The following is a 229606-nucleotide window of genomic DNA, read 5'->3' on the forward strand; positions in this document are numbered from 1 at the left end:
CGTCTACGCTGCCCGGGTGACCCACGACCGCTACGGGAACGACGTCCTCGGGAGCACCCGGCCGGCGCCCTCGCACCACCGCGCCCCCCGCACCTCACGCCCGCAGACCGCCGAGCCGGGGCTCGTCGTCGAGGAGGTCATGACCGGCTGGGTCGGGGCCGTCGTGCGCGTCGAGAAGTCCGGCGGGCAGCACGTCGTCGTCCTCGAGGACCGGCGGGGGAAGACCCGCACCTTCCCGCTCGGGCCCGGCTTCTGGGTCGACGGCGAGCCCGTGGAGCTGCTCCCGCCTGCCGGTCCGGCCGCACCCGCGGCCCCGACGCGCACCGCCTCCGGCTCGGTCGCCGTGCCGCACGCGAAGGCCCGCGTCGCGCGCGGCAGCCGCATCTGGGTCGAGGGCAAGCACGACGCCGAGCTCGTCGAGAAGGTCTGGGGCGACGACCTGCGGCTCGAGGGCGTCGTCGTCGAGCTGCTCGACGGCGTGGACAACCTGGCCGACGCCCTCGCCGACTTCGGCCCGACGCGCGAGCGCCGCGTCGGCGTCCTCGTCGACCACCTCGTGCCCGGCTCGAAGGAGCGCCGGATCGCGGACGCCGCGATGCGCACCGTCCCGGCCGGCACGGTGCTCGTGCTCGGCCACCCGTACGTCGACGTGTGGCAGGCCGTGCGTCCCGAGCGGATCGGTCTCACCGCGTGGCCGACCATCGAGCGCGGCACGGAGTGGAAGCACGGCGTCCTGCGCGAGCTCGGCTGGCCCGCGGACGAGCAGGCCGACGTCGCGCGGGCGTGGCAGCGCATCCTGCGCTCGGTGCGCTCCTACGCGGACCTCGAGCCGTCGCTGCTCGGGCGCGTCGAGGAGCTCATCGACTTCGTCACGACCGGCTGAGCGCGCCGGTGGTCCCGGTCGCGCCGGTCAGGGGGCGACCGGGCGGCCCAGCAGCGTGCGGTACAGGTGTGTCTGCGCGACCACCACGAGCGGCGCGGCGAGCACCACGCCCACGCCGCACACGAGCACCCCGACGAGGCACGCGAGCAGCGCGACGACCGCGAAGCCGGCGCACGCCCCCAGGTTGCGCTGCACGAGCGTCGCGCTCGACCGCAGCGCGGCGACCGGTCCGAGCCCCGTGTCGAGCACGAAGAGCAGCGTGAACTGCGCGTAGAGCATCACGGCGAGCACCGGCAGGTAGCACAGCAGCGTGCCGAGCCCTGCGAGCGCCGCGACGAGCAGCGCGGCGAGGAGCACCTGACCGGTCCGCCCGCCGCCGGCGAACGTGCGCGCGGTCGGCACCCGGCCCTCGGTCACCGCGAGGGCACCCCGCGTCAGCACGGCCTGCACGAGCCCCGCGAGGAGCATCCCCGTCACCGCGAGGAGCAGTACGAGGCCCGCGAAGCCCGCGACGCCGAGCACCCGGAGCGCGGACGCGTCCTCGCCCGCGACGGCGTCGACGAACCGCGCGACCCCCCGGCCGACCGCGAGCGTCACGAGCAGCTGCAGCAGCGCGGCCGCCACCGTCGCCGCGAGCGCGGCCAGCAGGAACGGCCCGGCGTGGTCGCGGACCTTCCGGACGGCGTATCCGTAGGCGTCCTCGACGCCCCTGTCCGGCATGGGGTCGCTCATCGTTCTCCTCGGGTCGGGTGCGGCACCATCCTGGCTGCACGACGGTCCCGGCACCCGTCCGGCCGCGCGCGACCGGGGCCGGGTGGGCGGATTTTCCCGGGTTTGTCCCTGAGCCGCACGCCGGACCACTAGTGTGCGGCGCATCGGCGCGTCCGCCGCGCCGGAACCCCCTCACGCGAAAGGCTCGACATGAGTGACCACCCGCCCACGGCGCACCCCGCCGCTCCGCTCACCGACGCGGAGACCCGTCAGTGGGCCGGACTGGCCCACCTCGGCGGGATCCTGTGGATCATCCCGGGCCTCATCATCTGGCTGGTCTTCCGGGCGCGCAGCGCGTTCGTCGACCAGGAGGGCAAGAAGGCCGTCAACTTCCAGATCACCCTGCTGCTCGCGGGCGTCGCGCTCTCCGTCCTCGGCGGGATCATCGACCCGCTGTGGGCGCTCACGCAGCTCGCCAACTTCGCCCTCTGGGTCGTCTCGATCATCTTCTCGATCCAGGGCTACCTCGCCGTGCAGCGCGGCCAGGCCTACCGCTACCCCGTCTCGCTGGAGCTGATCAAGTGACCACCAACCCCGAGAACCCGCAGCAGCCCTCCGGCGCCGTCCCTCCGCCGCCCGCCGCCGGCTACGGCCAGCCCGGCGCCGTGCCGCCCCCGCCCGCACCCGGCTACGGGGCACCCCAGGGCGGCTACCCGCCGGCCGGCTACGGCGCCCCCGGCGTCGGCGCACCGCTCAACGAGTCGGACCAGCGGATGTGGGCGATCTTCGCGCACGTCGGCGGCATCATCACGTACTTCGTCGCGCCGCTCGTCATCTGGCTGGTCTTCAAGGGCCGCGGCCAGTACGTCGAGGACCAGTCGAAGGAGGCGCTGAACTGGCACATCACGCTGCTCATCGCCTACGCGGTGTGCTTCGTCACGAGCTTCGTCTTCATCGGCCTCGTGCTGTTCTTCGTCGTCGCGCTCGCGCAGCTGATCTTCGGCATCCTCGCGGCCGTGGCCGCGAGCTCGAACCAGTACTACCGCTACCCGCTCACGCTGCGGCTCATCAAGTGAGCTGAACCCCGCAGGTCCCGACGCCCCGCGCTCCGAGAGGTGCGCGGGGCGTCGTCGTGCGCGGGGTGTCGTCGTGCGTGGGTCGTCGGCCGGCCGGTCAGTCGGTCAGCGTGCGCACCACGGCGTCCGCGAGCAGCCGCCCGCGCCGGGTGAGCAGCACGCGCCGCTCGCCGTCGGCGCCCAGCGCGGCCGGCCCGTCGACGAGCCCGTCCGCGACGAGCCCCGCGACCCGGCCGCGTGCCCCGCCGCTCAGCGCACCGAGCCCCAGGCCCTCCGCGAGCCGCACCCCGAGCATCACGCGCTCGAGCTGCGCCGCGTCGGCGGCGACGGTCTCCCGCCCCGCGGCCGGGCTCAGGCCGCGCGCGAGGCGGTCGGCGTACGCACGCGGGTGCTTGACGTTCCACCACCGCACACCGCCGACGTGGCTGTGCGCGCCGGGCCCGACGCCCCACCAGTCGTCCCCGCGCCAGTACGCGAGGTTGTGCCGGCAGCGGTCGGCGTCCGTGCGGGACCAGTTGCTGACCTCGTACCAGCCGAGCCCGGCGGCGGTCAGGAGCTCGTCGGCGAGCTCGTACTTGGCGGCGAGGTCGTCCTCGGTCGGCAGCGCGAGCTCGCCGCGGCGGACCTGCACGGCCATGCGCGTCCCCGTCTCGACGACCAGCGCGTAGGCGGACACGTGGTCGACGCCGGTGGCCAGCACGGCGTCGAGGCTCGCCCGCCAATCGCCGAGCGACTCCCCCGGCGTCCCGTAGATGAGGTCGAGCGACACGCGCAGCCCGGCGTCCTGGGCCCAGCGCACGACGTCGGGGATCCGCCGGGGGTCGTGCGTCCGCTCGAGCGTCGCGAGCACGTGCGGCACCGCGGACTGCATCCCGAACGACACGCGCGTGAAGCCCGCGGCCGCGAGCTCGGCGAGTGCCCCTGGCGTCACCGAGTCCGGGTTGGCCTCCGTGGTGACCTCGGCGTCCGGCGTCAGCCCCCAGGCGTCGCGGATGCCGTCGAGCATCCGCACGAGGTCCCGCGCCGGCAGCACCGTCGGGGTCCCCCCGCCCACGAACACGGTGGAGACGGCCCGCGGGGGCAGGCCGGCGTCCCGCAGCACCCGGGCGCCCAGCGCGATCTCGGTCAGGGCGGTCGACGCGTAGGAGGCCTGGTTCGCGCCGCCGCCGAGCTCGCTCGCCGTGTACGTGTTGAAGTCGCAGTACCCGCAGCGCACCGTGCAGAACGGCACGTGCAGGTACACGCCGAGCGCCCGGTCGTGGGCGCCGTCGCGGACCGAGGCGGGCAGCGCGCCGTCACCCGGTGCGGCGTCGCCGACCGGCAGCGCCGGGCTCACTTCTTCTTCGCGTCCTTGTTCACGCTGCTGCCCGCGGCCTCCGACGACAGCGCCGCGATGAAGGCCTCCTGCGGCACGTCGACCCGGCCGATGGTCTTCATGCGCTTCTTGCCCTCCTTCTGCTTCTCGAGGAGCTTGCGCTTGCGTGTGATGTCGCCGCCGTAGCACTTCGCGAGGACGTCCTTGCGGATCGCGCGGATCGTCTCGCGAGCGATGACGCGGGCACCGATCGCGGCCTGGATCGGGACCTCGAACTGCTGGCGCGGGATGAGGTCCTTGAGCTTGCCGACCATCATCACGCCGTACGCGTAGGCCTTCTCCTTGTGCACGATCGCGCTGAACGCGTCGACCTGCTCGCCCTGCAGGAGGATGTCGACCTTGACCAGGTCGGCGGCCTGCTCGCCGCTGGGCTCGTAGTCGAGGCTCGCGTACCCGCGCGTCTTGGACTTCAGCTGGTCGAAGAAGTCGAACACGATCTCGGCGAGCGGGAGCGTGTAGCGCATCTCGACGCGCTCCTCGGACAGGTAGTCCATCCCGAGGAGGTCGCCGCGCCGCGTCTGGCACAGCTCCATGACGGCCCCGATGAACTCGCTCGGCACGAGGATCGTCGCGCGCACGACCGGCTCGCGGACCTCCATGATCCGCCCGCCCGGGTACTCGCTCGGGTTCGTGACCGTCACGACGGTGCGGTCCTCGAGCGTCACGTCGTAGACGACGTTCGGCGCGGTCGAGATCAGGTCGAGGTCGAACTCGCGCTCGAGCCGCTCGCGCACGATCTCGAGGTGCAGGAGGCCGAGGAAGCCGACGCGGAACCCGAAGCCCAGGGCCACCGACGTCTCGGGCTCGTAGACCAGCGCGGCGTCGTTGAGCTTGAGGCGGTCGAGCGCGTCGCGCAGCACCGGGTAGTCGGTCCCGTCGAGCGGGTACAGGCCCGAGAACACCATGGGCTTCGGGTCGCGGTAGCCGCCGAGGTCCTGCGTCGCGGGCTTGCTCGCGTTCGTCACCGTGTCGCCGACGCGGGACTGGCGCACGTCCTTCACGCCCGTGATGAGGTAGCCGACCTCGCCGACCCCGAGGCCCTTCGTCACGACGGGCTCGGGCGAGATGACGCCGATCTCGAGCAGCTCGTGGGTCGCGCGCGTCGACATCATCGCGATCTTCTCGCGCGGGTTGAGGTTCCCGTCGACGACGCGGACGTACGTCACGACGCCGCGGTAGGTGTCGTAGACCGAGTCGAAGATCATCGCGCGCGCCGGGGCGTCCGCATCACCGGTCGGTGCGGGGATGAGCTCGACGATCCGGTCGAGCAGCGCCTCGACGCCCTGGCCCGTCTTGCCCGAGACGCGCAGGCAGTCCTCGGGGTCGCCGCCGATGAGCTTCGCGAGCTCCTCGGCGTACTTCTCGGGCTGCGCGGCCGGCAGGTCGATCTTGTTGAGCACCGGGATGACCTGGAGGTCGTTCTCCATCGCGAGGTACAGGTTCGCGAGCGTCTGCGCCTCGATGCCCTGCGCTGCGTCCACGAGCAGCACCGCGCCCTCGCACGCCGCGAGCGACCGCGAGACCTCGTACGTGAAGTCCACGTGGCCGGGGGTGTCGATCATGTTGAGCGCGAACGGCTGCACCACGCCGGACGCGTCGGCGACGCCCCACGGCATGCGCACGGCCTGCGACTTGATCGTGATGCCGCGCTCGCGCTCGATGTCCATGCGGTCGAGGTACTGCGCACGCATCGCGCGTGCGTCGACGACGCCGGTGGCCTGCAGCATGCGGTCCGCGAGCGTCGACTTCCCGTGGTCGATGTGCGCGATGATGCAGAAGTTGCGCAGGAGCTCGGGCGGCGTGGCCGCCGGCTGGATGCGCTGCATGCCCGCGGCGGCTGGGATCGGGGACAACTCGGGTTCGCTCCGGCTTCGACGGGGGGCTGGGTTCGGGCCCCGATGGTCGACCGGGCCCGCCACCATGGTCCCATGACCGACGCCGACCTCGACCATCTGGCGCTCCTCGGGCTCGTGCAGCGCGAGCTCCTCGACACGATCGCCCTCGTCCCCGCGGACGCGCCCGTCCGCTCGTGCGGCGGCTGGGACGTCGCGGACCTCGTCGACCACCTCGCCGGGATCCACCACTGGGCCGCCGCGATGGCGCGCGGGCAGGACGAGGAGCCGCTCGAGCGCGGGTCGGTGCCGCTCGCCGAGCACTACGCGCGGTGCGCGCACGAGGTGGCCGCGACCCTCGCCGCGCTGGGCCCCGACGCACCCGGGCGGACGCTCGAGGGCCCCGGGCCGGCGTCGTTCTGGCGCCGGCGACAGCTCCACGAGACGCTCGTGCACCTGTGGGACCTGCGCACCGCGGGCGGGCTCGGCGTCGAGGCCGCACCCGAGGTGTGGGCCGACACCGTCGACGAGGTCGTCCACGTGATGCAGCCGCGGCAGGTCCGCCTGCACCGGATGCCGGCGCTCGACGTCCCCGTCGACCTCACGGCGCTCGACGCGGGCCGTGAGTGGCGCCTCGGGCCCGCCGGCGTCGCCCCGCGCGCCGCGGTCGCGGGGTCGGCGGAGTCGCTCGCGCTGCTCCTGTGGGGTCGGCGCACGCCCGGCGGGCCGCACCTCGCGGTCGCCGGCGACGCCGCCGCGCTGGACGGGGTGCTGGCCCAGCCGCTCGTCCCCTGACCCGTCCCGGACGGGTGTCCGTCCAGGCAGGCGCCGTACGTGCGTCATGCTTCTGGGTGTGCCGCGCGCTACCCAGGTCGCTGCGCGGCGCACGGGGGGAAGGGGAGCACGACGTGCCGAACACGGCGCCAGCACCGGACGACGCGCCCGGGGAGCACCACGCGCTCGGATCTGCTCACGCAGCGCACGTACCTGCCGATGGGGAGTCGACCCTGTCTGGAGGCAGCATGCTCGGCACGAACCCGCCGCGACCCGTGTCGCTCGGTGGCGTCCGCCTGCCCGACGCGATGGTCGACGCGCTCCAGGAAGGCGTCCTCATCTGCGACGCCCGCGGGGTCGTGGTCGACGTCAACGAGGCAGCGGAGACGATCCTCACGCTCGACCGGGAGCAGCTCCTCGGGCTCGACCTCGCGTCGCTCGACTACGACGCCGTCGGCCCCGACGGGGCACCCCTCCCGGCGCACGAGCTGCCCGTCGCGCTCGCCCGCGCCACGAACCAGCCGGCGTCGGCGACCATCAAGGTCCGGCGCGGCTCCCCCCACCCGCTGTGGCTGCGCGCCACCGCGATCCCCTTCGTCCCCGTCGAGCACGAGGTCTGGTGCATGGTCACGCTCACGGACGTCACCGGCGAGCAGCACGCGCAGGAGCGGCTGCGGCACAGCGAGGAGACCTTCCGGCTCACGTTCGAGGACGCCCCGATCGGCATGGCGATCGTGTCGCTCGACGGCCGCTACCTCGAGGTCAACCGCGCGCTGACCGAGGGTCTGCAGCGCACCCGCGAGGAGCTCGTCGGCGCGTCGTTCGAGGACATCACGCACCCCGACGACCTCGAGACCGACCTCGCCCACGGCGCCCGCCTGCTCGACGGGAGCCTCGACTCGTTCCAGATCGACAAGCGCTACCTGACGCCCGGCGGCGACACGATGTGGGCCCGGCTCACGGTCTCGATCGTGCGCGACGGCGACGGCTCGCCGGTGCACTTCGTCAACCAGATCGAGGACGTCACCGAGATGCGGCTCGCGCAGGAGCAGCTCGAGCGGCGCGCGCTCTACGACCACCTGACCGGGCTCGCGAACCGCAGCCTGCTGCTCGACCGGCTCGCGCACGCGCTGACCCAGCACGCGCGGTCGGGCAGCCTCGTCGCCGTCGCGTTCGCCGACCTCGACCACTTCAAGCGCCTCAACGACTCGCTCGGGCACGACGCGGGCGACCGGATGCTCAAGGCCGTCGCGGAGCGGATGACCGCGGCCGTGCGCGCGGGCGACACCGTGGCCCGCATCGGCGGCGACGAGTTCGTCGTGGTGCTCGAGGGCGTCGACTCCGCGGAGCACGCCGGCGAGCTCCTCGACGGGCTGCTCGCCGCCGTCGAGCTCCCGCTGCACATCGACGGTCACGAGGTCGTGCCGCGCCTGAGCGCCGGCCTGACCGTCAACGACGGGACGGGGGTCGCGGAGGAGGTCCTGCGTGACGCCGACACGGCCCTGTACGTGGCGAAGGACGCCGGGCGCTCGCGTTGGGAGGTCTTCCACGACGTCTACCGCCGCGACGCGCTGCGCCGCCTCTCGGTCGAGACCGAGCTCCGGACCGCGATCGACCGGGGGCAGTTCCTGCTGCACTACCAGCCGGTCGTCGAGCTCGACACCCGCCGGACGGTCGCGTACGAGGCCCTCGTGCGCTGGATGCACCCGCGTCGGGGCCTGCTCCTGCCCGGGGAGTTCGTGCAGATCGCCGAGGAGTCGGACCTGATCAACGGGATCGGCGGGTGGGTGCTGCGCGAGGCCGTGGAGTTCCTCGCCCGGCACCCCGAGCTGCCCGGCAAGGTCTACATCAACGTCTCGCCCCGCCAGCTCGGCCGCGGCACGCCCGCGACGGACGACCGGGACGCAGGGCTCGCCCCGCTCGTCGCGCAGGTGCTCCGCGAGAACGACGTGCCCGCCTCGCGGCTCGGCATCGAGATCACCGAGAACGGCGTGCTGCAGGCGACCGAGCAGACCCGCGAGGACCTCGAGCAGCTCGCCGCGCTCGGCGTCGAGCTCCTGCTCGACGACTTCGGCACCGGCTTCTCGGCGCTCACCTCGGTGCTCTCGACCCCGGTCAGCGGGCTCAAGCTCGACCGCTCCTTCACGGTGCGGCTCGGCGACGGCGCGGCGTGCGACCGGATCAGCACCGCGATGGCCGCGCTCGTCGACTCGCTGTCCAGCCACGGCGTCGTCGAGGGCATCGAGACCGAGAAGCAGTGGGCGCTCGCGCTCGGCCACGGGTGGACGCACGGCCAGGGCTGGCTGTTCGGGCACGCGGTCGCGGAGAGCGCGCTGTTCCCGGCGGTCGACACGGCGTTCTGAGCGTGCGCGGTGCGGTCCGGCCCTCGCGGTGACCGCACCGCCGGACCGGGCCCGCGCCGGCGCCCGGGGTCAGGCCTCCTGCGTGATCCGCACCTGCACCTCGAGGTCGATCGTGCCGGCGCCCGCGTAGATGCCCCGCAGCGGCGGCACGTCGTCGTACGAGCGCCCGCGCGCGAGCACCACGTGCCGCTCGCCCGCGACCGTGCGGTTCGTCGGGTCGTACGGGTGCCACTCGCCGGACCACCACTCGACCCACGCGTGCGACTCGCCGACGACCGTCTCGCCGATCGCGTCGGCCACGGGGTGCAGGTAGCCCGAGACGTACCGCGCGGGGATCCCGATGCTGCGCAGCGCGCCCGCCGCGAGGTGCGCCATGTCCTGGCACACGCCCGTGCGCGCCGCCCACGCCTCGCTCGCCGGGGTGTGCACCGCGGTGACGCCGGGGACGTACTCGAGCTCGTCCCGCAGCGCCGCGCACACCGCGACGGCGGCCTGCGACGGCTCGAGCCCCTCTGCGACGCGCGCCGCGAGCTCGGCGACCTCGGGCGGCGCCTGCGTCGTCGAGGTGTCCGCGAGGAACTCGGCCAGGTGGTCGCGCAGCTCGGGGCTGCGCAGGTGCTCCCACGTCGTCTCGGAGCGCACGTCGCGCCGCGGGGCGATCTCGACGCGGTGCTCGGACGTGATCACGAGCGACTCGTGGGGGGTGAGCACCTCGAACACCGTGACGTGCGCGCCCCAGTAGTCGCGGTGCTCGGACATCCACGTGTGCGGCTGGACCTCGAGCCGGGTCTCGAGCACGGACTGCCCCGGCTGCGACAGCGGCGTCATGCGCGCCTCGTTGTACGACGCCGTGACCGGGCTCGCGTACCGGAACGACGTCGTGTGGACCACGTGCAGCCGGCTCACAGCGCCTCCCCCACCCAGTTCGTGACGTGCCCCGAGGGGAAGTAGCGCGCGCGGATCGCGTCGCTCGCCGCCGAGCACGCGCGCTGCACGCGCTCCATCTCCTCGGGGAGCCCGTCGAGCACCTCCATGAGCGGGCGGTACTCGAGGCTCGCGCGCGCGTGGCCCAGGTGGCGCAGCGCGTCGTCGACGCTCGCGCGGCTCGTGACCGGCTCGAGCGCCGTGAGGCACGACTCGGCCTGCCCGAGGGCGAACACGAGCGAGCGCGGGAACAGCCGGTCGAGCAGCAGGAAGCCCGCGGCGCGCTCGTCGGACGCGATGCCGCGGTAGGTCCGCAGGTAGGCCTCGTGCGCGCCGCAGGAGCGGAGCAGCGTCTGCCAGCTCGGCCCGGTCGCCCCGACGAGAGCGCGCGTCGTGAGCAGGCGCGCGGTCATGTCGACGCGCTCGATCGAGCGTCCGAGCACCATGAACTGCCAGGTCTCGTCGCGCGACGTGACCGAGTCCATGAGCCCCGCAACGACCGCGGCCCGCTCGCGCACCCAGGTGAAGTAGTCGTGCGGCCGCGCGGGACGCATGTGCGACGGGAGCTGGTTCCACGTCGTGTTGAGGCACTCCCACAGGTCCGTCGAGATGATCTCGCGGGCGCGCCGGGCGTTCTCGCGCGCGGCGACGAGCGACCCCGCGATCGCGCTCGGGGCCCGGCGGTCGTACGCCAGGATGTCGAGCACGCTCTCCCGGCCCACCGCGACGCCCGCCGGGGGCGCGGGGCGGTCCATCACCGAGAGCAGCGAGCGGCACGCGAGGTCCTCCTCGGCCCACGGGTCCTCGAGCAGGCTCTGCACGTGCACGTCGAGCAGGCGGGCGGTGTCGTCCGCACGCTCGATGTACCGGCCGATCCAGAACAGCGACTCCGCGATCCGGCTCAGCACGTGCCCACCCCGTCCTGCGCCTGCTGCTGCTGCATGACCTGGGCCCGCAGGTCGTGCGGGTTCGCGTCGATCGGCACCGACGACGACGCCGGCACCGTCTGCGGCGTCGTGTCGCCCGCCGGCTGCGCACGCCTCGGCAGCGCACCGCCGAGCACCCACGTGTCCTTCGAGCCGCCGCCCTGCGAGCTGTTCACCACGAGCTGCCCCTCGGGGAGCGCGACGCGCGTCAGACCGCCCGGCAGCACCCACACGGAGTCGCCGTCGTTGACCGCGAACGGGCGCAGGTCGACGTGCCGCGGCCGGAGCCGGTCCTCGATGAGCGTCGGGACGGTCGAGAGCTGCACGACCGGCTGCGCGATCCACCCGCGAGGGTCCGCGACGAGCCGGTCGCGCAGCGCCGCGAGCTCGGCGCGCGACGCGCGCGGCCCGACGACGAGCCCCTTGCCGCCCGAGCCGTCGACCGGCTTCACGACGAGCTCGTCGAGGCGGTCGAGCACCTCCTCGAGCGCCCCGGGGTCCTCGAGCCGCCAGGTGTCGACGTTGGCCAGCACGGGCTCCTCACCGAGGTAGTAGCGGATGAGGTCGGGGACGTAGGTGTAGACCAGCTTGTCGTCGGCGACGCCGTTGCCCACCGCGTTGGCGATCGTGACGGTGCCCGCCCGCGCGCACGTCATGAGGCCGGGGCTGCCGAGCAGCGAGTCGGACCGGAACGCGACCGGGTCGAGGTACTCGTCGTCGACGCGGCGGTAGATGACGTCGACGCGCCGGCGTCCCTGCGTCGTGCGCATCCACACGCGCCCGCCCGCGCAGAACAGGTCGCGGCCCTCGACGAGCTCGACGCCCATCGACCGCGCGAGCAGCGAGTGCTCGAAGTACGCGCTGTTGTAGACGCCCGGGGTCAGCACGACGACGGTCGGGTCGTCGACGCCGTGCGGCGCGGCGGCCGTGAGCGCGGCGAGCAGGCGCCGCGGGTAGTCCTGCACGGGGCGGATGCGCAGCGCGGCGAACAGCTCGGGGAAGGTCTGGGCCATGGCGCGGCGGTTCGAGAGCACGTAGCTCACGCCGCTCGGCACGCGCACGTTGTCCTCGAGCACCCGGAACCTGCCCACCTCGTCGCGCACGAGGTCGATCCCGGAGACGTGCACGCGGACCCCGTTGGGCGGCTGGATGCCCCGGGCGGCGCGGTGGAAGTGCGTCGAGGAGACGACGAGCCCGCGCGGCACGACGCCGTCGGCGACGGCCTTCTGCGGCCCGTAGACGTCCGCGAGGAACGCCTCGAGCGCACGGACGCGCTGCGCGACCCCCGGCGCGACGTGGTCCCACTCGGCGCCGGTCAGCACGCGCGGCGTGACGTCGAGCGGGAACGGCCGCTCCTCGCCCGCGAAGTCGAACGTGACACCCTGCGCGAGGTACGAGCGGGCCAGGGTGTCGGCGCGTGCGCGCAGCTCGGCGGCGGAGAGCTGGGCGAGCGACGAGTGCACGTGCTCGTACGCCGGCCGCACCCCGCCCACGCCGTCGAGCATCTCGTCCCAGGCCGCCCCGGCCGGGTAGTCGTCGAACACGTCCGCCATGATCCGGACCCTAACGGCGCCGTGGGTCCGGCGCGTTACGGGCGCCCCGCGCCACGCCGTGGCCCGCCGGTAGGGTTCCCCCGTGCGCGGACGGACGTGGGTGCGGGTGCTCGATGCGGTGCTGCGCGCCGTGACGTCCGGCGGCGGTCCTGGGGCGTCCGGGAGCGGGTCCGGCCGGGGCGGCACGTCCGGCTCCGCGACGCAGCCCCCGGCCCGGCGCGCTCCGCTCCGGCGGACCCGCACCACCGCGGACCGTCCGGCAGCGGACCGGGGCACCGCAGCCCGCGGCGGCGGGGACGCCGGCCGCGGCGCCCAGCCCGCGCCGGCCCCTCGGTCGGGTCGCGAACGGTCCGCGGCGCGGCCCGAGGGCGACTACACCGGCGTCGTCCGCCCCCAGTACTCCCCCGACCCCGACGGCCGCGCCGACCCGGGCGAGATCGTGTGGACGTGGGTCCCCTACGAGGACGACCCGTCGCAGGGCAAGGACCGCCCCGTGCTCCTCGTCGGGCGCGACGGGCCGGACCTCCTCGGGCTCATGCTCACGAGCAAGGACCACTCGCGCGACGCGGCCGACGAGGCGCGCTGGGGTCGGGTGTGGCTCGACATCGGTGCGGGCGACTGGGACTCCCGGCGCCGCCCGAGCGAGGTCCGCCTCGACCGCGTGCTCCGCGTCGACCCGGACGCGGTGCGCCGGGAGGGCGCCGTGATGCAGCGCGCACAGTTCGACCGGGTCACGGGCTCGCTCGCGGAGCACCACGGCTGGTAAGATAGTAAATCGCGTGTCCGCCCAGGTCGGCGGGCACTGGTCCAGTTCCTCTCCGCGGGTGTCCCCACGCCCCAGTCCCGGAACCAGACGGGCCCTCTACGACCTATCCGACGCTCAGGCGACACACCAGAAAGTCCACACGTGGCAAACATCAAGTCCCAGATCAAGCGCATCGGCACCAACGAGAAGGCGCGCCTGCGCAACAAGGCCGTCAAGTCGGAGCTCAAGACGCACGTGCGCCGCGTCCGCGAGGCCGTCGCCGGTGGCGACAAGGAGGCCGCCTCGGTCGCGCTGGTCAGCGCGTCGAAGAAGCTCGACAAGGCCGCCTCGAAGGGCGTCATCCACCAGAACCAGGCGGCGAACAAGAAGTCCGCTCTGGCGAAGGCCGTCGGCTCGCTCTGACACCTCGCGCTCAGCGCACCGTACGACGAAGGCGCCGCCCGTCCAGGGCCGGCGCCTTCGTCGTACCCGCTGTCCCCGTCCGGCCCGGGCAACCGTGACGCCGAGGGGCGCGCCCCGGACGCGACGAAGGCGTCACCCCCCCTGCGGGGCGACGCCTTCGTTCTCTCCGACCCGACGGGCCTCAGCCAGCTGCGGCGGTCCATGCCTCCCGCAGCGTCGCCGGGACCGTGGGTCGGAAACCTGCCTCGCGCAGTGCGCGGTCGAACGCGTGCGCGGCGCCGGCCACGTCCCCGTGGCCGAGGAAGCGGTCGCCGAGCTCGCGCCACGCCGCTGCCGACTGCCGGGTCGCGGACATCATGCCGAGCATGTCCGCCGCCCAGCGGTACGCCCGCGCCGCGCCGGCGACGTCCTCCCGGGCGTGCAGCGCGTCACCGAGCGCGAGCTGGGCGACCGCGGTCTCGAGACGCGGCTGGTCGCCGAGCCGTCGCAGCGCCTCACGGGCGCTGGCCTCGGCGACGTCGAGGTCACCGAGCACGAGGTGCGCGCGCGAGCGCTCCACGTCGACGCGCGAGAGCTCGATCTCGGAGCCGATCACGAGCAGGTCGGGCAGCGCACGGTCGAGCTGGCGCAGCGCCTCGTGCGGCTCGGCCGGCTCGCTGCGCAGGAGCAGCCACGCGTAGTTGAGCCGCAGGCGCGGGAGGTCACGACCGAGCTCGCCCTCGCCCAGCAGCGCGAGCGCGCGCTCGGTGTACCGCTGCGCGAGCGGGTAGTCGCGGCGCTGCTCGGCGACGAGCGCGGCGTTCCAGTACACGCTGCCCCGTCCGCGCGGGCTGCCGAGCGCCTCTGCCTGGCGGACCAGCTCCGCGGCGCGGTGCGTCGCGTACAGGAGGTCACCGCGCTCGACGTAGGCCCACAGGACCGTCGACGCCAGGCGCAGGTGCTCGTCGGTGCCGGACATGCCGCCGGCCTCGAGCTCGTTCAGGATGCGCTCGCCGACCTCGACCGCGCGGTGCATGTCGCCGCCCTCGAGGTACGAGGCGACGAGCCCGGTCGCGATGGCCGCGGAGTCGAGGTTGTGCGACCGGGCACGGGCGTCGTCGAGCAGCGGCTCGAGGATGGCCACCGCGGACTCGAGGTCACCGAGGGCCTCGTGCGCGCGCGCCAGGGTCATGAGCGCCTCGACGCGGACGGCGTTCGTCACGCTGGTGAGGTCGATCGCGGAGATGCGCGTCCGGGCGCCCGCGGGCTCGCCGGCGCTGAGGTCCAGCTTCGCGTAGTCGATCTCGAGCCGGGCGCGGGCCTCGTTGGGGCCGTCGTCGCCGTGCTTGAGGTACTCGACCGTCGACCCCAGCCGCTGCGCGAGCACGGTGAGCGCGGAGTCCGTGGGCTCACGACGCCCGGCCTCGATCAGCGAGATGTAGCTGGGCGAGAAGGAGTCGCCCGCGAGGGCGGTCTGGGAGAGCCCCGCAGCGAGCCGCGCCTGCCGGACCCGGTCAGCGATCGTCGTCATAGTCGGTCACTGTACCTGTGACGACCCGGAATTACCGCCCCTGACAGCGGGCGAATTTCCGACCACGTGGTAGCGGACGATGGGGCGCCCGCTACCACGCCGGTCGCTGGCTCAGCCGGCGAGACGGCGTGAGCTGCTCAGTTCATGTTCATGCGGCAGCAGCCCGTGGCACCGCCGGACATGAGGCTCACCTCGGAGGCGTGCGCGGACGCCGCGGCGGAGAAGGAGAGCGCGGCGGCGAGGGCGAGGGCGGCGACGGCCTTGAGCGAAGACGACATGGGAAGGCTCCTGTCATAACTGATTGACTGCGTGTCACGTCTATCATGACCGATCCCGAGCGCCGAGTCGCCCCTTTCACAGGGCTCTGGCACAGCTCCGCCCAATCGAGTGACCCGCCCGAATCGGGCAGCGCGGATTCCCCGGCGTCGTCGCAGTTCAGCCGATCGGAGGAGTGTCAAGTCAGGGATGGTTATGGTGTCATAGTTGTCATGACCGGAGACAAGGACGCACTGGCGGCACAGCTCGCCGCCGCGGTGGACGACGCGATCTCCGACAGCGCGCGGCACGACTGGGCGCAGCACCTCGCTCGCGAGCGCGTGCTCGTCGGGCGGCAGGGGATCTTCTCGCCGCGCCTGCGGCCCTTCGCCTACCAGCTCTCGTTCCGCCCGCCGGGCACCGGCGGCCAGCCCGCGCCGCACCACGCCACCTGGACCGAGCTGCAGCACGAGCGCGCGACCGCGCACGTCCTGCGGGCGACCTTCGGCCGCGCGGACCTCGAGCAGGTCGCCCACGGTCGCTGGATGTTCGTGCGCTTCCCGCGCGCCTACCTCGTCCAGGACCTGCCCGTGCCGGCCCGTCCCGACCGACTCGTCATCGAGATCGCGGACAACGTCGAGGTCGACACGGAGGTCATCGCGGGCGTGCGGCGGCTGCGCGAGCGCGGGTTCCGCGTCGCCATCCCCGGCTTCGTCAGCCGGCCGGGGCAGCGCCGGCTGCTCCCCCACACCGACTTCGTGAAGATCGACGTGCGCGACCTCGACGTCGAGGGACGCCCGGTCGTCGAGCTCGCCCGGTCGTACGGCGCGCTCCTCGTCGCCGAGTACATCGAGCACCCCTGGATGCTGCACCAGAGCCGTGACCTCGGGTTCGACCTCTTCCAGGGGAACCTGCTCGAGCCGTCGGCCACCCTGGACCGCTCCGCGGCTCGGCTGCTCCGCCCCGTCGGCTGACCGGGGTCTCCACCGCCGGTCCCGCTCTCGCCGGACCGGCGCAGCCACGGGACGACGGGGGCGCCGGGCGGCCGACTGGCGAGATGTCCTGACTCGCGTCATCATCCGCGATGTGCGCGCTCTCATCCGGTGTGACCCTCGCAGCGCCCGCCGCCGTCCCCCGTTCGCACCGGCGGCGGCACGCCCCGGCAGAGCGCAGCGGCCCCACGGGTCCTGACGACGCCGTCGCCGCCGTCGGTCGGCGCATCCCGGTCGGGAGGCAGCCCATCACGGACCCGGACGGGACGCCGCGGGCCTACGAGTTCCTGTACCGGTCGCTCGCATCCGAGCGCGTCGGCGTGGACCGGTGGGCCGCCGCGCAGCAGGACGTCGCGACGGGCGCCGTGCTCCACTCGGTCTTCGCCGACCGCGGCGTCGGGATCGCTGCCGCCGGCTGCCCCGCCTTCGTCAACGTGACCCGGTCCTACCTCGTCGGCGCGCTCCCGCTGCCCGCGGACCCGGCCCGGCTCGTCCTGGAGGTCGTCGAGTCGGTGCAGGTCGACGCCGAGGTGCTTGCCGGCGTCGCCCGGCTCCGGGCCGCCGGGTTCCGGATCGCCGTCGACGACTTCGTCGCCCTGCCCGACCAGCTGCGCCTGCTGCCCTTCGCCGACTTCGTCAAGATCGACCACCGCGACCTCGTGCGCCACGGGAGGCCGCTCCTCGAGCTCGCGTCCCGGTTCGGCGCCCGCCTCGTCGCCGAGCACCTCGAGACCACCGAGGCGCTCGACGCCTGCGTCACGGCGGGCTTCACCCTCCTCCAGGGCGACGTGCTCGCCCCGACGGTGGTGCTGCCCGGCGCGGAGCCCGCTCCGGTGGGACCGAGCGCGGCCGCGCCCGCGCTCGCGTCAGCGCGAGCCCGCTGAGGCCACGCGGAGCACCGCCCGCTCGACCGCGAACTGCGGGTCCCGGCTCTCGCCCTTCACCTCGGCATCGGCCTGCGCGACCGCGCTGATCGCCACCGCGAGACCCTCGGGGGTCCAGCGTGCGAGGTCGCGCTGCGCACGGTCGACCTGCCACGGGGCGAGCCCCAGATCGCGGACGGCACCCGAACCGCGACCCCGCACCGCCGCCACCTTCGCGAGCGTGCGCAGCTTGGCCCCGAGCGCCGCGACGATGGGCACCGGGTCGACACCCGTCGCGAGCGCGTGCCGCAGGAGTGCGACGGCGTTCCCCGCGTCGCCCTCGATCGCGGCGTCGGCCACGCGGAAGCCGGTCGCCTCGATGCGCCCGCCGTAGTACCGCTCGACGGCCGCCTCCCCGATCGTGCCCGTGGTGTCCGCGACGAGCTGGGCGCATGCCGACGCCAGCTCGCGCAGGTCGCTGCCGACGGCGTCGACGAGTGCCCGCACCGCCTTCGCGTCCGCCCGGCGCTTCGCCCGCCGGAGCTCCGCCGTGACGAACGCAGTCTTGTCGGAGTCCTTCTTGAGCGCCTCGCACGCCACGACGGGCCAGCGCCCGGCGCGCACGGTGTCCAAAAGCTTCTTGCCCCGCTGGCCGCCGCCGTGCCGCAGCACGAGCACCACGTCGTCCTGCGGCGCGGCGACGTACGCGAGCGCGTCGGTGAGCAGCTCGTCCGTCGCACGCTCGACGGACTCGACGATGACGAGGCGGTCCTCGGCGAACAACGACGGGCTGGTCACGACACCCAACGACCCGGTGCCGTAGTCGGCGGCGTCCAGGCGCGTCACCTCCACGCCGGCGTCGCGCTCGCGGGCGAGCGCGACGAGCCGCTCGACCGCACGGTCCGCGAGCAGACCCTCGGGCCCCGCCACCAGGACGACCGCAGCCAGCTCGACCTCGTCCCAGCCGATGCCCGGTGCGGCAGGGCGTCCGCCGGAGGTCGCACGGGAGCTGGAGCGGGTCGGGGTCGGCACGCGACCAGCCTGCCATGCCGGACCCACGTCCCGACGCACAGCGCGACGGGTGCCCGGCGTCGACCTCGGGCACCGGGCACGGGGCCGGCGCCGGACGCGTGTGCCGCTCAGGTGCTGGCCCTACGGCGCCCGGGCACGCGCTCCGTCGCGGTGCCCACCCCGTGGTCGACGTCCCCCGGTGGGCGGCCCAGGAGCAGGGCGAGCCCGGCGGCCGTGCCCGCGGCGAGCAGGACCAGGCCGACGACGCCCGGCGTCCACGCGACCTGGGCGCCCGGCAGCGCCGCCGCGACACGCGCCACGGTCGCGATCCACCAGCACGCGAGGCCGGCCAGCTCCGCCAGGATCACCCCCGCGGCGTGCCACCACGGCGACACCAGCGCCGCGAGGAGGCCCAGCACGGTCGCGGGCGCCACCGCGGGCGCGACGAGCACGTTGGCCGGGACCGCGTACAGCGCGACCGCCGGGCTCAGGAGCAGCACGACCGGCGCGCACACGCTCTGCGCCGCGACCGGGACCGCGAGCGCGTACGCGACCGGCGCCCGCGCCGATCCGGACCACCGCCGCGCGAGCGGGCCCGCGAGCAGGACGAGCCCGGACGTCGCCACGACGGACAGCACGAAGCCGAGCTCGCGTGCCAGCCACGGGTCCGCCACGAGGAGCACCACGACCGCGGCCGCGAGCGCCGGGACCGCCCGTGCGGGTCGGCCGAGCACGAGCGCCCCCAGCCCGACCGCGCCCATCGCCGCCGCGCGCAGCACGCTCGGCCCCGGGTGCACGAGCACGACGAACCCGAGCATCACCGCGCAGACGACCGCGGCCCGTGCGCGGCGCGGCAGCCCGGCGGCTCCGGTGAGCACGAGCACGCCCGCGCCGACGATCGAGAAGTGGGCGCCCGAGACGGCGGTCACGTGCGTCAGCCCGGAGTCGCGCATCGCCCGGTCCAGGTCGTCCGGCAGCGCGGACGTGTCGCCGACGGCGATCCCCGGCACGAGCCCGCGCGCGTCCGCACCCAGCCCGGCGCACACGTCACGGAGCCCGGACCGCACGGCGTCGACCGCGAGGAGCGCGCCGCCCGGTGGCTCGACCAGCGCGGGTGTCCCGCCGGCCTGCAGCAGCGCCACCGCGCGGCGCCCCGGTGTCCCGGGCGCCAGCCGACCGCGCACCACCACCCGGGCGCCGTACGAGACGCCCGGCCACGGGGACCCGGTCAGGACGGTCACGGGCGCCGACGCCGCCCGGTGCTCGCCCCGCGTCCCGACGTCGTCGACGGCGAGCGTCGCGCGGTACCGCGGCGGGGCGTCGGGCGGCCCGGACCGGACGCGGGCGGGCTCGGAGGTGAGCGTGCCGGTGAGGGTCACGGTCGCGCCGGAGGCGGCCAGCCCGTCGAGGTCGCCGGCGTCCCGGGCCGCGAGCTGGCTCGCACCGGCGAGCAGCACGCCCGCGACGACACCGCAGGTCAGCACCACCTGGCCGGCGGCGCAGCGGTGCAAGCGCCGGGTGCGACGTGCAGCCGCGGAGCGGCGCTGCGGTCGGGTCGGAGGTGCAGCGGCGGAGCGGCGCTGCGGTCGGGTCGGAGGTGCAGCGCCGGAGCGGCCCTGCGGTCGGGTCGGAGGTGCAGCGGCCGAGCGGCGCTGCGGTCGGGTGGGACGTGCGAGGGTGCCGGGGCCGGGGCCGGCGTCAGGGCCCGGGCCGGGCGACACGGCGCTGTCGACCGACCCGGTGGCGGCACGGGGTCCCGGGCGCGTGGTTCCCGCGCGGCGCACGGCCCGCAGAGCACGCGCGGCCCGCAGGGCACGCACGGCCCGCAGGGCACGCACAGCGACGCCGAGCGGCACCGACCCAGCCGCGATCCCGGCGGCCAGTGCCCACGGCGCGGGCAGCACGACGACGACCACCGCCGCCGCCCACGCGGCGAGCGCCGCCGGGACGAGCCGCAGGTCGAGAGGCACGCTCACGTCACACCCGCACGGCCGGCGCGAGGCGCTCGAGGAGCGCGGGGCCGATGCCCTCGACCTCCGCGAGCTCGTCGAGCGACCGGAACCGCCCGTGCTCCTCGCGCCACGCGAGGATGCGGCCGGCGAGCACCGGGCCGATGCCCGGCAGCGCGTCGAGCGCTGTCACGTCCGCGGTGTTGAGATCGAGCGGCCCTGCGCTCCCCGCGGCGTCGGTGGCCGGACCCGCCGGCGCGGCGGGTGCCGCCTCCCCCACGGCGGAGACCGCGACCTGCTCGCCGTCGACGAGGACCCGCGCGAGGTTGAGGGCAGCGAGGTCCGCGGACGACGACGGACCGCCTGCCGCCGTCAGGGCGTCCGACACGCGCGAGCCCTCGGGCAGCTCGATGATCCCCGGCTGCGCGACCTGCCCCACCACGTGCACGACGACCTGACCGGCGCGCTCGGCGGATCCGGCGGCGGTCCCCGCACCGGTCGGGGCATCGGCGCCGCCCGCAACGTCGGCGCCGGTCGCGGCGTCCGGCTCCGGCTCGGCGCCGACCACCTCACCGGTCGCCCCCGGCGCTCCGGTGACCTCCGGGAGCTCGACCGCGTGCCCCACCTGCGGCACGAGCGCGGGCGCCGCGCGGGCGACCACGACGCCCGCGACGAGGGCCACCGCGAGCGCCGCGACGAGCCCGAGCCGCGTCGGCACGGCCCAGCGCCGCGCTGCTGCTCCGGCGCCGACCTCGTGCTCGCGCTCGAGCGGCGAGCCGTAGCGGCCGGCGTACTCGTCCCGCGCACGAGCGAGCCGTCCCGTCGCGACCCGCCGGACGACGTCCTCGGCGCCCGCCAGGGTGCCGTCATCGAACCCCTCGGCCCGGGCCCGCGTCGTGGTCCCGGACAGGGCCTCGGGATCGTCGACCCATCCCGGACCCGGTTCAGGTAGCGGCTCCCCGCCCGGTTCCGGCTCCCAGGCGGCGCCGGGGCCCTGTCTCGCACCCGAACCCGGCGTCGGTCCGCGCCCGGGCCTGCGGCTCACGTCCGGACCCACCGTCTCGTTCTGCTCCGCGTCCGGACCCAGCGTCTCGTTCTGCTCCGCGTCCGGACCCACCATCTCGTCCTGCTCCGCCTGCGCGTCGGGGTCCGCACCGCCCGCCACCTCGAGACCGCGCCGCCGGAGTGGGGCCTCGCGCAGCCCGTCCAGCGCCCGTCGACCTCCGCCCTGCTCGCCGGCCGCGCTCCACGCTGCCGACGCCGCGCGCTCGCCCCCGGCATGATCGCCGCCGTCCGGGTGGGACGACGGGTGTCCGTCGGAGGCCACGCCGACCACGCGCGCGCGGCCGTCGACCGCCACACCGCGCACGCGCGCCTCCGGACCGTCGCCCGGACCCGGCCGTCCGTCCGCCGGCGCAGGGGCACCGGTCCCGCGCGCGTGGCGCGAGTCACGCCCGTCCACGACGCGCAGCTCCGGCCACCGCGGTCGCACGGTGCCCGGCGCCGCGGCGACGTCGCCGGACGTCGCCGGTGCGACGCGCGGCACGGGTGACGTCGGTGTCCGGAGCTCGTCCGCGCGGAGCGCCGTGCCGGGGTCCGATCCAGGCACGCCCGGGAAGGGCGCCGACGTCCGAGGGAAGGACCCCGCCGCACGACGTGGGACCGCCGCAGGACTGGAGCCCGCCGTCCCCGACACCCGACCCGCCGCGCTGCCGAGCGAGCGCGACGGGTCGGCACCGCCCGGCTCGCCGCCGGGGAACGAGCCCGCCACCCCGGGCACCGAGCCCTCCGGGCCGTCGGGCGGGCTCCTCCGGTCGACGACGCCTGGCTCGGCGCCGCGGAACGAGCCCGCCGCCCCGAGCACCGCACCCGCACTGCCACCGAGCGGACTCGGCGCGTCGGAAACGCCCGGCTCGGCCCCCGGGCCGCGCTGCGGCGTCCAGCGCCGCGTGGCACCGGGGTGCGGCGTCGGTGCGGGGCTCAACGCCTCGAGTCGGCGCCGGGCGGAGTCGGAGGGGTCGGGGGCTCGGACCATGCCGCGACCGTACGGAGGGCCGGGTCACCGGCATCGCCCGCCCGCGGCCACCAGGACGGCGTCGGTGCGGTCAGGCGGCTGGGGGTGCGTCGGCGTCGGCGACCACCAGGGCGAGCACCCCGGGGCCCGCGTGCGCGCCGAGCACCGCGCTCACCTCGCACACCTCGACGGTGCACGCACTCCCGGCGAGCCGGGACCGCAGGGACTCGGCCACCTCCGCACCGAGCTCCGGCTGGCCGAGGTGGTGGACGGCCACGCGTGCGCGCCCGCGGCCGTGCACGTCGGCGACGACGAGGGCCTCGAGACGTTCACGGGCGGCCCGACGCGTCCGGACCTTCTCCGCGACCTCGATCCGGCCGGACCGCAGCGCGAGGATCGGGCGCAGGCCGAGCACGGTGCCCAGCGCGGCCGCGGTGGCGCTGAGCCGGCCGCCACGGCGCAGGTGGTCGAGCGAGTCGACGAGGAACCAGGCGTGCGCGTCGGCCGCGACCTGACGTGCCCGCTCGGCGACCGCGGCCCCGTTCGGCAGGGGTGCCGGCTCGTCGGCGGCGGGTGCCGGCGACCGGTCACGCCGCCTCCCGAACGGACCGTGCCACGTGCGCGACCCCGCGACGGGCGGGGCCGGGTCCGGCGCGCCCACCGACACCCCGCCGCGCGCCAGCCGCGCAGCCGAGAGGACCGCAAAGCCGAGCCCCATCGCGACCGAGCGCGAGTCGACGACGTGCACGGGGAGCGGCGCCGCGAGGGCGGCGAGCTGCGCGCCACGCACCGTGCCCGAGAGGTCCCCGGAGAGGTGCACGGACACGATCTCCCGCGCTCCCCCGGCAGCAGCACGCGCGTACGCGTCGGCGAACGCGGCGGGCGACGGCTGCGAGGTCGTGACGCGCTGCCCCGCCCCGAGCGCCGCCGTCAGCGCGGCGGGGTCCAGGTCGCGCCCCTCGTGCAGGCGCTCGCCACCGAGGACGACCTCGAGCGGCACCACCACGACGCCCCACCGCTCGAGCTCGTGCGCGGGCAGCGACGCCGTCGAGTCCGTCACGACGGCGACGCGCGGCGGCGCGACCTCGCGAGAGCCCGGGCCGCGCCGCGTGCGGTCGGGCACGGCGGTCAGGCCGGCACGACGTTGACCAGGCGCGGCGCCCGGACGATCACCGTGCGGACGTCACGACCCGCGAGCGCCCGCTGGACGCCCGGGTCGGCGAGCGCGATCTCGCGCAGCGCGTCCTCGGTGGCGTCGGCGGGGACCTCGGCACGACCGCGCACCTTGCCCTGGACCTGGAGCACGCACGTCACGGTGTCCTCGACGAGGTACCGCTCCTCGGCGACCGGGAACGGCGCGTGCGCGAGGGACTCGGTGTGGCCGAGGCGCGACCACAGCTCCTCGGCGATGTGCGGCGCGATCGGCGCGGTCATGAGCACGAGCGGCTCGACCGCCGCGCGCGGCACGGCCGGCAGGCTCGTCAGGTGGTTGTTGAGCACGATGAGCTTCGCGATCGCGGTGTTGATCCGCATCGCCTCCATGTCGGCGCGCACGTCGGTGATCGTGCGGTGCAGCACGCGCAGGGTCTCGGCGGACAGCTCGTCCTCGGTGACGACGAGCGCGCCCGTGGCCTCGTCGACCACGTTGCGCCACAGCCGCTGCAGGAAGCGCTGCGCACCGACGACCGCCCGGGTCTCCCACGGGCGCGAGAGGTCCAGCGGACCCATCGACATCTCGTAGACCCGCAGGGTGTCCGCGCCGTACTCGGCGTACATCTCGTCGGGCGTGATCATGTTCTTCTTGGACTTGCCGATCTTGCCGTACTCGCGGTGGACCTCCTCGCCCTGCCGCGAGAAGCCGCTGGGCACCGACTCGTCCTCGACGACCTCGCTCGCCTCGACGTAGGCGCCGCGCCCGTCGCGGTACGCGTACGCCTGGATGTAGCCCTGGTTGAACAGCTTGCGGAACGGCTCGCGGCTCGACACGTGACCCAGGTCGTAGAGCACCTTGTGCCAGAACCGCGCGTACAGCAGGTGCAGCACGGCGTGCTCGACGCCGCCGACGTACAGGTCGACGCCCCCGGCGCCGTGGGTGTCCGCCGGGTTGTGGCCCGGGCCCATCCAGTACTGCTCGAGGGCGGGGTCGACGACCTGCTCGGTGTGCGACGGGTCGAGGTAGTGCAGGTAGTACCAGCACGAGCCGGCCCAGTTGGGCATCGTGTTCGTGTCGCGCCGGTAGGTCCGCGGCCCGTCGCCCAGGTCGAGCGTGACGTTGACCCAGTCCTCGTTGCGACCGAGCGGCGCCTCGGGCGACGACTGCGAGTCCTGCGGGTCGAACGTCCGCGGCGCGTAGTCGGGCACCTCGGGCAGGTTCACCGGCAGGGACGCGTCGGGCAGCGCGAGGGGCAGGTCGTTCTCGTCGTACACGATCGGGAACGGCTCGCCCCAGTACCGCTGCCGGCTGAACAGCCAGTCGCGCAGGCGGTAGGTGATCGTGCCCGCGCCGAGGCCCTGCGCGACGAGCCAGTCGATGATCGTGCGCTTCGCGGCCGCGACGTCGAGCCGGTCGAGGCTCACCGTGTCGTTGGACGAGTTGATGATCGCGCCGTCGCCGGTCCACGCGCCGCCCTCGAAGCCGGCGGGCGGCTCGACGGTGCGGACGACGGGCAGGTCGAACGCCTGCGCGAATGCGAAGTCCCGCTCGTCGCCGCCCGGGACGGCCATGATCGCGCCGGTGCCGTAGCCCATGAGGACGTAGTCGGCCGTGAACACCGGGATGCTCGCGCCGTTCACGGGATTGGTCGCGAGGATGCCGGTGAACACGCCGGTCTTGCGGCCGGCGTCGGCCTGCCGCTCGATCGCGCTCTTCGTGGCCGACTCGCGCCGGTACGCCGCGACGGCCTCCGCCGGCGACGCGTGGCCGCCCGTCCAGCCGTCCTTCGTGCCCTCGGGCCACGCGGCCGCGACGTCGTCGAGCAGCGGGTGCTCGGGCGAGACGACCATGAACGTCGCACCGAACAGCGTGTCGGGGCGCGTCGTGAACACCTCGACCGACGTGCGCTCGGCGCCGTCGGGGCCCGGCACCGGGAAGCGCACGCGGGCACCCTCGGAGCGGCCGATCCAGTTGCGCTGCATCGAGGCGACCTTCTCGGGCCAGTCGATCAGCTCGAGGTCGTCGATCAGGCGGTCGGCGTACGCGGTGATCCGCATCTGCCACTGCCGCAGCGTGCGCTGGAAGACCGGGAAGTCGCCGCGCTCGGAGCGCCCCTCGGACGTGACCTCCTCGTTGGCGAGCACCGTGCCGAGGCCCGGGCACCAGTTGACCGGGGTCTCCGACACGTACGCGAGGCGGTGGGCGTCGACGACGCGACGGCGCGCGACCGCGTCCAGGTCGGCCCACGAGGCACCGGCGGGGACGCCCTCGATGCCGTCCGGCACCGCACGGGCGCCGGACGCGAACGCCTCGACGAGCGTCGCCACGGGACGCGCGGCGCCCCGCCCGCCGTCGGGCCGGACCGCGTCGGCGTCGTACCAGGACTCGAAGATCTGCAGGAAGATCCACTGCGTCCACCGGACGTAGCCCGGGTCGATCGTCGCGAACATGCGGCGCGGGTCGTGCCCCGTCCCCAGGCGGCGCAGCTGGCGCGCCATGATCTCGATGTTCGCCTCGGTCGTCGTGCGCGGGTGCTGCCCCGTCTGGACCGCGTACTGCTCGGCGGGCAGGCCGAAGGCGTCGTACCCGAGGGCGTGCAGCACGTTGTCGCCGAGCATCCGACGGAACCGCGAGACGACGTCGGTGCCGATGTACCCGAGAGGGTGGCCGATGTGCAGGCCCGCGCCGGAGGGGTACGGGAACATGTCCATCACGAAAAACGGCCGACGCTCGGGCTCGGCGTGGCGGCCCTGCGCGTCGGTCAGGGGACCTGTGGGGTTGGCCGCGTAGAACGTCCCGCGCCGCTCCCACTCGTCCTGCCAGCGGAGCTCGAGCTCGTCGGCCACCGCCGCGGTGTAGCGGAAGGGCACGTCGTTCGGCACGTCGTGCGGCACGGGGGCGTCGGGAGCGGGGTGCGAGGGAGCCTGCGAAGTCACGTGCACAGGCTACCGGCGCGCAGCGACCGAGGTCGCCGCGCGCCGGTAGCCGGGCGTGCGGGGCGGAGGGTCAGCGCGAGGCGCGCATCTCCGCGACGAGCGGGCACTGGAACGGGTCGCGGGCCTGCAGGCCGACCTCGTTGAGGTAGCGCACGACGATCCGGTACGACTGCATCAGCGTCGTCTCGGTGTAGGAGATGTTCTTCTCCGCGCAGAACTGGCGGACCATCGGCTGGACCTTCCGGAGCGCCGGGCTCGGCATGCTCGGGAACAGGTGGTGCTCGATCTGGTAGTTCAGGCTGCCCATGAACAGGTCGACCCCTCGCCCGCCCTTGATGTTGCGGCTGAGCAGCACCTGACGGCGCAGGAAGTCGATCTTCATCGACGCGGGGACGACCGGCATGCCCTTGTGGTTCGGCGCGAACGAGGCGCCCATGTAGACACCGAAGATGCCGAGCTGGACGCCGAGGAAGGCGAACGCCATGCCGACCGGGAGCAGCCAGAACACCAGGGCGAGGTACCCGCCGAGGCGCAGCGTCACGAACGCGATCTCGACGGGACGGCGCTTGACCTCGCCGCGCCCGAAGATCGTCTTGACGCCGGAGATGTGGAGGTTGAGGCCCTCGAGGAGCAGGAGCGGGAAGAAGAACCAGCCCTGACGCTTCGCGAACCAGGCGGCGAGGCCGGTGCGCTCCTTGGTGAGGTTCTCGGTCGTGAAGACGAGGACGCCCGGGTCGATGTCGCCGTCGACACCGAGGGTGTTGGGCTTCGCGTGGTGCTTGCTGTGCTTGTGGTTCCACCAGCCGTAGCTCATGCCGGCGTAGAGGTTGGCGATCACGAGGCTGGCCCAGTCGTTCCAGCGGCCCGACTTGAAGATCTGCCGGTGCGCGGCGTCGTGTCCGAGGAACATGACCTGGCCGAGGACGACCGCGAGGACCGCTGCGACGACGAGCTGCCACCACGTGGGGCCGAGGAGCACGAACGCGGCGACCAGGCCGCCGAGCATCGCGGTGAGCACCGCGAAGCGGGTCCAGTAGTACGCGTAGCGGCGCTTCATGAGCCCCGCCTCCTGAACCATGCGGGTGAGCTCGGTGAACTCGCTCACCTGGCGCTCGCGCGGGCTGCGCGCGGCGGGGGCCTCGTCGGGGATGCGGCCGTCGTTCAGCGTGCTCGTCATAAAGGGAGCCTCGTGCTCATCGGGGGTGACGCGATGCCCGACAAGGCAGCACATCTGATCGGTCCAGCACACCATAGCCCGAGACTCTGTGCCATTCGGGGGTTTGCGTCGTGCGTCACGAATGTCCGGTCCGGATCTCAGCAGCCGGCCGCGCGCGGGGCGCGGGAGCAGGCGGGCGGGCGGCGTAGGTCGGGTCAGGAGAGACCCGACGACGCGTGGCGCAGGGCCGTGCGCTCCCGCTTCTCCGCGTACAGCGCGGTGTCCGCAGCGTGCATCCACGCCTCGACGTCCTCGCCGTGCCAGCGCGCGACGCCGGCGGACCACCCGATGCGCGCGCCGACGCTCAGCCGCTCGAGGAGCCGGCGGGCGCCGTCCTCGTCGGTCGACGGCAGCAGCAGCGCGAACTCGTCGCCACCGAGGCGGCCCAGGACGTCGCCCGCGCGCAGGACGGCCGCCCACGCGTGCGCCGTCCGCACCAGGGTCTCGTCGCCGGCGGCGTGCCCGTGCACGTCGTTGACCTGCTTGAAGCCGTCCAGATCGAGCAGCACGAGCGTGAGCGGGCGCCCGTCCCGGGCGGCACGAGCGAGCTCCTGCCCCGTGAGGGCGAGGAAGGCACGGCGGGAGAACGCCCCGGTGAGCGCGTCGTGCGTCGCGTCGAGGCGCAGGCGCGTGACCTTGTCGTTGAGCACCCCGCCGACCCCGCTCGCGGTCAGCACGAGGAACGTCCAGGTGGGCCAGGCGGACGGTGCGTCGGCGGCGGCGAGCCCGACCCGCAGGCCGACGGCGACGAGCACGAGGTGGGCGGCGAGCGCACGCCGGGTCTCGAACACGGCCACGAAGACCGCGAGCCACACGAACCCCAGCGCCGTGACCGCCGGCCCGGACTCGGTGGTCGAGGCGCCGACGCACACGGTCATGCCGACGGTGCCGAGAGCGAGCACCCCGTGCACGTGCGCGACGCGGGTGCGCGCGGTGCGCCACCGCAGCCAGGTCCCGAGGCCGGCGGCGAGCGCCCCGAGCGCGGCGTCGAGCGCGCGCGGCGCCGTCGGGCTGAACGGCACGAGCGCGGTCAGGAGGCACACGGCGGCGGTGAACAGCAGGCCCGTGCTGAGCGCGCGGACCTCGCTCGCGCGCGCGAGGCGGCGCGGCGGACGGGTCGGTCGCATCGTGCCCGCTCCTCTCGCTCGCACGTCGGCGTCGAGGTGCCCCATCGGCAGCGACGCGCCGGACCTGACCGGTGCGGGGGCTGCCGGAGCGCGAGGCCGCGGACCGCGCGAAGGAGCTCGAGCGCATCGAGCGGGACCTGCGCCGCGGGTCCGGCACGTCGTCGCGCCGCTCGGGCACGTCCCGACGGTCGAGCACGTCGAGCCCGCTGGACAGCTTCCTGCGGTCCGCCGGGACGCAGCTCGGGCGCGAGATCACCCGGTCGATCTTCGGGACGCGCCGGCGCTGAGGCGTCTCCTCCCCCGCTCCTCGGCCCGCGGCGGGCTCGGGCGCGCGGTCGCCTGCCCTGCACCGCAGCCCGCGGACCCCTGACGTGCGGGGCCGCCGGTCCCGGGTCTCAGCCCGCGGTGGACGCGGGTGCGGGCGTGCGGTCCACCGGAGCGGCCTCGGGAGCGGTCGGGCCGCCGACCGCGGGAGGCGCGGGCGTGCGTCCGACCGTGACGACGACGACCAGCCCGACGAGCGTGAGCCCGGCGCCGACCCACGCGGGTGCGAGGTAGCCGAGCCCGCCGGCGATGACCAGCCCGCCGAGCCACGCGCCGCTCGCGTTGCCGAGGTTGAGCGCCGAGTGGCACAGCGCGGCACCGAGCGACGGAGCGGCCGGGGAGACGTCCATGAGCCGGGTCTGCAGCGAGATCCCGAGGATCTGCGACGAGACGCCGAGCGCGACGATCGACGCGACGGCGAGCACGGGGCTACGACCCGTGAGCCCGAGCGCGCACAGCACCACGCCCGTGCTCACGAAGCCGACGAGCACGGTGCGCAGCACGGCCCGGTCGGCGAGGAGCCCGCCGACGAGCGTCCCGACGGTCATGCCGACGCCGAACAGGGCGAGGACGAGCGGGACCGTGGCCTCGCGCAGCCCGGTGACCTCGGTGAGCAGCGGCGAGACGTACGAGTAGACGGCGAACATGCCGCCGAAGCCGATCGAGCCGGCGCCGGCCGCGATCCACAGGCTCCGGTTGCGCAGCGCCGCGAGCTCGGTGCGCACGCTCGTGCCGTCGCTCACGGGCAGCCCCGGCGTCCAGCGCAGCAGCGCGCCGAGCGTCACGAGCCCGAGCACGCCGACGAGCCCGAACGCGAGGCGCCACCCGAGCTGCTGGCCCACGACCGTGGACAGCGGGACGCCGACCACGTTCGCGATCGTCAGCCCGGCCATCATCATCGAGACGGCCTGGCCGCGGCGCTCGGCGCCGACGACGTGCGTGCCCATGACCGCGCCGACCCCGAAGAACGCCCCGTGCGGGAGCCCGGCGACGAACCGGGCGACGACCAGCCAGCCGAGGCTCGGGGCGAACGCGGCGAGCACGTTGGCGGCCGTGAACGCGGCCATGAGCCCGAGCAGGAGCGTCCGGCGGTCGACGCGCGCGGCGAGGGTCGTCAGCAGCGGGGCGCCGATCACGACGCCGAGCGCGTACGCGGTGATGACCCAGCCGGTCGTCGGGATGCTCGCCCCGAGGTCGCGCGCGACGAGCGGCAGGAGACCCATCGTCGCGAACTCGGTCGTGCCGATGCTGAAGCCGCCGAGCGCGAGTGCGAGGAGCGCGGGCCGCGTCCGGTGGGGACCCGCAGCACCGGGGCCGGCACCCCGGCCTCGTGCCGGCCGCCGGCCCGGGGTCGCGGGGGGTGCGGTGGCGGAGCCGGGCGGCGCCGTGTCGATCAGGTGGTCCACGGGTGCTCCTCGGGTGGCGGCCGGGAACCCGTGGTGAGGGGTGCCCGATCTGTCTCGAATCGATTCGATCTCGCCGAGCGCAACTCCGTCGTCCACTGCGGTGATGTCCGGCCAGGCTACCCCGCGTGCGCGGCGATCAGCCAGATGGCGCTCGCGCCGGCCTCGCCGAGCTCGACCGCGCGCTCCTCCTCGGGCGCACCGCCGAGCGGTGCCCGCACCCGGACCGCCACCACGCCGGCGGCAGGCCGGAGCGCGACGACGTGCACGCGCGCGTCGAGCACGAGCCCGACCGACGCGAGGTACCGCAGCAGCTCGGGGTCGGCGTCGGAGATGCGGGCGACGACCCAGTCCCCCGCCTCCAGCCCCCACAGCACGTGCGCCGCGGGCGCCGGCACCGCGCCGTCGCGCGTCGGGATCGGGTCGCCGTGCGGGTCGCGGGTCGGGAAGCCCAGGCGCGCGTCGATCCGGTCGATCAGGAGGTCCGAGACCGCGTGCTCGAGCACCTCGGCCTCGTCGTGCACCTCGTCCCAGCCGTAGCCGAGCTCGTCCACCAGGAACGTCTCGAGCAGCCGGTGCCGGCGCACCATCGCGACCGCGTGCGCGCTCCCCGCCTCCGTGAGCTCGACCGCGCCGTAGCGCGCGTGCGACACGAGCCCCTGCTCACCGAGCCGGCGGACCGTCTCCGAGACCGTCGACGGCCCCACGCCGATCCGCTCGGCGAGCATCTTGGTCGTGACCGGCGCGTCGGACCACTCCTGCGCGGACCAGATGACCTTGAGGTAGTCCTGCGCGACGGACGTCAGCGCGCTCGGCTCGGGACTCACGGCGCCAGCCTAGGGGCGACGAGCTCGCGGTCCGCCGCGGCGGTCCCGGCCTCCGCGCCGTCCTGCGACGAGCGTGACGACCGCGACGAGCGCCGCAGCAGCCCCGTGCGCGGCGCGAACGCGTACGCCGCGGTGAACACGATCCCCTGCGCGACGACGACCATGCCCGCGCTCGACGCGTCGAGGTAGTAGCTCGCGTAGAGCCCGACGACCGCGCACGCGCCCGCGAGGACCGGCGCGATCACGAGCATGCGGCTCATGCGCTCGGTCAGCAGGTAGGCCGTCGCCCCCGGGATGATGAGCATCGCGACGACGAGCACGACGCCGACCGCCTGGAGCCCGACGACGACCGTGACCGCGAGCAGCCCGAGCAGCAGCCCGCCGAGCACGCGCGGGGAGATCCCGACGGCGTGCGCGTGCGTGCGGTCGAACGCGTAGAGGGTGAGGTCCCGGCGCTTGAGCACGAGCACCGCGAACGTCAGGACCCCGAGCCCGACGACCTGCACGATGTCGACGTCCGCGACCCCGAGGACGTTGCCGAACAGGATGTGGCCGAGGTCGACCTGGCTGGGCGTCGTCGAGACCAGCACGATGCCGAGCGCGAACAGCGTCGTGAACACCACGCCGATCGACGTGTCCTCGCGCAGCCCCGACGTCTCGCGGACGAGCCCGATGAGCGCGACCGCACCGACCCCGAAGACGAGCGCCCCGACCGCGAACGGCAGCCCCACGAGGTAGGCGAGCACCACGCCGGGAAGCACCGCGTGGGCGACGGCATCCCCGAGCAGCGACCACCCGATCAGCACGAGCCAGCACGACAGCAGCGCGCACACGACCGCGGCGACCCCCGTGACGAGCAGCGCGCGCTGCATGAACTCGTACCCCCACGGCGCGGCGAGCCAGTCGAGCACGGGAAGGGCGCTCATCGGGTCCCTCCGAAGGCCAGGGCGAGGTTCTCGGGCTGCAGGACGACCTCGGGGGCACCGCGCACGAGCACGCGCCGGTGCAGCAGGACCGCGTCGTCCGCGAGCGCCGGCAGCCCGGCGAGGTCGTGCGTCGAGACGAGCGCGGAGACCCCGTCGGCGACGAGCTCGCGCAGCAGCGCCGTGACGGAGGCCTGCGACGAGACGTCGACGCCCGCGAACGGCTCGTCGAGCAGCAGGACCTGGGCCTCCTGCGCGAGGCACCGCGCGACGAACGCGCGCTTGCGCTGACCGCCCGACAGCCGCCCGATCTGCCGGTCCGCGAGCGCGCTCAGCCCGACCCGGTCGAGCGCGAGGTCGACGGCGTCCCGGTCGCCCGCGCGCAGGCGGCGCAGCGGCCCCAGGCGCCCGTACCGGCCCTGCGCGACGACGTCGCGCACCGAGAGCGGGAACGTCCAGTCGACGTCCTCGGCCTGCGGGACGTACCCGAGCAGCGCCCGGCGCCGCGCCTGCGCGCCGTCGTGGCCGAGCACCTCGACGGTCCCGGCGTCCGGGCGGACGATGCCCATCACCGCCTTGAGCAGGGTCGACTTGCCCGAGCCGTTGGTCCCGACGAGACCCGTGAGCCGGCCCGCCTCGACGACGAGGTCGACACCGTCGAGCGCGAGCACGTCGCGGTAGCGGACGGTGAGCCCGCGGACCGCGAGCGCCGGGGTCGACGCCGCGCCGGCCGCGCCCGTCGTCACCCTCGTGCCGGTCGTGCCCGTCGCGCCGGTCATGACGCCTCCTCGCCGGCCAGGCCCTCGATGATCACGTGGACGTCGTGCTCGAGCAGGTCGAGGTAGGTCGGGACGGGGCCGTCGGGCTCCGAGAGGGAGTCGACGTAGAGCACCCCGCCGAGCCGCGCCCCGGTCTCCCGTGCGACCTGCTCCTGCGCGGTCGGCGACACGGTCGACTCGCAGAAGACCGCCGGGACGTCGCGGTCGCGCACGAGGTCGATCGCGCGCGCGACCTGCTGCGGCGTGCCCTGCCGCTCGGCGTTGACCGGCCACAGCGACGCCTCGGCGAGCCCGGCGTCGCGCGCGAGGTAGGAGAACGCGCCCTCGCACGTCACGAGCGCGCGTCGCTCGGGCTCGAGCCCGGCGAGCTCGTCGCGCAGGCGCTCCCCCAGCGCGGTGATCCGCTCGGTGTAGGCGGTGGCGTTCGCGCGGTAGTCGGCGGCGTGCGCCGGGTCGAGATCGGCGAGGGCGCGCTCGATGTTGGCGACGTAGGTCGCGGCGGCGTCGGGCGACATCCAGGCGTGCGGGTTGGCGTGCCCCTCGGCGGCGCCGCTCGCGATCGGCAGCGTGGCGATGCCGTCGGTCAGCGTGACGTGGGGCGCGCCGACGCGGTCGACGAAGCGGTCGAACCACGCCTCGAGGCCGAGCCCGTTGTCCAGCACGAGGTCGGCGTCCTGCGCGCGGCGCAGGTCGTCGGGCGTCGGCTCGTAGCCGTGGATCTCGGCGCCGACCTTGGTGACGGACTCGACGCGCACGTGCCCGCCGCCGACGACGCGCGCCATGTCGGCGAGGACCGTGAACGTCGCGAGCACGACCGGGCGGTCGTCGTCGGGCGCGGCGACCGCTGCGGCGCGCTCCCCCGCACCCGCGGGCGCGCACCCGCTCAGCGCGAGTGCTGCGGCGCTCGCGAGCAGCGCGGCGCATCGCATCGTGGCCGTGCGAAACCGAGAGTTCGGCATGCCGAACATCCTGCCACTCCCCGGGCGGGGCGCCACCGGTGCGGCGCGCCGAGCGGGCCGCTCAGCGCGCGGGGGCCGAGCGCCCCCGCACCCGCCGTCAGGAGGCCGGGTCCGCGGCCGCGTCGTCGGCGAGCTCGTCGGGCGCCGCCGAGACCGGCGCCGGACGCGGCCACGCGACCCGCGGCCCCACCGACACCGCGGCGTCGGTCCCGACCTGCACGAGCTGGTAGTCGAGGAGGCGCGCCTCGTCCGGGTCGAAGCGCAGGACGGTGAGCTCGGCGGTGCTGCGCAGCGGACCCACCGTGGGCTGGCCCGGGGCCGCGCCCGCGGTGCTCGCGCTGACGAAGCGGATCCCCGCCCCGACCTGCTCGGGCCCGGAGCGCACGTGCTTGTGCCCCGAGAGCTGGGCGGGCACGCAGCCGCGCTCGAGCGCCGCGTCCCCGATGGGCGGGGTGTGGATGAGCAGGAGGTCGACCCGCTCGTCCTCGCACGCGACGTCGGCGAGCCGCTCGCGCGCCTCGCTGGGTGACTCGGCGCTCGACCGCGAGGTGCCGGCGCCGATCCGGGTCTCGCGCGGGTCCCGGTCGCCGAGGATGCGGACGCCGGCGACCTCGACGACCTCGCCGCCGAGGACCGTCGCGCCCGCCTTGCGGTACGCGGCCTCGGTCTCGCGCGAGTCGTGGTTGCCCGGCGACACCACGACCGGCACGCCGCCCGCGGCCCGCGCGAACGTCGTCACGCAGTACTGCTCGACAGCGGTGCCGTCGATGGTCGTGTCGCCGCCGTCGAGCAGCACGTCGGCCTCGGAGAGCTCGACGAGCGCGCGGATCACCGGGGCCATCCCGACGTTGCAGTGCAGGTCCGTGACCAGCACGAGCACGACCGGCTCGGCGGCCTCGTCGTCCTCCTGCGCGTCCTGGGCGTCGCCGGTCCGGGTCGGGGTGGCCGACGGGCTCGGCGACGCCTCCGGGGTGTCGCGGCTCGCAGGCGCGCCCTGCGCGGGGGCCACGGACGCGGCGTCCGCCGCCGGGGGGCTCGACGGCGTCGCCGGGGCGCCGTCCGGCACCGTGAACGCGGCCTGCTCGGCGTGCGCCGCCTCGATGCGCGCCGAGCGCTCGGCCCACGCCTCGTCGAGCGACTGCTCGGCGCGCGCGTAGAACTCGGTGTTCGAGCGGTAGGCCTCGACCGCGTAGGAGCCGTAGGTGTCGATGACCCCGCCCAGCCGGCCCGTGACCCGGGCGCCCTCGAGCGGGGTGCCCGCGAACACCGCGGACGCGACGGGCTGCGACTCGTGCGCACCGCCCCCGGTGCTGGCCGTCAGCACCCCCAGCCCGACCACGACGACCGTGCCGCCCGCGACGAGCCGGCGCGCCTGCGGGGCGAGCGCCGCCGCGAGCTCCTCGCGGCGCGCGTGACCGAGCAGCAGGCGGCCGAGCGCGACGAGCACGGTGACCACCGCGAGCGCCCCGAGGGTGCGCCACAGCGCGTCGGTCACGAGGGCGCGCACGGCGTCCTGCAGCGTCGCCTGCGGACCCGCGAAGAACTGCAGGTACCCCTGCAGGTCGCTGCTCAGCGCGGTCAGCGTCGTCGCCGGGTCGACCGCGGTGACGCCCGACGGGATCTCCCGGACCGTCACCCGCGCGCCCAGGCCGAGGGGCACCGGGGAGTCGATCTCGAGCGTGCCGAGCGGGCCCAGGTCGAGCGTGACCGTGCCGTCGGTCGTCACGTCGTAGCGCGCCTCGTGCGGCCCGAGGCTCCCGTCGGCGGTCGCCGTCGTGACCCCGAAGACGAGCGACCCGAGCAGCACGAGCAGCGCCGGCACCCCGAGGCGCAGCCAGGCCGGCAGCCGGGGGGCGGTGTCCTCGCGCGCCGGCGCGTCGTCCGCGGGCAGGTGCGCCGCGGGGTCGGGCCGGGTCATGCGTCGAGCCTAGGTCGGGCCCACGGGCCGATCGAGCGCGGCGCCGGGTGGACCTGCGGGTGGAACCCCGTGCGCCGCACGGCCGCGTGCCGGGCGGTGCGGGGAGCGGTGCGTGCGGGGACCGGCCCGCGGGCGGACCGGTCTCCGTCCGGCCGGCTCAGCGGCGCGAGTCCCGCCACGCGACCCACTCGTGGGTCAGCGACAGGTCGAAGTCCGGTCCCCCGGCGCTCACGGTGAACAGCGTCACGCCGGCCGCGACGAGCTCGTCCGCGACCTCACCCGGGGGCGCCTGCACGGCGACCGAACGCTCGACCTGCGACGCGTCACGCCCGACGGCCTCGCCGTGCTCGTCGAGGATCGCGCTCTTGCGCCGCAGCGTCTCGACGTCGCCGAACGAGTGCCACGCGTCGGCGTGCTGCGCGACGATCCGCAGCGTCTTCTTCTCGCCGCCGCCGCCGATGAGGATCGGGATGTCCCGCGTCGGCACCGGGTTCGACTTCTGCCACCGCGCCTTGATCCGCGGCAGCGCCTCACCGAGGTCCGCGATCCGCGAGCCGGCGGTCCCGAACTCGTAGCCGAACTCGTCGTAGTCCTTCTCGAACCAGCCCGCGCCGATCCCGAGGATCAGGCGCCCGCCCGAGATGTGGTCGACCGTCCGGGCCATGTCCGCGAGCAGCTCGGGGTTGCGGTAGGAGTTGCAGGTCACGAGCGCACCGATCTCGACGCGGCTCGTCTGCTCGGCCCACGCGCCCAGCATCGTCCAGCACTCGAAGTGCTTGCCGTCCGGGTCGCCGTAGAGCGGGAAGAAGTGGTCCCAGTTGAAGATGATGTCGACGCCCGCGTCCTCGGCGGCGCGGACGGCGTCGCGGAGCTGGGCGTAGTCGGCGTGCTGCGGCTGGAGCTGGACCCCGATGCGGATGTCATGCGTCATGCGAGCGACCCTAGGGCCCGCGCGCGGGTGCCACATCTCGCGCGGGCGCGGTCGGGCGCACGGCCCGGGGCCCCGGCCGACGACCCGGCGCCGGCGGTCCTACTGGTACGTGACCAGGTCCGGGACCGGCTGGACCTGCATGGTCTGCACCGGGTCGAGCATGGGCACGTCCTCGTCGTAGAAGTTCTTCCAGCCCCACCGCAGCTGGGGCTGGGCACCCTCGCGCAGACGCGCCCACGTGCCGGCCTTCGCGGGCTGGCCGCCCTGGCCGTCGACGTGCACGAGCAGCGCGAGCTCGTCGTGGCTCAGGTCGAGCCGCTCGCGCTCGGTGATCATGCGCGGCTGGAACTGGTGCAGGACGAGCATCTTCTGCGGCAGGGCCCGCTCGCGCGTGAAGGCCGCGAGCCACGCGATGACGGCGTTGACCTCGTCGACGCCGACGGACCCGATCTGGCGCAGGTGCACCTGGTCGGGCGCGAGGCGCCACTCCGGGTCGAGCGCGAGCCCGACGTGCGGCAGCGCGAGCAGCTCGGCGTACGCCTGGGCCTGCGTCACGAAGTCGGTGCGACCGGGCTGCAGGTCGAGGATCACGAGCATCCCGGCGGCCCCGGCGGCGTCCACGAGCGGGCGCAGGTCCTCGACCGCGCGGCGGCGCGAGTAGCTGCCGTCCGCCTCGGCGCCGCTCGACGCGATCGTCGCGATGATCTCGAGCGTCGGGACGACCGTGTCCGACGTCAGCGTCCGGTAGGGCGCGGCGTGGGCGTCGGCGCGCGCGAGCGTCGCGGGGACGTCCTGCTCGCCGAGCACGCCGAGCGCGCCGGTGCCGGGGGTGCCGTACAGGGCGACGTACCGCTTGCCGGGCTGGCCGGGGAGCGTGGGGAAGACGAGCTGGCCGCCGCCCGGCAGCTGCACCCCCGTGGCCGCCGACGCGACGCGGGGGGCGAGGAGCTCGGGGGTCCCGAACGCCGAGCCCAGCGCGAGCACGGCCTGCGGGGCGGCCGCAGCGAGGGCCTCGACGCTCGCGGCGGTCGCGCGCGGGTCGCCGCCGGGCACCACCGCGACCGGGACACCCGCGGCGCGCGCGGTCGCCAGCGCCGCGAGGTGCGTCGGCGAGCCGTCGGTCAGCACGAGCGCGCCGGAGGGTGCGGTGGGGCGGTCGACCCGCGGGAGGGCCCCGGACGCTCCCGTCGAGGGGCGGGCGGTGGGCGACGCGGCGTCGGCCGGCGCGTCCGGCACGAGCACCGCGGTCTGCTCCGCGGCGAGCCCGACGACCGCCTCGACCTCCTGGCCCGCGGCGACCGGCTGGACGGCGCCGAAGTCCGCGGCGGCGGCGTCCGCGAGCGCGTCCGGCAGCGCGTCGACCCCGTCGACCCCGGCGGCCGGGACGACAACGTCGACCCGGCTGCCCTCCGGCACGGTCGAGGACCCGAGCGTCAGCGCCGCATGGGTGCCGAGCCGCTCGAGCTCCGCGGCCAGGTCGGCGTCCGGCGCACCCGCGCCCGTGAGCAGCACCGGGGCACCGAGCCGGACCGCCGCCGACCCGGCGAGCAGCACCGCACGCGCGTCGTCGGCGGGGGCGAGGACGACCGCCGGCGCGGCCGTGAACAGCGCGCGGCTCGTCGCGAGCGCGACCGCCTCCGGTGCGCCGTCGGGCACGAGCGTCACCGGAGCGCCGGGGGCCTGCGCCTGCGCCGCGAGACGCTCGGACGACGGGCTCGCGCTCGCCCCGTCGGTCCGGCTGGGCCGCGGCGAGGGGTCCGCGGTGCAGGCGGCGAGCGCCACGACCGCCCCGGCGGCCACGAGCGCCAGCGCGGCACGGCCGGGGCGACGACGGCTCGGCACGGGCAGGTCGGCAGGTCCTCGGAACGGCACAGCACTCCCGGGTGACGAGGTCGTGGACGTCGCCACTCTAGGTCTCCGGGCACACCGGGGCAGACCGGGCGGTCGGCCGCCCGCGGCTCCTCGACGGCCACCTCGCCCGGGCGGCGCCCCGTCCGCCGGGAGAGGATCGGGCCATGGTCGACGAGCACAGCACCGCAGGGTCGTACGTCACGCAGGGCAGCGAGTTCACGCGCGACATGCGCTACATCGCGACCCGGATCACCGCGGACGGGCGCGACGGCTACCCCGTCGAGGCCGGCCGGTACCGCCTCGTCGTCGCGCGGGCGTGCCCGTGGGCGAACCGCTCGATCATCGTGCGGCGCCTGCTCGGGCTCGAGGACGCGATCTCGATGGGGGTGTGCGGCCCGACGCACGACGCGCGCTCGTGGACGTTCGACCTCGACCCCGGCGGCGTCGACCCGGTGCTCGGCATCGAGCGGATCCAGGACGCCTACCTCGCCCGGTTCCCCGACTACGACCGCGGCATCACGGTGCCCGCCATCGTCGACGTCGCGACCGGGGAGGTCGTGACGAACGACTTCGCCCAGATGACGCTCGACCTGTCGACCGAGTGGACGGCGTTCCACCGCGACGGCGCGCCGGACCTGTACCCGGACCCGCGCCGCGACGAGATCGACGACGTGATGCGCGGTGTCTTCCGGGACGTCAACAACGGCGTCTACCGGTGCGGGTTCGCGGGCTCGCAGGAGGCCTACGAGCGCGCCTACGACCGGCTCTTCGCCCGCCTCGACGCGCTCTCGGAGCGGCTCGCCACGCAGCGCTACCTCGTCGGCGACACCCTCACCGAGGCCGACGTGCGCCTGTTCACGACGCTCGCGCGGTTCGACGCCGTCTACCACGGGCACTTCAAGTGCAACCGGTCGAAGCTCACCGAGCTGCCGGTCCTGTGGGCGTACGCGCGCGATCTTTTCCAGACGCCTGGGTTCGGGGACACGACCGACTTCCAGCACATCAAGGAGCACTACTACGTGGTGCACGAGGACGTGAACCCCTCCCGCACCGTGCCGAAGGGGCCGGACCTGCGCGGGTGGCTCACGCCGCACCACCGCGAGCAGCTCGGCGGGCGCCCGTTCGGCGACGGCACGCCGCCCGGGCCCGTGCGACCGGGCGAGGAGGTCCCGGCCGCGCACACGGCCGCCGCGATGGCGGGCTGACCCGGGCGGGCGGTCGCCGCCGGTGGTCGACGGTCGGGCAGGGCGCTGACGCACGCCGACCGTTCTGCTACGTTCGCCCGGAACAAGCCCCCGGGGAGCGCAGGAGCGCTGAGAGTGCGGCCGGACACGCAGGTGTCCCACCCGCAGACCCGTGGAACCTGATCTGGTTCACACCAGCGTAGGGAGCAGGGCAGGTGTCGCCGGGTCCGCCCGTCGCCGCGTCCCGTCGGGCAGCCCCTCGGGCGACCCGTCGGGGGGTGCGCGCCCGGGCGGAGCCGTCGGTGCGCTCGCCGGGGGTCCGCACCGACGGTGAAGGACCGCCATGAACCCGACGCTCTCCCCTCCCCCGACCGCCCCTGCCGCGCCGGCCGTGCCGCCCACGCCCGCGACGCCCGCGCAGCTTGGGGTCGGTGCACGCTTCTCGCTGCACCCCATGACGTCGGACTTCGTGGAGGTGATCCTCGGGGCGCTCGCGGCGGGCGACGCGAGCCGGCTCGAGGTCACGACCGACGACGTGTCGACGTTCGTCCGCGGCCAGGAGGCCGACGTGCTGACCTACCTGCGCGACGTGATCGCGGCCGCCGCCTCCGGGGGCGTGCACGTCGTCGCGCAGGTGCTGCTCTCGCGCGGGTGCCCCGGCGAGGTCGCGTGCGAGCTGCCCGACGACGTCGTGCTGCACCCCGTCGACCTCCCCGCGCTGGCCCCCACCGGGCTGTGCGCGAGCGCGCACTGGGCGCTCTACCCGCTCGACGACGGCGGTCCCGACCCGCACGGGCGGGAGCGGACCGCGGACCACATGGCCGGCATCTACGCGGCGATCGACCGGGCCCGCGAGCGCGGCACGCTGACGAGGGGCGAGCACTTCGTGACCCGGCTCGACGGCGACCTCGCCGACGTGCTCGCGACGGTGGCCGACGGCTGGCTGCTCGTCGGGCGCGAGGTCCGGCACGTCACCACGCACGCGACGATCTCGCTGGGCTCGCCGAGCACGCCCGGCACGTCCGGCACAGGCACGTCCGGCGCGTCCGGCGCGTCCGGCACAGGCACGTCCGGTGCGGCCGACGAGGACGCCCGATGAGCGCCCCGGCCGCCGCGGCCCGTCCCCCGGCGACGCCCCGCCGGCGGGGGCTGACGCTCCAGGAGCTCGTGCTCGTCGCGGCGCTGGGCGTCGTCTTCGGCTTCCTGTACTGGGCGCTCGTGCAGGCGTGGGCGTGGCTCCAGCTCGCGATGGGCCCGCTCGGCGACCTCGCCCAGCACGTCCTGATCGGCGGCTGGATGGTCGTCGCGCCGCTCGCGCTGTACGTCGTGCGCAAGCCCGGGGTCGGCATCGTCGCGGAGCTGCTCGCGGCGACCATCGAGGTCGTCTTCCTGGGCTCGCCGATCGGGCCGATGCTGCTCCTCGTCGGGTTCGTGCAGGGCGCGGGCGCCGAGCTCGCGTTCGCGGCGACCCGGTACCGGCGCTACGGGTGGGGCGTCTTCGTCGCGTCGGGCGTGACCGCGGCGCTCGCGAGCCTCGCGCTCGGGACCGTGCGGTTCGGGTGGCTCGCGCAGGACTGGTTCGCCTACCGCGTCGGGCTCGAGGTCGTCAGCGGGATCGTGCTGAGCGGGATCCTGGCCAAGGTCCTCGGGGACGCGCTGCTGCGCACGGGCGTGCTCGACAACCACGCGATCGGGCGCGCGGCCCGTGCCGCCCGCGGCCGGGACGGCGCCGACCCCGGCGGTGCGCCCGCACCCGCCCCGCAGCAGGCCGGCGCGTGATCGAGGTCCGCGGGCTCTCGGTGCGCTTCCCGCGCGCCGAGGGCCCGGTCCTGCGGGGCGTCGACCTCGACGTCGCCGAGGGCGAGCGGGTGCTCCTGCTCGGGCCGTCGGGCTCGGGCAAGAGCACGCTGCTGCGCGTGCTCGCGGGCATCGTGCCGCAGACCGTGGATGCCGACGTGTGGGGCTCGGTGCGCGTCGCGGGGGAACCGGTGGTCGTCGACCCGGCGCTCCCGGGCGGCGCCGGGTCCGGGCACGATCCCGCGGTGACGGACGTCCCGACGCTCGCCCGGCGGGTCGCGACGCTGACCCAGAACCCGGCCGACCAGCTGTGCCTGCCGACGGTCCGGGACGAGGTCGCGTTCGCGCTCGAGAACCGCGCCGTCCCGGCCGAGGAGATTGGCCCGCGCGTGCACGCCGCCCTGGCGGCCGTCGGAGCCGGGCACCTCGCGGGCCGGCGCACGAGCGAGCTCTCGGGCGGCGAGGGCCAGCGGGTCGCGCTCGCGGCGGCGCTCGTCGCGGACCCGGACGTGCTCCTGCTCGACGAGCCGACGGCGCTGCTCGACCCGGTCGGCGCGCGCGGCGTCGCGGACGCGGTGCGCGCGTCCGGGGCCCGCACCTCGGTGCTCATCGAGCACCGCCTCGACGAGCTCGGCGAGCTCCCCGGCCGGCTCGTGGTGCTCGACGCGCACGGCGGCGTGCGGGCCGACGGCGCGACCGCCGAGGTCGTGCTCGACGAGGCACGCGCGCTCGCCGCGGAGGGCGTCTGGCTGCCGCTCGCGGCCGAGCTGCGCGCCGCGGGCGTCACCTCGCTCGACGCGCTCGCCCCCGGCGCCGGGCCGGACGCGCCCGGCGCCGGGCTCCCCCGGACCACCGCCGCCCCGCTGCTGCGCGGGCACGCGCTCGGCGTCCGCCGGGGCGAGCGCCGGGTGCTCGACGGCGTCTCGCTCGACGTGCACGCCGGCCGCGTGACCGCGGTCCTCGGGCTCAACGGCTCGGGCAAGAGCACGCTCCTGCACGCGCTCGCCGGGCTGCTGCCCGGCGGACCCGACTCGGGCACGGTCACCGGCGCGCGCGTCGGGATGGTCTTCCAGCAGCCCGAGCACCAGCTGCTCGCCCGGACGGTGCACGCCGAGATCGCGTACGGCCCGCGCCGCGCCCACCTGCCCGACGTGGACGAGCGGGTCGAGCGCGCGCTGCGCGAGCACGTGCTCGACGGTCTGGCGGACCACGACCCGTTCCGGCTCTCGGGCGGTCAGCAGCGGCGGCTCTCGCTCGCCGCGATGGCGGTGTGCGACCACGAGGTCCTCCTCGCCGACGAGCCGACGTTCGGCCAGGACCGCCGCACGACGCGCGCGACCGCCCGGGCGCTGACCGCGCTCGCCCGCGAGGGCCGGGGCGTGGTGCTCGTGACGCACGACCTGCGGCTCGCCGGGCTCGTCGCCGACGAGGTCCTCGTGCTGCACGCCGGCCGGGTGCTCGCGCACGGGCCCGCCGCCGCGGTGCTCGCGGACGACGACGTGCTCGCGCGCGCGGGCCTGCGGCTGCCCCCGCTGCTCGCCGCGTGGCGCTCGACCGGTCTGCCGCTGCGGCCCCTGCTCGCGGCGCTCGACGCGCGGACGGCGGGCTCCCCCGCGGCGCAGCCGGAGCGTGCCGCGTGAGCGGCCCGGGGTTCGGCCGGCCGCTCGCGCACGACTCGGTGCTCCACCGGCGCAACCCGACCGTCAAGCTCGCGGTCCTGCTCGTCGTCTCGACGGTCGTGCTCGCGGTCGTCGACCCGTGGACGCCGCTCGCGCTGTGGGGGATCGCGCTCGTCGCGGTCGCGTGGGCCGGGCGCGTCCCGTGGCGGCTCCTCGCGCGTGCGCAGCTGCTGTTCGGGCCGTTCGCGCTGAGCATCCTCGCGGTGAACAGCGTGACACGCGACGGGCCGGTCGTCGGCGTGCTCGGGCCGTTCGAGGTCACCGGACCCGGGCTCACGATCGGGCTCTCGCTGCTGGTGCGCACGCTGCTCGTCGGGACGCTGTCCGTGGCGTTCGTGCTGACCACGGATGGTGCGCGCCTCATGACGAGCCTGCACCAGCACGCGCGGCTCGGTGCGCGACCGACCTACGCGGTCCTCGCGGGGTACCGGATGCTCGAGCAGCTCCCCGAGCGGTGGACGACGATCCGGCTCGCGCAGGCGGCGCGGGAGCCGGCGCGCGGGGACCGCCGCGGGGCGACGCCGGCCTCGGGTCACCGTGGTCGTTCCCGGGCCGACGGCGGACGGCGGCTGCCCGCCTCGCCCCGGGCGCTGGCCCGGGCGGCGTTCACGCTGCTCGTCGTGACGCTCCGCCAGGCCGAGCGGATGGCTGTCGCGATGGAGACCCGTGGGCTCGGCGCCGGGCCGCGCACGGTGCACGCCCCGGTCGCGCTCGACCGCCGGGACGCGGCGTTCGCCGCGGTGACGGTCGGTGTGTGCGTCGCGGTGATCGCGGCGGCCGCCCGGCTCGGTGTGCTCGCGTCGTGGGGCTCGGCGCTCGCCTGACGCGCCCCCGCGCGCGGCGCCGGAGCCACCCGGCGCCGCGCGGTGCCGGGCTCAGGCCGCCGTCGTCACCGAGATCGCGTTGCGCCACGGGTCCTCGAAGCGCAGCGTCGCGCCGTCGTGCCGCACCGCGACGTCGTGGAACGCGAGCCGCGAGGTGAGCGCCGCGACGTCGTCGGCGGTCGGGACGACGACGGCGACCTCGCCGAGACCCAGCGACGACGCGCGCGGTCCCGCGCCCGCGCTGTTCCAGGTGTTCATCGCGAGGTGGTGGTGGTAGCCGCCCGCCGAGACGAACAGCGCGCCGTGCCAGTCGGCCATGACGTCGAAGCCCAGCGCGTCGACGTAGAAGCCGCGGGCGGCGGCGACGTCGCCGACCTGGAGGTGCACGTGCCCGACCGTCGCGCCGCCCGTCGCCGGCGCCGCGGCGTCGTCGAGGTGGTCACGCAGGAAGGCGTTCGGGTCGAGGCGCAGGGAGTCCATCTGCACGCGCCCGTCCGGCCCGTACGACCACAGCGAGCGGCTGCGGTCCCAGTAGAGCTCGACGCCGTTCCCCTCGGGGTCGGTGAGGTAGAACGCGAGCGAGACGAGGTGGTCGGCGCTGCCGGTGTAGGTGTGCGGGAAGTGCTGGGCGACGGACGCGAGCGTCGCGGCGAGCGTGGCCCGGTCGTCGAACAGCAGCGCCGTGTGGAAGAGGCCCGCGGAGCCGCGCTGGGCCCGCGGGAGATCCGGCGTGTGCCGCAGGATCACGAGCGGGCGCCCGGCGCGGCCGAGCGTCACGACGTCGGGCCGGTCGGTGCCGAGCAGGCGCGCGTCGGGGTGCTCCAGGACCTCGAGCGCGAGGCCGTCGCGGTAGTAGCGCGTCTGCAGGTCGAGGTCGGCGACGAGCAGCGTCACGGCGTCCATGCCCGTGCCGGCGGCGATGGACTCGGTGGTCGGGGACTGCAGCACGCCGGGTGCGGCCTGCGTGGTGTGCGCCTTCATGGAGGTCCTCCTGCTCGGGTGCGTCCACATTAGTTGATGCTTCAATAAAAGGGAAGCGCGTGCGGGCGGTGCCCCGAGGTGCACCACACTGGTCCGCATGGACGAGCACCGACCGCCGCCCGGGAAGGCCGCGGGCTGGTACACCGATCCCCGCGGCGGCACGCAGCAGCGCTGGTACGACGGCGAACGGTGGACGGTCGCGACCCGCCCCGACCCCGCACGCACGCCCGAGGACCCCTACGCCGACCTCGAGCGCGCGCCCAGCAGCAACTACGCGGCCATCGCGGGCCTCCTGCTCGGGCTGCTCTCGCTCGGCTGGAACCCGTTCCTGGCGGTCGGGCTCGCGGGCTTCCTCGCGAGCCTGCTCGGGCGCCGGCGCGCGAGCGCGTGGGTCACGGAGGGCTACCGGCCCGAGGGTCAGCGCCGCGCGTCGTGGGGGCTCGCGCTCTCGGCGGCCGGCACGGTCGTCACGCTGCTGCTCGAGGGCGTCGTCCGCTGACGGCACGCGCCCGGGCCGTCGTGGCGGGCCGACGCGGGCGCCGGCCCGGCGCGCGGCCGACGCACCGACCGGTCACCGAGCCCGGCGCTGCCGTGCTCAGCGCTCGACCGGCCCGTCGCCCCGCTCGAAGTGGTTGTGACCGAGGCCCTGCAGGAACCGCGGCCCCTCCGCGGCGAGCTCGGCCTCGAACCGCGCGGCCCAGCCCGCGTAGGGCGCGCCCGAGAGCGCGTCGTTCGCGAACCGGCGGTCGTCGGTCACCTCGGTCACGCAGAATGCCGGGATGGTTAGATCCGTCACGGGCCCCCCGCGCTCGCACTCGGCGATCACGAGCGGACGGTTCGCGCCGCCGAACACGTCGACGACCCAGCCGTCCGACCCGAGCCAGATCGAGTAGCGGTTCTTCACGACCCGCGCCCCGCCGAGCCGGATCATCTGCAGCCCGACCGCGACGTCGATCTCCCGCTCCGCCTCGTAGCGGGTGCCCTCGTTCATCGGGCTCTTCACGGTCAGCGCGCAGAAGTCGACACGGTCCGCGAGCGCGTCGAGCACCGCGAGGTCGTCGTCCATCGCCTCGACCGGCACGACCGCGTCGCTGGCCTGGGCGCGCAGGCGGAGCGCGTACCCCTGCTCCGCGAGGTAGTAGCTCTGCACGATGAACGCGGGCGAGGGCTCCGCGAGCAGCTCCGCGGGCAGCTCCCGCACGAAGAACCGGCGCTCGAACTCGAAGTCGCCGTTGCCGCCGTCGCTCACGCCGTGGACCTCCGCAGCCTCGTGATCACGCCCCTTACCGTAGGTCCTCCTCTCAGGTGGCGGGACCCGAGCCGCGCGCGTACGACTGAGACATGAGTGATCAGACGACACCTCAGAACCCCACGGACCAGTACGACTCGGCGGAGCACCCGGCTGAGTCGATCGAGCACCCTGGCCGCACCCAGGACATGCCCGAGAAGCCCGACCACGGTGAGGAGTCGTACCGGGGCAGCGGACGCCTCGAGGGCAAGCGCGCCGTGATCACCGGCGGCGACTCCGGGATCGGGCGCGCGGTGGCCATCGCGTTCGCACGGGAGGGCGCGGACGTCCTCATCGCGTACCTCCCCGACGAGGAGGAGGACGCCCAGGAGACCGTCCGCTGGATCGAGGAGGCCGGCCGCAAGGCCGTGACCGTCCCCGGTGACATCCGCGACGAGGCGCACTGCCAGACGATCATCGACACCGCCGTGAGCGAGCTCGGCGGGCTCGACATCCTCGTCAACAACGCGGCGTATCAGATGTCCCAGGCGAAGAGTCTCGAGGAGATCACGACCGAGCAGCTCGACCGCGTCATGAAGACGAACATCTACGCGATGTTCTGGCTCAGCAAGGCTGCCCTGCCGCACCTGAAGCCCGGGTCGAGCATCATCAACACGTCGTCCATCCAGGCGTACCAGCCGAGCCCCGAGCTGCTCGACTACGCGACGACCAAGGCGGGGATCGTCAACTTCACGAAGGGCCTCGCGAAGTACCTCGCCGACAAGGGCGTGCGCGTGAACACCGTGGCGCCCGGGCCGATCTGGACGCCGCTGATCCCGGCGACCATGCCCGAGGAGAAGGTCGAGAGCTTCGGACAGCAGACGCCCATGGGCCGCGCGGGCATGCCTGCGGAGCTCGCACCCGCGTTCGTGTTCTTCGCGTCGCAGGAGTCGAGCTACGTCACGGGCGAGCGCCTCGGCGTCACGGGCGGTCAGCCGCTCGCCTGAGCCCGGCACCCGCCTCCGTCCCCGACCTCACCCGCCCGGGGACCGCGGAAGCGGTACCGGCGGGGCGCGTGCCCGCCCGCGCACCCCGCCGGTACCACTCCGAGCACAGCAGCACCACGAGCAGCACCTCGGCGACGTCGCCGCCGTAGTACATCCACTGCGCGGCCTGCTCCGCCTCGGCAGCAGGGTGCGCTGCGCCCGGCGGCAGCGTGCCCGCCTGCGCGTACAGGAGCTTCGCGAGGATGCCGTGCGCCGCGGCGGCGAGCACGAGGACGACCGCACGGACGCGGAGCGAGGGGCGCCCGGGCGCCGGGTCGGGCCCCACGAGGGACCACGCGAACAGGTACCCCGCGAGCACGAAGTGCACCTGCACGAGGTGGTGCACGGCGGGGACGTCGAGGGTCCAGGCGTAGAGCGGCGTGAGGTACAGCACCCACAGCCCTCCGACGTGCAGCAGCGCCGCGGTGACCGGGTGCCCGACGACGTGGACCGCGCGCAGGCGCAGCACCCGCGCGACCGGGCGCCGGGCCCGCGGGACGGCCCCGAGCAGCAGGCGCACGGGCGCACCCAGCACCAGGCCGAGCGGGGCCAGCATCCCGAGCACGAGGTGCTGGGCCATGTGACCGCGGGCACCACCCCCCAGGACCCCGTCGGCCGCGGGCGCGAGGGCGGTCGCCGCCAGCAGCGCCCCGGCCGTGAACGCCGCGGTCCGCCACCCGCTCCAGCCGCGCGGGCCGTGCGCCCGCAGCCGGGCCGCCCCCACGAGGTACGCGACGAGCAGCACGCCGACGACGACGGGCCCGACGACCGCAGGGTCGAGCACGAGGTCCCCGCCGTACCCCGGGTGATCGCCGTGCCCGGGTACGTGATCGTGGCCGCGCGCGGGTGCGGGCGCGTGGTCGTGCCCGCTGCTGCACCGCATGCCCGCCCGCCTACCGGCCCGCGGCGCCGGCGCGGCGACGGGCCCGGCGGAGCAGCACGAGCCCCGTGACGAGCACGAGCGCCCCGAACCCGTTCCACGCGAGGTCGTACGGCAGCGTGTCGACGCCGTACCGCACCTGGTGCACGCGCAGGACCTTGTGGTCGACGAGCCCGTCGAACAGCTGGAAGCCCCCGGCGCCGATCAGGAGGCCCGCCCGCAGGAACCCGCGGGAGAGCGCGCGACGGCGCTGGAGGTCGGCGACCAGGAAGAACCCGCCGACGAGGAGCACGAGCTCGACGGCGTGCAGCACCCCGTCCGAGAGCAGCGCGACGTCGCTCGTCGACCGGTCGTAGAAGTGGTGCCAGCCGAGGAGCTGGTGGAAGACGATCTCGTCGACCGCCGCCATGAGCCCGACGCCGATCACCGCGCCGGCGCCGAGCGAGCGTCGGGTGTCCTGCGGGGGGCGGTCCGTCGGGGCGCTCCGGGTCGTGGCGGACCCGCCGGGCGCGGATCCGGGCGGGGTCTCGGCGGGGGGCGTCGGTGCGGTCACGGGGTGCTCCGGGATCGGCTCGGTCGTGGCCCTGCCTGCCGGGTCCTGCCTACCACGGCCCGCCGCACGACGCTCCCCCGCGCCGCACCTGAGAGGCTGCTGTGGTCGCCCCTGAGAGCCTCCTGTGGATCGGGACGCCGGCGCTTGACCGCCCCCCGGCGGAGGCGGTCCGATCAGGGCATGACCAGTCCCGTGCGGCCCGCCGACGTCCTCCGCGCACGTGCCGGCACGCTCGGGTGGTGGGTGGAGCTCGTGGCGGTCGGGCACCTCGTCGTCGGGTCGGTGCTGTTCCGGGACGTGGTGCTCGACGTCGCGCGGGCCGGCGGGTGGGGCGCGGTCCCGCTGCGGGGGGACCGCGCCACGGGGTTCTGGTTCCTCCTCGCGTCGCCCGCGTGGTGGGCGCTGGGCCGCGAGCTGCGCGCCGCCGAGGAGCGCGGCGACCGGGCGACGCAGCGCCGCACCGGTCGCGCGGTCGCCGGCCTCAGCGCCGCCGGGGCGGTGATGCTCCCCGGGAGCCCGTTCTGGGTGCTCCTGGCCCTCGGTCTCACGGCCGTGCGGCGCGCCGCCGTGCCGGACGGCGGGCTCACCCGCCGCCGCTGAACGCCACGGCGTGCGGCACGTCGGGCGCGACGAACGCGAGCAGCCGGCGCCCCTCCGCCTCGACGTCGCCCGCCTCGGGCGGGGTCAACGGCGTCGACCGGGGCACCTCGAGCTCCGCCGCGTCGTGCCGGCGCCGCAGCGCCCACGTCGCGCGCACGAGCCCGTCGACGAGCACCGAGCCGACGAGCCCGCCCGGCCCGCCGAGCAGGGGCTCGTGCGGTGCGGGGTGCACGACGCGCGCGCGGTCGGCGTACGAGAGCAGCCCGTTGTCGTACTCGGGCAGGAACCGCACCGGGGCGGGCACGTCCGCGTCCGGCACGACGCCGTCGGGGACGTCGACGAGGTCCTGGCCGTCCTCGCCGCGCAGGTGCCGCACGCGGTCACCGAGCCGGTCGACGACCTCGCGCAGCCGCGTCAGGCCGCACCACGCCTGCACGTCGCGCACCGTCGCCGGACCGAACCCGCGCAGGTAGCGCAGCACGACGTCGTCCACGGTCGTCGCGCCCACCTCGGCGTCCCGGTCCAGCCACGCCCGGTACGTCGTGAGGGCCGACGCGCCGCTCTCGCCCCAGAGCCCGCGCGGCGTCGGCTGGACGAGCGGCACGTGGTAGCTGAACGCCCAGGACAGGCTCACCGGGTCGAGACCGGGCGTCGCCTCCGCGAGGAGACCGGCGAGCTCCGCACGGGTGCGGGGACGCTCCTCGACGAGCCTGACCGCGACCTCGAACGCCTCCGTGAGGTCGTGGCCGCGCAGCCGCTGACCCCATGCCGTCGAGGCGAACGTGCGCTCGAGCACGGGCTGCACCAGCGGACGCAGCGCGACGGCGTCGTCGGCGGTCACGGTGTGGATCGTCGTGCGCATCAGCGGGGCGCGGACGAGCGCGCGGCGCCGCATCGGGCAGGCGAGGTCCTCGGGCGTGAAGCCGTCGAGCCGCGACCACAGCGCGAGGTACGGGACGGCGGGGACCTGCGCCTGCAGCCCGAGGAGGTCCCGCACGGCGTCCGTGACGTCCCGGCGCTCACGGCGCAGGAGCAGCTGCCGGTCGAGCGTCGCCCGCCCGAGGGCACGCGTCGTGACGACCGGACCGGCGACCTGCGCCGTCGTCGTGCGCGCCATGTGCCCAGTCTGGCGGCGCACCCGGCCTCGTCCCCTCCCCCGGCGCCGTCCGGCACGAAGGGGCGCCGTCGCCGCGGGGCCGGCCGCGGACGACCCGGCACGGTCGACACCCGCCCGCGGCCGGACCGCGGAGGTCAGCGCGCGAGCAGCGCCCGGAGCGCGCCCACGACCGTCTCGGGGGACTCCTCGGCCATGAAGTGGCCGCACGTGACGCGCGTGTGCACGAGGTCGGGGGCCCACGCCCGCCACCGGGTCGCCGCGTCGGCGCTCAGCTCCGGGCCCCAGTCCTGCTGCAGCACGGCGACCGGCATGCGCAGCACGGCGCCCGCCGCCCGGTCCGCGTCGTCGTGCTCGACGTCCACGGCCGCCGACGCCCGGTAGTCCGCCACGATCGACGGCACGGCGGCCCGGCACGCGTCGAGGTACGCGGCCCGCACGTCGGCCGGGACCGCGGCGGGGTCGTGCGCCCAGAGGTCGAGGAAGTACCCGAAGAACGCGTCGGGCGCCCCCGCGATCAGCGCCTCGGCGACCCCGGGCGGCTGCGCCATGAGGTACAGGTGGAACGCGATGGACGCCGACCGCCCGCGCAGCACCTCCCACGTGTCGAGCGTGGGCAGGACGTCCAGCGCCGCGAGGTGCGTCACGGCGCCGGGGTGGTCGAGGCCGGCCCGGACGGCCACGAGGGCACCGCGGTCGTGGCCCGCGAGCGCGAACCGCTCGTGCCCGAGCGCACGCGCGACCGCGACGACGTCCGCGGCCATCGCACGCTTCGCGTAGACCGTGCCGTCGGTGTCGACCGGCTTGTCGCTCGCCCCGTACCCGCGCAGGTCCGGGCAGATCACGGTGTGGTCGGCGGCGAGGTCCGCGGCGACGTGCCGCCACATGAGGTGGGTCTGCGGGAACCCGTGCAGCAGCACGACGGGGGTGCCCGAGCCGCCGACCGCGACGTGCAGGCGGACGCCGTCGCTCGCCTTGACGAGCTGCTCGGTGAAGCCGGGGAGGGTGGGGACGGTCATGGGTGCTCCTGGTTCTCGTGGGGAGATCGGTCGGCACGAGCCTGTGCCGGCGCGATCAGCAGCTGGTCAGCACGCGGTCAGCACCGGCGCCGCCGCCGCGGGCGTGCCGCACGGCACCGTCCCCCGCGGCGGCTGCCGGTACGGTGACGGCCGACCCGCCGCCGCCCCGAGGAGCACCGCCGTGCCCGGTCCCGTCGCAGGCCCCGTCTCCGTCGAGTGGCGGGGAGCGTTCACGAACGACGAGGTGGACGCCCTGCACGCCGAGGCGTTCGCGCACGACCCGACGGGCGAGGACTGGCACGGCCGGCTGACCCGGCTGAGTCTGGGCTGGGTCCTCGCGCGCGACGACGAGGGGCTCGTCGGCTTCGTCAACGTCGCGTGGGACGGCGGTGCGCACGCCTTCGTGCTCGACACCGCCGTCGCCGTCCGTGCGCGTGGCGGCGGTCTCGGCGCGCGGCTGGTCGCGGCCGCGCGCGAGCACGCCGCCGCCGCGGGCTGCGCGTGGCTGCACGTGGACTTCGAGGACGCGCTGCGGGGCTTCTACCTCGACGCCTGCGGGTTCACCCCGACCGCCGCCGGTCTCGTCCGGCTCCGGTGACCTCGGCCCGTGCCGCGGACGGTCCGAGCGCGAACGGTCCGGGACGCGGGCCGGACGGCGGGGACGCGGAGGGGGTCGGACGGCGGGACGGCGGAGCGGGGCGGAAGGCGGGGACGCGCGGAGCGGGGCGACGGGCGCGCCCGGGCTGCCGGCCGGCGTCCGGACCCTGCAGTAGCGTCGCGCCCGATGGTCACGTTCCGGGTCCTGGGGTCGCTCGAGGCGGACGACGGCGCGCGCCGCGTCGACCTCCGGGGGCCGCGGCACCGGGCGGTGCTGGCGCGCCTGCTCGTCGCCCGCGGTCGCGTCGTCCCGGTCCGGTGGCTCGTCGACGACCTGTGGGACGAGCCGCCCGAGGGCGCGCGGGGCGCCGTGCAGACGTTCGTGGGCGCGCTCCGCAAGGCGCTGGAGCCGGACCGTCCCGCGCGCACCCCCTCGCGGCTGCTCGTCACGTCACCGCCCGGGTACGTGCTCCGGGCGGCCGCCACGGACGTCGACGCGTGGCGCGCGGAGGCGGCGCTCGCGCGCGCGGGCGAGCTGCTCGCGCACGGTGACGCGCCCGCGGCGCTGCACGCCCTGGACGACGTCCTGGCCGCGTGGCGCGGCGGCGCGTACGCCGAGTTCGCGGAGCTCGACTGGGCCCGCGCGGAGGCCGCCCGGATCGACGACCTGCGCCTCGTCGCGCTCGAGCGCCGGGCGGAGGCGGCCCTCGCGCTCGGACGCCCCGAGGCCGCCGCCGCGGACCTCGACGCGCACGTCCGCGCGCACCCGACCCGCGAGGACGCGTGGTGGCTGCTCGCGTCCGCGCTGTACGCCGCAGGCAGGCAGGCCGACGCGCTCGCGGCGCTCCGGCGCGCGCAGGAGACGCTCCGCGAGCGCACGGGGCTCGACCCCGGCCCGCGGCTGCGCCGGCTCCACGAGGACGTGCTCGCGCAGGCGCCGCACCTGCTGCGGGACCGCCCGGGGCCGGTCGCGCACCCGGTGGTGGTCGTCCGGGAGACCCCGGGCGCGGCCGGGAGCGACGGCGCGGACCCGCACCCGTTCGTCGGCCGCGACCCCGAGCTCGCGGTGCTCGACGCCGCGGCCGCCGAGGTGGTCGCCGGCGCGCGTCCCGGGCTGGTGCTCGTCTCGGGGGTCGCCGGGGCCGGAAAGTCGAGCCTCGCGCGCCGGTTCGCGGCGGACCGTGCGCGGACGGGCTGGACGACGACGTGGGCCGAGAGCCCCGAGGCCCGCGGCGCGGCCGACGACCCGTGGAGCCGCGTCGTGCGCGAGCTCGCGGACCCGGAGCGCGCGGCCGTCCCGCCGCCGCCCGAGGGACCCGACGACCCGGTGACGCGGCGGCGCGACCGCCACGCCGCCGTGCTCGGCGCGCTCGCCGCGAGCAGCTCCCGCGGCCCGGTGCTGGTCGTGCTCGACGACCTGCAGTGGGCCGACGAGGAGACCCTGACGCTGCTCGTGGCGGCGACGCGCGGCGCCCCCGCACCGCCCGCCGCGGGCCCCGTGCTCGTGGTGGGGACCTTCCGCTCGACCGAGGTCTCCGCCGAGCTCGCCGCGGCCCTCGCGCAGCTCGCACGGGCCGAGCCCGCACGCGTCCACCTCGGCGGCCTCGACCCCGACGACGTCGGCGCGCTCGCCCGCGCGCTCTCCGGCGGCGCGCTCCGGCCAGCAGCCGTCCGGGCGATCCACGACCGGACGGGCGGAAACCCGTTCTTCGTCCGGGAGCTCGTCCGCGTCTGGGAGGCGGACGGCGAGGCCGCGCTCGGGCGTGTGCCGACCGGCGTCCGGGACGTCATCCGCCACCGACTCGCCCGTCTCCCGCAGGCCGCGCAGACCCACCTGCGCCGCGCCGCGGACGCCGGGCCCGAGGTCGACGTCGACACCCTGCTCGCGCTCGACGGCGACGAGGACGCCGTGCTCGACGCGCTCGACGCCGCGCTGCTCGCCGGCTTCCTCGTCGAGGTCGGCGACGACCGGCTGCGGTTCGCGCACGCGCTCGTCCGCGAGGCGCTCGTCGAGGACGTCCCCCGCTCGCGCCGTGCCGCCTGGCACGCGGCGGTCGCGCAGCACCTCGCGGCGACGCGCCCCGAGGACGTCGAGGCCGTCACGCACCACGTCCTGCGCGCCGGGTCGCGCGTCCCCGCCGCCGAGGTCGCCCGCTGGACCCGCGCCGCCGCCGAGCGCGCGGAGCGTCGCACCGCACCGCGCGAGGCCGCCCGGCTCTGGCGCGAGTCCCTGACGGCGCTCGACCGGTCCCCCACCGGCGACCCGCGGGTGCGCCTCGAGACGCTCATGGGCCGGGTCCGCACGCTCGCCGTCACCGGTCGGCTCGACGAGGCACGCACGCACCGCGCCGAGGCCGTCGACGCCGCGGTGCGCCTCGGCGACCCGGCGCTGACCGCGGCGGTGCTCGGGTCCTTCGACGTGCCCGCGGTCTGGCCGGCCAACGACGACCCGGCGCTCTCGGCCCGCCTCGCGGACATCGCCGAGCGCACGCTCGTCGCCCTGCCCGCCACGGACGACGCCGCCCGAGCGCGCCTGCTCGTGACGATCGCGATGGAGCGCCGCGCCGACCCGGGCCCCCGCGGGGCGCAGGCCGCACGGGAGGCCGAGCGGCTCGCGCGGCGGCTCGACGACCCGCTGCTCGTCGCGCTCGCGCTCGACGCGCGGTTCCTGCACACGGTCGACCGCGCCGGTCTCGCCCGGGAGCGCGCGCGGCTCGGCCACGACCTGCTCGACGTCGCGGGCGACAGCCCGGATCTCGCGACGTTCGCGGTCCTCGGGCACCTCGTGCTCGTCCAGGCGAGCGCCGCCCTCGCCGACCTCGCGGCGGCCGACCACCACGCCGCCGCGGTCGACGCCCTCGCCGAGCGCTACGACCTCCCGCTCGTGACGCCGCTGACCGGCTGGTACGCGGCCCTGCGCCTCGCCGTCGAGGGCCGCACCGACGACGCCCGCACCGCCTACCGCGCCGCCGCGGCGGGGCTCGTGGGCACCGGGATGACCGGCCTCGAGCGCGGCGCCCTGCCGTTCGCCCTCCTCTCGCTCGACCCCGCGCTCCGCGTGCCCCCGGGGCTCGGGCCCGACGACTTCGGCCCCTACGCCCCGTGGGTCCGCCCTCTCGTCCTCCTCGCGGACGGGGACGTCACGTCCGCCCGCGACGCGGTGCGTGCGCTGCCCGAGCCGCCGCGGGACCTGCTGCGCGAGGCACGCCTCTGCCTGCAGGGGCACGCGGCCGTCGCGACCGGCGACCTGGTCGCCGCGGAGCTCGTGCACGCGGCCCTGCTCCCCGCGGCGCACGAGCTCGCCGGTGCGGGCAGCGGGCTCGTCGCCCTCGGGCCGGTCGCGCTGCACCTCGGCCGGCTCGCCGCGTTCCTCGGGCGTCCGGCGCAGGCCGCGGAGCACCACCGGCTCGCGCTCGTCGTCGCCGACCGCGTCGGTGCACCGCACTGGGCCGCCGCCGCACGCGCGGCGCTCGACGGGCTCGACGCCGAGGGCGCCGCCCGGGAGTGACGCGCCGGCACCGTGCGAGGGTTGCCCGGACGACAGCGCCCGCGCCACGATCACGGCGTGCTCCGCATCGACGACGAGGAGCGCCGCGCGCGGCTCGCGCGGCGCCACGGCGTCGCGCCGGGCCGGCGCCTCGACACCGTCGAGCAGGCCGCCGGGGCGATGGTCGCCCTGCACGCGACCGACCCCGCCGGGCTCTTCCTCTCGGCCTGGGCGCGCGTCGACGGCTTCACGGTGCCCGACCTCGAGCGCGCGCTGCACGACGACCGGACGCTCGTGAAGCACATGGTCATGCGGCGGACGCTGTTCGCGGTCCCGCGGGAGTCGATGCCGGTCGTCCAGGCGGCGGCGAGCCGGCGGATCGCGGCCGTCGAGCGACGCCGCCTCGAGCGCGAGCTCGGGGAGGCCGCTCTCGTCGACGACCCCTCCCGGTGGTTCGACGCGGCCGCCGCCGCCGTCGTCCGGCACCTCGGGGCCGGTGAGCCGCTCACGTCCACGCAGCTGCGCGAGCGCATCCCCGAGCTCGACCTGGCGATCGCCTACGGCGCGGGGAAGTCGTGGGCGGGCCGGGCGGGCGTCGGGCCGCGGGTGCTCACGTGCCTGCAGGCCTCCGGGACGGTCCTGCGTGCGGGCAACGCCGGGCCCTGGACCACCTCGCGTCCCACGTGGGCGCTGACGCGCGACTGGCTCGGCGCCGACCTCCCCGAGCTCGACGAGGACGCCGCGCGGGCCGAGCTGGTCGCTCGGTGGCTGGGCGCCTTCGGTCCCGGGACGGTGCGTGACCTCCGCTGGTGGCTCGGCTCGACGGTCGCCGCGGTCCGCCGGGCGCTCGCCGACGTCGGTGCCGTCGAGGTCGAGCTCGACGGCGGGACGGGCCACGTCCTGCCGGACGACGTCGAGCCCGTCGGGGCCGTCGACCCCTGGGTCGCCCTGCTGCCGGGCCTCGACCCGACGACGATGGGCTGGACCGAGCGCGCCTGGTACCTCGGACCGCACGGACCGCAGGTGTTCGACAGCGCCGGCAACGCGGGCCCGACGATCTGGGTCGACGGCCGCGTCGTGGGCGGCTGGACCGTCACACCCGCCGGGGACGTCGAGCTCGTGCTGCTCGAGGACGTCGGTCGCGACGCCCGCCGGGCGATCGACGCGGAGGCCGAGCGGCTGACCGCGTGGCTCGACGGGACGGAGGTCCGTCCGCGCTTCCCGCCTGCGCTGACCCGGTCAGCGGCACGCTCACCTTGACGGTGCCGCAGCGCGCGAGCTGGGTCACCCTCCTGGGATCTGTCTCGCATCCCTGGAAGTGAGACGGTCATGTGCAGTGCGTCCTCGGCGGACCGGCACTCAAGTGCTGAGCCTGATCGGTGCGCTGCCCGGTGCCGGAGGTGGGTCTACGGTCGGTGTCGTGGACGAGGACAGCTCTGGCCGCGCGGACGTGATGGCGAGCCTGGGGCGCGCGCTGGAGGCCGAGCCGACCGTACAACGAACGCTGCAGACGACGGTCGAGCAGGCGGTGCACCTGATCCCGGGCTGCTGGCACGCGGCGGTCTCGATCGTCGGACCCGACGAGGTCACGACGCCAGCCGCTACCGGTGCGATCCCCGTCCAGGTGGACGAGCTGCAGTACGAGACCGGTCAGGGGCCGTGCCTGTCCGCGATCCGTGATCACGGGCTCTTCGTCACCGGCGACCTCAGCACCGAGTCTCGCTGGCCGGACTTCGCGACCCGAGCCAGTCGGGACCTGGGCGTGCACAGCATGCTGTCCTTCCGGCTGTTCGTCGCCGACGACACCCTCGGCGCACTGAACCTGTACTCGACGAGGACCGACGCTTTCGATCGCGAGAGCATCGCGACGGGCCGGGTGTTCGCTGCGCAGGCGGCGCTGGCGCTGTCCGCGGCGAGCGAGCACGCGCGGGCCGAGAGGGTCACCGCTGACCTGCGTGCGAGCCAGGTGCACCTGGCGAAGAACCAGCAGCAGGCGGCGATCGCCGTCGCCCTGCAGCGCAGCATGCTCACCGAGCTGCCCGACATGGCCCCGCTGGAGGCCGCGGCGCTCTACCACCCCGCGGTACCCGGGGCGCAGGTGGGTGGGGACTGGTACGACGCGCTGGTCCTCGACAGCGGCGCTGTGCTCGCCGTCGTGGGAGACCTCGCCGGGCACAACCTCGAGGCCGCGGCTGCCATGGCTCAGGCGCGTAGCGCGCTGCGGACCCTCGCGGTCGACCGTGATCGGCCGCCCGGCGAACTGCTCGAGCACCTCGACCACGTCCTGCAACGGCTTGAGCCGGACCGCACCGGTACCTGCGTCGTGGTGCGCCTGACCTCACGGGGCGGCGGATGGCACGGCGAGCTCGCCAACGCAGGCCACCCTCCACCCCTGCTGATCACCGACCGCGGCGGCGAGCTCGTCACCGCACCCCCGCAGCTGCTCCTCAACGTGAGAGCAGGCCTCACCCGCCTGACCTGGGACCTCACCCTGGAACCCGGCGCGATCCTCCTGCTGTACACCGACGGGCTCGTCGAACGGCGAGGGCGCTCGCTCGCTGACGGGCTCACCGCCCTGGTCGAGGCCGCCTCCACGCTCGACACCACGAACCTGACCCGGATGTGCCACGACCTCCTCGCCCTGCTGGCACCGCACCCCACCGACGACGTCTGCATCCTGGCAGTCCGGATCCCCCGTACCTGAGCCCGCGCCGATCATCCGGAAGACGAGGACCCGAGGGGCCGGTGGGTTCGGGAGGGAGATCGCCCTCGGGCTCGCGTCCGACGTCGGCTGGTACCGCACCAGCGATCCGAGGGCAACGGGCGTTCCGTGTCGGTGCTCGATGTGCTCCAGAAAGCCGGCGCGCGCTCGTCATCGCCGCGGCCGCCGTCGGAGCTGCGCCTGAACGCGAGGGGCCGGGCCGCGCCGGACCGCCCCTCGCCTGCGAGACTGCAGCCGCACGGTCAGACCAGGCAACGTCGAGCGAAGGCAGAGATGACCGACATAGTCACGGACGAGGCGGTCGCGCCGGGAGCTCGGGGGCCGTTGCGGACCGCAGTCATCTTCAACCCGGTCCGGGTCGAGGACATCGTTGAGCGTCGTGCGGTCGTCGACGCCGCACTCACCGCGGCCGGGTGGCCGGTCCCCGTATGGATGGAGACCACTGAGGACGACCCTGGTGCCGGGCAGGCCCGGCGGGCCATCGCCGAGGGCGCTCAGGTCGTCTTCGTCTGCGGTGGCGACGGGACGGTGCGCTCGTGCGTGGAGGGCGTCGCCGGGACTGGCGCCGCCCTCGCAGTGCTTCCGGCCGGTACCGGGAACCTCCTCGCGACCAACCTCGGCCTGCCCGACGACCCGGCCGCGGGCGTCCAGGTGGTCCTGGAGGCGGGCCGGCGCCGAATCGACATCGGCGAGGTCGATGGGCAGGCGTTCGCCGTGATGGCCGGCATGGGGTTCGACGCGGCCCTGCTCGACGACGCCTCCACGACCCTGAAGGCGAAGATCGGGCCGGTGGCCTACGTCCTGTCCGCATTGCAGCACCTCAAGGACCGCCGCATGAGGGTCCAGATCCGGATCGATGACCAGCCCCCGGCCCGGCATCGCGCCCGGGGGGTCGTCATCGGGAACGTCGGGCGCCTGCAGGGCGGTGTGCGGCTCCTCGCGGACGCCGAACCGGACAGCGGGCAGCTCGATGTGGCAGTGCTCGACCCGCGGCACGTGCGTCACTGGATCCAGCTCGCCTGGGGCGTCGTCCGCAGGCGCAAGGATGTGGCTCACCTGCAGGTCCTGCGGGGCGCTCGGATCGTCGTGACGAGCGACCACGACGAGGCACGGCAACTCGACGGTGATGTGATCTCCCCTGGCCGGTCGCTGGACGTCACCGTCCGCCCTGGCGCGCTCGAGCTGTGCGTCCCACAACCAGAGGAGAGTGCGGACCTGACCGAAGGTGCTGATCGCCTCGAGTGACGGACTGACGCCCGCGTCGTCGATGTCTCGCTCGATCGACGCGTCCGAAGGCCCGTTCGAGAACGCCGACCTCTCAACGACGAGGTCCCAGCGGTGGCGAGGGTGCGGAGCGGTGCCCGCCTTGCGGGCCGTCCGGCCGAATGCTCGGCCGGACCTCACTGCCCTGCGCCGCGGGTAGCCGATGACCTGAGCCGCTGACCTGGTGTGGGGGCGTGGTCAGGTCAGACCTGCGGTCCGACGAGGATCTCGTCCATCGCAAGGACCTTCAGCAGGAACGCCACCGAGGAGGACGCGGCGACCGTGAGCGGGCCCTGCAGGTAGCACTGGGACAGGAACGTCGCACCCGAGGAATCCATGAACGTCACCTCGGTCGCATCGACCTGCACCGGCAACCCCAGCTGACCGATCGTCGCGAGCATCGCGCCGAGCTCCTCGTGCAGGTCACCGTCGATCTCACCGGTCAACGTGACGAGCACCGCGTCCCGGGTCGCGTCCATGCGCACCGTCCCGACCGGGCCACCACCGGGGGGCTGTTCGCCGCTGTCCATGCTGTGCGCCGCCTCTCGTCCGTGAAGCAACGGCCTCGATCCTCCCACGGACCTCAGCGGGCGCCCGTGGAGGTGCGCCCTTACCGTCGAGGCCGTGACCGACAACTCAGACCACGACGCCGGCCTGAGGTCCGCTCGCCCGCCCCAGCACTTCGTGCCCGTGCGCCGATGGGTGCTGGACTCCTTCGCCGAGCTGCACGAGCTGCGCACGGAGCTGCAGGACGCGCTCACCGCCCAGGCGGACCAGCTCACCGCCGCCCAGCCGTTGAGCACGCTCGCTCAGCACCTCGTGCTCGTCGCCTCCGAGCTCGCGACCAACGCCATCCGCCATGGCCGGCCACCCACCATCGTCGAACTCCACCAGCATGAGGCCCGCTTCCTGCTCACTGTCGCTGACCACGACCTGAGCAGCGAGCCCCGACTCGCCGGTGACCGGCCGCCCGGTCAGGGAGGTTTCGGGCTGCAGATTGCCCGCCGCCTGTCCGCCGACGTCGCCTGGTACCGCACCGACACCACGAAAGTTGTCTGGGCCGAGCTCAACCCCTGAGGACAACAGCACCTCGGTCCAGCACACCGACGCCCCGCAGGCCCCAGCGGTGGCGGAAGCATGGGAGCGGTGCCAACCTTACGGGCGGCCCGCCCGTCGGTGGGCCATACTCACGAACAGACGGAGACATCCCCCATGAACGCATCGAAGGGCTCGACCGGGACGCATGACACCCGCCGCGCGAAGAGCACCGGCCTTGCTGTCGCCGGTCTCGGCATCGTGGTGTTCAACATCTCCCCCCTGCTGAACTGGGTCAACCCCGCTGACGACGCCGACCCGCGCACCGGGTACGAGACCGACTCCCTGGTCCCGTTCATCGCCTACCTCGGCCTGGGCCTGCTCGTCGCCCTGATCTACGCCGGCAAGCGCGCCCGCCGCGGCCAGCACCGCGGCCTGACCCTGGTCTCGATGGCCGTCGGCATCGCCGCCACCATCCAGTGCCTCGCCTTCGCGCTGAACCCCATGGGCGGGCTCGAGCGCGGTGACGACCTCGCCACCGACCTGGGTGTGTGGGTCGGGTTCCTCGGCGCGGCGGTCTGGGCCGTCGGGTCCTACCTGCTCGCCAAGGAGATCGAGGGCGACGACCACGACTACGACACCCACCGCACCCACGACGGGCACTGACACCCACGGCGGCGCCCGCGGTCCAGGCGCTGCAACACCGGCTGCCAACACGGCGGCACGCCGGTGAGCTCAGGGAAGGCCCCGCTGCACGAACGAGCAGCGGGGCCTTCCCTGTCTGAACGGACACCTCGGAGGAGCCACCGTGCGCGGTGGTCGAGGCCCCCGCACGGGTACATGTCCTCGAACGTTCGTGTGAGTACGTCGCTCTTGTCCTTGCGCCGGCGCCGGGCCAGGTCAGCGGACGAGGCGTCCGCGGACGACGACGTGCTCGGCATGGTCGAGGAGTGTGAGGTCGTCGCGGGGGTCGCCGGACAGGACGAGGAGGTCGGCCGGTGCGCCGTCCTCCACCCCGGGCAGGCCGAGCCACTGGCGGGCCTGCCACGACCCGGCGGCAAGCGCCTGGCTGGTGGACATCCCGGCGTCCGCGAGCCAGTGGATCTCCTCGCTCAGCGACCCGGGCGGCAGATCGGTCCCCGCGAGCACGGTGACTCCCGCTGCGACCGCGGCGGCCACGAGCTCCGCGTGCCGGTCCACACCTGACGTGAACCACTCCCGCATCGCTGCGGGCACCCCGTCGCCGCTCATCTGCGGCCTGAGCGCGAGGAACGTGGTCGCCGTCGGGACCAGCGCGATGCCCGCCGTCGCCATCTGCTCGAGCAGGTCGAGCGGAAGGTGCATGCCGTGCTCGATGGAGTCGACACCGGCCCGGACCGCCGATCGACCACCCGCGGCGGACTGGGTGTGCACCGCGACGCGGCCGCCGGCGCGGTGCGCCGCAGCGGTCGCGGCGGCCACCACCTCGGCCGGCATCGCGGGCCCGTACCCACCGTCGTCGGTGAACCAGTCCACGATGAGCTTGCACCACCCAGCTCGGGCCGCCTCCTCCGCGGCGGCGCGAGGGACGTCCGCGACGGGGACCTGCCGGCCCCACCCGGGGAAGAACCTCCCCTCGACGGCGACGGGCAGACCCGCCTCCACCACGCGGGGGTGGTCAGGCTGCGCTCCGAACCACGCGGGCAGGCGACTGGCCGAACCCGGGACCCGGATGAGGGCGGTCCCCGAGCGCAGGTGCGCCGCGGCGTCGACGCGCAGCTGGTGGTCGTCGAGGGGGTCGCCGATCGCGGCGATGCCCGGGTGGGTGTGGGTGTCGACGAGGCCAGGGACGACGAAGCCGCCCTCGTGCAGCGTGCGCGCGCCGGGGATCGGCGTGAAGCTGATGCGGTCCTCCTCGAACCACAGGTCCCGCAGATCACCATCCGGCAGCACGGTCGCGCGCAGGTGCCACGGGGTCATGCACAGACCCTCTCAGACCCCTGACCCGGCGGCCCCACCGCACAACTGACGCCCGCCGTTCCTGTCGCCACGCCGAGCAAGGACACGACCGTCCCGCGCCTGTGGCTGCACGGGCTCGGCGGGGCACACCCTGGCTCCGCACACCACAAGGACCACGCCGAGGAGGTGGCAGCGGCGACCGCGGCGCGCCAGGACGTGCCGGAGTAGCGTCAGAGGATGAACACGCAGAACGACGGCGCCGACGACCCGACCGTGATCGTGAACGAGGCCGACCTTCCAGGGGTGCGGATGCCCGGCGAGTACGACGCGAGCTACGACCGCGACGCTGGCACGGTGACCATCGAGACAGGCCCTGAGAAGGGCAAGGTGATCCAGCCGAACGCCCGGGTGATCGACGCGATCGAGCGGGCCCAGGACGGCGACGTGGTGATGGACACCGTCGATCGCTACGAGGCCGGCGCCGAATAGCGTCAGCGGCACCTCGTTCAGCGACGGAGCCCGAGGCGCGGCGGGTGCCACCCGCAGGTGACTGCGACCGCAACCCACCCCGGCGCAGCGCTACGTCAGGACTGACCGAACCCCCGCACGTCGCGCCGGACGCCAGTGCTCGAGCGCAAGCCTTCACGGCACTGGGCGAACGGCACGATCGTGACGTCCGTCCCGCCCTGCAGTCGCACGGGCGCGGCGGTACACCGTCGTAGACCTGACTTCCGGAACACCCTGTGCCGCTGCGTGCGGGCGCCGCTCCCCCTCTGTCGAGCGCCGTCCCGCTGCCTTGGAAGTGGGACGGTTCCTCGAGGATCTTCGTCGTCGAGCGCACCACCGACCACGACGACGCGCCGCTCCGCACCATCGGCTGAGCGTTCGGTGCACCTAGATCATCGTTCACGTGCGGCTGCGCTGGAGCGAGCGCGTCTCCGTGCGCGCCGCTGTGCCTCGTCAGGTCATGGCACGGTGCAGCAGCACCTCTCCCGCCGCACCCAGCGGCAGAACCAGCAGCAACCACGCCGCAGCCGCGCGAACGCCCCGAGCACGCGCACCAGCCGCCCGGGCGGGTGACGCCGTAGCGCCGAGCACCGCCACCAAGACGGCACCGAGAACACAGAAGACGACAGCATCGCCCGTGTAGCCAAGGTAGACGCCGTAGGTGACCACACCCTCGGCGAGGAAGACCCCACCCAACAGCGCCGCCCCCAACGTGGCTGTGCGCAGCGAACGGGCACGCCGCCAGCACCACCCGGCCGCCCCCAGAACCGGCCCGCCGAGCACACCGGTGGCGGCCCACATCACGACCATGGCCGGGTTGACGCCGAAGCCCCGCAGGGCCGACGTGACGTAGTAGCCGGCGACCTCTCCGAAGCACACCAGGACACCCGCCAGGACCGCGCTCCAGGGTCGCCTGCTCCACGCACCGACCAGGAAGGCGGGAGCCACCCAGGGGCCCACCGCGTTGGCCAGTCCTGCGAAGGGCCACGGCAGTACCGTCTGCAAGCCGGACGTCGCCGCCCCCCACGCCACACCGACCACCACCGCCGCGCCGAGCACCAGTGCTGCGCCCACGCCATCGCCCTGGCCAGGGCGCGGCCCGACCTCGGTCCGTGCGGTGCGCAGCGCGCTCGTCGTGACGGCAGTTTCGCTCATGGTCGAACGCTGCAGCACAGCGGGTGGCCCCGACATCGCCGCGTGGTCGGATCACCGACGCACGGTTCCTCATCCCCCGGTCTGACGGACGGGCCTCGACGAGGTGGAGCCATCGCACACCCACGGCCCGGGACCTCGACAGCGGAGGTGCGGCGACTGCGCTGAACCGACCACCCCGCACACATGACCCCGCCGCCAGGTGCACGTACGTCGACGATCGTTTGAGTGCACGCGCCGTGGTGCCGACATGCTGCCCGCGTCAACGGATGGTGAGTGTCATACGCGTTCACGAGGGAGAGCTCCACGCGATCGACGTCGCAGGCGCTGCTTCGGCGTTCTGCCGCAGACGCACAGCGCCTCCGACGAGGTCCACGACCTGTCCCCGGGGGATGCGATGACGTGAAGCCTCATGTGGAGGCTTGACCCTGACGGTGCGTCAACCCTCCAGGCTGGGTCGCACGACGCACAGGGGATGGAGACGCCGATGATCAGCACGACCTCGACCTGGAGCGGCATGGTGCCGGTCGACGACACGGCACTCGCCGTCACCGATTCAGGCGGCTCAGGGCCCTGCGTGATCTACCTGAACGGACAGTTCGCGACCCAGGGCTACTGGCGGCGGGTCATCGCCGAGCTGGGCTCGGGGTGGCGGCACATCACGTACGACGAACGAGCCCGCGGGCGGAGGTCGGGACGTTCCGCGGACTACTCGTTCGAGGCCAGCGTCCGCGACGTCGATGCCGTGCTCGACGCTCGGGGCGTCGACCGAGCGCTGGTGGTCGGGTGGTCGTACGGCGCGTTCGTCGCCGCGCACTGGGCCAGTCGCCATCCGAACCGGGCGATCGGCGCGGTGCTGGTCGACGGCGCGCAGCCCCACGACTGGCTCACCGACGAGATGGAGCAGGGGATCCGGACGAGCTTCCGGCGGCTGCGATGGCTGGTGGTGCCGCTCCGCGTGACAGGACTGACGCCCCGGATGACGGCGCACGAGATGGCGGAGTGCAACATCGAGGTCGGCAGGCTCGCGCGCACCCGGGAGCTCGGTCCGGTGATGGACCGGATCCTCGTCCCGAGCCGGTACGTCCTCGCGTCCGGGACATCGTTCGGCAGCAAGGGCGACGGGCAGGAGAAGATCCGCGCGAGCGTGCCGGCGGTGGTCGACCGCAACCCGCACATCACCATCCACGCGAAGGTGGCGAGCAGTCACGGCGCGATCCTCCGCAAGGACTTCCGCGCGGTCGCCGAGGCGGTCCGCACCGTCGCCACCGAGGCGGTCTGAAGCGGTGCTCACGATCAGCCAACTGGCTTCCTACGCCGGGGTGACGGTGCGAACAATCCGTTACTACCACCAGATCGGCCTGCTCGCTGAGCCCGGACGCGACCGCTCCGGCTACCGCAGCTACGACGCTGCCGCCGTCGTGCGGCTCATCCGGATCCGCGTGCTGGCGGAGGCAGGCGTGCCCCTTGCTCGAGTGCAGGAGCTCCTGGTCGCCGGCCCGGACGAGTTCGCCCGCGCTGTCGACGAGATCGAGAAGGCCTTGAGCGCCGACATCGGTCGCCTCCAGCGCAGCCGAGAACGGATCACCAAGCTCGCTGCCGGCGATCATCTGGCCCTGCCCCAGAGCGTCGTGGACTACCTGGACCGGCTACGCGGGCTCGGCATCGGCGAGGCCTACATCGAGCTCGAGCGGGACGCGTGGATCATGCTCGCCCCGCAGATTCCTCTCGACATCGAGTCCGTGATCGCCGAGAAGAACCGGCAGCTGGACGAGGACCCGGACATCATCCGGCTGTATCGCCTCCTGAGCTCCGTGTCGGAGTGGTCGGTCGACGATCCGCGAGTTCTTGAGCTCGCCGACATCGTCGAGAGCCTTCGTGTCCGCGCTCTCCAGAGCGGTCAGGTGGAGATCGGCGACCCCGATGCGTCGGAGCCTTTTGCGGCCCTGCTGGACTTGGCCATGGCCGAATCCACACCGGTCGCCCGACGCCTGCTGGCGATCCTCGAGCAACGCGGATGGCGTGGTTGGGCGCGGCTCGACAAGGTTTCCCCAGGCCGGATCAAGGCGATCGCTGAGCCAGATCCGATTCGGTGAGGCGACTCCCCCGCTCCGGATCACCTCGGCCGTCGGCCGTCGTTCGCAAGCGAACCGCGTCCCGCGGCATGCACGAGGTCGCGTCCGCCGTCCGGGCTGACACTCGGCATCGACTGTGACGCGCACGACGCCCGGATCGACGCCAGCCACCCGGAGTCAGGCACGTGGAGCCGCGCTCACGCGCCTGCGGCAGGGAGGGTGCAGGTAGTGCAACGATCGTTTGAGCACAGCACATCGCGCTGACGCGCTCAGCGCACTGGTGCGATGACCACCGACATCCCAGGAGCCGCGTCGCACGAGCGGGGCGCGATCGTGACCGGCTACCGGTTCGGCGGGACGTCGCAGGATGCCGGGGCTACCTTCACCGCGCCTGCATGGGGTGGTCACCATGTCGGATGTGCGGTCGCCGCGACAACGACAACCTCGAGCTCCGTGACGGCACGAAGATCTGGCCGGAAGGACTCGTCCACTACGTCGAGGACCACGCCGTGCGCCTGCCTGACGTCTTCACCACCTACGTCCTCAGCACGCTCGAGCGGTACGAGACCCTCGCCCGCGACGAGACCTGGTGGCGCGGCTTCACGCCCTGACCACGCCTCGCCAGTCGCTGCGCCGATCGCGGCCCCGATCCCTGCACCCAGCGTCATCCCGGTTGCGACGCCACGGTCCGTCCTTCTTCGCCTCATGTGACATGCGCGGGAGCCTGGCCACGACGGCGGCGCCGGGCGAGGTCGTCCGAAGCCGTTGACGCTCCGTCACGGACGCGCGAAGCCCGTGATGACAAAGAAGCGCCCGACGGCGTTCTCGGCGCCGGGCGCGCGTGAGGCGGTTCCCAGCGGCACGTTCGTGGTGGCGGGCGTCGGTGCCTGGCCGGGTTCGACGGCGTAGGTGATCCGGAAGTTCTGGAAGGCACGGCCGGCGTCCCGGTTCGTCGTGGCGTCGAGCGGCCAGAGGTTCTCCGGGGCGTCGTCGCCTCCCCAGCCGAGGTCGAGCACGTGGTCCGCGTCCTCGCCGGTCATGGAGCGTCCGTGCCGCTGGAGGAGTGAACGGAACCGGTCGACGGCTGGGCCGCGGTCGTCGTCCTGGAGGACGTGCTCGAGCCGGATCACCTTGCGCCGGCTCGGGATGTACTGGCTCTCGACCCCGATGTCGTGACCTGGCTCGACGAACTGCCCAGGCTCCTGCATCTCGTAGTCGTGGGGGCCGCCCGAGCTGGGGGTGAGGCGGATGGGGTCGGGGTAGAGCGGGAGCGGCTTGAACCAGGTCAGCGGGATGGGGTCGGACCGGCTGCGTCCGCTCGGTACCCCGCTCAGGGGCCCCGGCCCGCCGCCGCCAGGACCGCCGCCACCGCCGGGTCCAGCCCCGCCGCCGCCGGGCCCTCCTCCACCACCGCCTGGCACGACGGGCGGCACGATCGGCAGCGGCGAGATGCCGCCGTCGCCGCCGAAGTCGCCGCTCCCGCCGTGCCCGCCGAGGGCGCACAGTTCCGCGGGGAGGATCCCCTCGGCGCAGAGGATCTCGATGACGCGGTCGAACGGCGAGCAGTCCCGGGTGCGAGGTACGGTCGGCAGCCGCGCCCCGATGTCGGTGACCGGGATCGGCTTGCTGGCGACCGGCCCGAACGAGAACGACGGCGAGCCGCTCGCGTATCCCAAAGAGACGGGGAGCTGGAACTGCTCGGCGTTCTCGGCGAGCAGCCAGCTCCCGAGCGGCCACGTGTACACGCACAGCGGTCGGCCGTAGAGCCCCACGTGCACCACCGCGTCGAGCTCGGCGTCGATGCGCGCCCCGAGCTTGAGGGTGCTGAGAGTGTCCAGCGAGAGCGCGCCGCCCGAGTAGGCGAGCGTCACGGCCTCGTCGATCGACCCGAGCCCCGAACCGCGCAGCGCGAGCCGCAGCCCGCCGAACGCGTCCGCGCGCACGGGGACTGGCGCCTCGCCCACCATGACGATGGCCGTCATCTGGGCATCGAGGCCCGCCTCGACCGGGGCGATGACGCTGTTCGAGCCCGAGGCGTGCAGGGTGCCCGTCGCCGAGGCGGTGCCGGCGAGCGGGTCGACCTCGATGCGCACGCCACGCACGTCGGCGGGTCCGACGATCGCGATCGCATCCGGGCGCACCGCGACCTCGACCCCGATGTCACCCTCGAGGAGGACCGGGCCGACAGCGGTGCCCGCGCCGAGGAACGGCAGTCGCACGGACGCCGAGGGCAGCGAGACGAGCGGCGTGGTCCGGGCGCCGAGGAGCGGGTAGCGCGGGAGCGTGATGACGAGCTTCGAGCCGGTGCGGGTCACTGTGCCGCCGAACCGACGGGCGAGCCCCGACGCGGACGCACTGGCGGCGGCGAATGCCGCACCGGCAGCGTCCGTGACCGCGTCCGCTGCGACGCCCGCAGCGTCGGTGACGGGACCAGCCGCGTCCGACACCGTCTCGGCGGCTGACGACGCGGCGTCGGCGATCCCGCCCGCGACGTCGGACGCGGTGTCGGCGATCCCGCCTGCGACGTCGGACGCGGTGTCCACCACCGACGATGCCACGTCGCCGGCGGCGTCCACGGCCGACGTCACCGCGTCACCCACGCTCGACGCGGCGTCTGACACCGCCTCGTCGGCCGAGCTCGCGAGGCTCGACGCCTCGCCATCGCATCGTCGAAGAAGTCGCGCTGGACCGTCGCGTGCGGGGTGGGTGCGGCGGGTTGCTGCCGGAGTGCCCGCATGCGAGCGACCGTCGTCCCCCCGCGCGGCCCGGACGCGCCGCGCTGCCCCGCGGGCGCGCCGTCGCGGCCGACCGGGAACGCCGGGCGACCGGGCGTGGCACGACAGGACCACCCTGCGGGCGTGCGCGGCGACGCGCCCGCGGTGCGTTGCACCGAGGTGCCGCCCGCGCTCTCCTCGATGTCGCCGCTCGACTTGCCGGCGCACCCCGAGCACGCGCCGCCCCCGCAGGGCTGCACGGTCGCGTCCCCGCGGAGGGCTTCCGTCACCGCGCGGTTGCCGGCTGCCCGCTGCAGCGCCAGGACGCTGCTCCGGGGGTCGACGACGACCCGCTGCTCCGCTCTGGTGGGGCGAGCGGGCGCGTTGGTCTCACTCTCGCACCCCTGCCGCACGGACCGCTCCATGTGCGCACCACCCCCCGACTGCGCTCCGCGTGTTGCATCATCCGACCGCTGCGCACGGCGGCCACTGAAGGTGACGTGGGCAGCGCCAGGTGCACGATTAGCGTCCAGGTGGCGTACCCGGACGGGCATGCCGCGTCCAGGTGCTCGAACGGTCGCATCTTGACGGGAGCGACCACGTCAGGTTGCCGTCCGGTGCACCGACCACCGTCCCTGGCCCGCGCGAGATCGTGCCCTCCGACGGCGCCGCACGAGTGAGAGCGACCTGCGCGCCTGAGGAGACGGCGGATGCAGGCGCACTGGCGCGATGGGGCCGCCCTCCCACAGGGAGCGAAGACGACGTACGCCAGCCGCTCCCGAGGACACCCCCGGTCGAGAACCGCCCGGACGGGTACGTGCGGCACCAGAGTGTCCTCGCGAGAGGTCGCCGTTCGTCGTCCCAGTACCCCGGATGGTCCGGCGGTTCGGGATGGCGAGCGGCACCAGCGGTCGCCTCCGCCCGACTGGCTCACCCACGGAGGCTCACATGACCGCACCGACGCCTTACATCCACCTCCCGGGCACGGCTCGTGCCGCTCTGACCTTCTATGCCGAGGTCTTCGGCTGCGCCGCACAGCTCCACACCTTCGAGGAGTTCGGCAGGACCGACGGCCCGGCGGATGCCGTCGCCCACGGGTACCTCGTGGACGGGCCGGTCGCGCTCTTCGCAGCCGACGTCGCCGGGGACCAGCCCTCGCTCAAGAGCCAGGGACTGATGCTCTCGCTGCTCGGGGCGTCAGCACCCTCCGTGCTTCGCGCCTGGTTCGACGCGCTCTCCGAGGGCGGAGAGATCATGGACGACCTGCAGACGCGGGCCTGGGGCGCGACCGACGGGCAGGTGATCGACCGCTTCGGCCTCCACTGGCTGATCGGGTTCGAGGGCGACGAAGGCCACTGAACGCGCGGACGTACCGGTCCGGCGTCCGCACCCACGACGAGGGCTCACCGATGAGCGCAGACACCCCGAACCCGCTGACGCGCTCGACTCACCGGGACGACCGACCGTGCGATGACGCTCACCCCGGTGCTGACCGTGATCGCCGCCGCAGGCGGCGCGATCGGGCTCGGCCTCGTCCGCGCGTGGTCGATCGAGCAGACCGCGCACCGCCCCTGGATGTGGGCAGCTGGCACACGGCTCGTGATCATCGGGGGACCCTCTGGGGCCGGGAAGAGCACGATCGCTCGAGCGCTGCGCGCCGAGCCCGGCCGCGGCACCGCACTGGTCGAGCAGGACCACGTGCGCCGGATCCTCCTCCGGGAGTGGGACACCCCCGGAGCACAGCGCGCTCACGACCACCTGACCGCCCTCGTGACCGCGGAGCTCACCGCGTCTCGTCGTCGTCGAATCGGGCCCGCGCCCGCTCGACCTCCGGCAGGTTCACCGTCGTCCACCGCAGGAGCGCGTCGACGAGCTCGTTGAGCGTGTCCCCTGTCGGGGTGATCCGGTACACGACGGCGACGGGCCGTGTGGCGATCACGACGCGCTCGACCATGCCGTTGCGCTCGAGGCGACGCAGGGTCGCGGTGAGGGACTTCTGCCCGACTGCCGGGATCTCGCGGCGCAGCTCGTTGAACCGCAGCGGCCGCCCGCACAGCGTGTCGAGCACCTGCAGCGACCACTTGTCGAGGACCTGATCGAGCAGCTCGCGGTGCGGGGCGTCGACCCGGAGCAGGGCGGGGTCGCCGGTGGGGGTGGTGTCGTTCACGGAACTTAGTGTCGTTGAAGTTCCCTTCGGCCACTAGGTAGACATGGGGTACCTACCCCTTCGAAGCAAGGAGACGCTCGTGCCTGTGCAGCTGCTGTCCCCCGAGTCCATGCTCCAGCCCGTCCCCTACGCCCACGTCTCCGTCTCGACGGGCAGCCGCCACGTGCACGTCGCCGGGCAGATCGGCCGCGACCCCGACACCGGCGACCTGGCCGACGACCTCACCGGCCAGGTCGCCCAGACGCTGCGCAACACCGCCCGCGGGCTCGCCGCCGCGGGTGCGACGTTCGCGGACGTCGTGCGCCTGCGCTTCTTCGTCACCCGGTGGTCCCCGGAGAAGATGGGCGAGTTCATGGCGGGCGTCGACCTCGTGGCCCGCGAGCTCGACCTGCCGCAGCCGATGCCCCCCGCCTCGCTCATCGGTGTCGAGATCCTGTTCGAGGCCGACGTGCTCGTCGAGGTCGAGGCGTACGCCGTGCTCGACTGAGGTCCGCCGGACGGGGCGGCTGCTCGCAGCCCGGCTCGAGAGCGCACGAACCGCGCGGCGACCCGCGACGCGCCCTGCAACGCACGAAGGGCGCCCGACCGGTCCGGTCGAGCGCCCTTCGAGTGGTGGAGCTGAGGGGACTCGAACCCCTGACCCCCTGCATGCCATGCAGGTGCGCTACCAGCTGCGCCACAGCCCCGTGAAGCCTCACCCCGTGGAGCGAGTCGTCACCGCCCTTGCGGGCGTCGTGAAGTCTAGGCGAGACCTGCCCCCGAACGCTAATCGGGGTCGCGGGCCTCCTGGTCGGGCCCGGCGTTCCAGTCCGCCGACGCGTCGGTCGGTCCCAGGTTGTAGCCCGTGAGCCGCCACGTGTGCGGGGCGCTCCCCCGGGCCGCACGGAGCTCGGCCCAGTGCGCGTTGCTCACACCGACGATGCCCCGCCAGTCCGCGGGCAGGTCGAGCAGCCCCGCGACCCCCAGACCGATCGCCGCGCCGTGCGAGACCACGACGAGCGTGTCGCCGTCGGTGAGGCCGGCGGCGTGCTCGTTGACCGCCTCGACCATGCGGTCCGCCACGGTCGAGCGCGCCTCGCCGCCCGCGCGGGTCGGCTCACCGCCGGCCGCCCAGGCGGCGTGCTCCTCGGGCCACCGCTCGCCGATCTCGGCGGCCGTCAGCCCCTCCCAGGCACCGAACGACCGCTCGCGCACGCGCGGGTCGACGACCACGTCGAGCCCCGCCTGCTCCGCGAGCGCCTCGGCCGTCGCCCGGGCGCGCCCGAGGTCCGACACGACGATCTTCGTCGGCTTGTACCGGGCGAGGAGCGCAGCCGCGGCCGTGCGCGCCTGCCACAGGCCCACGTCGTCGAGCGGGATGTCGGACTGGCCCTGGAGCCGGCCCTCCGCGTTGTGCGCGGTCCGTCCGTGCCGCCACAGCAGCAGGCGGCCAGCTCTCACTGCACCGCCCCGTCGCCGTCCCGGATGTCGTCGGGCAGCGGGATCACCGGGCAGTCCTTCCAGAGCCGCTCGAGCGCGTAGTACACGCGGTCGTCGGCGTGCTGCACGTGGACGACGACGTCGCCGAAGTCGATGAGCACCCAGCGCCCCTCCGACTTGCCCTCGCGGCGCAGCGGCTTCGAGCCGAGCTTGTGCAGCGACTCCTCGATGGCGTCGACGATCGAGCCGACCTGCCGCTCGTTCGTGCCCGAGGCGATGAGGAACACGTCGGTCAGGACGAGCTGCTCGCTCACGTCGAGCGCGATGATCTCGTCGGCCTTCAGGTCGGCAGCGGCGCGGGCTGCCGCGACGGCGAGCTCGACGGCGCGTTCGGTTGCCGGCACGGGTCTCCTCAGGTGGTGGTGGTGTGGCCGACGACGGCGCTGGCCGTCGCTGGGGTCGGGGTGGCGCCGGACGCGTCGTCGCTCCCGCGGCTGCCGAGCAGCACGATCAGGAAGCCGAGCACGAACGCGACCAGGGCGAGCACGAGCAGCTGGAGCCAGGTGTACGGGTGCGACGGGCGCTCGTCGTCCTCGTCGTCGTCCTCGTCGTCCAGGTCGTCGACGGGCCGGGTCGACCGCACCGGGTCCGGGCGTCCACCGTCCGGGCGCGCGGGGTCGGCCTTCGCGAGCGAGCCCCAGCGCGGACCCGCGGGTGCCTCCTCGGCGGCGGCTGCGCCCGGCGACCAGGACCCGGCGCCCGACGGGGCGTCGGTCGGGACGGGCGGGGCGTCGACGGTCGTGGCGTCCGCGGGTGCGGCGCCCGCCGCCGCGGCCCACGACGGTCCACGCTGCGCGGTCGTCGAACCCCACGGCGCCGGGGCGGCCGCGGGTGCGCTCGGGCTGCTCGTCCGGGTCGGTGCCTGGGGCGCCGGGCCACCCGCGGGGGCATCCGCGGGGCCGGCCGGGCCGGCGCCGGGCGAGCCCCACACCGGCGGGCGGGTCGGGGCGGCGGCAGGGACCGCCGGTGCGGGCGCCGCCGAGCGGACGGGTCCACCGCTGCCGGGGAAGCCGGCGCCGCCGGGCGCGCCCGGGTAGGACGGTGCTGCGCCGGGCCGCTGCGTCGTCGGGCGCTCCTGCGGCGAGGAACCCCACGCCGCGGGCGCCGCACCTGCCGCACCGGCCCAGCCGGTGCCGCGGGCCGGACCGGGCTGCGCGGCAGCGGGCCGCGCGGGACCGGGGGCGGTGGGACCGGACGACGACGGGCGCGGAGCCGAGCCAGGACCCGGGTACGACGGACGGGCGGTGCTCGGTGCCGGCCCGGAGGGGCGTGCCTGCGGCGTGCGGGGCGCTGCTGCCGGTGCCCCCGGCGCGGCGCCCCAGGCACCCGGCGCTGCGCCCGGAGCGCCCGAGGGACGGGCCGGGGCTGCGCCCGGCTGGGGCGCGCGTGGTCCGGAGGGCTCGAGGGACGTGTCGCGGATCGTGCGGCGCGAGCGCATCGCCGCGGACTCGGCACCCATTCCGGGCACCTGGTACGGCCCACCGCCTGCGCTGCCGTCGGGCCCGACCGACTGCACGGGCTGGCTGCGCATCGCGCGGCGCGACGGCGGACCGCCGCTGCCCTGCCCGTCGGGGCCGACGTCGGTCGTCCGCTCGGCCTCGCGGCGGCGGCGGCGCTCTCCGGGTTCACTCATCGTTACCTCGATACAGACCGTGCTTGGCGATGTACTGGACGACCCCGTCCGGCACCAGGTACCAGACAGGCGCTCCACCCCGAGCGCGTGCGCGGACGTCGGACGAGGAGATCGCGAGGGCGGGGATCTCCTGCTGGCTGACCCTGTCCGCAGGCAGCCCGTCGGTGGACAGCGTGTGCCCCGGTCGGTTGACGGCCACGAAGTGCGCCATCTCGAACAGCTCGTCGGGCGCCTTCCAGCTGAGGATCTGCTCGATCGCGTCCGCGCCCGTGATGAAGAACAGCTCTGCGTCGGGCCGCGCCTCGTGCAGGTCGCGCAGCGTGTCGACCGTGTACGTCAGCCCGGCGCGGTCGACGTCGACCCGGCTCACCGTGAAGCGCGGGTTCGACGCGGTCGCGATGACCGTCATGAGGTACCGGTGCTCGGCGGGCGTGACGTCCTGGTGCTGCTTGAACGTCGGCTGCCCCGTCGGCACGAAGACGACCTCGTCGAGCTCGAACTCCGCGGCGACCTCGCTCGCGGCGACCAGGTGCCCGTGGTGGACGGGGTCGAACGTGCCACCCATCACGCCGAGCCGCAGTCGTCGCTGGGTCATCGGTCGGGTTCCTCGCTCTCGTCCTCGCTGGCTGGTCGCAGGCTGGTCGCTGGCGCTCAGTGGCGGGTGCCGACGCTCCGGAACGCGTAGGTCACGAGCAGCATCGCGATCAGGCCGCCGAATGCGGAGAGCCCGAAGACGACCGGGGAGACGGTCAGTGCGGTGCCGTGCTCGGCGTATTCCTGGGTGGCCAGCAGAACGGAGTGCACGTCGATCCTCCTGAGAAGGCTGTTCGTCGGAGCGACCAGTGTCGCATGTCCGGGTCGGGCGTCAGGCTCGGACGTGCCCGTCGCCGTGCACGACCCACTTCGTCGTCGTGAGCTCCCCGAGCCCCATCGGACCCCGGGCGTGCAGCTTCTGCGTCGAGATCCCGATCTCGGCGCCGAGCCCGAACTGGCCGCCGTCGGTGAACCGGGTCGAGGCGTTGACCATGATCGCCGCGGAGTCCAGCTCGGCGACGAACCGCTCGGACGCCGCGAGGTCGCGCGTGACGATGGCCTCGGTGTGCCCCGAGGTCCACGTCCGGATGTGCTCGAGCGCGGCGTCGAGGTCGGGCACGACCCGCACCGCCAGGTCGAGCGAGAGGTACTCGGTCGCCCAGTCCTCGTCGGTCGCGGGCACGACGTCGACGTCGTCGGGCGCGAGGCCCGCGGTCGCGTCGTCGCCGTGCACGACGACCCCGGCCTCCGCGAGCGCGACGAGCGCGGACGGCAGGAACGCGGGCGCCGCGTCGGCGTGCACGAGCAGCGTCTCGGCGGCGTTGCACACCCCGACGCGCTGGGTCTTGGAGTTGAGCAGGATCGCGAGCGCGGTCGCGGGGTCCGCGCTCGCGTCGACGTAGACGTGGCAGTTGCCGACACCGGTCTCGATGACGGGGACGGTCGACTCTTGCACCACGGTGCGGATGAGGTCGGCTCCCCCGCGCGGGACGAGGACGTCGACGAGCCCGCGCGCGTGCATGAGCGCGACGGCTCCGGGGCGGCCGTGCGCGTCGATGGACTGCACGAGGTCGGCCGGCAGGCCGAGGGAGGTGAGCGCGCGCCCGAGGACGTCGACGACGACCTCGTTGCTGCGCGCCGCGGCCGAGCCACCGCGCAGGATCACCGCGTTGCCGCTCTTGAGCGCGAGCCCGGCGGCGTCCACGGTCACGTTGGGGCGGGCCTCGTAGATCATCCCGACGACACCCATCGGCACGCGCACCTGGCGCAACCGCAGGCCGTTCGGGAGCGTCGAGCCTCGCACGACCTCGCCGACCGGGTCGGGCAGCGCCGCGAGCTCGCGCAGGGCGTCGGCGATCGCCCCGAGGCGCTCGTCGGTCAGCGCGAGCCGGTCGAGCAGCCCCGGGGACGTGCCGTTCGCGCGGCCCCGCTCGAGGTCCTCGGCGTTCGCGGCGACGATCTCGGCCGAGGCGGCGACGAGCGCGTCCGCGAGCGCGAGCAGCGCCGCGTCCTTGGTGGCCCGGGTCGCGGTCGCGAGCGCGCGCGAGGCGACCTTGGCGCGACGGGCGACGTCGAGGACGGCCTCGGTGACGTCCGTGCCCGGTCCGGCCGGGTCCGCCGCCGGCGACGGCTGCGGTGCGGCGAGGGGGGCCGCTCCGGGCGCGGCGGCCGACGTCGTCTCGAGCGAGGTGGTCATCCGGCCAGGGTAGCCCCGCAGGCAGCGGCGCACGGGAGCCTCCCGCGGTCCGGACAGCCGCGGCCGTCGGCCGTCAGGCGATGCCGGCCCGGGCGAGCGAGGCCCCGACGCGCGAGGTGTCCACCGGGCTCGCGTAGCACTCGCCCTCGTGCCCGCCGAACGGCGCGACGCGGACCCAGCCGTCGTGCACGCACAGCGCCCGCAGCTCGTGCAGCTCGTCGGCGACGCCCATGACGATCTCGGCGACGCCGGCGGCACGCGCGAACTCGTCGAGCTCGGCGAGCACGCGACGCGCGAGACCGCGCCGGCGCCGCACGGGGACGACGTAGAGCCGGGTCACCTCGTAGCGGCCGTCGTGCTCCTGGAGCGACGCCGTCGCCACGGCGTCGCTGCCGTCGTACACGAGGACGGTGAGCAGCACCGACGACGGGTCGGTCCCGTCGGGACGGGCACGGCGCTGACCCGGACCGCCCGCCGTGGGCGCCGAGCGGTGGCGCAGCTCGTCGGCGAGACGCTCGCGCAGCTCGGCGGCGTGCGGGTGCCCCCAGGCGGCGATCCGGGTGCGCAGCTCGTCGCGCAGGACCGACGGAGCCTGGTCGGGGAACGGGGTGTGCACCGGCTCGGCCATCATCGCCGCGCCCGCGTCGGTGCGAGGTCGGCGCGGCAGCCGCCGCCCGCCGACGCCGGTGGGCGCTGCTCGGGCGCGCGCGTGCGATCCGTGCTCATGTGTCCCCCTCGACGACGTGCCCGCGGTGGACGGGCAGGTGCAGCGCTGCGTCGGCGCCGGCCGCACCCGGACGTGAGTCGGGCGGCCGGGACCGTACGCGACCGCCGCCGAACCTAGGCCTGGGGCCGCGCCGGGGTCAACACGTCGAGCCGGTGCCGCCCGCATCCCGAGACCGGGCGACGCGGGAGGGGTGTCCGGCGGGAGCGGCGTCAGCGCGGTCGCGGCACCGCCGACGCGCGGCGTCGGACGAGCACGAGGTCGTCGCGGTGCACGACGGCCCGGTCGTATCCCGGCCCGAGCTCGGCGCGCAGGTCCGACGTCGTGCGCCCGAGCAGGCCCGGGACCTCCTGCGAGGAGTACGCCGCGAGCCCGCGGGCGACGACGGTCCCGTCGGGGGCGGTCAGCGCCACCGGGTCGCCCGCCTCGAAGTCGCCCTCGACCGCGGTGACCCCGGCGGGCAGGAGCGACGTCCGGCGCTCCACGACCGCCCGCACCGCACCGTCGTCGAGCACGAGCCGCCCGCGCGTGCGGGCCGCGTGCGCGAGCCACAGCAGCCGCGTGGACGCGCGGCGCCCCGTCGCGGCGAACCACGTCCCGACGTCCTCGCCCGCGAGCGCCGCACGGGCGTTCGCGGCCGACGTGAGCACGACCGGGATCCCGGAGCCCGAGGCGATCGACACCGACTCGAGCTTGGTCACCATGCCCCCCGTGCCGACGGCGCTCCCCCGTGCCGTCACGTCGACGCCCGCGACGTCGTGCTCGCCGCGGACCTCGGGGATCCGCACGGAGCCGGGCCGCGACGGCGGGCCCGTGTGCAGCCCGTCCACGTCGGTGAGCAGCACGAGCGCGTGCGCGCGCACGAGGTGCGAGACGAGGGCGGCGAGCCGGTCGTTGTCGCCGAACCGGATCTCGTCGGTCGCGACCGTGTCGTTCTCGTTGACGATCGGGACGACGCCCAGGTCGAGCAGCCGCTCGAGCGCGCGCTGGGCGTTGCGGTAGTGCCCGCGCCGGACGGTGTCGTCCGCGGTGAGCAGCACCTGCCCGACCCGGATGCCCCGGTCCGCGAACGCCCTCGCGTAGTGCGCGACGAGCAGCCCCTGCCCCACCGACGCGGCGGCCTGCTGGGTCGCGAGGTCGCGCGGGCGTGCCGGCAGCCCGAGCGGGCCGATCCCGGCGGCGATCGCACCCGACGAGACCAGCACGACCTGACCGCCGGCGGCGTGCCGGTCGGCGAGCACCTCGGCGAGCGCACGCACGCGCTCGGGGTCGAGGTGCCCGTCGGGCGTCGTGAGCGACGACGAGCCGACCTTGACGACGACCCGGACGGCGTCGGGCAGCTCGCGTCGGTGCAGGAGGGGGGCGGCAGCACTCACGGACGCATTGTGCCCGTCCCGGCCGCCGTCAGGACTCGTCGGTCCAGACGCCGGCCTCGCGCTCGGTCCACAGCTCGGCGCGCGCCTCCGCCTTGGCGTCCATGCGCTCCTTGTACTCGACGCGCTTCTCACCACGCGTGGGGCGCGAGCGCTCCTCGATGCGCAGGTCCGTCCCGCGCGGGCCCCCGAGCAGCTCCGAGCCCGTCAGGAGCGTCGGCTCCCAGTCGAACACGACCGCCTTGGGCCCGTCGCCGATGACGACCTCCGCGCCCGCGACGGCGCCCGCGGCGAACAGCTTCTCCTCGACCCCGAGCCGCGCGAGGCGGTCCGCGAGGTAGCCGACGGCCTCGTCGTTCGTGAAGTCCGTCTGGCGCACCCACCGCTCCGGCTTGACCCCGCGGATCTGGAAGTAGTCGTGCGGGCCGTCGGTGCGCTTCGTGACCGTGAACCCGGACTCGTCGACCGCCCTGGGCCGCAGGACGACGCGCGTCGGCTCGGGCTGGGGTGCCTCACGCCGCGCCTGCTCGACGAGCTCCGCGAGGGCGAACGTCAGGGGGCGCAGGCCCTCGTGGCTCACCGCGGAGATCTCGAAGACCTGCAGGCCGCGCGCCTCGAGGTCCGGCTTGACGAGGTCGGCGAGCTCGCGCGCCTCGGGGACGTCGATCTTGTTGAGCACGACCATGCGCAGGCGCTCCATGAGCGGCACCCGGCCGCCCTCGATGCCGATGTCTCCGCCGTACGCCGCGAGCTCGTGCTCGATCACGTCGAGGTCGCTCAGCGGGTCGCGGCCCGGCTCGAGGGTCGCGCAGTCGAGCACGTGCACGAGCACCGCGCACCGCTCGATGTGCCGCAGGAACTCCAGGCCGAGACCCTTGCCCTCGCTCGCGCCGGGGATCAGCCCCGGCACGTCCGCGACGGTGTAGCGCGACGAGCCGGCCTGCACCACGCCGAGGTTCGGGACGAGCGTCGTGAACGGGTAGTCCGCGATCTTGGGCCGCGCCGCCGACATCGCGGCGACGAGGCTCGACTTGCCGGCGCTCGGGTAGCCGATGAGTGCGACGTCCGCGATCGTCTTGAGCTCGAGCACGACGTCCTGGGTGTCGCCGGGCTCCCCGAGCAGCGCGAAGCCGGGCGCCTTGCGCTTCGGCGACGCGATGGCGGAGTTGCCGAGCCCGCCGTGGCCGCCGGCCGCGACGACGTACCGGGCGCCGGTCCCGACGAGGTCGGCGAGCACCTCGCCCGTCGGCGACTTCACGACGGTGCCGTCGGGCACTCCCAGCACGAGGTCCTCGCCCGTGAAGCCCTGGCGGTAGTTGCCCATGCCCTGACCCCCCGACGGGGCGTGCTTGTGGGGCGAGTGGTGGTACTCGAGCAGCGTCGTGACCTGCGGGTCGACCTCGAGGATGATGCTGCCCCCGTGGCCGCCGTTGCCGCCGTCCGGGCCGGCGAGCGGCTTGAACTTCTCGCGGCGGATGGAGACGCAACCGTGCCCACCGTCACCGCCGGTGGCGTGCAGCACGACACGGTCGACGAACGTCGCCATCGGACACCTCTTCCCGGAGCCGGTCGGGCCCCGTGCATGACCACCGCGGAGGATCCCGGTGGGTCGATCCTGACACGACGAAGGGGCGCACCGCCTCGGTGCGCCCCTCCGACGAACGTGCTGTGGTGGCTCAGGCCGCCGTCACGATGTCGATGACCTTGCGGCCACGACGCGTGCCGAACGTCACGGCACCCGGCGCGAGCGCGAACAGGGTGTCGTCACCCCCGCGGCCGACGTTGATGCCGGGGTGGAAGTGCGTGCCGCGCTGGCGGACGATGATCTCGCCGGCCTTGACGACCTGACCGCCGAAGCGCTTGACGCCGAGACGCTGCGCGTTGGAGTCGCGACCGTTGCGCGAGGAGCTCGCGCCCTTCTTGTGTGCCATGACGAACCTGCTTTCGTGCTCAGAGACGGGGAGGAGCCGCAGCCGACGGAGCCGCGCGCACTCAGTTGTCGATGCCGGTGACCTTCAGGCGGGTCAGCTGCTGACGGTGACCCTGGCGCTTGCGGTAGCCGGTCTTGTTCTTGTACTTGAGGATGTCGATCTTCGGGCCCTTCTCGGCCCGCACGACCTCCGCCGTGACCTTCACCTTGGCGAGGTCCTGGGCGTCGGTCGTGACCTTGTCCCCGTCCACGAGCAGCAGCGCCGTGAGCTCCACGGTCGAGCCGGCCTGCGCGGCGAGACGGTCGACGACGACGACGTCGCCGACGGCGACCTTCTCCTGGCGGCCGCCAGCCTTCACGATCGCGTACACCACGTTGCTGCTCATCTCTGCTCGTCGAACTCAGTCACACAAGTCGGGGGCGTGCTCGGTACGGTGGAGCCGCATCACACGGCCGGCGCCCTCGCAGCACGCTGCGGGATGCTCTCGGTACCTGGTGCACGCACAACCGGCGCGTAACAAACGCGCCGACGTTCAAGAGTACGGAACGCATCTGGCACGGTCAAATGAGGGGGGCGCGGTGCACCGCAGCACGGCCGTCGGAGCAGCTGTCGTCGCCCTCGTCGGGCTCGCGCTCGCCGGGTGCACCCCGGACCGGGAGCCCCGGATCGTGGTCGACGGGGCGACGGAGCGGTACCTCGACCCGGTGCACCTCACGGTGACCGGCCTGCCGCCCGGCGAGACGGTCGAGGTGCGCTCCGAGGTGCGCTCCGAGCTCACGTGGCGCTCGTCCGCGACGTACACCGCCGACGAGGACGGACGCGTCGAGCTCGACACCGCCGAGCCCGAGCGGGCGCCGTTCGACGAGCCGGACGGCACCGGGCTGTTCTGGACCCTCGCCCCCGTCGAGCCCGCGGACGACGCCGCCGCCCGGTCCGACGCGTGGTTCACCCGGGAGCACACGGTGCACCTGACCGCGCACGTGGACGGCGAGGTCGTCGCGTCCGCCGACCTGCGCCGCGACGACGCCCTCTCCCAGGTCCGCGTCGAGCCCGTCGAGCAGGACGGGATCGTCGGGCGCTGGGCCGTGCCGACGGCCTGGACGCCCGACCCCGCGCAGCCCGTGCCCGCGGTCCTGGTGTTCGGCGGGTCCGAGGGCGGGATCGCCGCTGCGGAGGAGGACGCCGCGCTCACCGCGTACCGGGGGTACCCCGCGCTGGCGATCTCGTACTTCGCGGGCCCGGGGCAGCCGGCGACCCTGGACGAGGTGCCCGTCGAGACGTTCCTCCGCGCGCTCGACTGGCTGCGCGCCCAGCCCGGGGTCGACCCCGAGCGCGTCCTCGCCTACGGCACGTCGCGCGGCGGCGAGATGGCGCTGTGGCTCGCGGCGCACCGGCCGGACCTCGTGCACGGGGCGATCGCGCCCGTCGGCGCGAACGCGCTCGTGTGCAGCCCCGCGCGCTGCGGGACCGCGTGGACGCTCGGCGGGGAGCCGCTGCCCCGGCTGCGCGCCGGCGCCCTCTCCGACTACCCGCCGGGTGACGTGCCCGCGGGATCGCCGCTGGTGCCCGTCGAGGACATCCGGGGTCCGGTCGTGCTCGCGTGCGGCGGCCAGGACTCGCTGTGGCCCTCCTGCACGTACGCGGTGCACGCCTCGACCCGGCTCGAGGCGCTGCGGCCGGGCGACCACGCGCTCGTCTACGAGGAGGACGCCGACCACTTCGTGACCGCCTCGCCGCTCGTCCCGGTGGGGCTCGACGACCCGGAGACCGCCCAGGCGACGCACCGCGCGCGCGTCGCGTTCTCCGCCGCGCTCGACGACGCCCTCCGGCGGTCCGTGCGCTGAGGCACGGTCCACCGGAGGGCGTCGCGAGGGGTCAGCGCTCGGCGGGCTGCGGGGCGTCCGGGCGGTCGGTGTCCTCGGGCGCGTCGGCGGCGGGCGCGTCGGCGGCGAGGGCCTCGGCGACGTCGGGCTCGGCGTCGTCCTGCGCGGCGTCGTCCTGGGCGGGACCGTCCTGGTCCGCGTCGTCAGCCTCGTCTGCGTCGTCCAGCACGTCGAACATGCTCGGGTCGACCGGGGTCAGCTCGAGCGTCTCGCCCACCGGCGCCTCGGCGTGGGTGTCCGCGGGTCCGGCTGCTCGGGCGTCGCCGTCCCCGGCAGCGCCCGGCGCAGCCGGCTCAGGAACGTCCCCCTCGGCGTCGCGAAACGTGGCACCGTCGGCGGCCTCCGGCGACCCGGCGCCAGCGACGTCCGCGGCTTCCCCGGTGGCCTGACCCGCTGCACTGACCGACGCGGTCGCCGCAGCGTCCGCGTGGCCGTCCGGCTCGACCGTGACCCGCACGGCTCCCCCGGCGACCGGCGTGCCCGCGCCCGGCGCGTCGTCGTGGTCGTGCGCGTGCTCGTGGGCGTGCGCCGCGGCCGCGGCGATCGTCGCGAGCGTGGCCTTCACGGCCTCGCGTGCCTCGGGCAGCACGGGCACGGCGGGCAGGGTCGCGCCGGCGGCACCGGAGTCCTTGCCCCCGCGCTTGCGGCGCGAGCGTTTCGCGTCGGCCTCGGCCGGCGCGGGCGCCTGCTGCGGCTGGTGCTGGTGCTGCTGCGGGGCGTTCCCCTCGGAGCGCGACGACTTCTCGATCGGGTCGGCGTGCACGATGAACCCGCGGCCGTTGCAGTGCTCGCACGTCTCGCTGAACGCCTCGACGAGCCCCTGGCCGACGCGCTTGCGCGTCATCTGCACGAGCCCGAGCGACGTGACCTCGGCGACCTGGTGCTTGGTGCGGTCGCGACCGAGGCACTCGACGAGGCGGCGGAGCACGAGGTCGCGGTTGAGCTCGAGCACCATGTCGATGAAGTCGATGACGATGATGCCGCCGATGTCGCGCAGCCGGAGCTGGCGCACGATCTCCTCGGCCGCCTCCAGGTTGTTGCGCGTCACCGTCTCCTCGAGCGTGCCGCCCGAGCCCGTGAACTTGCCGGTGTTGACGTCGACGACCGTCATGGCCTCGGTGCGGTCGATCACGAGCGAGCCGCCCGACGGGAGCCAGACCTTGCGGTCCATGCCCTTCGCGAGCTGCTCGTCGACCCGGTGCGCCGAGAACACGTCGCCCTGCCCGGTCCACCGCGAGACCTTGCTCGCGAGGTCCGGCGCGAGGTCGCCGATGTACCCCGAGATCGTCGACCACGCCTCGTCGCCCTGCACCACGAGCGAGCTGAAGTCGTCGTTGAAGATGTCGCGCACGACGCGGATCGCGAGGTCCGGCTCGCCCTGCAGCAGCGCGGGCGCCGACGCGGTCTTCGCCTTCTTCGAGATCGACTCCCACTGGCCCTGCAGGCGCGCGATGTCGGCGCGCAGCTCGTCCTCGCTCGCGCCCTCGGCGGCCGTGCGCACGATCACGCCGGCCGACTCGGGGACGATCTCGCGCAGGATCTTCTTGAGGCGGTTGCGCTCGACGTCGGGCAGCTTGCGGCTGATGCCGGTCATGCCGCCACCGGGCACGTACACGAGGTAGCGGCCCGCGAGCGTGATCTGCGACGTCAGGCGGGCGCCCTTGTGGCCGATCGGGTCCTTCGTGACCTGCACGAGCACCGAGTCGCCCGACTTGAGGGCCTGCTCGATGCGGCGCGGCTGGCCGCCCTCGAGACCCGCGGCGTCCCAGTTGACCTCGCCGGCGTACAGCACCGCGTTGCGGCCCTTGCCGACGTCGACGAACGCGGCCTCCATGCTCGGCAGCACGTTCTGCACGCGGCCCAGGTAGACGTTCCCCGCCATCGACAGCTGCGCCTGGCGCGAGACGTAGTGCTCGACGAGCACGCCGTCCTCGAGCACGGCGATCTGCGTGCGGCCGTCGCGCTCGCGCACGACCATCGTCCGCTCGACCGACTCGCGCCGGGCCAGGAACTCCGACTCCGTGACGATCTGCCGGCGGCGGCCCGCGTCCCGGCCCTCACGGCGGCGCTGGCGCTTGGCCTCGAGGCGCGTGGACCCGCGCAGCGCGGTGACCTCGTCGCTCGGGGCACGCGAGGACCGGCTGCGGCTCGGCGCGGCGACCTCGGGCTCGGCGCCCTCGCCACGACCGCTGCGGCTGCGGCGACGACGGCGACGACGGCTCGACCCGCCCTGCTCGTCGGCGTCGCCCTCGACGTCCGCGTCGTCGCCCTCCGTCTCGCCCTCGGGCTCCGGCTCGGCGTCCGCCTCGGCGGCGCGCGGGGCGTCCTCGTCGTCGGCGGCATCCTCGTCCTCGGCGCTGCGACCACGGCGGCCGCGGCCCCCGCGGCGACGCCGGCGGCGGGGCCCCTGCTCGTCGGAGTCGTCGCCGTCCACGGCGCGCTGGTCCTGGGCGTCCTCGGCGTCCTCGTCCGGCGCGACGTCGGGCTCGACGTCCACGGGCTCGTCGGAGTCCGCGGCGAGGTCGTCGAGCGCGCCGGCGAGCAGCACGGTCGGCTCCTCGGCGGGGACGTCGGCCTGGGCTCCACGGCGACCGCGGCGGCGCGAGGGGCGCGTCGTGGCGGGCTTCTCCTCGACCGGGGCCTCGACCTCGGCGGCGGGCTCCTCGGCGTGCAGCGCGGCCGCGGCCTCCGAGATGGCCTGCGGGCTCCCGGCGGGCGACTGCGCGCGACGGCGGCGCGGGCGAGCGTCCGGGTCGGGCGCCTGGAAGAGGAGCGCGGTCGTGGCGAGGCGCGCGGGGCCGGTGCGCGGCTCGACGGGCGGCTTGGCCGCGACCGTGCCCGCGAGCTCGGCGAGGACGTCGAGCGCGGGTGCCGCCGGGGTGCTCGGCGCGCCGGGGGCGGTCTCGGCGGCGACCGGCGAGGTGGTCGACCCCGACGCGCCAGCCTCCTCCTCGTCCTCGTCCTCGGCGACGACCGGCTCGACGACGGGTGCGACCTCGACGGGCGCCTCGGCGGCCTTGCGGCTGCGACGGGGCGCGCGCTTGCGCGGCGCGGGGGCGGGCTCGGCGTCCGCGACCGGAGCCGGCGCGTCCTCGGTCGGCGCGTCGGCGCTGGGAGCCGGCTCGACGGGCGCGGCGGTGGCCGGCGCGGCCGTGGCGTGCGCTGCGCTGACCGGCGCGGCGCTGACCGGCGTCGAGGCGGCGGTCGCCGCCGGGGCCGGCTGCTCCGGCGCCGCGGTGGCACCGGGGTCGGGGAGGACGACGGTGCGGGTCACGCGGCGCGAGCGGCGCGCCGGCGCGGCGGGGGCCGGCTCGGGGGTGGCAGCCTGAGCGACGGCCGCTGCGGTCGGCTCGGTCACCGCCGGGGCTGCGCTCGGTGCCGCAGCGCTCCCGGGGCCGGCGGCGGTGCTCACGGCGGCGTCCTGCGCACCGGACGGCCCGGGGCCGTCCTGCGGTGCGGACGCGTCCGGCGGTGCGGCGACCTTGCGGGTCGCGCGGCGCCGTGCGGGCTTCTTGGCGGGCGCCGTCCCCTCCGTGCCGGCCGCGTCCTCGCGGCCCGTGGCGTCGGTCGGGGCGTCGTTGCTGGGGGTTCCTGCGGTGTCGAAGGTCACGCGGGGTGCTCCTGTGTGCCCGACGGGTGCCGTCCACACACCTCGGCGCCCGCGGGCGGTCAGTCGTCGCTCGCGCGGTGCGCTGCGACGGAAGTCGTCGGTCGCGGCAGGCTGCACAGGCGGTCGGCGCCATCGCCCTGCCTGCTCGTCGAGCGGGTCCCGTTGCGGGGCCCGGCGGAAAGCCGGCGGCGCCTGGCGAGCGCGATGCGCTGGTGCGGCGAGCACGGTCACGGTGTCGGGGCGGTGTGGGCGCCCCGGAACCGCGTTCAGTATCGCACAAGGACCGTCGGGGGCCCTCAGCGACACGGTCCGGTGTGACGACGTCGCGTCAGCAAGCGGGACCTTGGTCCCACGGACCCGCGCACCGCCGACCTAGCGTCGGAGGCGGTCCTGGGCGTCACCGCCGGACCGGTGCGCGCGCCCCACCACGGGTGCGCGGACCCGCCGCGCTCGACCCGACGGAGACCCCGCGTGGAAGCCCTCGACCTGGCCCGCTGGCAGTTCGGTGTCACGACCGTCTACCACTTCATCTTCGTCCCGCTCACGATCGGGCTCTCCCCGCTCGTGGCGCTCATGCAGACGTTCTGGGTCCGCACGGGCGACGAGCGGTGGCTGCGCCTGACGAAGTTCTTCGGGAAGCTGTTCCTGATCAACTTCGCGATCGGCGTCGCGACGGGCATCGTCCAGGAGTTCCAGTTCGGCATGAACTGGAGCGAGTACTCACGCTTCGTCGGCGACGTGTTCGGCGCGCCGCTCGCGATGGAGGCGCTCGCCGCGTTCTTCGTCGAGTCGACGTTCCTCGGCCTGTGGATCTTCGGGTGGGACAAGCTGCCCAAGAAGATCCACCTCGCCTGCATCTGGGCCGTCGCGCTCGCGACGAACCTGTCCGCGTTCTTCATCCTCGCGGCGAACTCGTGGATGCAGCACCCCGTCGGCGCGGTGCTCAACACCGAGACGGGCCGCGCGGAGATGGTCGACATCGTCGCGGTCCTCACGAACCCGACGGTGCTGGCCGCGTTCCCGCACGCGATCACCGCCGCGCTGCTCACCGCCGGCACGTTCGTCGCCGGGATCGGTGCGTGGTGGATGGTCCGCAGCGTGCGCCGCGGCGACGTGGACCTCGCGCGCACCGTCTACCGCCCGGCCGTCGTGCTCGGCACGGTCACGATGCTCGTCGCCGGCGCCGGCCTCGCCGTCACGGGCGACTGGCAGGCCAAGCTCATGTTCGTCCAGCAGCCCATGAAGATGGCCGCGGCCGAGGCCCTGTGCGAGAGCACCGACGGCGCGGCGTTCTCGATCCTCGCGATCGGCGACCTCGCGAACGACTGCGACGGCGTGAGCCACCTCGTCGAGATCCCCGGGATGACCGCGTTCCTGGCGACGGGCCGGTTCGACGCGCCGCTCGACGGCGTGCACGACCTGCAGGCGCAGTACGAGGAGAAGTACGGCGCCGGGGTGGACTACACGCCGAACCTCGCGGTCACGTACTGGAGCTTCCGGCTCATGATCGGCATGGCCGCCGGGTCGGCGCTGCTCGCCATCGCCGCGCTGTGGTTCACGCGCCGCGGCCGGGTCAGCGACAACCCGTGGCTCGCCCGGATCGCGCTCGCGGCGATCCCGACGCCGTTCCTCGCGTCGGCGTTCGGCTGGATCTTCACCGAGATGGGGCGCCAGCCGTGGGTCGTCGTGCCCAACCCCAACCCGAGCGGCGTCGACGGGGTGTGGCTGCTGACCGCGCGCGGCGTCTCCGAGGTCGTGAGCCCGGCCATGGTGATCACGTCGATGGCGGCGTTCACGCTGCTCTACGGGGTGCTCGCGGTGATCTGGTTCCGGCTCATGCACCGCTTCGCCGTCGAGGGAGTCGCGGCGTCCGAGCACGACCCGAGCCCCGAGGCGCGCACCGACGACCCCGACGACCCGGACGCCGCGGCCGACCGCCCGCTGTCCTTCGCGTACTGAGGCAGGAGACAGGGAGACGACATGGAGCTCACGACCGTCTGGTTCCTGCTCATCGCCGTCCTGTGGACCGGCTACCTCGTCCTCGAGGGCTTCGACTTCGGGGTCGGCATGCTCCTGCCCGTGCTCGGGCGCCGGAACAACACCGACCGCCGCGTCATGATCAACACGATCGGCCCGGTCTGGGACGGCAACGAGGTCTGGCTGCTCACGGCCGGCGGCGCGACGTTCGCGGCGTTCCCCGAGTGGTACGCGACGCTCTTCTCGGGCTTCTACCTCCCGCTCCTGCTCATCCTGCTCGCGCTGATCGTCCGGGTCGTGGCCTTCGAGTGGCGCGGCAAGATCGACGACGACCGGTGGCGCGCACGTGCGGACCTCGCGCTGACCGTCGGCTCGTGGGTCCCCGCGGTGCTCTGGGGCGTGGCGTTCGCGAACATCGTGCGCGGGGTCGAGCTCGACGCGGACCACCAGTACGTCGGCGGCCTCGTCGCGCTGCTCAACCCGTTCGCGCTGCTCGGCGGGGCGGTCACGGCGCTGCTGTTCCTCACGCACGGCGCGGTGTTCCTCGCGCTCAAGTCGGCCGGCGACGTGCGGGAGCGCGCCGGTGCGCTGGCCGCGCGGCTCGCCCCGGTGACGCTCGCCGTCACCGCGGCCTGGGCCGTGTGGGCGCAGCTCGGGTACTCGGTCGCATGGACCTGGGGCGCCGTCGGGCTGGCCGCGGCCGCGCTGCTCGTGCTCGTCCGTGCGACCCGGGAGCGGCGCGAGGGCTGGGCGTTCGTCGCCTCGGCCGTCACGATCGTCGCGGCGGTCGTGCTGATCTTCGGCTCGCTCTTCCCCGACGTGATGCCCGCGTCCGACCCGGCGAACTCGCTGACCGTGACCAACGCGTCCTCGACCGACTACACATTGACGGTCATGACGTGGGTCGCGGCGGCGCTCACGCCGCTCGTGCTGCTCTACCAGGGCTGGACGTACTGGGTGTTCCGGAAGCGGGTCTCTGCGGAGCAGATCCCGGCGAGCGTGGGCCTGACGTTCGCGCGCCGGTCCCCCGCCGCGGGCGTCGGAGCCGGTGTCGCGTCGGGCGCCGGTGGCGGCCCGGCGGACGACGCGGGCCGGCCGACCGCGCCGTGAGACGCTGCCCGGCGTGAAGCCGCTCGACCCCCGGCTGCTGCGGCACGCCCGCGCCGCGCGCCGCTACATCGCCCTGACGGTCACGCTCGGGGTCCTCGTCGCGGGGCTCGTCGTGGCACAGGCGCTCCTGCTCGCGCACGCCCTCGCCGCCGCGGTGCACGACGGCGCGACCCTGCGCGAGATCGCCCCGCAGGTCGCCGCCATCGCGGGGGTGGTCGCGGTGCGCGCCCTCCTCGCGGGGGTGCAGGAGCGGTACGCGCACCGTGCGGCCACGCGCGTGATCGGTGACCTGCGCGCGCAGCTCGTCGAGCGGTCCGCGCTGCTGGGTCCGCGGTGGACCGCCGAGGGCGACGGGTCGCGGGTCGTGACGCTCGCGACGCGCGGGATCGACGCGCTCGAGCCGTACTTCGTGCGGTACCTGCCGCAGCTCGTGCTGGCGGCCACGGTGACCCCGGCGACGCTCGTCGTGATCCTGGGGCTCGACTGGGTCTCGGCGGCGATCGTGGCCGGCACGATCCCGCTCGTGCCGCTGTTCATGGTGCTCGTCGGGCGGCTCACGCAGGGACGCTCGGAGCGCGGGCTGCGCGTGATGCAGCGCCTCGGCTCGCAGGTGCTCGACCTCCTCGCGGGACTCGCGACGCTGCGGGCGTTCGGGCGCGAGCTCGGGCCCGTGGCGCGCGTGCGCGAGCTCGGCGACGCGCACCGCCGCGCGACGATGAGCACGCTGCGCGTGGCGTTCCTCTCCGGCATGGTGCTCGAGCTGCTGACCACGCTGTCCGTCGCGCTCGTGGCCGTCGGCATCGGGCTCCGGCTCGTCTACGGCGAGCTCGACCTCGTCACGGGTCTCGCGGTGCTCGTGCTCGCGCCCGAGGTGTACCTGCCGCTGCGCCAGGTCGGCGCCCAGTTCCACGCGTCGACCGACGGCGTCGCTGCCGCCGAGCAGGTGTTCGCGGTGCTCGAGACCCCGCTCCCCCCGCGTGGCACGCACCCGGCGCCGGACCTGCGGACCGCGTCGCTCCGGCTGCGCGGCGTCGGGGTGCGGGCCCCCGGCCGCGACGTGCTCGCACCCGCGGGCCTCGACCTCGACGTCCGACCCGGCACGGTCGTCGCGCTCACCGGCCCGAGCGGGACCGGCAAGACGACCGCGGTCGACGTGCTGCTCGGCCTCGTGCCCGCCGAGCTCGGCACGGTGGAGCTGGTCGGCCCGGACGGGACGACGCTGCCGCTCACCGACGTCGACCCGGCGACGTTCTGGGCGCAGGTCGCGTGGCTCCCCCAGCGTCCGCTGCTCGAGCCGGGCACGCTCGGTGACGTCGTGACCGGGGGCGAGGACGTCGCGCCCCCCGAGCGCGACGCCGCGGCCGCGCTGACCGGGCTCGACACGGTCGTGGCCGCCGCGCCGCTCGGCTGGCAGACGCCGTGCGGACGCGGGGGCGAGGGGCTGAGCGTCGGGCAGCGCCAGCGCGCGGCCCTCACGCGCGCGCTGCTCGGCAGGGCCCCGCTCATCGTGCTCGACGAGCCGACCGCGCACCTCGACGCCGCGGGTGAGCAGGTCGTGCTGGACACCGTCACGGCGCTGCGCGACGCGGGGCGCACCGTCGTGCTCGTCGCGCACCGCGCGTCGCTGCTCGCGGTGGCCGACGAGGTCGTCGAGGTGCGGCAGGCCGCCCTCCCCGCGGCGCCCGCCCCCGCCTCCCGGCACGGCGCCGGACCGGACCGCGCGGAGGTCGTCGCATGAGCGCACCCGCACGCCCCTGGACCGCCGACGACCCCCTGCGCCGCGCGCTCGTGCTGCTCGACGTCGACCGCGCCCGCGTCGGGCTCGCGGTCGGCCTCGGCGTGCTGAGCCTCGGCTCCGCGGTCGCGCTCGCGGCGGTCGCAGCGTGGCTCATCGCGCGCGCGTCGCAGATGCCGCCCGTCCTCGAGCTCTCCGTCGCGACCGTCGCCGTGCGCGCGTTCGGGATCGGCCGCGGCACGTTCCGCTACGTCGAGCGGCTGACCTCGCACGACGTCGCGCTGCGCGGCATGGCGACGCTGCGCACAACTCTCTACGAGCAGGTCGCGAGAGGTCGGGTCGGAGCCGCTCTCGCGCTGCGCCGCGGCGACCTGCTCGCCCGGGTGGGCGCGGACGTCGACACCGTCGGCGACGCGGTCGTGCGCGGGCTCCTGCCCGCCGCGGTGGCCGCGGTGCTCGGCCTGGGCACCGTCGTCGCGATGGCCCTGTTCCTGCCCGCCGCGGGGCTCGCGCTCGCGGCGTGCCTCGTGCTCGCCGGTGTGGTGTCGCCCGCGCTGGCCGCCCGCGCGGCCCGGACCAGCGAGTCGCGGGCGGTCGACGCGCGGGCGACCGTCGCGAGCGTGTCGCTCGGCGTGCTCGACGCCCCCGGGCCGGTGACCGTCGCCGGCCTCCTGCCGCGCGAGCTCGACGCCCTCCGGTCCGCCGACGCGGCCCTCGCGCGCGCGGTCGACGCCGGCGCCCGGCCCGCTGCGCTCTCGGCGGCGCTCGGGCAGCTCGCGGTCGGCCTCGCGGTCCTCGCCGCGCTCGTGCTCGGCGTCCCGGCGCTCACCGCCGGCACGGTCGCCCCGGTCGAGCTCGCGGTGCTCGTCCTCACGCCGCTCGCGGCGTTCGAGGCCACGGCCGTCCTGCCCGCGGCCGCGATCCAGGTGCAGCGCTCGCGTGCGGCCGCCGGGCGCGTGCTCGCGCTGCTCGACGAGGCGGCTCCGGACGAGGTCATCCCTGACGAGGCGTTGCCGGACGGGGCGATGCCGGACGAGGCGGTGCCGGACGCGGGCTCGCCCGACCCCCCGGCGCACCCGTCGTCGGCCTCCCTCGCCGCGCGCGACCTCGCGTGCGGCTGGCCGGGCCGCGAGCTCGTCGTCCGGGGGCTCGACCTCGACGTGCACCCGGGCCGGTCGCTCGCGGTCGTCGGACCGAGCGGCACCGGCAAGACGACGCTGCTGCTCACGCTCGCGGGCCTGCTCCCGTCCCGCGGCGGAAGCCTCACGCTGGGCGGGGTCCCGCTCGACGCCCTGTCGCGCGGCGACGTCACCTCACGGGCCGTGCTCACCACCGAGGACGCGCACCTGTTCGAGACGACGGTCCTGGAGAACCTGCGCGTCGCGCGCGGCGACGTGACCGAGGACGAGGCGCGCGCCGCGCTCGACCGCGCCGGGCTCACCGCGTGGCTCGGGGGCCTGCCGGACGGCCTCGCCACGCCGCTCGGCGCCGACGGCCGCAACGTCTCGGGCGGTGAGCGCCGGCGGCTCCTGCTCGCCCGCGCGCTCCTCTCGCCGGCGCCGCTCCTCCTCGTCGACGAGCCCGCCGAGCACCTCGACACCGCGACCGCGGACCGGCTCGTCCGCGACCTGCTCACCACCGGCACCGTCCCGCTCCCCGCCGGCCCCGGCTCCGCCGCGCCCACGCCCGCCCGCGGCGTCGTCGTCGTGACGCACCGCCTCTCCGCGCTCGACGCCGCCGACGAGGTCCTCGTGCTGCGCGACGGCCGGGTCGCGGCGCGCGGCACGCACGCGGAGCTCCTCGCCCGGGACGCGGGCTACCGTGAGGCCGAGGCGCGGGAGCGGCGCGAGCAGCACGAGCAGCGGGAGGACGCATGACCGACGCGGCGACGCGAGCGCCCCGGCCGGGTGGGCCGGCGGACGCGGCGCGGGACAACGACGTCGTCACCGGCGACGGCCTGACCGACCTGCTCAACGCCGTGCTCTCGGTCGCGAGCGGGCTCGACCTGCGCGGGGTCATGGAGCGCTTCGTCAAGGTCAGCGCCGAGCTCACGCACGCGCGCTACGGCGCGATCAACGTGCTCGACGCGCGCGGGGCGTCGACGACGTTCGTGCAGACCGGGATGCCCACGTCGATCGCCGAGATGATGAGCAACCCGCCGCACTCGATCGGCGTGCTCGGCCGCATCCCCGCGCACGGCGTCCTGCTGCTCGACGACCTCACGCGGCACCCCGCGTTCCGCGGCTTCCCGCCCGACCACCCGCCGATGGGCTCGTTCCTCGGGGCCGCCGTGCGCGTCCGCGAGCAGGTCTACGGCTACCTCTACCTGTCGGAGAAGGACGGCGGCTTCACGCGGGCGGACGCGGAGGTCGTCGTCGCGCTGGCCGCCGCCGCGGGCATCGCGGTCGCGAACGCGCAGCTCTACGCGGACGCCGCCCGCCGCGAGCACTGGCTGCGCGCGGGCCAGGACATCACGACGATGCTGCTCTCGGGCGTCGACGAGGAGGAGGCGCTCGAGCACATCGCAGCGACGGCACGCGAGGTCGCGGGCGCTGACACCGCCGCGCTCGCGCTCCCCGGGGTCGGCGGCGAGCTCGTCATCGAGCTCGCCGACGGGCACGCCGCCGAGAGCCTCATCGGCGCGGTCATGCCGCGTGACGGCCGGTCGTGGGCCGTGATGGACGAGGGCCGCGGCCTGCTCGTCGAGTCGCTCTCGCAGTCGCGCGTGGTGCGGGTCGCGCCGATGCGCGCGTTCGGGCCCGCGCTGTTCGCACCGCTGCAGACCTCGGGCCGCGGCGTCGGCGTGCTGATCGTGCTCCGCCGCATCGGCAGCGCGCCGTTCGAGCCGAGCGACCTCGTGACCGCGGAGTCGTTCGCCGCGCAGGCCGCCCTCGCGTTCGTGCTCGCCGAGGCGCGCCACGCGCAGGACGTCGCGGCGCTGCTCGACGAGCGCGAGCGGATCGCGCGCGACCTGCACGACCTCGCGATCCAGCAGCTCTTCGCGACCGGCATGCAGCTCGAGACGGTCCGCCGCCGGGCCGCGCGCGGCGTGGACCCCAGCGAGCTCATGGGCATCGTCGAGGACGCGCTCGACAACGTCGACGGCTCGGTCCGGCAGATCCGTCAGATCGTCTACGCGCTGCGCGACCCCGACGCGGCGACCGGGCTCGTCGAGCGCCTGCGCCGGGAGGCGTCGCTCGCGCGCACCGGGCTCGGCTTCGCGCCGTCGTTCGTCGTCTCGCTCGACGGCACCGTGGTGCCCGACGGCGACTACATCGAGGCCGACCAGCTCGACGCACGCATCGGCCCCGACCTCACCGACGACGTCGTCGCCGTGGTGCGCGAGGGTCTCGCGAACGCCGCCCGCCACGCGCAGGCGTCGTCGGTGTCGGTGCGCGTCTCGGTGCGGGGCTCGGGGCCCACCGGTCGGGTGCTCGTGGAGGTCGAGGACGACGGCGCCGGCCTCGCGGGCCGCAGCGACCGGCGGTCCGGCACGGGCAACCTCGCCGCGCGTGCCCGCCAGCACGGCGGCACCTTCAGCCTCGGCGCGACGCCCGACGGCCGCGGCGCGCTGCTCTCGTGGGAGGCGCCGCTCGGCTGAGCGGGGTCAGTGACCCGTCTCGGCGCGCCAGCCGCTGTGCTTGCGCGCGGCGACCCACGCGGCCACCTGGGTGCGCCGCTGGAGGCCCATCTTCGCGAGCAGCGACGTGATGTGGTTCTTGACCGTCTTCTCCGCGACCCCGAGCCGCTCGGCGATCTCCCGGTTGGACATGCCCTCGCCGATGAGGTCGAGCACCTTGAGCTCGCTCGGCGTGAGGTTCTCCGTCGGGTCCTCGTGGCCCGCACGGCGGCGCGTCACGGTGCGCTCGTCGAGCAGCGTGCGGCCCGAGGCGACGGCCTTGATGACCTCGGTGATCTCGGCGCCGCGGACGCTCTTGAGCAGGTACGCGGACGCGCCTGCCTCGAGCGCGGCGGCGAGGGCGTCGTCGTCGTCGAAGGACGTGAGGACGACGGCCTTGACGTCCGGCTGCGTCGCGCGGACCTGGGTCATGAGGTCGATCCCGGTGCCGTCGGGCAGCTGCAGGTCGACGAGCAGGATCTGCGGGCGCACGAGCCCCGCGCGCCGCACGCCGTCCGCGACCGAGCCGGCCTCGGCGATCACGGTCATGCCCTCGGCCCGTTCCACGACCTCCGCGATGCCCCTCCGCACCACCTCGTGGTCGTCGACGATCATGACGCTGATGGGGCGGTCGTTCGCGGCGGGCGGTGTCATCGGGGGCACCGTGGCATCGTACCGAGCAGGAGCCGCCGGACGGCCCACGACCCACGACGCGCACCGGAGGACCCATGACGACCGTGCTGATCCCGACCGGGCTCGACCTCGACCCGGTGCTCCCCGACGGGGTCGAGGCGGCCTGGTACGACCCGCGCGAGCCCGTCCCCGAGGAGCACGTCGACGCCGAGGTGCTCGTCGTCTGGGCGAGCCCCGCCCGCGTGCTCGAGGACGCGGCGCGCCGCCTGCACCGGCTGCGCTGGGTCCAGACGTTCGCCGCCGGGCCCGACGCCGTGCTGGGCGCGGGCTTCGCGGACGACGTCGTCGTCACCTCGGGCCGCGGCCTGCACGACGACCCCGTCGCGGAGCACACGCTCGCCCTGGTCCTCGCGGGGATCCGCGCGCTGCCCGACCTGGTGCGCGCGCAGGACGAGCACCGGTGGGCGAGCGAGCTGACCGGCCACCACCCCGGGCGGCCCGCCGACGCGCTGCGTACGCTGTCGGGCGCGCACGTCCTCGTCTGGGGCTTCGGGTCCATCGCGACGCGGCTCGCCCCGCTCCTGACCGCGCTCGGCGCGCACGTCACCGGGGTCGCGACCACCGCCGGCGAGCGCGCCGGCTACCCCGTCCTCGCGGCGTCCGAGGTCGGCCGCGTGCTGCCCACCACCGACGTGCTGATCGCGATCCTCCCGGCGACGGAGGCGACCCGGCACGCGATCGACGCGGACGTGCTCTCCCGGCTCCCCCGGCACGCGTGGGTCGTCAACGTCGGGCGCGGCTCGACGCTCGACGAGGCGGCGCTGGTCGACGCGCTGCGCGGCGACCGGCTCGGCGGCGCGGCGCTCGACGTCTTCGAGACCGAGCCCCTGCCCGCCGACTCGCCGCTGTGGTCGGAGCGCCGCGTCCTCCTCACTCCGCACGCCGCGGGCGGGCGTCCGGTGGACCCGGGCGGGCTGCTGTCGGAGAACCTCGCGCTGTTCGTCGCCGGCCGGCCGCTGCGCAACACCGTCGAGCGCTGAGGTCAGAACCGCGCGTTGCGGGGCCGCGGCTGGCACACCGGGCAGGTGAACGACGAGCGGTTCATGAACTCGTCGCGCCGGACGAGCGCCCCGCAGCGCGGGCACGGCTCGCCCACCTGCCCGTACACCGCGAGCGACCGGTCGAAGTACCCGGACTGCCCGTTGACGTTGACGTAGAGCGCGTCGAAGCTCGTGCCGCCCTGCGCGAGCGCCGCCCGCATCACCTCGGCCGCGCCGTCGAGCGCCCGCTCGACCTCCGGGCGCCGGAGCGTCTCGGTCGGGCGCGCGTAGTGCAGACGTGCGCGCCACAGGCCCTCGTCGGCGTAGATGTTGCCGATCCCCGACACCAGCGTCTGGTCGAGCAGCGCACGCTTGAGCCCCGTGCGCCGGGCTCGGAGGCGGCGCACGAGGCCCTCCCGGTCGAGCGCCGGGTCGAGCAGGTCGCGGGCGATGTGCACCGCGGGCCCGGGGAGCAGCGGCAGGTCGGAGCCGAGGCCGCCCGGCGCGCCGTCGGGGGTCGGCACGAGGTCCGTGACCGCGAGGTGCCCGAACGTCCGCTGGTCCACGAAGTCGAGCGCGCCCCCGTCGGACAGGCGCACGCGGACGCGCAGGTGCGGGTGGGCGGCGCCCTGCTCGAGCTCCGCGGCCGAGCGCACGAGCAGCTGGCCGCTCATCCCGAGGTGCGCGAGCAGCGCGGCGTCGGCGCGGTCGGTACCGGGCGCGTCGAGCACGACCCAGAGGAACTTGCCGCGGCGCACCGCCGCCTCGAAGCGGCGTCCGGCGAGCCGTCCCGCGAGGTCGAGCGGTCCGCCGACGTGGCGGCGCACGCTGTAGTCGCGGTGCACCTCGACCGCGGCGACCGTGCGACCGAGCACGTGACGGGCCAGGCCGTCGCGGACGGTCTCGACCTCGGGCAGCTCGGGCACAGGCCTCAGGACGCGGGTGCGGGCGCCGTCGGGGGCGTGCCGAGGACGGTCGAGGCGTCGTCGGGGGCGGAGCCGTGGACCGCGGTGCCGTCGACGCGGGCCGCGTCCGCGGCGGCAGCGTCCGCCGCCGCGTCGGCGAGGGCCACGTCGGCCGGGTCGGCGTCCGCGGGGGTCGGCGCGGCGGCGTGCGCGAGCTCCTCGAGCGCCCGGTACGCGGCGGCGGCGGCGTGCTGCTCCGCGAGCTTCTTCGCCGGGCCGGTGCCGCTGCCGCGGACCTCTCCGCCGACGACCGCGTGCGCGGTGAACGTGCGCGCGTGGTCGGGGCCGTCGCCCTGGACGTCGTACGACGGCGCACCCAGGCCGAGCGCCGCGGAGAGCTCCTGCAGGCTCGTCTTCCAGTCGAGGCCCGCGCCCAGGTCGGCCGCGGCCTCGAGCGTGGGACCGACGAGGCGGAGCACCACGCCGCGCGCGGTCTCGAGCCCGTGCGAGAGGTACACGGCGCCGAACAGCGCCTCGAGCGTGTCGGAGAGGATCGAGTCCTTGTCGTGGCCCCCGGTCGCGAGCTCGCCCTTGCCGAGCAGCACATAGGCGCCCAGGTCGAGCTCGCGCGCGACCCCCGCGAGCGCGCGCTGCGAGACGGTCGCCGCGCGCATCTTCGCGAGCTCGCCCTCGGACTGCGACGGGTGCCCGCGGTACAGCTCCTCGGTCACGACGAGCCCGAGGACGGTGTCGCCGAGGAACTCGAGACGCTCGTTCGTGGGGATCCCGCCGGCCTCGTGCGCGAACGACCGGTGCGTCAGGGACAGCACGAGAAGCTCGGGGTCCAGGAGGACCCCGAGCTTCTCGACGAGCTGGGCGGCTGCGAGGCTCATGCGGGCGTCGGTGACGGGTGCACGCGGATCACGGCCGGCGACGTCGGCGTCAGCCGACCTCGTGCTCGCTACGGATGGCCTCGACGTAGCGGCGGTTGTTGTACGCACCGCAGGACGGGCACGCCGTGTGCGGGCGCGTCTGCGCCTTGCACTGCGGGCAGGTGGCGAGCGCGGTGGCAGTGGTCTTCCACTGCGACCGACGCGCACGGGTGTTGCTGCGCGACATCTTGCGCTTCGGAACAGCCACGGCTAGCTCTCTTTCGTGTCGTCTTGCGTGCTCGTCAGGCCACCGAGCGCGGCCCACCGAGGGTCAAGGATCTCATGCGTGTGGTCCGGGTCGTCCGCCAGGCGTGCTCCGCACTCGGAGCACAGTCCTGGGCAGTCGGGCCCGCACAGCGGTTGGAACGGCAGCACAGGGACCACCGTGTCGCGCAGCGCAGGCTCGAGGTCGACCAGGTCGCCCTCGAGCTCACGCACGTCCTCGTCGTCGTCGCCGTCCTCGACCGCGACGGCGGCACGCTCGGGGTAGACGTAGAGCTCCTGGAAGGTGACGTCGACGTCCTCGACGACCTCCTCCAGGCAGCGCACGCACTCCCCGACCGCCCGGCCGCGGACGGATCCGGAGACCAGGACCCCCTCCATGACCGCCTCGAGCCGCAGATCCAGCTCGAGGTCGCTCCCGGCGAGGATGCCGATCACGTCGGTACCGAGGTCCTCGGGCGCCGGGACGGTCCGCTGCACGGTCCGCATCGATCCCGGACGTCGGCCGAGCTCGTGGGTGTCGAGCACGAACGGCGAGCGGGGATCGAGGTGTGTCGCGCGCTGCACGGTCCAGGTTCCCGTCATGAGGTGTCTCGGTCACGCCATGACCGGCAGGACCAACGGACAATAGTACGGTACGGGCGGCGCTCGCCCAAACCGTCGGCGCGTCCGTCGCCCTCGGTCGGCTCAGTCGTCCTCGGAGCCCGAGAGCCTGCCCGCGAGCTTCGCGCGGCCGGCCTGCACCTGGCTCAGCACCCGGCCGAGGTCGATCTCGAAGTCGGCGAGGCGCCGGTCGCAGTAGTCGTCGGCGTCGCGGCTGAGCATCTCGGCGGTCTGCTCCGCCTCGCGCACGATCTCGGCGGCCCGGGCGCGTGCCTGCGCGACGACCTCCTCGGCGTCCACGAGCTGCGCCGCGCGCTCCCGGGCCCGCGCCAGCAGCGCGTCCGCGTCCGCCTGCGCCTCAGCGCGCGCCTGGTCCGCGTCGGCGAGCACCTCGTCGGCGCGCGTGAGCTGCGAGGGCAGGACGTCGCGCGCCTGCTCGACGAGGTCGAGCAGCTCCGCGCGGTTCACGAGCACCGAGGACGACATCGGCATCGCGCGGGCGGCCGAGATCGCCGACGCGAGCGCGTCGAGGATGCCCGTCAGCCCCTCGGGCTGCATCCGGTCCTGCGCCTCCGCGTCACGGTCGTCGTACATGCTCATCCGGTGCTCCTCCCCGGCGCCGGGCGCACGCCCAGCGCCTCCCGTACCGCCTGGGCCACGGCCGGGGGCACGAGGTCCTCGACCGCGCCGCCGAACCGCGCGACGTCCTTCACGAGCGACGACGCGATGTGCGCGAGCGCGGGGTCGCCGACGACGAACACCGTCTCGACGCCCGACAGGTGCCGGTTCATCAGCGCCATCGGCAGCTCGGCGTCGAAGTCGGCGCCGCCGCGCAGGCCCTTGACCACCGCGACCGCTCCCTGCGCCCGCACGAAGTCGGCGAGCAGGCCGACGACCGGCTCGACGCGCACGCCGCCGAGGTCGGCGACCGCCTCGCGGGCCAGCCGCACCCGGTCCTCGACGCCCAGCAGCGCCGACTTCGAGGAGTTGCTCGCGACACCGACGACGACCTCGTCGAACATCGCGCGCGCGCGGCGCACGACGTCGAGGTGGCCGAGGGTGATCGGGTCGAACGACCCGGGACAGACGGCTGTGGTCACGCGGCCAACCTACGCGAGGGCCCTGCCGGGTGCGCGGACCCGCTGCTCAGCCGGGTGCGCCGCGGTCCGCGCCGTCAGCCGGACAGCGCCTCAGTCACCCGGAGCCGCCGGGTCGCCCGCGCCGCCGTCCGCGCCCGGGTGCGCCGGCTCGGCGAACCACACGCGCGTGTCGCCGTACGCGCGCACGTCGAAGCGCTCGAGGCCCGCGGGCCAGGTCGGCTCGGTGCTCCGTGCCGCGCGCTCGACGACCACCACGGCGTCCGGGTCGAGCGAGCCGGTCACGCCGAGGAGGACCTGGGCGAGGTCCTCGTCGGACACGTCGTAGGGCGGGTCGACGAGCACGAGGTCCCACGGTGCGACGGCGGCGCGACCGACGAACCGCTCGGCCCGCTCGGCGACGACCGCGACCCGGTCGGTGAGCCCGAGCGCCCGGGCGTTGCGGCGGCACACGTCCGCCGCGACCCGCGCGTGCTCGACGAGCGTCGCGTGCACCGCTCCCCTGCTCACCGCCTCGATGCCGAGCGCGCCCGAGCCCGCGTAGAGGTCGAGCACGCGCGCGCCGTCGAGCACGCCCAGGTGCCCGAGGCGGGAGAAGAGCGCCTCGCGCACGCGCTCGCTGGTCGGGCGGGTGCCCTTGGGCGGGACCTCGAGGCTGCGGCCGCCGACCGTCCCCGCGACGACCCGCGTCACCGCGCACCCCCGGCCGGCGCCGGCGGGGTGTCGCCGGACAGGCCCAGCCGCTCCGCGAGCGTCCGGGTGCTCGTGGCGACGGCCACGACCACGAGGCTCAGGGCCGTCTGGACCACGACCACCTCCGGGTGCACGCGCCCGAGGAACACGCTCACCAGCACCGGGACCAGGCCCAGCACGAGCACGTCGGGACCGCGCGCGAGCACCGAGGTGACGCCGGTCGGGATCGCGCCCATGGGGGTCGCGATCAGCGGGGCCGACCAGTCGGGCGCGGGCCGGTACGCCGCCCGGACCGCCGCGCCCGCCCACACCGGCACCGCGGCGACGCCGAGCGCCAGCCAGCCGGGCACGTCCTGGTGCCACAGCCCCACGACGCCGAACGCGACGAGCGACCACGCGGCCATCGCGACCGCGGGCACGACCATGCGCAGGAGCCGCACGTCGCGCGCCCCGAGGGGCAGCAGCCGGTCGAGCACGGGCGCCATCTCCGCCCGCCGCGCCCCCTCCGCCGCTGTGGTCGTCGCGACGAAGCCGCCGACGACGAGCGCGATCGCGAACCCGACGGGACCCGCCAGCTCGGGGGCCGTGCCGACGAGCGCGGGGACCAGGGCGGTCGCGAGGAGCAGCACGAGCCGGCGCGGCGAGCGCAGCACGACGAGCGCGTCCGCCACGACGAGCGCCGAGGACGGGCCGCGCACGAGCCGCAGCCGGGACGCGCGCCGGCGGCGGGGCAGCGACGCGTCGGTGAGCACCCGTCCGAGCTCGCGCGTGTCGAGCGAGACGACCGCGCCGACGGCCTGGCTCGCGACGGCGCCGCCCGCGCGCAGCGAGCGCGACGGGATCCGCTCGAGGCGGCGGTCCACCGCGACGACGAGCGCGCCGGCGACGGCCACGAGCCCGACGAGCGTGAGCGGCGAGACCGCGGGCAGCCCGGCGGGACGCCACCCCGCAACCCCGCTCGCCACCGCGAGGACCACCGCACCGGCGAGCACGAGGTCGCCGGCGACGGAGGTGGCCCGGCGCGAGACGTCGAGGGTCTGCGCCAGCGACGCCCCGAGCACCACGACGGCCGCGCCGAGCGCGGCCGCGAGCACCGTCGAGAGGACCCGTCCCCCCGGGGCGGCGAGCACGCCCGCGTCGAGCACCCCCACCACGACGCCGGTCACGAGCGCGGCACCGGCGGGGACGCGCGCCACGGCGGGCCGCAGCAGCCCGCGCCGCTCGACGGGCAGCGGGAGCCACCACGTCGCCTCCGGACCGCCCGCGCTCACCGGCCCGAGCCGCCCGGACAGCGAGAGCACCACACCGGCGAGCCCGACGACGACCGCGACGACGAGCGCGGACAGGCTGAGCCCCGGCAGCGACCACACGGTGGGGCCCGACGCGCTCCCCGCCTCGGGCAGCGCCTCCCGCAGCGTGCCCGTGACCCCCAGGGCGATGCCGATGCCGATCGCGGCCATGATCGCCGCGTAGTAGACGTCGCCCAGCAGCTCCCCGATCCCGGCGCCCGCACGCTGGTTCGTGGTCGCGGACGTGAACCGGCGGATCGAGCGGCCGCGCGGGAGCTCGCCGACCTCGAAGCGGCCGACCTCGGTCGCGCCGCTCACCGGGGCGCCTGCGCGATGACGTCCGCGGCCTCGTCGGCGCTCAGCACCGGCGACTCGTCGTCGCCCACCAGCACGGCGGCGTCGGCCACGGCGCGCAGGAGCCCGGGATCGTGCGTCGCGAGCAGCACCGCTCCGCCGGCGGCCCGCTCGTCGCGCAGGCGCTGCGCGAGCGCGTCCTGCATGCGGCGGTCGAGCCGCTGCTCGGGCTCGTCGAGCACGAGCAGGGCGCGCGGGCGGACGAAGCCCGCGGCGAGCAGGAGGCGCCGGCGCTGGCCCGACGAGAGCGCCGCGGGCAGCGACGCCGCGTGCGCCGCGAGCCCGAACTCCTCGAGGATCCCGTCGACGACCTCCTGGGCGCCGCGCACGCCGTGGCCGCGGGCCGTGAGGTACAGGTGCTCGGCGACGGTGAGCGCCGGGAAGTACGCGTCGTCGTCGAGCACGCTCGACACCCGCGTCCGGTACGCGACCTCGCGCTCGTCGACCTCGGCCCCGAACACCTGCAGCATGCCGCCCGCCGGGTCGAGCAGCCCGAGCACCGCGCGCAGGATCGTCGACTTGCCGGAGCCGTTCGGGCCGACGAGCCCGAGCACCGAGCCCGGCTCGAGCGTGAACGTCACGGGCGCGCACACCGGTTCGCCGCCGTAGCCGACGAGCAGGTCCTGGGCACGGATCACGGGCGCGGTCGACACGGCGACAGACTACGCAGTGCACCCCGGCGGCCCCCGCCCGCACCAGCCGCTCGACGGCTCACGCCCGGTCGAGGAACTCCTCGCGCTCGCCCGCGAGCTGCCGGTCGATCGCGGCCCGCAGCGCCGGGTGGCCCTCGAGCTCGGGGTCGGCGTCGACGACCTCGCGCGCGTCGGTCCGCGCCTGCTCGATGACCTCGCCGTCGCGCGCGACCCGCAGCAGCCGCAGCGAGCTCGCCGCGCCGGACTGCGCCGCGCCCAGCACGTCGCCCTCGCGCCGCAGCTCGAGGTCGACGGCCGCGAGCGCGAAGCCGTCGCCCGTGGCGGCGAGCGTCGCGAGCCGGGTCGCCGCGGGGGTGCCCTCGGGTGCGTCGGCGACGAGCAGGCAGAGCCCGGGCGCGCTGCCGCGGCCGACACGTCCGCGCAGCTGGTGCAGCTGGGACAGGCCGAACCGGTCGGCGTCGAGCACGACCATGACCGTGGCCTCGGGCACGTCGACCCCGACCTCGATCACCGTGGTCGAGACGAGCACCGGCACGCGGCCGGACGCGAAGTCCGCGAGCGCCCGCTCCTTGTCGTCGGGGGCCATGCGGCCGTGCAGCTCGGCGACGCCGACGCCCGCGAGCGCCGGGAGCGCGCGCAGCTCCTCCGCCACCTGGAGCACGGCCTGCAGCGGCCGCCGGGCGGGGGCCTCCGCGGGCCCCTCGAGGTCGAGCTCGTCCGCAGCCAGCAGGTCGGCGCCGTCGCCCTCGTCGCGCCGTGCGCCGCCCTTGCCCTCGTCGGGGTCGATGCGCGGGCACACGACGTACGCGCGCCCGCCGCGCTCGACCTCCTCGCGCACGCGCCGCCACGTCCGCTCGACCCACGCGGCGTTCTCCGCGGGGACGACGTGCGTCGTGATGCCGCTGCGCCCGGCCGGGACCTCGGTGAGCACCGACGTCTCGAGGTCGCCGAACACCGTCATCGCGACCGTGCGCGGGATGGGCGTCGCGGTCATCACGAGCAGGTGCGGGGTCTGCGCGGCCTTCGCCCGGAGCGTGTCGCGCTGCTCGACGCCGAACCGGTGCTGCTCGTCGACCACCACGAGCCCGAGGTCCGCGAACTGCACCGTCTCCGAGAGCAGCGCGTGGGTGCCGACGACGATGCCGGCCCGCCCGCTCGCGGCGTCGAGCAGGTTCTCGCGGCGCGCCGTCGCGCCCTGCGACCCCGTGAGCAGTGCGACGCGGGTGCTCTGCTCGGCGCCACCGAGGAAGCCGCCCTCGCCGAGCGGGCCGAGCAGCGCCCGCAGGGTCCGTGCGTGCTGCGCGGCGAGCACCTCGGTCGGGGCCAGCAGGGCCGCCTGACCGCCCGCGTCGACGACCTGGAGCATCGCCCGCAGCGCGACGACGGTCTTGCCCGAGCCGACCTCGCCCTGCAGGAGCCGCTGCATCGGGTGCGCCGCCGTGAGCTCGCGCTCGAGCTCCTCGCCGACCGCGCGCTGACCCGCGGTGAGCGTGAACGGCAGCTGGGCGTCGAACAGGTCGAGCAGGCCGCCGTCGACCCGCGGGCGGGCGGTCGCGACCGCGCCGACCGCGCGGGACCGGCGCCGCGCGAGCTCGGCCTGCAGCACGAACGCCTCCTCGTACCGGAGCCGGTCGCGGCCGCGCTGCCAGTGCTCGTCGGTGTAGGGCTCGTGCACGTCGAGGAGCGCCTGGCGCAGGCCCACGAGCCCGTGCCGGGCGCGGACGTCGTCGGGCAGCGGGTCCGGCAGGTCCGCCTCGGTCAGGGGGTCGAGCACGGTCCGCACGCAGCGCTGGATCCGCCACGTCGGGGCCGCGGCGGACGCGGGGTAGATCGGGATCGGGCGCGACGCCTCGAGGAACGCGCTCGCCTCGTCGTCCGCGTCGACGCCGATGAGCTGGTAGTCCGGGTGCGTGAGCTGGCGCTGGCCGCGGTAGTCGGAGACGACGCCGGTGAACAGCCCGGTCCGCCCGGCGACGAGGCGTGTCTCGTGCAGCCGCAGCGCGCCGCGCCGCTTCGCGAAGAAGGTCAGGTGGAGCTGGTGGCTCCCGTCGGTCACGACCGCCTGCAGCATCGCGCCGCCGCGCGAGCGCATCTCGCGGACCGTCGCCTGGCGGACCTCCGCCATCACGGTCACGTGCTCGCCGACGACGAGGTGCGCGAGGTCCGTGAACGCCCCCGGCTCGGAGTACCGGCGCGGGTAGTGCCGCAGCAGGTCGCCGCTCGTGCGCAGCCCGAGCTTCGCGAGCGGCGCGGCGCTGCGCTCGCCCAGGACCCGGGCCAGCGGCTCCTCGAGCCGGGGCGCGGGGCGCACGACCGCGTCGTCGGGCACGCTCACCGGCCACCTCCCCGCAGCACGACGTCGGCGGCGTCCGCGACGCCCCGCCCCGTCCACCCGGTGCGGCGCCTCGCCCTGGCGCGCGCCCCTGCCCGTGCCCGCTCGTTCACTCGACCCCCATCCAGTACGACGGCACCCCGTCCGCGGGGCCCGCCCCCAGCACCGTGAGCTCCGGGTGACGCTCGGCGAGGTGCTCCTCGAGCTCGGCCCGAGCCGACGGCGTCACGTCGCACCCGGTCAGCAGCGTGAGCGTCTCCGCCCCGGCGGCGCCGGCGTGCCCCGCGAGCAGCGCGTCGACCGCCGCGAGCGCCGACCCGGGAGCGGGGTCGCGGACCTCGGACGTGCGCAGGCCTTGCAGGCTCCGCAGGCACGCCGCCAGGCGCGCGTCCGCACCGGCGCCGGGGTCCGAGCCCGCGAGCGCGAGCGCCCCGACCGTCACGCGCAGCTCGTCGAGCGCGGGCAGGACGTCGAGCCGGAGCCCGGCCGCCGCGAGCGTCTCGGCGCACCGGTGCGCGAGCGCGGCCGTCGCCTCGTCACCCGGGAGCACGACGACGTGCGAGGAGCCCGTGTCCGTCACGGCGCGCACGAGGTGCCGCTCGCTCACGGCCGCGCCGTCGCAGCGCACGAGCGTCACGGCGCCGAGCGACGCGAGCGGGCCGGCGAGGTCGACCGAGCCCGTGCACGCCACGACGCCCAGGCCCGTCGGGAGCCCCGTCACGGCGCGGTCCACGAGCAGCCGCACGACGACCTGGGCCCGCGACCCGAGCGCGGCGCCGACCACGGCGGCCCCGGGGTCGTCGGTGTGCACGTGGACGTGCCACAGCCCCTCGCCGCCGACGACCGCGACGGAGTCACCGAGCGCCTGCATCCGCGCGCGGAGCTCGGGCGCGAGGTCGGGCGCGGTGCCGGTGACGGGCTCCGCCCCGGCGGGCGGTGGGTCGCCCTCGCCCGACGCCCGCACGAGGAGCATGACCTCGTACGCGCCGCCGCCGTCGCCCAGCCCGTGCGTGCCCGTCCCGCCGTCGGGCACGCTCTCGTCGTCCCGGCCGTGCGCGCCCGCCGCCGGGAGCCAGCCGAGGTCGGGGGCCGCGTCGCCCTCCCCCGCGACGACCCGGCCGAGCGCGCCGAGCAGCACGAGCAGCGCGCACGCGCCCGCGTCCACCACGTGCGCGGCGCGCAGCACCGGGTGCTCGGCGCTGATCCGCCCGAGCGCGGCGTGCCCGTCGCCGAGCGCGGTCGCGAGCACGTCGGGGAGGTCGCCGCCGCGGTCCGCCGCTGCGGTCGCCGACCGCGCGACGACCTCGGCGAGCGTCAGGACGGTGCCCTCCTGGGGCTCGGCGACCGCGTCGCGCGCCGCGTCCGCGGCCGAGGTGAGCGCGCGCGCGAGGTCATCCGGCCCGGCAGACGCCGGGAGGGACCGGGCCAGACCGGCGAGGTACTGGCTCACGATGACGCCCGAGTTGCCGCGCGCCGCCAGCAGCGCCCCGTGCGCGAAGCGGCGCGCGACCGCGTCGGCCCCGGGCTCGAGCGGCCCGGTTCCGGCGCGGTCAGCGGCGTCGGACGCGTCGTCGGGAGCACGTGGACCGTCACCCGCGAGCGTCCGGCCGCCGTCCGGAGCCTCGTCGCGACTCCCGCGCGCCTGCGGGTCCTGCGCCACCGCCTCGGAGCCCCCCGCGACCGTGAGGTAGACGTTGGTCCCCGTGTCGGAGTCCGCCACGGGGAAGACGTTGACGGCGTCGACCCGTGCGCGCGCGGCAGCGAGTGCCGTGGTCGCGGCGGCAGCCCACGCGCGCAGCGCCGTCCCGTCGAGCCGCTCCAACCGCCCGTGCTCCGTTCTCGTCGACGTGCGTCTCTCGTCCCCGTGCGTCGGCCCGCGGACGAGCGCGTGCGCGGGCCGCCGTCTCCGCACGTGCACGCCCGTGGGGCCGTCGCCGCGCGACGCGTGCCCACACGATGCCCCATCCCGCCGACATTTGGGTCGTGGCTCGGGCATGGGCTAGTCTTTCCAGGTTGCCCGGCAGGTCCGCCGCCGGGCGCAGGTGGTGCAGGTCCGTCCCCGCACGGTCCCGCGGCGTCCTCACGGACGGTGCGGAGCGCACCATCCGACCCAGACTTCGCCGCGAGAGCGGCGTGCTCGACCGAACCAGGAGAAGACCGTGGCTGCCACCTGCGACGTCTGCGCCAAGCGCCCGAGCTTCGGGCACAGCGTCTCGCACTCCCACGTGCGCACCAAGCGCCGTTGGAACCCGAACATCCAGCGTGTCCGCGCCGTCGTGGCGGGTGCCCCCAAGCGCCTCAACGTCTGCACGTCGTGCCTCAAGGCCGGCAAGGTGCAGCGCGCGGTCTGACCGCCGCTCCCCGGATGCCTGACGGCCGCTCGGCCGTTACCGAAGGCCCACGAGGTCGTCATCTCGTGGGCCTTCGTGCTGCCCGCGCGGTGTGGCATCGTGAGCCCATGGTGCAGCAGATCGAGGAAGTCACCGTCCGTGTCGCCGACGCCGCGGACGCGGAGGCCATCGCCCGCGTGCACGTGAGGTCGTGGCAGGAGGCGTACGTCGGGATCCTGCCCGCGGACTACCTCGAGTCGCTCGACCTCGAGGCGCGCGCCCGCCGCTGGGAGGAGGACCTGCGCGAGGGTCCGCAGCAGCACGTGCGCACGTGGCTGGCGCAGGCCGGTCCGGAGGTCGTGGGCTTCCTGACGCTCGGCCCGAGCCGGGACGAGGACGCCGGGCGCCTGGACCTCGAGATCTACGCCGTGTACCTCGACCCGCAGCGCTGGGGGCAGGGCGTCGCCCGTGACCTCATGCGCACGGTCGTGGGCGAGGTGGACCGGCGTGCCGCGATCACGCTGTGGGTCGCGTCCGCCAACGAGCGCGCCCGGCACTTCTACCGCCGCAACGGCTTCCAGGCCGACGGTACCGAGCGCTACGAGACGGTCGGCGGCATCGAGCTCCTGCAGGTGCGCTACCGGCGTCCCGGCGCCGCCCACTGAGCCCACCGCCGTCGGGGGCACGCAGCCGAGCCGCGGCATGGCTCGGTCACGGCGAGCTCGCGCGGCCGGGTGCGCCGGGAACCCGTCGGGACCGGGTCGTGCAGCTGCGCCTCGCTGCCCCGCGCGCGACACGGCGGTGCCGAGCCCGACGGGGTGCGCTCACCGCGCGAAGTGGTCCCACCCGGACGTCCGCACGTCCGGCTCACGGCCCTCCACGAGCACCCCGGCGGTCCCGGTCCCCACGGCGGCCACCCGCCCGACCGCGCGGAACGGCGGAGGCAGCGCCGTGCCCGGCGGGAACGTGGCCAGGAGCCCGTGGTCCTCGCCGCCGGCGAGCACCCACTCCCGCGGGTCGGCGCCGAGCAGCGCCGCCGCCTCCGCGAGCCGCTCCAGGTCGCCCGCGAACGCGCTCGCCGGCTCGTCGAGGTCGAGCACGACGCCGCTCGCCCGAGCGATCCGGCCCGCGTCGCGCAGCAGCCCGTCGGACACGTCGAGCATCGCGGTCGCGCCGGCGTCCGCCGCCGCGGGACCGGCAGGCAGGGGCGGCTCGGGCCGCCGGTACGCGTGGACGAGCCCGGCGTCGGCGTCGGCGTGGCCCGCAAGCAGGAGCGCCAGCCCGGCGGCCGAGCGGCCCTGCACCCCCGCGTGCGCGACGACGTCCCCCGGGCGGGCCCCGGAGCGCAGGACGGGCGCACGCCCCGCGAGGTCGCCGTGCACGGTCACGGCGACCACCACAGCGGGTCCGCCGGACAGGTCCCCGCCGACGACACCGACGTCGAGCGGCGCGCACGCCTGACCGAGCCCGCGCGCGAGCCCGGTCACCCAGGACGCCGGCAGGTCGCCCGGCGCGACGAGCGCGACGACGAGCGCGGTCGGCACGGCGCCCATCGCCGCGACGTCCGCGAGGTTCTGCGCGGCCGCCCGGTGCCCGACGTCCTCCCCGCTCGACCAGTCCCGCCGGAAGTGCCGGCCCTCGACGAGCACGTCCGTCGACACCACGACCCGACCGTCCGGCGCGTGCACGACGGCCGCGTCGTCACCCGGCGGCACGAGCGTCCGCGAGCCGCGCGGCAGGTGCGGGAAGATCCGGGCGAGCAGCTCGTCCTCGGACAGGTCGGCCACGGTCGGCTCGTCGGGGGCGCTCACGACCAGCACGCTATCCCGGCCCGCCCGGCGCCCGGCCCACCGCGTCGGACGGTGCGGCGCGGGCGGGTTAGCGTGTGGTCGTGCCGCGCCGACCCCTGTCACCGCTCCCTCCCGGCCCCCGTCACCGGGCCGTGCGGCGCGGCTCGGGGCTCGCGGCGGTCTCGCTCGTCGTGCTCCTCGCCGGCTGCGCACCCACCGTCTCGGTCGCGGAGGCGCCGCACGGCCACGACCCCGCGTGCGCGCGCGTCGTGCTCGCGCTGCCGGACGAGCTCGGCGGGCTCCCCCGGCTCGCGACGTCGAGCCAGGCCAGCACCGCGTGGGGCGCCGCGACGACGCCGATCGTGCTGCGCTGCGGCGTCGAGCCGCCGGGACCGACGACCGACCGGTGCGTCACGGTCGAGACGCCGAGCGGCCCGAGCGTCGACTGGCTCGCCGTGCCCGCGGAGGAGGACGGCGGCCCGGACCGGGGTGCCGCAGCGGACGACACGGCCGGCTCGGGTCCCGCGGGGGGCGCGACGGACTGGACCTTCACGACGTACGGTCGTGAGCCGGCGATCGAGGTCGTCGTCCCGGCGGAGGTCGTCACGGCCCGCTCGACGTCCTTCCTCGACCAGCTCGGTCCGGCCGTCGACCTGCTGGAGCCCGAGCGCACGTGTCTCGGGCTGACGGGCTGACGGGCCGGCACGGCGACCTGCTCGACCCCGGGGGACGGGCGCCGTCGACCACGCACCGGCGGGTACGGTGTGCGCCGTGCAGACGAGCGTCATCGCCCCGGACGACCCCCGCGCCGCCGATGTGCGGCAGCTCCTGGAGCGCCACCTGGCGCTCATGAACGCGCAGAGCCCGCCGGAGGACGTGCACGCGCTCGACGTCGACGGGCTCGTCGACCCGTCCGTCTCGTTCGTCAGCCTGCGCTCGGCGGGCACCCTGCTGGGGGTCGCGGCGCTCAAGCAGCTCGACGCGTCGCACGCCGAGGTCAAGTCGATGCACACGGCGGAGGAGGCCCGGGGACGCGGGGTCGGTCGGGCGCTGTTGGACCACCTGCTGACCCTCGCCCGCGAGCGGCACCTCGAGCGGGTGAGCCTCGAGACGGGGTCGCAGCCCGGCTTCGCCCCCGCCCGGGCGCTGTACGCGCGCGCGGGCTTCGTCGAGTGCGGGCCGTTCGCCGACTACCTGCCCAGCCCGCACAGCACGTTCATGACGCGCCTGGTCGCCGAGCCCGGTGCGCCCGAGCACGCGACTCCCGCGTCGGCCCCGCCGGAGGGCGTGCACGCGTCCTGAGGGATCCCGGGCGCGCTCCCGACGCGCCGGGTGGTCGACCGCGCGGTCCCGGGCCTCAGCGCAGCCCGGTGGGCCGCTCGAGCGCGAGCCGGAGCAGCTCGTCGATCAGGTCCGGGTACGTGAGCCCGGTGGCCTCCCACATGCGGGGGTACATGGAGAACGGCGTGAACCCCGGCATGGTGTTGATCTCGTTGACGACGACCTCGCCGTCCGGGGTCACGAACACGTCGACGCGCGCGAGACCCTCGCAGCTCACGGCCTCGAACGTGCGGACGGCGACGTCCTGGACCTGCTCGACGAGGTCGCCGGGCAGGTCGGCGGGGCACGTCAGCTCGACCGCGCTCTCGTCGAGGTACTTGGCCTCGAAGTCGTAGAAGCCGTTCTTGGCGTCGCTCACCACGATCTCGCCGGGCAGGGACGCCCGGGCGCGCGCGCCGTGGCGGCCGCCGAGCACCGCGCACTCGATCTCGCGGCCGGCGATGCCGGTCTCGACGAGCACCTTGGGGTCGTGGCGCTCGGCCTCCGCGACGGCGGCGGGCAGGTCCGCGAGGTCGTCGACCCGGGAGATGCCGAGGCTCGACCCGGCCCGTGCGGGCTTGACGTACACCGGCAGCCCGAGGCCCCGGACCTGCTCCGTCCACCCCTCGGGGTCCCGCGCGAAGTCGCCGGGCCGGAGCACCACGAACGGCGCGACGGGCAGCCCCTGGCCCGCGAGCACGAGCTTCATGACGTGCTTGTCCATGCCGACGGCCGACGCGAGCACCCCGGCGCCGACGTAGCGCACGTCCGCGAGCTCGAGCATGCCCTGCAGCGTGCCGTCCTCGCCGAACGGGCCGTGCAGCAGCGGGAGAACGACGTCGACCCGGCCGATGTCCTGCGGGACGAGCCCGGCCTCGAGCACCCGCACCGCGTCCTCGTCGGCGGCCTGCGGCAGCAGCACGCGCTGCGGCCCGTCCACGACCTCGGGGAGCCGGCCGTCGACGATCGACCAGAGGTCCGGGTCGTCCTCGACGAGCACCCACCGGCCGCCGGGCGTGATGCCGACGGGCAGCACGTCGTAGCGGCTGCGGTCGATCGCGCGGAGCACGCCGCCGGCGGTCGCGCAGCTGATCGCGTGCTCCCCGGAGCGGCCGCCGAACAGCAGCAGCACACGCGGGCGCGGACCGGTCGCAGGGACGTCGAGCGGGGGCGGGGTCGTCTCCATCGCGCCCGACCCTACCGGCCCACGACCGGCACCGGACGCGGTCCGGGACCTGCAGCCCGACTACCCTGGGGGCGTGCTCGACGACCACACCGCCGCCCATCCCGCCGTCGCCCCCTCGACCCTCGCGGTCACCGCCGGGCGCCCGCCCCGCACGCCCGGGGCTCCCCTCAACCCGCCGGTCGTGCTCACGTCGACGTTCGTCTCGACGGGCGTCCCGGGGGCGGGCGACCCGCTGTACGGGCGCATCGACACCGAGGCGTGGCACCCGTTCGAGGAGACGCTCGGGCAGCTCGAGGGCTCGACGCACCCCGCGCTCGTGTTCGGCTCCGGGATGGCCGCGATCGCCGCGGCGCTCTCGCTCGTGCCGGCGGGCGGTCGCCTCGTGATGCCGCGGCACGCCTACCAGGTGTCGCTCGGCTACGCGCGCGACCTCGCGGAGCGCTCGGGCGTCGAGGTCGCGCTCGTCGACATCGACCGCACCGACGAGGTCCTCGCCGCGGTGCGCGGCGACGCCGGCGGGCGTCCGGCGGACCTCCTGTGGGTCGAGTCCCCGACGAACCCGATGCTCGAGGTCGCCGACCTGCCGGCGCTGGTCGTGGGCGCGCACGGGGCCGGCGCGCTCGTCGCGGTCGACAACACCTTCGCGACGCCGCTCGTCCAGCGGCCGTTCGAGCACGGCGCGGACGTCGTCGTGCACTCGGTCACCAAGTACCTCGCCGGACACAGCGACGTCGTGCTCGGCGCGGCCCTCGCGGACGACGACGACCTGCACGCCCGCCTGCACGCCTACCGCACGATGCACGGCGGCATCGCCGGCCCGTTCGAGGTCTGGCTCGCGCTGCGCGGGGTCCGCACGCTCGCGCTGCGCGTCGAGCGCGCGCAGGCCAACGCCGCGGAGCTCGCGCGCCGGCTCGCGGACCACCCCGCCGTCGCGCTCGTGCGCCACCCGAGCCTGCCGGACGACCCGGGCCACGCGCGCGCGACCGCCCAGATGAACGGCTACGGCGCGATCCTCGGGGTCGTGCCCCGCGGTGGGGTCGCCGCCGCGGACGCGGTCGTCGACGCGGTGCGCCTGTGGGTGCCCGCGACGAGCCTCGGGGGTGTCGACTCGATGCTCGAGCGCCGTCGCCGGTTCGCGACCGAGTCGCTCACGGTGCCCGAGGACCTGCTGCGGCTCTCGGTCGGCATCGAGGACGTCGAGGACCTGTGGGCCGACCTCGACCAGGCCCTCACGGCGGCCCAGCGCACCGAGGGCTGACGCCGCCCGCAGCGGGCGGCCGAGGAATCGTCAGACGCCCTCGGCCTTGTGCGGCCGGGCGAGCAGCAGGCTCGCGAGCCGGTCCACGGGCAGACCCTCGTGCACGACCTGCACGACGGCCGCCGTGATCGGCATCTCGACGCCCACGCTCGTCGCGAGCTCGAGCACCGAGCGCGAGCTCTTGACGCCCTCAGCCGTCCCGCCCGTCGCCTCGATGGCCTCGGCGAGCGTCATGCCCTGCCCGAGGTGCACCCCGAGCGTGTGGTTGCGCGAGTCGGGCGACGCGCACGTGGCCATGAGGTCGCCCATCCCGGCGAGGCCGGGGAACGTGTCGGCGTCGGCCCCGAGCGCGAGGCCCAGGCGCGTGATCTCGACGAGGCCGCGCGTGATGACGGTGGCCATGGTGTTGAACCCGAGGCCCCGGCCCTGCGACATCCCGACCGCGAGCGCGATCACGTTCTTGACCGCGCCGCACAGCTCGACGCCCACGACGTCGTCGTTGGTGTACGGCCGGAAGTACGACGACGCGCACGCCTGCGCCACGAGCCGCGCGGTCGCGTCGCTCGACGACGCCACGACGGTCGCGGTCGGCTGGCGCTGGGCGATCTCGCGCGCGAGATTGGGCCCGGAGACGACCGCGACGCGCTCGTCGGGCAGCCCGAGCGCCTCGGCGACGACCTGGCTCATGCGCCGGTCGGTCGCGAGCTCGACGCCCTTCATGAGCGAGACCGCGACGGCACCGGCCGGGAACGCGTCGCGCAGCGGCTCGAGCGTCGCGCGGGCGCTCTGCGACGGGATCGCGATGGCCACGAGGTCGGCGTCCGCCAGCGCCGCACGCGCGTCCGTCGTCGCGGTCACGCCGTCGGGCAGGCGGATCCCCGGGAGGTAGGCCTCGTTGCGGTGCTCGCGCGCGATCTGCTCGCACGTCGCGGCGCTCCGCCCCCAGACGGTGACGTCGCAGCCGGCGTCCGCGAGCACCGCCGCGAACGTCGTCCCCCACGCCCCCGAGCCGAGCACCGTCGCGCGCACGGCGCGCTCCCCCGTCGCCCGCTCCGTCACGGGGTCCCCGGCTTCGCCGAGGCGTCGCCGCTCTGCTCACCCGACGGCTCACCCACCGGCTCACGCGACGTCACGCCCGGCTCCGCGCCCGGCAGGGCGCCGGGCTGCTCACCCGCCCGCTCGTCGGCCTCGGTCCCGGTCGGCGTGCCGGTCGCGGTTGCCGTACCGGTCCCGGTCCCGGCAGCCTGCGCACCGCCGCCCGCCTTGGCCCGGCGCATGTCGTAGCGCACCTCGGGGGCCTTCTCGCCGCGGATCCCCTCGAGCAGGACGGTGATCGCCGCCATGATCCGCTCGGTCGCCTCACGCAGCGTCGCCGTGTCCTGCGGGCGGCCGTAGAGGTCGTCGAGCACGACGGGCGGCCCGGCGACGATCGTGACCTTCTTGCGCGGGAACGGCTTGAGCACCTTCGAGTACCGCCCGAGCACGTCCTGCGGCCCCCACTGCGCGACCGGGATCACCGGGACCTGCGTGGTGAGCGCGAGGCGCGCGACGCCGGTCTTGCCGTTCATGGGCCACAGCGCGGGCTCGCGCGTGAGCGTGCCCTCGGGGAACACCGCGACGCACTCGCCGTCGCGCAGCGCCTGGACCCCGGCCTCGAGCGAGCGCCCGGCGTCGCTGCTGCCGCGGTACACGGGGATCTGGCCCGTCGCGTGCAGGACCGGGCCGAGCACGGGCACCCGGAACAGCGGGTCCTTGGCGAGGATGCGCGGCGCGAACCCGGCGTCCCACAGGTAGTGCGCGAACGTGAGCGGGTCGATCTCGGTCATGTGGTTGGCCGCCGCGATGAACCCGCCGGACGTCGGCAGGTGCTCGGTCCCGTGCCAGTCGGCCCGGGTCATCGAGAACATCAGCGGCCGCACGATGCGGGCGACGATGCGGTAGGCGCGGTTGGACCGCTTCGGTGCTGGCACGCTGACGGATGCTACCCGTCCCGCTCGCGGCAGGTGTGTGCCCGGTGCGTGCCCGGTGCGCCGCGAGCCCGCACCGGACGGGTGCGGGCTCGCGGGCCGGGCTGGGGACGGGTGACTCTCAGTCGCGGCTGAAGTCCGCCCCGAGGGCGCCGAGCTTGTCCATGAAGTGCTCGTACCCACGGTCGATCAGGCTGATCCCGCGCACCGACGAGGTGCCCTTCGCGGCGAGCGCCGCGATGAGGTGGCTGAACCCGCCGCGCAGGTCCGGGACCTCGATCTCGGCGGCCGCGAGCGGCGTCGGGCCGGAGATGACGGCCGAGTGGTAGAAGTTGCGCTGCCCGAACCGGCACGGCCGGCCACCCAGGCACTCCTTGTAGACCTGGATCGTCGCACCCATGCCGCGCAGCGCGTCGGTGAAGCCGAAGCGGTTCTCGTAGACCGTCTCGTGGACGATCGACAGGCCGGTGGCCTGCGTGAGCGCGACCACGAGCGGCTGCTGCCAGTCGGTCATGAAGCCCGGGTGCACGTCGGTCTCGAGGACGATCGAGCGCAGGTCGCCACCGGGGTGGAAGAACCGGATGCCGTCGTCGTCGACCACGAACTCGCCGCCGACCTTGCGGAAGGTGTTGAGGAACGCCGTCATCTCCGGCTGGGTCGCCCCGCGCACGTAGATGTCGCCGCCCGTCGCGAGCGCCGCCGAGGCCCACGAGGCGGCCTCGATGCGGTCCGAGAGCGCCGTGTGCTGGAAGCCGTTGAGGCGGTCGACGCCCTCGATGCGGATGACCCGGTCGGTGTCGACCGAGATGATCGCGCCCATCTTCTGCAGGACGTTGATCAGGTCCATGATCTCGGGCTCGATCGCGGCGTTCGAGAGCTCGGTGAGCCCCTCGGCGCGCACGGCCGTGAGCAGGAGCTGCTCGGTGGCCCCGACGCTCGGGTACGGCAGGGCGATCTTGGTGCCCTGGAGCCGGCGCGGCGCCCGGATGTGGATGCCGCCCTCGCGCTTGTCCACGACCGCGCCGAACTGGCGCAGGATGTCGAGGTGGTAGTTGATCGGCCGGTCGCCGATGCGGCAGCCGCCGAGGTCGGGGATGAACGCCTCGCCGAGCCGGTGCAGCAGCGGGCCGCAGAACAGGATCGGGATGCGGCTCGAGCCGGCGTGGGCGTCGATGTCGGCGACGTGCGCGGACTCGACGTTGGACGGGTCGAGGTGCAGCGTGCCGTCGTCGGCCTTCACGGTCACGCCGTGCAGCTCGAGGAGGCCCGTCACGACGGCCACGTCGCGGATCTGCGGGACGTTCCGCAGGACGCTCGGTCCTTCACCGAGGAGCGCGGCGACCATGGCCTTCGAGACGAAGTTCTTGGCGCCGCGGACGGTGATCTCACCCGAGAGCGGGGTCCCACCGTTGACGTACAGCAGATCGGTCATGGTCCCCATCGTCGCTCACGGAACCGCGTGGTTCCTAACCGCGGGCCTGGCGCGTCGCCCGTCCGTGCAGAACCTGCACGGACGGGCGACACGCGGGACGTACCCGGACGTTCCCGGACGCGTCAGACGGTGCGCGTCGCGCCCAGCTCGACCGGGACGCCGACGGGCCGCGCGGCCTCGATCTCGACGGGCGGCAGGTGCTTGGCGGGCAGCGTGCGCGGACGCCACGGCTCCCGCGTCGCCTCGAACGCCGTGATCTCGGCCTCGTGCTGGAGCGTCAGGCCGATGTCGTCGAGCCCCTCGAGCAGGCGCCAGCGCGTGTAGTCGTCGACGTGGAACGGCACCACGACGTCGTCGGCCGTGATCGTGCGGGCGACGAGGTCGACCGTGACCTCGGTGCCCGGCCGGGTCTCGAGCACCTTCCAGACGAGCTCGATGTCCTCCTGCGCCGCCTGGGCCGCGAGCAGCCCCTGCTTGCCGGAGTTGCCGCGGAAGATGTCCGCGAACCGGTTCGAGACGACGACCTTGAAGCCGTAGTCCTTGAGGGCCCACACGGCGTGCTCGCGCGACGAGCCGGTGCCGAAGTCGGGGCCCGCGACGAGCACGGAGCCCGACGAGTACGCCGGCTGGTTGAGCACGAAGGACGGGTCCCCCCGCCACGCGGCGAACAGCGCGTCCTCGAAGCCGGTCCGCGTCACGCGCTTGAGGTAGACGGCGGGGATGATCTGGTCGGTGTCGACGTTGCTGCGACGCAGCGGGACCCCGACGCCGGTGTGCTGGCTGAACTTCTCCATGGTGCTTCTCGCTTCCGGTGCGTGCGGGGGTCAGGCGTGCTGCAGGTCGGTCAGCGGCGAGCCGTCGGGCGCGACGACGTCCGCGCCCAGGTCGGCCACGGACGAGAGCGTGCCGCGGATCGCCGTCGCGCCGGCGACGAGCGGCGAGACGAGGTGCGTGCGCCCGCCCTTGCCCTGGCGGCCCTCGAAGTTGCGGTTCGACGTCGACGCCGAGCGCTCCCCCGGCGCGAGCTGGTCGGGGTTCATCCCGAGGCACATCGAGCAGCCGGCGTTGCGCCACTCGGCGCCGAAGTCGAGGAAGATCTTGTCGAGCCCCTCGGCCTCGGCCTGCAGGCGCACGCGCGCCGACGCGGGGACGACGAGCACGCGCACCGAGTCGGCCTTCCTTCGGCCCTTCACGAGCTTGGCGACCGAGCGCAGGTCCTCGATGCGGCCGTTGGTGCACGAGCCGATGAAGACGGTGTCGACGGGGATCTCGCGCAGCGGCTGGCCGGGCGTCAGGCCCATGTACTCGATCGCGCGCTCGGCGGCCTGGCGCTCGTTCTCGTCGGCGATCTGCTCGGGGACGGGCACGTTGCCCGAGAGCGGCAGGCCCTGACCGGGGTTGGTGCCCCAGGTGACGAACGGCTCGAGGTCGGCCGCCTCGAGCACGACCTCGGCGTCGAACGTCGCGTCGTCGTCGGTCCGCAGCGTCCGCCAGTACTCGACGGCCGCGTCCCAGTCGGCCCCCTCCGGCGCGTGCGGGCGGCCCTTCAGGTACTCGAACGTGGTCTCGTCGGGCGCGATCATCCCGGCGCGGGCACCGGCCTCGATCGACATGTTGCAGATCGTCATGCGGGCTTCCATCGACAGCGCCTTGATGGCCTCGCCGCGGTACTCGAGCACGTAGCCCTGCCCGCCGCCCGTGCCGATCTTGGCGATGATCGCGAGGATGATGTCCTTCGACGTCGCACCGGCGGGCAGCGTGCCGTCGACGGTGATCGCCATCGTCTTGAACGGCACGAGCGGCAGCGTCTGGGTCGCGAGCACGTGCTCGACCTCGCTCGTGCCGATGCCGAACGCGAGCGCGCCGAACGCGCCGTGCGTCGAGGTGTGCGAGTCGCCGCAGACGACCGTGAGGCCCGGCATCGTGAGGCCGAGCTGCGGGCCGACCTGGTGCACGATCCCCTGGTCGGCGTCGCCGAGCGAGTGGAGGCGCACGCCGAACTCCGCGGCGTTGTTGCGCAGCGTCTGGATCTGGGTGCGGCTCGTCACGTCGGCGATGGGCCGGTCGATGTCGAGCGTCGGGGTGTTGTGGTCCTCGGTGGCCAGCGTGAGGTCGGTGCGGCGCACCGTCCGGCCCGCGAGGCGGAGCCCCTCGAACGCCTGCGGGCTGGTCACCTCGTGCACCAGGTGGAGGTCGATGTAGAGCAGGTCCGGTGCGCCGTCGGTGCCGCGGCGCACGATGTGCGCGTCCCAAACCTTCTCTGCCAGCGTGCCGGCCATGTCCGTGGTCCTCTCGTGATCCCCCGCCGGAGAATGGTTGCGGGGCAGTAAGTAGGCCGAGCGGCTTGCGTCTCAGGTTACGAGACGCCAATATCGACCTATGGACAACTCTAGCGGAGTCGGCGTGCTGGACAAGGCCGCGTCCGTTCTCAGTGCACTCGAGGCCGGTCCGGCGACGCTCGCGCAGCTCGTGACCGCCACCCACCTCGCGCGCCCCACGGCGCACCGCCTCGCCGTGGCGCTCGAGCACCACCGCCTCGTCGCCCGCGACATGCAGGGCCGGTTCGTGCTCGGCCCCCGCCTCTCGGAGCTCTCCACGGCTGCCGGCGAGGACCGTCTCCTCGCGGCTGCGGGCCCCGTCCTGACGGCGCTGCGCGACCACACCGGCGAGAGCGCCCAGCTCTACCGCCGGCAGGGTGACCAGCGCATCTGCGTCGCCGCGGCGGAGCGGCCCATCGGTCTGCGCGACTCGATCCCGGTCGGTGCGACCCTGACGATGCAGGCCGGCTCGGCCGCGCAGATCCTGCTCGCCTGGGAGGAGCCGGACCGCCTGCACCGCGGCCTCCAGGGGGCGAAGTTCACCGCGACGATCCTCTCGGGCGTCCGTCGCCGCGGCTGGGCGCAGTCCGTGTCCGAGCGCGAGGTCGGCGTCGCGTCGGTGTCCGCGCCGGTGCGCGGCCCGTCGGGGCGCATCGTCGCCGCCGTCTCGATCTCCGGACCGCTCGAGCGGCTGTCCCGCCAGCCGGGCCGCCTGCACGCCGCCGCGGTCGTCTCCGCGGCCAACCGGCTGACGGAGGTGCTGCGCCGCACGGGTGAATGAGCCGCCGCCGCGCCCCCGTGCCCGCCGCCCGGCTCACGGCGCTGCGCGCAGGGGTCCGTAGGCCGCACGGAACGACCGCGGTCCCGCGACGCGGGCGAGCGGGCGGGCCAGCAGGTCCGGGAGCGCGGCGAGCCGCGACATCCGGTCGGTCGTGGCCTGCACGTGCGCGATGCGTGGACGCCGGCGTCGCTCCCAGGCCGCGCACGCGCGCCCCCAGTCGTCGTCCGCGGCGAGCAGCTCCGCGAGGACCAGCGCATCCTCGAGCGCGCCCGCGGCGCCTTGCGCCCAGACCGGGCCGGTCGCGTGCGCCGCGTCCCCCAGCACGACGACGTGCTCCCGGTGCCAGGCCGGCGCCCGGACCTCGGCGACCGTGGCGCGGTAGGTCGTCGCACCCGGCGCGCACGCGGACTCGACGGCGAGCCGCGCGGGCTCCGGGAACCGCGCGAACGCGGCCGCGAGCCAGCCGACGTCGTCCCCCACGTCCCCACCACGACTGCTCGACGCGTAGCCGTAGACCTCCCCCGCGCCGACGGGGACGAGCAGCAGCGCGCGCCCCGCGCCGGTCCACGCCGTCCAGCACGCGACCCCCGGGTCCGGGACCACGAAGCGCCAGCTCGTCGCCGTCATCACCGAGGCCCGGGCGGCGGTCGGCGCGACGGCCTCCCGGACGACGGAGCGCACGCCGTCGGCGCCCACGACGAGGTCGGCGGCCTCACGCGTGCCGTCGTCGAGCTGCACGGTGGCTCCGGACGCGTCGTCGTCGACGCGCGCGACGCCCACCCCGCGGCGCACCGGCAGACCGGCCCCGAGCACCTCCAGGAGCCGCCCCGGCCGCACGCACACCGACGGCGCGACGCCCGACCAGAACGACGCCTCGTCGACCGCGAACAGCAGGCGGCCGCGATCGGTGCGGTACTCGCGTCGGGTCACCGGGACCCCGGCCGCGAGCACGTCCTCCGCGACGCCGAGCGCCCCGAGCGCGCGCACCGCGTTGCCCGGGAGGTTCAGTCCCAGACCCGGGCCCGGCCGGGCGCCCCGGCGCTCGACGACCACGACGTCGTCCACGCCGGCGGAGCGCAGCGCCCGCGCGGTCGCGAGCCCGGCGACCCCACCGCCGACGACGAGCACCCGACGCGTCACGGCCGACCTCCTCGTCGCACGCTCGTCCGCCTGGTCCGCCGGTCCGGCACGTCTCGCTCGCCGCCGGTGCACACCGGCGCACCGGCACGCCTGGCACGTCCCGCGACCGGGCCGCGCACACCTGCGGCCCTGGGGCGAGCCCCGCACGTGAGCGACCTCACACCGGCTGCGGACCGCCCGACACGCTCGGGACCGGAGCGCGGGCCCGAGCGCGACACCTCCACCCTGTCGGCCCGACCGGGGAAACGGAAGAGCCCTGGCCGCGTCTCCGCGAACCAGGGCTCTTGCCTCTGTACCCCCGACCGGATTCGAACCGGCGCTACCGCCGTGAGAGGGCGGCGTGCTAGGCCGCTACACAACGGGGGCCTATGCAGCCTGCGAGCGAGCTCGCGTGCTACGGGTGAACACTCTACCGGAAGCTCTGAGGATCTCAGAACCGCCGCAGCGGTGCTCGCGCTGGGGTACCAGGACTCGAACCTAGACTAACTGAACCAGAATCAGTCGTGCTGCCAATTACACCATACCCCATGGGGGTACCCCCTCCACGCCGTCGCGCTCCGGACCGAGGCCCGTCACGCGGCACACGCGGACGTCGTACCGCCGGTGAACATTACCCGACGCCGGAGGCCCGTCCAAACCCGATCCCCGCTCGGCGCCCCTCGGCCACCCGTGCGGCCCCGAGCGGCGGCGCGTCGGTCCGCACCGTCGCCTCCCCCGACCCGTCGCGCGACGCCCCGGCCAGCCGCCCCCGCACGTGCGTGGGATGCTCGTCCCATGGCTGACGACCCCGCCCGCCAGGACAGGGCCCGCTCGTTCGACCGGGGGGCTCAGGCGTACGGGCGTGCGCGCCCCTCCTACCCCGACGACGCGGTGCGCTGGTGCGTGCCGGAGGGTGCGCACCGCGTCCTCGACCTCGCCGCCGGCACCGGCAAGCTCACCGCGGTCCTCGTCGCCCACGGGTTCGACGTGACCGCGGTCGAGCCGTCCCGCGCGATGCGCGAGCAGCTGACGTCGCTCGTGCCGGACGTCACGCCGCGGCCCGGCACCGCGGAGGACACCGGGCTCCCGCCCGCGTCGGTCGACGCCGTGACGGTGGCGCAGGCATGGCACTGGTTCGACGAGGCGGCCGCGAGCGCCGAGATCGCCCGGGTGCTGCGGCCGGGCGGCACGCTCGCGCTGCTGTGGAACGTCCGGGACCCCTCGGTCGACTGGGTCGCCCGGTTCGGCGAGATCATCCACCGCGGCGACGCGCACGAGCGCGAACCCGCGGCGCCGGTGCTCGGCGACCGCTTCGACGCGCCCGAGCACGCGACGTTCCGGTGGACCGACCGCGTCGCGGTGCGCACGCTGCGGATGCTCGCCGCGTCGCGCAGCCACCTGCTGACGCTGCCGGCCGAGCGACGCGAGGAGCTGCTCGACGCGGTCGACGAGCTCGGCCGCACGCACCAGGACCTGCGCGGCCGCGACGAGGTCGACCTGCCCTACCGGACGGTGTGCTGGCGCGCGCGCGTGCGCGGCTGACCCCGCCTGCTCAGCGGCGCAGGACCGCCGGGAGCTCCGTGAGGGACGTCACGACGTGCACCCCCGCGGCGCGCGCCGCGGCGATGTCGGCCTCCGGGACCGCGCGGCGACGGCCGCCCGGACGGTCGACCCACACGCCGACCAGCCCGGCGCTCACCGCCGCGTGCGCGTCGACGTCGAGCTCGTCGCCGACGTAGGCGGTGCGCGCCGGGTCGGTGCCGAGCCGGCGGCAGGCCTCGACGAACACGCGGGGGTCGGGCTTCCCGAAGCCGAGGGTGTCGGTCCCGACGAGCATGGGCACGCGCTCCCCGAACCCCGCGACCTCGAGCTTGCGGGTCTGGTAGGCCACGTCGGCGTTGCTCAGGGCCCCCACGACGAGGCCGGCCGCGACGAGCTGGTCGACCACCTCGGCGGCCTCGGGGTGCGCACCCCAGGCGGCCGCGAACGCGGCGTCGAAGAGCTCGTCCCACACCTCGTACGCCTCGTCGTCGAGCTCGACGCCGCCGAAGCCCCGGTGCAGGTCGTTGGCGCGGCCCATCCGCTGCGTCCGGTGGCTGACCTCCCCGCGGGTGAACTGCGCGTAGCGTTCGTGCTCGTCGGCCCGCCAGAAGCCCACCAGCCCCGCGCGCCGGTCCGCGTCGAGGTGCGGCAGGTACCGGTCGGCGACCGCCTGCATCGCGACGCCGAACGCCGCGCGCGTGTCCACGAGCGTGTCGTCGATGTCGAACAGCACGCCGTCGACCCGCAGTGCCGGCGTCCCGCCGTCCGCGCCGTCCGACCGGACGCCGACCGGCGCGACGGCGGGCGACCCGTCGCCGCCCGCCCCGTCGCCCTCGACCACGTCCGCCCCGGCCACCGGGCGCCCGTCCGTCACAGCGTCGCGCGCAGCGTCGCGATCCGCGCGAGGGTCGACTCCTTGCCGAGGATCTCCATCGACTCGAACAGCGGCGGCGAGACGCGCCGGCCCGAGAGCGCGGTGCGCAGCGGCGTGTACGCGAAGCGGGGCTTGATGCCGAGCCCGTCGACGAGCGCGGCCTGCAGCGCCTCCTGCGTCGCCGCGGTGGTGAACGCGTCCGCCGGGATCGGCTCGAGCGCGGCCGTCGCGGCGTCGAGCACCGCGGCGGCCTCGTCGCGCAGCCCGGCACGGGCGTCGTCCTCGACCACGAGGGCGCCGTCGGCCACGAAGAGGAAGCCCAGCATGCCGACGGCCTCGCCGAGCAGCGTCATGCGCTCCTGGACGAGCGGGGCGCCCGCGTCGAGCAGCGCGCGGTGGCGCGGCTCGAGGTCGGCGTACGAGTCGGCGGGGACGATGCCCGCGCGGTGCAGGTACGGGACGAGCCGGTTACGGAAGTCCTCGGGCGCCAGCATCCGCACGTGCGCGGAGTTGATCGCCTCGGCCTTCTTCACGTCGAAGCGCGCGGGGTTCGGGTTCACGTCGGCGACGTCGAACGCCGCCACCAGCTCCTCGGTCGTGAAGATGTCGCGGTCGGGCCCGATCGACCAGCCCAGGAGCGCGAGGTAGTTGAGCAGGCCCTCGGGCGTGAAACCGCGGTCGCGGTGCAGGAACAGGTTCGACTCGGGGTCCCGCTTCGAGAGCTTCTTGTTGCCCTCCCCCATGACGTAGGGCAGGTGCCCGAAGACCGGCACGACCGAGCCGACGCCGATCTGCAGCAGCGCGCGGTAGAGCGCCACCTGGCGCGGGGTCGAGGAGAGCAGGTCCTCGCCGCGCAGCACGTGCGTGATGCCCATGAGCGCGTCGTCGACCGGGTTGACCAGGGTGTAGAGCGGCTGGCCGTTCGCGCGCACGATCACGTAGTCGGGCACCGAGCCGGCGGGGAACGTGACGTCGCCACGCACGAGGTCGGTGAACGTGACGTCGTCGTCGGGCATGCGCAGGCGCAGCACGGGCTCGCGGCCCTCGGCGCGGAACGCCGCCTTCTGCTCGTCGGTCAGGTCGCGGTCGACGCCGTCGTAGCCGAGCTTCGGGTCACGGCCCGCGGCGCGGTGGCGCGCCTCGATCTCGTCGGGCGTCGAGAAGGACTCGTAGGCGAACCCGCCCTCGAGCAGCCGGCGCGCGACGTCGCGGTACAGGTCCATGCGCTGGGACTGCCGGTAGGGCTCGTGCGGGCCGCCGACCTCCACGCCCTCGTCCCAGTCGAGCCCGAGCCACCGCAGCGCGTCGAGCAGCTGCTGGTAGCTCTCCTCCGAGTCGCGCGCCGCGTCGGTGTCCTCGATCCGGAACACGAACGTGCCGCCGACGTGGCGCGCGTACGCCCAGTTGAACAGCGCGGTCCGGATGAGGCCGACGTGCGGCGTCCCGGTCGGCGAGGGGCAGAAGCGCACGCGGACGGCGGAACCCGTGGGCACGCCGGTGGAGGTCTCAGGAGCGGTGGAGGTCACGGGCTCCAGCGTACTGGCGAGGCTCTGCCTGCCCCGGCCGCCGCCCGGCCGCCCCGCGGCCGTCAGCTCCGGCGCAGGACCGGGTTGCGCAGCGTGCCGATGTCCTCGATCTCGCACTCGACGATGTCTCGGTCCACGATCGGCCCGACGCCCGCGGGCGTCCCGGTGAGGATCACGTCGCCGGGCAGCAGCGTGAAGACCTCGGAGATGTACGAGATCAGGTAGGCGACGTCGAAGATGAGCTGCGACGTGCGCCCGTCCTGGCGGACCTCGCCGTTGACCCGGGCACGCACGGCGAGGTCGTCGACGTCGAGGCCGGGGACGACCCACGGGCCGATCGGGCACGACGTGTCGAAGCCCTTGGCACGTGCCCACTGGTCGTCGGTGCGCTGGATGTCGCGCGCGGTCACGTCGTTCGCGACCGTGAACCCGAAGACCTGGCCGAGCGCGTGCTCGGGCGCGACGTCCTTGGTGACCTTGCCGATGACCACGGCGAGCTCGGCCTCGTGGTCGACGTGCTCGGTCCACGTGGGCAGGACGATCGGGTCGTCCGGGCCGATCACCGAGGTGTTCGGCTTGAGGAACAGCAGCGGCGCGACGGGCAGGTCGTTGCCCATCTCGGCGGCGTGCGCGGCGTAGTTGCGGCCGACGCCGATGATCTTCGAGCGCGGGATCACCGGCGCGAGCAGCCGCACGCGGTCGTCGTCGAGCGGGACCTGCTCGCCCGTCGGCTGGACCGGCGTGTAGATCGGGTCCCCCGTGAGGACGACGAGCTGCTCGGAGCCCGGGTCGCCCTCGACGAGGGCGTAGCGGGGGTCGTCACCGGTCGTGAATCTCGCGATACGCACGCGCCCACCCTAGTCGGGCGTCGCGCCCGGAGCCGTGTCCCGGGAGCCGCGCGGCCGGCGGGCCGCGGCACCCCGCTGCACGTCAGGCGCGCGCGAGCACCTCGCCGTGCACGATCGAGAACCAGCCGTCCTCGGCGGTCCCCCACTCGCGCCAGGCGTCCGACAGGTGCTCGAGCGCGACCTCGTCGGCGAGGCCGTGCGCGATCGCCTGCGCCGCGAAGTTCGACGCGACCGCGCGGTCCGCCCACAGGCTCGACCACCACGTGCGGTCCTCGGGCGTCGCGTAGCACCACACGCCGGCCGACGGCGCGATGCCGGCGGGGTCGAACCCGGCCTGGCGCACCCAGCTGAGCAGACGGCGGCCGGCGTCGGCCTCGGCGTGGTTCGCCTGCGTGACCTCGTGGTAGAGCGTCAGCCACTCGTCGAGCCCGGCCGACGGTGGGTACCAGGTCATCGCGGCGTAGTCGGCGTCGCGCACCGCGACGATGCCGCCCGGGCGCGTGACGCGGCGGATCTCGCGCAGCGCTGCGATGGGGTCGACGAGGTGCTGGAGCACCTGGTGGGCGTGCACGACGTCGAAGCTCGCGTCCTCGTAGGGCAGCGCGTACACGTCGCCGACCTCGAACGTGACGTTCGCCGCGTCCGCCTCGGTGGCCGCCTCGCGCGCGGCCTCGATGACCTTGGCCGACCGGTCGATGCCGACGACGTCGCCGGGGCTGACGCGCGACGCGAGGTCGATCGTGATGGTGCCGGGGCCGCAGCCCACGTCGAGCAGCCGCTGACCGGGCTGGAGCGACGGGAGGAGATAGGCGGCAGAGTTCTCGGCGGTGCGCCAGCGGTGCGAGCGCAGCACGCTCTCGTGGTGCCCGTGCGTGTAGACGTCCTGGGGCGACTCGATGCTCACCCCGCACTGTAGACGCGGACCCGGGGCCCGTTTCAAGCACCGGAACGGGAAAGTCCGCGTGCTGAGACCGGCGGGCCCGCCCTCGCCCAGGACCCGCCCAGGCGCCGGCGGTACCGTGACCCGATGCAGCGGATCTCCGGCGTCGACGTCGCGCGCGGGCTCGCGGTGCTCGGGATGTTCACCGCGCACCTCGCTCCCGGTGCCGCCGGCGACCCGTGGCCGCGCGGCGCCGTGCAGGTCGCCGACGGGCGCTCGGCCGCCGCGTTCGTCGTGCTCGCCGGGCTCTCGGTCGCGCTGCTGTCCGGCGGCGCGCGACCCGTCGACGGCGTGCGGCGCGTGCAGGCCCGGCTCCGGGTGCTCGTGCGCGGTGTCCTGCTCGTCGCGCTCGGGGTCGTGCTCGTCGCGCTCGGGACCCCCGTCGCGGTGATCCTGCCCGCGTACGGCGTCTACTTCGCCGTCGCGATCGGCTTCCTCGGCTGGTCCGCTCGTGCGCTGCTCGCCGCGGCGGCCGTCGTGGCCGTCGTGGGGCCTCCCGTGACGTTCCGCGTCGGCGACTGGCTCGTCGAGCACGAGAAGGCGACTGCGCTGACGAACCTCGTCGTCGGGCACTACTACCCCGCGGGCATCTGGACCGCCTACGTGCTCGCCGGGCTCGCGGTCGGACGCCTGGACCTCACCGCGGCGCACGTGCGCCGCGCCCTGCTGCTCGGCGGCACGGGGGTCGCGCTGCTGGCCCACCTGGCGTCGGCGGTGCTGATGAGGCTCGTCCCCGGGGCGCGACCCGAGGTCGGCCCCGGCCGCTACCTCACGACCGAGCCGCACGCGGGCACGACGTTCGAGGTGGTCGCCAACACCGGCGTCGCGGTCGCCGGGCTCGCGGTGTGCCTCGTCGTCGCGGACCGCTGGCCGCGCCTGACGAACCCGCTCGCCGCGACCGGCGCGCTCGCCCTCACGGCGTACACGGTGCACGTCGCCGTGATCGCGGCGCTCGGCGACGACGTCGTGTGGGAGCCGACCGACCGGGTGTGGCTGACGTTCCTCGCGGTGACCGTCGTCGCGTGCACCCTGTGGCGCGCGACGCTCGGGCGGGGGCCGTTCGAGCGCCTGCTGCACGCGGTCTCGACGCGCGCGAGCGACCTCGGTGCCGACTCCCCCGTGCGCCGCGCGTCGGACGGCGACCGCACGTCCCCTCGGGCCGGCGGGCTCCCGTCGACGACCGCGGCGGGCCCGCCGTCGGGAGCACCCCGGACCACGTCGGACGCCGCGCACCCGGGCGACGCCGCAGCACCGCTCAGCGCGCGGGGCCGCGCTCCGGGAGGCTGACCGTCACGGCCAAGGACCGAGCTCCGGGAGGCTGGCGGGCTCGCCGTCACGCTCCGCCGTGACCGGCCGCGACGGCTCCCGCCCGGCGAGCCAGGCGACGAGGTCCTCCGCGCGCTCGGCGTGCACGCGCACGAGCGCGCCGTCGCCGAGCTCCCACCGCGAGGCACCGCCCCCCGGGACGAGCGCGACCAGCACGCCGTCCGGCACGCGCGGCGCGAGGAACTCGACGAGGTGGTCGAGCAGCGCGGGCGACCAGGCGTCGTGCCCGACGGCGAGATCGAGGTCGACCAGGTGGATCGCGAGCTCACGCCACCAGGCGTGCGCGACGGCGGTCGCCGGCTGGTCGCGGTACCGCGTCGGGGCGTCCCAGTCCTCGGGCCCCAGGGCCGCGAGCGCCGACTCGACCCGGAGCGCCGCCGCGAGCACGTCGCGCGCGTGCACCTCGGCCGACGCACCGGCACCCGCCTCGATCGCGGCGTCCCGCGCCGGGCGTCCACCGTCGTAGAAGTCCACGAGCCGGCGCGCGCGGGCGTGCTCGAGCTGGCGCGCCGCCCCCGAGCCGACGCCCGCCAGGTGTGCGAGCACGTGCCCGCGCGTCCACCCGGGGAGCCGCGAGGGTGCCGCGACCTCGGCGTCGGTCAGCCGGGCGAGCACCTCCTCGAGCGTGCGGCGCAGGCGCACGACGTCCGCGACCACCCCCCGCCCCACCGCGTCCGACTGCTCTGCCGGTGTCAGGGCCACAACCTCGTCCGGGTCCATCCCGCCGCCTCCCTCCGGTACACCACGCGCACGTGCGCCCGCTCGGGGCTGCCCTGCCAGAACTCGACCTCCTCGGGCACCACGACCCAGACCTGCCACTCGGGCAGCACGAGCTCGCGGTCCTCGTCGGCGCGTGCCGTCGCGTCGGCGATCGCCGTCACGAGCTCGGCGTGCGAGCCGAGCGGCTCGCCGGGCCGGGTTGCGAGCGCCGCGCCGCGCGACGCCGGGGAGCGCTCGAGGAAGTCGGCGGCCGACGCCGCGGCCCCCATCGCGTGCGCCCACCCCGTGATCCGGACCTGCCGGGCGAGGGTCGGCCAGTAGAAGCTCGCGGCGACCGTGGCGTCCGCGGTGAGGTCGTGGATCTTGCGGCTGCGCGCATCGGTCGCGAAGTGCCAGCCGTCGGCGGTCACGTCCTTGAGCACCACGACCCGCGCCGAGACCGTGCCGTCGGCCCCGCGCGTCGAGAGCGTCATGGCCTGCGGCGCCGGCGCGCCCGCGTCGATGGCGCCGAGCACCCACTCCTCGAAGAGCGCGTGCGGGTCCGCAGGGGCCTCGTCGGGCTCGAACGCCGGCAGGTCGGCGCCGAACGCCGGGGCACGGCGCAGCCGTTCGCGGAGCGTCGGGTCCGCCGAGGCGCTCATGGCGTGCACGCGTGGGGCGACGCGCCGAGGGGACGGGGGGCCACGCCGGGGTGCGTCACCCGGTCAGTATCTCCGGCGGGCGCCCGTCGGCGGAAGAGCAGGTCACACGAGTGCGGCGACCGTCAGGACGACCGCGAGCGCCGGGAACAGGCCCTGGGTCAGGGCGGCGCGCGCCATCCGGCGGTCCGTCCGGACGAGCACGAGGGCGGCGGCCGCCATCGAGCCGCACGCGAGCAGGACGAGGGCCGCTCCGACGTCGCGCGAGCCGGCTGCCGCGAGCACGACCCCGACGAACGCGCCGACGGCGAGGAACAGGTTGTAGAAGCCCTGGTTGTAGGCCCACGGGCGCACGGCCTCGACATCCTCCGTCCGCGTGCGGAAGCGCCCGTGGACCTCGGGGCGCTCGAAGCGCACCGACTCGAGCACGAAGATCACGACGTGGACCGCGGCGGCGATCGCGGCGAGGACGAGGGCGAGGGTCAGGAGCATGCGGACAGCATCCTCTCCCCGGCCGTGCCCCCGGGGCCGCCGGGCGACCCCGGCGCCGGCCTCAGGTCCACCCGGTCCCGACCCGGCTCGGAGCCCGGTCCCCCCGGCCGACCTACCCTGGACCCGTGGAACCGACCGCACCCGCGCACCTCGTGCTGCCCGCCGAGGCGTGGGTCGGCCGCGCCCGCGAGCACGCTGCCCGCGCCGACGCGCTGACGCAGGCGCACCGCGCCCGGCGGGCGGCCGGCGAGCGCCACGCGATCGACGACTTCCTGTACGACTACTACGGGACCAAGCCCGCGCTCCTGCGCCGGTGGCACCCGGGAGCCGGCACCGCGCTCGCCCCGACACCGGCCGGCCCGGCGGAGCACGCGGCGTGGCGCTGGTACCGCACCGACCCCGGCGGCGTCGTCGCCCTCGACACCGGGGCGTTCCTCGCCGAGCGCCGGGACACGGTCGCGTTCGTCCGCACCCTGCTCGCGCGGACCGCGGCCCGCCCGGCGTCCACGGGCTGCCTGGGGCTGCACGAGTGGGCGATGGTCTACCGCCAGGACGACGAGCGCCGCCGGCACACGCTGCCGCTGCGCCTCGGCCGGGACGGCACCGACGCGGTGGTCGAGCAGCTGCCGCTGCAGTGCACGCACTTCGACGCGTTCCGCTTCTTCACGCCCGACGCGGTGCCGCGCAACCGGGCGCTGCTGAGCCGGGCGGAGCAGGTCGACCACGAGCAGCCGGGGTGCCTGCACGCCAACATGGACCTGTTCAAGTGGGCGTCCAAGCTGGGCCCCGCGGTGCCCGGCGAGCTCGTGCTCGACTGCTTCGAGCTCGCCCGGGACGTCCGCACGCTCGACATGCAGGCGTCGCCGTACGACGTGAGCTCGCTCGGGGAGCGGCCGGTCGCGATCGAGACCGCCGCGGGGAAGGCCGAGTACGTGCGGCGGCAGCGGGGGTTCGCCGAGCGGGCGGCCGTCCTGCGCGCGCGGCTGCTCGCCGTGGCGGGCGGCGTGCTCGACGCGGACCCGGCGCTCGCGTCCTGAGGACCTGCTCGCCCGGCCCGGCGCGACGCAGAAACGCGAAACGGACCTTTTACGTGACGTTCATCACGAGGCAGCGCACCGCGGGGAATTGTCGGTAATACTTGCTGCACATCGACCACCGACATGGGAGGGGCCATGGAGATGACGAGCACCGACGAGATGACCACCGCGACCGACGAGCGCGACGAGATCAGCTTCACGAGCGTGAGCAACCCGCGCCGCGTGCGCATCTGACCAGCACCGACGCCAGGCTTCGAAGCCCGGCGCGGCCCCGCACCGCCGGGCCGCGCCGGGCTTCGCGCGTTCTCCCGGAATCTCGTGCGGGTCGCGCGAAACTCCCCGCGGGAGCGGTCGGGATTTCTTCCGGAAACATCGCTGCAGCGGTGGCGACATTCTTGGTCATGTGTTCAGATGACCAGCGGGTGCGTGCCCTGCCAGGATCTGCCCATGAGCGTGCGCTACCCCGACCCCCTCGCGCCCGGTGACCGCGTCGCGGTGACGGCCCCCTCCGCAGGCGTCGCCGCACGGTTCCGACCGCGCCTCGACCGCGCGCTGCGCGAGCTCGAGGCCCGCGGTCTCGAGGTCGTGCTCGGCGAGTGCCTCGACGGCGACGGCGTGGTCAGCGCCCCGGCCGCCCACCGCGCCGCCGAGCTGACCGCGATGCTCGTCGACCCGGCTGTGCGCGCCGTCGTCCCGCCGTGGGGAGGCGTGCTCGCGATCGACCTCGTCGACCTGCTCGACTGGGACGCGGTCGCCGCCGCGCGGCCGACGTGGTTCGTAGGCTTCTCGGACACCTCGACCCTGCTCACCGCGATGACGCTGCGCACCGGTGTCGCGACCGTGCACGGACCGGCGCTCATGGAGCTGCCCTACACGACCCCCGCGCCGCTCCTGCCGTGGCTCGACGTGGTCCGGGCACCGGCGGGCGCCCCGCTGCGCCAGGGGCCGTCCGCGCAGCACGTCGGGGGCGGGTGGGACGACGTCGTGGCGCACCCCCACGTCGACCGGTACACGCTGGACACGCCCTCGGCCTGGGTCCGGCTCGACGGCGGTGCGGGTGACGTCGTCGCGCGCGGGCGCCTCGTCGGCGGCTGCCTCGAGACCATCACGCACCTGGCCGGCAGCCCGTACGGCGACGTCCCCGGGTTCGCCCGCGCGCACGCGCCCGAGGGTCTCGTGGTCTACGTCGAGGCGTCCGAGGACACCGCGTTCAGCACTGCTCGGCGGCTGCACGGGCTGCGGCTCGCGGGCTGGTTCGACGACGCGTCCGCCGTCCTGGTCGGGCGCACGAGCGCGCCGGACTCCCCCGGCTTCACGCAGCACGACGCGGTGCGCGACGCGCTCGGGGGCCTCGGTGTCCCGGTCGTCGCGGACGTCGACTGCGGGCACGTGCCGCCGCAGATGACGCTCGTCAACGGCGCGCTCGCGACGCTCACGTGGCGGGGCGACGAGCGCTCGCTCGTGCAGGAGCTCGTGTAGTCCACCCGTGCTGCGCTCTCGCGCCTCGCGCGTCCCGCCCGGCGGGGGCACGATGGCGTGATCCGTGAGCGGGGGGCGCGACGTGGACTTCATCCAGCAGAACCTGATCGACCCGGTGTCGGGCTTCCTGTGGACGTACGTGCTCGTCTACGTGCTGCTCGGGGTCGGCGTGTACTTCGGGATCCGCACGAGGTTCGTGCAGGTGCGGCTGTTCCCGCGCATGCTGCGCCAGATCCTCTCGTCCCGGGGCGGCTCGGCCGGGGGCATCTCGTCGTTCCAGGCCTTCTGCGTGGGGCTGGCGTCCCGGGTCGGCACGGGGAACATCGCCGGGGTCGCGATCGCGCTGACGCTCGGTGGCCCGGGTGCGATCTTCTGGATGTGGGTCGTCGCGCTCGTGGGGATGGCCACGGCGCTGGTCGAGGCGACGCTCGCGCAGATCTTCAAGGTCGGCTCGCCGGACGGGAGCTTCCGTGGCGGTCCCGCGTTCTACATCGAGCGGGGACTCGGCTCGCGCCGCGGCGGCATCGTGTTCGCGGTGCTGCTCATCGGCACGTTCGGCATCGCGTTCAACATGGTCCAGGCGAACACGATCGCGGACGTCCTGCGGGGCGGGCACGGCGTCAGCACCGGCTGGTCGGCGCTCGGGCTCATGGCGCTCACGGCGCCCGTGGTGTTCGGGGGCGTGCGCCGCATCGCGAAGGTCGCCGAGGTCATGCTCCCCGCGATGGCGCTCGCGTACGTCCTGCTCGCGCTCGTGATCATCGCCCTGAACATCGGCCGGGTCGGCGACGTGCTGGCCGACATCGTGACCGCGGCGTTCGGCGTCGGCGAGGCCGCGGCCGGCATCACCGGCGGCCTCGCAGCGGCGCTGCTCAACGGCGCCAAGCGCGGGCTGTTCTCGAACGAGGCGGGCATGGGCAGCGCCCCGAACGCCGCCGCGACCGCGACGACGAGCCACCCGGTCAAGCAGGGCCTCATCCAGTCGCTCGGGGTGTTCGTCGACACGATCGTCGTGTGCTCGGCGACCGCCTTCATCATCCTGTTCGCGGGCGACGCGGTGTACACGCCCGGGTCGACGACCGACGGCGCGTCGCTCACCCAGGCCGCGGTCGCGCACGAGCTCGGCAGCGGCACGACGTGGCTCATGACCGTGCTCGTGTTCGTCTTCGCGTTCTCCTCGGTGCTCGGCAACTACTCCTACGCCGAGGTCAACATGAGCTACCTGCGCGCGCACCGCGTCGCCCTGACGGTGTTCCGGCTCGTCGTCGTCGCCGTCGTGGGGGCCGGGGCGGTGCTCGAGCTCGAGGCCGTGTGGGCGCTCGCGGACGTCGCGATGGGGCTCATGGCGCTCGTCAACCTCGTGGCGATCGTGCTGCTCGGCCGGTGGGCGCTCGGCGCGCTGCGCGACTTCGAGCGTCAGCTCCACGCGGGGGTCGACCCCGTGTTCCGCACGACGGGGAACGACGACCTGCCGCGGGACCTCACGGACAGCGTGTGGACCTCCGAGCCCCGGGACGAGGTGGCGCGGGCGACGATCTGACGCCGGCGGTCACGGCGGTCGTCCCGGCGGACCCCCTCAGGCGTCCCGCTCCGGGTCGCCGAGCAGCGACGCGGTGTGGTCGGGCACGTACGTCGACAGCTCGCGCGGCGGGCGCTCGTAGCCGCTCGACGCCTTCGGGCGGTCGGGCAGCTCGACCTTCTCGTGCGGGACGTCCTCGTACGGGATCGTCGAGAGCAGGTGGGCCATCATGTTGAGCCGGGCGTGCTTCTTGATGTCCGACTCCACGACGTACCAGGGGCTCGAGGGCACGTCGGTGTGCACGAGCATCTCGTCCTTGGCCCGCGAGTAGTCCTCCCACCGGTTGATCGACTCGAGGTCCATCGGGCTGAGCTTCCACTGCCGCACCGGGTCGGACAGGCGCGAGCGGAAGCGCTTGAGCTGCTCCTCGTCGGACACCGAGAACCAGTACTTGCGCAGCAGGATGCCGTCCTCGACGAGCATCTGCTCGAAGATCGGCGTCTGGCGCATGAACCGCGAGTACTCCTGCGGCGTGCAGAACCCCATGACGCGCTCGACGCCCGCGCGGTTGTACCAGGACCGGTCGAACAGCACGATCTCGCCCGCCGCGGGGAGCTGGGCGATGTAGCGCTGGTAGTACCACTGGCCGCGCTCGCGCTCGGTCGGCGCCGGCAGCGCCGCGATCCGCACGATGCGAGGGCTGAGGTACTCGGTGATCCGCTTGATCGTGCCGCCCTTGCCGGCCGCGTCGCGTCCCTCGAAGACGACGACGACGCGGGCACCGGTCGCCCGGACCCACTGCTGGACCTTGACGAGCTCGGCCTGGAGGCGGAACAGCTCGGCCTCGTAGACGTCGTTGTCGATCTTCGGCCCGCGCCGCTGCTTCTCGGCCTGCTTCGCGGCCTTCTTGGCGTGCGCGTCCTGCCCGTCACGCTGGCGGCTGTCCGTGGTTCCCATGTCCGGACGCTAGCGCCGACGACGCCGGCGCGCTCCCCGACGCGGACCGTGCGGACCTGCGGGCCTGGGAGGATGGCCCGGTGCCTGACGCCGACCGCCCGCTGACCCTCGCCGAGCGTGTCCCGGCCGACCCCCACGACCCCGACGCGCTGTACGACGCGTTCACCGGCTGGGCGAGCGAGCAGGGCCTCGCGCTCTACCCGCACCAGCAGGAGGCGCTGCTCGAGCTCGTGACGGGCTCGCACGTGATCCTCTCGACGCCGACCGGCTCGGGGAAGTCGCTCGTCGCGATCGCCGCACACTTCGTCGCGCTCGCGCAGGGCCGCCGGACGTTCTACACGGCGCCGCTCAAGGCGCTCGTGAGCGAGAAGTTCTTCGCGCTCGTCGAGGCGTTCGGCTCGGAGAACGTCGGGATGATGACGGGCGACTCCGCGGTCAACGCCGACGCCCCGATCATCTGCTGCACCGCCGAGATCCTCGCGAACCAGGCGCTGCGGCACGGGGCCGGGACCGACGCCGGCCAGGTCGTCATGGACGAGTTCCACTTCTACGCCGACCCGCAGCGCGGCTGGGCGTGGCAGGTGCCGCTGCTCGAGCTGCCCCGAGCCCAGTTCCTGCTCATGTCGGCGACGCTCGGGGACGTCGCGTTCTTCGCCGAGGACCTCACCCGCCGGACCGGCGAGCCCGTCGCGGTGATCGCCGACGCCGAGCGGCCCGTCCCGCTGACGTTCACGTACGCCGTCGAGCCGCTGCACGAGCTGCTCGAGGAGCTCGTGCGCACGCGCCGGGCCCCCGTGTACGTCGTGCACTTCACGCAGAAGGAGGCCGTCGAGCGCGCGCAAGCGCTGCTGTCGATGAACCTCGCGAGCCGCGAGCACCGCGACCGCATCGCCGACGAGCTCGGGGCGTTCCGGTTCGGCCCGGGCTTCGGGCGGACGCTGTCCCGGCTGCTGCGCCACGGCGTCGGCATCCACCACGCGGGGATGCTGCCCAAGTACCGCCGGGTCGTCGAGCGCCTCACGCAGAAGGGCCTGCTCCAGGTCGTCTGCGGCACGGACACCCTCGGCGTCGGCATCAACGTCCCGATCCGCACGGTCGTGCTCACGTCGCTCGTGAAGTACGACGGCGTGCGCATGCGCCACCTGTCCGCGCGCGAGTTCCACCAGATCGCCGGGCGGGCCGGACGCGCGGGCTACGACACCGTCGGGGAGGTCATCGTGCTCGCCCCGGAGCACGTGATCGAGAACCGCAAGCTGCTCGAGCGCGCCGGCGACGACCCGAAGAAGCTCAAGAAGATCGTCCGCAAGAAGGCTCCCGAGGGCGCGGTCAACTGGACGGACAAGACGTTCGAGCGCCTGCGCGACGCGCCGCCCGAGCCACTGACGTCGAGCTTCGCGGTGAGCCACGCGATGGTGCTCAACGTCCTCGCGCGCGAGGGCGACCCGGTCGCGGCCATGACCCGGCTGCTCACCGACAACCACGAGCCCGAGAGCGCCCGCGGCCGGCACGTGCGCCAGGCCGTCTCGGTGTACCGCTCGCTGCGCACCGCGGGCGTCGTCGAGCGCGTCGCCGTCCCGGCCACGGCGGGCGGGGCCGACCTCGGGGACCGCACCCGGCGCACCGTGCGTCTCACCGTCGACGTGCCCGCGAACTTCGCGCTCAACCAGCCGCTGTCGCCGTTCGCGTTCGCGGCGCTCGACCTGCTCGACCGCGACGACCCGGCCTACGCGCACGACGTGGTGTCCGTCATCGAGGCGACGCTCGACGACCCGCGCCAGGTGCTCGCGGCGCAGGAGAACAAAGCACGCGGCGAGGCGGTCGCGGCGATGAAGGCCGACGGCATCGAGTACGAGGAGCGCATGGCGCTGCTCGAGGACGTGTCCTACCCGCGCCCGCTGGCGGAGGTCCTGACGGCGACGTTCCACACGTACAAGCAGACGAACCCGTGGGTCGCCGACCACGAGCTGTCGCCGAAGTCGGTCGTCCGCGAGATGCACGAGCGCGCGATGACGTTCCCCGAGTACGTCTCGACGTACACGCTCGACCGCACCGAGGGCGTGCTGCTGCGGTACCTCGCCGACGCGTACCGCGCGCTGCGCCAGACGGTCCCCGAGGAGGCCCGCACCGAGGAGCTCCACGAGATCGTCGAGTGGCTCGGCGAGCTCGTGCGGCGCACCGACTCGAGCCTGCTCGACGAGTGGGAGCGGCTGCGCAACCCGCTCGACGAGCGCGGACCCGACGGCGAGCTGACCGCTGTCGAGGACGACGCTCCTCCGCCGGTCACGGCCAACCCGCGGGCGTTCCGCGCGCTCGTGCGGGGCGCGCTGTTCCGCCGCGTCGAGCTCGCGGCGCGCGAGGCGTACGGGGCGCTCGCGGCGCTGGGCGACAAGGACGCCGACGGCGAGGCGTGGGACGCCGACCGGTGGGCCCGGGCGCTGGACCCGTACTACGACGACCACGACGAGGTCCTCACCGGCGCACCCGCGCGCGGGCCCGCGCTCTTCACCGTCGTCGACCGCTCCGCACCCGGCCACGAGCTCCCCGCCGGCGCGGTCGCGGGCACGTGGGAGGTCCGCCAGGTGCTCGACGACCCGGCCGGCGACCACGACTGGCGCATCGACGCGGTCGTCGACCTCGCGGCGAGCGACGCCGTCGGGGAGGTCGTCCTGACCGTCGTGGCGGTCGGGCGGCTCTGAGCCGGGCGGCCCGGCCCGGGACCTCGCGGTCCGGCGCGAGGCCGGCGCCGGGGTGCGTCAGTACAGGAAGATCGGCAGCCACTCGCGGTTGTGCGCGTGCACGAGCGCGAGGAAGAGCACGAGGTCGAACAGCAGGTGCACCGACACCACGTACGTCAGCGACTTCGTGAGCTTGAACGTGTACCCCTGCAGCAGCGCGAACGGGTACGTCAGCAGCGGCCCCCACGCCTGGTAGCCGATCTCCCACAGGAACGACGCGAACACCACCGCCTGCAGCAGGTTCGCGAGCCAGTCGGGGAAGTGCCGCCGTAGCAGCGTGAACGTGGTGCACACGAAGAACAGCTCGTCCCAGATCCCGACCGCGTTCACGCCGAGGAACAGGCGCACGAAGATCGTGGGGTCCGAGGCGTCCGGCCAGTTCGTGTAGACCCCGGTCCGGATGAGGTAGAACGGCAGGATCAGGTACCCGAGCAGCACGACGAGCAGCAGGTACAGCCGCGCGGGCAGCGGCCAGGGCTTCCCGGTGCGGACCGGGAAGCGGATGAGGTCCTCGCGGTACACGAACCGCGAGACGGCCCACGGGACGAGCACCGCGAGCGCGAGCGCGGAGCCCATGAGCGCCATGTGGCTGATGCTCAGGTCCGCGTCGAGCGGGACGAGGCTGATGATCGTCAGTCCCGCGGCGACGAGCACGAGGTGCCGGGCGAGCTCGCGGTCGACGACCGCCGCGAGCGCGACGGCCGCGGCGAGCGTCACGTACCCGGCGACGTGCTGGACGCCGAACAGCAGGACCGCCGACGCGCACAGCAGCAGCACGGGGGGCAGCTTCCAGCTGAGGGCCGCACGCTCGTCCTGCAGCGTCGGCGTCGCGGTCACCGGGACAGCGTGCCACGACCCGGCGCCCGCGCCCGGCGGACCGACGCGCCGGGTGCGGCGGGTCCGGCCGCCCGGTGCCGGGGAGGGCTCGCCGCGCCCGCTGCCGGGCCACGACCTAGCGTGAGGAGCACACCGACGACGTGGAGGACGACGATGACCGCACCGACGACCAACGAGGCGTCCGACGACGACCTGACGACCATCGCAGCGATCGTGAAGGCCGCCAAGATCGCGCTGCTGACGACGACGACGCTCGACGGGCACCTGCACAGCCGTCCGCTCGCGGTCCAGGACGCCGACTACGACGGCGAGCTGTGGTTCTTCACGCAGGACCCGAGCCGCAAGGTCGACGACATCCGCACGCACCCTCAGGTCAACGCGGCGTTCGAGTCGGACAAGGGCTTCCTGTCCATCGCCGGGCGCGCCGAGCTCGTGCACGACCGCGCCAAGATCGACGAGCTGTGGTCGCCGCAGGTCTCGGCTTGGTTCCCCGAGGGCAAGGACGACCCGACGGTCGCGCTGCTGCGCGTCGTGCCCGAGTCCGCGGAGTACTGGAGCGACGACACCCCGAACGTCGTCAAGGTGTTCAAGATCGCGAAGGCGGCGGTCTCCGGGGGCCAGCCGGACATCGGCGAGAACCGGTCCGTCGAGCTCTGACGGGGCCTCCGAGCCGGTGCGACGGGCCGCTCGGCGGGCGGCACCGAGGTAAGGCAGTCCTGCGTCTGCCCAGGTCAGGGCAGGCAAACCTGCGATGACAGATCGTGGCGGGACTCCTACCGTGAGGTCATGACCACGCACCCGTCGCCCACGGTCCTGCCGTCGCTCCCCGCGTTCGACACCGACTTCGCGTCGCGGCTCAACTGGCTGCGCGCAGGGGTCCTCGGGGCCAACGACGGCATCGTGTCGATCGCCGCGATGGTCGTGGGCGTCGCGGCCGCCACTCCGTCGGTCCCGGCCGTCGCGATCGCCGGCGCCGCGGGGCTCGTCGCGGGGGCGCTCTCGATGGCGTCGGGCGAGTACGTCTCGGTGAGCAGCCAGCGCGACGCCGAGCGGTCGCGCGCTGCCGGCGGCGTGGGCGACGGCGAGCCGCACCTGACGAGCGCGTGGCACGCCGCGGGCGCCTCACTGGTCGCCTTCGTCGCCGGTGGGCTCGTCCCCCTGCTGGTGGTCCTCACTGCTCCGGCCGGGGCACGCGTGCCCGCGACGTTCGCCGCGGTGGTGCTGGCGCTCGCGCTGACCGGGCACGTGAGCGCACGCCTCGGCGGCTCGGCGTCCGGCCCGGCCGTGCGCCGCAACGTGCTCGGCGGCGGGCTCGCGATGGCCGTCACCTACGGCGTCGGGCTGCTGGTCGGCATCGCGGTCTGACGCCCGCGGACGGCTCGACCCCGGCGGGCCCGAGCGAGGCGGCCCGGGGGTGACGCGCCCGGCAGGACCGACCGCGGCGCCGCACCCGGGTCCACGGCACGGGCACCCGGGAGCCCGATGAGCCATCTCGCCGCTGGCTAGGCTTCCGCCGTGGCACCGAAGAAGCCCGCGCCGTCGGGCACCCCCGCGCTCGTCGCGCTCGCCGCGGCCGGCGTCGCGCACACCGCGCACCCGTACGAGCACGACCCCGCGAGCGACGTCGGGTACGGCCTGGAGGCCGCCCAGGCGCTCGGCGTCCCGCCCGAGCAGGTCTTCAAGACCCTCATGACGAGCGTCGACGGCACGCTCACCGTCGCCGTCGTCCCCGTCACGGGGAAGCTCGACCTCAAGGCGCTCGCGCACGCGGCGGGCGGCAAGAAGGCCGCGATGGCCGAGCGCGCCGCCGCCGAGCGCGCCACGGGCTACGTCGCCGGCGGGATCTCGCCGCTCGGCCAGAAGACCCCCCACCCGACCGTCGTCGACGAGACCGTCTGGCTGTTCGACACCGTGCTCGTCTCGGGCGGCCGGCGGGGCCTCGACGTCGAGCTCGCCCCCGCGGACCTCGTGCGCCTCACGGACGCGACGGTCGCGGACATCGCACGCGACTAGGCGCTCGGGTCAGCGACCCGCGGCGGCGAACGGGTGCGACGTCGGGACGATCTCCTTGCCGAGCGGCAGGAGCGAGACGGGAATCAGCTTGAGGTTCGCGATGCCCATCGGGATGCCGATGATGGACACGAACAGCGGCACGGCCGTCAGGACGTGCCCGATCGCGAGCCAGATCCCCGCGACGAGGACCCAGATCACGTTGCCGAGCGTCGACCACGCGCCCGCGCCGGGCTTGTCGACGACCGTGCGCCCGAACGGCCACAGCACGTAGCTCGCGATCCGGAACGAGGCGATGCCGAAGGGGATCGTCACGACCAGCACGCAGCACACGATGCCGGCGACGACGTAGCCGAGCGCGAGCCAGAGCCCGGCGAAGACGAGCCAGATGAGGTTGAGGAGCGTGTTCACGCCTCCACTGTCCCGCACCGCGTGACCCCCCGGGATCGGGGAGGACCCTGGCCGGACCCGGGTCTCGTGCGTGCGGGCCCCGGTCTAGGGTGTCCTGCCATGACCCTCGACGACGCGCGCGCCGGCGTGACCGCACGCCTGCGTGAGGTCCGGGCGCGGCTGCGCGAGGCGGAGGGGGCGGCCGGCCGCGACCCCGGTTCCGTGCGCCTGCTGCTCGCGACCAAGACCGTGCCGGCCGAGCTCGTGCGCGCGGCCGTCGAGGCGGACGCCGCCGACGTGCGCGCGGGGGGCGCCGGGTCACCGGTGCTGCTCGGGGAGAACCGGGTCCAGGAGCTCGTCGCGAAAGCGCCCGTGCTGGCGGACCTCACGGCCGAGCTGCACCTCATCGGCCCGCTGCAGTCGAACAAGGTGAACCACGCGCTGCGGTGGGCGACCTGCGTCGAGAGCGTCGACACGCTCGAGCTGGCGCAGCGCCTCTCCGAGCGGTGCGTCGCGACCGCGCGGGAGCTCGACGTGCTGGTCCAGGTCAACGTCTCCGGCGAGCCGACCAAGCGCGGCACCCCGCCGGAGGAGGCGCTCGGGCTCGCGACCGCCGTCGCGGTGCTCCCGGCGCTGCACCTGCGCGGGCTCATGACGATCGGCGCCAACTCCAGCGACCCCGGCCTGGTCCGAGCCGGCTACGCGCGGCTGCGCTCGCTGCGGGACGACCTCGTCGCCTCCGGGGCACCGGGCACCGCCGGGGCGACCGGCCTGTCGATGGGGATGAGCGGGGACCTCGAGCTCGCGGTCGCCGAGGGCGCGACGGTCGTGCGGATCGGCACCGCGGTGTTCGGCAGCCGGACGCTCTGACCGGTCCGCAGCGCGCGGCTGCGCGGGCGGGTCGTGGCCAGGTGCCGCCGGTGCAGCACCTCCATGCGGCGCAGCGCACGCTCCAGCTCGTCCACGGCTCCCCCTCGTCCCTCCCCGGCGCGCGCGGCACCGGTGCGGCCGGCGTCGCCGACCTGTCCCCGGGAGGAGCATCCCGGACCGGTGCTGATACGCCCGCGCCACGCGCGGTGTCCCGCGGGTGAAGATGTGGTCCATGAGCAGCGCACCCCGCACCCGCTTCCCGCACTGGGTCTACGGAGCCGGCGCGGAGCCCGACGCGCGCTTCTCGCTCGCGAACGAGCGCACCTTCCTGGCCTGGATCCGGACGTCGCTCGCGCTGCTGGCGAGCGGGGTCGCCCTCGAGGCGCTCGCGGTGCCGGTCGAGCCGTGGGCCCGCTCCGCGGCGGCGCTCGTGCTCGTCGCCCTCGGAGCGCTCGCGCCGGTCCAGGCCTGGGTCGGGTGGGCGCGCGCCGAGCGGGCGCTCCGGCTGGCGCGCCCGCTGCCGCCGCCCGTCCTGGCGGGCCCGCTCGGGCTGGGGCTGCTCGTCACCGGGGTCCTGCTGCTCGTGGGGCTGCTGGCGGCATGAGCGCCGAGCCGCCGACCGCTCCGCCCGCCGCCCGGCCCGCTCCGCCGCCCGGCCTGCAGCCCGAGCGCACGGCGCTCGCATGGCGGCGGACCGCGCTGGCCCTCGCGACCGGGTCGCTCGTCGCCGGACGGCTGCTGGCGCCCGGGCTCGGGGTGGGGGCGTGGTGGCTGGCCGCGGTCGGGGTCGTGCTGGCGGGGTCGCTCGCCGTCGTCGCGCACCGGCGCTCCGACCGGACGCACCGGGGCGGGCGGCTCGTGACGGCGTGCGCGGGCGCCGCGCTGCTGCTCGGGGCCGTCGCGGTGGCGTTCGTGCTGCGCGACGGGCCCTGAACCGAGCGTGGCCGGTGCGGGCAGCTCCGACCGCGGGGACCGACGAACGACGACGCGACGGGTTGCGCGGAGCGCCCCCAGCACCCGGAGCGCAGGCGGCGCCGAAGCGCCCGGAACGTCCGGAGCACCTGGAGCGCGCGGAGAGCCCGGAGAGCCCGGAGCCGACGCGGCCCGGTCTGCGGGCCGCGTCCGAACCGTGTCAAGGTCGCTTGACAGCCGACGAGGTGTCAAGCATCCTTGTCACCATTCCGAGTCAAGCACGCTTGACACCCCGCATGCTCCACCGGAGGACCCGTGACCCCGCTCGAGACGCTCCAGGCGATCGACGCTCCCCCCGTGTCCGTCGTCGCGCTCACCGTCGTCGCGCTCGCCCTCGTGGTCTCCGAGCCGGTCCTGGGCCGGCGCGAGCACCGGGCGTTCCTCGCCGAGCTCGCCGCCGACACCGCACCCGCCGCGCAGGAGTCGGTGCGGGTACGGCTGTACCGGCAGTGGTCGCGGCAGGGCTGGGCGTTCGGGGTCGCCGCGGTCCTGCTCGTCGTCGCCCTCCCCGGGGTCGGCCCCGCCGAGCTCGGGCTGCGGGCACCCGACCTCGGCAGGCTGCTCGGGGCCGACGGGGGCTCGCTCACCGGCTCGACGCTCGCCGGGTTCCTCGTCGGCGCGACGCTCGCGGTCGTCGCCTCGACGCTGCTCGTGCGGATCCTGGCTCGCCGGTCCATGCGCACACCGATCGCCGGGGCCGCCGCCATCGAGCCGATGCTCCCGCGGAGCCCGCGCGGCCGACGCGGCTGGGCCGGGCTCGCGCTCGCCGCCGGCGTCACCGAGGAGGTGACGTACCGCGGGCTCCTGATCCTGACGATCGCCCTGCTCGCACCCGGTGCCGACCGGACGGCCGTGCTCGTCGCCGCGGCGGTGCTGTTCGGCGTCGCGCACTGGTACCAGGGTCCGCTCGGGATGCTCGCGACGGGCGCGATCGGCTTCGTGCTCGGCGGCCTCTACCTGAGCACCGGGAGCCTGCTCGTGCCGATGGTGCTGCACACGCTCGTCGACCTGCGCCCGCTGCTCCTGCCCGCCCCGCGGCCCATCGCGGCTCCCGGGGTCGGCGCGCCCGGCGAGCCCGCCCCCGCGGTGACGACCGACGCACCCGGCACGAGCCGCGCCGCCGCGCCGCCCGCTGCCGCGCCGTCCGCCCCCGCGCCGTCCCCGACCGCGCCCGGCGCCGCGCACCCCCACGACGCCCCGGTGACCCCGTGAGGAACGAGATCCGTCGGCTGCGCGAGGAGGCCGGGCTCTCGCAGGCCGCGCTCGCCGAGGCCCTCCGCGTGTCCCGCCAGACCGTCAACTCGCTCGAGACCGGGCGCTACGACCCGTCGCTGCCGCTCGCGTTCGCCGTCGCCCGCTACTTCCGCACCACGATCGAGGAGATCTTCCATGACGAGGCGTGACCGCACCCCGGCGCAGCAGCGCAACGCGTGGCTGCTCGGCCTGCTCTCGGGGGCCGTCGCGATGGTCGCCCTCTACGCGCTGCTCGCCGGACGGGCACCGGGCGACGCCGCGGAGGGAGCGCTCGCGGGCGGCGGGCTCGTCCTCCTCGCGGCGTGCGTCGCGCGCTGGCGCACCGTGCGGCGTGCGCGCACGGCGGGCACCGCCGCCCGGATCGGCGGCGGCGCGTTCGACGAGCGCGACGACCACGTCCTGACCCGCACCCTCGCGGTCGTCGGGACGGTCGCGATCGTCGCGAGCGGGCTCGCGTCCGCGGCGGTCCTGGTCGGCGTCGACGCGACGGTCGTGGTCGGGGCGCTGCCCTTCGTGCTGCTGGCCACGCTGGGGATCACGTTCGTCGTGGTCGACCGCCGGACCTGAGCAGCGGCGCGATCAGCCCACGCGGGCCGGGCTCGCCCAGCCGAGCGCGGTGTCGACGAGCTCCACGCGGCGCAGGCTCGGCAGGTCGTCCAGCGGGATCCACTCCGCGCGGTCGACCGGCCCCTGCACCTCGTGCCGCAGCAGCCCGCCCACGACGCGCCCGGTGTACACGATCCGGAGCAGGTGCAGGTCGAGCGGCGCGGGCCGCGGGGGCGCGACCTGCGCCCCGGTGCGCAGCGAGTCCACGCCCAGCAGGTCACCGAGCTCGACGACGAGACCGGTCTCCTGGAGCACCTCGCGCCGCGCGCCGTCGTCCGGCGGCTCACCGAACACGAGCCCCCCGCCCGGCAGGGTCCACGCGGAGCCCGCGGCGCCGTTCCACCGCATGAGCAGCACACGACCGGCGTCGACGCACAGCGCGTAGGCCGAGACCCGGGTCAGGCGCTCCGTCGCGCCGCCTCCCCGCGGGACCCTCATCGGCCGGCTCCGGCCGCGACACGGCGCGGCCGTCCGGGGCGGGCTGAGCGGTGCGCGTGCGGAAGGTGCACGTCCGCCGTCATGGGGCCTCCTGGTGATCCGCCCCCCGACGACGCGCCACGGTACCCGGGGCGGGTCGAGCGGGCAACGCGACGCCCGACCCCTCGCGCGGCCGCCCCGGCGCACGGGCCCGGCCCGGGCTGCTCCTCGAGGGCTCGGCGGAGCACGTCCCTCAGCCGCACATCGGGTCGTCGGGGTCGACGCCCGACTGCGTGGTGACCTCGGGCGCGGGGACCGGCGGCTCGGCGCCGGTGCCGGCGTCGGGCTCCGCCTGGCCCGTCCCGTCAGCCGGCGAGCCCGTCCCGTCGTCCGGCGTGCCCGCCGCGGCGTCCGGAGTGCCCGTCGCGGGATCGACCTGCTCGCCGGTGCCTGCCGCGGCGCCCCCCTCCGGGACCACCGGGGTCGCGGGGTCGACGAGCGGCAGGTCCAGCAGGAGCCGCTGCCACACGAGGTCCGCGTCGGGCGTCCAGACCAGGTTCCCGTCGGAGGTGCCGTTGGGGACGGTCGCGAACGTGACCGCGGACGGCTCGAGCTCGCGCAGCGAGAGCGCGAGCCCCACGAGGTTGTCGGGCGCCCCGAGCTGGTCCGACGCGGTCAGCGAGCGGGTCGCCGCGTCGAGGAACCCGTAGACGCTCCGCGGGCTCGTCAGCACCTCGGCGGAGAGGACCTTGCGGGTCATCGCGCCGACGAACTTCTGCTGGCGCGGGATGCGCTGGGTGTCGGAGTTGTCGGACCCGGTGACGTACCGCGCGCGCACGTAGTCGAGCGCCTGCTGCCCCGCGAGATCGTGCCAGCCGGCCGCGAGGTCGAGCTCGGTGTTCCCCTTGGTGTCGCGGATCGCGCGCGGCACGCACACGCGCACCCCGCCGATCGCGTCGACCATCCCCTGGAAGCCCGCGAAGTCGACGAGGAGGAACTCGGACATCGTGAGCCCCGTGTTCTCCGCGATCGTCGAGAGCGTGCACGCGGCCGCGAGCCCGACGTCGCCGGTGTCCGCGCCGGTCGCGAACGCGGAGTTGAACTTGTCGGTGCGCGGCCGGGACATCGGCCCGTCGGGGTCGCGGTCGAGGTGGCACGCCGGGATCCGCACGTAGGAGTCGCGCGGGATCGACACGACCTCGACCCGGGTCCGGTCCGCGGAGACCTGCACGATCATCGTCGTGTCCGAGCGCATCCCGTCGTCCGCCCCACCGATGTCCGCGTTGACGCCGCTGCGGTCGTCGGACCCCATCGCGACGAACCGCACCGGCTGCCCCGCCCAGGAGTCGCCCGGCGGGGGCGGCTCGGTCGGGCTCGCCGACGGGGCGGCGACCAGGTGGGAGATGTCCTCGACGCGCTCGACGTTGCCGTTGAGCCGCACGGCGGCCAGCGCGGCCGCCGACCCCCCGAACGCCAGCACGGCGACGGTCACGAGCGCCACGACGCGCCCGACGGGCACACGCTGGCCGTGCGACGCCGCGTGGCGGGGAGGGGCGGGGGGTGCGCCCTGCGGCGCTGCTCGACGTGCTCGGCTCACCCCGACACCGTAGGGAGTCCGAGCACGTGCGCGGGGCCGCAGCGGGTGGGAGATCGGTGCAGATGACGTGCACGTGCCCCGCTCGGGCCGCGGGCGCGCCGCCCCTCGCCCCGGCCCGGCGTCACGGGACGCGCGCGGTCCACTCCGGCGTCCCGAACCGCGTCTCGACGAGGTGCGCGGCGCGCTCGAGCTCGGCGTCCGTGAGCGCGCCGTCGACGGTCCGGTAGCGCGACCGGAAGTGGGCCTCGAACGCCGCGATCACGTCGGCCCGCGGCATCCCGGTCTGGGACCGCACGGGGTCGACGCGCTTGTTCGCGCTCGTCGTCCCCTTGTCGGAGAGCTTCTCGCGCCCGATGCGCAGGACCTCGAGCATCTTGTCCGCGTCGATGTCGTACGCCATCGTCACGTGGTGCAGGACGGCTCCGCCCGCAAGGCGCTTCTGCGCGGCGCCGGCGATCTTGCCCGCGGGCGAGGCGATGTCGTTGAGCCCCGCGTACGACGCCTGCACCCCGACGTCGGCGAGCGCGCCGAGGACCCAGTCGTCCAGGAACGCGTACGACTGCTCGTACGAGAGCCCGTCGACCAGCGAGGCGGGCACCACGAGCGAGAACGTGATGCAGTTGCCCGCCTCCATGAACATCGCTCCGCCGCCCGAGACGCGGCGCACGACCGTGATGCCGTGCCGCTCGGCGGCCTCCGCGTCGACCTCGTTGCGCAGCGACTGGAACGAGCCGATGACGACGGCGGGCTCCACCCAGTCCCAGAACCGCAGCGTCGGCCCGCGCCGGCCCGCGGCGAGCTCCTCGGCGAGGACCTGGTCGAGCGCGCAGTGCAGCGCGGGGTGCTGCGGGGGCATCCGCAGCAGCTCGAACGTGTGGTCGTGCCAGCTCGTGGCGTGGCCGAGGGCGCGGCGGACCGCGATCGCCACGGACTCCGTCGTGAAGCCGACGAGCATCACGTCCGGACCGAGCGCGCCCTCGATCGCCGCGGCGAGCTCCGCGACCGAGGCCGTCGCCGGCCGGCCGCGCAGCGCACCGCCGAGCCGGTCGAGCGCGTCGTCGGGCTCGAGGAAGAAGTCCCCGCTGACCCGGACGTCCGCGAGGGTCCCGTCGACCACCGTCACGTCGGCCGCGACGAGCTTGCCGCCGGGCACCTTGTACTCGCCCCGCAGGACCGTCTCGTCACTCACCCCGTCACCCTACGGCGCGTCCGGGCGGCGCCCGCCGCCGGTCACTGCAGCGCGGCGGCCGCCTCGGACGCGCGTCGCTGCACGAGCGTGTCGAGCGCCGCGCCCTCCCCGAGCCGGTCCACGAGCTCCTCGCGACCGGCCCCGCCCAGCACCTCGGCGTTCCACGTGACGATCGCGTTGCCCACGAGCAGGTGCCCGCGGTAGCCGGGGACCGTCGTTCCCTCGGCGGTGTGCTCGATCTCCTGCCAGAGCGACGGGAACCGGCCCTGCGCCTCCGTGGCCGGCTCCCCGGTCCAGGACGCCCCGTCGACCCCCTGGTTGACCTGCCGGTACTCCGGGCACGAGTCGACGGTCGCGACGAGCGTGCGGAAGGCGTCGGCCGCGGCACCCTCGTCGGCGACGACGACGACCTCCTGCCGCACACGCACGGACAGACCGTCCCAGCCCCGGACGTCGTAGACCTCCGGGGCCGCGCTCACCACGGTCCGCGCGACCGCGCAGCGCTCGGGCTCGACGCGTGACCCCTCGGGGATCCCCCACGCCCACGGGAGCACCGGCCACGCGGACAGCGGGTCGTCGCCCGGCAGGGCCTCCTCGAGCTCCTCGCGCTCGAGCAGCAGGGCGGTCGCCGACGTGGCGTCGAACCGGGGCGCCCGGACCGTCGGCAGGACCGTCGGCGCTGCCGTCGTCGACCCGGCGCTCACCGACGGCGACGGGAAGGGCAGCGGCCCGGCCGAGGCCCAGGGGCGCGCCGCGACACCCGACGCAGCCGCGAGCACGAGCAGCACGCCCACGACCCACCAGGGCCACCGGCGGGCGCGCCGGTGCGGCGGGGCCGCCGCGACGTCGACGGGCACGAGGCGCTCCTGCGGACGAGGGATGAGACTCCCTTGACCTTACGCTGACCGAGCGGTCGGCCGCAGGACCGGACCACGCAGCGCTCCCCCACGCGCCGCGGACCGGCCCGGCGACGACCGGGTGACGTCAGCTCGGGTCGACGCCGTGGTGGTACAGGCCCCAGATCGCGGAGTCGGTGAGCGCCTCCCACGACGCCTCGAGCAGGTTCGGGCCCACGCCCACGGTGCTCCACGACGTCTGGCCGTCGGTCGACTCGATGAGCACGCGCGTGACCGCGTCGGTGCCGTGCATCGCGTCGAGGATGCGGACCTTGAAGTCGATGAGCTCGAACGACTCGAGCACCGGGTAGACGCGCACGAGCGCCTGCCGGAGCGCGTGGTCGAGCGCGTTGACGGGCCCGTTGCCCTCGCCGGTCGAGACGATGCGCTCGCCGCCCGCGTGCAGCTTGACGGTCGCCTCGGCCGTCGCCGGCACCCCGCGCCCGCCGGCCCGCTCGACGATCGCGCGCCAGCTCTCGACGCGGAAGTACCCGGGCCGCCCGCCGTGGAGCTCCTCGACGAGCAGGAGCTCGAACGACGCGTCGGCCGCGTCGTACGTGTACCCCTGCGCCTCGGCGTCCTTGACCCGCTTGGTCACGCGCGCGAGGAGCTCGCCCTGGCCGGCGAGGTCGAAGCCGAGCTCGCGCCCCTTGAGCTCGATCGCCGCGCGGCCGGCCATGTCGGAGATGAGCATCCGCATGTCGTTGCCCACCCGGCGCGGGTCGATGTGCTGGTACAGGTCGGGGTCGACCTTGATCGCGCTCGCGTGCAGGCCGCCCTTGTGCGCGAACGCGCTCGCGCCGACGTACGGCTGGCGGGCGAACGGCGCGATGTTCGTGATCTCGCTGATGGCGTGCGCGATCCGGGTCATCTCGGCCAGGCCACCCTCGCCCTCCCCGTTGCTCGCGAGCAGGGTGCGGCCCTGCTTGAGCTCGAGGTTCGCGACGACCGCGAGCAGGTCCGCGTTGCCCGTGCGCTCGCCGTAGCCGTTGACCGTGCCCTGGACGTGCTCGCAGCCTGCACCCACCGCCGCGATCGAGTTCGCGACCGCGCACCCCGAGTCGTTGTGCGCGTGGATGCCGAGGATCGCGTCGGGCCCCACGGCCGCGCGCACCTCGGCGACGATCTCGGCGACCCAGTCGGGCAGCATCCCGCCGTTGGTGTCGCAGAGCGTGACGACCTCGGCGCCGGCCTCGAACGCGCGGACCGCGGCGGACAGCGCGTAGTCCCGGTCGAAGCGGAACCCGTCGAAGAAGTGCTCGGCGTCCACCACGACCCGCCGCCCCTCGCGCACGAGCAGCGCGACGGTGTCGCCGATCATCGCGAGGTTCTCCTCGCCCGTCGTGCGCAGCGCGCGCTCGACGTGCCGCAGGTCGCTCTTCGCGACGAGCGTCACCACGGGGGCCTGCGAGTCGATGAGCGCGCGCACCTGCGCGTCGTCCTCCGCCCGGACCCCGGGCTTGCGCGTCGACCCGAACGCCGCGAGCACGGCGTGCTTCAGGTCGAGCTCGGTGCGCGCACGGGCGAAGAACTCGGTGTCCTTCGGGATCGCGCCCGGCCAGCCACCCTCGATGAACCCGACCCCCAGCTCGTCGAGCAGCGGGGCGATCGCGAGCTTGTCCGCGACGGAGAGGTTCATGCCCTCCTGCTGCGCGCCGTCGCGCAGGGTCGTGTCGTAGACGTGGAACGGGCGCGCGCCCTCGGCGGTGGGGTGGGTCACGATCGGCTCTCTCCGTGCGGTCGGTCGGACGTGCGTCGATCTCGGGGTCCCGGCCGCGGCCGGGGGTCCCGCCGGCGGGGTGCTGCCGGCCTGTCGTGCCAGTGCGATCGACGGGGTGCCGGGCGGAGGTGGTGCCCGACAACAAAAAGACCCCCCGAGGATGCGGGAGGTCGGCGCGTCTGCGGGTGGGCAGACGCGCTACACGATGATGAGGCTGAGCTGTGTCACGCGCCACATCATGCCACAGGGCCCCGGCGGGCCCTCCTCCCTCTCGCCCGCTGGACACCGGCGCCGCCGCGGGCTCCGCGGCCGCCGTCGAGGGGCGGCCGCGGGCACCCGTGAGCGGTCAGACCAGGCGGTGCAGCCAGCCGTGCCGGTCCTCGGCGCGGCCGTACTGGATGTCCGTGAGCTCGGTGCGGATGCGCGTGGTGAGCGCGCCCGGCTGGCCGTCGGCCACGGTGTGCTCCCAGCCGCGCCCCGCGAGCCGGCCGATCGGCGTGATCACCGCGGCCGTGCCGCACGCGAAGACCTCGGTGATCGAGCCGTCGGCGAGCCCGGTGAGCACCTCGGCGAGCGGGATGCGGCGCTCCTCGACGTCGTGGCCCGCGTCGCGCGCGAGCTGCAGGATCGACGAGCGCGTGACGCCCTCGAGGATCGAGCCCGAGAGCTCGGGCGTCGCGACCGTGCCGTCGGCGCGGACGACGAACACGTTCATCCCGCCGAGCTCCTCGAGCAGGGTGTTCGTCGCGGCGTCGAGGAAGCACACCTGGTCGTATCCGTTCGCGGCGGCCTGCCGCTGCGGCAGGAGGCTCGCGGCGTAGTTGCCGCCGCACTTCGCGTCACCGGTCCCCCCGGGGCCTGCCCGGTGGAACTCGTCGTCGACCCAGATCGACACCGGCTTGACCCCGCCCGCGAAGTAGGGGCCCACGGGCGAGGCGATCACGAGGAACTCGGCCTCGAGCGTCGGGCGGACGCCGAGGAACGCCTCGGACGCGTACATGAACGGACGCAGGTAGAGGCTCGCCTCGTCGCCCGTCGGGACCCACGCGCGGTCGGTCGCCACGAGCGCGGTGATCGCACCGAGGAAGTCCGCCTCGGAGAGCACCGGGAGCGCGAGTCGGTGCGCCGAGCGGGCGAGCCGCGCGGCGTTGGCCCACGGGCGGAACGTCCAGACCGACCCGTCGGCGTGCGGGTACGCCTTGAGGCCCTCGAAGATCTCCTGGCCGTAGTGCAGGACCGCGGTCGCCGGGTCGAGCTGGAGCGGGCCGTACGGCTCGACGCGGCGGTCGCGCCAGCCGGTGCCGTCCGACCACGAGACGCGCGCCATGTGGTCGGTGAAGACGGTCCCGAACTTCGGCGCCGCGGTCAGCGCGTCGCGCTCCGCGTCGGGGGTCGGGGTGTCCGTCGGGCGGATCTCGAACGTCGGCAGCTCGGTCGACGGGGACGTGTCGGTGCTCATGAGGGGGCCTTTCACCTGGGACGGTTCTGACGGTACCGGGTGAGACGGCCGGGTGGTCGGGGGGACGTGCGCCGCGCGTCGGCCCGCTGCGGGGAGCGGGCCGTGCGCGGGTCAGCCGCTGATGCGCGCGGCGAGGTCCTTGCCCACCTCGGCCGTCGACCGTACTCGCCCGAGCGAGCCGCGCTCGGCCAGGTCGGCGGCGACGGCGCGCTCGACGGACGCCGCGGCGTCGGTCAGTCCGAGGTGGTCGAGGAGCATCGCGACGGACAGGACCGTCGCGGTCGGGTCTGCCTTGCCCTGGCCCGCGATGTCCGGTGCGGAGCCGTGCACCGGCTCGAACATGCTCGGCGCGGTGCGGTCGGGGTTGATGTTCGCGGACGCCGCGAGGCCGATGCCGCCCGTGATCGCCGCGGCGAGGTCCGTGAGGATGTCGCCGAACAGGTTGTCGGTCACGATGACGTCGAAGCGCGACGGGTTCGTGACGAGGAAGATCGTCGCGGCGTCGACGTGCAGGTAGTCGACCGTGACGTCGGGGAACTCGGCGTTGACCGCGTCGACCGTGCGGCGCCACAGGTGGCCCGCGTGGACCAGCACGTTGTGCTTGTGCACGAGGGTGAGCTTCTTGCGCGGGCGCGCCGCGGCGCGGGCGAACGCGTCGCGCACGACCCGCTCGACGCCGAACGCGGTGTTGACGCTGACCTCGTTGGCGACCTCGGCCGGCGTGCCGACGCGGATCGCGCCGCCGTTGCCGACGTACGGGCCCTCGGTGCCCTCGCGGACGACGACGAAGTCGACCTCGCCGGGGTTCGCGAGCGGCGAGGTCACGCCCGGGTACAGCCGTCCGGGGCGCAGGTTGACGTAGTGGTCGAGCGCGAAGCGCAGCTTGAGCAGCAGCCCCCGCTCGAGGACGCCTGAGGGGACCTGCGGGTCGCCGATCGCGCCGAGCAGGATCGCCTCGTGGCCGCGGATCGCCTCGAGGTCGGCGTCCGTGAGCGTCTCGCCGGTCGCGTGCCAGCGGCGGGCGCCGAGGTCGAAGTCGGTGGTGCGCACGGTCACGTCGCTGCCCGAGAGCGCCGCGTCGAGGGCCAGCAGGCCCTGCTCGACGACCTCGGTCCCGATGCCGTCGCCTGCGATCACTGCCAGCTCGATGGTGCGCGTCATGCGGCCACCCTAGCGGCGCGTCCCACGTGCCGGGACGCACATCTCACGGTCTGACACACGCCGAGGGCGGCGCCCCGGTGCGGGACGCCGCCCTCGGCGGACGTGCGGTGCGCCGGGCCGCGCGGGCGTGCAGCCTGCGGGCCGGGCGGGTGGAGCGGCCGGTCGGCGCGTCGGGTCAGCGCGCGGCCGAGCCCTCGACGTAGTCGCCCTCGGTCGGCTTGACCCACGCGAACATCTTGCGCAGCTCGCGGCCGGTCGACTCGATCGGGTGCGCCTCGCCCTTCGCGCGGAGCTCCTGGAACTCGGGGGCGCCGGCGTCCTGGTCGTCGATGAACCGCTGGGCGAAGGCACCGTTCTGGATGTCCGCGAGGACGGCCTTCATGTTCTCCTTGACGCTCGGGTCGATGACCCGGGGGCCCGAGACGTAGTCGCCGTACTCGGCGGTGTCCGAGACGCTCCAGCGCTGCTTGGCGATGCCGCCCTCGACCATGAGGTCGACGATGAGCTTGAGCTCGTGCAGGACCTCGAAGTACGCGACCTCGGGCTGGTAGCCGGCCTCGGTCAGCGTCTCGAAGCCGTACTGGACGAGCTGCGACGCGCCGCCGCAGAGCACGGCCTGCTCGCCGAAGAGGTCCGTCTCGGTCTCCTCGGTGAACGTGGTCCTGATCCCGCCGGCACGCAGGCCGCCGATGCCCTTGGCGTACGAGAGCGCGAGCTCCCACGCGCTCCCCGACGCGTCCTGCTCGACCGCGACGATGACCGGCACGCCGCGACCGTCCGCGTACTCGCGGCGCACGATGTGGCCCGGGCCCTTCGGGGCGACCATGACGACGTCGTGGCCGGCCTCGGGCGTGATGTACCCGAAGCGGATGTTGAAGCCGTGGCCGAAGACGAGGGCCGCGCCGTCCTTGAGGTTGGGGGCGATCTCGTCGCGGTACAGGTGACGCTGCACCTGGTCGGGCGCGAGGATCACGACGACGTCGGCACCCTGGACGGCCTCCACGACGGGAAGGACCTTCAGGCCCTCGTTCTCCGCCTTGACGCGCGAGCTCGAGCCCTCGCGCAGGCCGACCGTGACGTCGACGCCCGAGTCGCGGAGGTTCAGCGCGTGCGCGTGCCCCTGGCTGCCGTAGCCGATGACGGCGACCTTCTTGCCGGCGATGAGGGACAGGTCAGCGTCGTCGTCGTAGAACAGCTCAGCCACGGTCGATCTCCTTGTTGGTGGGGGGTCGTGCAGAAGCGTAGGGCGGGTCGTCCGGGTCCGGCGGGCCGGTCCGGGGGTGGTCAGGCGGTGCGGGACACGCGCTCGAGCGCGCGGTCCGTGATCGAGCGCGAGCCGCGTCCGATCGCGACCGTGCCCGACTGGACGATCTCGCGGACGCCGAACGGCTCGAGCGCGTTGAGCAGCGCGGTCAGCTTGGCCGGGCTGCCCGTGGCCTCGATCGTCACGGCGTCGGGCACGACGTCGACGACGTGCGCGCGGAACAGCTGGACGACCTCGAGCACGTGCGTGCGCTGCGCGGCCTCGGCGCGGACCTTGACGAGCAGCAGCTCGCGCTGCACCGACGACGCGTCCTCGAGCTCGACGATCTTAAGGACGTTGATCAGCTTGTTGAGCTGCTTCGTGACCTGCTCGAGCGGCAGGGCCTCGACGTCGACGACCACCGTGATGCGCGAGATCTCGTCGTGCTCGGTCGGGCCGACCGCGAGCGAGTGGATGTTGAACGAGCGGCGGGCGAACAGCCCCGCGACGCGCGTGAGCACGCCGGGCTTGTTCTCGACGAGCACCGACAGCGTGTGCCTGCTCATGCTGCACCTTCTCCAGAGGTCGACGGGGACGGGACGGGGGCCGGCGTGCGCGGGCCGCTGCGGGCGGGGCCGGGCATCAGTCATCCCGGTCCCACGCCGGGGAGATCCCGCGCGCGTACTGGATCTCGTCGTTGCTCACGCCGGCCGAGACCATGGGCCACACCATCGCGTCGCGCGAGACCGTGAAGTCGACCACGACGGGCTGGTCGTCGATCTCCATGGCGCGCTTGATCGTCGCGTCGACGTCGGCCTTCGTCTCGCACCGCAGCCCCACGCAGCCGTAGGCCTCGGCGAGCTTGACGAAGTCCGGGACGCGCACGGTGCCGTGCCCGGTGTGCAGGTCGGTGTTCGAGTACCGGGACTCGTAGAACAGCGTCTGCCACTGCCGCACCATGCCGAGCGAGGAGTTGTTGATCACCGCGACCTTAATCGGGATCTCGTTGATCGTGCAGGTCGCGAGCTCCTGGTTGGTCATCTGGAAGCAGCCGTCGCCGTCGATGGCCCACACGGTCCGGTCGGGCTCGCCGACCTTCGCGCCCATCGCCGCGGGGACGGAGAAGCCCATGGTCCCGAGGCCGCCGGAGTTGAGCCACGAGTTCGGGCGCTCGTAGCGGATGAACTGCGAGGCCCACATCTGGTGCTGGCCGACGCCCGAGGCGAAGATCGACTCCGGCCCCGAGATCTCGCCGATCCGGCGGATCACGTGCTGCGGGGCGAGGTGGCCGTCGTCGGGCTCGTCGAAGCCCAGCGGGAACGTCTCGCGCCAGGCGTCGACCTGCTTCCACCAGCCCTCGAGGTCGGGGCGGCCGTGCTGCGCGTGCTCCTTGACGAGCTCGGGCAGCAGGTCGGCGAGGACCTCCTTGAGGTCGCCCACGATCGGCACGTCCGCGGCGCGGTTCTTGCCGATCTCCGCGGGGTCGATGTCGGCGTGCACGATCGTCGCGCCGGGCGCGAAGCTGGACAGCTTGCCGGTCACGCGGTCGTCGAACCGTGCGCCGAGGCTCACGATCAGGTCGGCCTTCTGCAGCGCGGCGACGGCGGCGACCGTGCCGTGCATCCCGGGCATGCCCAGGTGCTGCGGGTGCGAGTCGGGCAGCGCGCCGCGGGCCATGAGCGTCGTCACCACGGGGGCGCCCGACGCGTCGACGAGCTTGCGCAGGGCCTCCGACGCGCGGGAGCGGATCACGCCGCCGCCCACGTACAGCACCGGCCGGCGGGCGGTCGCGAGCAGCCGCGCCGCCTCGCGGATCTGCTTGGCGTGCGGCTTCGTGACCGGGTGGTAGCCGGGGAGCTTGAGGTCCTGCGGCCACGAGAAGGTGGTGTTCGTCTGCATCGCCGACTTCGCGATGTCGACGAGCACGGGGCCGGGGCGGCCGGTCGACGCGATGTGGAACGCCTCGGCGATGACCCGCGGGATCTCGTCGGGGTCGGTCACGAGGTAGTTGTGCTTCGTGACCGGGAGCGTGATGCCGACGATGTCGGCCTCCTGGAACGCGTCGGTCCCGATGAGGGACGCGCCGACCTGGCCCGTGATCGCGACGAGCGGGATCGAGTCCATGTGCGCGTCCGCGATCGGCGTCACGAGGTTCGTCGCCCCGGGGCCCGACGTCGCCATGCACACGCCGACCTTCCCCGTCGCGTGCGCGTAGCCCTGCGCCGCGTGACCGCCGCCCTGCTCGTGGCGCACGAGGATGTGCCGCACGCGCTTCGAGTCCATGAGCGGGTCGTAGGTCGGCAGGATCGCGCCGCCGGGGATGCCGAAGACGACCTCGACGCCGGCCTCCTCGAGCGAGCGGACGATCGACTGGGCACCCGTGACGCGCTCGGGGCCGACGGCGACGTCGCGCGTGACCTCGGCGCTGCGCGGATCGGCGGTGACGCGCACGGAGGCCGGCGTGGCCGGCGTGCGCGGGGGTGCCGGGTGGGGACCCTGGACCATCGGTTTCTCCCTGGCTTCGGTGCTGGTGGAGCTCGGGGTCGTGCTCTGCGGTGCTGTCCGTCCGGGCGCGGCGTGCCGCCGACATAGAAAAACCCCTCGGCCCGGAACGGGCTGGACGAGGGGTGAGCGCGCGACGAGACCTGGTGACGAGGTCGCCTCAGCCGGCGCGCTCAGGTACTACGAGAAGGAGGATCGTCTGCACGTCCGGGACTCTACGCCGCGCCCGCGGGGATGTCACCTCGCCCGACGGCGCGTCTCGCATGGTGGTTCACGTGTCCGCGATGCGGAAACTGGCGCGGGCGCTCATGCGTCGGCCGCACGTGCCGATCTGGACGGGACGAGGCTGCGTGCTCGCGCTCGCGCTCCGGCTCGGGCACGGGCTCCGGCTCGCGCTCGCGCTCCGGCTCAGGCACGGGCTCCGGCTCGGTTCGGGCCCGGACGGACGCCGCCGGTCCCTGCGGCGAGGAGGAGGACGACGATGGCCGACACGCGTGCGCCCGCGCTCGTGGTCACCGCCCTGCTGGCCCTCGCCGCGTGCGCCGGGCCGGCTCCCGCGGCGGACCCGGCACCCGCCTCCCCGGCGTCGGTGCCCACGACCTCCGCACCCGCCGCACCCGCCGCACCGGGCGACGATCCGGACGCGTCCCTCGAGCACCTCGCCGACGGCCTGGTGTACGACCCCTCCGCACTCGTGCTGCCCGCGGACGCCGGCGCGCACTTCGCGGCCACGGACCTGAGCACGTTCGCGGTCCAGGCGGTCGAGGCGTTCGACGTCGTCATGGAGACCTCCGAGCAGACGCAGCGGCCCGACGGCGACGGCCCGCTGCTGCTCGAGTACTTCGAGCCCGTCGCGGGACACCTCACGCCGTCGGCGTGGACGCTGCTCGTGACCGCCTTCGAGTCCGGCGACCAGCCGACCGTCTCGGCGCTCGTCCCGTCGAGCGCGCTCGTCCCGCCGGACGCGTCCGCCGCGGCCGGGGAGCCGGCGGAGCCCGGCGCTCCCGAGCCGGGCACCGCCCCGCCCGGTGATCCCGACGGCGGCGCCGCGACCGAGCAGGTCGGGAGCATCGAGCCCTACCGCCCGACCGGGCAGCCGACCGTCGCGCTCGTCGTGCCCGAGCCGGGTGCCGCGCGCCTCGCGGTCACGTTCTCCTACCAGCGCGTGTTCGGCGCACCCGACGGGGAGCGCGTCTACGACACCGACCACACGCTGTACCTCGTCCCGGTCGAGGGACGCTGGCTCGTCGACGGCTGGCGGACGAGCTACCCGACGCTCGCCCCCTGAGCGCGTCGGTCCTCAGCGCGTCGGTCCTCAGCGCGTCGGCCCTCAGCGCGTCACCCCGGTGAGTGCGCCGACCCCCGTGCGCGCACCTCGCGCCGCGGCACCCCCGGGCTCAGCAGCAGCGCGAGCCCGGGTGCCGTGCGGTGTGGGCGTGCCGCTCGCGCCAGTACTCCCCCACGCCCAACGGCGTCGCCCCCGGCGAGGTGCGCGCGAGGTGCGCGACGTAGCGCGCGTGGTCGTCGTCCCCGAGCAGCGCGCCCACGTACCAGCGCACCGCGCGCCACGCGCGTGCCGCACGGGCGCGCAGCCGCGGAGGCCCGGCCTCCCCCGCGCCCCCGCGGGGGCGGGAGGCGAGACCGGGGCCCAGCCCGCCCGCCGCCCTCACCCGTGCACCCCCGCCCGGGCGGGACGCGGACCCTCGGCGTCCCAGAGCGCCTGGATCTCGCGCTCCGCGTCCGTCGGCACCATGCCCGTGGGCGCGAAGATCTGCGACGGCGCGTCCGGCTCCTCGCTCGTCGGGAGCCCGCCGGCGCGGACCGCACGCACGCACACCACCGCGGCCGCGAGCACCGTGACGAGCACGAGGACGGCGAAGAGGATCGACAGCGTGCCCTGCACGGCGGTGTTCCGGATGACGGCGTCCATCGCCTCGGGCGTCGCGGCCGACCCGAACGACTCCTCGCCGGCCTCGCGGGCCGCCCGGAACGCGTCGTGCTGCGCCCAGTACCCGAGCCTCGGGTCGGTCGAGAAGATCTTCTGCCAGGACGCCGTCATCGTGACGACGAGGTCCCAGACCAGCGGGAGGCCCGGGATCCAGGCCCACCGGAACAGCCCCTTCTTGACCACGACCGTGAAGACGACCGAGAGCGCGATCGCGGCGAGCAGCTGGTTCGCGATGCCGAACAGCGGGAACAGCGTGTTGATCCCGCCGAGCGGGTCCGTGACCCCCATCAGCAGGATCGCGCCCCAGCCGGCGACCACGAGCGCCGAGCACAGCCACGCCCCGACGCGCCACGACGGGTCCCGGAACCGCTTCGCGCGACCGCCGAGGTTGCCGAGCGAGTCCGAGAGCATGAAGCGCGCGACGCGGGTCCCGGCGTCGACGGTCGTGAGGATGAACAGCGCCTCGAACATGATCGCGAAGTGGTACCAGAACGACGCGAGCGACGAGCCGCCGATCGCGCTCGCGAGCACCTGCGCCATCCCGAACGCGAGCGTCGGGGCCCCGCCGGTGCGGGAGATGATCGACTCCTCGCCCACGTTCTCCGCGGCCCCGGCGATCTCCTCGGGAGTGATGTCCGGGCCGCCGAGGCCCAGCCCGTTGACGTACGCGGCCGCCGCCTCGGGCGTGCCGCCGGTCAGCGCCGTCGGGGCGTTCATCACGAAGTAGAGGTGCTGGTCGATGACGACCGCCGTGACGAGCGCCATGATCGCGACGAACGACTCCGTCATCATGCCGCCGTACCCGATGAGCCGGGCCTGGCTCTCCTTCTCGAGCAGCTTGGGCGTCGTGCCGGACGCGATGAGCGAGTGGAACCCGGACAGCGCGCCGCACGCGATGGTGATGAACAGGAACGGGAACAACGACCCGGCGAACGCGGGGCCGTTGCCCTCGAGCGCGAACGACGACACCGCGGGCGCCTGGACCTCGGGGCGCACGAGCAGGATGCCGACCGCGAGCAGGACGATCGTGCCGACCTTCATGAACGTCGACAGGTAGTCGCGCGGGGCGAGGAGCAGCCACACCGGGAGCACCGAGGCGGCGAACCCGTAGGCGACGAGCAGCCAGGCGATCGTCACCTTGGAGAGCGTGAACCAGTCCTGGCCCCAGTCGGTCTCGGCGACCCAGCCGCCCGAGACGATCGCGAGCAGCAGCAGCACGAGCCCGATGAGCGAGACCTCGCTGACCCGGCCGGGCCGCAGGAACCGGAGGTAGACGCCCATGAACAGCGCGATCGGGATCGTCATGGCGATCGAGAAGATGCCCCAGGGGCTCTCCGCGAGCGCGTTCACGACCACGAGGCCCAGCACCGCGATGATGATGATCATGATGACGAAGACCCCGACGAGCGCGGCGATCCCCCCGACGCGGCCGAGCTCGTCGCGCGCCATCTGACCGAGGCTGCGCCCGCGCCGACGCACCGAGATGGACAGCACGAGGAAGTCCTGCACCGCGCCGCCGAGCACGCAGCCGATCACGATCCACAGCGTCCCGGGCAGGTAGCCCATCTGCGCCGCGAGGACCGGGCCGACGAGCGGGCCGGCGCCGGCGATGGCCGCGAAGTGGTGGCCGAAGAGCACGCGCCGGTCGGTCGGCATGAAGTCCTTGGCGTTCTCGTACCGCTCGGCGGGCGTCGCCCGGTCGTCGCGCGGCCGCACGATCTTCCGCTCGACGAAGCGCGCGTAGAACCGGTAAGCGATCGCGTACGTGCAGACGGCGGCGACGACGAACCACACCGCGTTGACGGTCTCGCCGCGCACGACCGCGATGACCGACCAGGCGACCGCGCCGACCAGCGCGATCACCGCGAACACGATCTTCGAGCGGACCGGCATGGGTCGCCGGTCGATCACCCCGACGGGGAGCGCCCCCTCCCCGGTGCGCAGCACCTCGACTCCGGACGCGTCGGACATGGGCCCTCCCGGGACGGCTCGCGCCACGCGCCCCGAGCCCCCTGGCCCGCGTCGGCAGCGACGTGACGCGCGTCACGCTATCCCCGGGGGCGGGCGCCTGCCTACGCACCCGCTCCGGCGCGTCGGGGCCCATGCCGGGCGGCGCCGAAAATACTTGTCACGATGGAAAGTACGTGCAAGGGTGGAGGAACGTTCCCGGCCGCACACGAGGAGACCGCCATGACCACGATGCACCCGCCCACGCCCGACGAGGCGCGCGCGCTCCTCCGCTCCTCCACGGCCTCCGCCGCCGCGGTGCGGGACATCGGCGGCAACCGCCACGCGCAGTGGCTGACCGGCCACGCGGTCGCGGTGTTCTCCTACTTCGCCGCGCTCGCGACCGCCGACCAGGACGTCGAGGTGCTCGTCTCCTCGCTCGCCTACGCCGCCGCCCTCGCCGTGCTGAGCGTGACGCTCCTGCCGGGCGCGACCGTGAGCAAGTCCGGCATGGGCCGGCGCTGGCTGCGCGCGCTCCTGTGGTGGGGCGTGATCTACGCCGCGTGCATGGTCGTCGGCCTGTACCTCTTCCGCGCCGAGCCCGCGTTCTGGCTCTCCGCCGCCGTGGTGACCGCGCTTCCGCTCGCGCTCGGCGCCCTGCGGGAGAACCGGGCATGACGGCCGCACCGGCACCCGGCGGCGCCCTGCCCGCGCCCGACGTCGTCGGTGCCAGCGCCCGCGTGCGGCTCGACGAGGTCATCCACGCCCCCGTCCGGCTGTCCATCGTCGCCGCGCTCGCCGCGACGGACGAGGCGGAGTTCGGCGCGGTCCGCGACGCCGTCGAGGTCTCCGACTCCGCGCTCAGCAAGCACGCGTCCGCGCTCGAGCAGGCCGGCTACGTCGCCGTCCGCAAGGGGTACGTCGGCAAGCGCCCCCGGACCTGGCTCAAGCTGACCCCGCCCGGGCGGGACGCCCTCGCCGCGCACCTCGCAGCGCTGCGGCGGATCGCCGGCGACGCCTGACGCGTCTCCGGCGGCGCCCACCCACGCTGCGCCCGCAGAACCAGCCGACACTCTCGCCGTGACGCACGTCACACTTGTTTATGGTCAGTTCGACCATCAAACGCTGGCGCACCGGCGCGGCGTAGATCATTATGGTCATCATGACCACAACGACCAGCACGGCACTGCTCACCGACCACTACGAGCTCACCATGCTGCGCGCCGCGCTGGCCGACGGCACCGCGCACCACCGCGCAGTCTTCGAGGTCTTCGCCCGGTCCCTGGCCGCCGGCCGCCGCTACGGCGTCGTCGCCGGGCTCGGCCGCGTCGTCGAGGCCGTCGAGGCCTTCCGGTTCACGCCCGAGCACGTCGCGTGGCTGCGCGAGGCGGGCATCGCCGACGACGCGACCGCCGCCTACCTCGCGCGGTACCGCTTCACGGGCAGCATCGACGCATACCGCGAGGGCGAGCTCTACTTCCCGCACTCCCCCGTGCTGACCGTGACCGGCACGTTCGCGGAGTGCGTGCTGCTCGAGACGGTCGTGCTGTCGATCCTCAACAGCGACTCGGCCGTCGCCTCCGCCGCGGCGCGCATGGTCAGCGCCGCGAACGGCCGCGTGCTCCTCGAGATGGGCAGCCGCCGGACCGGCGAGCACGCCGCGGTCGCCGCCGCCCGCGCGGCGTACGTCGCCGGCTTCGACGCCACGAGCAACCTCGAGGCCGGCTTCCGGTACGGGATCCCGACGCGCGGCACCGCGGCGCACGCCTTCACCCTCGCCCACGCCAACGAGCCGGCCGCCTTCGGCTCGCAGGTCCGCGCGCTCGGCGCCGGCACCACGCTGCTCGTCGACACGTACGACACGCGCGAGGGCGTCGAGCACGCGGTCGCCGCCGCCGGCCCGGACCTGGGCGCCGTCCGCATCGACTCCGGCGACCTGGCCGCCGAGGCCCGCGCCGCCCGGGCGCAGCTCGACGCGCTCGGCGCGAGCACGACCCGCATCGCCGTGACCGGCGACCTCGACGAGCACGGCATCGCCGCCCTGGCCGACGCCCCGGTCGACGTCTACGGCGCCGGCACCCGGCTCGTCACCGGCTCCGGCCACCCGACGTGCGGGATGGTCTACAAGCTCGTCTCGATCGCCGACCGCCCCGGCGCCGACGCGCCGATGCGCGCCGTGGCGAAGCGGTCCGCGGGCAAGGCCAGCGCCGGCGGTCGCAAGGTCGCCTACCGCGGCCTCGACCACGCCGGGTACGCGTCGCGCGAGAACGTCGTGGTCCGCCACCTGCCGGACGCCCCCGAGGCCGGCCTCGGGCGGGCGCTGCAGGTCCCGGTCGTGCGCGGCGGGAACGTCGTGCACCACCCGTCGCTCGCGGAGATCCGCGCGCACCACCGCGGCGCGAAGGCCGAGCTCATGCCCCTCGACCTCGACCTGGCCCCCGGCACCCCGCGCCTGGCCGCCGACCCGACCGCCCTCACCCCCACGACAGGAGCCTGACCGATGACGACCCCCACCCCCACCCTCGCCCTCGTCGTCGTCGACGTGGAGGTGTGCTTCGCCGAGGGCGGCACGCTGCCCGTCGCCGGTGGCGCCGCCGTCGCCGCCGCGGTCACCGCCCACCTGGACGCGCACCCGCAGCGGTACGCGCGCGTCGTCGCCTCGCGCGACTGGCACGACCCGCTGCCCGGCACGAACGACGGCCACTTCGCGAGCCCCGGCACCGAGCCCGACTTCGTCCGCACCTGGCCCGAGCACGGCGTCGCCGGCACCCCGGACGCCGAGTACCACCCGGCCCTGCGCCTGCCCGCCGGGACCGTGCACGTCGTCAAGGGCATGGGCCGGGCGGACTACTCCGCGTTCGACGGCGTGCAGCTCGACACGCTCGGGACCGCCGCTCCGCTGGGCGTGCTGGACGCGCTGGACGGGGTCGACGTCGTCGAGGTCGTCGGCATCGCGACCGACCACTGCGTGCGGGCGACCGCGCTGGCCGCCGCGGCGGCGGGCTTCGGGGTCCGCGTCCTGACGGACCTGACGGCCGGCGTGGCCGTGCCGACCACGATCGCGGCGCTCACCGAGCTCGCGCAGGCGGGCGTCGAGCTCACGACCTCCGCGGCGGTGACGTCGTGAGCCCCGGCGCCCGCGCCGCCGGCCCGGCGCAGGCCGGCGACACACCGGGCCCGACGGCGGCCACGCCGCGAGCCACCACCCCGGACGCGAAGGACGCACGATGAGCCACGACCGCACGCCCGCCGCGCAGGCCCCCGAGGGCTACGACCCGGGCGAGTACCCGGTGTTCTTCGTGACGGTCGACACCGCGATCTTCACCGTGCGCGACGGCGCTCTCAAGGTCCTGCTCGTGCAGCGCCAGGACGACCCGTACGCCGGCTGCTGGGCGCTGCCCGGCGGGTTCAAGAACCCCGACGAGACGCTCGACGAGGCCGCGTGGCGCGAGCTCGCCGAGGAGACCGGGGTGACCACGAGCGGGTGGCACCTCGAGCAGCTCGGCTCGTTCGGCGACCCCCGGCGCGACCCCCGCGGCAACATCGTCACGGTCGCGTACGTCGCGTTCGCCCCGGGCCTGCCCGACCCGGTCGCCGGGTCGGACGCCCGCGACGCGCGCTTCTGGGACGTCGACGACCTCGACCTGCCGAGCCTGCAGGGCGGCAACCACGACCGCGGCCTCGAGGACGCCCCCGAGCTCGCGTTCGACCACACCGTCATCGCCGCCCGAGCCGTCGACCGCGTCGCGGCCAAGCTCGAGTACACGACCCTCGCGACCGCGTTCTGCCGGCCGCAGTTCACGCTCGGCGAGCTGCAGCACGTCTACGAGGCCGTGTGGGGCGTGCGCCTCGACCGGTCGAACTTCCGCCGCTGGGTCCAGCAGACGACGGGCCTCGTGCGCCCCGCCGACACCGACACCCGCCGGACGTCCGGGGGCCGCGGCCGCCCCGCCGCGCTGTTCGAGGCGCGCTCGGAGCTCGGCACCCTCTACCCGCCGCTGCTGCGGCCCGACGACGCCCGCGCGCTGCGCCCGGCGAAGGAGACCCGATGACGACCCTGCGCGTCCTGCTCGCCCAGACCACGACCCGCGTCGGCGACCTGCCCGGCAACGCGGCTGCCCTCGCCGCCGCGGTCGCGGCAGCCGAGCAGGCGTGCGCGGACGTGCTCGTGACCCCGGAGATGGCTGTCACGGGGTACCCCGCCGAGGACCTGCTCGCCGAGCCGGACTTCGTGGGCGCCGCGATGGACGCCGTGACCGACGTCGCCGCGTCCACCGGCAGGACCGTCGCGCTGCTCGGGTCGCCGTGGCACGTCGGGCGGCTGCCCGACGCCGGTGGCGCCGGCGCGCACGGCTGGTCGACCGACGCGCTCGAACGCCCGCTGCGCAACGTCGCGGCGGTGGCGCACCGGGGGCGGGTCGTCGCCGCGCACGCCAAGTCGCTGCTCCCGACCTACTCGGTGCTCGACGACGCGCGCCACTTCGCGCCCGGCGCGCGGCGCCAGTCGCTGTACACGGTCCGCACGGCCGAGGGTCCGGTCACGTTCGGCGTGCTGGTCTGCGAGGACGTGTGGGACCCGGCGCTCGCCGTCGAGGCGGCCAGGGCCGGTGCGCAGGTGCTGCTGGTGCCGAACGCGTCGCCGTACCACGTCGGCAAGCCCGCGCTGCGGCTCGCGCGGGTCACGGCCGCGGCCCGCGCCTCCGGGGTGCCGATCGTCTACTGCAACACCGTCGGCGGGCAGGACGAGGTCGTCTTCGACGGCGGCTCGTTCGTGGTGGACGCCGACGGCGGGCTCCTCGCGCAGGCACGGTCGTTCGCGGCGGACGAGCTCGTCGTCGACGTGCCCGTGAGGCCGCGGCACGAGGTCGCCCGCGGCGCCGGTCCCGGCCGGGACGCCGGGCTCGCGTGGGGCACCGCGCGCGTCGCCGACCCGCGGACGGGCGCGTCCGACGTCGTCGACCTCGGCGTCACGCACACGACCCGCACGCCGCTCGCGCCGCCGGTCGTGACCCCCGCCCTGGACGCCGACGCCGAGGTGTACGCCGCGATCGTCACCGGCTTCGGGGACTACTGCCGCCGCGTCGGCCTGCCCCGGGTCGTGCTGGGCCTGTCGGGCGGGATCGACTCGGCGCTGGCCGCCGTCGTCGCCGTCGACGCGCTCGGCGCGGACGCGGTGTGGGGCGTCGGCATGCCGGGCCCGTACTCGTCGGCCGGCTCGGTGGACGACGCGCGCGAGCTCGCGGCGAACCTCGGCATCCGGTTCGACGTCGTCCCGATCTCGGATGCGTACGCCGAGCGCCACGACGCCCTGGGTCCGCTGCTGGCCGAGGCGGCCGGCGCGGGGCGCTCGCCGTCCGGGGGCGTCGACCCGGTCGCGTGGGAGAACCTGCAGGCCCGGCTGCGCGGCACGACGCTCATGACGATCGCGAACGCGACGGCCGCCCTCGTGTGCACCACGGGGAACCGGTCGGAGTCGGCCGTGGGGTACTTCACGCTCTACGGCGACAGCTGCGGGACGGCGCCGAACCCGCTCGGCGACCTGCTCAAGACGACGGTGACGCGGCGCGACGGCAGCGTGCTGCCGGGCGTGTACGGGCTCGCGGAGTGGCGCAACGCGCAGGCCGCCGCCGCCGGGCAGGTGCCGCCGATCCCCGCCGCGACGCTGACGAAGCCCGCGTCCGCCGAGCTCGCGCCGGACCAGCGGGACACCGACTCGCTGCCGGCGTACCCGGTGCTCGACCGGCTCCTGCTCGCGTTCCTCGAGGACCACGCGACCGCCCAGGAGCTCGCCCGGACGCTCGTGGACGAGGACGGCTGGGACGTCGGCGCGGCGGTCGCGACCGTCAACCGGGTCCTCGCGCTCGTCGACCGCAGCGAGTTCAAGCGGCGGCAGGCCCCGGTCCGCATCAAGGTCTCGCGGCTCGCGTTCGGGCGCGACCGGCGGATGCCGATGGCGAACCACTGGTCGCACGCGCGCGCCGTGGTGCCGGAGCGCGAGGCGCTGCCCGCGTGACGAGAGGCGCTGCCGCGCGGGGGCGGCGCACCGGCGGAGTGCTCGCGACTCCCGCCGGGCGCCGCCCGACCCCACGCCCCCGGGTGCGGTGCGGCGTCCTCCCTCAGCCGCGGCGCCAGAGCTGGGCGGCGTTGCCGTTGCACGTGTACTGGGAGATCCGCGCCCCGTCGGCCGTGTCCCGGGCGTAGTTGTCCAGGCACAGCCCGCTGTGCCGGTTGCGCAGGGAGAACCACCCGTTGCCCCGGTCCAGGAGCGTCCAGTCCTGCGCGGTGGCGCCGTTGCACGTCCCCAGCCGGACGTCGGAGTCGAGCGCCGTCCCGGAGCCCCAGTTCTCGAGGCACAGGTTCGCGTGCTGGTTGCGGATCCGGTAGTGACCGCCGACGTAGCTGAACTCCCACGCCTGGGCGTTCGAGCCGGTGCAGGTGTAGAGCCGCACCTCGGAACCGGGCGCGGTTCTCCACTCCCAGTCGTCGACGCACTTGTTGCTGTGCTGGCCGCGGATGCCGGGCTTGGTCATCCCGGTCGGCAGCGGCTGGCCGAAGAAGGGGTCGCCGTTGTCACGCCAGTACAGCTGCTGGACGCGGGTGTGCCGGTTCGGGTCCTTGAGCGCGTCCGGGGTCGGGTTCGCGTAGTCGCGGGCGTGGAAGACGAGGAGGTCCGTACGGTTGTCCTCGGCGACGGTGAAGCTGCCGTGGCCCGGGCCGTACACCCCGTTCGCCGTCTGGAACACCGGCGTCGGGTGCTTGTACCAGGACGCCGGGTCGAGGAGGTTCGCGGTGTCCCAGGAGGACAGCAGCCCCAGCTTGTAGCGCGAGTCGGTCGCGGACGCCGAGTACGCGATGTAGACGCGGCCGTTCTTCAGGAGCGGCGACGGCCCCTCGACGACGCCTGCGACGCCTTCCATCTCCCAGGCGTACGTGGGACGCGCGATCTCGGTGGCGGCCGTGGCCAGCGAGGTGGGCGAGGCCATCCTCGCGATGTACATGTGGCTGTTGTAGCTCGTGCTCGGGCTGTCCTGCGCCCAGGTGAAGTAGCGCTGGCCGCCGAGCTCGAACGAGGCGGGGTCCAGCTGGAACGACTCCCAGCCGGTCGTGAAGCGCGCGGGCGCCGACCACGAGCCGGTCAGCGGGTTCGCCGACGTCGTGCGGGTCCAGTAGAGACGCTGGTCGAAGACCGCGCTGCTCGGGGACGCCGAGAAGTACAGGTACCACGCGCCGTCGTAGAACTTCACGTCGGGCGCCCAGATCCAGCCGCTCAACGGGCCGGAGGACGGCGCCTGGTAGATCGTCGTGGGCGTCGCGGTGCCCAGCCCCGCGAGGGTCGAGGCGCGGCGGAGCTCGACCCGCTTGTAGTCCGGCACCGACGCCGTCATGTAGTAGAAGCCGTCGGTGTGCTTGTAGATCGCCGTGTCCGCACGCTGCTTCACGAGCGGGCTGGGTGGCTCGATGAACTGGGCCTGCGCCGGCGCGGCGAGAGCGCCGACCGTCAGGGCCACGGCGGCCGCGGCGAGGAGTCGCCGGCCGAGAGTGCGCCGAAGAGACATGGGTGGGCTCGCTTCCGGGTGCGGTGGGGTCGGGGGTGCCGAGGGGAGGGCGAGGGCGCGGCGGTCAGCGCACGACACGGAACGTCGCGTCGGCGCGGCCGACGGCGTCCGTGACCGGGTCGATGCGCAGCACGTACGACGAGTGCCGGAGGTACCGGTCGGGGACGTTGTACGAGCGGTAGGACGTCCAGGACGACGAGGCGAGCCCCGCGACCGGCACGAAGCTGGCGTCCGCGGCGAACGTGCTCGACCCGTCGTTGCGCTCGAGCCGCACGGCGTAGGCGTAGTTCCGCAGGTAGTGGTCGGGGAAGTTCACCGACTGGAACGACACCGTCCCGTTGCCGGCCAGCCCGGGCACCACGCGCCACTGGGCGTCCTGGGCGGGCGAGACGTCGGCGTCGATGCGTGCCTGGTAGCTCGCGTGGCGCACGTAGCGGTCCGGGACGTTGTACGACTGGATCCGGCTGATCGCCGTCGTGCTCCCGCCCCACCGCGACAGGACCCGGCTCGACTCGGCCGCCGTGAGCTGCAGGATCGAGCCGTGCCGCTTCTTCGTGGCGCCCAGGCCGTAGCCGTTCACGGTCTGGAAGTTCCGCGTGCTGCCGAGGTTCGACGACCGCAGCGGCATGTACCCGCGCCCCGTGGCGTACTGGTCGAGCCACAGCCCCCACGACGTTCCGTTGTTGAACGGCATCCACATCGGGCCCTCGACGACGGTGCCGCCTCCGGTGCCGTTGGAGATGCCCAGGTGCGACAGGTCGCCCAGGGCGGTCCAGGTCCCGAGCACCGAGTTGCTGCCCTCGATCGTGATCTGCCCCTCGGCGGACGCCCGGTAGTAGCGGTAGCCACCGACGCTGTTCGGCACCTCGACGATCTGGGTGTCGATGATGCCCTGGCTCCGGGTCGCGGGTCGGTCGATGTACACCTGAGCCGGGGTGAACGTGCGGAAGTCGCTGGTCCGCGAGTAGTAGATGCGGTGCTTCGTGACGCCGTCGCGCGCGGCGTTGGTGGCCCAGTACACGACGTAGTCGTTCGTCGCGGGGTTCCAGATGGCCTCGGGCGCCCACGCGTTGCCCGCCCCGGGGATGCTGCCGGCGACGTTCACGAGCCGCGGGGCGGACCAGTCGACGAGGTTCGACGACTCCCACACCACGAGCGACGTGCTGCCGCGGCCCGAGGCGTCACCCCACGAGGTCCCGCTCGCGATGCGCAGGTCCGTGGCGATGATCCAGTACCGGTCGCCGGCGGGCGAGCGCACGAGCGCCGGGTCCCGCACGCCGCGCGTCCCGACGGTCGAGACCAGGACGGGTGCGCCGTTGTTGAGGTCCGTCCAGGTCAGGCCGTCGGTGCTGTGCGCGAGGTGGATCTGCTCCCCGTTCGACGACTCGCCCGTGAAGTGTGCCAGGAGGTAGCCGGTGAACGGGTCGAGCGCCGCAGCTCGCTCGGCGGTGGCGACCGCCGAGGCCGCGAGCAGCGTCAACGTGGCGAGGAAGGCGGTCAGCGAAGTGGTGGGTCGACCTCGGGGTACGGCCAGTCTCATGCGAGCACTCCCTCGTGCCTCGGACGCAGCTGCGGGCGACCGGTCCCGTCGACCGTCACCGTCGTGCCGTCGGAGCGAGGACGTCGGTCCCGTCTTCCTCGACCGGACCGGCCGGCCGCGAGGCCACCGAGCGGAGGACCGTCCGCCTGACACCGTCGTCAGCAGGACTCGTGGCGCTCTCCGTCGGGACCGGGGACGGCCGACACCGTCTGCTCCCTGTGCGGACCACATGTTAGCGGTCACATCGACGCAGCGGCAGGGTTTCCGGACGACGGACGTGCGGCCGGACGACGACGCGACGGAGCCCCGGACCGCTCGATCCGGGGCCCCGTCGTGTCACGCCGGCGTGCCGCTCAGACGAGCACGGCGCCCTTCGACGCGGACTGCACGAGCTTTGCGTACTTGGCGAGCACCCCGCGCGTGTAGGTCGGGGGCAACGGGGCCCAGCCGACCTTGCGCGCCTCGAGCTCGGCGTCGTCGACCAGGACCTCGAGCGTCGCGTTCGCCACGTCGAGCCGGATCCGGTCGCCGTCGCGCACGAACGCGATGGGCCCGCCGTCGACCGCCTCGGGCGCGACGTGCCCGACGCACAGGCCGGTCGTGCCGCCCGAGAAGCGCCCGTCCGTCAGCAGCAGCACGTCCTTGCCGAGGCCCGCGCCCTTGATCGCACCCGTGATGGCGAGCATCTCGCGCATGCCCGGGCCACCCTTGGGGCCCTCGTAGCGGATCACGACGACGTCGCCCGCCACGATCGTGCCGTCCTCGAGCGCGTCCATCGCGGCGCGCTCGCGGTCGAACACGCGCGCGGTGCCCTCGAACACGTCGGAGTCGAAGCCCGCGGACTTCACGACGGCACCCTCGGGAGCGAGCGAGCCGTGCAGGATCGTGATGCCGCCCGTCTTGTGGATCGGGTTGCCCATCGCGCGCAGGATCTTGCCGTCCGGGTCCGGGGGCGCGATGTCCGCGAGGTTCTCGGCGATCGTCTTGCCCGTGACCGTGAGGCAGTCGCCGTGCAGCAGCCCGGCGTCGAGGAGCGCCTTCATGATGACGGGCACGCCGCCGATGCGGTCGACGTCGTTCATCACGTAGCGGCCGAACGGCTTGAGGTCGCCCAGGTGCGGCACCTTGGCGGCGACACGGGAGAAGTCGTCGAGCGTGAGGTCGACCTCGGCCTCGTGCGCGATCGCGAGCAGGTGCAGCACCGCGTTGGTCGAGCCGCCGAACGCCATGACGACGGCGATGGCGTTCTCGAACGCCTTCTTGGTCATGATGTCGCGCGCCGTGATGCCGCGGCGCAGCAGCTCGACGACCGCGGCCCCCGACTTCTCGGCGAACGCGTCGCGGCGGCGGTCCGCCGACGGGGGCGCGGCCGAGCCGGGCAGCGACATCCCCATCGCCTCGGCGACCGAGGCCATCGTGTTCGCGGTGTACATCCCGCCGCACGCCCCCTCGCCCGGGCACACCGCGCGCTCGATGAGGTCGACGTCCTCGCGGCTCATGAGCCCGCGGGCGCACGCCCCGACGGCCTCGAACGCGTCGATGATCGTGACGTCCTTCTCGGTGCCGTCGGTCAGCCTCACGAAGCCCGGCGCGATCGAGCCCGCGTACAGGAACACGCTCGACACGTCGAGGCGCGCGGCGGCCATGAGCATCCCCGGGAGCGACTTGTCGCAGCCCGCGAGGAGCACGGAGCCGTCGAGCCGCTCGGCCTGCATGACCGTCTCGACCGAGTCGGCGATGATGTCGCGGCTCACGAGCGAGAAGTGCATGCCCTCGTGGCCCATCGAGATGCCGTCGGACACCGAGATGGTGCCGAACTCGAGCGGGAACCCGCCCGCCGCGTGCACGCCCACCTTGACGGCCTTCGCGAGGCGGTCGAGGGACAGGTTGCACGGCGTGATCTCGTTCCACGAGCTCGCGACGCCGATCTGCGGCTTGGCGAAGTCGTCGTCGCCCAGGCCGACCGCGCGCAGCATCCCGCGCGAGGCCGTGGCCTCGAGACCGTCGGTGACCGTGCGCGAGCGCGGCTTGAAGTCGATGCCGTCGATCGGCGTCGGCGCGGGTGCCGACGGCGGCGTGGTCGAACGGGGCTGGGTGCTGTCAGCGGACACGGACGTGGTCATGCTCGCGAGTGTAGGTCGGCGCGTGAGTGCCGGGGCGACGGGGGTCGCACTGCGGACCACGCGCGCGCCGCGGGGTGGCGCGACGGCGCCGGACGGCCCTGCGACGTCCGAGGCGTGGACGCTCACGGCCGCGCCGCGGGCGCCGGTGCGCGGCGCGGGGCGTGCGGCGGCCGGCCGGGTCGGCACCCGCCGACCCGGCCGGCCGGCGACCTCAGGCGTCGGCCCCGAGGCGCAGCATGACCTTGCTGCTGCCGGTGCTCCGGTCGGCCGCGACCCGCAGCGCCTCCGCGGCCTCGTCGATCCCGAACGTGTGCGTCATGAGCGGGTCCACGTCGAGGCCGTCCGCGAGCGCCGTGATCGCGTCGTCGATCTCCTCGGCGAACCGGTACGAGCCCATCCAGGTGATCTCCCGCGTCACGAGCTCGCCGAGCACGGCCGTCGCCTCGGTCCCGGGGAGGTTCCCGACCTGCACGAGCGTGCCGCCCTTGGCGGTCGCGTGCAGCACGGCCCCGAGCGCTGCCGGCACGCCCGACGCCTCGAACACGAGCTCGACGTCCTCCGGGAGCGGCCCCACGGAGACGTCGACGACCTCGTCGGCGCCCATGGCCCGCGCCACCGCGAGCGACGTGGCGGCGACGTCGGCGGCGATCACCGTCGTCGCGCCGTGGTGCTTCGCCGCGGCCACGACGAGGGCACCGATCGGCCCGCAGCCGTTGACGAGCACCGTGCGTCCGGCCACGTCGGCGCGCCGGACCGCGTGGATGGCGACCGCGAGCGGCTCGGCGAGCGCACCGCGCCGCGTCGACACCCCGTCGGGCAGCGGGCGGACCTGCTCCGCCCGGACGGCCCTGAGCTCGCAGAACCCACCGTCCGTGTGCGGGTCGAACGCCGCGGAGCCGAAGTACCGCACCGCCGGGTACAGGTTCGTGCGCCCGGCAAGCCGCGGCGGCATCGCGCCGTCGCCCACGAGCTGGGCGGGCTGGAACGTGACCGGCCGGCCCACCTCGAGCCCGCGGACGTCCGCACCGGTGGCCACGACGCGCCCCGCGACCTCGTGCCCGAGGACCAGGGGGTGCCGCAGCACCGCGGTCCCGGAGCGGCCGTGCCGCCAGTACGCGAGGTCGGAGCCGCACACGCCGCCCCACTCCATGGCGACCAGCACCTCGTCGGGCGCCGGCGTCGGGTCGGGGAGGTCGTCGACGCGGAGGTCGCCCGCGCCGTGGACCACGACGGCCTTCATACGGCGTCCTCGAGCCGGACGAGGTCGCGTCCGCGGACCTCGGGCGAGACGATGGCCGAGACCAGCGTGATGAGGCTGTAGACCACGAGCATCGCCGCGATGGGCCACCACGACCCGGTGACCGCGGTGAGCGTCGCCGCGAGCAGCGGGCCGATCGCGGTGGCGAGGATGCCGCCGATCTCCTTGGCGAGCGCGAGCTGCGTGAAGCGCGTGCGGGCGCCGAAGAGCTCGGCCATCGTCACGCTCTCGAGCGAGAACAGGCCCAGGACCGCGAGGTTGTGCAGCAGGATCATCGAGACGGTCAGCGCGAGGGTGCTGCCCTGCTGGATGAGGTTGAGCAGCGGGAACGCGAGGATCGCCGAGACGATCGTGAGCACCATGTAGACCGGGCGCCGGCCGAAGCGGTCGCCGAGCAGACCCACGATCGGCACCGTCGCGAAGCCGACGATCGAGCTGTAGAGGATCGCGTTCGTCGCGAGGCTGCGGTCGAGCAGCAGCGTCGTGGCGATGTACCCGACGAGGAAGGTCTGGATCAGCCCCGAGTTGCCGGCCTGCCCGAAGCGCAGCCCGAGCGCGATGAAGAACGCCTTGCCCTTGCGCTGGTGCAGCGCGGCCTCCAGGACGCTGGCCTCGGCGGTCTTCGCCGCGGCGGCCTCGAGCTCCTCGCGGGTCAGTGCGACGCCCTCCGCGGTCACGTCCGCGCGGCTCTCGAAGACCGGGCTCTCCTTGAGGTGTGTCCGGATCCAGATGGCGAAGATCATGAGCACGAAGCTGAACAGGAACGGCAGGCGCCAGCCCCAGGACAGCAGCTGCTCCTCGGTGAGGACGGCGAGCAGCAGGGCCCACAGGCCGGTCGCAGCGAGCGTGCCGGTGTTGGTGCCGAGGCTGACCAGCGACGCGACCACGCCGCGCTTCTTCACCGGGGCGTACTCCGCGAGCATCGTCGTCGCGCCCGCGATCTCCGCGCCGGCCCCGAAGCCCTGCGCGAGGCGGAGGACCACGAGAAGGATCGGCGCGGCAAGGCCGACCTGCGCGTACGTCGGGAGCACGCCGATGAGGGTCGTCGAGGCGCCCATGAGGGCGATCGTGATGAACAGGACCCTCTTGCGGCCGATCCGGTCCCCCATCCGGCCGAAGTAGATCGCGCCGGCGAGCCGGGCGACGTAGCCCACGCCGTAGGTGCCCATCGCCGCGATCAGGCCGATCGCCGGGTCGACGTCGGGGAAGAAGATCTCGTTGAACACGATCGCCGCGGCGAGCGAGTACAGCTGGAAGTCCATGAACTCCATGGCGGTGCCGAGCCAGCCGGACACCGCGACCCTCTTCAGGTCACCGGCCGTCCGCTCGGCGACCGCGCTCGGGGCCGTCAGGTTGTCGTGCGTCATCGTGTGCTCCTTCGCCCGCGACAGCGGTCCGATGCTCCATGCCCGCTCGTCGGGGTCCCGACGGGAAGACACGGCCTGGTGGTGCCGACGCCGTGGCGGGCGCCGGGATGGACCGGTCGGGCCGGTCGGATGGTCAGCTCTCGGTCGGGCGTCCGCCGCGGGGTGCCGCGGCGTCGTCCGTGACGGCGGGCGCCGCGACGGCGGCGCCGGGCCTCACCAGTCGTGCACGGACCCGTCGAGCCGGCGCGCGACCGGCAGGTACCGCGGCTCGTACGGGAAGCGCGCGGCCGCCTTCTCGTCGTACTCGACGCCGAGCCCGGGCGTCTCGTCGAGGTCGAGCGCCCCGTTCGCGAACCGGACGCCGCTGCGGAAGACCTCCATGGTCTCGGGCGCGTGCTCCATGTACTCCTGGATGCCGAAGTTCGGCACGGTCAGGTCGACGTGCACCGCCGCCGCCAGGGTCACCGGCGACAGGTCCGTGGCGCCGTGGGACCCGGTCCGCACCTGGTAGAGCGCGGCGAGGTCGAAGATCCGGCGCAGGTGCGTGATGCCGCCCGCGTGCACGACCGTCGTCCGGACGTAGTCGATCAGCTGCTCGGTGAGGAGGTGCTGGACGTCCCAGATGCTCGTCAGCACCTCCCCGACCGCGATCGGCGTCGTCGTGTGCTGGCGGATGAGGCGGAACGCCTCCTGGTTCTCCGCCGGCGTGGGGTCCTCCATCCAGAACAGCTGGACGTCCTCGACGCTCTTGCCGAAGCGCGCGGCCTCGAGCGGCGTGAGCCGGTGGTGCACGTCGTGCAGCAGGTGGAAGTCGAAGCCGAGCTTCGAGCGGATCTCCTCGAGGTACGTCGGGGCGAACCGCAGGTACGCCTCGGTCGACCAGGGCTGCTCCTCGGGCAGCGCGCTCGCGGCGGGCTCGTAGATCGCGCCCTTGCGGACGCCGTAGGTGCCGCCGACCTCGGGGACCGCGGCCTGCGCACGGACCGCCTGGTAGCCGAGCTCGCGGAACCGGACGACGTCGTCGATCAGCTCCGCGGTGTCGGCGCCGCTCGCGTGCCCATAGACCATCACGCCGTCGCGCGAGCGCCCGCCGAGCAGCTGGTACACCGGCAGGCCCGCGACCTTGCCCTTGATGTCCCACAGGGCGGTGTCGACCGCGGCGATCGACGTCATCGTGACCGGCCCGCGCCGCCAGTAGGGGCCCCGGTACAGGTACTGCCACATGTCCTCGATGCGCGCCGGGTCGCGGCCGATCAGCAGCGGGACGACGTGGTCGCGCAGGTAGCTCGCGACGGCGAGCTCGCGTCCGTTCAGGGTCGCGTCACCGAGCCCGGTGACGCCGTCGGACGTCGTGATGCGCAGCGTGACGAAATTGCGCCCCGGCCCTGCGACGAAGACCTCGGCGCGCTCGATGGTGCTCACGTGGCGTTCCCCCTCCGGCTCCCTGCCGCCCCGGGCCCCTGCCCGACGGACGCACTGCTGCAATGCAGTGCTTGTATACAAGGGCGATATGCACGATGTGTCAAGCCCTCTCGCACGTCGCGGTACGCGCCGCAGCGGGCCCGGCGGGCGGCGGTGCGCGGCAGCCGCACCCCGTCGCCGGGCTTGACCTGCGCTGACGCGACACGTTGTATACAAGGGCGCGCAACCGGGGTCGCGCGCGGTGTCGACGGCCGCGGACCAGATCGCGGACAGACCAGGCGAGGAGTCGGGATGACGGGAACGACGGCGGGCAGCACGGGCGGCCGGGCGCGCCCGGCCGCCGAGCGTCAGCGAGGCGCTGCGGACCCCGGCCCGCGCTCCGCCGGTCGCATCGTGTACGCCGAGCTCCGCCGACGGGTCGTCTCGCTCGACCTCCAGCCGGGAGCGCCCCTGTCGGAGAACGAGCTCGCCGCCGAGCTCGGCGTCTCCCGGACGCCCGTGCGCGACGCACTCATGCTCCTGCAGCAGGAGGGGCTCGTGCAGATCTTCCCGAGGATCGGCTCCTTCGTCTCGCGCGTGGACCCGCAGCGTGTCGTCGACGCCCAGTTCCTGCGCGAGGCCGTCGAGCTCGCGTCGCTCGACGACGTGCCGGCCGAGCCCGACCCCGGCGTCACGGCCGAGCTGCAGGAGAACATCGCGCTGCAGCGCCTCGTCGAGGGCGACCACGAGGAGTTCTTCCGCCTCGACGAGCTGTTCCACCAGGGGCTCATGCGCCTCGCCGGGCACGAGGGCACGTGGCCCTCGGTCGTCGCCGCGAAGGCCCACCTCGACCGGGCCCGGCGCCTCGGGCTCTCCGAGGTCGGCAGCGTCCGGGTCTTCGTCGAGCAGCACGCGCACGTGCTCGACGCGCTCCTGCGGGGCGGCGCGAGCGAGGCCCGCCCGCTCCTGCGGACGCACCTGCGCACCGTGATCGACGACATCGAGCGGGTGCGCGCCCGCTCCCCCGAGCTCTTCGCGGCCAACACGGGGGCGCCCACGCGCCGTAGCGTCGCCGTCTGGGAGTGAGGAGCGCGACGCTCAGTCGCGCGCCTGCCACGTGCACACGCACGCCTCGTTGCCCTCGGCGTCCGCGAGCACCCAGAAGGCGGGGGCCCGGTCGTCGCTGACCAGGTGCCCACCCGCCGCGAGCGCCGCCGCCACGCGCTCCTCCGCGACGTCGTGCGGGACCGTGACGTCGAGGTGGATGCGGTTGCGCTGCGGGCGCGGGGCGTCCATCTGCTGGAACCACACGGCGGGCCCGAGGCCCGTCGGGTCGAGCAGCGCCGGGGAGGGGTCGTCCGCCTCCGGCAGCCGCTCGGGGACGTAGCCGAGCACGGCACGCCAGAAGGGGTAGACCGCCGGGATGTCGAGCGCGTCGATGGCGACCTCGAGGGCGGACAGCACGGGGACCTCCGCCTCGAGCCCGAGCTCGTCGGCGACCGCGCTGATCGCCGCCGCAAGCTCCACGTCCTTCGCGGTCAGCCCGCCCGCGTCGTGCGTCAGCACCGACACCAGCACGCGCGGGTAGGTCAGGTGGACGTCCGGGTGGTGGTCCAGCGCCTCCGCGACAGCTGCGACCCGGGTGGCGACCTGGAGGCCGCGCTCGAACGAACCGGTGCGGAACGCCGCGTGCAGCCGGTTGAGCAGGACGCGCCAGTGGCGGGCGTCGACCTGCGCGGAGACCTCGGTCGCGGTGAGCGTCGTCCTCGGCGTCGTCATCCACCCAGCGTCCCACCCGGCACCCACGCGGACGAGACGACCGGACCAGTGCCGGGCGCCGCGCCCTGGCCACCCTCCCGCGAGCGGCGCAGGATAGGTCTTGCGGTTGACGCTGCGTCAACTTCTAGCGTCGGGGACGACGGCGGACGGACCGCCGTCAGGACGAGGAGACGGCACGTGCGGAGCGAGACCTGGACCATCGGGGACCTCGCGCGCCTCTCGGGCGTGACGTCCCGGACGCTGCGCCACTACGACGCGATCGGGCTGCTGGCCCCCGTCGACGTGGGGGCGGGCGGGCGTCGGCTCTACGGGCGCGACGAGCTGCTGCGGCTGCAGCAGATCCTCGTGCTCCGCGAGCTCGACGTCGACCTGCCGACCGTCGCCCGCGTGCTGGCGGCCGACGGTGAGCACGGCGTCCGGGCCGGGCTGCTGCGCGAGCACCACGCCCGGCTCGTGGCGGAGCGGGACCGGTTCGACCGGCTCGCGGCGACCGTCGCCTCGACCCTCGAGTCCCTGGAAGGGGGGCACGACATGGCAGCGAAGGACCTGTACGCAGGCTTCGACAACAGCCAGTACGACGCCGAGGCGCGCGAGCGCTGGGGCGACGAGGCGGTGGACCGCAGCAACCAGGCATGGGCCGGGCTCGGCGCGGACGGGCAGGCGGCGCACCACCGCGAGAGCCAGGCGATCGGCGAAGGGCTCGCGGCGTGCCTGGCCGAGGGGCTCGCGCCGGACGACGAGCGCACGCAGGGGCTCGTCGCGCGTCACTTCGCGCAGATCGCGACGTTCTGGACGCCGAACCGCGAGTCCTACCGCGGGCTGGGGCAGATGTACGTCGACGACGAGCGCTTCACGGCGACGTACGACGCGTTCGCGCCGGGCCTCGCGGTGTACCTGCGGGACGCGATCGACGTGTGGGCCGAGCGGCTCCCGTCGGGCACCTGAGCGGCCGCGGGACCCACGTCGGAGACGGATCCGCCTGCTGGGGCGCCACCCAATCGTTTCACTCGGGGGTGGTGTCCCAGCAGGCAAGACAAGTTGACGAGTGAACGGCAAAGGTCACGCTACGGTCACGGCTCCGCTGACCTGAAGGAGCGCCCGCCATGACTGCCTCACCCGTCGCACCGGCCCGCACCCAGAGCACCCAGCACGACGCCGACCTCGCGCGACCCGGTCTCACCGTGGGCGCCCGCCGGGCGCTCGCCGCCCTCCGGATCGCCCTCGGGCTCGTCTTCCTGTGGCCCTTCCTCGACAAGACGTTCGGCCTCGGCTACGCCACGCCGTCCGAGGGCGCGTGGATCGCGGGCGGCACGCCCAGCCAGGGCTACCTGCTGCACGGCGTGGAGGGGCCCGCCAAGGACCTCTTCGCGTCGATCGCGAGCCCCGTCTCGGACTGGCTGTTCATGCTCGGGATGCTCGGCGTCGGGCTCGCGCTGCTGCTCGGCATCGGGCTGCGCGTCGCCGCGGTCGCCGCCGCGCTCCTCATGGTCCCGCTCTACATCGCGGCCTGGCCGTTCGCCGCGGGCAGCCAGAACCCCGTCGTCGACCAGCACCTCGTCTACACGCTCGCCGCGATCGCCCTCGCCGCGACCCTCGCCGGCGACACGTGGGGCCTCGGCCGCCCGTGGTCGCGCCTCGCGCTCGTCCGGGCGAACCCCTGGCTGCGCTGACGCACGTGCCCGCCGGGTGGCGTCGCCGTCAGTCGAGCTGCGCCGCCCGGAACTCGTCCTCGAGCATCCCCATCACGATCGAGTCGCACCACCGGTCGCCGTCGCGGTACGCGTCCCGCAGCCGGCCCTCGTGCCGGAACCCGAGGTTCTCGTAGATCGCGATCGCCCGGTGGTTGATGCTCAGCACGTCGAGGCCCACGCGGTGCAGCCCGAGACCGTCGAACGCGAGCCCCAGCACGAGCTGGATCGCCTCCGTGCCGTAACCGCGCCCGCGGTAGGCGGGGCGCATCACGAGCCGCAGGTTGGCGCTGCGCACCACCGGGTCGATGTCGTTGAGGACGATCTCGCCGCGGTACTCGTCGGAGCCGCTCGAGGTGACCGCGAGGTCGATGCGGTCCTCGTGCGTCGAGATCGTCGCGCACCACTCCGCGACCTGCTCGCGCGTGAACGTCGCGGTCGTGCCCGTGAGCCGCATGCCCTCGGGGTCGTGCACCAGGTCCCACATCGCGTCGGCGTCGTCCGCGCGGACGGGTCGCAACCGGATCATCTCGCCCTGGAGCGTCGGCTTCTCCATCGGTCCGTTCCTCCTGATCGTGGCCCCCACCCGGGAGCCTACGGACAGCGGGTGACCACCATGTTTCGCCGCGCTGCACGAGGCGAGGCCGGTCCTCGCGACCGGGCGGCGCCCACCCAGGCCTCCACCTGCCACGCTCCCCGCGCCGCGTCCGGGCCGCGCGGCTAGCGTGACCGCGTGACCGCGATCCACTGGTTCCGACGCGACCTGCGCCTCGCGGACAACCCCGCCCTCCTCGCCGCCGGCGCCGACGGGCGCGACGTCCTGCCGCTGTTCGTGCTCGACGACGCGCTGCTGGCGCGGTCCGGCCCGCCGCGTCGTGCCTACCTGCTGCGCAGCCTGCGCGCGCTCGACGACGCGACCGGCGGACGTCTCGTGGTGCGCCGCGGCGCAGCGACCGAGGTGCTGCCCGAGGTGGCCCGGGAGGTCGCAGCCGACGAGGTCCACGTGGCGTCGTCGTACGAGCCCGCGGGCCGACGCCGCGACGAGCAGGTCCGGACGGCCCTCGAGGCGGCGGGCACCGCGCTCGTCGAGACCGGCTCGCCGTACGCCGTCGCCCCCGGCCGGCTGCGGACCGGCGGCGGGACCCCGTTCCAGGTGTTCACGCCGTTCCGCACGGCGTGGCTCGCGCACGGGTGGCGTGCACCCGCGACCGGCCCGGCGCCGCGCTGGGCGGACGGCGTCCGCAGCGACGGCCTGCCCGACGAGCCGGGACCCGACGGTCTGGACCTCCCCGATGCGGGTGAGGCCGCCGCGCGCGAGCGCTGGGCCGCGATGGTCGACGACGGCCTCGCCGGGTACGCGGACGACCGCAACCGGCCCGACCTCGACGCGACGTCACGGATGTCGCCCGCGCTCAAGTGGGGCGAGGTCCACCCGCGCACGCTGCTCGCCGACCTCGCGCGCCGGCCCGGCGACGGCGCCGCGGCGTTCCGCTCCGAGCTCGCCTGGCGCGAGTTCCACGCCGACGTGCTGTTCCACCACCCGACCGCGTCGTGGCAGTCGCTGCGCGAGGTCGTGCCCGACGACTCGTGGGTCACCGGCGAGCGCGAGGCCGCGGCGCTCGAGGTGTGGGCCGCCGGGCGCACCGGGTACCCGTTCGTCGACGCGGGGATGCGCCAGCTGCGCGCGGAGGGCTGGATGCACGGGCGCCTGCGCATGATCACCGCGTCGTTCCTGATCAAGGACCTGCACGTCGCCTGGCAGCGCGGCGCCGCGCACTTCATGCGCTGGCTCGTCGACGGCGACGTGCCGCAGAACCAGCTCAACTGGCAGTGGGTCGCGGGCACCGGTCGCGACGCGGCGCCGTACTTCCGGGTCTTCAACCCGGTGACGCAGGGGCGCACGCTCGACCCCGACGGCGCGTACGTGCGGCGCTGGGTGCCCGAGCTGCGCGGCATCCCGGGGGCGGCGGTGCACGAGCCGTGGAAGCTGCCGCGCGCGGCGGCGCCGGACTACCCCGAGCGGGTCGTGGACCACGCCGAGGAGCGCAAGGCCGCGCTCGACGCGCACGCGCGCCGGTCGCGCTGAGCACCCGGCCGCCGGAGGTCGACGGCGGCGCCCGGCCCCGCGCGGCGTCCCGCACCCGCCGCGCCACCACAACGCAGAAACCCTGCCTCCCAGGGACGACGACGGCGGCCGGCCCCCGGAGGGACCGACCGCCGTCGTCGCTGCTGCGTGCCTTGACTGGGCGTCAGCCCTGCGCCACGCGCTCGAGCACGAGCTCGCGCACGCGGCCCGCGTCGGCCTGACCGCGCGTGGCCTTCATGACCGCGCCGATGATCGCGCCGACCGGGCCGAGGTTGCCGGAACGGATCTTCTCGGCGATGTCGGGCTGCCCGGCGAGCGCGGCGTCGATCGCCTCGAGCAGCGGGCCGTCGTCGGACACGACCTCGAGCCCGCGCGCGACGACGACCTGCTCGGGGCCGCCCTCGCCCGCGAGCACGCCCTCGAGCACCTGGCGCGCGAGCTTGTCGTTGATCCGACCCGCGTCGACGAGCGCCTGGAGCTCGCCGATCTGGGTCGGGGTGATCGGCAGCTCGGCGAGCTCGACCTCCTGCTGCTTCGCGGTGCGGGCCAGCTCACCCATCCACCACTTGCGCGCGGCGGCCGGGCTCGCGCCCGCGCCGATCGTCGCCTCGATGAGCTCGATGGCACCGGCGTTGACCACGTCGCGCATCTCGGCGTCGGCGTAGCCCCACTCCCCCTGCAGCCGGCGGCGCCGGGCCGCGGGCAGCTCGGGGAGCGCGGCGCGGATCTCCTCGACCCACGCGCGGTCCGGCGCGATCGGCACGAGGTCCGGCTCCGGGAAGTAGCGGTAGTCCTCGGCGTCGGACTTCACGCGGCCCGGCGTGGTGCTGCCGGTGTCCTCGTGCCAGTGCCGGGTCTCCTGGACGATCGTGCCGCCCGCGTCGAGCACCGCGGCCTGGCGCGACACCTCGTAGCGGACCGCGCGCTCGACCGACCGGAACGAGTTCACGTTCTTGGTCTCGGTGCGGGTGCCGAGCGGCGACTCCGGGGTCGGGCGCAGCGACAGGTTCACGTCGGCGCGCACGTTGCCGCGCTCCATGCGGGCCTCGGAGACCCCGAGGGTGCGGAAGATGTCGCGGAGCGTCTGGACGTACGCGCGGGCGACCTCGGGGACGCGCGCGCCCGCACCCGTGATGGGCCGCGTGACGATCTCGACGAGCGGGATCCCGGCGCGGTTGTAGTCGACGAGCGAGTACTCGGCGCCGTGGATGCGCCCGGTCGAGCCGCCGACGTGGGTGTTCTTGCCGGCGTCCTCCTCCATGTGCGCGCGCTCGATCTCGACGCGGAACGTCGACCCGTCCTCGAGCTCGACGTCGATCCACCCGTCGAACGCGATGGGCTCGTCGTACTGCGACGTCTGGAAGTTTTTCGGGACGTCCGGGTAGAAGTAGTTCTTCCGCGCGAACCGGCAGCGCTCGGCGATCTGGCAGTTCAGCGCGAGGCCAATCCGGATCGCGTACTCCACGGCCGTGCCGTTGACGACCGGCAGCGCGCCGGGCAGCCCGAGCGAGACCGGCGTCACGGCCGTGTTGGGCTCCTCGCCGAACGTCTGCGGCGCCGCGTCGAACATCTTGGTGCGCGTGCCGAGCTCGACGTGCACCTCGATGCCGAGCACCGGGTCGAACCGGGCCACGGCCTCGTCGTAGTCGACCAGGTCGACGGTCTGCGTGCTCATCGCGCCACCTCCAGCTCCGGCGCGCGGTCGAGGATCGACCCGCCCCACTGCGCCTCGAGCAGCGCCTCGAGCGCCGCCCCCACCCGGTACAGCCGGTCGTCGGCCTTCGCCGGTGCGAGCACCTGGAAGCCGACCGGCAGGCCGTCGTCGGACAGCCCGTTGGGGACCGAGAGCCCCGGGACGCCCGCGAGGTTCGCGGGGATGGTCGCGACGTCGTTGAGGTACATCGCGAGCGGGTCGTCGAGCTTCTCGCCCAGCTTGAACGCCGTGGTCGGCGCCGTCGGCGAGACGAGCACGTCGGCCTTCGTGAACGCGGCGTCGAAGTCGCGCTGGATCAGCGTGCGGACCTTCTGCGCGCTGCCGTAGTACGCGTCGTAGTACCCGGCGGACAGCGCGTACGTGCCGAGGATGATGCGCCGCTTGACCTCGTCGCCGAAGCCGGCGCCGCGGGTCGCGCCCATGACGCGCTCGGCGGTGACCGGGCCGTCGGCGGGCTCGACGCGCAGGCCGAAGCGCATGCCGTCGAACTTGGCGAGGTTGCTCGACGCCTCGCTCGGCAGGATCAGGTAGTACGCGCCGAGCGCGTAGGTGAAGTGCGGGCACGAGACCTCGACGATCTCGGCGCCCGCGCCGCGCAGCACGTCGAGCGACTCGGCGAAGCGTGCGCTCACGCCGGGCTGGTAGCCCTCGCCCGTGAGCTCGGTGACGACGCCGACGCGCACGCCGGTCAGGTCACCGGTGAGGCCCTGGCGCGCCGCATCGACGAGCCCGGGCAGGGGCTCGTCGATCGACGTGGAGTCGCGCGGGTCGTGGCCGCCGATGAGCTCGTGCAGCAGCGCCGAGTCGAGCACGGTGCGCGTCACGGGGCCGGCCTGGTCGAGGCTCGACGCGAGCGCGATGAGCCCGTAGCGCGAGACGCCGCCGTACGTCGGCTTGACGCCCACCGTGCCGGTCACGGCAGCGGGCTGCCGGATCGAGCCGCCGGTGTCGGTGCCGATCGCGAGCGGGGCCTCGAACGCGGCGACCGCCGCCGCCGAGCCACCACCCGAGCCGCCGGGGATCCGGTCGAGGTCCCAGGGGTTGTGGGTGTTGCCGAACGCGGAGTGCTCGGTGCTCGAGCCCATCGCGAACTCGTCCATGTTGGTCTTGCCGAGGATCGGCAGGCCCGCGGCCTTGATCCGCTCGACGAGCGTCGCGTCGTACGGCGGGACCCAGTTCTCCAGGATCTTCGAGCCCGCGGTCGTCGGCAGGCCCTTCGTGACGATGATGTCCTTGACGGCGATCGGCACGCCCGCGAGCGTGTGGAGCTGCTCGCCGGCCGCGCGCCGGGCGTCGACATCCCGCGCCGTGGCGAGCGCCTCCTCGCCGCTGACGTGCAGGAACGCGTGCACCGCGGGCTCGACGGCGGCGATCCGGTCGAGGTGGGCCTGCGTCGCCTCGACGCTCGAGACCTCACCGGCGGCGAGACGCTCGGCGAGGTCGGCGGCGGTCAGGCGCGTGAGGTCGCTCATCAGTCCTCCTCCAGGATCTGCGGGACGAGGAACTTGCCGTCGCGCGCGGCCGGGGCACCCGCGAGGGCGTCGGCGGCGAGCAGCGGGGCCTCGGGGACGTCCGCGCGGAAGACGTTCGTGAGCGGGAGCGGGTGGCTCGTGGCGGGCACGTCGGGCGTGGCGACCTCGCTGACCCGCGCGACCGACTCGACGATCACGTCGAGCTCGCCCGCGAGACGGTCGAGCTCGGCGGGCGTCAGGTCGATCCGGGCCAGGGCTGCCACGCGCGCGACCTCGTCGCGGGAGAGGGTGGACATGGGGGAAGTCTAGGGCGTGCGGCCGTCCGGCCCGGCGAGCGGCACGGCGGTCCCCGCGGCCGCGCCGCCCCCGGTGGGCAGGGTCACCGACCGAGCCGAGAGCCGCCACGTTCGACTGACGAAACGTTCTACAACGTTGACATGCGCGGACGCGGCGCACTACCTCTGGAGGTCCTGCTCGCACGGCGGTGGCACCACGACGACGTGGGACGCACCGCCGGGCGCCGCAGCCCGTACCGGTGCCGGGCGTGACCCGCCTCGCCGGGCGCACGACCTGTCCCCTGACGCTCGTCGCCGTACCCAGCACCACGCACCGTCGTGCGCCCGGCCTGTGCCGCCGAGCGCCGACCGCCCGGTGTGAGCGCTCACACGATCCGAGAGGACTCCCATGCCTGCACTCCCCCGCCTGCACTCCCCCGCCGCCCACCGCACCGGCACGCCCACCCGGAGCCGCGCCCACCACGTGCTGCGCCGCATCGTCGCCGCCGCGGGTGCAGCCGTGCTCGTCGCCGCGGCGCTCGTCGTCCCCACCGCCCCCGCCACGGCCGTCGGCGAGGACACCGTCCGCAACCCGCTCCTGCCCGACGGCGCCGACCCGTGGCTGCAGTTCCACGACGGCAACTACTACCTCGCGACGACCACCTGGAGCTCGCAGCTCGTCATGCGCAAGTCCCCGACGCTGGCCGGGCTGCGGGGCGCCGCACCCGTGCACGTCTGGTCGGAGACCGCGGCCGACAGCGGGTTCAACTTCTGGGCGCCCGAGTTCCACCGGCTGACCGGGCCCAACGGCACCCGCTGGTACCTCATGTACACCTCGGGGACGAGCGCGAACCTCGACGGGCAGAAGCTCCGCGTGCTCGAGAGCGCGGGCGACGACCCGATGGGCCCGTACACGTTCAGGAGCACGCCGATGCCGAACAGCTGGAACATCGACGGCAGCTACCTGACGGTCGGCAACCAGCTCTACCTGCTGTGGTCCGAGTGGCAGGGCCCTGACCAGAGCCTGTGGATCTCCCGCATGACCAACCCGTGGACCGTCACGGGCGCGCGCGTGCTCATCTCGCGGCCCACGCACGGCTGGGAGACGCAGGGCGGACGGACCAACGAGGCCCCCGAGGTGATCCAGCGGGGCGGCCGGACGCACGTCGTGTACTCGGCGAGCTCCTGCAACACCCCCGACTACAAGCTCGGCCTGCTCACGCTCACCGGGAGCGACCCCCTGTCGGCGTCGTCCTGGACCAAGCGCTCGACGCCGGTCTTCGAGCGTGGCAACGGTGTGTACGGCCCGGGCCACAACGGGTTCTTCCGGTCCCCCGACGGGACCCAGGACTGGATCGTCTACCACGGCAACGCGTCGGCCTCCCAGGGCTGCGGCGACACCCGCTCGACCCGCGCCCAGCCGTTCACGTGGGCGTCGGACAGCACCCCCGTCCTCGGCGCTCCCGCCTCGACGAGCACCGACCTCGCCGTCCCGTCCGGGGAGAAGGGCCCGATCACCGCGGCGGTCGAGGGTGCCGCGTACACGCTCGTCAACCGCAGCACCGCTCGCTGCGCCGGCGTGACCGGGAGCTCGGGGGCCGACGGCGCCGACGTCGCCCAGTACGGCTGCGACACCGCGTCGAGCCGCTGGGTCCTCGACCCGACCGCCGACGGGTACTACCGGCTCGTCAACAAGGCGAGCAACAAGGTCGTCGACGTCGCGGACTGCGGCTCGGCGGACGGCACGGACGTGCGCCAGTGGGCGTGGCTCGACAACCAGTGCCAGCAGTGGCAGGTCACCCCGACGAGCGACGGCTGGTCGCGGCTCACCAACCGCGCGACCGGCAAGGTGCTCGACCTGGCCGACTGCGGCGCCGCGGACGCCACGAACATCCGGATCTGGTCCTCGACCGGCTCGACGTGCCAGCAGTGGCGCCTCGCCCCCGCCGGGACCCTCGCGGTCGTGAGCAGCCAGAGCGGCAAGGTGCTCGACGTGGCCGACTGCTCGACGGCCTCGGGTGCGGCCGTGCGGTCCTGGGCCTGGAACGGGGCCGCGTGCCAGCGGTGGACGTTCGCGCACACCGACAACGGCTACTACCGCGTGCAGCCGGCGTCGTCGCCCGGGAGCTGCCTCGTCGTGGCCTCCGGCTCCACGGCCGACGGCGCCGCGCTGCGCCAGGGTGCGTGCTCGGCCACGGGCAGCCAGTGGCGGGTCGAACCGCTCGCCGACGGCTCGGTGCGGCTCGTGGCACGGCACTCCGGCAAGGTGCTCGACCTGTCGGGCTGCGGGCTCGCGAACGGGAACGCGCTCGTGCAGTGGCCGTGGCTGGACAACATCTGCCAGCGCTTCACCCTGCGCACCGTCTGACGGGCGGGCTCGTCGGGGGCGGGGCCGGGCGTCCGGTCCTCGCCCCCGGCGGGTGACCGGTCCTCGGCGCCGAGGTGGACGCGCGCGCAGATCAGACGCGGTCGACGGCAGCCGTGACCAGGGCGAGCAGCGCGTCGGCGTACGCGTCGCCGGCGTCGTCGGCCCGGAATCCGCGCGGGCCCCGGCCGGGCAGCTCGACCACGACCTCGAAGCCGTCCTCGACCCGGGTCAGGCTCCGGAACGTCCCGCCGAGCAGCTCGCGCAGCTGGTCCTCGCCCGGGAGCCAGACCGCGTCCTCCTGCGCCACGGAGTCCAGCGCCCACTCGGTCGTGCCGTTGAAGCCCAGCACCGTGCCGGTCGAGAACTCGTGCGCCTCGATCATCATGTCCGAGATGGTGAAGACCTCGCCGCTGAGGTCCGGCTGGCGCAGCGTGAAGCGGTCGCCCGAGCGCGGTCGCCAGCGCAGGCCGGCCGAGTGGAGCAGCAGAGCACGGTCCACCGAGATCATCCGCCCAGTATCAGGTCGACCGCCGAGGACCGCGCGGCGGAGCGGCGGCCCTCGGCACGGTGCTCTCGCGCGGCCGCCCGTGGTCCCCGACCGAGGTCGCCGCAGGGCGCGAGCGGGCAGCACCCGCCGTGTCCCTAGACTCTGCGCGTGCCCACGCCGCCCGCCGACCGCCGCGCGCTGCGCGAGCGTGCCCGGCGGAGCGGGAGCGTCGTCGCGCAGCGCCTGCTCGACCAGCCGCTGCGCAACCTCGGCGTCGGTGGCGCGATCGCGCTGCTCGCGGCGACAGCGGCCTTCGGCGGGCTCGAGCCGGCCGCGTCGCCGACCCTGCCGGACGTGGAGGTCGGCGAGACGGTCGTGGCGGCCCCGTTCGAGCTCACGGTCGACAAGGTGCTGTGGGTCGACGAGCTGCCGGGCGCCTACCTGAGCGAGGACGGGAACCGCTGGCTCGCGCTGACCGCCACGGTCACCAGCACGGCGGACCGGACCGTCACGGGCGTCACGCTGCGCGACGCCCTCGGGCTCGTGGGTGTGGACGGCCTCGTCGGTGAGCCGACGGCCGGCACCGACCGCGTGCTCTCCTCGCAGCGCCTCCTGCTCGCGGACGGCAGCGACCTCTCCCCCGTCCAGCCGGGGCTCGAGTACGAGGTCGTGTTCCTGTTCGAGCAGGACGGCTCGGTGCCGCCGCCCGAGCAGGTCACCGTCCAGGCCGTCGGGCAGACGTGGCGACCGAGCAGCCTCGACACCGGGTTCGGCTGGTTCGACCCGACCGTCGTCGCGCAGGGCAGGCTGGCGATGCGCCAGGCCGTGGACGAGGGGGACGCGTGAGCGCCGCAGCCGTCCCGGCGCCGAGCGCGCGCCCCTGGGTGCGCCGGACCGGTGTCGTCGGGCTCGTGCTGGCCGCACTCGCGACCGGTCGGGCCCTCACGCACGCGTTCCCGGTCGGCGACCGCATCGAGGCGCCGTTCGTGCGCACCGCCGAGGTCGGCGAGACCCTGCGGCTGCGGTACGCGGACGTCGAGGCGGGTGAGCCGCAGGGCGCCCGGGAGCTCGTGGCGAACGGGTCGACCCTGAGCACGCCGGGCCTGTGGCTCGTCGTCCCCGTGACCATCGACGCGCGCGGTGAGCCGCGGACCCTCGCCTACGCCGCCGTGCGCGGCGCCGACGGGACGCTGTACGTCGCGAGCGGGTCGTCGGCGCGCGGCGGGTTCGCGCCCGGCCCCGCGCAGCCCGGCATCCCCCGATACGCGACCGTTGCCGTCGAGCTGCCCGCCGACGCCGCCGCCGGGGCGCACCTGCTGCTCGCGCTCGACTCGTTCGACCACCGCCGCGACGACCTCGCGGACCTCGACCTCGGTCTCACGGCGGGGGACGTCGAGCGGTGGACCGCCCGGACCTCCCCGGTCACGGTGCCCGAGCCGTCCGACACCGCACCGCCCGAGGCGGCACCGTCCGACGCGGCACCGTCCGACGCGGCGGAGGACGGCTCGTGACGACCGGCCGCGGCTGGTGGGCGCGCAACCGCTGGCCGCTCGCCGCGCTCCCCGTGGCGCTCGTGGCGGCGCTCGGCGCGAGCTCGGACCGGGTCAGCACCTACTACTGGCACTCCGGGTTGCACGACGAGCGCGCCGCGGACCGCGGCGAGCGGCTCACGCTGCACGACGAGTACACCGACGGCGACGGCACGCACGAGCGCACCCTGCGCGTCCGGCTCGACCGGACGGAGTCCCTGACCCCGGCCGACGTGCGCGCGACGGGGGTCGACGTGCCGCCCGGCGCACGGGCCGTCCAGGTCACTCTGAGCCTCGAGGCCGACCCGGACGTCCCGCTCGCGTCGTGCCGGCTGGCGCTGCGCGACGAGGACGGCACGCGCTACGGGTACCGGCCCCCGGGCTTCGAGAGCGTCCGGTCGGCGGCCGCGCGACCGATGTACCCGTGCGTGCCCGACGAGACGCCGGGACCGTTCGAGTCGCTCGGGGCGCTCGACGACGCGCTCACCCCCGACGACTCACCGGCGCGTCCGGCCTCGTGGACGGTCGAGCCGGTCGTCGTCGTCCCGGACGGCGCGCGCGTCGAGGCGGCGCTGCTGTGGTGGCGCGAGCCGGTCTACGTCGCGCTCGCCGTCGACTGACCGCGCGGCCGCTTCGTCAGGTCCACGCGCCGGGTCGACCGCAGCATCCGGTCGACGGCCGCAGCCAGGAGCGCCATCGTCACCGTGAGGCCCACGGCGCGGACCACGGTCCCCACGTGCGGTGAGAACGCCAACCAGGTGGTGGTCTCCTGCGGCCCGACGAGCGCGCGGACCACCAGGTGCAGCCCTTCCTCGAGGCGCGTCGAGGCCAGGAACGCGAGCCCGAACACGAGCATCGGGCCGAGCCCGGCGAGCGCGAGCGTGCGGAGACCGCCGACGAGGCCCTGGAACCGGCCGCGGACGTCGCCGAGCACCTGCCCGACGAGCTCCCCACCCCACCGCCGGACCGGGCCGGGCAGCGCCTCGAGCGCGCGCACCCCGCGCCGCGCGGGTGCCGGCGGCGGGACGAGCTTGTGACCGAACACGATCGCGCCGACCGTGAGCCACGCGAGCGGCACGACGACGAGGTCGTCGAACGAGCCGAGCACCCCGGCGGCCCAGGCGACGGCGGCGTCGACCGGGCGCGCGACCGGTCCGAGCAGGTCGAGGACGTCCAGCCACCACGTCGTCACGAGGTCGATCGCGCGCCGCCCCTCGACCCACGCCCACGCGGTCTCCTTGTACCCCGCGAGGTAGCGCGCGAGCGTGGCCATCCAGAACACCTCGACGTACGCCCCGACGTAGCCGAGCGGCGTCGCGTGCACGCGCCCCTCGAGCCGCGCGAGACCCCAGCGCAGCACCATGGCGGCGAGCACGATCCCGACCGCGAACGCGCCGGACCCCACGAAGGCCCGGTCGGCGTCGACGCCGTCGCCGCCGTAGAGGAAGTCGGCGTTCTCGACCCACTCCTTGCCGACGATGGTGTTGACGTAGCGGCTCGTGTCCTGCTTGAGCAGGCCGTAGGAGGCGTACACCGCGAGGAACGGCACGAGCACGCTCGCGAGGAGGTCGATGAGCCGGCGCTCGCGGTGCGTGCTCGCGTCGACCGGTGCGCTCGTGGCGGCCGCCGCAGCCAGCCCCGGCAGGGCACCCCGCAGCGCGTAGAGCATGAGCACGATCGAGGCGACCGAGGACAGCGGCGCGAGCATCAGCACCGCAACCCCGAGCGTGTTGTTCCACCCGCTGACGGTGGTCGCCGCCCAGAGCGACGCCATGCGCGCGGCGCCGCCGAGCAGGGCGATCGTCAGCAGCAGCGGCCAGTACCCCCACCACAGCCGTGCGGCGGTCACGACGACCGACACCAGCTCGAGCGCCGCCTCCCGGAGCGACCCGAGCCGCCGGGACCAGGAGGTCGGCGGGTGCGGCGCCGGCGTCCCGGCCACCGGTCCCGCGGGCGGGAGGCCGGACGCACCGGCGGGCGTGGCGTCCGTCATCGCGGCAGCTCCGGGGTCGGGCGGGCTCGGTCGGCGCACAGCCTAGGCGCACGCGAGGGCCGAGCCCGCTCCCGGCGTGGGTCAGCAGCCACCGGCGGGCGCGCCGGCACCGCTCGACGCACGCTCGCGGTACTCGTAGACCTCCGCGGCCTCGAAGCCCGCTCCGAGGTAGAGATCCCGCGCGCCCACGTTGTGCTCCTCGACCTGGAGGAACGCCCGCGTCGCACCGCGTCCGGCGGCGTCACGCAGGCTCAGGTCGGTGAGCGCCCGGCCCAGGCCCCGACGCCGCGCCCGGGCGGCGACCATGAGGCACGACAGCCCGACCCAGTCGCCCGCGGGTGCGGCGCGGACGACGCCGACCACGCCTGCGGCGTCGGAGGCCGTGACGTAGCGCGCGGGGGCGCCCGAGACGACGCGGCGCGCCAGCTCGAGGGCGACGGTGCCGTGCGCCTTGACCGCGAGCCAGCCGCGCAGCCAGTCGTCGTCGGGTGCGTCCGCGAACGTCACGTGCAGCGCGCCGTCGAGGACGAGGTGGGCGTCGCCGTCGAGGACGAGGTGGGCGTCGCCGTCGTCGTCCCCGCGCCCCGCCGGGACGTCGATCGACCGGACGAGCACCGACGTGCGAGAGACGGTCTCGTAGCCGCGTGCGCGGAGCCGCGTCCCGAGGTCCGCCGGGCGGCTCGCGGGGCACACCCGGAACACCGCGGGCAGGCCGGCGTCCGCGTACCGCGCCTGGACCTCGTCGATCGCCGCGTCGACGTCCGAGGGCTCACCGAGCGCGACGACGCTGTTGGCCCGCCGCGTGAACCCGCCGGACAGCCCGAGGCGCCACGGGCCGACGTCGACCGTCTCGACGGGTCGCCACGTCGCCGTCTCGACCGGTGCTCCGGGCGCCTCGGGGGCCTCCCAGACGTGCACGCGCACGTGGACGCCCTCGTGCTGCCAGTCGCGCTCGGGCACCGGCGTGAAGCCCAGCCGCCGGTACAGCCGCTGGGCCGACTGCATCGCGTCGAACGTCGAGAGCACGACGCGGCGGTGCCCCGACGTCACGGCATGGTCCAGCGCCGAGCGCATCAGGGCCTCCGCGACCCCGCGCCGGCGGGCCTCCGGCGCGACGGCGAGCATCCGGATCTCGGCCTCCCCCGGCTCGGCCACCTCGGCGTAGGACGTGCCGGCCGAGGCCACCGTGACCGTGCCGACGACGACGCCCCCGAGCCCGGCCTCGTCCGCGGCACGCGCGCGATCATCGGCACTGCCTCCGGGCCGGACGTCCGAATAGGCACCGTCACGCACGTCGCCTCCCGGGCCCACCGAGCCGTCGTGCCCGGCGCGTGGTCCGCGCGCCGGCGGCACGAGCGCCACGAGCAGGACCGCCTCCTGCGCGCGGCGCTCGGCGTCCCGCAGCTCGACCGTGTAGTCGTCCTCGGGCCGGTGCAGACGGTCCGCGTGGGACGCCTCGGCCGTGAGCGCGCCGACGTCCTGCAGCTCGCGCGCGCCGGTCGCGACGCGGACCTGCACGTCACCCACGCGGCAGCTCCTCGGCGTCGTCGAGCTCGTCGACGCCCTCGTCGGACGTGGCGCCGGCACCGTCGGACGCAGGCGCGCGCCCGTCCGCAGGGGCGGGTCCGGGGGCGACGCCGTCCACCGCCGCACCGGCCGGTCCGGCGCCGTCGGACGCCGCACCGTCCTCGGCCGGGGAGCCCGGCTCCGCGGAGCCGTCGTCCGCCGTCGGGTCACCGACCCCCGCCGGCCCGTGCTCGAGCAGCGCCACGAAGCCGGCCTCGTCGAGGATGCGCAGCCCGAGCTCGCGCGCCTTGGCCTCCTTGGAGCCGGCGTTCTCGCCGACGACCACGTAGTCGGTCTTCTTCGACACGCTCCCCGACGCCTTGCCGCCGCGCGCGATGATCGCCTCCTTCGCGCCGTCGCGGCTCAGCCCCTCGAGGCTCCCGGTCACGACGACCGTCAGCCCGGTGAGCGTCCGCGGCACCGACGCGTCGCGCTCGTCGGCGAGCCGGACGCCGGCGTCGCGCCACTTCCGGACGATCTCGCGGTGCCACCGCTCGTCGTCGGACCCCGCGTCGGGCTGGTCGAACCAGGCCCGGACCGCGGCGGCGATCGTCGGCCCGACGCCCTCGGTCGCGGCGAGCTCCTCCTCGCTCGCGGCCTCGATCGCGTCGAGCGAGCCGAACTCGGTCGCGAGCGCCCGGGCGGCGGTCGGCCCGACGTGCCGGATCGACAGGGCGACGAGGACCCGCCACAGCGCGGTGTCCTTCGCCTTCTCGAGGTTCGCCAGCAGGTTCTCCCCGACGGCGTTGAGGTCGCCGGCCTCGCGCTGACGGCCCTTGACCTTGGACCTCGTCGAGAGCACGAACTGCGGGACGCGGCGCAGCGCGTCGGCGTCGAGCGCGAACAGGTCGCCCTCGTCGGTGAGGACCCCCGCGTCGAGCAGGCTCGCGGCGGCCTCCCAGCCGAGGGCCTCGATGTCGAAGGCGCCGCGCGAGGCGACGTGGAACACGCGCTCGCGCAGCTGCGACGGGCACGAGCGGCTGTTGGGGCAGCGCACGTCGACGTCGCCCTCCTTGGCCGGCGCGAGCGCCGTGCCGCACGACGGGCAGTGCGTCGGCATCTCGAACGCGCGCTCGGTGCCGTCGCGCAGGTCGACGACGGGCCCGACGATCTCGGGGATGACGTCCCCGGCCTTGCGCAGCACGACCGTGTCGCCGATGAGCACGCCCTTGCGCGCGACCTCGCTCGCGTTGTGCAGCGTCGCCATCGCGACCGTCGAGCCGGAGACCAGCACGGGCTCCATGACGCCGTAGGGCGTGACGCGCCCCGTCCGGCCGACGTTGACCCGGATGTCGAGGAGCGTCGTGTTGACCTCCTCGGGCGGGTACTTGTACGCGATCGCCCAGCGCGGGGCCCGGCTCGTCGACCCGAGCCGGCGCTGCAGCGCGATCTCGTCGACCTTGAGCACGATGCCGTCGATCTCGTGCTCCACGTCGTGCCGGTGCTCGCCGTAGTGGTCGATCATCCGCTGCGCCTCGGGCAGCCCCGGGACCACGCGCGTGTGCCCGGACACCGGCACGCCCCAGCCCGCGAGCAGGTCGTAGACCTGGGACTGGCGCTCGAGGCCGACGCCCCCGGAACCCGGCCCCCACCGGAGCGCCCCGATGCCGTGCGCGTACATCCGCAGGTCGCGGGAGGCGGTCACCCGCGGGTCCTTCTGGCGCAGCGAGCCCGCGGCCGCGTTCCGGGGGTTGGCGAACGGCGCCTTGCCGGCCGCGACCTGCGCCGCGTTGAGGTCCGCGAACGCCTCGACGGGAAAGAACACCTCGCCCCGCACCTCGATGAGCTCGGGGTGCGTCGCCGGGTCGCCCGCGAGCACCTGCGGGACGGTGCTGATGGTCCGCACGTTGAGCGTGACGTCCTCCCCGGTCCGCCCGTCGCCCCGCGTCGCCGCGCGCACGAGCCGGCCGTTCTCGTAGAGCAGCGCGATCGCGAGCCCGTCGATCTTGAGCTCGCAGAGGTAGTGCAGGCCGCCCTCGGGGACCGTCTCGAGGTCGCGGTGCACGCGCTCGGCCCACGCCGCGACGTCCTCGGCGGAGAACGCGTTGTCGAGCGAGAGCATGCGCTCGACGTGGTCGACGGCGGTGAACTCGGTCGAGAACGTGCCGCCGACCTTCTGCGTCGGCGAGTCGGGCGTGCGCAGGTCCGGGTGGGCGTCCTCGAGCGCCTCGAGCCGGCGCAGCGTCTCGTCGTACTCGGCGTCGCTGATCGTCGGCGCGTCGCGCACGTAGTACGCGAACTGCGCGTCGCGCACCCGGTCGGCGAGCTCGGTCCACTCGCGCTGCACCTCGGGCGGTGCGGCGTCGCGGGGGGCGCCCGGGGCTGTGGCGTCCTGCGACGCGGGGAGGTCGGCGGCGGGCGGGGTCGCGGTGCTCACCGGCACATCATCGCAACGGCCACCCACGCACCGCGCCCCCGACGCGCGTCCCCGCCCCCGGGCGGCGGCGGCCGTACGCGAGAACGGCGGCGCTCAGTGGCGTCGTCCCGCCACGGGCCTCAGCGGCGTCGGTCCGCCACGAACACCCCGGCGACGAGCGCGACGCCCCCGAGCGCCGCGACCGCGGCCACCCCGAAGACCGCGGTCGACGAGCGCTGCACGACGACCTCGCGCGCCTCGCCGTCCACGCTCCACGAGCAGATCGCCTGCGGCGGGAACGCGGTGTAGCGGATGTCGGTGCCCTCGGTGGCGGCGTCGTACGCGGCGAGGCACGGCTCGTCGAGCACCGCACCGGCGCGCAGCGTCCCGACGCCGAGCGAGATCCACAGCACCGCGAGGGTCAGCACGCCGAGCAGCGCGACGCCCGAGCCGACGAGCAGGAGCAGCGCGCGGCGCCGGGGGTCGAGGCGGGGGCTCGCGCCGGGAACGCTCATGTCGGGGGTCATCCTTCGGCTCACTCGGCGACGATCAGGGCGGCACGCACGGTACCGGCGAGCGCACCCCGGGCGTCGTCGGGGGTCGCACCGGGCCCGAGGGGTGGCGCGAGCACGACGACGTCGCGGAGCCGCTCGGCGGGCAGCCCGACGCGCCGCCACGGTTCGAGCAGCACGGCCGCCTGGCCGGCGACGTCCGGGCCCGCGCACTGCGAGGAGGCCTGCGGCGGGAGCTCGGCCCACAGCGCGGTGCCGCGCTCGACGAGCTCCGCGACGCGCTCCCAGGCCCGCTCGTCGAAGCCGCCGACCGCGAGCGCGACCGCGTCGGCCCCCGAGTCGGCGACCGTGGCGATCGAGGACCAGGCCGACCCGCCGTGCACGACGACGCGCTCCGCCGCAGCACCACCGGGACCGCGCAGCGCTCCCGTGACCGCGCGCAGCCGCTCGGCGGCCACGGGCGCGCGCACGGGCCGCAGCGCGGAGTAGCCGGAGAAGCTCGGCAGCACGCCCGCGACGACCTGTGCGAGCAGCGGCTCGTGCAGCACGACCGAGACCTCCGCAGCGGGCACGGCCCGCCGGACCGCGGCGAGGTGCTCGACGAGCCCGGCCCCGAGCGACTCGGCGAGCTCGCTCACCGCACCGGCGTCGGCCAGCACCCGGTCGCCGCGCGCGAGGTACAGCGACGCGGCGAGGGTGAGCGGCCCGACGACGGGCACCACGAGCGGCCCGGCGTACCCGTGCGCGGCGACGGCGAGCACGTCGAGCCCCTCGCGGACGAGCGCCCGCGCACGCGACTGGTCGTACCCGGGGCGGTCGGCGAGCTTCCAGCCGTGCACGCCGAGCTCGACGGGCAGGTCGACGAGCAGCGCCGCGGTCGACGCGGTGGCGTCCGCCCACGGCCCGCGCGCCGGCAGCCGCACGAGGAACGGGAGCCCGTCGAGCCCCTCGGGAGTGTCCGCGAGGTCGCCGACGACGACGCTCTGCGCGTCGAGCAGGTCCTCCCCCGGCCAGACCGGGTGGCCGCTGACGCCCGTCACGCGCGGCGGGCCGAGGTCGGCGCCGCGTCGGACGTCGACACCCCAGGCGTCGGCACCCCAGGCGTCGGCACAGCGGTCGCCGGCACGGCGGTCGCCGGCACCGCGGGAGTCGTGGCCGCCACGGTCGCCTGCCCGAGCACGCGCGTCCCGTCGTACAGCACGAGCGACTGACCGGGCGCGACGCCGTGCAGCGAGCGCTGCGGGCCGTCGACCGTGACGTCGACCTCGACCGCACCGCCCTCGACCGCCCGGGCCCGCGCGGCGACGGGGACGCCGTGGGCCCGCACCTGGACCTCGCACCGGAACCACCCCGGCCCCGGCTCGGCGAACCAGACCGTGGACTCCCCCGCGATGCCCGCGACCTCGAGCGCCTCGACGGGCCCGACGACGACGCGCCGGTTCACCGGCTCGACCGCGAGGACGTACCGGGGCCGCCCGTCCGGCGCGGGCCGGCCGATCGCGAGCCCCTTGCGCTGCCCGACGGTGTACGCGTACGCCCCGTCGTGCGCGCCGACGACGGTCCCGTCGGCGTCGACGATGTCGCCCGGCTGCGAGCCGAGCCGGTCGCGGAGGAACCCCTGCGTGTCCCCGTCGGCGACGAAGCAGATGTCGTACGAGTCCGGCTTCGCCGAGACGGAGAGCCCGCGGGCGGCGGCCTCGGCTCGCACCTCGTCCTTGGAGGTGACCTCGCCGAGCGGGAACATCGCGCGGGCGAGGCGCTCGGGACCCATGACCGCGAGCACGTACGACTGGTCCTTCGCGGAGTCGCGCGCGCGGTGCAGCTCGCGCGTGCCGTCGGGGCGGGTCACGACGCCCGCGTAGTGCCCGGTGCACACCGCGTCGAAGCCGAGCGCGAGGGCCTTGTCGAGCAGCGCCTCGAACTTGATGTGCTCGTTGCAGCGCACGCACGGGTTGGGCGTGCGGCCCGCGGCGTACTCGCTCAGGAAGTCGGCCACGACGGTGTCCTCGAACCGCTCCGAGAGGTCCCACACGTAGTACGGGATGCCCAGCACGTCCGCGGCGCGCCGCGCGTCGCCGGCGTCCTCGATCGAGCAGCAGCCGCGCGAGCCGGTCCGGAACTGGTCGCGCGTGCGCGAGAGCGCCATGTGGACCGCGACGACGTCGTGCCCGGCGTCGACCGCGCGCGCCGCGGCGACGGCCGAGTCGACGCCGCCGGAGAGGGCCGCCAGGACGCGCATCAGCGGGCCCCGCTCGGCTGGCGGTGGCTGCGGTCGGGCCGGTCGGAGCGGTCCGGCCGCCCGGCGAGGCCCGCCGCCTGCGCCCGGTCGACGACGCCCGGGAGCGCCGCGAGGAGCGCGTCGACGTCGGCGCGCGTCGAGGTGTGGCCGAGCGAGAACCGCAGCGCACCGCGCGCGTCGTCCTCGTCGACCCCCATCGCCAGCAGCACGTGGCTCGGTCGCGGGACGCCCGCCTGGCACGCCGACCCCGTCGAGCACGCGACGCCGGCCGAGTCGAGCAGGTACAGCAGCGAGTCCCCCTCGCAGCCGGGGAAGGTGAAATGTGCGTTGGCGGGGAGCCGGCGCGCGGTGTCCTGCGGGCCGCGCAGCACGGCGTCCGGGACGGCGGCGCGCACGCCGGCGACGAGCGCGTCGCGCAGCTCCGTGAGCCGCTGCGCGGTGGCCTCCCGCGCCGCGACCGCGGCGTCGACCGCGACGGCGAACGACGCGATCGCGGGCGCGTCGAGCGTCCCGGAGCGGACCGCGCGCTCCTGCCCGCCGCCGTGCAGGACGGGCGTGAGCTCGAGCCCGCGGCGCGCGAGCAGCGCCCCGACGCCGCCCGGCCCGCCGACCTTGTGGCCGCTCACGGTGAGCGCGTCGAGCCCCGAGGCGGCGAAGTCGACGGGCACCTGGCCGACGGCCTGGACCGCGTCGGCGTGCACCGGGACGCCGTGGCGGCGCGCGAGCGAGACGACGTCGTGCAGCGGCTGCAGCGCTCCCACCTCGTTGTTCGCCCACATCACGGAGATCAGCGCGACCTGCTCGGCGTGCTCGTCGAGCTCGTACCGCAGCGCGTCGAGGTCGAGCACCCCGTCCCCGTCGACCGGCAGGAGCACGATCTCCGCGCCGGCGTGCTCGGCCATCCAGAACGCCGGGTCGAGCACCGCGTGGTGCTCGACGGCGGACACCAGGATGCGCCGGCGCGAGGGGTCGTGCGTGCGGCGGCCCCAGAAGAGTCCCTTGACCGCGAGGTTGTCCGCCTCGGTGCCGCCGCCGGTCACGACGACCTCGCTCGGTCGCGCGCCGAGGGCCGCCGCGAGACGCTCGCGGCCCTCCTCGACGGTGCGCCGCGCCGCCCGTCCGGCGGCGTGCAGCGACGACGGGTTGCCCGTCCGGACCAGGTGCTCGGTGAGGACGGCGACCGCCTCGGGGAGCATCGGCGTGGTCGCCGCATGGTCCAGATAGACACTCACCTGCACGAGTGTACGAACCGCGCTGGCAGGATGTGTGCGTGAGTCCCGACGCCGTCTACCCCTCGCCGCTGGCCTTCAGCGGTCAGCGCCTCGACTGGCGCGACCTGCCGCGGGCCGTGCGCGCGCGCATCGCGGAGCTCGCGGGGTCTCAGGTGAGCGCCGAGACGAGCGCGACGACGGGGTTCAGCCCGGGTTTCGCCGCGGTCCTCGAGCTGGCCGACGGGCGTGGGGTGTTCGTCAAGGCGGTCTCCCCCGAGCAGAACCCGACGTCCCCCGAGTTCGCCCGCGCGGAGATCCGCGCGGCGGCGGCGCTCCCGCCCGAGGTCCCCGCGCCGCGCCTGCTGTGGTTCGACGAGGACGGCGACTGGGTCCTGCTGGGGTTCGAGGTCTCGCACGGCCGCCCGCCGCTCCTGCCGTGGGACCCGGAGGAGCTGGCGCTCGTGCTCGACGCGCTCGTCCCCCTGGCCCACGCGCAGCCGCTGACCGGGCACCGGCTGCCGCGCACGGACGACCTCCTCGCACCCGACTTCACGGGCTGGCGCTCGCTCGCCCGCTGGCCGCACGAGGAGCTCGAGGGCGCCGCACGCCTCGCCGGCGACCTGGGCCGGTGGGCGCACGAGCACCTCGACGACCTGGTGCGGTGGGAGCAGGACGCCCTGCGGGTGTGCGCCGGCGACGCGCTCGTGCACGGGGACCTGCGGGCCGACAACATCATGATCGACCGCGACCGGAACCGCGTGGCGCTCATCGACTGGCCGCACGCGAGCGTCGGCGCGCCGTGGCTCGACCTGGCCTTCATGCTGCCGAGCATCGCGATGCAGGGCGGGGGCGACCCGCAGGAGATCTTCTGGTCGCACCCGGTCTCGGAGGGCGTCGCGCCCGAGGACCTGCGCGCGGGGCTCGCCGGGCTGGCGGGCTTCTTCGCCTACGGGTCGCTGCAGCCGGCGCCGCTCGGGATCCCGAACCTGCGGCGGTTCCAGCGTGCCCAGGGGGCGCAGGCGCTGGCGTGGCTGCGCGACCTCGCCTGACGTTGCGGCACCGGAACTTTCGCGTGTGAGCGCGCACACTGCCGTCGACCGCGGCCGCCCGGACGCCGCGATCATCGAGTCCGGCGTGCTGCGGAAGAACGTCGCGCAGCCGCCGCGCGACGCCTCCGGCGCACCCGACGGGTTCTCCACCGGTGCAGATGCGGTCGAAGGGATTCAGTCGCTGGACACGCCTGTGCGCGACCCGGACTCTCGGGTCGACCGGGAAGACTCCCGGGAAGAACGGCGATAGTTTCGCGGTCTCCTCGATGGCGAGGCGTCGCCTCCACCCGGAGGGAGAGCCCTGTGACCAGATCGGGCCGCTCGAAGACCCGCACGACGGTCGTCGTCCTGGCGGTCGCCGCACTCACGGCCGCCGCGGCGCTCGCCGACATCCCCCGCGCCGAGACCGCCCACGCGGCGCCGTTCGCCTCGGCCGTCGAGAACGAGGGCGCGGGCTGCGCCGTCCCCGCGCTGCCCGAGGCGTCGTCGCTGCCCACGAACGCCCAGCTGCCCGACCCCTTCGCACGCCTCGACGGCACCCGCATCGCCTCGCGCGCGGACTGGCGCTGCCAGCGCGAGCTCACCCGGCGGCTCGCCGAGAGGTTCGTCTACGGTGAGAAGCCGACCCGGCCGACCGTCTCCGGGACCGTGTCGCGGACGAGCATCACCGTGAACGCGTCCCACCAGGGCCGGAGCTCGAGCTTCACCGCCGGGGTCGACCTCCCCAGCGGCACCGGGCCGTTCCCCGCCGTGATCGTCTACGGCGGCTTCGGCAGCGACACCGCGGCGATCAAGGCTGCCGGGGCCGCCGTCATCAGCTACGACCCGTACGCGGTCGGCAAGGAGGGCACCGGTCGGGCGAACAAGCAGGGGGCGTTCTACACGCTCTACGGCTCGTCGAGCGGCACCGGCCTCCTGATGTCCTGGGCGTGGGGCGTGAGCCGGATCATCGACGTGATCGAGCAGTCGGGCGGCACGATCCTGAAGGCCGACGCGACGGGCGTGACCGGCTGCTCGCGGTTCGGCAAGGGCGCGTTCGTCGCGGGCGCGTTCGACCAGCGCATCGCGCTCACGATGCCCATCGAGTCCGGCAGCGCGGGCGTCCCGATCTTCCGCGGCATCCCCGGCGAGGGCGCGCAGAGCCTGAGCAGCGCCTACGGCGAGCAGCCCTGGCTCGGCGACGCGTTCGGCACCTTCACCGGGAGCCCCAACCGGCTGCCGATCGACACCCACCAGGTCGTCGGCCTCGTCGCCCCGCGCGGGCTGTTCATCATGGACAACCCGCACATCGCCAACCTGGGTCCCCGGTCCGCGAGCGTCGCTGCCCTCGGCGGGGCGGAGGTCTACCGCGCGCTCGGAGCCGGCGAGAACCTCACGTACTGGTCCGACGTGCAGGACGGCAGCCACTGCGCCAACCGGCCCGAGTGGCGCACGCCGCTGCAGCAGAACATCCAGAAGTTCCTGCTCGGCACCGGGAGCGCACCCGGCGTGGTGCGCATCTCGAGCCGCGCGCAGGGGAGCCTCGCGCAGTGGCGCTCCTGGCAGACGCCGACGCTGCACGCCGGCCCCGAGCCGACGCCCACGGTGACGTCCACGCCGACGCCGACGGTCACGTCCGAGCCGACACCCACCCCGACCGTCACGCCGGAACCGACTCCGACGACGAACCCGGGGGCCGGCTGCACCGCCACCACGTCGGTCAACCAGTGGAACGGCGGCTTCGTCGTCAACGTGCGGGTCACCGCCGGCTCCTCGGCGATCCGGGGGTGGACCGTCGGCCTGATGCTGCCCGGCGGAGCGACCATCACGAGCACGTGGAACGCGAACCGCAGCGCGAGCTCCGGTGCGGTGCAGCTGACGAACGCCGGCTGGAACGGCGCGCTCGCCGCCGGTCAGGCGACCGAGGTCGGCTTCCAGGCCACGGGCAGCGGGAGCGGGATCACCGCGACCTGCACCGCGAGCTGACCGCCGCGCGCGGACGGGCCGGTACGGCGGGGGCTACCCCGTCGTACCGGCCCGTCCGGTGTCGCACGCCCCCGTCGGCGTGGCCGGCCGACCGCGAGCGCGCTCAGCCCTGGAGGCGACGCAGCTCCGCGGCCGTCTGCGGCAGCACGGTGAACAGGTCGCCCACGATGCCGTAGTCCGCGATCTCGAAGATCGGCGACTCCGGGTCGGAGTTCACGGCGACGATCGTGCCGGACGACTGCATCCCGCCGCGGTGGTGCACCGCACCCGAGACGCCCGCGCCGATGTAGAGCTTGGGGGCGATCGTGACGCCGGTCTGGCCGATCTGCGCGTCGTGCGCGATCCAGCCCTCGTCGGTCGCGACGCGCGTGGCGCCGACGGCTCCGCCGAGCACGTCCGCGAGCTCTTCGACCGCCGAGAAGTCGCCGTTGGTGCCGCGTCCACCGACGACGACGACCTGCGCCTCGCCGAGCGCCGGGCGGTCGGACGCGACGCGCTCGGTGTGCTCGACGATGCTCGTCCGGCCCGCCGCCTCGGTCACGGCGACGGACAGCCGCGCGATCGCCGGGACCGTCGCGGCGTCCGCGGGGACGGCCTGGACGGAGTTGGCCTTGAGCGCGACGACCCCGAGGTCGGTGCGGATCGCGCAGCGCGTGTTCCAGGTGCCCGCGAACACCGTCTTCGCGGCCACGACCCGGCCCTGGTCGTCGACCCCCGCGCCCGAGGCGTCGACGACGACCCCGGCGCGCGCCGCGAGGCCGACGCGCGCGGCGACCTCCTTGTTCTCGAACGAGGAGGTCAGCAGCAGGGCCGACGCCCCGGTGCCGGCCGCGAGCGCCGTGAGGCCCTCCGCGACGACCGGGCTGAGCCGTGCGTCGGCCGGGCCGAGGTCGACCACGTGCACGGCCTCGGCGCCGTGCTCACCGAGCAGGGCGAGCGTCGCGTCGTCGGGTCCGGCGGCGGCCGGGGTGCCGGCGGCCCCGACCCACGCGCCGTGCACGGTGCCGAGGCCACGGGCGATCGTGAGGAGCTCGAGGACGGTCGTGCGCAGGGCACCGGTCGACGCGTGGTCGAGCAGCACGAGCACGGGGCCGGTCAGGGTCGTCGTCATGATGGTGCGGTCCTCCGGGACTCGGTGCTCAGACCAGCTTGTTCTCGACGAGCCACGCGGCGAGCCGCAGACCCGCCTCGCCGTCGTCGTTGACCAGCACGCGGTTCTCGCGCGCCGGGCGCGGGGCCGCCTCGACGACCTCCGTCAAGGCGGCGTCGCCGCCGACCGACGCGGGGTCGACGCCCAGGTCGGCGAGCGTCAGCACGTCGACGGGCTTCTTGCGGGCGGCCATGATGCCCTTGAAGTTCGGGTAGCGCGGGTCGTTCGTCTGGTCGGTGACCGAGACGAGCGCCGGCAGCGGCGCGCTGAGGACCTCGCTCGCGTGATCGAGCTCGCGGCGCACCGTGACGGCACCGTCGGCGACCGTGAGCTCGGCGGCGAGCGTGAGCTGCGGCAGGTCGAGCAGGTGCGCGAGGGCGCTCGGCAGCAGCGACGTGAGCCCGTCGAGCCCCGCCATGCCGGTCACCACGAGGTCGACGGGGGCGTCCGCGCCGATGCGGCGGACCGCGGCCGCGAGCACCGTCGCCGTCCCGAACACGTCGGAGCCCGCGATGCCGTCGTCGAGCACGTGGACCGCCTGCTCGGCGCCCATCTGCAGGCCCTTGCGGACCGCGTCGACCGCGTCGTCCGGCCCGACGGTGAGCGCGACGACCTCGCCGCCGTGCTCCTCGACGAGCGCGAGCGCCGCCTCGAGGGCGTTCTCGTCGAGCTCGTTGAGCGTCCCGTCCCCCTGGTCGCGCACGACGCGACCGTCGGGTCCGAGCGCCCGCTCCGACTGGATGTCCGGCACGTGCTTGACGCACACCACGATTCTCACGCGCGGAACGTTACCCGCACCGGCCGAGGTCACCCACCGGGTGTCCAGTGCCGGAAACCTGGGGGGTTCACAATGGGCGCCGTGCACCACGCCGAACCGCCCCAGCCCGCGCCCCGCCGCCGGCCCGTGCCCCCGCTCGGCGTCCACGTCGTCGACGGGGGCGTGAGCGTCGCCGTGCGTGCGCCGCACGCCCGCGCCGTCGACCTGTGCCTGCTCGGCACCCCGGACGCGCCCGCCGGTGGCGCGCCGTCGTGGGACGAGCGGCGCATCCCGCTCGACGGGCCCGAGCACGGCGTCTTCTGGGCCTACGTCGACGGCGTGGAGGCCGGTCAGCGGTACGGCTTCCGCGCGCACGGGGCGTGGGACCCCGTCGGCGGCCACCGCTACAACCCCGCGAAGCTGCTCGTCGACCCGTACGCGCGCGGGCTGGTCGGCGAGGTCGCGCACCGGCCCGAGACGTACGGGCACGTCGTCGGCGACGACCTCGTCGGCGACCCCTACGGCGCGGCGGACCCGCGCGACTCCGCGCCGCACGTGCCGCACTCCGTCGTCGTCGACGCCCGTGCCGTCCGTGCGCTGGGCCCCGACCCGGCCGCCAACCGCCCGGCCGGCCCCTGGTCGGAGACCGTCGTCTACGAGGCGCACGTCCGCGGGCTCACGCAGCGACTGCCCACGCTGCCACCCGAGCTGCGCGGGACGTACGCCGGCCTCGCGCACCCCGCGACGCTCGACCACCTGCTGTCCCTCGGCGTCACCGCGGTCGAGCTGCTCCCGGTGCACGCGTCGGCGTCCGAGCCGCACCTGCTCGAGAGGGGGCTGACCAACTACTGGGGCTACAACACCCTGGGGTTCTTCGCCCCGCACGCGGCGTACGCGACGCAGGCGGCCCGCGAGGCCGGCCCGGCCGCGGTGCTCGCCGAGGTGCGCGCCACGGTGCACGCGCTGCACGAGGCGGGGCTCGAGGTCCTGCTGGACGTCGTCTACAACCACACCTGCGAGGGCGGGCTGCCCGGCCAGCACCTGAGCTGGCGCGGGCTCGACAACGCGCGCTACTACCTGCACGACGGCAGCTCCCCCGCCGCGCTCGCGGACATGACCGGGACGGGGAACTCGCTCGACTTCCGGCGGCCCGAGGTCGTCCAGCTGGCGATGGACTCGCTGCGCTACTGGGCCGACGAGATCGGCGTCGACGGCTACCGCTTCGACCTCGCGGTCACGCTCGGGCGCGGCCCCGATGGCTACGACCCCGACCACCCCTTCCTCGTCGCGCTCACGACCGACCCGAGCCTGCACGGGCTCAAGCTCGTCGCCGAGCCGTGGGACGTCGGGCCCGGCGGGTGGCGCACGGGGCACTTCCCCGCGCCGATGGCCGAGTGGAACGACCGGTTCCGCGACGCGGTCCGCTCGTTCTGGCTCGCCGACCCGGCCCGCGCCGCGCACGGCCTGCCCGGGCACCGGGTCCGCGCGCTCGCGACGCGCCTGGCCGGCTCGGTCGACCTCTTCGGCCACGGCGACCCGCCGCTCGCCCGCGGTCCGGTCGCGTCGGTCAACTACGTCACGGCGCACGACGGCTTCACGATGGCCGACCTCGTCGCCTACGAGCACAAGCACAACGCCGCGAACGGGGAGAACAACCGCGACGGGTCGAACGACAACCGGTCGTGGAACCACGGCATCGAGGGTCCGCTGCGCGCGGACTCGGTCGGCGCCGACATCCTGCCGCTGCGCCGCCGCTCGATCCGCAACCTGTTCGCGACCCTCGTGCTCGCCGCGGGGACGCCGATGATCACCGCGGGCGACGAGCTCGGCCGGACCCAGCTCGGCAACAACAACGCGTACTGCCAGGACGGCGAGCTCTCGTGGGTGTCGTGGGACCTCGCGCCGTGGCGGCAGGACCTGCTCGCGACCGCGCGCCACCTCCTGCGCCTGCGCCGGGAGAACGCGGCGCTGCGCACGACGCGGTTCTTCACCGGCGCGCCCGTGACCGAGGGCGGCCCGCCCGATCTCGCCTGGTTCGGGCCCGACGGCGTCGAGCTCGACCACGCCCGCTGGCACGACCCGTCGATCCGCACGCTCCAGATGGTGCGCGCCGCGGCCGACGGCGGTCGCAGCGTCCTGCTCGCGGTGAACGGGGCGCTCGACGCGGTCGAGGTCGCGCTCGCGGCCGCGCCGGACGCCGGCTGGGAGCTCGCGTGGGACTCGACGTGGGAACGGCCCGACGAGCTGAGCGCGGCGGCGATCAACGGCGCACTGCACCCGGCGCCGGGCGAGAGCGTGCTGCTCGAGGCGCTGAGCATGCGGGTCTACCTGACCCGCACCGGTCACTGACCCCGCGCACACCGGAGCCGCTCCCCGCGGCCGCAGCGGCTCGTCCTCGTGACCTGGCGCGGGCGCGTCCGGCGAGCACCCGACCTAGAGCGTGCGCGTCGCTGACCTGCGCCTTCTATCATGATTCGTCCGTTCTCGTGCCGTAGTAGGTTCCGGCGCCGGGCGAGCCGTCGAGGTCCGCCGGCGACGACGGCACGACGGGAGAGCTCCGCACGATGATGGGCGCGAACCACGCGGCGACCGGGGCCGCGGCCTGGTTCGCCGTCGCCGGCTCGGGACCGCTGATGCTCGGCTGGTACCCCGTGCACTCGAGCGGGCTGCTGATCGGCGCCGCGGTGTGCGCGGGCGCGGCGATGCTGCCCGACGCCGACCACCACGCGGGGACGATCAGCCACTCGCTGCCGCCGCTCTCGCGCCTCGTCACCCGCGGGGTCGCGCACGTCTCGGGCGGTCACCGGCACGGGACGCACTCGCTGCTCGGCATCGCGGTGTTCGCCGGCCTCGCGCTGCTGCTCGGCGCCGTGCGGGTGCCGAGCCCGGTCGGGACCCTCGCGGTCGGAGCGGGCGTGGTCTCGCTGCTCCTGGTCGCGTACGCCGCGAAGGCGCTGCGCATGACGAGCGACGCCACGTGGCTCCGGTCGTGGCTGCTCGCCACGGGGGTCGCCGCCGCGATCACGGTCTTCGCCCCCGAGGACCCCACCTGGCTCGCGGTGTGCGTCACGCTGGGCGCCGCGGTGCACGTGCTCGGCGACGCGCTGACGACCGGCGGGGTCCCGCTGCTCTGGCCGTGGACCCCGGACCCGCCGCGGTGGTGGGCGGAGAACCGGGTGCTGCGGCGCGTGTGGCAGCGCAACGGCTGGGGCGGGGTCCCGGTGCTGGGGCGCACCGGCTCGGTGCGCGAGTGGGCCCTCGCCGTGCCCGTGGGCCTGTACGCGTGCTACGGGCTCGTCGTGGCGTTCGTCGGGATGCTCGAGTCCGCCTCGCGGTGGCTGCCCGCGCGCGTGCTCGCGGAGCTCACGGGCTGACCGGTGGCGGGCATGGACAGGGCGATGATCATGTCGCCGGTGCCCGCGTCGCGACCGAGCGCCCAGCGCCCGCCGCCCCGCCGCCCCGGTCAGGCCGTCCGGACGGCGGCGACGCCCGCGTCCTCGTCGTCGGGTAGGGGCGGGACCAGCGCGGCCGCGACCGTGAGCGCACCGAGGACCGCAGCGGCGCGGGTGTGGGCGAACCGCACCCCCGCGGCGGCGCGCGCCTCACCGCGCCGGAAGATCCAGCGCTCGGCGGCGACCGTCCCGACGACGGAGGCGACGCCGGCGACGGCGACCGCACCGAGCGCGACGACCCGGAGGCGGGACGGCGACGGCGACGGCGACGGCTCGGCGCCGTCCGCACCGGGGGTGCCGTCCGCACCGGGGCTGCCGCCCGCGCCGGAGCCGTCCGCGTCGAGGGCGCCGCCCGCGCGCAGGGACCGCTCGGTCGACGCCCGGTCGTCGTCGGCGGCGGCGGCCGCAGCAGCGGCAGCAGCCCGGCGGGACGCGAGCTCGGCACGCAGGTTCGGCAGCTCGACGGCGACGGACGCCGCGGCGAGTCCGGCCTTCACCCAGCCGCGGGCGGTGCGGGAGGGGATCACGTCCGGGGTCGCGTAGTAGGCGGTGGTGGCCAGGCCGGAGGCGAGGGCGGTCAGGACGCGGGACGCTGTGAAGGTCGTCGTCATGGCTCCCATCGTCGAGGGCTCGACGCGGCCCACGCATCCACCGCGAGCCCGACCCGGTGAAGCGCGGGCATACGCCTCAGGAGCGACCTCCGCCGCAGGTAGGGTGCCCGCATGACGGACAACGCCGACGTCGTGGTCATCGGTGCGGGCCTCGCCGGGCTCGTCGCCACCGCCGAGCTCACGCGCGCCGGGCGCCGGGTGCTCCTGCTCGACACCGAGCCGTCGTCGGGCATCGGCGGTCAGGCGTGGTGGTCGTTCGGCGGGCTGTTCCTCGTCGGCTCCCCCGAGCAGCGCCGCCTCGGCGTGCACGACTCCGCCGAGCTCGCGCTCGCCGACTGGCTCGGCTCCGCCGGGTTCGCGCCCGACACCGGTCCCGGCAGCCCCGACCACCACGGGCGTGCGTGGGCCGAGAGCTTCGTCGACTTCGCGGCCGGCGAGCTCCGCCCCTGGCTGCACGGCCTCGGGGTCCGCTGGTTCCCGCTCGTGCAGTGGGCCGAGCGGGGCGGCGGCCTCGCCGGGGGCCACGGCAACTCGGTCCCGCGCTTCCACGTCACGTGGGGCACCGGGCCGGGGATCGTCGAGCCGTTCGCCCGGGCGCTGCTCGACGCGCACCGCTCCGGCCTCGTCGAGGTGCGCACGCGCCACCGGGCGACGGGCCTCGTGGAGCGTGACGGGCGGGTCGTCGGCGTGCGAGGCGACGTCCTCGCTCGTGACGCGGTGGAGCGGGCGGTGCCGAGCTCGCGCGAGGTCGTCGGCGGCTTCGAGGTGTCCGCGAGCGCCGTCGTCGTCGCGACGGGCGGCATCGGCGCGAACCACGACCTCGTGCGCGCGACGTGGCCGTCGACCGCGGGCCGGCTCCCGGAGCGCATGCTGTCCGGCGTCCCGGACTCGGTCGACGGCTCGGGGATCGTCGCCGCCAGGGACGCGGGCGCCGCCGTCGTGCACGAGGACCGCATGTGGCACTACCCCGAGGGCATCACGAACCACTCCCCCGTGTGGGGCCGGCACGGCATCCGCATCCTCGCCGGACCGTCCTCGCTGTGGCTCGACGCCGACGGCCACCGGCTCCCCGCCCCGCTGTTCCCCGGGTTCGACTCGCTCGGGGCGCTCCAGCACATCGCCGGCCGGGGCGACGACCACTCGTGGTTCGTGCTCGACAAGACGATCCTGGGTTCCGAGTTCGCGCTCTCCGGCTCCGAGCAGAACCCCGACCTGACCGGCAAGGACGTGCGCCTGCTGCTGCAGCGCGTGCTCCCCGGTGCGGTCGGGCCGGTCGAGGCGTTCGCGGCGGAGTCGCCCGAGTTCCTGTGGGCCGACTCCCCGGCGGCCCTCGCCGCGCGGATGAACGCGCTGACCGGCACGCGTCGCATCGACCCCGACGCGCTCGGGCGCACGATCCGTGAGCGCGACCAGCAGGTCGCGTCCGGGCTGGGCAAGGACCACCAGGTCGTCGCCACGGCGATGGCCCGGCGGTACGTCGTCGACCGCGTGATCCGCGTCGCGAAGCCGCACGCGATGCTCGACCCGGCGCACGGGCCGCTGCTCGCGGTGCGCCTGTCGGTGCTGACCCGCAAGACGCTCGGGGGCGTCCTCACCGACACCTCGGCGCGCGCGCTGCGCCCTGACGGGACGGTGCTGCCCGGGCTGTGGGCGGTCGGCGAGGCCGCGGGCTTCGGCGGCGGCGGCGTGCACGGCCACCGCGCCCTCGAGGGCACGTTCCTCGGGGGGTGCCTGCACACCGGCCGCACCGCGGGGCGCGCGCTCGCCGCCGAGCTCGGGGACTGACGCCCGCACCCGCGTGCGGCTTCAGCGCCCGGCCACGCCCGCGCACGTCGTCGGGCCGCCGGGCCGGCAGCGGCGGCCCGGCGGGGACAGCCGTGGGGCCCGCCGCCGGTGGACGGCGACGGGCCCCACGGGACGTGCGGTGCGGTCAGGACGCCGCGTTGGCGACGAGCCCCACGTCGGCGATCGAGCTCAGGCCCTTGTGCTTGGGCACGACGCGCACGGTGTACCCGAACGGCCCCGAGGCGTCGAGCCGGACGTCGCCCGCGAACGCGTGGCGTCCGGCCTCGAACGTCTCGGTCGGCGCGAGCGCCGCGACGGTGAACGAGCCGAGCTCGTCGGCCTCCGAGACCTTGCCGTGCACGACCTGCACCTCGACGTCCTGCGGGCCCAGCTCGCCGAGCGAGATGTACGCCTTGACGTGCAGCGTGTCGCCGACCTTCGCGACCTCGCCGACGCCGCCGGACTCGACGTGGTCGACGCGGACCTGCGACCAGCCCGTGCGGACCTTGCTCTTCCACGCGGCGAGCTCACGCGCGCCGTCGTAGTCGGCCGAGCCGTTGAGCGAGCGACCGCCGGCCGCCGCGGGCACGTACAGGTGCTGCACGTAGTCGGCCACCATGCGCGTCGCCTGGACCTTCGGGCCGAGCGTCGCGAGCGTGTGCCGCACCATGCTCAGCCAGTGCACGGGGAGCCCTGCGTCGTCGCGGTCGTAGAAGCGCGCGGCGACCTGGTTCTCGATGAGGTCGTAGAGCGCCGACGCCTCGAGGTCGTCGCGGCGGTCCGGGTCCTCGACGCCGTCGGCCGTCGGGATCGCCCAGCCGTTCTCGCCGTCGAACCACTCGTCCCACCAGCCGTCGAGGATCGAGAGGTTGAGGCCGCCGTTGAGCGCGGCCTTCATGCCCGACGTCCCGCACGCCTCGAGCGGGCGCAGCGGGTTGTTGAGCCACACGTCGCAGCCGGGGTAGAGCGTCTTGGCCATCGCGATGTCGTAGTTCGGCAGGAACACGATGCGGTGGCGGACGTCGGCCTCGTCGGTGAACCGGACGAGCTGCTGGATGAGGCGCTTGCCTTGGTCGTCGGCCGGGTGCGACTTGCCCGCGATGACGAGCTGGACCGGCTTGTCGGGGTCGAGCAGCAGCGAGCGCAGCCGCTCGGGGTCGCGCAGCATGAGCGTCAGGCGCTTGTACGTCGGCACGCGGCGCGCGAACCCGATGGTCAGCACGTCGGGCGAGAGCACGTCGTCGACCCAGCCGAGCTCCGCCGGGCTCGCCCCGCGCTGCTTCCAGGAGGCCCGCAGGCGCGAGCGCGCGTCCTCGACGAGCTGGGCGCGCAGCGTGCGGCGCAGCTCCCACAGGTCCTGGTCGCTCACGCCGTCCCCGCGCAGCCAGCCGTTGCCTGTCGCGATCTCGTCGGCGCCGAGCGCACGGGCGGCGACGTCGACGAGGCGTCGGTCGACCCACGTGGGCGCGTGCACACCGTTCGTGATCGAGCTGATCGGCACCTCGGCGTCGTCGAAGCCCGGCCACAGCCCGCTGAACATCCCGCGCGAGACCGCGCCGTGCAGCAGCGAGACGCCGTTCGCGCGCCCGCCGAGCCGCAGGCCCATGAGCGCCATGTTGAACAGCAGCGGGTCGCCGCCCTCGTGGTCCTCGGCGCCGAGCGCGAGCACGCGCTCGACCGGGAGGCCCTCGACCGCGCGGTCGCCGCCGAAGTACTGGGCGACGAGCTTCGCCTCGAACCGGTCGATGCCGGCGGGCACGGGGGTGTGCGTCGTGAACACGGTCGCGGCGCGCACGGCCTCGAGCGCCTCGTCGAAGCCGAGGCCCTTCTCGGTGACGAGCTCGCGGATCCGCTCGACGCCGAGGAAGCCCGCGTGGCCCTCGTTCATGTGGAAGACCTCGGGCTCGGGCGCGCCGGTCAGGCGCGACCAGAGCCGCAGCGCGCGCACGCCGCCGACGCCGAGCAGGAGCTCCTGCTGCAGGCGGTACTCGCCGCCGCCGCCGTACAGGCGGTCGGTGACGCGGCGCGCGGCCTCGTCGTTCTCGGGGACGTTCGAGTCGAGCATGAGCAGCGGGACGCGGCCGACGGCGGCGCTCCACACGTGCGCGTGCAGCACGCGCCCGCCGGGCAGGTCGACCGTGACGACGGCGGGCGTGCCGTCCTCCTCACGCACGAGCGTCAGCGGGAGGCCGTCGGGGTCGAGCACCGGGTACGTCTCGACCTGCCAGCCGTCGCGCGTGAGGGACTGCTTGAAGTACCCGGCGCCGTACAGCAGGCCGACGCCGACGATCGGCACGCCGAGGTCGGAGGCGCTCTTGAGGTGGTCGCCCGCGAGGATCCCGAGGCCGCCGGAGTACTGCGGGAGGACGGACGTGATGCCGAACTCGGGCGAGAAGTACGCGATCGACGTGGGCAGGCTGCCGCGCGCGTCGTCGCTCTGCTGCTGGTACCAGCGCGGGGCGCTCAGGTAGTGGTGGAGGTCCTCGACGGTCTCGCGGACGCGCTGCACGAAGGCCTCGTCCCCGGCGAGCGAGGCGAGGCGCTCGGGCGCCAGGGCCCCGAGGAGCGCCACGGGGTCGCGCCCGACCTGCGCGAACAGGTCGCGGTCGATCTCCGCGAACAGGTCGCGCGTGGGCGCGTGCCACGACCATCGGAGGTTGTGGGCGAGCTCGTCCAGGTCAGCGAGCTCGACCGGCAGGAGGGTACGGACCGTGAATCGTCGGATGGCTCTCACCTGTCCGAGCGTACGCACGTCCCCGCGCCCGCACACCCCACCGAGGTCACGGGCGTGTGAACGCGTCCGCGCCGCCCGGCCGGGACACGCCCCAGCGGATGCCCGTACCGGGATGGAGTGGATAGGTTCGTCGTGTGACGCAGACACCTCCCCCGACCGGCCCGGACGCCGCTGCGGCGACCCCTCGGCCGGCCCGCACCCGGACGCCTCGCGCCGCGAACCCGCGCACGCCGGCCACCGCGCCGGCGGCTCCCGCGGCAGCCCCGGCAGCGGCACCGAGGAGGCGGACCGCGGCGTCCGCCACGCCGCCGGCCGCGTCTGCGGAACCCCCGGCCGCTGCCCCCCGCACGCGGGCCACCGCGGCGGCAGCCGCCCCGCGGACGCGGACCGCCGCCGGGGCGACGACCCGCACCCGGGCCGCGAGCGCCCCGACTCCCCCGCCCGCACCGGCCGGCCCGCCGATCGGGCGCATCCCGGTCGTCGACGTCTCGCCGGTCGTCGAGGCCGGCCGGTGGCCCGCCAAGGCCGTCGTCGGCGAGGTCGTCCCGGTCCGGGCGACGGTGTTCCGCGAGGGGCACGACGCGGTCGCCGCGACCGCCGTGCTCGTCGGGCCGGACGGTCGGGACCGCGCGAGCGCGCGCATGGTGGACATCGCCCCGGGCCTCGACCGTTTCGAGGCCCGTCTCGTGCCCGACGAGCCCGGCCGCTGGGGCCTGCGCGTCGAAGGCTGGTCCGACCCGTACGGGACGTGGCGCCACGACGCCGAGATCAAGGTGGCCGCGGGCGTCGACACCGAGCTCATGCTCACCGAGGGCGCGCTGCTGCTCGAGCGCGCCGCGGCCCGCACCGGCGCCGAGAAAGCCCCCGCGAAGGCCGCGCGCGTGCTGACCGACGCCGTGAGGGCGCTGCGCGACACCGCGCGCCCGCCCGCCGCCCGCCTCGCCGCGGGGGTCTCCCCTGAGGTCCGCGCCGTGCTCGACGCGTACCCGGTGCGTGAGCTCCTCAGCCCCTCGCCGGTGTACCCGCTCGTCGTCGACCGCCCGCTCGCGCTCGCCGGCTCGTGGTACGAGCTGTTCCCGCGCTCGCACGGCGCGGTGCACGACCCGGTGACCGACACGTGGACGTCCGGGACGCTGCGCACGGCCGCCGAGGAGCTCCCGCGCGTCGCCGGGATGGGCTTCGACGTCGTCTACCTGACCCCGATCCACCCGATCGGCACGACGCACCGCAAGGGCCGCAACAACTCGCTCACGACCGTGCCGGGCGACCCGGGCTCCCCGTACGCGATCGGTTCGAAGGACGGCGGGCACGACGCGATCGAGCCGAGCCTCGGGACGTTCGAGGACTTCGACGCGTTCGTGGCACGGGCGAAGGGCCTCGGCATGGAGGTCGCGCTCGACGTCGCGCTGCAGTGCTCCCCCGACCACCCGTGGGTCGCCGAGCACCCCGAGTGGTTCACGACGCGCGCCGACGGCTCCATCGCCTACGCCGAGAACCCGCCCAAGAAGTACCAGGACATCTACCCCCTGAACTTCGACAACGACCCGCAGGGCATCGCCGCGGAGATCCGGCGCGTGCTGCAGGTCTGGATCGACCACGGGGTCACGCTGTTCCGCGTCGACAACCCGCACACCAAGCCGCTGCCGTTCTGGGAGTGGCTGCTCGCGGACGTCCGGGCCGCGCACCCCGAGGTGATCTTCCTGTCCGAGGCGTTCACGCGCCCCGCGATGATGCTCAACCTCGCGCGCATCGGGTTCCACCAGTCGTACACGTACTTCACGTGGCGCAACACGAAGGACGAGCTCGAGGAGTACCTCGCGGAGGTCTCGGGCGAGCAGGGCTCGTGGATGCGGCCGAGCTTCTGGCCGACGACCCACGACATCCTGCCGCCGTACCTGCAGCACGGCGGCGTCGCGGGCTTCGCGGTCCGTGCGGTGCTCGCGGCGCTCGGCTCCCCGACGTGGGGCATCTACTCGGGCTACGAGCTCGTCGAGAACGTCCCGCGGCCCGGCGTCGAGGAGCAGATCGACAACGAGAAGTACGAGTTCCGGCCGCGCGACTGGTCCGTCGCCGACGGCCTCGGGATCGCGACCCTCCTGCAGCGGCTCAACGAGATCCGCCGTGCCCACCCCGCGCTCCAGCAGCTCCGGAACCTGACGGTCCACCCGACCAACGACGACGCGCTCGTGTGCTTTTCGCGCCACCTCGACGCCGAGCACTCGCCGACCGGGCGCGCAGACACCATCATCGTCGTCGTCAACCTCGACCCCCACAGCACCCGGGAGGGTCTCGTGCACCTCGACCTGCGCGCGCTCGGCCTCACGCCGAGCGCCGAGGAACCCCACCAGTTCGTCGCCCATGACGTGCTCTCCGACGAGACGTACGCGTGGGGCGAGCAGGTCTACGTCCGGCTCGACCCGTACGTCCGCTGCGCGCACGTGGTGCAGGTGGGCGCGTGACCGCCCAGCCGGGAGTCGGCCGCGCACCCGCGCCGTCGACCGGGCAGATCGCGATCACTGCGCTGCCCCCGCGCCGCCAGCCTGCCGTGCCCGCCTCCGCGGTCGCCGACTCGGGCTCCCGCCCGGGGCTCTCGGACGACCCGGACTGGTACCGGACGGCGGTCTTCTACGAGGTGATGATCCGCTCGTTCTCCGACTCGACGGGCGTCGGCAGCGGCGACCTGCGCGGGCTCATCGCGCGGCTCGACTACCTGCAGTGGCTCGGTGTCGACTGCCTGTGGCTGCCGCCGTTCTACCCGTCGCCCATGCGCGACGGTGGATACGACGTGTCGGACTACACCGCGATCGCCCCGCAGTACGGCTCGATCGCGGACTTCCACGAGCTCGTCGACGAGGCCCACGCGCGCGGCATGCGCATCGTGGTCGACCTCGTCATGAACCACACGAGCGACGCGCACCCGTGGTTCCAGGCGTCGCGCGCCGACCCGAAGGGTCCGTACGGCGACTTCTACGTGTGGAGCGACGACAACACGCGCTACCCCGACGCGCGCATCATCTTCGTCGACACCGAGACGTCGAACTGGACGTTCGACCCCGTGCGCCGGCAGTACTTCTGGCACCGGTTCTTCTCCCACCAGCCGGACCTCAACTTCGAGAACCCCCGCGTCGTGGAGTCGATGCTCGACGTCGCGCGGTTCTGGCTCCAGCTCGGGGTCGACGGCTTCCGGCTCGACGCCGTGCCGTACCTCTTCGAGGCGGAGGGCACGAACTGCGAGAACCTCCCGGAGACGCACGCGTTCCTGCGGCTCCTGCGCCGCACGATCGACGCGGAGTTCCCGGGGCGGATCATCCTGGCCGAGGCGAACCAGTGGCCCGAGGACGTCGTGCACTACTTCGGCACCGAGGAGGAGCCGGAGTGCCACATGTGCTTCCACTTCCCCGTGATGCCGCGCATCTTCTACTCGATCCGCGACCAGCGGGCGAACCAGATCGTCGAGATCCTCGCGGACACGCCCGCGATCCCGAAGGGCGCGCAGTGGAGCACCTTCCTGCGCAACCACGACGAGCTGACCCTCGAGATGGTCTCGACCGAGGAGCGCGCGTCGATGTACGGGTGGTACGCGCCCGACTCGCGCATGCGCGCCAACGTCGGGATCCGGCGCCGGCTGTCGCCGCTGCTCGACAACTCGCGCAAGGAGATCGAGCTCGCGCACGCGCTGCTGCTCTCGCTGCCGGGCAGCCCCTGCCTGTACTACGGCGACGAGATCGGGATGGGCGACAACATCTGGCTGCACGACCGTGACGCGGTGCGCACCCCGATGCAGTGGACCCCGGACCGCAACTCGGGCTTCTCGACGGCCGACCCCGGGCAGCTCTACCTGCCGGTCAACCAGTCGCTCGTGAGCCACTACGGCCACGTCAACGTCGAGGCGCAGCTCGCGCAGCCGACGTCGCTGCTGCACTGGATCCACGGCATGCTCACGGTCCGGCGCCGGCACCCGTCGCTCGGCAAGGGCGAGTTCGAGGTGGTCCCGAGCTCGAGCGAGGCGGTCCTGACGTTCCTGCGGACGAGCGAGGAGGAGACGCTGCTCGTCGTGGCGAACATGGCGGCGACGCCGCGGTCGACGACCGTGACCCTCGACGGCTACGCCGGCGCGCAGCTGCGCGACGTCTTCGGTGGCGCGCAGTTCCCCGACGTGACGGCCGAGGGCACCGTGCAGATCACGCTCGGCTCGCGCGAGTTCTACTGGCTGATGCTCACCCCGGGTGGCTCGGCCGGGACGGCAGGAGGATGACGATGGCCGTCACGGACCACGAGCCCACCGACGACGCCGTCGTGCGGCTCCTCGCGGACTGGCTGCCCGACCGCCGGTGGTTCCCGGTCAAGGGCGCCGAGGCTCGGCTCACGGCGGTCGGCGGGCTCACGCTCACCGACCCGCGCGACGAGGCGCGCGTGCGCATCCTGCTCGTGCGCGCCGAGGCGCCCGGGGTCGACACCGTGCTCCAGGTGCCCGTGACGATGCGCCCGGACCGCACCGCGACCGACGACGGGCCCACCGTCGGGGGCGCCCGGCCCGGTCAGGCGGGCCCGGCGTGGATCGGGACGGTCGGCTCGCCGCCGATGCACGTGCGCGACGGCGTCGGTGACCCGGCGTTCCTGCGCGCCTGGATGTCCGCGGCCGACGGCCCGCGTCCCCCGGTCGACGCCGAGCACGCGCGCGTGCTCACCGGCGAGCAGTCGAACACCTCCGTGATCCTCCCGGCGAGCGACCCGGTGGTGGCTTCCGACGACGCGCCGGCAGCCACCGCGGAGACGCGTCCGCCCGGCGCCGGCGACGCGACCCACGGCGCCGCGATCCTCAAGGTCTTCCGCGCGCTGGCGCCCGGGGACAACCCCGACGTCGACGTCCCACGGGCCCTCGCGCGCGGCGGCTGGGTGCACGTGCCCCGGCCGCTGGGGTGGCTCGAGGCGCAGTGGCCCGAGGACGGCTCGCTCGTGCACGGGCACCTCGCGGTGCTCAGCGAGTTCGTCGACGGCGCGCAGGACGGCTTCGAGCTCGCGTGCGCGATGGCGGAGCGCGGCGAGTCGTTCGCGGACCTGGCGCGCGACCTCGGCTCGGTCGTCGCCGGGATGCACGCGGCGCTCGCGTCGGCCCTGCCGACCGACGACCCGGGGAGCGCGGACGAGCGTGCGGCGGCGACCGCGGACGCGGTGCGGGCGCGCTACCGGTGGGCCGCCGGCCTCGTGCCGGAGCTCGCGCAGTACGCCGACGGCGTCGAGGCGCTCGCCGCGCGCACCGCGGAGCTGACCGACCTGCCCGCGCCGCAGCGCATCCACGGCGACCTGCACCTGGGCCAGGCGCTGCGCGCGCACGACGAGTGGTTCGTCACGGACTTCGAGGGCGAGCCGCTCGCTCCCGTCGCCGCCCGGACGCGACCGGACCTCGCGCTGCGCGACGTCGCGGGCATGCTCCGCTCGTTCGACTACGCCACGGCGGTGGGCCGGGGGCTCGAGACGGCCGGGACCGGGGACGACGCGTGGGCCGACGACGCGCGCGCGGCGCTCCTCGCGGGGTACGTGGCGGGCTCGTCGGGCGAGGAGGGCGCGCCGGGTGGTGGTGCGGGCGCGCACACCGAGGACGTGCTGCGCGCGCTCGAGCTCGACAAGGCGCTGTACGAGGCCGTGTACGAGGCCCGCAACCGGCCCGCGTGGCTGTCGATCCCGCTGCGGGCGGTCGAGCGCCTCGTCGGCTGACGGTCGTCCCGGCGGGGCGCGCGAGCGTCCGGCCGGGAGCCGCTGCGTCAGGCGAGCGTCGCGAGCTCCTGCGCCGAGACCTCGCCGGCGACCTCGGGGGGCAGCCGCACTCCGGAGTGCCGCGGTGCGAGCTCGCTCTGCAGCACGAGCGCCGCGGCGCCGACGGCGGCCGCCTCGGGCGCGTTCGTCGAGATCGTCACGCGCACGGGGTGGCTCGCGCGCGCGAAGAACGAACGGCTGAGCTGCTCCTGCACGGCGGGCAGGTAGAGCGACCCCGCGAGGGCGAACGCCGGCCCGGTGAGCACCACGAGCTCGAGGTCCATGACGTTCGCGAGGGTCTGGGCTGCGACGCCGAGGTAGCGCGCCGACGAGGCGAGGATCTCCGCGGCGACGGGGTCGCCGCTCAGCGCCGCACGGGCGACCGCCGCGAACTGCGCGGACACGGGACGGTCGGCGCCGCCGAGGTCGAGGCCGCGGGCCTGCGCCTGGGCGACGACCGCCGTGGGTCCCGCGAGCGCCTCGACGCACCCCCGGCTCCCGCACCAGCACTCCGGGCCGTCGATGTTGACGCAGATGTGCCCGATCTCGCCCGCGTTGGAGCTCGCGCCGCGGTAGACGGTCCCGTTGACGAGGATGCCCGCCCCGATCCCGGTACCCATGTAGAACGCGGCGAACGCGGACGTCGTCTCGATGCCGCCCGCCCAGTACTCGCCGATCGCGGCGGCGGTCGCGTCGTTGTCGAGCAGCACGGGCACGCCGACGGCGTCCTCGAGCGCGTCGCCGAGCGGGAAGTCGGCCCAGCGCCGCATGTTCGGCGGGGTCAGGACCATGCCGACCGACGCCGTGATGGGCCCGGGCGACACGACACCGAGACCGAGCACGCGCGTGCGGTCGATGCCGACGCGCGTGATGATCCCGTCGATCTCGGCGGCGATGCGCGAGACGACCTCGCGCGGGTCGTCGGCCCCGGCACCGGGCTTGCGCCAGCGCGCGACGACCGCTCCCCCGAGGTTCGCGAGCACGTACGTGATCCCCGCATGGTCCAGGTGCACGCCGACGGCGAACCGCGCGGACGGGTCGAGCTGGAGCAGCATGCGGGGCTTGCCGCCGGTCGACTCCGCGCGCCCGGCCTCGACGACGAGCCCGTCGTTCATGAGCCGGCGCACGACCGTGGAGATCGTCGCACCGGTGAGCCCGGTGGCCCGCGTGAGCTCGACGCGGCTGATGGTGCCCGCGGCGCGGATGACGTCGAGGATCGCCGCCCGACTGCTCGTGTGCGCCATCCCGAGGTTGGCACTGCTCACGCTGGCTCTCCTGTCTGGTGCTGGGCGGTCGCCCCGGCCGTCGGCGCGCCCCCGCCCGCAGGTCCCCAATGTAACGATCGAGCGTCGGGGCGAGACCGGGACGACACGCGGATTGACTTACTTTGTTCGGCTGCCTAAGAATGCCACACAGAGCGGGGTCGACCGACGCCTCCGCCGGGCAAGGACCGCCCACCCCCGCCGGCACGCCGAGGTGCCGGGCCGAGAGAGGATCAACGATGTTCCCTCACGCACGACGCACGCGACTGCTCGCCGTCGCCGCGATCGCCAGCACCGTCGCCCTGACCGCCGCCTGCTCGGGCGGCGGCGAGTCCGCCGAGGCCAACGAGGACGGCACCCCCTCCGGCGACCTCCTGGTCCTCACGTGGCGCACCGACCTCCTCGAGGACGGCACGTTCGACGAGTACGCGGAGCGGTTCAACGAGGAGTACCCCGACGTCGACGTCGAGTTCGAGGGCCTCACGGACTACGAGGGCGAGGTCCGCACCCGCATGAACACCGACGACTACGGGGACGTGCTCGGCGTCGTCGGCACCGTCACGCCCGACCAGTTCCCCGACTTCTTCGAGCCCCTCGGCGACGTCGAGGAGCTCGAGACGGAGTACCGGTTCCTGCGCGACAAGACGTTCGACGGCCAGGCGTACGGCATCCCGGTCGTCGGCAACACGCAGGGCATCGTCTACAACAAGACGGTCTGGGAGGACGCGGGGATCACCGAGCCGCCGACCACGCCCGAGGACTTCGTCGACGCGCTCAAGGCGATCAAGGAGAACGACCCCGAGGTCGTCCCGCTGTACACCAACTACAAGGACGGCTGGCCGCTCACGCAGTGGGAGGGCCACCGCGGCGAGATCACGGCCAACCCGGACTACGTGAACGAGATGGCGCAGTCCGACGCGCCGTGGACCGAGGGCACCGACCACTACGTCATCGACTCGCTGCTCTGGGACGTCGTCAACCAGGGCCTGACCGAGGAGGACCCGACCACGACGAACTGGGAGGAGTCCAAGAGCCTGCTCGCGAACGGCAGGATCGGCTCGATGGTGCTCGGGTCGTGGGCGATCCAGCAGATGCAGGCGGCCGCCGAGGACGCCGGCACCGGCGCGGACACGATCGGCTACCTGCCGTTCCCGCACCAGGTCGACGGCACGTTCTACGCCGCGGTCGGTGGCGACTACAACCTCGCGATCAACAAGAACTCGGAGAACAAGGTCGCGGCCCGCGCCTGGATCGACTGGTTCAACACCGAGTCCGGCTACGCCGAGGCGAACGGCGGCCTCTCGCCGCTCAAGGAGGGCCCGACGCCGGACACCCTCAAGGACTTCGAGGCCCTCGGCGTCGAGTACCTCGAGCTCACCCCGGCGCCCGCCGGCAAGGAGAGCCTGTTCGCGGACATCGACGCGGAGTCCGAGGTCGGCACCAACACCCCCGACTACCGCCAGCGGATCGTCGACGCCGCACGCGGCGCGTCGGGCGAGACCAAGGACCAGATCTTCGACGACCTGAACTCGGAGTGGGCGGCCGGTCGCGCCGCCGTCGAGGGCTGACGGGCCCGCTGGGCCCAGGACGAGGAGGTCGGTGACCCGTGGTGACAGGCAGGAGAGCGTGAGATGGCCGGCGTGAGCAACGTGGTCCGGGCGGAAGCCGCCGGGACGAGGATCGAGGCCGGCCAGCTGCCTGCCACCGCGAGGAAGCCGCGCGGCGGGTGGGGCTGGCGAGGGACACCGTACGTGTTCCTCGCCGTCCCGCTCGTCCTGCTGGTGGTGTTCACCTACCTGCCGGTGGTGAACATGTTCTGGTACTCGCTGACCTCGTGGGACGGGCTGGACAAGACCAAGGAGTTCGTGGGGCTCGACAACTACGTCGCGGTGTTCACGCGGCCCGAGCTGTTCCGGGTCTTCTACGTGAGCCTGTACTACTTCGCGGCGTCCTTCGTGCAGATGGCGCTCGCGCTGTACTTCGCGACGATCCTCAGCTTCAGCACCCGGTTCCGGAATCTGTTCAAGGGGATCCTGTTCTTCCCCTACCTGATCAACGGCGTCGCGATCGCCCTGATCTTCGTGTTCTTCTTCAAGCCGGACGGGACGCTCGACTCGATCCTGGCGCTGTTCGGCGCGGAGAACCTGCAGCAGCAGTGGCTCGGCAACCCGGACATCAACAACATCTCGCTCGCGAGCACGTCCGTGTGGCGGTACATGGGCCTGAACTTCGTGCTGTTCCTCGGGGCGATCCAGTCTATCCCCGGCCAGCTGTACGAGGCCGCGGAGCTCGACGGGGCCAGCCGCTTCCAGCAGTTCCGCTACATCATCGCGCCGAGCATCAAGCCGATCATCGGCCTGTCGTTCATCCTGGCGATCTCCGGGAGCCTGGCGGTCTTCGAGATCCCGTTCATCATGACCGGCGGCGCGAACGGGACCGCGACGTTCGTCATCCAGACCGTGGACATGGCGTTCGAGAGCCTCAAGGTCGGCCTCGGCTCCGCGATGGCGGTCATCCTGCTCGTCATCGTCCTGGTCGTGACCTGGGTCCAGCGCAAGGTCGTCCCCGAGGAGAAGGTGAACCTGACGTGAGCTACGTCGCCAAGACCGCCAAGTACGCGACGCTCGTCCTCGCGTGCCTCGTGACGCTCCTGCCCATCTCGGTGATCGTCATGGCGTCGCTCAAGACCAACCAGGAGTTCTTCACCACGGGCCCGTTCGACGCCCCGGGGAACTGGTTCAACCTCGAGAACTACGTGACGGCGTTCACGCGCGGCAAGATGGTGCAGGGCTTCGCCAACACCGCGTTCATCCTGCTGTTCTCGGTGGCCGGCACGATCCTCATCGGCACGATGGCCGCGTACGCGATCGACCGGTTCGAGTTCCGGCTCAAGAAGACCGTGATCGCGCTGTTCCTGCTGGCGACGCTCGTCCCGGGCGTCACGACGCAGGTCGCGACGTTCCAGATCGTCAACAACCTCGGCCTGTACAACACCCGGTGGGCCGCCATCGCGCTGTTCATGGGCACCGACATCGTGTCGATCTACATCTTCGTGCAGTTCCTGCGGGGCATCCCCAAGGAGCTCGACGAGGCGGCGACGCTCGACGGCGCGAACCACCTGACGATCTACCGGAGGATCATCCTGCCGCTGCTCAAGCCGGCGATCGCGACGGTGGTGATCATCAAGGGCATCGCGGTCTACAACGAGTTCTACACGCCGTTCCTGTACATGCCCGGCCGGGACCTCGGGGTCATCTCGACGTCGCTGTTCCGGTTCAAGGGCCCGTTCGGCGGGCAGTGGGAGGTCATCGCGGCGGGCGTGATCATCGTGCTGATACCGACGCTCCTCGCGTTCCTCGCGCTGCAGAAGTACATCTACAACGGGTTCACGTCGGGCGCGACGAAGTAGCGGCCGCACCCCGCGGAGGGCCGCTGCCGCCGCGCGAGCGGCCGGGCCGACGGACTCACGACGAAGGCCGGGCACCCGCGAGGTGCCCGGCCTTCGTCGTCGGCGCGGTGGGCCCGCCGGACCCACCGCCGCGGGTCTCAGCCCACGCGCGTGGCCCGGACCAGCACGAGCCGCTCGGAGAACAGCACGGGCGCCTCGACGCCGACGTCCTCGAGCACCCGCCCGGGCAGCGTGACGCCCTCGGGCGTCCACCACGGCAGGTGCAGGTACCCGCTCGCGACGCCGTCGACGACGTGCGCCGGCGCCTGCGGCCGCACGTGGTACAGCCCGCCGGGGTCGAGCCCGGGCAGCGGCAGCCGGCCCGTCGGGCTCTGCGTCGACGTCGCCGTCGCGACCACGCAGAACAGCGCGTCCGCGCCGTCGGGCGCGACGACGCCGTGCACCGCGTACGCCGGGTCGGCGACGTCGGCGTGCACCGACGTGCCAGTGTGCAGCAGCCCCCGCAGCTCCTTGTACAGCGCGATCCACCCCGCGAGCTGCGCGCGCTGCGCCTCGTCGGCCTCGCGCAGGTCCCACTCGATGCCGAGGTGCCCGAACAGCGCCGTCCCCGCCCGGAACTCCAGCGGGTGACGTCGACCGGTGCTGTGCGCCGCACCGGAGCCGACGTGCGCGCCGAGCAGCTCGAGCGGCACGAGCAGGTTGGTCCACCGCTGGATCTGCTGGCGCTCGAGCGCGTCGATGCAGTCGCTCGTCCAGACGCGGTCGGTCCGCTCGAGGATCTCGAGGTCGACGCGCCCGCCGCCCGACGAGCACGACTCGATCTCGACGCCGGGGTGCCGCCGCCGCAGCTCGTCGAGCAGGCGGTACACGGCGAGCGTCTGCTCGTGCACCCCGGCGGTGCGCCGCGGCCCGTGGCCGGCGTCGACGAGGTCGCGGTTGTGGTCCCACTTGAGGTACGCGATCGGGTACTCGGTGAGCAGCGCGTCGAGGCGTTCGAGGATGTACGCGGCCGCCCCGGGCTCGGCCAGGTCGAGCACCTGCTGGTGGCGCGCGGCGCGCGGCAGCCGGTCGGACGCCTGCAGCATCCACTCCGGGTGGGCGCGCGCGAGGTCGGAGTCGGGATTGACCATCTCGGGCTCGACCCACAGCCCGAACTCCATGCCGAGGCCGCGCACGTGGTCGACGAGCGGACCCAGCCCGTCGGGCCACACGTCGGCCGACACGTACCAGTCACCGAGGCTCGTGGTGTCGTCGCGGCGCCCGCCGAACCACCCGTCGTCGAGCACGAACCGCTCGACCCCGACGGCGGCGGCCGCGTCCGCGAGCGCGGTGAGCCGGCCGAGGTCGTGCTCGAAGTACACGGCCTCCCACGTGTTCGCCACGACGGGCCGCGGGCTGTGCGGGTGGTGCGGGCGCTCGCGGAACCAGCGGTGGAACCGGGCCGAGACGTCGTCGAGCCCGCGGCCGTACGCGCCGACCACCCACGGGCTCGTGTAGCTCTCCGCCGCGCCGAGCCGCACCTCGCCGGGCAGCAGCAGCTCGCCCCCACCGAGCAGCCCCGCGTTGTAGTGGCTCCGCTCCGCGAGGGTCCGGTGGTTGCCCGACCACGCGGTGTGCAGCCCCCAGACCTCACCGCGACGGTTGCCGAACCCGGGCGTGCCCGCGGCGAGCAGGAACGCGGCGTCGTACCCGGTGCGCCCGCGGCGGTTCTCGCGCAGCCGGGTGCCGTGCGTGAAGCCGGTGCGCTGCGGGCTGCGCTCGCGCAGGTGCCGGCCCGTGAAGTCGAGCAGCTCGGTCGCCCGGGCCGGGACGGGCAGCGTCAGCAGGAGCCCGTCGAGCGTGAACGTGCCCTCTCCCGTGCTCGTCACACGCGCGCGCTGGCGCACGAGCCCGGACGCGGTGAGCTCGAGCACGAGCCGGAGGTCGAGGCCCGCGGAGGCGTCGCGCGCCTCGACCACGAGCAGCGTGGACCCGGTGGCGTGGCTCGGCCCGCCGGGCCGCTCGCCCTCGTCGGGCTCCGCGGCGGCACCGGACCTGGCCGGCCCGGCGAACCCGCCGGGTCCCACGAGCACCGCGTGCAGGACCCGGAACGCCGTCGAGAAGTCCGCGCCGTCCCGGTGCCCCGTCAGCCCGGGCGTGCCCAGGAACCCCGCGGACTGCTCGGGCAGCACGGCGATCTCGACCTCCCCGTCCACCGGGAAGCCGAGCGGCACCGGGCGCGACGCGAGCGCGAGCGCGGCGAGCGACGCCCCGGAGAGGTCGCCCAGGTCCGCGCCCCAGTGCAGCAGCCGCGGCAGGGTCACGCCGCCGAGGTCGACGACGACGCCCACCCCGGCGGCGCGCAGGTGCACGAGGCGGTCGCGCACGTCGCGGGCGCCGTCGGGCGGGCCGGTGGGCGGGAACGTCAGGGTCAGGGCCTCGGCGGCATCCACGGGACAACCAGCTCCTTCGCGGGTCGGTGAGCGGTCGACCGCCGTGCTCGGCGGTCCGGCCGCGCCCGGGGTGCAGGGCGGCCCACCGGTCGCCGACGGTCGGTTGACTTACTTTGTTCAGTTGCCTAAGAATTGGCCCCACCAGGGTACCTGCCTCGACGACACGCACGACGCGGTGACACGTCGTCCGACGGGCGCACGCGACGACGCGTGCACCGCGCGCGGGACCTCCGAGACCCAGGAGCGGGCCGACGATGATCACGCAGGACCTTCACGAGGGTTGGACGCTCCGCGCGGCAGGCGGCCCCGTCCCCGACGCGATCGCGGGCCGGACGGTCCCCGCGTCCGTCCCGGGCAGCGCGCACACCGACCTCCTCGCCGCGGGCCTGATCCCGGACCCGTACCTCGACCGCAACGAGGCCGAGCTCGTCTGGGCGCACCGGGCCGACTGGCAGTACGACCTGACGTTCGCGACGCAGGAGCCGGCGCCCGACGAGCGCGTGGACCTGGTCTTCGAGGGCCTCGACACGGTCGCCACCGTCTCGCTCGACGGCACCGTCGTCGCCCGCACCGCGAACCAGCACCGCTCCTACCGCGTCGACGTGCGCGGGGGCCTGGTGTCGGGTGAGCACGCGCTGTCCGTGCACTTCCGGTCGGCGCTCGAGCACGCCGAGGCCGAGCGTGAGCGGCTCGGCGCGCGGCCCGCCGCGTACGACCACCCGTTCAACATGGTCCGGAAGATGGCGTGCAGCTTCGGCTGGGACTGGGGCCCGGACCTGCAGACCGCCGGGATCTGGAAGCCGGTGCGGCTCGAGCGGTGGCGCACCGCGCGGCTCGCGCAGGTCCGCCCCCTCGTCACCGTCGACCCCACGGGCACCGGGCGCGTCGCCGTGCACGTCGACGTCGAGCGCTCGGGCCTCGCCGGGTCGCGCGACGCGGAGCTCGTGGTCCGGGCGACGGTGCACGGCGCCGAGGCGACCGTGACCCTCGAGGCCGGCGCGACCACGGCGGTCGTCCACCTGGAGGTGCCGGAGGCGCCGCTGTGGTGGCCCGCCGGTCACGGCGCGCAGCCGCTGAGCGACCTCGACGTCACGCTCGACGTCGCCGACTCCGGCGGCGCCCCGGGCGGCGTGGCGCTCGGCGCCCCGCTCGACACCTGGCACCGGCGCATCGGCTTCCGCACCGTCGAGCTCGACACCTCGGCCGACGAGAGCGGGACGGCCTTCACGTTCCGGATCAACGGCCGCCCGGTCTTTGTCAAGGGCGCCAACTGGATCCCCGACGACCACTTCCTCACCCGCATCACCCGCGAACGCATCGCCCGCCGCGTCGACCAGGCTCTCGGCGCGCACCTCAACCTGCTGCGCGTGTGGGGTGGCGGGATCTACGAGACCGAGGACTTCTACGACGTCTGCGACGAGAAGGGGATCCTCGTCTGGCAGGACTTCCTGCTCGCGTGCTCCGCCTACCCGGAGGAGGACCCGCACTGGTCCGAGCTCGAGGCGGAGGCCCGCGAGAACGTCGCGCGCCTGACCCCGCACCCCTCGCTCGTGCTGTGGAACGGCGGCAACGAGAACCTCTGGGGCTTCATGGACTGGGGCTGGCAGGAGAAGCTCGAGGGCCGCACGTGGGGCCACCGCTACTACACCGAGCTCTTCCCGCGCGTCGTCGCCGAGCTCGACCCGACGCGTCCGTACTCCGACGGCAGCCCGTACTCCCCCGGGTTCGCGCTCGACGTCGTGCACCCGAACGACCCCGACCACGGCACGCACCACGAGTGGGAGGTGTGGAACCGGGTCGACTACGCCGCGTACCGGGCGGACGTCCCGCGGTTCTGCTCGGAGTTCGGGTTCCAGGGACCGCCGACGTGGTCGACGCTGCAGCGCGCGGTCCGCAACCCCGACGGCGCGCCGCTCGCCAAGACCGACCCCGTCTTCCTGCTGCACCAGAAGGCGGAGGACGGCAACGGCAAGCTCGACCGCGGCCTCGCGCCGCACCTCGGTGTCCCCGAGGCCTTCGCCGACTGGCACTGGGCGACCCAGCTCAACCAGGCCCGCGCCGTCGCCTACGCGATCGAGCACTACCGCTCGTGGTGGCCGCGCACCGCCGGGGCGGTCGTGTGGCAGCTCAACGACTGCTGGCCGGTGACCTCGTGGGCCGCGGTCGACGGCGACGAGCGACCCAAGCCGCTCTGGTACGCGCTCCGCAACGCGAACGCGCCGCGCCTGCTCACCGTGCAGCAGCGCGACGGCCACGACGCGCTCGTCGCGGTCAACGACACCGGCGACCTGTGGCACGCGACGATGCACGTCTCGCGCCAGCGCCTCGACGGCACAACGCTCGCGGAGGCCACGATGGACGTCCGCGTCGGCGCGCGCTCGGTGACCGCGCTGCCGCTGCCCGCGGACCTCGCGGCCCCTGGCGACCCGGCCGCCGAGGTGCTGGTCGCCCGCCTCGACGGGGTCACGACCGTGCACACCTGGGTCGAGGACGTCGACCTCGCGCTCGACCCAGCACCGCTCGAGGCGACGGTGACGGGCGTCGAGGGCGGCTACCGGGTCGACGTGGTGGCCCGCTCGCTCGCCCGCGACGTGACGATCCTGGCCGACCGCGTCGACCCGGCGGCGACCGTCGACGAGGCGCTCGTGACGCTCCCGGCGGGCGGCCGTGCGTCGTTCCGGGTGCGCACCTCGGCCCGGCTCAGCGCCGCGGACCTGACGGACCCGGCGGTGCTGCGGACGGCGAACGACCTGGCACCCCTGCGAGCGGCCGTCCGGACGCCGGCCTGACGCCCGTCACCCGGAGGGCGGCGGGGCGGTGCGTGCCGGCAGGTCTAGGCTGGCGGACGTGAAGAGCAGGGCGGACGCCGTCGGACTCGTGCTGGCGCGCCCCGCCCGCATGCTCGGTCTCGAGCCCTTCTTCATGGAGCTCATCGCCGGCATCGAGGAGACCCTCGCCGCGGACGGCCGCTCGCTGCTGCTGCACGTGGTCCCCGACCACGAGGCCGAGATCCGCGCGTACCGGCGCTGGGGGCAGGGCGAGATGGTCGACGCGGTCGTCGTGGTCAACCTCGTCGACGACGACCCCCGCCTGCCGGTCCTCCTCGAGCTGGGCATCCCGACCGTCGTGGTCGGCGGGCCGCGCGGCGACCTGCCGTTCTCGAACGTCTGGATCGACAACGCCCAGGTCACGCGCGACGCGGTCCGGCACCTCGTCGCGCTCGGGCACCGTGACATCGCGCGGGTCAGCGGCCCGCACGCGCTCGCGCACACCCAGGACCGTACGGACGCGTTCGTCGGCGAGTGCGAGCGGCTCGGCGTGCACGGCACGGTGCTCGAGGGCGACTACACCGAGGCGTCGGGCACGCGGGCGACGCGCGCGCTGCTCGGCCGCCGGGGTGCCCCCTCCGCCATCGTCTACGACAACGACGTCATGGCCGTCGCCGGGCTCGGCGTGGCCGGCGAGATGGGCGTGCCCGTCCCGGAGCGGCTGTCGCTGCTCGCGTGGGACGACTCGGCGCTGTGCCGGCTCGCGCACCCCCCGCTGTCTGCGATGAGCCTGGACGTGCACGCGATGGGCACCCAGGTGGCCGACTGCGTGCTCAACGTCGTCGCGGGCGGCCCCGTCGCCTCCTACGAGGCGAAGCTCCCCCGCCTCGTCACACGCGGCACGACCGCAGCGTTCGTTCCGGCGCCGGCGGCCGGCTGAACGCCGGGTTCAGCGCCGCCCGCGACCACCGACTTCCGCTCCGATCGGGCCCTGACCAGGGACTCCACCCCGGCGCGACGCCGTGTCCCATGCGGCCCGGGCCTCCTGGTGGTTGGGTAGGGACATGAGCCGATCGGACGACCTCCCCAGCGTTCCCGTGTCCTCGGACGTCCTCTCCGCCGTCGCGCACGGGACGTCCCACGACCCGCACGCGGTGCTCGGCGCACACGTGGGTGACGGGGGCGTGACGATCCGCACCCTGCGCCCGTTCGCGGACGCGGTGGTCGTCGTCACCGACCGCGGCGAGGTGCCCGCCCGGCACGAGCAGGACGGGGTCTGGGTCGCGGTGGTCGCGGGCGACCAGGTCCCCGACTACCGCCTCGACGTGACCTACGGCGACGTCACGACGCGGCACGACGACCCGTACCGGTTCATCCCGACCGTCGGCGAGCTCGACCGCCACCTCATCCGCGAGGGTCGCCACGAGCAGCTGTGGACGGTGCTCGGCGCCAACACCCGCACCTACCCGGGCGTGCTCGGCGAGGTGCAGGGGACGTCGTTCGCGGTGTGGGCGCCCAACGCGGTCGCCGTCCGCGTCGTCGGGGACTTCAACCACTGGCACGGCTCGACCCACGCGCTCCGCTCCCTCGGCGAGAGCGGCGTCTGGGAGATCTTCGTCCCCGGGGTCGGCGCGGGCGCGCGCTACAAGTTCGAGATCCTC

At 74.9% G+C, this 229606-nt stretch carries 202 protein-coding genes, 3 tRNA genes, 1 pseudogene and 1 riboswitch (1 of these 207 only partly in view); of the genes and pseudogenes, 90 read left to right on the forward strand and 116 right to left on the reverse strand.

The window, feature by feature from the left end:
* Positions 1–16: 16 nt before the first annotated feature.
* Positions 17–883, forward strand: coding sequence for a DUF3097 domain-containing protein (locus NXY84_RS14055; protein ID WP_258723701.1), 867 nt, complete (start codon positions 17–19; stop codon positions 881–883).
* A 27-nt stretch (positions 884–910) separates the two neighbouring features.
* On the opposite strand, the gene NXY84_RS14060 is transcribed toward NXY84_RS14055, so the two are convergent.
* Positions 911–1615, reverse strand: a complete 705-nt coding sequence (locus NXY84_RS14060) for a hypothetical protein (RefSeq protein ID WP_258723702.1) — start codon at positions 1613–1615, stop codon at positions 911–913.
* Between the two features lie 189 nt (positions 1616–1804).
* Here NXY84_RS14060 and NXY84_RS14065 point away from each other — a divergent pair, with 189 nt between their 5' ends.
* Together NXY84_RS14065 and NXY84_RS14070 are read left to right on the forward strand one after the other, a co-directional pair.
* Positions 1805–2179 (forward strand): DUF4870 domain-containing protein, encoded by a 375-nt coding sequence (locus NXY84_RS14065; protein ID WP_258723703.1) that lies wholly within the window; start codon positions 1805–1807, stop codon positions 2177–2179.
* On the forward strand, positions 2176–2670 hold the full coding sequence (locus NXY84_RS14070) for a DUF4870 domain-containing protein (protein ID WP_258723704.1): 495 nt from the start codon (positions 2176–2178) through the stop codon (positions 2668–2670). Before NXY84_RS14065 ends, NXY84_RS14070 begins: the two co-directional genes overlap by 4 nt.
* A gap of 97 nt (positions 2671–2767) precedes the next feature.
* Here NXY84_RS14070 and hemW read toward each other — a convergent pair whose 3' ends face one another.
* Positions 2768–4006, reverse strand: a complete 1239-nt coding sequence (hemW, locus tag NXY84_RS14075; protein ID WP_258723705.1) for a radical SAM family heme chaperone HemW — start codon at positions 4004–4006, stop codon at positions 2768–2770.
* The gene (lepA, locus tag NXY84_RS14080; protein ID WP_183295110.1) at positions 4003–5871 is read right to left on the reverse strand and encodes a translation elongation factor 4; all 1869 of its coding nucleotides are present in this window, start codon (positions 5869–5871) and stop codon (positions 4003–4005) included. The genes hemW and lepA overlap by 4 nt, the downstream gene beginning before the upstream one ends.
* A gap of 102 nt (positions 5872–5973) precedes the next feature.
* Between lepA and NXY84_RS14085 the strand changes: the two genes are divergently transcribed.
* Together NXY84_RS14085 and NXY84_RS14090 are read left to right on the forward strand one after the other, a co-directional pair.
* Entirely contained in the window at positions 5974–6672 is a 699-nt protein-coding gene (locus NXY84_RS14085; RefSeq protein WP_258723706.1) for a maleylpyruvate isomerase family mycothiol-dependent enzyme, read from the forward strand.
* 227 nt (positions 6673–6899) lie between these two features.
* Entirely contained in the window at positions 6900–9014 is a 2115-nt protein-coding gene (locus NXY84_RS14090; protein ID WP_258723707.1) for a putative bifunctional diguanylate cyclase/phosphodiesterase, read from the forward strand.
* A 69-nt stretch (positions 9015–9083) separates the two neighbouring features.
* Here NXY84_RS14090 and NXY84_RS14095 read toward each other — a convergent pair whose 3' ends face one another.
* From NXY84_RS14095 to NXY84_RS14105, 3 genes are read right to left on the reverse strand one after another with little or no spacing between them, the layout of a single operon-like run.
* Complete coding sequence (locus NXY84_RS14095; RefSeq protein ID WP_258723708.1) at positions 9084–9920, reverse strand: transglutaminase family protein; 837 nt, start codon at positions 9918–9920, stop codon at positions 9084–9086.
* Positions 9917–10846: an alpha-E domain-containing protein gene (locus NXY84_RS14100; RefSeq protein WP_258723709.1), complete on the reverse strand. Its 930-nt coding sequence runs from the start codon at positions 10844–10846 to the stop codon at positions 9917–9919. Before NXY84_RS14100 ends, NXY84_RS14095 begins: the two co-directional genes overlap by 4 nt.
* Complete coding sequence (locus NXY84_RS14105) at positions 10840–12417, reverse strand: circularly permuted type 2 ATP-grasp protein (protein WP_258723710.1); 1578 nt, start codon at positions 12415–12417, stop codon at positions 10840–10842. The genes NXY84_RS14100 and NXY84_RS14105 overlap by 7 nt, the downstream gene beginning before the upstream one ends.
* An 82-nt stretch (positions 12418–12499) precedes the next feature.
* Here NXY84_RS14105 and NXY84_RS14110 point away from each other — a divergent pair, with 82 nt between their 5' ends.
* On the forward strand, positions 12500–13183 hold the full coding sequence (locus NXY84_RS14110) for a type II toxin-antitoxin system PemK/MazF family toxin (RefSeq protein WP_258723711.1): 684 nt from the start codon (positions 12500–12502) through the stop codon (positions 13181–13183).
* 141 nt (positions 13184–13324) lie between these two features.
* Entirely contained in the window at positions 13325–13585 is a 261-nt protein-coding gene (gene rpsT / locus NXY84_RS14115; RefSeq protein WP_034628951.1) for a 30S ribosomal protein S20, read from the forward strand.
* A gap of 181 nt (positions 13586–13766) precedes the next feature.
* Here the strand turns inward: rpsT and NXY84_RS14120 are convergent, their stop codons facing one another.
* Together NXY84_RS14120 and NXY84_RS14125 are read right to left on the reverse strand one after the other, a co-directional pair.
* Complete coding sequence (locus NXY84_RS14120; protein WP_258723712.1) at positions 13767–15095, reverse strand: helix-turn-helix domain-containing protein; 1329 nt, start codon at positions 15093–15095, stop codon at positions 13767–13769.
* A 137-nt stretch (positions 15096–15232) separates the two neighbouring features.
* On the reverse strand, positions 15233–15373 hold the full coding sequence (locus tag NXY84_RS14125) for a hypothetical protein (protein WP_258723713.1): 141 nt from the start codon (positions 15371–15373) through the stop codon (positions 15233–15235).
* A 210-nt stretch (positions 15374–15583) separates the two neighbouring features.
* On the opposite strand from NXY84_RS14125, the gene NXY84_RS14130 reads away from it, so the two are divergent.
* Positions 15584–16324 carry an EAL domain-containing protein gene (locus tag NXY84_RS14130; protein ID WP_258723714.1) on the forward strand — a complete coding sequence of 247 codons (741 nt, stop codon included), beginning with the start codon at positions 15584–15586 and terminating at the stop codon, positions 16322–16324.
* Between the two features lie 131 nt (positions 16325–16455).
* Positions 16456–17226: an EAL domain-containing protein gene (locus NXY84_RS14135; RefSeq protein ID WP_258723715.1), complete on the forward strand. Its 771-nt coding sequence runs from the start codon at positions 16456–16458 to the stop codon at positions 17224–17226.
* Here the strand turns inward: NXY84_RS14135 and holA are convergent.
* The 7 genes from holA to NXY84_RS14170 all read right to left on the reverse strand — a co-directional run bounded on the left by holA (position 17209) and on the right by NXY84_RS14170 (position 28611).
* Positions 17209–18237 (reverse strand): DNA polymerase III subunit delta, encoded by a 1029-nt coding sequence (gene holA, locus NXY84_RS14140; RefSeq protein ID WP_396126232.1) that lies wholly within the window; start codon positions 18235–18237, stop codon positions 17209–17211. The genes NXY84_RS14135 and holA overlap by 18 nt on opposite strands.
* Positions 18238–18344: 107 nt before the next feature.
* A complete protein-coding gene (locus tag NXY84_RS14145) occupies positions 18345–19703 on the reverse strand; it encodes a ComEC/Rec2 family competence protein (protein WP_258723716.1) in 1359 nt (452 codons plus the stop codon).
* A 490-nt stretch (positions 19704–20193) separates the two neighbouring features.
* Positions 20194–21330 (reverse strand): ComEA family DNA-binding protein, encoded by a 1137-nt coding sequence (locus NXY84_RS14150; RefSeq protein ID WP_258723717.1) that lies wholly within the window; start codon positions 21328–21330, stop codon positions 20194–20196.
* Between the two features lie 940 nt (positions 21331–22270).
* Positions 22271–23302 (reverse strand): DegV family protein, encoded by a 1032-nt coding sequence (locus tag NXY84_RS14155; protein WP_258723718.1) that lies wholly within the window; start codon positions 23300–23302, stop codon positions 22271–22273.
* Between the two features lie 5 nt (positions 23303–23307).
* The gene (gene leuS / locus NXY84_RS14160) at positions 23308–26268 is read right to left on the reverse strand and encodes a leucine--tRNA ligase (protein ID WP_396126233.1); all 2961 of its coding nucleotides are present in this window, start codon (positions 26266–26268) and stop codon (positions 23308–23310) included.
* Positions 26269–26338: 70 nt separating this feature from the next.
* A complete protein-coding gene (locus NXY84_RS14165; protein WP_258723719.1) occupies positions 26339–27445 on the reverse strand; it encodes a fatty acid desaturase family protein in 1107 nt (368 codons plus the stop codon).
* Positions 27446–27639: 194 nt separating this feature from the next.
* Positions 27640–28611, reverse strand: coding sequence for a GGDEF domain-containing protein (locus tag NXY84_RS14170; protein ID WP_258723720.1), 972 nt, complete (start codon positions 28609–28611; stop codon positions 27640–27642).
* A gap of 71 nt (positions 28612–28682) precedes the next feature.
* On the opposite strand from NXY84_RS14170, the gene NXY84_RS14175 reads away from it, so the two are divergent.
* On the forward strand, positions 28683–28898 hold the full coding sequence (locus NXY84_RS14175) for a hypothetical protein (RefSeq protein WP_258727303.1): 216 nt from the start codon (positions 28683–28685) through the stop codon (positions 28896–28898).
* A 108-nt stretch (positions 28899–29006) separates the two neighbouring features.
* Here the strand turns inward: NXY84_RS14175 and NXY84_RS14180 are convergent, their stop codons facing one another.
* The 8 genes from NXY84_RS14180 to NXY84_RS14215 all read right to left on the reverse strand — a co-directional run bounded on the left by NXY84_RS14180 (position 29007) and on the right by NXY84_RS14215 (position 38547).
* Positions 29007–30341 carry an MFS transporter gene (locus tag NXY84_RS14180; RefSeq protein WP_258723721.1) on the reverse strand — a complete coding sequence of 445 codons (1335 nt, stop codon included), beginning with the start codon at positions 30339–30341 and terminating at the stop codon, positions 29007–29009.
* 116 nt (positions 30342–30457) lie between these two features.
* The gene (locus tag NXY84_RS14185; RefSeq protein WP_258723722.1) at positions 30458–31165 is read right to left on the reverse strand and encodes a metal-dependent transcriptional regulator; all 708 of its coding nucleotides are present in this window, start codon (positions 31163–31165) and stop codon (positions 30458–30460) included.
* Positions 31162–32091 (reverse strand): metal ABC transporter permease, encoded by a 930-nt coding sequence (locus tag NXY84_RS14190; RefSeq protein ID WP_258723723.1) that lies wholly within the window; start codon positions 32089–32091, stop codon positions 31162–31164. Before NXY84_RS14190 ends, NXY84_RS14185 begins: the two co-directional genes overlap by 4 nt.
* Positions 32088–32867 (reverse strand): metal ABC transporter ATP-binding protein, encoded by a 780-nt coding sequence (locus NXY84_RS14195; protein ID WP_258723724.1) that lies wholly within the window; start codon positions 32865–32867, stop codon positions 32088–32090. The genes NXY84_RS14190 and NXY84_RS14195 overlap by 4 nt, the downstream gene beginning before the upstream one ends.
* Positions 32864–33826, reverse strand: a complete 963-nt coding sequence (locus NXY84_RS14200) for a metal ABC transporter substrate-binding protein (RefSeq protein ID WP_309484997.1) — start codon at positions 33824–33826, stop codon at positions 32864–32866. Before NXY84_RS14200 ends, NXY84_RS14195 begins: the two co-directional genes overlap by 4 nt.
* Before the next feature lie 97 nt (positions 33827–33923).
* Entirely contained in the window at positions 33924–35744 is a 1821-nt protein-coding gene (locus NXY84_RS14205) for a metallophosphoesterase family protein (protein WP_258723725.1), read from the reverse strand.
* Positions 35745–35901: 157 nt separating this feature from the next.
* A complete protein-coding gene (locus NXY84_RS14210) occupies positions 35902–36675 on the reverse strand; it encodes an LLM class F420-dependent oxidoreductase (protein ID WP_258723726.1) in 774 nt (257 codons plus the stop codon).
* 99 nt (positions 36676–36774) lie between these two features.
* Positions 36775–38547, reverse strand: coding sequence for a hypothetical protein (locus tag NXY84_RS14215; RefSeq protein WP_258723727.1), 1773 nt, complete (start codon positions 38545–38547; stop codon positions 36775–36777).
* 143 nt (positions 38548–38690) lie between these two features.
* On the opposite strand from NXY84_RS14215, the gene NXY84_RS14220 reads away from it, so the two are divergent.
* The 5 genes from NXY84_RS14220 (at position 38691) to NXY84_RS14245 (ending at position 44010) form a co-directional block, all read left to right on the forward strand.
* A complete protein-coding gene (locus NXY84_RS14220; RefSeq protein WP_258723728.1) occupies positions 38691–39731 on the forward strand; it encodes a glutathione S-transferase family protein in 1041 nt (346 codons plus the stop codon).
* An 81-nt stretch (positions 39732–39812) separates the two neighbouring features.
* A riboswitch (TPP riboswitch) is annotated at positions 39813–39935 on the forward strand.
* Positions 39936–40053: 118 nt separating this feature from the next.
* Entirely contained in the window at positions 40054–40809 is a 756-nt protein-coding gene (locus NXY84_RS14225) for a Ykof family thiamine-binding protein (protein ID WP_258723729.1), read from the forward strand.
* Complete coding sequence (locus NXY84_RS14230; protein ID WP_258723730.1) at positions 40806–41489, forward strand: ECF transporter S component; 684 nt, start codon at positions 40806–40808, stop codon at positions 41487–41489. Before NXY84_RS14225 ends, NXY84_RS14230 begins: the two co-directional genes overlap by 4 nt.
* Positions 41486–43147 (forward strand): ABC transporter ATP-binding protein, encoded by a 1662-nt coding sequence (locus NXY84_RS21760; protein ID WP_309484998.1) that lies wholly within the window; start codon positions 41486–41488, stop codon positions 43145–43147. Before NXY84_RS14230 ends, NXY84_RS21760 begins: the two co-directional genes overlap by 4 nt.
* A complete protein-coding gene (locus NXY84_RS14245; protein WP_258723731.1) occupies positions 43144–44010 on the forward strand; it encodes an energy-coupling factor transporter transmembrane component T family protein in 867 nt (288 codons plus the stop codon). Before NXY84_RS21760 ends, NXY84_RS14245 begins: the two co-directional genes overlap by 4 nt.
* 51 nt (positions 44011–44061) lie before the next feature.
* Here NXY84_RS14245 and NXY84_RS14250 read toward each other — a convergent pair whose 3' ends face one another.
* Positions 44062–44991: a VOC family protein gene (locus NXY84_RS14250; RefSeq protein WP_258723732.1), complete on the reverse strand. Its 930-nt coding sequence runs from the start codon at positions 44989–44991 to the stop codon at positions 44062–44064.
* A 97-nt stretch (positions 44992–45088) separates the two neighbouring features.
* Here NXY84_RS14250 and NXY84_RS14255 point away from each other — a divergent pair, with 97 nt between their 5' ends.
* Positions 45089–45490 carry a DUF2510 domain-containing protein gene (locus NXY84_RS14255; protein ID WP_258723733.1) on the forward strand — a complete coding sequence of 134 codons (402 nt, stop codon included), beginning with the start codon at positions 45089–45091 and terminating at the stop codon, positions 45488–45490.
* Positions 45491–45586: 96 nt separating this feature from the next.
* On the opposite strand, the gene NXY84_RS14260 is transcribed toward NXY84_RS14255, so the two are convergent.
* Positions 45587–46240, reverse strand: coding sequence for a hypothetical protein (locus NXY84_RS14260; RefSeq protein WP_258723734.1), 654 nt, complete (start codon positions 46238–46240; stop codon positions 45587–45589).
* 92 nt (positions 46241–46332) lie between these two features.
* Here NXY84_RS14260 and NXY84_RS14265 point away from each other — a divergent pair, with 92 nt between their 5' ends.
* Positions 46333–47226: an SDR family oxidoreductase gene (locus NXY84_RS14265; protein WP_258723735.1), complete on the forward strand. Its 894-nt coding sequence runs from the start codon at positions 46333–46335 to the stop codon at positions 47224–47226.
* Here NXY84_RS14265 and NXY84_RS14270 read toward each other — a convergent pair.
* Both NXY84_RS14270 and NXY84_RS14275 read right to left on the reverse strand, forming a co-directional pair.
* Entirely contained in the window at positions 47201–48148 is a 948-nt protein-coding gene (locus NXY84_RS14270; RefSeq protein ID WP_258723736.1) for a cytochrome c oxidase assembly protein, read from the reverse strand. The two genes, NXY84_RS14265 and NXY84_RS14270, sit on opposite strands and share 26 nt — an antisense overlap.
* 10 nt (positions 48149–48158) lie before the next feature.
* Complete coding sequence (locus NXY84_RS14275) at positions 48159–48698, reverse strand: DUF2243 domain-containing protein (RefSeq protein WP_258723737.1); 540 nt, start codon at positions 48696–48698, stop codon at positions 48159–48161.
* Positions 48699–48878: 180 nt separating this feature from the next.
* On the opposite strand from NXY84_RS14275, the gene NXY84_RS14280 reads away from it, so the two are divergent.
* A complete protein-coding gene (locus NXY84_RS14280; protein ID WP_258723738.1) occupies positions 48879–49298 on the forward strand; it encodes a DUF6463 family protein in 420 nt (139 codons plus the stop codon).
* Here NXY84_RS14280 and NXY84_RS14285 read toward each other — a convergent pair.
* Both NXY84_RS14285 and NXY84_RS14290 read right to left on the reverse strand, forming a co-directional pair.
* Positions 49282–50415 (reverse strand): winged helix DNA-binding domain-containing protein, encoded by a 1134-nt coding sequence (locus NXY84_RS14285; RefSeq protein WP_258723739.1) that lies wholly within the window; start codon positions 50413–50415, stop codon positions 49282–49284. The two genes, NXY84_RS14280 and NXY84_RS14285, sit on opposite strands and share 17 nt — an antisense overlap.
* Positions 50416–50549: 134 nt before the next feature.
* Positions 50550–51431 carry an alpha/beta fold hydrolase gene (locus tag NXY84_RS14290; protein WP_258723740.1) on the reverse strand — a complete coding sequence of 294 codons (882 nt, stop codon included), beginning with the start codon at positions 51429–51431 and terminating at the stop codon, positions 50550–50552.
* Between the two features lie 181 nt (positions 51432–51612).
* On the opposite strand from NXY84_RS14290, the gene NXY84_RS14295 reads away from it, so the two are divergent.
* The 5 genes from NXY84_RS14295 (at position 51613) to NXY84_RS14315 (ending at position 59482) form a co-directional block, all read left to right on the forward strand.
* Positions 51613–52029: a GNAT family N-acetyltransferase gene (locus NXY84_RS14295; protein ID WP_258723741.1), complete on the forward strand. Its 417-nt coding sequence runs from the start codon at positions 51613–51615 to the stop codon at positions 52027–52029.
* A 186-nt stretch (positions 52030–52215) separates the two neighbouring features.
* Positions 52216–55536: a BTAD domain-containing putative transcriptional regulator gene (locus tag NXY84_RS14300; protein WP_258723742.1), complete on the forward strand. Its 3321-nt coding sequence runs from the start codon at positions 52216–52218 to the stop codon at positions 55534–55536.
* A gap of 57 nt (positions 55537–55593) precedes the next feature.
* Positions 55594–56775 carry a winged helix DNA-binding domain-containing protein gene (locus NXY84_RS14305; RefSeq protein ID WP_258723743.1) on the forward strand — a complete coding sequence of 394 codons (1182 nt, stop codon included), beginning with the start codon at positions 55594–55596 and terminating at the stop codon, positions 56773–56775.
* A 160-nt stretch (positions 56776–56935) separates the two neighbouring features.
* The gene (locus NXY84_RS14310) at positions 56936–58219 is read left to right on the forward strand and encodes a PP2C family protein-serine/threonine phosphatase (RefSeq protein ID WP_258723744.1); all 1284 of its coding nucleotides are present in this window, start codon (positions 56936–56938) and stop codon (positions 58217–58219) included.
* A 291-nt stretch (positions 58220–58510) separates the two neighbouring features.
* Positions 58511–59482 carry a diacylglycerol/lipid kinase family protein gene (locus tag NXY84_RS14315; RefSeq protein ID WP_258723745.1) on the forward strand — a complete coding sequence of 324 codons (972 nt, stop codon included), beginning with the start codon at positions 58511–58513 and terminating at the stop codon, positions 59480–59482.
* Positions 59483–59703: 221 nt separating this feature from the next.
* Here NXY84_RS14315 and NXY84_RS14320 read toward each other — a convergent pair whose 3' ends face one another.
* A complete protein-coding gene (locus NXY84_RS14320) occupies positions 59704–59979 on the reverse strand; it encodes an STAS domain-containing protein (protein ID WP_258723746.1) in 276 nt (91 codons plus the stop codon).
* Between the two features lie 145 nt (positions 59980–60124).
* On the opposite strand from NXY84_RS14320, the gene NXY84_RS14325 reads away from it, so the two are divergent.
* Both NXY84_RS14325 and NXY84_RS14330 read left to right on the forward strand, forming a co-directional pair.
* Positions 60125–60577, forward strand: coding sequence for an ATP-binding protein (locus NXY84_RS14325; protein WP_258723747.1), 453 nt, complete (start codon positions 60125–60127; stop codon positions 60575–60577).
* A 135-nt stretch (positions 60578–60712) separates the two neighbouring features.
* Positions 60713–61201, forward strand: a complete 489-nt coding sequence (locus NXY84_RS14330) for a hypothetical protein (protein ID WP_258723748.1) — start codon at positions 60713–60715, stop codon at positions 61199–61201.
* A gap of 234 nt (positions 61202–61435) precedes the next feature.
* Here NXY84_RS14330 and NXY84_RS14335 read toward each other — a convergent pair whose 3' ends face one another.
* Entirely contained in the window at positions 61436–62494 is a 1059-nt protein-coding gene (locus NXY84_RS14335) for an amidohydrolase family protein (RefSeq protein ID WP_258723749.1), read from the reverse strand.
* Positions 62495–62710: 216 nt separating this feature from the next.
* Between NXY84_RS14335 and NXY84_RS14340 the strand changes: the two genes are divergently transcribed.
* On the forward strand, positions 62711–62962 hold the full coding sequence (locus NXY84_RS14340; RefSeq protein WP_258723750.1) for a hypothetical protein: 252 nt from the start codon (positions 62711–62713) through the stop codon (positions 62960–62962).
* Between the two features lie 471 nt (positions 62963–63433).
* On the opposite strand, the gene NXY84_RS14345 is transcribed toward NXY84_RS14340, so the two are convergent.
* The gene (locus NXY84_RS14345) at positions 63434–64135 is read right to left on the reverse strand and encodes a DUF6518 family protein (protein WP_258723751.1); all 702 of its coding nucleotides are present in this window, start codon (positions 64133–64135) and stop codon (positions 63434–63436) included.
* Positions 64136–64619: 484 nt separating this feature from the next.
* Between NXY84_RS14345 and NXY84_RS14350 the strand changes: the two genes are divergently transcribed.
* From NXY84_RS14350 to NXY84_RS14360, 3 genes are all read left to right on the forward strand, one after another.
* Positions 64620–65414, forward strand: coding sequence for an alpha/beta hydrolase (locus tag NXY84_RS14350; RefSeq protein WP_258723752.1), 795 nt, complete (start codon positions 64620–64622; stop codon positions 65412–65414).
* Between the two features lie 4 nt (positions 65415–65418).
* Entirely contained in the window at positions 65419–66228 is an 810-nt protein-coding gene (locus NXY84_RS14355; RefSeq protein WP_258723753.1) for a MerR family transcriptional regulator, read from the forward strand.
* 395 nt (positions 66229–66623) lie between these two features.
* Positions 66624–66818, forward strand: a complete 195-nt coding sequence (locus tag NXY84_RS14360) for a hypothetical protein (protein ID WP_258723754.1) — start codon at positions 66624–66626, stop codon at positions 66816–66818.
* A 165-nt stretch (positions 66819–66983) separates the two neighbouring features.
* On the opposite strand, the gene NXY84_RS14365 is transcribed toward NXY84_RS14360, so the two are convergent.
* Positions 66984–68795, reverse strand: a complete 1812-nt coding sequence (locus tag NXY84_RS14365) for a hypothetical protein (protein ID WP_258723755.1) — start codon at positions 68793–68795, stop codon at positions 66984–66986.
* 1074 nt (positions 68796–69869) lie between these two features.
* Between NXY84_RS14365 and NXY84_RS14370 the strand changes: the two genes are divergently transcribed.
* Entirely contained in the window at positions 69870–70280 is a 411-nt protein-coding gene (locus NXY84_RS14370; RefSeq protein WP_258723756.1) for a VOC family protein, read from the forward strand.
* A gap of 216 nt (positions 70281–70496) precedes the next feature.
* Entirely contained in the window at positions 70497–70802 is a 306-nt protein-coding gene (locus tag NXY84_RS14375) for an AAA family ATPase (protein ID WP_258727222.1), read from the forward strand.
* Here NXY84_RS14375 and NXY84_RS14380 read toward each other — a convergent pair.
* Positions 70705–71088, reverse strand: a complete 384-nt coding sequence (locus tag NXY84_RS14380; protein WP_258723757.1) for a winged helix-turn-helix transcriptional regulator — start codon at positions 71086–71088, stop codon at positions 70705–70707. The genes NXY84_RS14375 and NXY84_RS14380 overlap by 98 nt on opposite strands.
* A 79-nt stretch (positions 71089–71167) precedes the next feature.
* Here NXY84_RS14380 and NXY84_RS14385 point away from each other — a divergent pair, with 79 nt between their 5' ends.
* Entirely contained in the window at positions 71168–71575 is a 408-nt protein-coding gene (locus NXY84_RS14385; RefSeq protein ID WP_258723758.1) for a RidA family protein, read from the forward strand.
* A gap of 123 nt (positions 71576–71698) precedes the next feature.
* On the opposite strand, the gene NXY84_RS14390 is transcribed toward NXY84_RS14385, so the two are convergent.
* The 12 genes from NXY84_RS14390 to rplU form a co-directional block, all read right to left on the reverse strand.
* Positions 71699–71774 (reverse strand) — tRNA-Ala (locus NXY84_RS14390).
* Positions 71775–71853: 79 nt separating this feature from the next.
* On the reverse strand, positions 71854–72528 hold the full coding sequence (locus NXY84_RS14395) for a histidine phosphatase family protein (protein ID WP_258723759.1): 675 nt from the start codon (positions 72526–72528) through the stop codon (positions 71854–71856).
* Entirely contained in the window at positions 72525–72911 is a 387-nt protein-coding gene (rsfS, locus tag NXY84_RS14400; RefSeq protein WP_141372698.1) for a ribosome silencing factor, read from the reverse strand. The genes NXY84_RS14395 and rsfS overlap by 4 nt, the downstream gene beginning before the upstream one ends.
* An 8-nt stretch (positions 72912–72919) precedes the next feature.
* Positions 72920–74200: a hypothetical protein gene (locus NXY84_RS14405; protein ID WP_258723760.1), complete on the reverse strand. Its 1281-nt coding sequence runs from the start codon at positions 74198–74200 to the stop codon at positions 72920–72922.
* A complete protein-coding gene (gene nadD / locus NXY84_RS14410; protein WP_258723761.1) occupies positions 74193–74795 on the reverse strand; it encodes a nicotinate-nucleotide adenylyltransferase in 603 nt (200 codons plus the stop codon). The genes NXY84_RS14405 and nadD overlap by 8 nt, the downstream gene beginning before the upstream one ends.
* Positions 74796–74851: 56 nt before the next feature.
* On the reverse strand, positions 74852–75004 hold the full coding sequence (locus tag NXY84_RS14415; RefSeq protein WP_258723762.1) for a hypothetical protein: 153 nt from the start codon (positions 75002–75004) through the stop codon (positions 74852–74854).
* A gap of 61 nt (positions 75005–75065) precedes the next feature.
* Positions 75066–76430: a glutamate-5-semialdehyde dehydrogenase gene (locus NXY84_RS14420; protein WP_258723763.1), complete on the reverse strand. Its 1365-nt coding sequence runs from the start codon at positions 76428–76430 to the stop codon at positions 75066–75068.
* Positions 76431–76503: 73 nt separating this feature from the next.
* On the reverse strand, positions 76504–77046 hold the full coding sequence (locus NXY84_RS14425) for a GNAT family N-acetyltransferase (protein ID WP_258723764.1): 543 nt from the start codon (positions 77044–77046) through the stop codon (positions 76504–76506).
* A 320-nt stretch (positions 77047–77366) separates the two neighbouring features.
* Positions 77367–78530, reverse strand: coding sequence for a glutamate 5-kinase (gene proB / locus NXY84_RS14430; RefSeq protein WP_258723765.1), 1164 nt, complete (start codon positions 78528–78530; stop codon positions 77367–77369).
* 28 nt (positions 78531–78558) lie between these two features.
* Positions 78559–80073 carry a GTPase ObgE gene (gene obgE / locus NXY84_RS14435; RefSeq protein WP_258723766.1) on the reverse strand — a complete coding sequence of 505 codons (1515 nt, stop codon included), beginning with the start codon at positions 80071–80073 and terminating at the stop codon, positions 78559–78561.
* Positions 80074–80203: 130 nt separating this feature from the next.
* Positions 80204–80458 carry a 50S ribosomal protein L27 gene (gene rpmA / locus NXY84_RS14440; RefSeq protein WP_034635467.1) on the reverse strand — a complete coding sequence of 85 codons (255 nt, stop codon included), beginning with the start codon at positions 80456–80458 and terminating at the stop codon, positions 80204–80206.
* A 61-nt stretch (positions 80459–80519) separates the two neighbouring features.
* Positions 80520–80831 (reverse strand): 50S ribosomal protein L21, encoded by a 312-nt coding sequence (gene rplU, locus NXY84_RS14445; RefSeq protein WP_211254616.1) that lies wholly within the window; start codon positions 80829–80831, stop codon positions 80520–80522.
* A 205-nt stretch (positions 80832–81036) separates the two neighbouring features.
* Between rplU and NXY84_RS14450 the strand changes: the two genes are divergently transcribed.
* Positions 81037–82302: an acyl-CoA thioesterase/BAAT N-terminal domain-containing protein gene (locus NXY84_RS14450; protein ID WP_258723767.1), complete on the forward strand. Its 1266-nt coding sequence runs from the start codon at positions 81037–81039 to the stop codon at positions 82300–82302.
* Between the two features lie 31 nt (positions 82303–82333).
* Here NXY84_RS14450 and NXY84_RS14455 read toward each other — a convergent pair whose 3' ends face one another.
* Entirely contained in the window at positions 82334–85951 is a 3618-nt protein-coding gene (locus NXY84_RS14455; protein ID WP_309484999.1) for an Rne/Rng family ribonuclease, read from the reverse strand.
* 471 nt (positions 85952–86422) lie between these two features.
* On the opposite strand from NXY84_RS14455, the gene NXY84_RS14460 reads away from it, so the two are divergent.
* Genes NXY84_RS14460 through NXY84_RS14480 form a run of 5 tightly spaced genes read left to right on the forward strand, consistent with a single transcriptional unit; the run spans position 86423 to position 94374 of the window.
* Positions 86423–87910 carry a cytochrome ubiquinol oxidase subunit I gene (locus NXY84_RS14460; RefSeq protein WP_258723768.1) on the forward strand — a complete coding sequence of 496 codons (1488 nt, stop codon included), beginning with the start codon at positions 86423–86425 and terminating at the stop codon, positions 87908–87910.
* 21 nt (positions 87911–87931) lie between these two features.
* Positions 87932–89038, forward strand: coding sequence for a cytochrome d ubiquinol oxidase subunit II (gene cydB, locus NXY84_RS14465; protein WP_258723769.1), 1107 nt, complete (start codon positions 87932–87934; stop codon positions 89036–89038).
* Positions 89039–89051: 13 nt separating this feature from the next.
* Entirely contained in the window at positions 89052–90776 is a 1725-nt protein-coding gene (gene cydD, locus NXY84_RS14470; RefSeq protein ID WP_258723770.1) for a thiol reductant ABC exporter subunit CydD, read from the forward strand.
* Positions 90773–92650, forward strand: coding sequence for a thiol reductant ABC exporter subunit CydC (gene cydC / locus NXY84_RS14475; RefSeq protein ID WP_258723771.1), 1878 nt, complete (start codon positions 90773–90775; stop codon positions 92648–92650). The genes cydD and cydC overlap by 4 nt, the downstream gene beginning before the upstream one ends.
* The gene (locus tag NXY84_RS14480; RefSeq protein WP_258723773.1) at positions 92647–94374 is read left to right on the forward strand and encodes a GAF domain-containing protein; all 1728 of its coding nucleotides are present in this window, start codon (positions 92647–92649) and stop codon (positions 94372–94374) included. Before cydC ends, NXY84_RS14480 begins: the two co-directional genes overlap by 4 nt.
* A 6-nt stretch (positions 94375–94380) precedes the next feature.
* Here NXY84_RS14480 and NXY84_RS14485 read toward each other — a convergent pair whose 3' ends face one another.
* On the reverse strand, positions 94381–95046 hold the full coding sequence (locus NXY84_RS14485; protein ID WP_425322231.1) for a response regulator: 666 nt from the start codon (positions 95044–95046) through the stop codon (positions 94381–94383).
* Positions 95047–95120: 74 nt separating this feature from the next.
* Here NXY84_RS14485 and NXY84_RS14490 point away from each other — a divergent pair, with 74 nt between their 5' ends.
* On the forward strand, positions 95121–96065 hold the full coding sequence (locus NXY84_RS14490; protein WP_258723774.1) for a phosphoglycerate dehydrogenase: 945 nt from the start codon (positions 95121–95123) through the stop codon (positions 96063–96065).
* A 2-nt stretch (positions 96066–96067) separates the two neighbouring features.
* Here NXY84_RS14490 and mutM read toward each other — a convergent pair whose 3' ends face one another.
* From mutM to NXY84_RS14545, 11 genes and pseudogenes are all read right to left on the reverse strand, one after another.
* Entirely contained in the window at positions 96068–96991 is a 924-nt protein-coding gene (mutM, locus tag NXY84_RS14495; protein ID WP_258723775.1) for a bifunctional DNA-formamidopyrimidine glycosylase/DNA-(apurinic or apyrimidinic site) lyase, read from the reverse strand.
* A gap of 155 nt (positions 96992–97146) precedes the next feature.
* Positions 97147–97863 (reverse strand): annotated as a pseudogene (rnc, locus tag NXY84_RS14500) (ribonuclease III); the annotation flags it as partial.
* Positions 97864–97912: 49 nt separating this feature from the next.
* Positions 97913–98110: a 50S ribosomal protein L32 gene (gene rpmF, locus NXY84_RS14505; RefSeq protein WP_258723776.1), complete on the reverse strand. Its 198-nt coding sequence runs from the start codon at positions 98108–98110 to the stop codon at positions 97913–97915.
* Positions 98111–98112: 2 nt separating this feature from the next.
* Positions 98113–98709 carry a YceD family protein gene (locus NXY84_RS14510; RefSeq protein WP_258723777.1) on the reverse strand — a complete coding sequence of 199 codons (597 nt, stop codon included), beginning with the start codon at positions 98707–98709 and terminating at the stop codon, positions 98113–98115.
* A 102-nt stretch (positions 98710–98811) separates the two neighbouring features.
* Positions 98812–99327 (reverse strand): hypothetical protein, encoded by a 516-nt coding sequence (locus NXY84_RS14515; protein ID WP_258723778.1) that lies wholly within the window; start codon positions 99325–99327, stop codon positions 98812–98814.
* The gene (coaD, locus tag NXY84_RS14520; RefSeq protein ID WP_258723779.1) at positions 99324–99827 is read right to left on the reverse strand and encodes a pantetheine-phosphate adenylyltransferase; all 504 of its coding nucleotides are present in this window, start codon (positions 99825–99827) and stop codon (positions 99324–99326) included. Before coaD ends, NXY84_RS14515 begins: the two co-directional genes overlap by 4 nt.
* A gap of 90 nt (positions 99828–99917) precedes the next feature.
* A complete protein-coding gene (rsmD, locus tag NXY84_RS14525; RefSeq protein ID WP_258723780.1) occupies positions 99918–100517 on the reverse strand; it encodes a 16S rRNA (guanine(966)-N(2))-methyltransferase RsmD in 600 nt (199 codons plus the stop codon).
* Positions 100514–102124 carry a DUF6297 family protein gene (locus NXY84_RS14530; protein WP_258723781.1) on the reverse strand — a complete coding sequence of 537 codons (1611 nt, stop codon included), beginning with the start codon at positions 102122–102124 and terminating at the stop codon, positions 100514–100516. The genes rsmD and NXY84_RS14530 overlap by 4 nt, the downstream gene beginning before the upstream one ends.
* The gene (locus tag NXY84_RS14535) at positions 102121–102813 is read right to left on the reverse strand and encodes an ABC transporter ATP-binding protein (RefSeq protein ID WP_258723782.1); all 693 of its coding nucleotides are present in this window, start codon (positions 102811–102813) and stop codon (positions 102121–102123) included. The genes NXY84_RS14530 and NXY84_RS14535 overlap by 4 nt, the downstream gene beginning before the upstream one ends.
* A gap of 58 nt (positions 102814–102871) precedes the next feature.
* Positions 102872–105148, reverse strand: coding sequence for an ATP-dependent DNA helicase RecG (locus NXY84_RS14540; protein ID WP_258723783.1), 2277 nt, complete (start codon positions 105146–105148; stop codon positions 102872–102874).
* A gap of 106 nt (positions 105149–105254) precedes the next feature.
* Positions 105255–106967 carry a DAK2 domain-containing protein gene (locus NXY84_RS14545; protein WP_258723784.1) on the reverse strand — a complete coding sequence of 571 codons (1713 nt, stop codon included), beginning with the start codon at positions 106965–106967 and terminating at the stop codon, positions 105255–105257.
* A 337-nt stretch (positions 106968–107304) separates the two neighbouring features.
* On the opposite strand from NXY84_RS14545, the gene rpmB reads away from it, so the two are divergent.
* A complete protein-coding gene (gene rpmB / locus NXY84_RS14550; protein WP_034632165.1) occupies positions 107305–107496 on the forward strand; it encodes a 50S ribosomal protein L28 in 192 nt (63 codons plus the stop codon).
* 107 nt (positions 107497–107603) lie between these two features.
* Positions 107604–108140, forward strand: a complete 537-nt coding sequence (locus NXY84_RS14555) for a GNAT family N-acetyltransferase (protein WP_258723785.1) — start codon at positions 107604–107606, stop codon at positions 108138–108140.
* 159 nt (positions 108141–108299) lie between these two features.
* Here NXY84_RS14555 and NXY84_RS14560 read toward each other — a convergent pair whose 3' ends face one another.
* The gene (locus NXY84_RS14560; protein WP_258723786.1) at positions 108300–109286 is read right to left on the reverse strand and encodes a thiamine-phosphate kinase; all 987 of its coding nucleotides are present in this window, start codon (positions 109284–109286) and stop codon (positions 108300–108302) included.
* Positions 109287–109366: 80 nt separating this feature from the next.
* Here NXY84_RS14560 and NXY84_RS14565 point away from each other — a divergent pair, with 80 nt between their 5' ends.
* Complete coding sequence (locus NXY84_RS14565) at positions 109367–109960, forward strand: DUF3515 domain-containing protein (protein WP_258723787.1); 594 nt, start codon at positions 109367–109369, stop codon at positions 109958–109960.
* 76 nt (positions 109961–110036) lie between these two features.
* Positions 110037–110567, forward strand: coding sequence for a GNAT family N-acetyltransferase (locus NXY84_RS14570; RefSeq protein ID WP_258723788.1), 531 nt, complete (start codon positions 110037–110039; stop codon positions 110565–110567).
* Between the two features lie 55 nt (positions 110568–110622).
* Here NXY84_RS14570 and NXY84_RS14575 read toward each other — a convergent pair whose 3' ends face one another.
* Entirely contained in the window at positions 110623–111771 is a 1149-nt protein-coding gene (locus tag NXY84_RS14575; RefSeq protein ID WP_258723789.1) for a D-alanine--D-alanine ligase family protein, read from the reverse strand.
* 73 nt (positions 111772–111844) lie between these two features.
* Here NXY84_RS14575 and NXY84_RS14580 point away from each other — a divergent pair, with 73 nt between their 5' ends.
* Positions 111845–113029, forward strand: a complete 1185-nt coding sequence (locus tag NXY84_RS14580; protein WP_258723790.1) for a trans-sulfuration enzyme family protein — start codon at positions 111845–111847, stop codon at positions 113027–113029.
* A 30-nt stretch (positions 113030–113059) separates the two neighbouring features.
* On the opposite strand, the gene NXY84_RS14585 is transcribed toward NXY84_RS14580, so the two are convergent.
* From NXY84_RS14585 to leuC, 5 genes are all read right to left on the reverse strand, one after another.
* Positions 113060–114058: an NAD(P)H-dependent glycerol-3-phosphate dehydrogenase gene (locus tag NXY84_RS14585; protein ID WP_258723791.1), complete on the reverse strand. Its 999-nt coding sequence runs from the start codon at positions 114056–114058 to the stop codon at positions 113060–113062.
* Between the two features lie 26 nt (positions 114059–114084).
* Positions 114085–114999: a lysophospholipid acyltransferase family protein gene (locus NXY84_RS14590; protein ID WP_309485000.1), complete on the reverse strand. Its 915-nt coding sequence runs from the start codon at positions 114997–114999 to the stop codon at positions 114085–114087.
* Positions 115000–115117: 118 nt separating this feature from the next.
* Positions 115118–116428, reverse strand: coding sequence for a UDP-N-acetylglucosamine 1-carboxyvinyltransferase (murA, locus tag NXY84_RS14595; protein ID WP_258723792.1), 1311 nt, complete (start codon positions 116426–116428; stop codon positions 115118–115120).
* Between the two features lie 122 nt (positions 116429–116550).
* On the reverse strand, positions 116551–117222 hold the full coding sequence (gene leuD / locus NXY84_RS14600) for a 3-isopropylmalate dehydratase small subunit (RefSeq protein ID WP_258723793.1): 672 nt from the start codon (positions 117220–117222) through the stop codon (positions 116551–116553).
* 30 nt (positions 117223–117252) lie between these two features.
* Positions 117253–118707: a 3-isopropylmalate dehydratase large subunit gene (gene leuC / locus NXY84_RS14605; protein ID WP_258723794.1), complete on the reverse strand. Its 1455-nt coding sequence runs from the start codon at positions 118705–118707 to the stop codon at positions 117253–117255.
* A 100-nt stretch (positions 118708–118807) separates the two neighbouring features.
* Here leuC and NXY84_RS14610 point away from each other — a divergent pair, with 100 nt between their 5' ends.
* Positions 118808–119527 carry an IclR family transcriptional regulator gene (locus tag NXY84_RS14610; protein WP_183294257.1) on the forward strand — a complete coding sequence of 240 codons (720 nt, stop codon included), beginning with the start codon at positions 118808–118810 and terminating at the stop codon, positions 119525–119527.
* A gap of 33 nt (positions 119528–119560) precedes the next feature.
* Here NXY84_RS14610 and NXY84_RS14615 read toward each other — a convergent pair whose 3' ends face one another.
* From NXY84_RS14615 to NXY84_RS14625, 3 genes are all read right to left on the reverse strand, one after another.
* The gene (locus tag NXY84_RS14615; RefSeq protein WP_258723795.1) at positions 119561–120667 is read right to left on the reverse strand and encodes an FAD-dependent monooxygenase; all 1107 of its coding nucleotides are present in this window, start codon (positions 120665–120667) and stop codon (positions 119561–119563) included.
* A 293-nt stretch (positions 120668–120960) separates the two neighbouring features.
* Positions 120961–121033, reverse strand: a tRNA-Glu gene (locus NXY84_RS14620).
* 90 nt (positions 121034–121123) lie between these two features.
* Positions 121124–121195: transfer RNA gene (locus NXY84_RS14625), tRNA-Gln, on the reverse strand.
* 246 nt (positions 121196–121441) lie between these two features.
* Here NXY84_RS14625 and NXY84_RS14630 point away from each other — a divergent pair.
* The gene (locus NXY84_RS14630) at positions 121442–122188 is read left to right on the forward strand and encodes a class I SAM-dependent methyltransferase (RefSeq protein ID WP_258723796.1); all 747 of its coding nucleotides are present in this window, start codon (positions 121442–121444) and stop codon (positions 122186–122188) included.
* 10 nt (positions 122189–122198) lie between these two features.
* Here NXY84_RS14630 and NXY84_RS14635 read toward each other — a convergent pair whose 3' ends face one another.
* The 4 genes from NXY84_RS14635 to NXY84_RS14650 form a co-directional block, all read right to left on the reverse strand.
* Complete coding sequence (locus tag NXY84_RS14635; protein ID WP_258723797.1) at positions 122199–123062, reverse strand: HAD family hydrolase; 864 nt, start codon at positions 123060–123062, stop codon at positions 122199–122201.
* A complete protein-coding gene (gene gltX / locus NXY84_RS14640) occupies positions 123059–124588 on the reverse strand; it encodes a glutamate--tRNA ligase (protein WP_258723798.1) in 1530 nt (509 codons plus the stop codon). The genes NXY84_RS14635 and gltX overlap by 4 nt, the downstream gene beginning before the upstream one ends.
* 62 nt (positions 124589–124650) lie before the next feature.
* Positions 124651–125436 (reverse strand): fumarylacetoacetate hydrolase family protein, encoded by a 786-nt coding sequence (locus NXY84_RS14645; RefSeq protein WP_258723799.1) that lies wholly within the window; start codon positions 125434–125436, stop codon positions 124651–124653.
* 82 nt (positions 125437–125518) lie between these two features.
* The gene (locus NXY84_RS14650) at positions 125519–126340 is read right to left on the reverse strand and encodes a methyltransferase domain-containing protein (RefSeq protein WP_396126238.1); all 822 of its coding nucleotides are present in this window, start codon (positions 126338–126340) and stop codon (positions 125519–125521) included.
* A gap of 123 nt (positions 126341–126463) precedes the next feature.
* On the opposite strand from NXY84_RS14650, the gene NXY84_RS14655 reads away from it, so the two are divergent.
* Entirely contained in the window at positions 126464–127663 is a 1200-nt protein-coding gene (locus tag NXY84_RS14655; RefSeq protein ID WP_258723800.1) for a heparan-alpha-glucosaminide N-acetyltransferase domain-containing protein, read from the forward strand.
* A gap of 3 nt (positions 127664–127666) precedes the next feature.
* On the opposite strand, the gene NXY84_RS14660 is transcribed toward NXY84_RS14655, so the two are convergent.
* From NXY84_RS14660 to NXY84_RS14670, 3 genes are all read right to left on the reverse strand, one after another.
* On the reverse strand, positions 127667–128422 hold the full coding sequence (locus tag NXY84_RS14660) for a maleylpyruvate isomerase family mycothiol-dependent enzyme (protein WP_258723801.1): 756 nt from the start codon (positions 128420–128422) through the stop codon (positions 127667–127669).
* Positions 128395–129063 (reverse strand): pyridoxine/pyridoxamine 5'-phosphate oxidase, encoded by a 669-nt coding sequence (locus NXY84_RS14665; protein WP_258723802.1) that lies wholly within the window; start codon positions 129061–129063, stop codon positions 128395–128397. The genes NXY84_RS14660 and NXY84_RS14665 overlap by 28 nt, the downstream gene beginning before the upstream one ends.
* A gap of 102 nt (positions 129064–129165) precedes the next feature.
* Positions 129166–129552, reverse strand: coding sequence for a DUF1304 domain-containing protein (locus NXY84_RS14670; protein WP_258723803.1), 387 nt, complete (start codon positions 129550–129552; stop codon positions 129166–129168).
* Positions 129553–129677: 125 nt separating this feature from the next.
* On the opposite strand from NXY84_RS14670, the gene NXY84_RS14675 reads away from it, so the two are divergent.
* The 3 genes from NXY84_RS14675 to NXY84_RS14685 all read left to right on the forward strand — a co-directional run bounded on the left by NXY84_RS14675 (position 129678) and on the right by NXY84_RS14685 (position 133608).
* Positions 129678–130589 carry a 3-methyladenine DNA glycosylase gene (locus NXY84_RS14675; RefSeq protein WP_396126239.1) on the forward strand — a complete coding sequence of 304 codons (912 nt, stop codon included), beginning with the start codon at positions 129678–129680 and terminating at the stop codon, positions 130587–130589.
* A 447-nt stretch (positions 130590–131036) separates the two neighbouring features.
* Positions 131037–132068 carry a S66 family peptidase gene (locus NXY84_RS14680; RefSeq protein WP_258723804.1) on the forward strand — a complete coding sequence of 344 codons (1032 nt, stop codon included), beginning with the start codon at positions 131037–131039 and terminating at the stop codon, positions 132066–132068.
* A 64-nt stretch (positions 132069–132132) separates the two neighbouring features.
* Positions 132133–133608: an alanine/glycine:cation symporter family protein gene (locus NXY84_RS14685; RefSeq protein ID WP_258723805.1), complete on the forward strand. Its 1476-nt coding sequence runs from the start codon at positions 132133–132135 to the stop codon at positions 133606–133608.
* Between the two features lie 36 nt (positions 133609–133644).
* Here the strand turns inward: NXY84_RS14685 and ppk2 are convergent, their stop codons facing one another.
* The gene (ppk2, locus tag NXY84_RS14690) at positions 133645–134544 is read right to left on the reverse strand and encodes a polyphosphate kinase 2 (RefSeq protein WP_258723806.1); all 900 of its coding nucleotides are present in this window, start codon (positions 134542–134544) and stop codon (positions 133645–133647) included.
* Positions 134545–134624: 80 nt separating this feature from the next.
* Between ppk2 and NXY84_RS14695 the strand changes: the two genes are divergently transcribed.
* Positions 134625–137240, forward strand: a complete 2616-nt coding sequence (locus tag NXY84_RS14695) for a DEAD/DEAH box helicase (protein WP_258723807.1) — start codon at positions 134625–134627, stop codon at positions 137238–137240.
* 57 nt (positions 137241–137297) lie between these two features.
* Here the strand turns inward: NXY84_RS14695 and NXY84_RS14700 are convergent, their stop codons facing one another.
* Positions 137298–138116 carry a CPBP family intramembrane glutamic endopeptidase gene (locus tag NXY84_RS14700; RefSeq protein ID WP_258723808.1) on the reverse strand — a complete coding sequence of 273 codons (819 nt, stop codon included), beginning with the start codon at positions 138114–138116 and terminating at the stop codon, positions 137298–137300.
* Positions 138117–138269: 153 nt separating this feature from the next.
* Here NXY84_RS14700 and NXY84_RS14705 point away from each other — a divergent pair, with 153 nt between their 5' ends.
* From NXY84_RS14705 to ybaK, 3 genes are all read left to right on the forward strand, one after another.
* The gene (locus NXY84_RS14705; protein ID WP_258723809.1) at positions 138270–138773 is read left to right on the forward strand and encodes a pyridoxamine 5'-phosphate oxidase family protein; all 504 of its coding nucleotides are present in this window, start codon (positions 138270–138272) and stop codon (positions 138771–138773) included.
* Between the two features lie 129 nt (positions 138774–138902).
* Positions 138903–139481, forward strand: a complete 579-nt coding sequence (locus tag NXY84_RS14710; RefSeq protein WP_258723810.1) for a VIT1/CCC1 transporter family protein — start codon at positions 138903–138905, stop codon at positions 139479–139481.
* 150 nt (positions 139482–139631) lie between these two features.
* Positions 139632–140129: a Cys-tRNA(Pro) deacylase gene (ybaK, locus tag NXY84_RS14715; RefSeq protein WP_258723811.1), complete on the forward strand. Its 498-nt coding sequence runs from the start codon at positions 139632–139634 to the stop codon at positions 140127–140129.
* Positions 140130–140138: 9 nt separating this feature from the next.
* Here ybaK and NXY84_RS14720 read toward each other — a convergent pair whose 3' ends face one another.
* Complete coding sequence (locus NXY84_RS14720; protein WP_258723812.1) at positions 140139–140537, reverse strand: YccF domain-containing protein; 399 nt, start codon at positions 140535–140537, stop codon at positions 140139–140141.
* Positions 140538–140636: 99 nt separating this feature from the next.
* On the opposite strand from NXY84_RS14720, the gene NXY84_RS14725 reads away from it, so the two are divergent.
* The 6 genes from NXY84_RS14725 (at position 140637) to NXY84_RS14750 (ending at position 144179) form a co-directional block, all read left to right on the forward strand.
* A complete protein-coding gene (locus NXY84_RS14725; protein ID WP_258723813.1) occupies positions 140637–141386 on the forward strand; it encodes a YggS family pyridoxal phosphate-dependent enzyme in 750 nt (249 codons plus the stop codon).
* 232 nt (positions 141387–141618) lie between these two features.
* Positions 141619–141990 carry a YidH family protein gene (locus NXY84_RS14730; RefSeq protein WP_258723814.1) on the forward strand — a complete coding sequence of 124 codons (372 nt, stop codon included), beginning with the start codon at positions 141619–141621 and terminating at the stop codon, positions 141988–141990.
* A complete protein-coding gene (locus tag NXY84_RS14735; RefSeq protein WP_258723815.1) occupies positions 141987–142319 on the forward strand; it encodes a DUF202 domain-containing protein in 333 nt (110 codons plus the stop codon). The genes NXY84_RS14730 and NXY84_RS14735 overlap by 4 nt, the downstream gene beginning before the upstream one ends.
* Positions 142320–142613: 294 nt before the next feature.
* Complete coding sequence (locus NXY84_RS14740) at positions 142614–143570, forward strand: CPBP family intramembrane glutamic endopeptidase (protein WP_258723816.1); 957 nt, start codon at positions 142614–142616, stop codon at positions 143568–143570.
* Complete coding sequence (locus tag NXY84_RS14745; RefSeq protein WP_258723817.1) at positions 143567–143761, forward strand: helix-turn-helix transcriptional regulator; 195 nt, start codon at positions 143567–143569, stop codon at positions 143759–143761. Before NXY84_RS14740 ends, NXY84_RS14745 begins: the two co-directional genes overlap by 4 nt.
* Positions 143748–144179, forward strand: coding sequence for a hypothetical protein (locus NXY84_RS14750; protein ID WP_258723819.1), 432 nt, complete (start codon positions 143748–143750; stop codon positions 144177–144179). Before NXY84_RS14745 ends, NXY84_RS14750 begins: the two co-directional genes overlap by 14 nt.
* A gap of 12 nt (positions 144180–144191) precedes the next feature.
* On the opposite strand, the gene NXY84_RS14755 is transcribed toward NXY84_RS14750, so the two are convergent.
* The 10 genes from NXY84_RS14755 to NXY84_RS14800 all read right to left on the reverse strand — a co-directional run bounded on the left by NXY84_RS14755 (position 144192) and on the right by NXY84_RS14800 (position 156405).
* Positions 144192–144656 (reverse strand): NUDIX domain-containing protein, encoded by a 465-nt coding sequence (locus NXY84_RS14755; protein WP_258723820.1) that lies wholly within the window; start codon positions 144654–144656, stop codon positions 144192–144194.
* 232 nt (positions 144657–144888) lie between these two features.
* Positions 144889–146232, reverse strand: coding sequence for an LCP family protein (locus tag NXY84_RS14760; protein WP_258723821.1), 1344 nt, complete (start codon positions 146230–146232; stop codon positions 144889–144891).
* Positions 146233–146353: 121 nt separating this feature from the next.
* On the reverse strand, positions 146354–147403 hold the full coding sequence (locus tag NXY84_RS14765) for a lipoate--protein ligase family protein (protein ID WP_258727226.1): 1050 nt from the start codon (positions 147401–147403) through the stop codon (positions 146354–146356).
* A gap of 59 nt (positions 147404–147462) precedes the next feature.
* A complete protein-coding gene (locus NXY84_RS14770) occupies positions 147463–148278 on the reverse strand; it encodes a hypothetical protein (protein WP_258723822.1) in 816 nt (271 codons plus the stop codon).
* A gap of 127 nt (positions 148279–148405) precedes the next feature.
* On the reverse strand, positions 148406–150040 hold the full coding sequence (gene cimA / locus NXY84_RS14775; protein WP_396126402.1) for a citramalate synthase: 1635 nt from the start codon (positions 150038–150040) through the stop codon (positions 148406–148408).
* A gap of 343 nt (positions 150041–150383) precedes the next feature.
* Entirely contained in the window at positions 150384–151496 is a 1113-nt protein-coding gene (locus tag NXY84_RS14780) for a branched-chain amino acid aminotransferase (RefSeq protein WP_258723824.1), read from the reverse strand.
* A gap of 111 nt (positions 151497–151607) precedes the next feature.
* The gene (locus tag NXY84_RS14785) at positions 151608–152657 is read right to left on the reverse strand and encodes a 3-isopropylmalate dehydrogenase (RefSeq protein ID WP_258723825.1); all 1050 of its coding nucleotides are present in this window, start codon (positions 152655–152657) and stop codon (positions 151608–151610) included.
* Between the two features lie 175 nt (positions 152658–152832).
* The gene (gene ilvC / locus NXY84_RS14790) at positions 152833–153861 is read right to left on the reverse strand and encodes a ketol-acid reductoisomerase (protein WP_258723826.1); all 1029 of its coding nucleotides are present in this window, start codon (positions 153859–153861) and stop codon (positions 152833–152835) included.
* Between the two features lie 80 nt (positions 153862–153941).
* On the reverse strand, positions 153942–154466 hold the full coding sequence (gene ilvN / locus NXY84_RS14795; protein WP_258723827.1) for an acetolactate synthase small subunit: 525 nt from the start codon (positions 154464–154466) through the stop codon (positions 153942–153944).
* Positions 154467–154542: 76 nt separating this feature from the next.
* On the reverse strand, positions 154543–156405 hold the full coding sequence (locus tag NXY84_RS14800; protein WP_258723828.1) for an acetolactate synthase large subunit: 1863 nt from the start codon (positions 156403–156405) through the stop codon (positions 154543–154545).
* Positions 156406–156883: 478 nt separating this feature from the next.
* On the opposite strand from NXY84_RS14800, the gene NXY84_RS14805 reads away from it, so the two are divergent.
* On the forward strand, positions 156884–157690 hold the full coding sequence (locus NXY84_RS14805; RefSeq protein ID WP_258723829.1) for a hypothetical protein: 807 nt from the start codon (positions 156884–156886) through the stop codon (positions 157688–157690).
* A gap of 109 nt (positions 157691–157799) precedes the next feature.
* Here the strand turns inward: NXY84_RS14805 and NXY84_RS14810 are convergent, their stop codons facing one another.
* Together NXY84_RS14810 and NXY84_RS14815 are read right to left on the reverse strand one after the other, a co-directional pair.
* Positions 157800–158072 carry a YbdD/YjiX family protein gene (locus NXY84_RS14810; protein ID WP_258723830.1) on the reverse strand — a complete coding sequence of 91 codons (273 nt, stop codon included), beginning with the start codon at positions 158070–158072 and terminating at the stop codon, positions 157800–157802.
* Entirely contained in the window at positions 158069–160321 is a 2253-nt protein-coding gene (locus tag NXY84_RS14815; RefSeq protein ID WP_258723831.1) for a carbon starvation CstA family protein, read from the reverse strand. Before NXY84_RS14815 ends, NXY84_RS14810 begins: the two co-directional genes overlap by 4 nt.
* A 219-nt stretch (positions 160322–160540) precedes the next feature.
* Here NXY84_RS14815 and NXY84_RS14820 point away from each other — a divergent pair, with 219 nt between their 5' ends.
* From NXY84_RS14820 to NXY84_RS14845, 6 genes are all read left to right on the forward strand, one after another.
* Positions 160541–160975 carry a hypothetical protein gene (locus tag NXY84_RS14820; RefSeq protein WP_258723832.1) on the forward strand — a complete coding sequence of 145 codons (435 nt, stop codon included), beginning with the start codon at positions 160541–160543 and terminating at the stop codon, positions 160973–160975.
* Complete coding sequence (locus tag NXY84_RS14825; protein ID WP_258723833.1) at positions 160972–161319, forward strand: winged helix-turn-helix domain-containing protein; 348 nt, start codon at positions 160972–160974, stop codon at positions 161317–161319. The genes NXY84_RS14820 and NXY84_RS14825 overlap by 4 nt, the downstream gene beginning before the upstream one ends.
* A 140-nt stretch (positions 161320–161459) precedes the next feature.
* On the forward strand, positions 161460–162794 hold the full coding sequence (locus NXY84_RS14830; protein ID WP_425322223.1) for a nicotinate phosphoribosyltransferase: 1335 nt from the start codon (positions 161460–161462) through the stop codon (positions 162792–162794).
* A gap of 3 nt (positions 162795–162797) precedes the next feature.
* Positions 162798–163424 (forward strand): isochorismatase family protein, encoded by a 627-nt coding sequence (locus NXY84_RS14835; protein WP_258723835.1) that lies wholly within the window; start codon positions 162798–162800, stop codon positions 163422–163424.
* Positions 163425–163524: 100 nt separating this feature from the next.
* Entirely contained in the window at positions 163525–164349 is an 825-nt protein-coding gene (locus NXY84_RS14840) for an NUDIX hydrolase (RefSeq protein WP_258723836.1), read from the forward strand.
* Positions 164346–166310 carry an NAD+ synthase gene (locus tag NXY84_RS14845; RefSeq protein WP_258723837.1) on the forward strand — a complete coding sequence of 655 codons (1965 nt, stop codon included), beginning with the start codon at positions 164346–164348 and terminating at the stop codon, positions 166308–166310. Before NXY84_RS14840 ends, NXY84_RS14845 begins: the two co-directional genes overlap by 4 nt.
* 103 nt (positions 166311–166413) lie before the next feature.
* On the opposite strand, the gene NXY84_RS14850 is transcribed toward NXY84_RS14845, so the two are convergent.
* The 6 genes from NXY84_RS14850 to manD all read right to left on the reverse strand — a co-directional run bounded on the left by NXY84_RS14850 (position 166414) and on the right by manD (position 175563).
* Positions 166414–167853 (reverse strand): family 43 glycosylhydrolase, encoded by a 1440-nt coding sequence (locus NXY84_RS14850; RefSeq protein ID WP_258723838.1) that lies wholly within the window; start codon positions 167851–167853, stop codon positions 166414–166416.
* Between the two features lie 64 nt (positions 167854–167917).
* Entirely contained in the window at positions 167918–169393 is a 1476-nt protein-coding gene (locus tag NXY84_RS14855; RefSeq protein ID WP_258723840.1) for a glycoside hydrolase family 43 protein, read from the reverse strand.
* Between the two features lie 353 nt (positions 169394–169746).
* The gene (gene ilvD / locus NXY84_RS14860) at positions 169747–171516 is read right to left on the reverse strand and encodes a dihydroxy-acid dehydratase (RefSeq protein ID WP_258723841.1); all 1770 of its coding nucleotides are present in this window, start codon (positions 171514–171516) and stop codon (positions 169747–169749) included.
* Between the two features lie 211 nt (positions 171517–171727).
* Positions 171728–172756 (reverse strand): L-idonate 5-dehydrogenase, encoded by a 1029-nt coding sequence (locus NXY84_RS14865; protein WP_258723842.1) that lies wholly within the window; start codon positions 172754–172756, stop codon positions 171728–171730.
* Complete coding sequence (locus NXY84_RS14870; protein ID WP_258723843.1) at positions 172753–174141, reverse strand: MFS transporter; 1389 nt, start codon at positions 174139–174141, stop codon at positions 172753–172755. Before NXY84_RS14870 ends, NXY84_RS14865 begins: the two co-directional genes overlap by 4 nt.
* 213 nt (positions 174142–174354) lie before the next feature.
* The gene (gene manD / locus NXY84_RS14875) at positions 174355–175563 is read right to left on the reverse strand and encodes a D-mannonate dehydratase ManD (RefSeq protein WP_309485001.1); all 1209 of its coding nucleotides are present in this window, start codon (positions 175561–175563) and stop codon (positions 174355–174357) included.
* A 291-nt stretch (positions 175564–175854) separates the two neighbouring features.
* Here manD and NXY84_RS14880 point away from each other — a divergent pair, with 291 nt between their 5' ends.
* On the forward strand, positions 175855–176628 hold the full coding sequence (locus tag NXY84_RS14880) for a GntR family transcriptional regulator (protein WP_258723844.1): 774 nt from the start codon (positions 175855–175857) through the stop codon (positions 176626–176628).
* A 12-nt stretch (positions 176629–176640) separates the two neighbouring features.
* On the opposite strand, the gene NXY84_RS14885 is transcribed toward NXY84_RS14880, so the two are convergent.
* Positions 176641–177321 carry a VOC family protein gene (locus tag NXY84_RS14885; RefSeq protein WP_258723845.1) on the reverse strand — a complete coding sequence of 227 codons (681 nt, stop codon included), beginning with the start codon at positions 177319–177321 and terminating at the stop codon, positions 176641–176643.
* Between the two features lie 177 nt (positions 177322–177498).
* Between NXY84_RS14885 and NXY84_RS14890 the strand changes: the two genes are divergently transcribed.
* Entirely contained in the window at positions 177499–178266 is a 768-nt protein-coding gene (locus NXY84_RS14890; protein ID WP_258723846.1) for a MerR family transcriptional regulator, read from the forward strand.
* A gap of 158 nt (positions 178267–178424) precedes the next feature.
* Entirely contained in the window at positions 178425–178991 is a 567-nt protein-coding gene (locus NXY84_RS14895) for a DoxX family membrane protein (protein WP_258723847.1), read from the forward strand.
* A 28-nt stretch (positions 178992–179019) separates the two neighbouring features.
* Here NXY84_RS14895 and NXY84_RS14900 read toward each other — a convergent pair whose 3' ends face one another.
* Entirely contained in the window at positions 179020–179565 is a 546-nt protein-coding gene (locus NXY84_RS14900; RefSeq protein WP_258723848.1) for a GNAT family N-acetyltransferase, read from the reverse strand.
* 177 nt (positions 179566–179742) lie between these two features.
* On the opposite strand from NXY84_RS14900, the gene NXY84_RS14905 reads away from it, so the two are divergent.
* Entirely contained in the window at positions 179743–181095 is a 1353-nt protein-coding gene (locus NXY84_RS14905; RefSeq protein ID WP_258723849.1) for a cryptochrome/photolyase family protein, read from the forward strand.
* A 163-nt stretch (positions 181096–181258) separates the two neighbouring features.
* On the opposite strand, the gene gatB is transcribed toward NXY84_RS14905, so the two are convergent.
* Genes gatB through gatC form a run of 3 tightly spaced genes read right to left on the reverse strand, consistent with a single transcriptional unit; the run spans position 181259 to position 184577 of the window.
* Positions 181259–182770 carry an Asp-tRNA(Asn)/Glu-tRNA(Gln) amidotransferase subunit GatB gene (gene gatB / locus NXY84_RS14910; RefSeq protein WP_258723850.1) on the reverse strand — a complete coding sequence of 504 codons (1512 nt, stop codon included), beginning with the start codon at positions 182768–182770 and terminating at the stop codon, positions 181259–181261.
* The gene (gene gatA, locus NXY84_RS14915) at positions 182767–184281 is read right to left on the reverse strand and encodes an Asp-tRNA(Asn)/Glu-tRNA(Gln) amidotransferase subunit GatA (RefSeq protein ID WP_258723851.1); all 1515 of its coding nucleotides are present in this window, start codon (positions 184279–184281) and stop codon (positions 182767–182769) included. Before gatA ends, gatB begins: the two co-directional genes overlap by 4 nt.
* On the reverse strand, positions 184281–184577 hold the full coding sequence (gatC, locus tag NXY84_RS14920; protein WP_034628997.1) for an Asp-tRNA(Asn)/Glu-tRNA(Gln) amidotransferase subunit GatC: 297 nt from the start codon (positions 184575–184577) through the stop codon (positions 184281–184283). Before gatC ends, gatA begins: the two co-directional genes overlap by 1 nt.
* Before the next feature lie 388 nt (positions 184578–184965).
* On the opposite strand from gatC, the gene NXY84_RS14925 reads away from it, so the two are divergent.
* Positions 184966–186924: an RICIN domain-containing protein gene (locus tag NXY84_RS14925; protein WP_258723852.1), complete on the forward strand. Its 1959-nt coding sequence runs from the start codon at positions 184966–184968 to the stop codon at positions 186922–186924.
* Between the two features lie 91 nt (positions 186925–187015).
* Here the strand turns inward: NXY84_RS14925 and NXY84_RS14930 are convergent, their stop codons facing one another.
* Positions 187016–187432, reverse strand: coding sequence for a pilus assembly protein CpaE (locus NXY84_RS14930; RefSeq protein ID WP_258723853.1), 417 nt, complete (start codon positions 187430–187432; stop codon positions 187016–187018).
* Positions 187433–187579: 147 nt separating this feature from the next.
* Between NXY84_RS14930 and NXY84_RS14935 the strand changes: the two genes are divergently transcribed.
* Genes NXY84_RS14935 through NXY84_RS14945 form a run of 3 tightly spaced genes read left to right on the forward strand, consistent with a single transcriptional unit; the run spans position 187580 to position 189560 of the window.
* Complete coding sequence (locus tag NXY84_RS14935; protein ID WP_258723854.1) at positions 187580–188257, forward strand: hypothetical protein; 678 nt, start codon at positions 187580–187582, stop codon at positions 188255–188257.
* Entirely contained in the window at positions 188254–188922 is a 669-nt protein-coding gene (locus NXY84_RS14940; RefSeq protein WP_258723855.1) for a hypothetical protein, read from the forward strand. Before NXY84_RS14935 ends, NXY84_RS14940 begins: the two co-directional genes overlap by 4 nt.
* Positions 188919–189560, forward strand: coding sequence for a hypothetical protein (locus NXY84_RS14945; RefSeq protein ID WP_258723856.1), 642 nt, complete (start codon positions 188919–188921; stop codon positions 189558–189560). The genes NXY84_RS14940 and NXY84_RS14945 overlap by 4 nt, the downstream gene beginning before the upstream one ends.
* Here NXY84_RS14945 and NXY84_RS14950 read toward each other — a convergent pair.
* From NXY84_RS14950 to NXY84_RS14980, 7 genes are all read right to left on the reverse strand, one after another.
* Positions 189536–190933, reverse strand: a complete 1398-nt coding sequence (locus NXY84_RS14950; protein ID WP_258723857.1) for a hypothetical protein — start codon at positions 190931–190933, stop codon at positions 189536–189538. The two genes, NXY84_RS14945 and NXY84_RS14950, sit on opposite strands and share 25 nt — an antisense overlap.
* Before the next feature lie 81 nt (positions 190934–191014).
* Entirely contained in the window at positions 191015–192460 is a 1446-nt protein-coding gene (locus NXY84_RS14955) for a GNAT family N-acetyltransferase (protein WP_258723858.1), read from the reverse strand.
* Complete coding sequence (gene ligA, locus NXY84_RS14960; RefSeq protein WP_396126241.1) at positions 192453–194876, reverse strand: NAD-dependent DNA ligase LigA; 2424 nt, start codon at positions 194874–194876, stop codon at positions 192453–192455. The genes NXY84_RS14955 and ligA overlap by 8 nt, the downstream gene beginning before the upstream one ends.
* Positions 194877–194995: 119 nt before the next feature.
* Positions 194996–195370, reverse strand: a complete 375-nt coding sequence (locus NXY84_RS14965; protein WP_258723859.1) for a hypothetical protein — start codon at positions 195368–195370, stop codon at positions 194996–194998.
* Positions 195371–195390: 20 nt separating this feature from the next.
* Entirely contained in the window at positions 195391–196407 is a 1017-nt protein-coding gene (locus tag NXY84_RS14970; RefSeq protein ID WP_258723860.1) for a hypothetical protein, read from the reverse strand.
* The gene (gene mnmA / locus NXY84_RS14975; RefSeq protein WP_258723861.1) at positions 196404–197606 is read right to left on the reverse strand and encodes a tRNA 2-thiouridine(34) synthase MnmA; all 1203 of its coding nucleotides are present in this window, start codon (positions 197604–197606) and stop codon (positions 196404–196406) included. The genes NXY84_RS14970 and mnmA overlap by 4 nt, the downstream gene beginning before the upstream one ends.
* A complete protein-coding gene (locus NXY84_RS14980) occupies positions 197606–198838 on the reverse strand; it encodes a cysteine desulfurase family protein (protein ID WP_258723862.1) in 1233 nt (410 codons plus the stop codon). The genes mnmA and NXY84_RS14980 overlap by 1 nt, the downstream gene beginning before the upstream one ends.
* A gap of 38 nt (positions 198839–198876) precedes the next feature.
* Between NXY84_RS14980 and NXY84_RS14985 the strand changes: the two genes are divergently transcribed.
* From NXY84_RS14985 to NXY84_RS14995, 3 genes are read left to right on the forward strand one after another with little or no spacing between them, the layout of a single operon-like run.
* Entirely contained in the window at positions 198877–199866 is a 990-nt protein-coding gene (locus NXY84_RS14985) for a phosphotransferase family protein (protein WP_258723863.1), read from the forward strand.
* Between the two features lie 25 nt (positions 199867–199891).
* Positions 199892–200116: a hypothetical protein gene (locus NXY84_RS14990; RefSeq protein ID WP_258723864.1), complete on the forward strand. Its 225-nt coding sequence runs from the start codon at positions 199892–199894 to the stop codon at positions 200114–200116.
* Between the two features lie 53 nt (positions 200117–200169).
* Entirely contained in the window at positions 200170–201831 is a 1662-nt protein-coding gene (locus NXY84_RS14995; protein WP_258723865.1) for a cellulose-binding domain-containing protein, read from the forward strand.
* A 103-nt stretch (positions 201832–201934) separates the two neighbouring features.
* On the opposite strand, the gene NXY84_RS15000 is transcribed toward NXY84_RS14995, so the two are convergent.
* Entirely contained in the window at positions 201935–202942 is a 1008-nt protein-coding gene (locus NXY84_RS15000) for an electron transfer flavoprotein subunit alpha/FixB family protein (protein WP_258723866.1), read from the reverse strand.
* Positions 202943–202970: 28 nt separating this feature from the next.
* The gene (locus NXY84_RS15005) at positions 202971–203759 is read right to left on the reverse strand and encodes an electron transfer flavoprotein subunit beta/FixA family protein (protein WP_258723867.1); all 789 of its coding nucleotides are present in this window, start codon (positions 203757–203759) and stop codon (positions 202971–202973) included.
* Between the two features lie 72 nt (positions 203760–203831).
* On the opposite strand from NXY84_RS15005, the gene glgX reads away from it, so the two are divergent.
* Both glgX and NXY84_RS15015 read left to right on the forward strand, forming a co-directional pair.
* The gene (glgX, locus tag NXY84_RS15010; RefSeq protein ID WP_396126245.1) at positions 203832–206087 is read left to right on the forward strand and encodes a glycogen debranching protein GlgX; all 2256 of its coding nucleotides are present in this window, start codon (positions 203832–203834) and stop codon (positions 206085–206087) included.
* Positions 206088–206302: 215 nt separating this feature from the next.
* On the forward strand, positions 206303–207112 hold the full coding sequence (locus tag NXY84_RS15015) for a metal-dependent hydrolase (protein ID WP_258723869.1): 810 nt from the start codon (positions 206303–206305) through the stop codon (positions 207110–207112).
* 89 nt (positions 207113–207201) lie between these two features.
* On the opposite strand, the gene NXY84_RS15020 is transcribed toward NXY84_RS15015, so the two are convergent.
* Positions 207202–207801: a hypothetical protein gene (locus NXY84_RS15020; RefSeq protein ID WP_258723870.1), complete on the reverse strand. Its 600-nt coding sequence runs from the start codon at positions 207799–207801 to the stop codon at positions 207202–207204.
* Positions 207802–207912: 111 nt separating this feature from the next.
* Here NXY84_RS15020 and NXY84_RS15025 point away from each other — a divergent pair, with 111 nt between their 5' ends.
* Positions 207913–209586 carry an FAD-binding dehydrogenase gene (locus NXY84_RS15025; protein WP_258723871.1) on the forward strand — a complete coding sequence of 558 codons (1674 nt, stop codon included), beginning with the start codon at positions 207913–207915 and terminating at the stop codon, positions 209584–209586.
* A 145-nt stretch (positions 209587–209731) separates the two neighbouring features.
* On the opposite strand, the gene glgP is transcribed toward NXY84_RS15025, so the two are convergent.
* Positions 209732–212320 (reverse strand): alpha-glucan family phosphorylase, encoded by a 2589-nt coding sequence (gene glgP, locus NXY84_RS15030; protein WP_258723872.1) that lies wholly within the window; start codon positions 212318–212320, stop codon positions 209732–209734.
* Positions 212321–212781: 461 nt separating this feature from the next.
* Here glgP and NXY84_RS15035 point away from each other — a divergent pair, with 461 nt between their 5' ends.
* From NXY84_RS15035 to NXY84_RS15045, 3 genes are read left to right on the forward strand one after another with little or no spacing between them, the layout of a single operon-like run.
* Entirely contained in the window at positions 212782–214779 is a 1998-nt protein-coding gene (locus NXY84_RS15035; protein WP_258727229.1) for an alpha-1,4-glucan--maltose-1-phosphate maltosyltransferase, read from the forward strand.
* Positions 214776–216575, forward strand: a complete 1800-nt coding sequence (treS, locus tag NXY84_RS15040) for a maltose alpha-D-glucosyltransferase (RefSeq protein WP_258723873.1) — start codon at positions 214776–214778, stop codon at positions 216573–216575. Before NXY84_RS15035 ends, treS begins: the two co-directional genes overlap by 4 nt.
* Positions 216576–216577: 2 nt before the next feature.
* Entirely contained in the window at positions 216578–218035 is a 1458-nt protein-coding gene (locus tag NXY84_RS15045; protein ID WP_258723874.1) for a maltokinase N-terminal cap-like domain-containing protein, read from the forward strand.
* A 47-nt stretch (positions 218036–218082) separates the two neighbouring features.
* On the opposite strand, the gene NXY84_RS15050 is transcribed toward NXY84_RS15045, so the two are convergent.
* Entirely contained in the window at positions 218083–219339 is a 1257-nt protein-coding gene (locus tag NXY84_RS15050) for an ROK family transcriptional regulator (protein ID WP_258723875.1), read from the reverse strand.
* 236 nt (positions 219340–219575) lie between these two features.
* Here NXY84_RS15050 and NXY84_RS15055 point away from each other — a divergent pair, with 236 nt between their 5' ends.
* The 3 genes from NXY84_RS15055 to NXY84_RS15065 all read left to right on the forward strand — a co-directional run bounded on the left by NXY84_RS15055 (position 219576) and on the right by NXY84_RS15065 (position 222745).
* A complete protein-coding gene (locus NXY84_RS15055; RefSeq protein ID WP_258723876.1) occupies positions 219576–220904 on the forward strand; it encodes an ABC transporter substrate-binding protein in 1329 nt (442 codons plus the stop codon).
* Positions 220905–220976: 72 nt separating this feature from the next.
* Positions 220977–221927 carry a carbohydrate ABC transporter permease gene (locus NXY84_RS15060; protein WP_396126246.1) on the forward strand — a complete coding sequence of 317 codons (951 nt, stop codon included), beginning with the start codon at positions 220977–220979 and terminating at the stop codon, positions 221925–221927.
* Positions 221924–222745 (forward strand): carbohydrate ABC transporter permease, encoded by an 822-nt coding sequence (locus NXY84_RS15065; RefSeq protein WP_258723877.1) that lies wholly within the window; start codon positions 221924–221926, stop codon positions 222743–222745. Before NXY84_RS15060 ends, NXY84_RS15065 begins: the two co-directional genes overlap by 4 nt.
* A 137-nt stretch (positions 222746–222882) precedes the next feature.
* Here the strand turns inward: NXY84_RS15065 and NXY84_RS15070 are convergent, their stop codons facing one another.
* Positions 222883–225177: an alpha-galactosidase gene (locus NXY84_RS15070; RefSeq protein ID WP_396126247.1), complete on the reverse strand. Its 2295-nt coding sequence runs from the start codon at positions 225175–225177 to the stop codon at positions 222883–222885.
* Positions 225178–225431: 254 nt separating this feature from the next.
* Between NXY84_RS15070 and NXY84_RS15075 the strand changes: the two genes are divergently transcribed.
* The 3 genes from NXY84_RS15075 to glgB form a co-directional block, all read left to right on the forward strand.
* Positions 225432–227966, forward strand: coding sequence for a glycoside hydrolase family 2 protein (locus NXY84_RS15075; RefSeq protein WP_258723878.1), 2535 nt, complete (start codon positions 225432–225434; stop codon positions 227964–227966).
* A gap of 58 nt (positions 227967–228024) precedes the next feature.
* Positions 228025–228885 carry a LacI family DNA-binding transcriptional regulator gene (locus NXY84_RS15080; RefSeq protein WP_258723879.1) on the forward strand — a complete coding sequence of 287 codons (861 nt, stop codon included), beginning with the start codon at positions 228025–228027 and terminating at the stop codon, positions 228883–228885.
* Positions 228886–229009: 124 nt separating this feature from the next.
* Positions 229010–229606 carry the 5' portion of a 1,4-alpha-glucan branching protein GlgB gene (gene glgB, locus NXY84_RS15085; protein WP_258723880.1) on the forward strand. 1587 nt of this gene lie beyond the right edge of the window, so 597 of the gene's 2184 nt are visible here — the first part of the coding sequence; its start codon is at positions 229010–229012; the stop codon falls past the right edge of the window.

It is taken from the genome of Cellulomonas sp. NS3, assembly GCF_024757985.1.
Taxonomy (GTDB): domain Bacteria; phylum Actinomycetota; class Actinomycetes; order Actinomycetales; family Cellulomonadaceae; genus Cellulomonas_A.

What these genes read in the sequence shown, in the direction of transcription:
- NXY84_RS14060 (WP_258723702.1), bottom strand. Translation starts at nt 1,615, where the DNA reads ATGAGCGACCCCATGCCGGACAGGGGCGTCGAGGACGCCTACGGATAC.
- NXY84_RS14065 (WP_258723703.1), top strand. Translation starts at nt 1,805, where the DNA reads ATGAGTGACCACCCGCCCACGGCGCACCCCGCCGCTCCGCTCACCGAC.
- lepA (WP_183295110.1), bottom strand. Translation starts at nt 5,871, where the DNA reads ATGCAGCGCATCCAGCCGGCGGCCACGCCGCCCGAGCTCCTGCGCAAC.
- NXY84_RS14085 (WP_258723706.1), top strand. Translation starts at nt 5,974, where the DNA reads ATGACCGACGCCGACCTCGACCATCTGGCGCTCCTCGGGCTCGTGCAG.
- NXY84_RS14090 (WP_258723707.1), top strand. Translation starts at nt 6,900, where the DNA reads ATGCTCGGCACGAACCCGCCGCGACCCGTGTCGCTCGGTGGCGTCCGC.
- NXY84_RS14105 (WP_258723710.1), bottom strand. Translation starts at nt 12,417, where the DNA reads ATGGCGGACGTGTTCGACGACTACCCGGCCGGGGCGGCCTGGGACGAG.
- NXY84_RS14120 (WP_258723712.1), bottom strand. Translation starts at nt 15,095, where the DNA reads ATGACGACGATCGCTGACCGGGTCCGGCAGGCGCGGCTCGCTGCGGGG.
- NXY84_RS14125 (WP_258723713.1), bottom strand. Translation starts at nt 15,373, where the DNA reads ATGTCGTCTTCGCTCAAGGCCGTCGCCGCCCTCGCCCTCGCCGCCGCG.
- NXY84_RS14130 (WP_258723714.1), top strand. Translation starts at nt 15,584, where the DNA reads ATGACCGGAGACAAGGACGCACTGGCGGCACAGCTCGCCGCCGCGGTG.
- NXY84_RS14165 (WP_258723719.1), bottom strand. Translation starts at nt 27,445, where the DNA reads ATGACGAGCACGCTGAACGACGGCCGCATCCCCGACGAGGCCCCCGCC.
- NXY84_RS14170 (WP_258723720.1), bottom strand. Translation starts at nt 28,611, where the DNA reads ATGCGACCGACCCGTCCGCCGCGCCGCCTCGCGCGCGCGAGCGAGGTC.
- NXY84_RS14190 (WP_258723723.1), bottom strand. Translation starts at nt 32,091, where the DNA reads ATGAGCGCCCTTCCCGTGCTCGACTGGCTCGCCGCGCCGTGGGGGTAC.
- NXY84_RS14195 (WP_258723724.1), bottom strand. Translation starts at nt 32,867, where the DNA reads ATGACCGGCGCGACGGGCACGACCGGCACGAGGGTGACGACGGGCGCG.
- NXY84_RS14200 (WP_309484997.1), bottom strand. Translation starts at nt 33,826, where the DNA reads ATGCCGAACTCTCGGTTTCGCACGGCCACGATGCGATGCGCCGCGCTG.
- NXY84_RS14205 (WP_258723725.1), bottom strand. Translation starts at nt 35,744, where the DNA reads ATGACCCGGCCCGACCCCGCGGCGCACCTGCCCGCGGACGACGCGCCG.
- NXY84_RS14210 (WP_258723726.1), bottom strand. Translation starts at nt 36,675, where the DNA reads ATGACGCATGACATCCGCATCGGGGTCCAGCTCCAGCCGCAGCACGCC.
- NXY84_RS14220 (WP_258723728.1), top strand. Translation starts at nt 38,691, where the DNA reads ATGGTCGACGAGCACAGCACCGCAGGGTCGTACGTCACGCAGGGCAGC.
- NXY84_RS14225 (WP_258723729.1), top strand. Translation starts at nt 40,054, where the DNA reads ATGAACCCGACGCTCTCCCCTCCCCCGACCGCCCCTGCCGCGCCGGCC.
- NXY84_RS14230 (WP_258723730.1), top strand. Translation starts at nt 40,806, where the DNA reads ATGAGCGCCCCGGCCGCCGCGGCCCGTCCCCCGGCGACGCCCCGCCGG.
- NXY84_RS14250 (WP_258723732.1), bottom strand. Translation starts at nt 44,991, where the DNA reads ATGAAGGCGCACACCACGCAGGCCGCACCCGGCGTGCTGCAGTCCCCG.
- NXY84_RS14255 (WP_258723733.1), top strand. Translation starts at nt 45,089, where the DNA reads ATGGACGAGCACCGACCGCCGCCCGGGAAGGCCGCGGGCTGGTACACC.
- NXY84_RS14265 (WP_258723735.1), top strand. Translation starts at nt 46,333, where the DNA reads ATGAGTGATCAGACGACACCTCAGAACCCCACGGACCAGTACGACTCG.
- NXY84_RS14270 (WP_258723736.1), bottom strand. Translation starts at nt 48,148, where the DNA reads ATGCGGTGCAGCAGCGGGCACGACCACGCGCCCGCACCCGCGCGCGGC.
- NXY84_RS14280 (WP_258723738.1), top strand. Translation starts at nt 48,879, where the DNA reads ATGACCAGTCCCGTGCGGCCCGCCGACGTCCTCCGCGCACGTGCCGGC.
- NXY84_RS14285 (WP_258723739.1), bottom strand. Translation starts at nt 50,415, where the DNA reads ATGGCGCGCACGACGACGGCGCAGGTCGCCGGTCCGGTCGTCACGACG.
- NXY84_RS14290 (WP_258723740.1), bottom strand. Translation starts at nt 51,431, where the DNA reads ATGACCGTCCCCACCCTCCCCGGCTTCACCGAGCAGCTCGTCAAGGCG.
- NXY84_RS14300 (WP_258723742.1), top strand. Translation starts at nt 52,216, where the DNA reads ATGGTCACGTTCCGGGTCCTGGGGTCGCTCGAGGCGGACGACGGCGCG.
- NXY84_RS14315 (WP_258723745.1), top strand. Translation starts at nt 58,511, where the DNA reads ATGACCGACATAGTCACGGACGAGGCGGTCGCGCCGGGAGCTCGGGGG.
- NXY84_RS14320 (WP_258723746.1), bottom strand. Translation starts at nt 59,979, where the DNA reads ATGGACGCGACCCGGGACGCGGTGCTCGTCACGTTGACCGGTGAGATC.
- NXY84_RS14330 (WP_258723748.1), top strand. Translation starts at nt 60,713, where the DNA reads ATGAACGCATCGAAGGGCTCGACCGGGACGCATGACACCCGCCGCGCG.
- NXY84_RS14335 (WP_258723749.1), bottom strand. Translation starts at nt 62,494, where the DNA reads ATGACCCCGTGGCACCTGCGCGCGACCGTGCTGCCGGATGGTGATCTG.
- NXY84_RS14340 (WP_258723750.1), top strand. Translation starts at nt 62,711, where the DNA reads ATGAACACGCAGAACGACGGCGCCGACGACCCGACCGTGATCGTGAAC.
- NXY84_RS14345 (WP_258723751.1), bottom strand. Translation starts at nt 64,135, where the DNA reads ATGAGCGAAACTGCCGTCACGACGAGCGCGCTGCGCACCGCACGGACC.
- NXY84_RS14350 (WP_258723752.1), top strand. Translation starts at nt 64,620, where the DNA reads ATGATCAGCACGACCTCGACCTGGAGCGGCATGGTGCCGGTCGACGAC.
- NXY84_RS14360 (WP_258723754.1), top strand. Translation starts at nt 66,624, where the DNA reads ATGTGCGGTCGCCGCGACAACGACAACCTCGAGCTCCGTGACGGCACG.
- NXY84_RS14370 (WP_258723756.1), top strand. Translation starts at nt 69,870, where the DNA reads ATGACCGCACCGACGCCTTACATCCACCTCCCGGGCACGGCTCGTGCC.
- NXY84_RS14375 (WP_258727222.1), top strand. Translation starts at nt 70,497, where the DNA reads ATGTGGGCAGCTGGCACACGGCTCGTGATCATCGGGGGACCCTCTGGG.
- NXY84_RS14405 (WP_258723760.1), bottom strand. Translation starts at nt 74,200, where the DNA reads ATGAGTGAACCCGGAGAGCGCCGCCGCCGCCGCGAGGCCGAGCGGACG.
- nadD (WP_258723761.1), bottom strand. Translation starts at nt 74,795, where the DNA reads ATGACCCAGCGACGACTGCGGCTCGGCGTGATGGGTGGCACGTTCGAC.
- NXY84_RS14420 (WP_258723763.1), bottom strand. Translation starts at nt 76,430, where the DNA reads ATGACCACCTCGCTCGAGACGACGTCGGCCGCCGCGCCCGGAGCGGCC.
- obgE (WP_258723766.1), bottom strand. Translation starts at nt 80,073, where the DNA reads ATGGCGACGTTCGTCGACCGTGTCGTGCTGCACGCCACCGGCGGTGAC.
- rpmA (WP_034635467.1), bottom strand. Translation starts at nt 80,458, where the DNA reads ATGGCACACAAGAAGGGCGCGAGCTCCTCGCGCAACGGTCGCGACTCC.
- cydB (WP_258723769.1), top strand. Translation starts at nt 87,932, where the DNA reads ATGGAGCTCACGACCGTCTGGTTCCTGCTCATCGCCGTCCTGTGGACC.
- cydC (WP_258723771.1), top strand. Translation starts at nt 90,773, where the DNA reads ATGAGCGCACCCGCACGCCCCTGGACCGCCGACGACCCCCTGCGCCGC.
- NXY84_RS14480 (WP_258723773.1), top strand. Translation starts at nt 92,647, where the DNA reads ATGACCGACGCGGCGACGCGAGCGCCCCGGCCGGGTGGGCCGGCGGAC.
- NXY84_RS14485 (WP_425322231.1), bottom strand. Translation starts at nt 95,046, where the DNA reads ATGACACCGCCCGCCGCGAACGACCGCCCCATCAGCGTCATGATCGTC.
- NXY84_RS14490 (WP_258723774.1), top strand. Translation starts at nt 95,121, where the DNA reads ATGACGACCGTGCTGATCCCGACCGGGCTCGACCTCGACCCGGTGCTC.
- NXY84_RS14510 (WP_258723777.1), bottom strand. Translation starts at nt 98,709, where the DNA reads ATGACGGGAACCTGGACCGTGCAGCGCGCGACACACCTCGATCCCCGC.
- NXY84_RS14515 (WP_258723778.1), bottom strand. Translation starts at nt 99,327, where the DNA reads ATGAGCATGTACGACGACCGTGACGCGGAGGCGCAGGACCGGATGCAG.
- NXY84_RS14555 (WP_258723785.1), top strand. Translation starts at nt 107,604, where the DNA reads ATGGTGCAGCAGATCGAGGAAGTCACCGTCCGTGTCGCCGACGCCGCG.
- NXY84_RS14575 (WP_258723789.1), bottom strand. Translation starts at nt 111,771, where the DNA reads ATGGAGACGACCCCGCCCCCGCTCGACGTCCCTGCGACCGGTCCGCGC.
- murA (WP_258723792.1), bottom strand. Translation starts at nt 116,428, where the DNA reads ATGACCGATCTGCTGTACGTCAACGGTGGGACCCCGCTCTCGGGTGAG.
- leuD (WP_258723793.1), bottom strand. Translation starts at nt 117,222, where the DNA reads ATGGAGAAGTTCAGCCAGCACACCGGCGTCGGGGTCCCGCTGCGTCGC.
- leuC (WP_258723794.1), bottom strand. Translation starts at nt 118,707, where the DNA reads ATGGCCGGCACGCTGGCAGAGAAGGTTTGGGACGCGCACATCGTGCGC.
- NXY84_RS14610 (WP_183294257.1), top strand. Translation starts at nt 118,808, where the DNA reads ATGGACAACTCTAGCGGAGTCGGCGTGCTGGACAAGGCCGCGTCCGTT.
- NXY84_RS14630 (WP_258723796.1), top strand. Translation starts at nt 121,442, where the DNA reads ATGGCTGACGACCCCGCCCGCCAGGACAGGGCCCGCTCGTTCGACCGG.
- NXY84_RS14655 (WP_258723800.1), top strand. Translation starts at nt 126,464, where the DNA reads ATGCAGCGGATCTCCGGCGTCGACGTCGCGCGCGGGCTCGCGGTGCTC.
- NXY84_RS14660 (WP_258723801.1), bottom strand. Translation starts at nt 128,422, where the DNA reads ATGGACCCGGACGAGGTTGTGGCCCTGACACCGGCAGAGCAGTCGGAC.
- NXY84_RS14665 (WP_258723802.1), bottom strand. Translation starts at nt 129,063, where the DNA reads ATGAGCGCCTCGGCGGACCCGACGCTCCGCGAACGGCTGCGCCGTGCC.
- NXY84_RS14670 (WP_258723803.1), bottom strand. Translation starts at nt 129,552, where the DNA reads ATGCTCCTGACCCTCGCCCTCGTCCTCGCCGCGATCGCCGCCGCGGTC.
- NXY84_RS14680 (WP_258723804.1), top strand. Translation starts at nt 131,037, where the DNA reads ATGAGCGTGCGCTACCCCGACCCCCTCGCGCCCGGTGACCGCGTCGCG.
- ppk2 (WP_258723806.1), bottom strand. Translation starts at nt 134,544, where the DNA reads ATGGGAACCACGGACAGCCGCCAGCGTGACGGGCAGGACGCGCACGCC.
- NXY84_RS14705 (WP_258723809.1), top strand. Translation starts at nt 138,270, where the DNA reads ATGACCGCACCGACGACCAACGAGGCGTCCGACGACGACCTGACGACC.
- NXY84_RS14710 (WP_258723810.1), top strand. Translation starts at nt 138,903, where the DNA reads ATGACCACGCACCCGTCGCCCACGGTCCTGCCGTCGCTCCCCGCGTTC.
- NXY84_RS14725 (WP_258723813.1), top strand. Translation starts at nt 140,637, where the DNA reads ATGACCCTCGACGACGCGCGCGCCGGCGTGACCGCACGCCTGCGTGAG.
- NXY84_RS14730 (WP_258723814.1), top strand. Translation starts at nt 141,619, where the DNA reads ATGAGCAGCGCACCCCGCACCCGCTTCCCGCACTGGGTCTACGGAGCC.
- NXY84_RS14735 (WP_258723815.1), top strand. Translation starts at nt 141,987, where the DNA reads ATGAGCGCCGAGCCGCCGACCGCTCCGCCCGCCGCCCGGCCCGCTCCG.
- NXY84_RS14750 (WP_258723819.1), top strand. Translation starts at nt 143,748, where the DNA reads ATGACGAGGCGTGACCGCACCCCGGCGCAGCAGCGCAACGCGTGGCTG.
- NXY84_RS14755 (WP_258723820.1), bottom strand. Translation starts at nt 144,656, where the DNA reads ATGAGGGTCCCGCGGGGAGGCGGCGCGACGGAGCGCCTGACCCGGGTC.
- NXY84_RS14780 (WP_258723824.1), bottom strand. Translation starts at nt 151,496, where the DNA reads ATGAGCACCGACACGTCCCCGTCGACCGAGCTGCCGACGTTCGAGATC.
- NXY84_RS14785 (WP_258723825.1), bottom strand. Translation starts at nt 152,657, where the DNA reads ATGACGCGCACCATCGAGCTGGCAGTGATCGCAGGCGACGGCATCGGG.
- ilvN (WP_258723827.1), bottom strand. Translation starts at nt 154,466, where the DNA reads ATGAGCAGGCACACGCTGTCGGTGCTCGTCGAGAACAAGCCCGGCGTG.
- NXY84_RS14800 (WP_258723828.1), bottom strand. Translation starts at nt 156,405, where the DNA reads ATGGTCCAGGGTCCCCACCCGGCACCCCCGCGCACGCCGGCCACGCCG.
- NXY84_RS14805 (WP_258723829.1), top strand. Translation starts at nt 156,884, where the DNA reads ATGGCCGACACGCGTGCGCCCGCGCTCGTGGTCACCGCCCTGCTGGCC.
- NXY84_RS14815 (WP_258723831.1), bottom strand. Translation starts at nt 160,321, where the DNA reads ATGTCCGACGCGTCCGGAGTCGAGGTGCTGCGCACCGGGGAGGGGGCG.
- NXY84_RS14820 (WP_258723832.1), top strand. Translation starts at nt 160,541, where the DNA reads ATGACCACGATGCACCCGCCCACGCCCGACGAGGCGCGCGCGCTCCTC.
- NXY84_RS14825 (WP_258723833.1), top strand. Translation starts at nt 160,972, where the DNA reads ATGACGGCCGCACCGGCACCCGGCGGCGCCCTGCCCGCGCCCGACGTC.
- NXY84_RS14830 (WP_425322223.1), top strand. Translation starts at nt 161,460, where the DNA reads ATGACCACAACGACCAGCACGGCACTGCTCACCGACCACTACGAGCTC.
- NXY84_RS14835 (WP_258723835.1), top strand. Translation starts at nt 162,798, where the DNA reads ATGACGACCCCCACCCCCACCCTCGCCCTCGTCGTCGTCGACGTGGAG.
- NXY84_RS14840 (WP_258723836.1), top strand. Translation starts at nt 163,525, where the DNA reads ATGAGCCACGACCGCACGCCCGCCGCGCAGGCCCCCGAGGGCTACGAC.
- NXY84_RS14845 (WP_258723837.1), top strand. Translation starts at nt 164,346, where the DNA reads ATGACGACCCTGCGCGTCCTGCTCGCCCAGACCACGACCCGCGTCGGC.
- NXY84_RS14850 (WP_258723838.1), bottom strand. Translation starts at nt 167,853, where the DNA reads ATGTCTCTTCGGCGCACTCTCGGCCGGCGACTCCTCGCCGCGGCCGCC.
- NXY84_RS14855 (WP_258723840.1), bottom strand. Translation starts at nt 169,393, where the DNA reads ATGAGACTGGCCGTACCCCGAGGTCGACCCACCACTTCGCTGACCGCC.
- ilvD (WP_258723841.1), bottom strand. Translation starts at nt 171,516, where the DNA reads ATGACCACGTCCGTGTCCGCTGACAGCACCCAGCCCCGTTCGACCACG.
- NXY84_RS14865 (WP_258723842.1), bottom strand. Translation starts at nt 172,756, where the DNA reads ATGAAGGCCGTCGTGGTCCACGGCGCGGGCGACCTCCGCGTCGACGAC.
- NXY84_RS14870 (WP_258723843.1), bottom strand. Translation starts at nt 174,141, where the DNA reads ATGACGCACGACAACCTGACGGCCCCGAGCGCGGTCGCCGAGCGGACG.
- NXY84_RS14880 (WP_258723844.1), top strand. Translation starts at nt 175,855, where the DNA reads ATGACGGGAACGACGGCGGGCAGCACGGGCGGCCGGGCGCGCCCGGCC.
- NXY84_RS14885 (WP_258723845.1), bottom strand. Translation starts at nt 177,321, where the DNA reads ATGACGACGCCGAGGACGACGCTCACCGCGACCGAGGTCTCCGCGCAG.
- NXY84_RS14895 (WP_258723847.1), top strand. Translation starts at nt 178,425, where the DNA reads ATGACTGCCTCACCCGTCGCACCGGCCCGCACCCAGAGCACCCAGCAC.
- NXY84_RS14900 (WP_258723848.1), bottom strand. Translation starts at nt 179,565, where the DNA reads ATGGAGAAGCCGACGCTCCAGGGCGAGATGATCCGGTTGCGACCCGTC.
- gatB (WP_258723850.1), bottom strand. Translation starts at nt 182,770, where the DNA reads ATGAGCACGCAGACCGTCGACCTGGTCGACTACGACGAGGCCGTGGCC.
- gatA (WP_258723851.1), bottom strand. Translation starts at nt 184,281, where the DNA reads ATGAGCGACCTCACGCGCCTGACCGCCGCCGACCTCGCCGAGCGTCTC.
- gatC (WP_034628997.1), bottom strand. Translation starts at nt 184,577, where the DNA reads ATGTCCACCCTCTCCCGCGACGAGGTCGCGCGCGTGGCAGCCCTGGCC.
- NXY84_RS14925 (WP_258723852.1), top strand. Translation starts at nt 184,966, where the DNA reads ATGCCTGCACTCCCCCGCCTGCACTCCCCCGCCGCCCACCGCACCGGC.
- NXY84_RS14930 (WP_258723853.1), bottom strand. Translation starts at nt 187,432, where the DNA reads ATGATCTCGGTGGACCGTGCTCTGCTGCTCCACTCGGCCGGCCTGCGC.
- NXY84_RS14950 (WP_258723857.1), bottom strand. Translation starts at nt 190,933, where the DNA reads ATGACGGACGCCACGCCCGCCGGTGCGTCCGGCCTCCCGCCCGCGGGA.
- NXY84_RS14965 (WP_258723859.1), bottom strand. Translation starts at nt 195,370, where the DNA reads ATGAGCGTTCCCGGCGCGAGCCCCCGCCTCGACCCCCGGCGCCGCGCG.
- mnmA (WP_258723861.1), bottom strand. Translation starts at nt 197,606, where the DNA reads ATGCGCGTCCTGGCGGCCCTCTCCGGCGGCGTCGACTCGGCCGTCGCC.
- NXY84_RS15000 (WP_258723866.1), bottom strand. Translation starts at nt 202,942, where the DNA reads ATGACGACGACCCTGACCGGCCCCGTGCTCGTGCTGCTCGACCACGCG.
- glgX (WP_396126245.1), top strand. Translation starts at nt 203,832, where the DNA reads ATGGGCGCCGTGCACCACGCCGAACCGCCCCAGCCCGCGCCCCGCCGC.
- NXY84_RS15015 (WP_258723869.1), top strand. Translation starts at nt 206,303, where the DNA reads ATGATGGGCGCGAACCACGCGGCGACCGGGGCCGCGGCCTGGTTCGCC.
- NXY84_RS15020 (WP_258723870.1), bottom strand. Translation starts at nt 207,801, where the DNA reads ATGACGACGACCTTCACAGCGTCCCGCGTCCTGACCGCCCTCGCCTCC.
- NXY84_RS15025 (WP_258723871.1), top strand. Translation starts at nt 207,913, where the DNA reads ATGACGGACAACGCCGACGTCGTGGTCATCGGTGCGGGCCTCGCCGGG.
- NXY84_RS15045 (WP_258723874.1), top strand. Translation starts at nt 216,578, where the DNA reads ATGGCCGTCACGGACCACGAGCCCACCGACGACGCCGTCGTGCGGCTC.
- NXY84_RS15055 (WP_258723876.1), top strand. Translation starts at nt 219,576, where the DNA reads ATGTTCCCTCACGCACGACGCACGCGACTGCTCGCCGTCGCCGCGATC.
- NXY84_RS15075 (WP_258723878.1), top strand. Translation starts at nt 225,432, where the DNA reads ATGATCACGCAGGACCTTCACGAGGGTTGGACGCTCCGCGCGGCAGGC.